General features: G+C 69.4%; 131 protein-coding genes and 42 pseudogenes. 68 read left to right on the forward strand and 105 right to left on the reverse strand.

Annotated elements, in window-relative coordinates; genetic code table 11:
* Positions 1-23: 23 nt before the first annotated feature.
* Positions 24-176 (forward strand): annotated as a pseudogene (locus ACIQ6Y_RS32085) (IS110 family transposase); the annotation flags it as partial.
* A 154-nt stretch (positions 177-330) separates the two neighbouring features.
* Here ACIQ6Y_RS32085 and ACIQ6Y_RS32090 read toward each other — a convergent pair.
* The 3 genes and pseudogenes from ACIQ6Y_RS32090 to ACIQ6Y_RS32100 form a co-directional block, all read right to left on the reverse strand.
* On the reverse strand, positions 331-867 hold the full coding sequence (locus tag ACIQ6Y_RS32090) for a transposase (protein WP_404045103.1): 537 nt from the start codon (positions 865-867) through the stop codon (positions 331-333).
* A 50-nt stretch (positions 868-917) separates the two neighbouring features.
* The gene (locus ACIQ6Y_RS32095; RefSeq protein ID WP_404044286.1) at positions 918-1,403 is read right to left on the reverse strand and encodes a winged helix-turn-helix domain-containing protein; all 486 of its coding nucleotides are present in this window, start codon (positions 1,401-1,403) and stop codon (positions 918-920) included.
* Positions 1,404-1,487: 84 nt separating this feature from the next.
* A pseudogene (locus tag ACIQ6Y_RS32100) lies at positions 1,488-2,328 on the reverse strand (IS5 family transposase).
* A gap of 117 nt (positions 2,329-2,445) precedes the next feature.
* On the opposite strand from ACIQ6Y_RS32100, the pseudogene ACIQ6Y_RS32105 reads away from it, so the two are divergent.
* A pseudogene (locus ACIQ6Y_RS32105) lies at positions 2,446-2,562 on the forward strand (hypothetical protein); the annotation flags it as partial.
* Between the two features lie 61 nt (positions 2,563-2,623).
* On the forward strand, positions 2,624-2,779 hold the full coding sequence (locus ACIQ6Y_RS32110) for a hypothetical protein (protein WP_404045145.1): 156 nt from the start codon (positions 2,624-2,626) through the stop codon (positions 2,777-2,779).
* Positions 2,780-3,164: 385 nt separating this feature from the next.
* On the opposite strand, the gene ACIQ6Y_RS32115 is transcribed toward ACIQ6Y_RS32110, so the two are convergent.
* The 3 genes and pseudogenes from ACIQ6Y_RS32115 to ACIQ6Y_RS32125 all read right to left on the reverse strand — a co-directional run.
* Positions 3,165-3,569, reverse strand: coding sequence for a hypothetical protein (locus ACIQ6Y_RS32115; RefSeq protein ID WP_404044288.1), 405 nt, complete (start codon positions 3,567-3,569; stop codon positions 3,165-3,167).
* Between the two features lie 28 nt (positions 3,570-3,597).
* Positions 3,598-4,020, reverse strand: coding sequence for a hypothetical protein (locus tag ACIQ6Y_RS32120; protein WP_404045105.1), 423 nt, complete (start codon positions 4,018-4,020; stop codon positions 3,598-3,600).
* Positions 3,960-4,433 (reverse strand): annotated as a pseudogene (locus ACIQ6Y_RS32125) (hypothetical protein); the annotation flags it as partial. The pseudogene ACIQ6Y_RS32125 and the gene ACIQ6Y_RS32120, both read right to left, overlap by 61 nt.
* Before the next feature lie 436 nt (positions 4,434-4,869).
* Here ACIQ6Y_RS32125 and ACIQ6Y_RS32130 point away from each other — a divergent pair.
* From ACIQ6Y_RS32130 to ACIQ6Y_RS32145, 4 genes are all read left to right on the forward strand, one after another.
* Positions 4,870-5,925, forward strand: a complete 1,056-nt coding sequence (locus ACIQ6Y_RS32130; RefSeq protein ID WP_404044290.1) for a glycosyl hydrolase 53 family protein — start codon at positions 4,870-4,872, stop codon at positions 5,923-5,925.
* A 73-nt stretch (positions 5,926-5,998) separates the two neighbouring features.
* Positions 5,999-7,075: a rhamnogalacturonan acetylesterase gene (locus ACIQ6Y_RS32135; RefSeq protein ID WP_404044292.1), complete on the forward strand. Its 1,077-nt coding sequence runs from the start codon at positions 5,999-6,001 to the stop codon at positions 7,073-7,075.
* A 36-nt stretch (positions 7,076-7,111) separates the two neighbouring features.
* Positions 7,112-7,975: a GDSL-type esterase/lipase family protein gene (locus tag ACIQ6Y_RS32140; protein WP_404044294.1), complete on the forward strand. Its 864-nt coding sequence runs from the start codon at positions 7,112-7,114 to the stop codon at positions 7,973-7,975.
* Between the two features lie 132 nt (positions 7,976-8,107).
* Positions 8,108-9,358: an RICIN domain-containing protein gene (locus ACIQ6Y_RS32145; protein ID WP_404044296.1), complete on the forward strand. Its 1,251-nt coding sequence runs from the start codon at positions 8,108-8,110 to the stop codon at positions 9,356-9,358.
* Positions 9,359-9,617: 259 nt separating this feature from the next.
* Here the strand turns inward: ACIQ6Y_RS32145 and ACIQ6Y_RS32150 are convergent, their stop codons facing one another.
* Both ACIQ6Y_RS32150 and ACIQ6Y_RS32155 read right to left on the reverse strand, forming a co-directional pair.
* A complete protein-coding gene (locus ACIQ6Y_RS32150; RefSeq protein ID WP_404045107.1) occupies positions 9,618-11,183 on the reverse strand; it encodes an aldo/keto reductase in 1,566 nt (521 codons plus the stop codon).
* Between the two features lie 46 nt (positions 11,184-11,229).
* A pseudogene (locus ACIQ6Y_RS32155) lies at positions 11,230-11,571 on the reverse strand (transposase); the annotation flags it as partial.
* On the opposite strand from ACIQ6Y_RS32155, the gene ACIQ6Y_RS32160 reads away from it, so the two are divergent.
* Positions 11,551-12,543 carry an immunity 49 family protein gene (locus tag ACIQ6Y_RS32160; protein ID WP_404044298.1) on the forward strand — a complete coding sequence of 331 codons (993 nt, stop codon included), beginning with the start codon at positions 11,551-11,553 and terminating at the stop codon, positions 12,541-12,543. The pseudogene ACIQ6Y_RS32155 and the gene ACIQ6Y_RS32160 overlap by 21 nt on opposite strands.
* Before the next feature lie 47 nt (positions 12,544-12,590).
* On the opposite strand, the gene ACIQ6Y_RS32165 is transcribed toward ACIQ6Y_RS32160, so the two are convergent.
* Positions 12,591-12,995: a squamosa promoter-binding protein 15 gene (locus ACIQ6Y_RS32165; RefSeq protein WP_404044300.1), complete on the reverse strand. Its 405-nt coding sequence runs from the start codon at positions 12,993-12,995 to the stop codon at positions 12,591-12,593.
* A 516-nt stretch (positions 12,996-13,511) separates the two neighbouring features.
* Positions 13,512-13,706: a hypothetical protein gene (locus ACIQ6Y_RS32170; RefSeq protein WP_404044302.1), complete on the reverse strand. Its 195-nt coding sequence runs from the start codon at positions 13,704-13,706 to the stop codon at positions 13,512-13,514.
* Between the two features lie 377 nt (positions 13,707-14,083).
* On the opposite strand from ACIQ6Y_RS32170, the gene ACIQ6Y_RS32175 reads away from it, so the two are divergent.
* Both ACIQ6Y_RS32175 and ACIQ6Y_RS32180 read left to right on the forward strand, forming a co-directional pair.
* Entirely contained in the window at positions 14,084-15,091 is a 1,008-nt protein-coding gene (locus ACIQ6Y_RS32175) for an alpha/beta fold hydrolase (protein WP_404044304.1), read from the forward strand.
* A 279-nt stretch (positions 15,092-15,370) separates the two neighbouring features.
* Complete coding sequence (locus tag ACIQ6Y_RS32180; protein WP_404044306.1) at positions 15,371-15,790, forward strand: hypothetical protein; 420 nt, start codon at positions 15,371-15,373, stop codon at positions 15,788-15,790.
* 318 nt (positions 15,791-16,108) lie between these two features.
* Here the strand turns inward: ACIQ6Y_RS32180 and ACIQ6Y_RS32185 are convergent.
* Positions 16,109-16,396, reverse strand: a pseudogene (locus ACIQ6Y_RS32185) (GNAT family N-acetyltransferase); the annotation flags it as partial.
* A gap of 1 nt (position 16,397) precedes the next feature.
* On the opposite strand from ACIQ6Y_RS32185, the pseudogene ACIQ6Y_RS32190 reads away from it, so the two are divergent.
* Positions 16,398-16,957: pseudogene (locus ACIQ6Y_RS32190) on the forward strand (IS5 family transposase); the annotation flags it as partial.
* Between the two features lie 75 nt (positions 16,958-17,032).
* Here ACIQ6Y_RS32190 and ACIQ6Y_RS32195 read toward each other — a convergent pair.
* Complete coding sequence (locus tag ACIQ6Y_RS32195; RefSeq protein ID WP_404044308.1) at positions 17,033-17,659, reverse strand: CAP family protein; 627 nt, start codon at positions 17,657-17,659, stop codon at positions 17,033-17,035.
* Between the two features lie 53 nt (positions 17,660-17,712).
* Positions 17,713-18,120: pseudogene (locus ACIQ6Y_RS32200) on the reverse strand (transposase family protein); the annotation flags it as partial.
* 61 nt (positions 18,121-18,181) lie between these two features.
* Between ACIQ6Y_RS32200 and ACIQ6Y_RS32205 the strand changes: the two are divergent.
* Positions 18,182-18,667, forward strand: coding sequence for a phosphotransferase (locus ACIQ6Y_RS32205; RefSeq protein WP_404044310.1), 486 nt, complete (start codon positions 18,182-18,184; stop codon positions 18,665-18,667).
* On the opposite strand, the gene ACIQ6Y_RS32210 is transcribed toward ACIQ6Y_RS32205, so the two are convergent.
* From ACIQ6Y_RS32210 to ACIQ6Y_RS32270, 13 genes are all read right to left on the reverse strand, one after another.
* Positions 18,637-19,119 (reverse strand): glycosyltransferase, encoded by a 483-nt coding sequence (locus ACIQ6Y_RS32210; protein WP_404044312.1) that lies wholly within the window; start codon positions 19,117-19,119, stop codon positions 18,637-18,639. The two genes, ACIQ6Y_RS32205 and ACIQ6Y_RS32210, sit on opposite strands and share 31 nt — an antisense overlap.
* Positions 19,120-20,261: 1,142 nt before the next feature.
* Positions 20,262-20,876, reverse strand: a complete 615-nt coding sequence (locus ACIQ6Y_RS32215; protein ID WP_404044314.1) for an ATP-binding protein — start codon at positions 20,874-20,876, stop codon at positions 20,262-20,264.
* A gap of 349 nt (positions 20,877-21,225) precedes the next feature.
* Positions 21,226-22,338 carry an o-succinylbenzoate synthase gene (gene menC / locus ACIQ6Y_RS32220; RefSeq protein WP_404044316.1) on the reverse strand — a complete coding sequence of 371 codons (1,113 nt, stop codon included), beginning with the start codon at positions 22,336-22,338 and terminating at the stop codon, positions 21,226-21,228.
* A 44-nt stretch (positions 22,339-22,382) separates the two neighbouring features.
* Complete coding sequence (locus ACIQ6Y_RS32225) at positions 22,383-23,174, reverse strand: GNAT family N-acetyltransferase (RefSeq protein ID WP_404044318.1); 792 nt, start codon at positions 23,172-23,174, stop codon at positions 22,383-22,385.
* On the reverse strand, positions 23,171-24,253 hold the full coding sequence (locus ACIQ6Y_RS32230; RefSeq protein ID WP_404044320.1) for a M20 family metallopeptidase: 1,083 nt from the start codon (positions 24,251-24,253) through the stop codon (positions 23,171-23,173). Before ACIQ6Y_RS32230 ends, ACIQ6Y_RS32225 begins: the two co-directional genes overlap by 4 nt.
* Before the next feature lie 239 nt (positions 24,254-24,492).
* Positions 24,493-25,515, reverse strand: coding sequence for a dipeptidase (locus ACIQ6Y_RS32235; protein WP_404044323.1), 1,023 nt, complete (start codon positions 25,513-25,515; stop codon positions 24,493-24,495).
* Between the two features lie 81 nt (positions 25,516-25,596).
* The gene (locus tag ACIQ6Y_RS32240; protein WP_404044326.1) at positions 25,597-26,295 is read right to left on the reverse strand and encodes an ABC transporter ATP-binding protein; all 699 of its coding nucleotides are present in this window, start codon (positions 26,293-26,295) and stop codon (positions 25,597-25,599) included.
* Positions 26,292-28,109, reverse strand: coding sequence for a dipeptide/oligopeptide/nickel ABC transporter permease/ATP-binding protein (locus ACIQ6Y_RS32245; RefSeq protein WP_404044329.1), 1,818 nt, complete (start codon positions 28,107-28,109; stop codon positions 26,292-26,294). The genes ACIQ6Y_RS32240 and ACIQ6Y_RS32245 overlap by 4 nt, the downstream gene beginning before the upstream one ends.
* On the reverse strand, positions 28,109-29,125 hold the full coding sequence (locus ACIQ6Y_RS32250) for an ABC transporter permease (protein WP_404044331.1): 1,017 nt from the start codon (positions 29,123-29,125) through the stop codon (positions 28,109-28,111). The genes ACIQ6Y_RS32245 and ACIQ6Y_RS32250 overlap by 1 nt, the downstream gene beginning before the upstream one ends.
* Positions 29,126-29,130: 5 nt before the next feature.
* Positions 29,131-30,714, reverse strand: a complete 1,584-nt coding sequence (locus ACIQ6Y_RS32255) for an ABC transporter substrate-binding protein (RefSeq protein ID WP_404044333.1) — start codon at positions 30,712-30,714, stop codon at positions 29,131-29,133.
* Positions 30,715-30,934: 220 nt separating this feature from the next.
* Positions 30,935-31,849: a serine hydrolase gene (locus ACIQ6Y_RS32260; protein WP_404044336.1), complete on the reverse strand. Its 915-nt coding sequence runs from the start codon at positions 31,847-31,849 to the stop codon at positions 30,935-30,937.
* Between the two features lie 9 nt (positions 31,850-31,858).
* Positions 31,859-32,779 carry a serine hydrolase gene (locus ACIQ6Y_RS32265; protein WP_404044339.1) on the reverse strand — a complete coding sequence of 307 codons (921 nt, stop codon included), beginning with the start codon at positions 32,777-32,779 and terminating at the stop codon, positions 31,859-31,861.
* A gap of 18 nt (positions 32,780-32,797) precedes the next feature.
* A complete protein-coding gene (locus ACIQ6Y_RS32270; RefSeq protein WP_404044341.1) occupies positions 32,798-34,171 on the reverse strand; it encodes a serine hydrolase domain-containing protein in 1,374 nt (457 codons plus the stop codon).
* Positions 34,172-34,267: 96 nt separating this feature from the next.
* Here ACIQ6Y_RS32270 and ACIQ6Y_RS32275 point away from each other — a divergent pair, with 96 nt between their 5' ends.
* A complete protein-coding gene (locus ACIQ6Y_RS32275) occupies positions 34,268-34,882 on the forward strand; it encodes an isochorismatase family protein (RefSeq protein ID WP_404044344.1) in 615 nt (204 codons plus the stop codon).
* A 12-nt stretch (positions 34,883-34,894) separates the two neighbouring features.
* Here the strand turns inward: ACIQ6Y_RS32275 and ACIQ6Y_RS32280 are convergent, their stop codons facing one another.
* Entirely contained in the window at positions 34,895-36,568 is a 1,674-nt protein-coding gene (locus ACIQ6Y_RS32280; RefSeq protein ID WP_404044347.1) for a PucR family transcriptional regulator, read from the reverse strand.
* An 86-nt stretch (positions 36,569-36,654) separates the two neighbouring features.
* Positions 36,655-37,380 carry an aspartate/glutamate racemase family protein gene (locus ACIQ6Y_RS32285; RefSeq protein WP_404044350.1) on the reverse strand — a complete coding sequence of 242 codons (726 nt, stop codon included), beginning with the start codon at positions 37,378-37,380 and terminating at the stop codon, positions 36,655-36,657.
* A gap of 440 nt (positions 37,381-37,820) precedes the next feature.
* Between ACIQ6Y_RS32285 and ACIQ6Y_RS32290 the strand changes: the two genes are divergently transcribed.
* Positions 37,821-39,170, forward strand: a complete 1,350-nt coding sequence (locus tag ACIQ6Y_RS32290; RefSeq protein WP_404044355.1) for a pyridoxal phosphate-dependent decarboxylase family protein — start codon at positions 37,821-37,823, stop codon at positions 39,168-39,170.
* A gap of 68 nt (positions 39,171-39,238) precedes the next feature.
* On the opposite strand, the gene ACIQ6Y_RS32295 is transcribed toward ACIQ6Y_RS32290, so the two are convergent.
* The 7 genes and pseudogenes from ACIQ6Y_RS32295 to ACIQ6Y_RS32325 all read right to left on the reverse strand — a co-directional run bounded on the left by ACIQ6Y_RS32295 (position 39,239) and on the right by ACIQ6Y_RS32325 (position 44,293).
* Positions 39,239-39,649 carry a hypothetical protein gene (locus tag ACIQ6Y_RS32295; protein WP_404044357.1) on the reverse strand — a complete coding sequence of 137 codons (411 nt, stop codon included), beginning with the start codon at positions 39,647-39,649 and terminating at the stop codon, positions 39,239-39,241.
* 223 nt (positions 39,650-39,872) lie between these two features.
* Positions 39,873-40,349, reverse strand: a complete 477-nt coding sequence (locus ACIQ6Y_RS32300) for a hypothetical protein (protein WP_404044359.1) — start codon at positions 40,347-40,349, stop codon at positions 39,873-39,875.
* A gap of 70 nt (positions 40,350-40,419) precedes the next feature.
* Entirely contained in the window at positions 40,420-40,944 is a 525-nt protein-coding gene (locus ACIQ6Y_RS32305) for a DUF1877 domain-containing protein (protein ID WP_404044362.1), read from the reverse strand.
* A gap of 37 nt (positions 40,945-40,981) precedes the next feature.
* Positions 40,982-41,755, reverse strand: a complete 774-nt coding sequence (gene istB, locus ACIQ6Y_RS32310) for an IS21-like element helper ATPase IstB (RefSeq protein WP_404044364.1) — start codon at positions 41,753-41,755, stop codon at positions 40,982-40,984.
* Positions 41,752-43,343, reverse strand: a pseudogene (istA, locus tag ACIQ6Y_RS32315) (IS21 family transposase). The gene istB and the pseudogene istA overlap by 4 nt, the downstream one beginning before the upstream one ends.
* 309 nt (positions 43,344-43,652) lie before the next feature.
* Positions 43,653-43,988, reverse strand: a pseudogene (locus tag ACIQ6Y_RS32320) (transposase family protein); the annotation flags it as partial.
* A gap of 146 nt (positions 43,989-44,134) precedes the next feature.
* Positions 44,135-44,293, reverse strand: a complete 159-nt coding sequence (locus tag ACIQ6Y_RS32325) for a hypothetical protein (protein WP_404044366.1) — start codon at positions 44,291-44,293, stop codon at positions 44,135-44,137.
* A gap of 191 nt (positions 44,294-44,484) precedes the next feature.
* Between ACIQ6Y_RS32325 and ACIQ6Y_RS32330 the strand changes: the two genes are divergently transcribed.
* A protein-coding gene (locus ACIQ6Y_RS32330) for an IS5 family transposase (protein WP_404044369.1) occupies positions 44,485-45,302 on the forward strand; the annotation gives its coding sequence in 2 pieces (ribosomal slippage) (positions 44,485-44,845 and positions 44,845-45,302; 819 coding nt in all).
* 570 nt (positions 45,303-45,872) lie between these two features.
* On the opposite strand, the gene ACIQ6Y_RS32335 is transcribed toward ACIQ6Y_RS32330, so the two are convergent.
* Genes ACIQ6Y_RS32335 through ACIQ6Y_RS32345 form a run of 3 tightly spaced genes read right to left on the reverse strand, consistent with a single transcriptional unit; the run spans position 45,873 to position 47,301 of the window.
* Positions 45,873-46,364 carry an SUKH-3 domain-containing protein gene (locus ACIQ6Y_RS32335; RefSeq protein ID WP_404044371.1) on the reverse strand — a complete coding sequence of 164 codons (492 nt, stop codon included), beginning with the start codon at positions 46,362-46,364 and terminating at the stop codon, positions 45,873-45,875.
* A gap of 44 nt (positions 46,365-46,408) precedes the next feature.
* Positions 46,409-46,783 (reverse strand): hypothetical protein, encoded by a 375-nt coding sequence (locus tag ACIQ6Y_RS32340; RefSeq protein WP_404044374.1) that lies wholly within the window; start codon positions 46,781-46,783, stop codon positions 46,409-46,411.
* Positions 46,744-47,301, reverse strand: coding sequence for a nucleotidyltransferase domain-containing protein (locus ACIQ6Y_RS32345; RefSeq protein ID WP_404044377.1), 558 nt, complete (start codon positions 47,299-47,301; stop codon positions 46,744-46,746). The genes ACIQ6Y_RS32340 and ACIQ6Y_RS32345 overlap by 40 nt, the downstream gene beginning before the upstream one ends.
* A 227-nt stretch (positions 47,302-47,528) precedes the next feature.
* On the opposite strand from ACIQ6Y_RS32345, the gene ACIQ6Y_RS32350 reads away from it, so the two are divergent.
* The 3 genes and pseudogenes from ACIQ6Y_RS32350 to ACIQ6Y_RS32360 all read left to right on the forward strand — a co-directional run bounded on the left by ACIQ6Y_RS32350 (position 47,529) and on the right by ACIQ6Y_RS32360 (position 50,267).
* On the forward strand, positions 47,529-47,984 hold the full coding sequence (locus tag ACIQ6Y_RS32350; RefSeq protein WP_404044380.1) for a hypothetical protein: 456 nt from the start codon (positions 47,529-47,531) through the stop codon (positions 47,982-47,984).
* A 15-nt stretch (positions 47,985-47,999) separates the two neighbouring features.
* Positions 48,000-49,283 (forward strand): hypothetical protein, encoded by a 1,284-nt coding sequence (locus ACIQ6Y_RS32355; protein ID WP_404044382.1) that lies wholly within the window; start codon positions 48,000-48,002, stop codon positions 49,281-49,283.
* 137 nt (positions 49,284-49,420) lie between these two features.
* Positions 49,421-50,267: pseudogene (locus ACIQ6Y_RS32360) on the forward strand (IS5 family transposase).
* A gap of 146 nt (positions 50,268-50,413) precedes the next feature.
* Here the strand turns inward: ACIQ6Y_RS32360 and ACIQ6Y_RS32365 are convergent.
* A complete protein-coding gene (locus tag ACIQ6Y_RS32365; protein ID WP_404044384.1) occupies positions 50,414-50,863 on the reverse strand; it encodes a hypothetical protein in 450 nt (149 codons plus the stop codon).
* Between the two features lie 655 nt (positions 50,864-51,518).
* Entirely contained in the window at positions 51,519-52,235 is a 717-nt protein-coding gene (locus ACIQ6Y_RS32370; RefSeq protein ID WP_404044387.1) for a hypothetical protein, read from the reverse strand.
* A gap of 304 nt (positions 52,236-52,539) precedes the next feature.
* Between ACIQ6Y_RS32370 and ACIQ6Y_RS32375 the strand changes: the two genes are divergently transcribed.
* The 3 genes and pseudogenes from ACIQ6Y_RS32375 to ACIQ6Y_RS32385 all read left to right on the forward strand — a co-directional run bounded on the left by ACIQ6Y_RS32375 (position 52,540) and on the right by ACIQ6Y_RS32385 (position 54,751).
* Positions 52,540-53,310 carry a transposase family protein gene (locus ACIQ6Y_RS32375; RefSeq protein WP_404044390.1) on the forward strand — a complete coding sequence of 257 codons (771 nt, stop codon included), beginning with the start codon at positions 52,540-52,542 and terminating at the stop codon, positions 53,308-53,310.
* Positions 53,311-53,324: 14 nt separating this feature from the next.
* Positions 53,325-53,713: pseudogene (locus ACIQ6Y_RS32380) on the forward strand (serine hydrolase); the annotation flags it as partial.
* A gap of 280 nt (positions 53,714-53,993) precedes the next feature.
* Positions 53,994-54,751, forward strand: a pseudogene (locus ACIQ6Y_RS32385) (transposase family protein).
* 103 nt (positions 54,752-54,854) lie between these two features.
* Here ACIQ6Y_RS32385 and ACIQ6Y_RS32390 read toward each other — a convergent pair.
* Positions 54,855-55,196, reverse strand: coding sequence for a hypothetical protein (locus tag ACIQ6Y_RS32390; protein WP_404044391.1), 342 nt, complete (start codon positions 55,194-55,196; stop codon positions 54,855-54,857).
* An 851-nt stretch (positions 55,197-56,047) separates the two neighbouring features.
* Here ACIQ6Y_RS32390 and ACIQ6Y_RS32395 point away from each other — a divergent pair.
* From ACIQ6Y_RS32395 to ACIQ6Y_RS32415, 5 genes and pseudogenes are all read left to right on the forward strand, one after another.
* Complete coding sequence (locus ACIQ6Y_RS32395) at positions 56,048-56,170, forward strand: hypothetical protein (RefSeq protein ID WP_404044394.1); 123 nt, start codon at positions 56,048-56,050, stop codon at positions 56,168-56,170.
* Between the two features lie 153 nt (positions 56,171-56,323).
* Positions 56,324-56,746 (forward strand): TipAS antibiotic-recognition domain-containing protein, encoded by a 423-nt coding sequence (locus ACIQ6Y_RS32400; RefSeq protein ID WP_404044397.1) that lies wholly within the window; start codon positions 56,324-56,326, stop codon positions 56,744-56,746.
* Between the two features lie 395 nt (positions 56,747-57,141).
* Positions 57,142-58,412: pseudogene (locus tag ACIQ6Y_RS32405) on the forward strand (IS701 family transposase).
* A gap of 779 nt (positions 58,413-59,191) precedes the next feature.
* Positions 59,192-59,773, forward strand: coding sequence for a hypothetical protein (locus ACIQ6Y_RS32410; RefSeq protein ID WP_404044399.1), 582 nt, complete (start codon positions 59,192-59,194; stop codon positions 59,771-59,773).
* A 10-nt stretch (positions 59,774-59,783) separates the two neighbouring features.
* Positions 59,784-60,299, forward strand: a pseudogene (locus ACIQ6Y_RS32415) (transposase family protein); the annotation flags it as partial.
* A gap of 298 nt (positions 60,300-60,597) precedes the next feature.
* Here ACIQ6Y_RS32415 and ACIQ6Y_RS32420 read toward each other — a convergent pair.
* From ACIQ6Y_RS32420 to ACIQ6Y_RS32460, 9 genes are all read right to left on the reverse strand, one after another.
* Complete coding sequence (locus ACIQ6Y_RS32420; RefSeq protein ID WP_404044402.1) at positions 60,598-61,035, reverse strand: phosphotransferase; 438 nt, start codon at positions 61,033-61,035, stop codon at positions 60,598-60,600.
* Positions 60,977-61,759: an SDR family oxidoreductase gene (locus ACIQ6Y_RS32425; protein ID WP_404044405.1), complete on the reverse strand. Its 783-nt coding sequence runs from the start codon at positions 61,757-61,759 to the stop codon at positions 60,977-60,979. The genes ACIQ6Y_RS32420 and ACIQ6Y_RS32425 overlap by 59 nt, the downstream gene beginning before the upstream one ends.
* Before the next feature lies 1 nt (position 61,760).
* Positions 61,761-62,990, reverse strand: a complete 1,230-nt coding sequence (locus tag ACIQ6Y_RS32430) for an acyl-CoA dehydrogenase family protein (RefSeq protein ID WP_404044408.1) — start codon at positions 62,988-62,990, stop codon at positions 61,761-61,763.
* Positions 62,977-63,789 carry an enoyl-CoA hydratase-related protein gene (locus ACIQ6Y_RS32435; RefSeq protein ID WP_404044410.1) on the reverse strand — a complete coding sequence of 271 codons (813 nt, stop codon included), beginning with the start codon at positions 63,787-63,789 and terminating at the stop codon, positions 62,977-62,979. The genes ACIQ6Y_RS32430 and ACIQ6Y_RS32435 overlap by 14 nt, the downstream gene beginning before the upstream one ends.
* Positions 63,786-64,604: an SDR family oxidoreductase gene (locus tag ACIQ6Y_RS32440; RefSeq protein ID WP_404044413.1), complete on the reverse strand. Its 819-nt coding sequence runs from the start codon at positions 64,602-64,604 to the stop codon at positions 63,786-63,788. Before ACIQ6Y_RS32440 ends, ACIQ6Y_RS32435 begins: the two co-directional genes overlap by 4 nt.
* Before the next feature lie 170 nt (positions 64,605-64,774).
* Entirely contained in the window at positions 64,775-65,467 is a 693-nt protein-coding gene (locus tag ACIQ6Y_RS32445; RefSeq protein ID WP_404044414.1) for a TetR/AcrR family transcriptional regulator, read from the reverse strand.
* Positions 65,468-65,499: 32 nt separating this feature from the next.
* Positions 65,500-67,041, reverse strand: a complete 1,542-nt coding sequence (locus ACIQ6Y_RS32450) for a class I adenylate-forming enzyme family protein (RefSeq protein WP_404044417.1) — start codon at positions 67,039-67,041, stop codon at positions 65,500-65,502.
* Between the two features lie 125 nt (positions 67,042-67,166).
* A complete protein-coding gene (locus tag ACIQ6Y_RS32455; protein WP_404044419.1) occupies positions 67,167-67,805 on the reverse strand; it encodes an HAD family hydrolase in 639 nt (212 codons plus the stop codon).
* A gap of 1 nt (position 67,806) precedes the next feature.
* Positions 67,807-69,006: an acetyl-CoA C-acyltransferase gene (locus ACIQ6Y_RS32460; RefSeq protein ID WP_404044422.1), complete on the reverse strand. Its 1,200-nt coding sequence runs from the start codon at positions 69,004-69,006 to the stop codon at positions 67,807-67,809.
* A gap of 231 nt (positions 69,007-69,237) precedes the next feature.
* Between ACIQ6Y_RS32460 and ACIQ6Y_RS32465 the strand changes: the two genes are divergently transcribed.
* The 3 genes from ACIQ6Y_RS32465 (at position 69,238) to ACIQ6Y_RS32475 (ending at position 72,815) form a co-directional block, all read left to right on the forward strand.
* A complete protein-coding gene (locus ACIQ6Y_RS32465; protein ID WP_404044425.1) occupies positions 69,238-70,089 on the forward strand; it encodes an alpha/beta fold hydrolase in 852 nt (283 codons plus the stop codon).
* A 62-nt stretch (positions 70,090-70,151) separates the two neighbouring features.
* On the forward strand, positions 70,152-70,973 hold the full coding sequence (locus ACIQ6Y_RS32470; RefSeq protein ID WP_404044428.1) for a hypothetical protein: 822 nt from the start codon (positions 70,152-70,154) through the stop codon (positions 70,971-70,973).
* Between the two features lie 1,236 nt (positions 70,974-72,209).
* Positions 72,210-72,815, forward strand: coding sequence for a lytic polysaccharide monooxygenase (locus ACIQ6Y_RS32475; RefSeq protein WP_404045109.1), 606 nt, complete (start codon positions 72,210-72,212; stop codon positions 72,813-72,815).
* A gap of 445 nt (positions 72,816-73,260) precedes the next feature.
* Here the strand turns inward: ACIQ6Y_RS32475 and ACIQ6Y_RS32480 are convergent.
* From ACIQ6Y_RS32480 to ACIQ6Y_RS32490, 3 genes and pseudogenes are all read right to left on the reverse strand, one after another.
* Positions 73,261-74,001: pseudogene (locus ACIQ6Y_RS32480) on the reverse strand (transposase); the annotation flags it as partial.
* Positions 74,002-74,107: 106 nt separating this feature from the next.
* Positions 74,108-74,311: a cold-shock protein gene (locus ACIQ6Y_RS32485; protein ID WP_404044431.1), complete on the reverse strand. Its 204-nt coding sequence runs from the start codon at positions 74,309-74,311 to the stop codon at positions 74,108-74,110.
* 248 nt (positions 74,312-74,559) lie between these two features.
* Positions 74,560-74,898, reverse strand: coding sequence for a MerR family transcriptional regulator (locus tag ACIQ6Y_RS32490; RefSeq protein WP_404044434.1), 339 nt, complete (start codon positions 74,896-74,898; stop codon positions 74,560-74,562).
* A gap of 911 nt (positions 74,899-75,809) precedes the next feature.
* Here ACIQ6Y_RS32490 and ACIQ6Y_RS32495 point away from each other — a divergent pair.
* Positions 75,810-76,232 (forward strand): ATP-binding protein, encoded by a 423-nt coding sequence (locus ACIQ6Y_RS32495; RefSeq protein ID WP_404044436.1) that lies wholly within the window; start codon positions 75,810-75,812, stop codon positions 76,230-76,232.
* A gap of 21 nt (positions 76,233-76,253) precedes the next feature.
* Here ACIQ6Y_RS32495 and ACIQ6Y_RS32500 read toward each other — a convergent pair whose 3' ends face one another.
* On the reverse strand, positions 76,254-76,628 hold the full coding sequence (locus tag ACIQ6Y_RS32500; protein WP_404044439.1) for a hypothetical protein: 375 nt from the start codon (positions 76,626-76,628) through the stop codon (positions 76,254-76,256).
* 249 nt (positions 76,629-76,877) lie between these two features.
* On the opposite strand from ACIQ6Y_RS32500, the gene ACIQ6Y_RS32505 reads away from it, so the two are divergent.
* Positions 76,878-77,495 (forward strand): hypothetical protein, encoded by a 618-nt coding sequence (locus tag ACIQ6Y_RS32505; RefSeq protein WP_404044442.1) that lies wholly within the window; start codon positions 76,878-76,880, stop codon positions 77,493-77,495.
* Between the two features lie 45 nt (positions 77,496-77,540).
* On the opposite strand, the pseudogene ACIQ6Y_RS32510 reads toward ACIQ6Y_RS32505, so the two are convergent.
* Together ACIQ6Y_RS32510 and ACIQ6Y_RS32515 are read right to left on the reverse strand one after the other, a co-directional pair.
* Positions 77,541-78,135 (reverse strand): annotated as a pseudogene (locus tag ACIQ6Y_RS32510) (IS5 family transposase); the annotation flags it as partial.
* A 137-nt stretch (positions 78,136-78,272) separates the two neighbouring features.
* Positions 78,273-79,250 (reverse strand): hypothetical protein, encoded by a 978-nt coding sequence (locus tag ACIQ6Y_RS32515; RefSeq protein ID WP_404044445.1) that lies wholly within the window; start codon positions 79,248-79,250, stop codon positions 78,273-78,275.
* A gap of 392 nt (positions 79,251-79,642) precedes the next feature.
* On the opposite strand from ACIQ6Y_RS32515, the gene ACIQ6Y_RS32520 reads away from it, so the two are divergent.
* Both ACIQ6Y_RS32520 and ACIQ6Y_RS32525 read left to right on the forward strand, forming a co-directional pair.
* On the forward strand, positions 79,643-80,530 hold the full coding sequence (locus tag ACIQ6Y_RS32520; protein ID WP_404044448.1) for a YncE family protein: 888 nt from the start codon (positions 79,643-79,645) through the stop codon (positions 80,528-80,530).
* A 70-nt stretch (positions 80,531-80,600) separates the two neighbouring features.
* Positions 80,601-81,129, forward strand: a pseudogene (locus ACIQ6Y_RS32525) (transposase family protein); the annotation flags it as partial.
* An 89-nt stretch (positions 81,130-81,218) separates the two neighbouring features.
* On the opposite strand, the gene ACIQ6Y_RS32530 reads toward ACIQ6Y_RS32525, so the two are convergent.
* The gene (locus tag ACIQ6Y_RS32530; protein WP_404044451.1) at positions 81,219-81,809 is read right to left on the reverse strand and encodes a hypothetical protein; all 591 of its coding nucleotides are present in this window, start codon (positions 81,807-81,809) and stop codon (positions 81,219-81,221) included.
* Position 81,810: 1 nt separating this feature from the next.
* Between ACIQ6Y_RS32530 and ACIQ6Y_RS32535 the strand changes: the two are divergent.
* A pseudogene (locus ACIQ6Y_RS32535) lies at positions 81,811-82,401 on the forward strand (substrate-binding domain-containing protein); the annotation flags it as partial.
* Positions 82,402-82,699: 298 nt separating this feature from the next.
* Here ACIQ6Y_RS32535 and ACIQ6Y_RS32540 read toward each other — a convergent pair.
* From ACIQ6Y_RS32540 to ACIQ6Y_RS32550, 3 genes and pseudogenes are all read right to left on the reverse strand, one after another.
* Positions 82,700-84,157 carry a hypothetical protein gene (locus ACIQ6Y_RS32540; protein ID WP_404044454.1) on the reverse strand — a complete coding sequence of 486 codons (1,458 nt, stop codon included), beginning with the start codon at positions 84,155-84,157 and terminating at the stop codon, positions 82,700-82,702.
* Between the two features lie 26 nt (positions 84,158-84,183).
* Positions 84,184-84,372 (reverse strand): annotated as a pseudogene (locus ACIQ6Y_RS32545) (transposase); the annotation flags it as partial.
* Between the two features lie 43 nt (positions 84,373-84,415).
* Positions 84,416-85,015, reverse strand: coding sequence for a CGNR zinc finger domain-containing protein (locus tag ACIQ6Y_RS32550; RefSeq protein ID WP_404044456.1), 600 nt, complete (start codon positions 85,013-85,015; stop codon positions 84,416-84,418).
* Between the two features lie 85 nt (positions 85,016-85,100).
* Between ACIQ6Y_RS32550 and ACIQ6Y_RS32555 the strand changes: the two genes are divergently transcribed.
* From ACIQ6Y_RS32555 to ACIQ6Y_RS32575, 5 genes and pseudogenes are all read left to right on the forward strand, one after another.
* Positions 85,101-85,946, forward strand: coding sequence for an MBL fold metallo-hydrolase (locus ACIQ6Y_RS32555; protein WP_404044458.1), 846 nt, complete (start codon positions 85,101-85,103; stop codon positions 85,944-85,946).
* Complete coding sequence (locus ACIQ6Y_RS32560; RefSeq protein WP_404044460.1) at positions 85,943-87,247, forward strand: MFS transporter; 1,305 nt, start codon at positions 85,943-85,945, stop codon at positions 87,245-87,247. The genes ACIQ6Y_RS32555 and ACIQ6Y_RS32560 overlap by 4 nt, the downstream gene beginning before the upstream one ends.
* Before the next feature lie 42 nt (positions 87,248-87,289).
* Positions 87,290-87,771 (forward strand): annotated as a pseudogene (locus tag ACIQ6Y_RS32565) (IS5 family transposase); the annotation flags it as partial.
* Positions 87,772-88,345: 574 nt separating this feature from the next.
* A pseudogene (locus tag ACIQ6Y_RS32570) lies at positions 88,346-89,023 on the forward strand (serine/threonine-protein kinase); the annotation flags it as partial.
* Positions 89,024-89,211: 188 nt separating this feature from the next.
* Positions 89,212-89,738, forward strand: a pseudogene (locus tag ACIQ6Y_RS32575) (peptidylprolyl isomerase).
* Here the strand turns inward: ACIQ6Y_RS32575 and ACIQ6Y_RS32580 are convergent.
* The 3 genes from ACIQ6Y_RS32580 to ACIQ6Y_RS32590 all read right to left on the reverse strand — a co-directional run bounded on the left by ACIQ6Y_RS32580 (position 89,735) and on the right by ACIQ6Y_RS32590 (position 91,162).
* Positions 89,735-89,911 carry a hypothetical protein gene (locus tag ACIQ6Y_RS32580; protein ID WP_404044463.1) on the reverse strand — a complete coding sequence of 59 codons (177 nt, stop codon included), beginning with the start codon at positions 89,909-89,911 and terminating at the stop codon, positions 89,735-89,737. The pseudogene ACIQ6Y_RS32575 and the gene ACIQ6Y_RS32580 overlap by 4 nt on opposite strands.
* A 425-nt stretch (positions 89,912-90,336) precedes the next feature.
* Positions 90,337-90,771 (reverse strand): caspase family protein, encoded by a 435-nt coding sequence (locus ACIQ6Y_RS32585; protein ID WP_404044465.1) that lies wholly within the window; start codon positions 90,769-90,771, stop codon positions 90,337-90,339.
* 34 nt (positions 90,772-90,805) lie between these two features.
* A complete protein-coding gene (locus ACIQ6Y_RS32590) occupies positions 90,806-91,162 on the reverse strand; it encodes a hypothetical protein (RefSeq protein WP_404045112.1) in 357 nt (118 codons plus the stop codon).
* Here ACIQ6Y_RS32590 and ACIQ6Y_RS32595 point away from each other — a divergent pair.
* From ACIQ6Y_RS32595 to ACIQ6Y_RS32610, 4 genes and pseudogenes are all read left to right on the forward strand, one after another.
* Positions 91,145-91,354: pseudogene (locus ACIQ6Y_RS32595) on the forward strand (hypothetical protein); the annotation flags it as partial. The gene ACIQ6Y_RS32590 and the pseudogene ACIQ6Y_RS32595 sit on opposite strands and share 18 nt — an antisense overlap.
* A 35-nt stretch (positions 91,355-91,389) precedes the next feature.
* The gene (locus tag ACIQ6Y_RS32600; RefSeq protein ID WP_404045148.1) at positions 91,390-91,695 is read left to right on the forward strand and encodes a hypothetical protein; all 306 of its coding nucleotides are present in this window, start codon (positions 91,390-91,392) and stop codon (positions 91,693-91,695) included.
* Positions 91,677-91,829, forward strand: coding sequence for a hypothetical protein (locus tag ACIQ6Y_RS32605; RefSeq protein ID WP_404044468.1), 153 nt, complete (start codon positions 91,677-91,679; stop codon positions 91,827-91,829). Before ACIQ6Y_RS32600 ends, ACIQ6Y_RS32605 begins: the two co-directional genes overlap by 19 nt.
* Complete coding sequence (locus tag ACIQ6Y_RS32610) at positions 91,826-92,548, forward strand: ATP-binding protein (RefSeq protein WP_404044470.1); 723 nt, start codon at positions 91,826-91,828, stop codon at positions 92,546-92,548. Before ACIQ6Y_RS32605 ends, ACIQ6Y_RS32610 begins: the two co-directional genes overlap by 4 nt.
* Here ACIQ6Y_RS32610 and ACIQ6Y_RS32615 read toward each other — a convergent pair.
* From ACIQ6Y_RS32615 to ACIQ6Y_RS32625, 3 genes and pseudogenes are all read right to left on the reverse strand, one after another.
* Positions 92,446-92,973, reverse strand: a complete 528-nt coding sequence (locus ACIQ6Y_RS32615) for a GNAT family N-acetyltransferase (protein WP_404044473.1) — start codon at positions 92,971-92,973, stop codon at positions 92,446-92,448. The genes ACIQ6Y_RS32610 and ACIQ6Y_RS32615 overlap by 103 nt on opposite strands.
* A gap of 288 nt (positions 92,974-93,261) precedes the next feature.
* A pseudogene (locus ACIQ6Y_RS32620) lies at positions 93,262-93,841 on the reverse strand (dihydrofolate reductase family protein).
* A gap of 90 nt (positions 93,842-93,931) precedes the next feature.
* Positions 93,932-94,351: pseudogene (locus ACIQ6Y_RS32625) on the reverse strand (substrate-binding domain-containing protein); the annotation flags it as partial.
* Between ACIQ6Y_RS32625 and ACIQ6Y_RS32630 the strand changes: the two are divergent.
* The gene (locus ACIQ6Y_RS32630; protein WP_404044475.1) at positions 94,309-94,638 is read left to right on the forward strand and encodes a hypothetical protein; all 330 of its coding nucleotides are present in this window, start codon (positions 94,309-94,311) and stop codon (positions 94,636-94,638) included. The pseudogene ACIQ6Y_RS32625 and the gene ACIQ6Y_RS32630 sit on opposite strands and share 43 nt — an antisense overlap.
* A 391-nt stretch (positions 94,639-95,029) precedes the next feature.
* The gene (locus tag ACIQ6Y_RS32635) at positions 95,030-95,806 is read left to right on the forward strand and encodes a maleylpyruvate isomerase family mycothiol-dependent enzyme (protein WP_404044477.1); all 777 of its coding nucleotides are present in this window, start codon (positions 95,030-95,032) and stop codon (positions 95,804-95,806) included.
* A gap of 80 nt (positions 95,807-95,886) precedes the next feature.
* On the opposite strand, the gene ACIQ6Y_RS32640 is transcribed toward ACIQ6Y_RS32635, so the two are convergent.
* The 6 genes and pseudogenes from ACIQ6Y_RS32640 to ACIQ6Y_RS32665 form a co-directional block, all read right to left on the reverse strand.
* The gene (locus tag ACIQ6Y_RS32640; protein ID WP_404044483.1) at positions 95,887-96,255 is read right to left on the reverse strand and encodes a hypothetical protein; all 369 of its coding nucleotides are present in this window, start codon (positions 96,253-96,255) and stop codon (positions 95,887-95,889) included.
* A 507-nt stretch (positions 96,256-96,762) separates the two neighbouring features.
* Positions 96,763-97,116, reverse strand: coding sequence for a hypothetical protein (locus ACIQ6Y_RS32645; RefSeq protein WP_404044486.1), 354 nt, complete (start codon positions 97,114-97,116; stop codon positions 96,763-96,765).
* Positions 97,113-97,349 (reverse strand): annotated as a pseudogene (locus ACIQ6Y_RS32650) (DUF4331 family protein); the annotation flags it as partial. The pseudogene ACIQ6Y_RS32650 and the gene ACIQ6Y_RS32645, both read right to left, overlap by 4 nt.
* Before the next feature lie 113 nt (positions 97,350-97,462).
* A pseudogene (locus tag ACIQ6Y_RS32655) lies at positions 97,463-97,687 on the reverse strand (DUF4331 family protein); the annotation flags it as partial.
* Positions 97,688-97,958: 271 nt separating this feature from the next.
* A complete protein-coding gene (locus tag ACIQ6Y_RS32660; RefSeq protein ID WP_404044488.1) occupies positions 97,959-98,636 on the reverse strand; it encodes a response regulator transcription factor in 678 nt (225 codons plus the stop codon).
* Positions 98,633-99,886 (reverse strand): sensor histidine kinase, encoded by a 1,254-nt coding sequence (locus ACIQ6Y_RS32665; protein ID WP_404044491.1) that lies wholly within the window; start codon positions 99,884-99,886, stop codon positions 98,633-98,635. Before ACIQ6Y_RS32665 ends, ACIQ6Y_RS32660 begins: the two co-directional genes overlap by 4 nt.
* Positions 99,887-100,010: 124 nt before the next feature.
* Here ACIQ6Y_RS32665 and ACIQ6Y_RS32670 point away from each other — a divergent pair, with 124 nt between their 5' ends.
* The 3 genes from ACIQ6Y_RS32670 to ACIQ6Y_RS32680 are packed head-to-tail and all read left to right on the forward strand — an operon-like array spanning position 100,011 to position 103,347.
* The gene (locus tag ACIQ6Y_RS32670) at positions 100,011-100,958 is read left to right on the forward strand and encodes an ABC transporter ATP-binding protein (protein WP_404044494.1); all 948 of its coding nucleotides are present in this window, start codon (positions 100,011-100,013) and stop codon (positions 100,956-100,958) included.
* Positions 100,955-102,514 (forward strand): ABC transporter permease subunit, encoded by a 1,560-nt coding sequence (locus ACIQ6Y_RS32675; RefSeq protein ID WP_404044496.1) that lies wholly within the window; start codon positions 100,955-100,957, stop codon positions 102,512-102,514. Before ACIQ6Y_RS32670 ends, ACIQ6Y_RS32675 begins: the two co-directional genes overlap by 4 nt.
* The gene (locus tag ACIQ6Y_RS32680; protein WP_404044499.1) at positions 102,511-103,347 is read left to right on the forward strand and encodes an ABC transporter permease subunit; all 837 of its coding nucleotides are present in this window, start codon (positions 102,511-102,513) and stop codon (positions 103,345-103,347) included. Before ACIQ6Y_RS32675 ends, ACIQ6Y_RS32680 begins: the two co-directional genes overlap by 4 nt.
* A 428-nt stretch (positions 103,348-103,775) precedes the next feature.
* On the opposite strand, the gene ACIQ6Y_RS32685 is transcribed toward ACIQ6Y_RS32680, so the two are convergent.
* From ACIQ6Y_RS32685 to ACIQ6Y_RS32700, 4 genes and pseudogenes are all read right to left on the reverse strand, one after another.
* Positions 103,776-104,459 (reverse strand): hypothetical protein, encoded by a 684-nt coding sequence (locus tag ACIQ6Y_RS32685; RefSeq protein ID WP_404044502.1) that lies wholly within the window; start codon positions 104,457-104,459, stop codon positions 103,776-103,778.
* A gap of 181 nt (positions 104,460-104,640) precedes the next feature.
* A protein-coding gene (locus ACIQ6Y_RS32690; RefSeq protein WP_404044505.1) for an IS5 family transposase occupies positions 104,641-105,452 on the reverse strand; the annotation gives its coding sequence in 2 pieces (ribosomal slippage) (positions 104,641-105,126 and positions 105,129-105,452; 810 coding nt in all).
* 305 nt (positions 105,453-105,757) lie between these two features.
* A pseudogene (locus ACIQ6Y_RS32695) lies at positions 105,758-106,568 on the reverse strand (transposase); the annotation flags it as partial.
* Between the two features lie 326 nt (positions 106,569-106,894).
* A complete protein-coding gene (locus ACIQ6Y_RS32700) occupies positions 106,895-107,335 on the reverse strand; it encodes a hypothetical protein (RefSeq protein ID WP_404044508.1) in 441 nt (146 codons plus the stop codon).
* Positions 107,336-108,153: 818 nt separating this feature from the next.
* On the opposite strand from ACIQ6Y_RS32700, the gene ACIQ6Y_RS32705 reads away from it, so the two are divergent.
* Positions 108,154-109,398 (forward strand): tetratricopeptide repeat protein, encoded by a 1,245-nt coding sequence (locus tag ACIQ6Y_RS32705; protein WP_404044511.1) that lies wholly within the window; start codon positions 108,154-108,156, stop codon positions 109,396-109,398.
* 25 nt (positions 109,399-109,423) lie between these two features.
* Here ACIQ6Y_RS32705 and ACIQ6Y_RS32710 read toward each other — a convergent pair whose 3' ends face one another.
* From ACIQ6Y_RS32710 to ACIQ6Y_RS32730, 5 genes and pseudogenes are all read right to left on the reverse strand, one after another.
* Positions 109,424-112,930, reverse strand: coding sequence for a CHAT domain-containing protein (locus ACIQ6Y_RS32710; protein ID WP_404044514.1), 3,507 nt, complete (start codon positions 112,928-112,930; stop codon positions 109,424-109,426).
* 45 nt (positions 112,931-112,975) lie between these two features.
* Positions 112,976-113,950: a hypothetical protein gene (locus ACIQ6Y_RS32715; RefSeq protein ID WP_404044517.1), complete on the reverse strand. Its 975-nt coding sequence runs from the start codon at positions 113,948-113,950 to the stop codon at positions 112,976-112,978.
* Between the two features lie 7 nt (positions 113,951-113,957).
* Positions 113,958-114,347: a hypothetical protein gene (locus ACIQ6Y_RS32720; protein ID WP_404044520.1), complete on the reverse strand. Its 390-nt coding sequence runs from the start codon at positions 114,345-114,347 to the stop codon at positions 113,958-113,960.
* A 303-nt stretch (positions 114,348-114,650) separates the two neighbouring features.
* A pseudogene (locus tag ACIQ6Y_RS32725) lies at positions 114,651-114,869 on the reverse strand (recombinase family protein); the annotation flags it as partial.
* Positions 114,870-115,012: 143 nt separating this feature from the next.
* A complete protein-coding gene (locus ACIQ6Y_RS32730) occupies positions 115,013-115,675 on the reverse strand; it encodes a TetR/AcrR family transcriptional regulator (RefSeq protein WP_404044522.1) in 663 nt (220 codons plus the stop codon).
* Positions 115,676-115,738: 63 nt separating this feature from the next.
* Here ACIQ6Y_RS32730 and ACIQ6Y_RS32735 point away from each other — a divergent pair, with 63 nt between their 5' ends.
* Entirely contained in the window at positions 115,739-116,365 is a 627-nt protein-coding gene (locus tag ACIQ6Y_RS32735) for a class I SAM-dependent methyltransferase (RefSeq protein WP_404044525.1), read from the forward strand.
* Positions 116,366-116,462: 97 nt separating this feature from the next.
* Here the strand turns inward: ACIQ6Y_RS32735 and ACIQ6Y_RS32740 are convergent, their stop codons facing one another.
* Positions 116,463-117,191, reverse strand: coding sequence for a hypothetical protein (locus ACIQ6Y_RS32740; RefSeq protein ID WP_404044527.1), 729 nt, complete (start codon positions 117,189-117,191; stop codon positions 116,463-116,465).
* Positions 117,192-117,206: 15 nt separating this feature from the next.
* Here ACIQ6Y_RS32740 and ACIQ6Y_RS32745 point away from each other — a divergent pair, with 15 nt between their 5' ends.
* From ACIQ6Y_RS32745 to ACIQ6Y_RS32770, 6 genes and pseudogenes are all read left to right on the forward strand, one after another.
* Positions 117,207-117,329, forward strand: coding sequence for a hypothetical protein (locus ACIQ6Y_RS32745; protein ID WP_404044529.1), 123 nt, complete (start codon positions 117,207-117,209; stop codon positions 117,327-117,329).
* Between the two features lie 74 nt (positions 117,330-117,403).
* Positions 117,404-118,150, forward strand: coding sequence for a hypothetical protein (locus tag ACIQ6Y_RS32750; protein WP_404044532.1), 747 nt, complete (start codon positions 117,404-117,406; stop codon positions 118,148-118,150).
* Between the two features lie 100 nt (positions 118,151-118,250).
* The gene (gene thpR / locus ACIQ6Y_RS32755; protein WP_404044535.1) at positions 118,251-118,835 is read left to right on the forward strand and encodes an RNA 2',3'-cyclic phosphodiesterase; all 585 of its coding nucleotides are present in this window, start codon (positions 118,251-118,253) and stop codon (positions 118,833-118,835) included.
* A 568-nt stretch (positions 118,836-119,403) separates the two neighbouring features.
* Entirely contained in the window at positions 119,404-121,554 is a 2,151-nt protein-coding gene (locus ACIQ6Y_RS32760; RefSeq protein WP_404044537.1) for a hypothetical protein, read from the forward strand.
* A 225-nt stretch (positions 121,555-121,779) separates the two neighbouring features.
* Positions 121,780-122,000 (forward strand): annotated as a pseudogene (locus ACIQ6Y_RS32765) (DUF664 domain-containing protein); the annotation flags it as partial.
* Between the two features lie 882 nt (positions 122,001-122,882).
* Positions 122,883-122,954: pseudogene (locus ACIQ6Y_RS32770) on the forward strand (transposase); the annotation flags it as partial.
* Positions 122,955-123,157: 203 nt separating this feature from the next.
* Here ACIQ6Y_RS32770 and ACIQ6Y_RS32775 read toward each other — a convergent pair.
* Positions 123,158-123,451: pseudogene (locus ACIQ6Y_RS32775) on the reverse strand (SGNH/GDSL hydrolase family protein); the annotation flags it as partial.
* A gap of 843 nt (positions 123,452-124,294) precedes the next feature.
* On the opposite strand from ACIQ6Y_RS32775, the pseudogene ACIQ6Y_RS32780 reads away from it, so the two are divergent.
* Positions 124,295-124,585 (forward strand): annotated as a pseudogene (locus ACIQ6Y_RS32780) (RNaseH domain-containing protein); the annotation flags it as partial.
* Positions 124,586-124,704: 119 nt separating this feature from the next.
* Here the strand turns inward: ACIQ6Y_RS32780 and ACIQ6Y_RS32785 are convergent.
* The gene (locus ACIQ6Y_RS32785) at positions 124,705-124,896 is read right to left on the reverse strand and encodes a hypothetical protein (RefSeq protein ID WP_404045114.1); all 192 of its coding nucleotides are present in this window, start codon (positions 124,894-124,896) and stop codon (positions 124,705-124,707) included.
* Between the two features lie 160 nt (positions 124,897-125,056).
* Between ACIQ6Y_RS32785 and ACIQ6Y_RS32790 the strand changes: the two genes are divergently transcribed.
* Positions 125,057-125,332 (forward strand): hypothetical protein, encoded by a 276-nt coding sequence (locus tag ACIQ6Y_RS32790; protein WP_404044540.1) that lies wholly within the window; start codon positions 125,057-125,059, stop codon positions 125,330-125,332.
* A gap of 85 nt (positions 125,333-125,417) precedes the next feature.
* Here the strand turns inward: ACIQ6Y_RS32790 and ACIQ6Y_RS32795 are convergent, their stop codons facing one another.
* Entirely contained in the window at positions 125,418-126,848 is a 1,431-nt protein-coding gene (locus ACIQ6Y_RS32795) for a glycoside hydrolase family 43 protein (RefSeq protein WP_404044542.1), read from the reverse strand.
* Between the two features lie 58 nt (positions 126,849-126,906).
* Positions 126,907-128,544 carry a glycoside hydrolase family 27 protein gene (locus ACIQ6Y_RS32800; protein WP_404044545.1) on the reverse strand — a complete coding sequence of 546 codons (1,638 nt, stop codon included), beginning with the start codon at positions 128,542-128,544 and terminating at the stop codon, positions 126,907-126,909.
* 456 nt (positions 128,545-129,000) lie between these two features.
* On the opposite strand from ACIQ6Y_RS32800, the gene ACIQ6Y_RS32805 reads away from it, so the two are divergent.
* A complete protein-coding gene (locus ACIQ6Y_RS32805) occupies positions 129,001-129,294 on the forward strand; it encodes a DUF6087 family protein (protein ID WP_404044548.1) in 294 nt (97 codons plus the stop codon).
* Between the two features lie 292 nt (positions 129,295-129,586).
* On the forward strand, positions 129,587-129,997 hold the full coding sequence (locus ACIQ6Y_RS32810) for an MMPL family transporter (protein ID WP_404044551.1): 411 nt from the start codon (positions 129,587-129,589) through the stop codon (positions 129,995-129,997).
* 424 nt (positions 129,998-130,421) lie between these two features.
* Here the strand turns inward: ACIQ6Y_RS32810 and ACIQ6Y_RS32815 are convergent.
* The 4 genes and pseudogenes from ACIQ6Y_RS32815 to ACIQ6Y_RS32830 form a co-directional block, all read right to left on the reverse strand.
* Positions 130,422-130,647 (reverse strand): annotated as a pseudogene (locus tag ACIQ6Y_RS32815) (hypothetical protein); the annotation flags it as partial.
* Between the two features lie 504 nt (positions 130,648-131,151).
* The gene (locus tag ACIQ6Y_RS32820) at positions 131,152-132,378 is read right to left on the reverse strand and encodes an MFS transporter (RefSeq protein WP_404044554.1); all 1,227 of its coding nucleotides are present in this window, start codon (positions 132,376-132,378) and stop codon (positions 131,152-131,154) included.
* Positions 132,379-133,395: 1,017 nt separating this feature from the next.
* A complete protein-coding gene (locus ACIQ6Y_RS32825; RefSeq protein ID WP_404044557.1) occupies positions 133,396-134,796 on the reverse strand; it encodes a hypothetical protein in 1,401 nt (466 codons plus the stop codon).
* A gap of 679 nt (positions 134,797-135,475) precedes the next feature.
* Positions 135,476-135,832 (reverse strand): annotated as a pseudogene (locus ACIQ6Y_RS32830) (transposase); the annotation flags it as partial.
* 2 nt (positions 135,833-135,834) lie between these two features.
* On the opposite strand from ACIQ6Y_RS32830, the pseudogene ACIQ6Y_RS32835 reads away from it, so the two are divergent.
* Positions 135,835-136,050: pseudogene (locus ACIQ6Y_RS32835) on the forward strand (putative PEP-binding protein); the annotation flags it as partial.
* On the opposite strand, the pseudogene ACIQ6Y_RS32840 reads toward ACIQ6Y_RS32835, so the two are convergent.
* The 3 genes and pseudogenes from ACIQ6Y_RS32840 to ACIQ6Y_RS32850 form a co-directional block, all read right to left on the reverse strand.
* A pseudogene (locus ACIQ6Y_RS32840) lies at positions 136,051-136,962 on the reverse strand (glycoside hydrolase family 65 protein); the annotation flags it as partial.
* Between the two features lie 25 nt (positions 136,963-136,987).
* Complete coding sequence (locus ACIQ6Y_RS32845) at positions 136,988-137,338, reverse strand: hypothetical protein (protein ID WP_404044560.1); 351 nt, start codon at positions 137,336-137,338, stop codon at positions 136,988-136,990.
* Between the two features lie 65 nt (positions 137,339-137,403).
* Positions 137,404-138,372: a hypothetical protein gene (locus ACIQ6Y_RS32850; protein WP_404044562.1), complete on the reverse strand. Its 969-nt coding sequence runs from the start codon at positions 138,370-138,372 to the stop codon at positions 137,404-137,406.
* 656 nt (positions 138,373-139,028) lie between these two features.
* Here ACIQ6Y_RS32850 and ACIQ6Y_RS32855 point away from each other — a divergent pair.
* The 4 genes from ACIQ6Y_RS32855 to ACIQ6Y_RS32870 are packed head-to-tail and all read left to right on the forward strand — an operon-like array spanning position 139,029 to position 151,218.
* On the forward strand, positions 139,029-142,067 hold the full coding sequence (locus ACIQ6Y_RS32855; protein WP_404044565.1) for a DUF6603 domain-containing protein: 3,039 nt from the start codon (positions 139,029-139,031) through the stop codon (positions 142,065-142,067).
* Positions 142,064-145,033 (forward strand): hypothetical protein, encoded by a 2,970-nt coding sequence (locus ACIQ6Y_RS32860; RefSeq protein WP_404044567.1) that lies wholly within the window; start codon positions 142,064-142,066, stop codon positions 145,031-145,033. Before ACIQ6Y_RS32855 ends, ACIQ6Y_RS32860 begins: the two co-directional genes overlap by 4 nt.
* Entirely contained in the window at positions 145,033-149,430 is a 4,398-nt protein-coding gene (locus tag ACIQ6Y_RS32865) for a hypothetical protein (protein ID WP_404044570.1), read from the forward strand. Before ACIQ6Y_RS32860 ends, ACIQ6Y_RS32865 begins: the two co-directional genes overlap by 1 nt.
* A 36-nt stretch (positions 149,431-149,466) precedes the next feature.
* Positions 149,467-151,218 carry a hypothetical protein gene (locus ACIQ6Y_RS32870; protein ID WP_404044573.1) on the forward strand — a complete coding sequence of 584 codons (1,752 nt, stop codon included), beginning with the start codon at positions 149,467-149,469 and terminating at the stop codon, positions 151,216-151,218.
* 92 nt (positions 151,219-151,310) lie between these two features.
* Here the strand turns inward: ACIQ6Y_RS32870 and ACIQ6Y_RS32875 are convergent, their stop codons facing one another.
* On the reverse strand, positions 151,311-152,513 hold the full coding sequence (locus ACIQ6Y_RS32875; RefSeq protein WP_404044576.1) for a hypothetical protein: 1,203 nt from the start codon (positions 152,511-152,513) through the stop codon (positions 151,311-151,313).
* Positions 152,514-153,116: 603 nt separating this feature from the next.
* Here ACIQ6Y_RS32875 and ACIQ6Y_RS32880 point away from each other — a divergent pair.
* Complete coding sequence (locus tag ACIQ6Y_RS32880; RefSeq protein WP_404044579.1) at positions 153,117-153,731, forward strand: hypothetical protein; 615 nt, start codon at positions 153,117-153,119, stop codon at positions 153,729-153,731.
* Between the two features lie 119 nt (positions 153,732-153,850).
* Positions 153,851-154,339 (forward strand): putative ATP-grasp-modified RiPP, encoded by a 489-nt coding sequence (gene tgmA, locus ACIQ6Y_RS32885; RefSeq protein WP_404044581.1) that lies wholly within the window; start codon positions 153,851-153,853, stop codon positions 154,337-154,339.
* Between the two features lie 907 nt (positions 154,340-155,246).
* On the opposite strand, the pseudogene ACIQ6Y_RS32890 reads toward tgmA, so the two are convergent.
* From ACIQ6Y_RS32890 to ACIQ6Y_RS32940, 11 genes and pseudogenes are all read right to left on the reverse strand, one after another.
* A pseudogene (locus ACIQ6Y_RS32890) lies at positions 155,247-155,411 on the reverse strand (transposase family protein); the annotation flags it as partial.
* Between the two features lie 91 nt (positions 155,412-155,502).
* Positions 155,503-155,955, reverse strand: coding sequence for a PRC-barrel domain-containing protein (locus ACIQ6Y_RS32895; RefSeq protein WP_404044583.1), 453 nt, complete (start codon positions 155,953-155,955; stop codon positions 155,503-155,505).
* Positions 155,952-156,557 (reverse strand): PRC-barrel domain-containing protein, encoded by a 606-nt coding sequence (locus ACIQ6Y_RS32900; protein ID WP_404044585.1) that lies wholly within the window; start codon positions 156,555-156,557, stop codon positions 155,952-155,954. The genes ACIQ6Y_RS32895 and ACIQ6Y_RS32900 overlap by 4 nt, the downstream gene beginning before the upstream one ends.
* Entirely contained in the window at positions 156,554-156,700 is a 147-nt protein-coding gene (locus tag ACIQ6Y_RS32905) for a hypothetical protein (protein ID WP_404044587.1), read from the reverse strand. Before ACIQ6Y_RS32905 ends, ACIQ6Y_RS32900 begins: the two co-directional genes overlap by 4 nt.
* Positions 156,701-156,872: 172 nt before the next feature.
* Positions 156,873-157,299 (reverse strand): annotated as a pseudogene (locus tag ACIQ6Y_RS32910) (glycogen debranching enzyme); the annotation flags it as partial.
* Between the two features lie 56 nt (positions 157,300-157,355).
* Positions 157,356-157,805, reverse strand: coding sequence for a hypothetical protein (locus ACIQ6Y_RS32915; protein ID WP_404044589.1), 450 nt, complete (start codon positions 157,803-157,805; stop codon positions 157,356-157,358).
* 190 nt (positions 157,806-157,995) lie between these two features.
* Positions 157,996-158,320, reverse strand: a pseudogene (locus tag ACIQ6Y_RS32920) (phosphatase PAP2 family protein); the annotation flags it as partial.
* 441 nt (positions 158,321-158,761) lie between these two features.
* Positions 158,762-158,932 carry a hypothetical protein gene (locus ACIQ6Y_RS32925; RefSeq protein ID WP_061926350.1) on the reverse strand — a complete coding sequence of 57 codons (171 nt, stop codon included), beginning with the start codon at positions 158,930-158,932 and terminating at the stop codon, positions 158,762-158,764.
* A 206-nt stretch (positions 158,933-159,138) separates the two neighbouring features.
* A complete protein-coding gene (locus tag ACIQ6Y_RS32930) occupies positions 159,139-159,663 on the reverse strand; it encodes a hypothetical protein (RefSeq protein WP_404044592.1) in 525 nt (174 codons plus the stop codon).
* Positions 159,664-159,835: 172 nt separating this feature from the next.
* Positions 159,836-160,207 (reverse strand): YncE family protein, encoded by a 372-nt coding sequence (locus ACIQ6Y_RS32935; RefSeq protein WP_404044595.1) that lies wholly within the window; start codon positions 160,205-160,207, stop codon positions 159,836-159,838.
* A gap of 381 nt (positions 160,208-160,588) precedes the next feature.
* Positions 160,589-161,040, reverse strand: a pseudogene (locus ACIQ6Y_RS32940) (hypothetical protein).
* A 543-nt stretch (positions 161,041-161,583) separates the two neighbouring features.
* On the opposite strand from ACIQ6Y_RS32940, the gene ACIQ6Y_RS32945 reads away from it, so the two are divergent.
* Entirely contained in the window at positions 161,584-162,000 is a 417-nt protein-coding gene (locus ACIQ6Y_RS32945) for a CBS domain-containing protein (protein WP_404044598.1), read from the forward strand.
* Positions 162,001-162,132 lie beyond the last annotated feature (132 nt).

The raw sequence follows: 162,132 nt of genomic DNA on the forward strand, positions 1-162,132 counted from the left end.
GCGAAGCCTCTGGCGAGGCCGGCCCCCATTCCAGGACCTACTACGACAAGAAGATCAGCCAGGGCAAGCACCACACCCAAGCTCTCCTCTGCCGCGCAAGACGAGGAGCCGACATGCTCTTCGCGATGCTCCGCGACGGCACCTACTACGAACCCCAACCCGCCCCTTCAGCTTGACCAAACCCATAGGGGCACCCCCCGGCGCTCTTCGTCGGTGGCATCGAGCACGTCCTCGTCCATCTCCGAACACCTTCCGCACCTGTTTTCACTCCGCTTTTGAAGGTGTTGAGCAGTGGACGCCATACGCCCCCCGTACGCGATGCGTACGGTCTCAGGGCGGGGTCGGGTCTGAGTGGGTGAGTCCGGTGGCGGTGAGACAGCCGTCGATGAGATGGGGCCGGAGCTGGATTCTGCGTAACTCTCGTCGCAGCACGCGGTCGGGGTCGTCGGGTGTGTCGAAAGCGCTGTTGGCCATCGCTCTGCGTACGAGTGACCAGACGGCTTCGACGGGGTTCAGGTCCGGTGCGTAGGGCGGGAGGCGGACGGTCGTGAGCCAGTCGTGCTCGGCTTCATACCGTTTCAGTCCGGTGGCCAGATGGGTGTTGCGGTTGTCCCACACCACGACGATCGGGCCGCCGAGCTGGCGGTGCGCGCGGACCAGCAGGTCGCGATAGTCCTTCCACGAGAAACTCTTCCGGGCGCCCTTGAGCAGGAGGTGGCTGCGGGGCCGGTGAATGAGGCGGCTCGTCTGGCCTTGCTTGTACCAGCACAGGGCGGCGACCGATGTCCGGCGGCGGGACCTGCCGCGAACACGGATGACGGGCGTGTGTCCGCGCCGGCCCCAGGTGCGAGCGATCGGCGGCGTCATCGAGAACCCGGCCTCGTCCTCGAAGACGATCCAGGCGCCGGACGCCGCCGTCAGGCTTTTACCCGCGGCCACACCTCCTTCTTCCACAGCTCCACCGCGTGCTCGTCGCGCTCCAGAGCACGGCGGGCGGGCGCCTGCCAGGACCAGCCGTGTCTTTTCAGCAGTCGCCACACCGTCGCCACGGACAGGGTCACCCACAAACGGCGGCGGATCACCGTCTGGACTCGGAGGAGGATCCACCGCTGATCGTCGAAGCCGTGCGCTGCCGGGCCTCTGGCGAGTTCTTCCTCGAGTTCGGCGAACTGGGCGTCTGTGACGGTCGGGGAGTTCGCCGGGCCCGCGGAACGCAGGGCTCCCAGTCCGCCTTCGCGCCAGGCTCGGCGCCAGCGTTCCACCGACCGCACACTCACCCGCAGGTCCTTCGCGATCACTGCGGTCTTCTCACCCGCCGCGAACTGCTCGCCGGCCAGAAGCCGGATCCCCTCACGAAACGCCCGACGCTCAGCGGTCAGGCCCCCACCCTCCGGATACCTCACCTCACCGGCATACCTCAACGATCACGAACCGTCACTACCCGACGACAAGCCGAAAACCCCAGTAGAGGGCGTCTGAAAAGCCTGTCAGCGGGCTGATCTTGCAAGGCGGCGCACGAGGAGCATGGCTATGGTGAGGTAGATGGCGTTCTCCGAGCAGACGCGCAGGTACTCGTAGTCCTTCGACAGGCGGCGACACCGTCCCAGCCAGGCGAACGTCCGCTCTACCACCCAGCGTCGCGGTACCACCGAGAACAGGGGCACTGTCGGAGGAGGTGCCCCTACCTTCGCCCAGGTCGAGCGGAACCCTCCGTCGCGGCGCTGCACGACCTCCACGGTGATGCCGGCGGCGTCCCGGGCCCAGGCATGGAAGTCGGCGCCGCGGTAGCCCTGGTCTGCCCACACGTGCCGAAGGCGCGGTAAGGCATCGGCAGCCCGGGAGAACAGCACCACGGCGCTGTCGCGATCACCGACCCGGGCTCACGCAGGCCACCAGGACGGTGCCGCTGGTATCGACAAGCAGGTGGCGCTTGATGCCGCTGACCTTCTTGCCTCCGTCGTACCCGTGCAGGCCACCGCGCTCACTGGCCCTAACGCTCTGGCTGTCCACGATGGCCGCGCTGGGAAGGGGATCACGACCGAGCTGCACTCGCTCGCGTTCGCGCAGCGCCGTCAACATTCGCTCCCACACGCCCTCTTGCTGCCATCGCCGCCAGTAGTGGTAGACGGTCTGCCACGGAGGCAGATCATGCGGCAGCAGTCTCCAGGCACAGCCGGCCCGCAGCCAGTACGCCAACGCGTCGAGGATCTCCCGCCGCGCGTGTTTCGCCGGTCGCCCACCGGGCTTGACCGCTGGAACCTGCGGACAGAGGATCTCCCACTCCGGATCGGACAGATCCGTTGAGTAGCGGGTACGCAGCCCGCACACCCCGGCCCCCGAAAGTGCGTCACCGCCCCGCTACCAGGCAGCTTGCCCGCTGACAGGCTTTTCAGACGCCCTCTAGCCGCAGCCGACATCCCCAGCCCTGACAAGGCTGCCGACCCGTTGCACGCGCGTCAGCTTGAGCTGTTCGCCCAGCTCGGCACCGACACTGCTGTAGTCGCCCCCGTACGCGCACGCCGACAGGTTCTCGGCGCCCTGACCATCGGCCGCTCCGCCGACCGCGCCCCACTCACAGATGACGACCTCGCCATGGTGGAGGACCTGACCCACCGCGTCGGGCGTGGACAACGCCCGGCTGCACCGGGAGACCCAGCACATCGCCGAACGCCACGCCGCCCTCGCCCGCGAAGACCTCGACACATTCTGCGACGAACTCCTCGCTGGCATGGCCACCGACCGCGCCTTTCTCGGCGCACGAACACCCGCCCAGCCATAGCGACTCGGGTGAAACCGCAACACGGAGAGGGGCCGTCGCATCTCCACCGAGCCGCGGTGGAGGTTATGCGCACCGCGCCTCTCGAGGCTAGATGGTCCTGCCAAACGAGCCAGAAAGAGCGCAGTTAACACGCCAAGCCAGTATTCCCGGCAGCTAGGCCTGGTCCCGCCCCATGAGCCCGTAGCCCTCAATACCGACCGCTCCCCAGCAGGGGTGTAACCACTCCTGAGCCTGGGCCCGGTCCTCGGTGACCGGGCACAGCGTGAAGTAAACCGGCCCGTCGGCGAACGGCTCTGGCACGCGACCTCACCACCAGCCCCCCCTGCCCCTCATCCAGACGCTGCTGCAGCACCTCGACGCCCCACTTCCGACAGGTGCTCCGGAATCACACGACCCGCTGCGCGACGCCGGATGACATCTGGCGTGCCACCCGGCACGAGCGACCTGGCGCGCACGGAACCGGACCATCACCTTCGAGCACATCCCCCACGCCACGGACGACCGATGGGCTTTGTACGGCGGGGAAGAACTCGACCAGGCGGCATGGGCTATCAGGCTCGCCGCCGGCGTCGCCCACGAACTCCTGCTCCAGCTCGCCAGCGCTGCCGCCGACCTGCTCCACGCACCCACGCCACCCACACCCAGGCCGCTTCCGGCGCCCGCACTGCGTCTCCCCCGCGGCCGTGCCTGCCAGGTAGGCCGTGCCGGCGAGGAACCAGTCGACGCGGCCGTACGAGTCGCCCCAGGAGGAGACGGTGCCGCGGGCCGGGGCGTAGTCGACGCTCTGCATCGCCTTGCCGGTCTGCGGTTGAACATCGTCAGTACTCGGGGCCCGCCAGGACGCAGCCGCTGGAATTGCGGTGGTCGGCCAAGGAGTTGCCAATGACCGCGCCCGTGCCGTCCCGGGTGCCGTCGGCCGTCTTCATGGCGACCTCGGCCTTTCCGTCGCCGTCGTAGTCGTACACCTGGAACTGCGTGTAGTGCTGCAGAGCGGATATTGCGGCCCGGGTCGATGCGCCACAGGCGGGTGCCGTCCAGCTTGATGCCGTCGACGATGGTGTTTCTGTGTAGCCGGACTGGGAGTTGTCCTTGGCGTTGGTGGGCTGCCATTTGAGGACCAGGTCGAGCTTGCACCGTCGCCGTCGAGGTCGCCGACGGAGGCGTCGTTGGCCACGTACGTGTAGGTCACGCGGTCGGGGGTCGTACCGCCGACCGGTGGCGCGATCGGCACGTCGAGGTATCCGTTGCGGAACTGGAGCGCGTGCTCGGACGCGGGCTGCTCGGTGCCATTCACCACGGCGCACACCGTGTAGTCGGCCGAGTCGGGGGCGCCACCCTCGAAGTAGTTCGTGGAGGCGGTGGGCAGTGAGGAGTTGAGCTTGGTGGTGCCGCGGTACACGTTGAACGCCACATTGTCGGGGTCGGTGGCCGCCAGCGCCTGGACACCTGGTTGCCGCTGCTGGTGCGGGTGCTGGTCAGCCCTCGGTCGTTCGACCTGCCGCGGTCGCGGCGTGCGCCGTGCCCGGCAGGCCGGTGAGCGCGGAGAGGGCCCAGTGCGACGGCGGCCGTGACGCCGCCCATCAGTCTGGCCCTGGTTCCCGACCGGCATCGGGATCCGTGCGGTAACGGCGCGGTGGGGGACTCCAGGGTGCATCGGCCACGATGACCTCCGGTGCAGGGGGTGGGTGAACGCGGTATCGCCATGGGAGGGGTGTGGATGATGGCCGCTCACTCGAGCAGCCGTGGGATCGCTCCCATGAGTTGGGAGACTAGGAAGACCCTGATATCTCGTCAAGGTTTCTGTCGCACTTGATGTTTAGCCTTGTTCGGATTCGTGACTTTCTCGCACCTCCCGATTGACAGTCATGGACACGCCCGAGAAACTGCGTGGTGCGCTACACGGCTCGATCTGGGATCGTTCACATTCGGATGACCACCGATTTCCGACCTTGAGCACCTTCAACTGCCACGTCGCAGTCTCAACCTCGCCTCTGCTTGGGAGCGTTCACAAGTTTGTTGGTGATCACGTTCGTTTCGGACTGCCCCGCGATCCGCGGTCACGTACGGCCAACGGACAGAAGGGAACAACCATGCACCCGAACAACACCCCTCGCCCCACTCCGATCAGCCGCCGGACCCTCCTCAAGGCCACCACCGCGACCGCCGGCGCGGTCACCATGGCCGCCGCATTCGGTGAACTCACATCACCGGCCGACGCCGCCACCGGATTCGTCAAGGGCGTCGACATCAGCTGGGCGCCGCAGATGGAGGCGCACGGTTACTTCTGGAAGAACGCGAGCGGGCAGACGCAGGACCTGCTGACCATCCTCAAGGGGTACGGGATCACAGCGGTCCGGCTGCGCACGTTCGTCAACCCGTCCAGCGACCCGGCCAACGGGCACTGCGGCATCGAAGAGGTCGCCGCATTCGCCAAGCGGGTCAAGGCCGCCGGGATGTCGATCATGCTGGACTACATGTTCGGCGACACGTGGAACTCCGTCGGCGTACAGAACCCGCCTGCAGCCTGGAAGAGCATGGGCTACAGCCAGATGCTGTCCGCGATGAACGACTACGTGTTCCACACGATGAACGTCATGAAGTACAACGACGTGCTTCCCACATGGGTGCAGATCGGCAATGAGATCAACAGCGGGATCTGCCGCCCCGTCGGCAGCATCTCCAGCCCGGCGCAGATGACCGGGCTGCTCAACGCCGCATACACGCAGGTGAAGGCAGTGTCCCCGAGCTCAACCGTGTGCATCCACCTGGCCCAGCCGCAGAAGTACGACGTCATGACGACGTTCTTCAGCCGCTACGCGGCCAGCGGCGGCAAGTGGGACATGTCGGTGTTCTCCTCCTACGGAAGCGCCGACCTCGCCCCCGGAATCGTGGCGAACATGCAGAAGATCTCGGCCGCCTACGGAAAGCCGTTCCTGCAGAGCGAGTTCGGCGGCCGAGTGGACCGGGTCTCCTCCACCCAGGCGTCCCTGGTCGCCTACATCAAGGCACTGAAGGCCACGGGCGGGCAAGGACTCTTCTACTGGGAGCCGGAGGGCATGTCCCCGTTCACCGGCTACAACATGGGCGCCTGGGACTCCTCCACCAAGCGGCCCACCGCCATCATGAACGGCTTCACCCAGGCATGAGCGACCGGCCGTAACCCCGCCCCCACTCCCGCACCCTCCCCGGCCAAGGACTGGAGATCGAATTGAAATGGGCATGACATCATGTTCCTTCGGCAAGCGCACGGCCCGGCCGGGAGCGGCGGGTCTGCTGACCCTTGCGGCTCTGACCGGTGCCGGTGCGGCGCATGCCGGCACCGCGACCGCGCAGGCTCTGCCAGCCGGCTGTTCCGTTACGTCGGCGGTCACGTGTCACTACGCGGTCTCACCCGGCAACTACGACGTGACCGTCTCCGTCGGGAGCGCCACGGCGGGGCAGACCGAGATGTGGGTGGAGGCCCGGCGGCTGATGCTCCCGGCGACGAGGACGAACGCCGGAGCCACCGCCACGTACTCGTTCACCATCAACGTACGCCAGCCGGAGGGGCAGCCGACCGGCCAGGGCGGCACCGGAACCCCCGGTCTGGACATCCGGTTCGCGGGGAGCGCCCCGCAGGTCTCGGCCGTCTCGGTGAAACCCGCGAGTCAGCCGCTGGTCGCCTACCTCGCCGGGGACTCGACCGTGTGCGACCAGCCCGCCGCCCCGTACACCGGTTGGGGGCAGATGATCACGACCGCGGTGCGCCCCGGCGCAGCCATCGCCAACTACGCCGATTCCGGGGAGAGTTCGGGGAGCTTCCTGAGTAACTCGGCGCTGTTCCCAACGCTTCTGTCGAAGGTCAGGGCGAACGACCCGGTCTTCATCCAGTTCGGCCACAACGACAAACAGACCAGCGCGACCGCGTACCGGAACAACCTCACCTCCATGATCACACAGGTCCGCGCCAAGGGCGGCGTTCCCGTCCTGGTGACCCCGCCGGTCCGCCGACTGTTCGACGGCAACCGCCTCACCCCCACTGCACTGCACGTCAACGGCCTCGGCGTGGACCTCCCGGCCCAGATGCGCGCGGTCGGCGCGGCACAGGGAGTCGCGGTCATCGACCTGACGGCCCAGAGCAAGGCGCTGGTCGAGTCGCTGGGCCCGACCGCCTCCGCACAGCTCTACCTGCGCTCCTCCGTCGACGGCGTCACGGACAACACCCACTTCTCGCAGTACGGCGCGACCCGCATCGGCGACCTGGTGCTCCAGAGCATCCGGGACCAACGCCTGCCCCTGGCCTCGTACTTGCGCTGACCCCTGCCCGTAACGCCTCTCCCGGGAAGAAGACCGATGAAGAAGTTGCGGATCCTCCTCACGACCGCGTTGCTGATCGTCTTGTCGAGCCCCGGCGTTCACACCGCATCGGCAGCCGGCAGCACCGCGGCGCCCTGCCCCGGCGACTCCCCCGCCACGGCTCAGGCCGCACGGGCCGCGGCCGAACCGGTCACCGTCTGGCTGGCCGGCGACTCCACCATGGCCAACCCGAGCGCCCGCTGCCCGGTCGGCTGGGGCAGCCAGTTCGCCGCCCTGTTCAACAGCGAGGTCACCGTCAAGAACCAGGCAGTCGGCGGACGCAGCATCCAGACCTGGCTCTACGACCCGAACGTGACCAGCGCCAAGGGCGCCGATGGCGAGTGCGTCGTCAACCCGAGTACCTTCTCGGTCCGTTGGCAGGCCATGCTGAACGCGAGCACCGGCATGAAGGCGGGCGACTACCTGTTCATCCAGTTCGGCATCAACGACTCGTCCTCGACCTGCCCCCGGCACGTCGGCCGGGCCCGTTACCAGCAACTGATGACGATGATGGCGCAGGCCGCCCTGAGCCGCGGCGCACACCCGGTCGTGCTCACGCCGGTCGCGGCCATCACCTGTTCCGGCGGCACGGCGACCCAGAACCGCGGCTTCGTCCCCGAGACCCTCGCGGCCGGGGCCGCCACCGGGGCGCCGGTCATCGACCTGCAGGCACTGAGCGTCTCCCTCTACAACAGTCTGCGCTTCTGCCCGAACAACGGTGACTACGGATCGGGCCCTGTGGGCGCCTTCTTCTGCAACGACCACACGCACTTCGAAACGTACGGCGCACAGCGGATCGCGGGGCTCGTCGCCGGAGACGTACGCCGTCAGAACCTTCCGCTCGCCACCCACCTCAAGTAGCCCGGGCCGTCGCGGCGTCACACCCTGCACCGCACACATCCGGCCCGGTCATGCGCTCGTCACCAAGGAGAGGAACGCGCAATGCCCCCACCTGCCACCGCTATCCCCGTAGGAGCGAAGCTGAGAGCGATCGTGATCACGGCGGTACTCGGTCTGATCGCCGCCCTGTTCTCGCTCCAGCCCGCCTCGGCCGCAGCCAACCCCTACCAGCGCGGCCCGGACCCGACCGTGAGCAGCGTCGCGGCCCAACGGGGCACGTTCGCCACCACCCAGATCAGCGTGCCGCCCGGCAACGGCTTCAACGGCGCGAAGATCTACTACCCGACCGACACGAGCCTCGGCACGTGGGGCGCGGTCGCGGTCGTGCCCGGTTACACCGCCAAATGGGACGCCGAAGGCGCCTGGATGGGGCCCTGGCTCGCCTCCTTCGGGTTCGTCGTCATCGGCATCGACACCAACAGCCCCACCGACTACGACACCGCTCGCGGGACCCAACTCCTCGCCGCACTCGACTACCTGACCCAGAAGAGCCCGGTGCGCGACCGCGTCGATCCCAACCGACTCGGAGTGATCGGCCACTCCATGGGCGGTGGCGGTGCCATCAGCGCGGCCGAGCGGCGTCCTACGCTCAAAGCAGCGGTCCCGCTCGCCCCCTTCTCCCCCTCACAGAACCTGTCCACGCTGCGGGTGCCAACGATGATCATGGGCGCGCGGGACGACACCACAGTCACCCCGTCCTACCTCGACGGCCTCTACGGCGGCATGCCGGCTGCCACCCAGAGCGCCTTCGTCGAACTCACCACCGGCGGGCACGCCTTCCCCACGTACACCAACTCGAACGTGACGCGCCGCGTGATCCCCTGGCTGAAGATCTTCCTCGACAGCGACACCCGCTACACGCAGTTCCTGTGTCCCTCGCTCGCGGACACGACCGGTGTCTCCCGGTCCCGGACCAAGTGCCCCTACATCCCGCCAGGCGGGACGACCCCGCCGCCGAGCGCGGGATCAGTCGTCGGCGCCGGCTCCGGCCGCTGCCTGGATGTACCCAACTCGTCCCAGACCAACGGCATCCAGGTACAGCTGTGGGACTGCCTGGGCAGCACCGGCCAGAAGTGGGCCCGTACCGACGCCGGCAAACTGCGCGTCTACGGCACCAAGTGCCTGGACGCCGAGGCGTCGGGAACCGCCCCCGGCACACGGGTCGTCATCTGGGACTGCCACGGCGGCTCCAACCAGCGCTGGGACGTCAACGCGAACGGCACCATCACCAGCGCCCAGTCCGGCCTGTGCCTGGACGCGTACAACGCCGGCACTGCCAACGGCACCCAAGCCGTCCTGTGGAACTGTAACGGCGGCTCCAACCAGCGGTGGGCCCTCGGCTAGGACGGCCCAGTCCGCAGGCAGGAAGGGCTGAAGTGCCGGGCGTCGCCGGCACTTCACCCTGTGCTGCTCGTTCCACCTCTCGCGCAGTTCGTCGTTGCGATCCTCGGTCACCCCACAGGACGACCGCCGGCCCTCGCCATGGCGAGCCGAGGGGGGCCCGGTGACGTTGCGATCCTCGGTCGCCCAGAATGCGACCGCCACTAACGAGCTCGTGCACGGTAGGCAGTGAGACGTCGAGGACCCAGGCAGGGCTCGGTGTTCACATCTGCTGTGCTGGGATCAGGTCCGCGGTCTGCTGATGGGACAGCAGACCGGCGATGGCCTGGACGATGTCGCTCATGTGCTCACGGCGGCCGAAGTGGCAGGCCAGGGATCGCCAATTCTTCAGATGGGCGATGCCGTGCTCGACCCGGATGCGTCGTGAGGAGTGCGCCTTGCGCTGGCGCTCGTACATCTCCTCGTACCAGTCGGGGGCGTTCTTCTTGAACTTGCGGTGCGGTGGTGTCACCACGCGTCCGCCAGTCTGCGCGCCCAGACCCTGGTATCCGGCATCGGCGAGGATCTCGACCGCGGGCCCGTCGGCCAGGAGCTTGACCAGCCCTAACTGGCGGGCGTGGGTGATATCCGCGCAGCTTGCGGGACGGGTCGGGCTGCACCACAGCATGCGGCCCTCGCCGATCAGCGCCGGACGGCGTCCGTCGAGGCTGCCGAGCGCGTGCTGGGCCTCCCAGGCGCCCTCCCACAGCTTCCCGGACGCCTTGTCCTCGGGCGCGACTGCCAGCCGCAGCCATGCGGCCGCACCGGCGGTGGTGCGGGCCGGGGCGCCCAGTGTGCGCCCGGCCCATCCCCAGAACTCGTCCCCCGGCTCGACCGTTGCGGCCAGGGCCTTGGCCGCACGCAGGTGGTGGGCGCGCATGCGCTGCTCGGCGGCGGGGTCAGGTGGGGGTGCGTACACCAGTGATCTCCCGGAGTCGGGCGATGTCCAAAGGGGGGCGGCGAGCGCGTCGGCCGCCTGCTGCCAGGGTGAGGCACTGGAAGCGGACACGAGGACGTCCGTCACCCCTGGGCATGACGCGGTTGCCAGCAGGCAGGCCTGAGCAGGGGCCAGGCCCGGGCGGATGAGGTCGGCCATGCCGGCCATCTCCACCAGCTCCCCGCCGTGCAGCGGAGCCGACGCCATCACCCGCAGCCCTGCACCCGCGGCTGCCCGCAGCGGCCCGCGCCCGTCCAGGGCAAGCTCGATCGGTGCCATGCTCACCAGGCTGACCGGCAGCTGGATCGCGGTCAGGTGCTGCTTTTGGCCACCTGCCGCCTCGCGGGCCAGGGCCGTCAGGAGCGGCACGGAGAGGCCTGCGTCCGCGAACCCGCGCCAGGTGGCCACCCCGTATCCGGCGACGTGCCCGGCCGCCACCTCTTCCTCCACGACGGCGAAGGCGTCCCGGATCGTGCGGTACAGCGCGGCCCGGTCTCCGGCCATGGCCTGCTCGGGGTTGTGCAGCAGGACCAGGTCCAGGCGGTCGCGGCGCAGTTCGAGGCGGTTGCGCCGGATCTGCCAGCGCACGTATTCGGGTGCGAGGCTGTGGCCGGTGACCGCCTGGCCGCAGGTCAGTACTCCTTGGACGGTGGCGGCGCCGCCGGTCGCTGCGGTGAAGTAGCCGACCTTCGTGGACACCTGCACCTGCGGGTTGGCCGCCAGCGCACCGGCCAGCAGGGACTGTGCCCGGCCGGCATCGTAGTTGGGGGCGGTACCGATCCACCGGACGCCGGAGGCGGCCGCGAGCGCGGCGGCCTCCAGGAAAGTCCACCGACACGGCCCAGTTGAGATCCTCGTCCGCGTCGGCCTGGGCCATCAGCGCGATGAACACCCGCTCCCAAGTGCCGTCGACGGCCCACATCCGCAGCCGGTTGTAGACGCCTCGCCAGTTGCCGTACTTCTCCGGCAGGTGCACCCACTGCGTTCCGGTCTGGAACTTGAACGCGATCGCGTCGATCACCTCACGATGATCCCGCCACCGGCCACCTCGCCTCGGCGTGCGGTCCGGGAGTAACGGCTCGATCCTCGCCCACTGCGCATCAGTCAACGGCACACCCGGACCAACGACCGGCTGATCCAAACGAAACTGCCTAGCGCTGTCAGTGCCCGTTGATAACGTGCTTCGTCCAGTCGTGGAGTTCATGAAGGGACGGGGTACGTGCGGAATGTGACGTGTCATCAGGTCGGCGAGCAGCGGTTGGCCGAGGCGCTCGACGACATCGACGGGCGGGCCTACACGCGGTGGCACTCGCTGCGGTACGGCAGCATCTCGCCGACGTTGATCCGGGCAATTGCGGACGAACTGCTCGACCATGTCGCCGCGCGAACGGTGACGGAGCCGGGGCTCGACGCTGCGGCCGGCACGGTCGCCGTCACTGCTGCGGAGTGTGTGCACGGAGTGCTGAGCATCATGTGCTTCCCGAGCGGGGACCAGGAACTCCGGTTCCCCCTCGTCGGGGAGCGGATCAGCACGGACCCGGACGACGACGAGTTCGGGGACGGTCCCATCACCTTCCGCGACGTCGTCAAGGAGGCGCCCACCGCGCGGACCTGGCTCGACATGTTCGAGATGTGTGTCGTCAGCGGGCATGTGTGGGACTGGGAGCGGGTCACCGGACTGCTGCTGCGCGGCGAGTACGCGCCCGCCATCCGTGACGGCGTGCCCTACAACCCGTACACCTCTGTCTCCGACCCCGCCGACCTCGCCGCCATGGACGCCCTGTGCCCCTATCTCACCGAGGCGGCCGGGCATCTGCCCCGCGACTGGCCTACGGTTCCGCTGCACAAGCCGGACCCCGGGGAGCGCGCGGAGGCCGCCCGCCGGCTCGACGAGGTCGGCGACGCGCTGAGCGCGGACCAGCGGCTGCTCCGCATACTCCTCGACGACGACCAGCATGCCTTCGACGACGCCCTCGTCGCCCGGCTGGTCGCGTACCGGGAGAGCGTCGAGGCCGATGCCGGTGATCCCGCGCCCCGGTCCCTCCTCCCCCTCGGCACCCTCGCCCTGGCCTGCCTCGCCGTCCAGGTCCATGGGTGGGAACTCGGTGTCCGGTCCGGGTATCTGCCGTACGGTCTGCTGGGATCGCCGGACGCGCCGCGCCGGGCGTCGGAGGGGAACCGGAACAACTTGGGCTGCTGGGCCGCCAAGTAGGCCACCAACGCTCAGCGAAACCGCCGGAGTGACGCCACCGGCCCAGCTCACCCGTCCAGGTAGAAGCCCTCGTCCTCCTCGTTCGGCTGTAGCGGTGCAAACTGCCGCAGTTCATTGCCCCGGATCATCCACATGCGGAAGAAGCCTTCCTCCTGATCCATCACCAAGAGCTGGACCAGGTTCGGCTCGCGCCATGGCGTCTCGAACACTCGCTGCCTGAGGGCGTCAAGGTCGGCATGGTTCAAGGCACCCGCCCAGACCTCGCACTCAGGCTGCTTCCAGCCGCCCCACTGGTTGGTTTCAGCGCTGGTCAGCGAGTTCAGGAAACCCACCCCCCGGACCTCCGCTTGATCACGACGAGGGGCTTGTGTCTGCAACCACTCGCTCAACGCCTCCACACTTGCACTGTCAGCCATGTCAACCGAGATCATCACGTTCGCCACCCGACTCATAGCGATCGTTGTACTGGAACGGCCAGGGGTCCCGCTGCCACTTCCTCGAGCAGAGGCTTCAAATGCCCGGAGATGCATCGCTCTCCTTCGCCTCATTCTGAAATGATCCGTTAGCCGGGGCTTTCCGTGGGCCAGGGCCCTGGGGCGGCATGCTCCGGACGCGGGTACAGGCGGCACGGCTTTGCGTGGCGCTGATCGTCATCGAGCGAACGGACTGCTCAGCGGCCAGTTCTTGGAGGTGCGTCGGGTGGGAGGGCCAGAGGTAGACCGGAAAGGCTTGTCGCAGCGTGGAATGGAAGCCGCTGTTCACCGGCGTGGTCATCACCGCCTCCGACCGCATGCGCCTCTACTTCCGATCACCCGAGCGAAACCGCACCTACCGTGCGGACGCTTTGATCAGCCCATACAGGCCCCGGCCTGCTCGGCTCACTCGTCTCCCCCGCACTCCTGGCGAACGAGCCCCTGCACCCAGCCCTCCGACGACCCACACGGTGACGTGATCGTGGACCTCACCGACTACTGCTCGCCGACATCACCCGCCGCAGCGACTGCGCCGACGTCCTGCACGCCCTGATCCTCCTCGCCGACCACCTCGACCGGCACGGCGCCCTCATCGACTACGCGCGCCACCGCGCCCTGTGGACCAACCAGGCCCGCTTCACCGACCCACGCTGCTGGAGCGATCTGCAGCGCCGCCTGCGCTCGACCCAAGCCCCCCACCGTCGCGCACGCCCAGCGCTGGATCTTCCAGCCCTGACGGGCTCACCGCCACACCTCGGCCACTCGGCCCTCGCGCCGGCAGCCGGAGCGCAGCGCCAGCAGTACCAGCGCTTCCGCCGGCGCATCCTGCCAGCCGAAGCCGAACTACTCACCCAGACGGCGCGCACGATCCTCGATGAGCACGGCATCGACGAACCCGTCCAGTGGGCCCCGCGCGTCGGGCGGCTCCACGCCCGACACTGTCGAGGCGATGGCCGGCGATGCCGTGCTGTTCATCCGCGCCCTGGGCTTCGAGCAGGCCGACCTGCTCGACCTGACGATTGGGAGGCTTCACCGCCCAGGCCATCGCGGCAGAGGAGCCGCAGCCGGTGCGCAAGGTCATCCTCGCGGGCACAGGCCCCGCCGCAGACCCCGGCATCAACAAGGTCACCGCGCTCACCCTCCAGGAGATCCTCAAGGGCTTCCTGACCCGCAAAGACCCCAAACAGTTCCTCTACTTCACCGACACCGAGCACGGCCGCAAAGAAGCGCGCGCCTTCGTGGAACGGCTGAAGGAGCGTACAGCCGACCGCGACCAAGCCATCTCGCCAACGTCGTTCCGTGCCCAGCTGAGGGCCATCCGCCATCGGGGCCTCCAGCCAGCGGCCGACCCGTCCCACATCGGCCGGCCGGTCCCGGCGGCCAACGGCGAACGCGACCGGATGGTGCCCAGCGAGAACACAATAGACCTCGCCGCGCGGCTCCCCCGGGGCGAACTCCTCCCCCTCTACCCGGACGCCGGACACCGGACACCGGACACCGGACACCGGGGGCAACTTCCCGTACCACGACGAATTCGCCGCACAGGCACTCGGATTCCTCGAACCGTAGCCAGACCGTGGCCCGACTGCACTAACGCATGGAAGGCATGGGAGGAGATCGTGCCACTCGGCTACAGAGGCAGTTACCAGCGAGTTCGCGCCTACTTCCGCACAAAACGCCTTTCGGTCGATCCGGTCACCGCACCCCCGCCCGCGCCCCGCACCGTCGCCGGCTGGATCCTCCGCCACCCTGACTCCCTCCCCGAGGTCAAACACTTCCGGCTCAAGGCCGTCCTGGCGCACTGCCCCGAACTGGAAGCTCTCGCCGGACATATCCGCTGCTTCGCCCAGATCCTCACCGAGCGGCAGGGTCAACGGCTGCTCGAGTGGCTCGACCCAGTCCGCCAGGACGACCTGCCCGGCCTCCACACCCTCGCCGCGGCATCGATCGCGACCGGACCGCGGTCATCGCCGGACTCACCCTGCCCTGGAACTCGGGGGTCGTGGAAGGACACGTCAACCGCATCAAGATGCTCAAACGTCAGATGTTCGGCCGAGCCGGCTTCGCACTCCTGAGGAAACGAGTGCTCCTCGCTCCATGACCGATGCCCACACGTGAAACGCTTCCGGCATCATCGATCCACCCCACCGCAGCAGCCGCGAATGTCCAAGACTGCCGACAACGTCTCGTGTTCGCGCGTGGGCGAGTAGAGGATTTCGGTCTTTTGCTGAACACGTGGCTACTTCACGCTCTAGCAGGGGTCCGTTGGCTGCTGATTGGCTTCTTCCGACGGACAACCGGGTGTCCTACCCGGTTGTCCGGGCGCCCATGTTCGTCCGAGGAGAGGAAGAGCCATGCGCAAGCTCTTGATGGTGATGGTGGTGGCCTTGATGGCGGCGATCGGTTTCGCCGCGCCGGCGCAAGCCGCCCCCGTGTCCATGCCCTACGGCTTCGCCTACGGCAACAGCACCGCCACCGGAACGATCAACTTCTCCGACGGGTACACCGCCAGCGTGTCCGGCGTCGTCCACGCCGCGAGCGGCCGACGTCAGGTCTGCGCCACTGGGTTTAACGGCGACGTGGTGTCGGACCCGCCCGTCCTCTGCAGCCCGTGGGCGTACGCGGGCGGGCAGAATCCGTCCTGGGGCGGACCACTGCAGATTGCGCGCCCGGGCGGCGTCTTGGAGGTCTACATCCTGATGTACGACGAGAACGACACCAGGCTGGCCGGCGTGGTCTGTACCCGCCGAGGCTGTTCGCGGCTACAGATCTGAGCCGGCCACTCCGACGGCGGTCAGCCCTACCCGGTGGCCTACCTCGGAGCCGAGCAGCAGCGCGTGGGTGCCAGCCGAAGTCGAGGATGTCCGGGAGCGGGGCCCGGCCGGATGCTGTAGGGCGCAGCCGCTGTGCTGAGCGGATTGCCGGCGTGCGGTCAGCTCGTTCTTCCAGCCCTTGGGCGGGGGCCAGGCGATGCCCCACTCAGTAGGTGGTTTTGAACCAAACTGCTGGTGGGTGCCACCGACTGAGTTTCCAAGTGCATAGAGCGGGACGTCGTTCGTGTGGCTGGTGCAGGAGTGACGAAAGACCCGGGTTCAGTCCAGCTCCAGCATGCCAACCGTTTGGTCTCCGCTGGTCTCGCCGGTTGGTCGGAAGCCGAGCGCCAGGTAGAAGCCTGTGGGGCCATCCGGTCCGGGATGCCAGGTGGTAGTCAGGCGTGTGCCACCTCGGCGCCGGATCTCAGCAGCTACGGACTCCACTGCGAAGCGCCCGTAGCCCCGGCCCTGCTTTCCGTCTGCGATGTTGAGACGCCAGAGTCCGGAGCGAAAGTCGGTGCTTTTGCCGGTCCAGTCGATGTGGAAGAAGGCCATGAGGAACCCGACGGACTCCACCATCGTGCGCGCTCACCAGCACGCTGCCGGAGCCCGCAAAAAGGGGCCCCGGCCGGAGAGCCGGACGATCATGCCATCGGCCGGTCCCGCGGCGGACTGACCACGAAGATCCACCTCGCGGCCGACGGCCGGTGCCGGCCGCTGGTGTTCGTCCTCACCGCCGGTCAGGCCGGAGACGCACCGGCCTTCACGGATGTCATGGCCCGTCTGCGCGTTCCCCGCTCTTTGGGACGGCCCCGCACCAGGCCGGACCTAGTCCTGGCTGACAAGGCGTACTCCTCCCGCGCGATCCGCGACCACCTGTGCAGACGCGGCATCCTCGCGGTGATTCCGGAACGGGCCGACCAGCAGGCCAACCGGCGGCAGCGCGGACAGGCGGGCGGCAGACCGCCGGCCTTCGACCGCGAGGCATACAAGCAGCGCAACACCGTCGAGCGGTGCATCAACCGACTGAAGCAGTGGCGCGGCATCGCCACCCGCTACGAGAAAACCGCGACCATCTACCTCGCCGGACTTCACATCGCGGGCATCTTCCTCTGGTCCGCCCGCTGATCCAAACGAAACCGCCTGGTCGCTTCTTCCGGACCACCTCTCCGACCGAGGGTGGCAAAGAGCCCGGCCATGGCCTCAGCCTTCGCCGACCGGCCTTCCCACGTTCTCGCGGAACTTGCCGATGACGATCCCGGCGGGACTGTAGTTGCAGACGATGAACGTCTGGTGCGACTCCCCGCCCTCCGGATACCCCGAGGCCCGGCCGCAGCCGATGACGTCGGTGTCCTTCCACACGACCTGTGTGAAGGAGGCGGTGTCGGGTGAGTAGCCGGGCCGGTCCCAGTCGTAGCCGCCCGTCCAGCGGGCCTCGTACCAGAGCTGCACGGCCTCCGCGCACGTCGCCGGCTCGTTCTCGTAGGTCGCGAACCAGTAGCGGTTCTCCCCGTACCCCTTCGACCCCGGCCCCGGCGGCGTGGAGAGCCCGTCCAGCGTCGAAGCGGCCTGGGCGCGCTTGATGGCGTGCTCGATGGCCGCGTCGTCCAGGGCCAACGGCGGGGCGCCGTGCTGGGCACGGTAGGAGTTGTGCGCGGCGAGGCACTCCTGGTTGAACGCCTCGTCCGTGGTGTGGGGCAGAGGGGGCCGGCGGTCACCCGGTGCCTGCACCGCTGCTGCGGGAGCAGCCGCGTGAGCGAGGGCGGGAAGGGGCGCGAGCGCCGCGGCGGCGAGCACGGCGGCAGCGAGTGCATGCTTGGTTGCCTTCATGACCGAAGGAACGATCATCAGGACCCCCCGTCACGCGAGGACGCCGAAAGGGGCAGCTTGCCGGCGGGGTTGGCGACGACCTGCACGTTCACGCCGTGACGGCGGTGCTTCTGCGAGAAGTCTGCACGGCTGTCGCCGACGCGGTCGCATTCGGCGAGGGTCCCGTCGAGCAGGACGTGGTCGGGATCGGTCTCGCGCAGGACGCGCAGGAGGCCGGGCGCCCTTCGGGACAGATGCTCGACGACGGCCTTGACGTAGGCGTGGTCGGTGCCGACGGATATCCCGAAGCCGACGGCGATCTGCGCGAGTGGGTCGTGGCGGCGAAGGTAGATCAGGCCGACGAGGGCACGCTGGTGGGGCGGGAGCTTGCAGCGGCGGTCACCCTCACAGGTGACGATGAGCATGGTTACCCACTCGACGAGGGCATGCGGCAGGTCGAGTACGGCAGGATAGGGAACCAACGAGGCTCCTGCGCTGATGAGTTGAGACGTCGAACACCTCTCTCAACGGCACAGGAGCCTCGTGCGTTGCGGACGTCGATCCCGTCACCCATTCAGTGGCCACTCTGAAAACGCTCACTGTCCGCGATCCGCGACGCCTGAGGGTGACCATGGGTGGACGCATGGCGACGTGCAGTACCGGAATCTCCTCTGGGAAGGCGGGGCGCTTGCCGCCATCCGGGACTGGGACCGGATCGCGGTGCGCCCGTACGCGGAAGAGGTCGTACGGACAGCTCAGGTCCAGTTCGGTGTCGGCGGGGTGTTCGACCTTGCGCGGGTGTCTGCGTTCGTCGGGGGCTACCGGTCCGTGGTGCCGCTGGAGCGGTCTGCGCTGGTGGATGGTGCTCGGCGGCTGTGGTGGAAGCGGATGACTGACTTCTGGCAGCTGGAGTTCCACTACGACCGCGGTGACTTCTCCTTCGACGACCTGTTCACGGCGGACGAGGCACTGCTGCACTGGTGGACGGACCGGCTGGATCAGGTCGAGGACGCGGTCGCCGCAGGGTAGATCCCGAGGCCTTCGAGGTCCGGCAGGCGGGGACGCGCGAGGACTGCCGCTCGTTGCCGACCCTGCTCACCCAGGGTGCGGTGGTCAGCGGTGCGGATCGCGTCCGCCCACTCTTCCGCATCGGCCGCGGCGGGAAGCACGATGCCCGCGTTGCCTATGGCTTCGGGGATGCCGCCGCGGTCGGTGCCGATGCTCGGGGTCCCGTGCAGCGCGGCTTCGATGATCACCCGGGGGAAGGCGTCCTCCACTGCGGACGGCACGAGCAGGACGCGGTGGCTGCGGTAGAGGGGACTCATGTCGTAGACCCTGGGCACGTAGGTCACATTGGGGTAACCGGCGAACTGCTCGGCGGTGTTCCACCAGCCTTCCACCAGGGTGAAGCGCTGCTCGGGCATGCGGCGGATGAGCTGGTGCAGGAGGGCGGCGCCTTTCGCCGGGATCGGGTTGACCATGAGCACGGCCCTGGTTCGCTCGCGGCGGTGCTGCCACGGGCTCGAAGGTGTGAAGGGCGGGTACAGGACGGAGAGCCGGGTGCCGTCAGGCCGGGGCGCACGTCGGAGAACGAACTCGGAGACAGTCAGTCCATGGTGCGGATGGCCGTCGAGCACGCCCAGTTCCGTCCTTTTCGCGTTCCCCGTCAAGTCGTTGTGTTCAGCTCCAGGTGGTTGCCGTCGCGGTGCCACCACGCCCGGATCCCGATCACAGGAACGCCGTCAGCGACCCGCTGTGGTGGGGCCGCTGACGGCATTCGGTCCGGGCCGGAGCAGGAGCAGGGCGATGTCGTCGTGGCGGGGGGAGTGTTCGGCGTGGTGGATGAGGCTGTCGGCCAGGGCGTCCAGGTTGCCAGCTTCCGATGTCGTCAGATGGTCGGCGAGCGAACGGGCCCCGAGAGCCCTGCCCCGCACCAGTCACACCGAACGTCACGCGTATATGGACAATACGCCCGCCTTGCTGAGACGGCGCGAGATTCCGCCGCGGATGCACGGTGGGATCTCGCGCCGGACGCCGATGGGATACCAGTGGCGGCATGTGGTCCGGCGGCGTTGTGAGCCTGAGCGGTGCCGAGGGGCAGGGTGAGCCAGCCGGCGGCGCCTAGGGCTCTGCACATCATGGGCGGAACCGTAGTTGCCTTGCTCGTTCCGCGACCGTCACGCGAAGCGGTGATCTCACTATGGTGCCTGTGTGCCCGCTTGCCTTGGTGGAACTGCCTGAACCCGGCCCGGGCACTTCGTGGCGCAGGACAAGCCGAGCAGTGCAGTCCGTCTTACCTATCAGGAGCTCGCCGATCAAGCGTCCCAGCGGGCAGGGTCTCCTGCCCCGCCCAGCGGCGGCCGGGCAGGTCGATGATGCCGACGAAGACGTCGACTGCCTGCCCTGGGCAGCTGACCGAACGCGGCCTCCAGCTCACCGGTCCCCTATGTCGGCGCCTGACCGCGGGCCTCCGGGAGGTCAATGACGGCGGTGTCGGCGAACAGCGGTGAGCATGCTGGGTCTGCCGTCGTAGTCGCCGGGACAACAGCCCTACGCGAGGTGAAAGCGGGAGCGTGGCCGTGGCGGCACCGCAAATGCACGGTGTACTCATCGCCGTACGGCCTCAAGCGTGCCGACGAGCCCGACCGGTCACGGGGCCGGCGTGTATGGCAGGACGAACCAGACGGTTTTGCCTCGGCTGTGGCGGCAGACGCCCCACGCGATGGCGAGCGCGTCCAACAGCGGCAACCCTCGGCCGGACTCGGCCGGTTCTTCGACGGTGGTCTCCGGCGTCCTGTCGCCCCGTGGGGACGCGGTCCGGCCGCTGACCGGTGGGGCAGGGGCCGGGGACGCCGGCTTCTGCCGTACCGCGGCCGGTGCGCCCGGTCCCCCAGTTCGGGTCCTGATCCTCGACCTCGCACTCCACCAGGCCCCACCGCAGCCTGGCTGTGACCAGCACGCGGCTGGTATCGCGGGCGTGCAGAACGGCATTGCCGACCCGTTCGCTCAGCAGCAGCATTGCCGACTGGGCGCTGTCCTCGGACACTGCCCATCTCTCGAGGACGGCCCGCAGCCAGCTGCGGGTGTCTCGGACGTTCTCGGGGCGGCTGGCCAGCAGCATACGCTCCTGCGCCGTCCTCCAGGGGCGGCCGGCGGCGGGGCTCTCGCCTGCTGCCGTGCCGGGCGGGGTGGGGAGGGACGGGACCGCGGCGGATGAGGCGGTAGAGGAAATGAACATCGGGTGGACCTTCTACGCAGGCGTGTGATCCCGGCGGGAGCGGGCACGGCCGTTTCGGTGGGTGGTCCGGCTGGGTGCGGGCAAGCGGTGCGCGGTCGGCCTGCACCGTGTCGGCGTGCGCTTCGTGCGTGTTTGCGGGCCGGTACCGGGCTTGGTTCAGAGGGGCCTTAGCTGTACTCGGACGCCGCGTTGGCGTAGTCCGAGTATCGGCATCCGATGGCCCTGGTTTTTGGTGGCCTGGTCTGAATGCGAGGAGGCAGATTCGTCTCCGGCGATGAAGGGGGCGGCCGCCGCCCGCCCGGCGCGTCCGGGCCCCGGGCCGATAGGCCCGGGGCCCGGACGCCGGTGTCTAGAAGGCGATCCATTCGCTGGAGGTGGTGACCTCCTCCAGGACGTCCGGGAGCGACTCAACGCCGAGACCGGGGCCGGTGGGGACGTCGAGGTGGCCGTCGGAGAGGACGAACGGCTTGGTGATGTCGGTGGCGAAGTAGCGGTGGGAGCCGGAGGTGTCGCCGGGGAGAGTGAAGCCGGGCAGGGCGGCGAGGGCGACGTTGGCGGCGCGGCCGATGCCGGTCTCCAGCATGCCGCCGCACCAGACGGGGACGCCGTGGGCGCGGGCGAGGTCGTGGATGCGGCGGGCCTCGAGGTAGCCGCCGACCCGGGCCGGCTTGACGTTGATGATCGAGCAGGCGCCCAGCGAGATGGCCGCGGCGGCGTCGGCGGCCGACTCGATGGACTCGTCCAGGCATACGGGGGTGCGCAGCAGCTTGGCGAGCTGGGCGTGCTGGACCATGTCGTCGTTGGCGAGGGGCTGTTCGATGAGGAGCAGGCCGAAGTCGTCCAGCTTGGCGAGCTGCTGGGCGTCGACGAGGGTGTACGCCGCGTTGGCATCGACCTGGAGGAGGAGGTCGTCGCCGAAGCGCTCGCGGACGGCGCGGACCGGTTCGACGTCCCAGCCGGGTTCGATCTTCAGCTTGATCCGGACGTAGCCCTCGGAGATGAATCCCTCGACCGCATCGAGGAGCTGGGGGATGGAGTCCATGATGCCGACGGACACGCCGCAGGGCACCCGGTCGCGGGCGGCGCCCAGGTGGGAGCCGAAGGACTCGCCGGTGATGCGGAGCTGGGCGTCCAGCACGGCGGTCTCCAGCGCGGCCTTGGCCATGTGGTGGCCGGTGAAGGGCTCCAGGGTCCGTCCCACCGCGGCGGCGTCGACGCCGTCCTTGGGCAGGGCGGGGATGAGGAAGCGGCGCAGGACGTCCTGGGCCCCGTCGACGTACTCGGAGCAGTAGCGGGGCTCGGACATGGCCGCGCACTCCGCCCAGCCCTCGATGCCGTCGGAGGTGACGACGCGGACGAGCAGGACGTCGCGGCTGGTCTCGACGCCGAAGGAGGTGCGGAACGGGGCGAGGAGCGGCATCGTGATGCGGCGCAGCTCGACGCCGGAGATCTTTGTGCTCATGGTGGGTGGACTCCAGGGGTGCGGGGGTGCGGGGGTGCGGGGGTTCAGTGGACAGGGGTGGCGGCGCGGTGGACGACGTAGCTGCGCCGGTTGTGGAAGCCGGTGACGCGGGCTCCGTCGGCGAGAAGGTCGCCAAGGGTGTGACGGACGGCAAGGCGCCAGGCGCGGGCCGCGCCCGGGTCGGTGCGGCGCAGGGCTTCGATGTCGTTCGGGAGGTCGATCAGGATGGTGTCGGCATCGACTGGGCCGACCTCGGGCTGGCCGTCGCGGTTGCGGACACCGTGGACGGCGCCGTTGGGCAGTGCGAGCGCGTCGGTCCCCTCGGGTACGGAGCAGGGCTCGGCGGGTGCGGTCAGGTCCCAGGCGGTCAGGACGCGGTCGGATTCGTCGCCGCCGTTGATGGCGTCGTCCATGGCGCCGTAGAACGAGGTCAGGTACTCCTCGGGGCGGGCGCCGAGCTTGACGAGGTTGAAGTAGGCGTTGCGGCGGATCAGCGGGTCGTAGGTCCACGTGATGCGCTTGATCCCGCGGGCGAGCGCCCACTGGCGCTGGTGCAGTTTGAGGGCCAGGCCAATGCCGCGTCCCTGGGCGGTGCCGGTGATGTGGGAGTGCAGGCTGGTGCCGACGGGCTCGCCGAAGAAGGCGGCGGACGCTCCGACCAGCCGGCCGTCCTCGTAGGCTCCGGCCACGTAGTTACCGGCGTGGGCGAGGGCGCGCATGACTTCCGCGGAGATGGGGGCGCGCTCGACGACCGTGCCCCAGATCTCGGCGAAGAGCTGGGCGACGTGGTCGAGCTCCTCGATGCCGTGGAGTTCGCGCAGTTCGAGGCTGGTCATTGCAGTGCTCCGACGAGGTGGGCCAGGAGCCGGGTGCGGTCCGGCATGGTGGCGGTGAGGACGTGTTCGTGGTCGGCGTGGGCGCCGTCGCCGACGGCGCCGAGGCCGTCGAGGGTGGGGCAGCCGGCTCCGGCGGTGTAGTTGCCGTCGGATGCGCCGCCGACGGCCGCCTGGGCTACAGGGGCGATACCGAGCCGGTCGGCCAGGTCGGTGACACGGGCGAACAGCGCCTGGGAGGTGTGGGGGTCCAGGGGCGGCCGGTTGGGGCCTCCGTCGATCTGCAGACGGGCGCCCGGGGTGTGCGGTCGCAGGGTCCGGATGTGCTGGTCGACGGCCGCCTGCGCCGCGGCGGTGGGGACCCGGACGTCCACGTTGAGCTGGGCGCGGGCGGGGACGGTGTTGCTCGCCGTGCCGGCGGACATCACCGTCGGGGTGAGGGTCGTTCCGGGCCCGGTGGAGGCGTTGACGGTGTCGGCGATGTGCTGCAGGGCCAGGACGTGGTGGGCGAGTTCGGTGGCCGCGTTGATGCCCTTCTCGGGTTCGAGCCCGGAGTGCGCGGCGCGGCCGTGGACCGTGAGGTCGTAGAGGGATACGCCCTTGCGGCTCGTCTTCAGTGCACCGCCCGGGGCCGAGGGCTCCAGGACGAAAGTGGCCGCGCACCGGCGGGCCAGGTCCTCGATCAGGGGGCGGGAGGTGTCGGAGCCGACCTCCTCATCGCCCGTGACCAGCACGCACACCCCGTCGAGGGACGGCAGCGAGGCCAGGGCGTGGAACATCTGGACCAGGCCGGCCTTCATGTCGAAGACGCCGGGGCCGCGGGCGACACCCTGCTCGAGAGACCAGGGGTGGGTCTTGAGGGAGCCGATCGGCCAGACGGTGTCGTGGTGCCCCAGGAGCAGCACGCGCGGGGTCCCGAAGGTCCACTGGACATGGGTGACGCCGTCGATGACCAGCGTCTGCGGCTTGGCGCCCAGCAGCCGGCTGCCCTGCTCGGCGACGACTTGTGCGCTGCGGGCGACGGCGGCGTGGTCGGCGGAGTAGGACTCGCAGGTCACGAGTTCTTCGAGGTCGGCGAGCATGGTGTCAAGATCGGTCGTATGGTCCGCTGGCGCGGAGAAGGCTTTGTGGTCAGCCGGCACGGGTGAGTCCTCCAGGGTGGGATGACCGTCACGCTAAACACCCTGGTCAGGGCCAGGTTGGTGCTGCGGTGACAACGTGAAGGGCCACTTCGTGCCCGGATCCCAATCCGCCACGAGAACGCGAGCGCCCGGCAGGCAGTGCGGCCTGCCGGGCAGCTGTGTGCGGGGTGCATGAGGGGTCAGCCCATGTGCTTGCCCATCAGCCGGCGCATGTTCCCGCCCAGGATCTTCAAGATGTCCTCCTCGGCCAGGCCCCTGCGTACGAGTGCCTCGGTGACCAGGGGCATGCCGGCCGGGCCCTCGAGGCCGGGGAAGTCGAACATCGGGTCCTCATCGTCGAGGTTTTCGCAGCAGGGCGGGGTGACATCGTGCATGACCTCGCGGACGAAGTCCGAGCCGAGACCGACGTGGTCGATGCCGGCCACGGAGATGATGTGTTCGATGTGGTCGACGACCCGGTCGACGCTCACCTTCTCCTGGGTGTCGGTGAGGAAGTCGGGGACGAAGTTCACGCAGACCACGCCGCCGGTGCCGGCCACCCCGCGGATCTGGTCGTCGGTGAGGTTGCGGTGGTGCTCCCGCAGGGCGCGGGCGCAGGAGTGGGTGGCGATCAGCGGCCGGGTCGCCAGCTCCAGGACGTGCGCGACACCGCTGGCCCCCAGGTGGGAGATGTCGAAGAGGATGCCCAGGCGTTCCATCTGGCGCAGCGCCTCGATACCGGGCACGGTGAGCCGGCTGCCGGTGGCGTCCTCCCGGCTGCCGTCGGCCAGCGGTGTGCGGCCCCAGTGGGCGATGGAGGCGATGCGCACGCCGAGCCGGAAGAGGGTGGAGAACAGCTCGACCGAGGCGTCGACGCCGGGTGCGCTCTCCAGGGCGAGAACGAGGGCGATCTTGTCGCCGGCGAGGGCGGCGTCGATGTCGCTGCCGGTCAGACACAGGGCGACCTGGTCGGCGTTGGCCTCGGCGAGGACGTGGGCGCATTCGATCATGCGCAGGGTCTGCCGCAGAGCCCCTTCGGGACGGTACTGGTCGTCGATGAACACCGGCAGGACCTGGATGTCGATGCCGCCCTCGCGCAGCTGCGGCAGCCAGCGTTCCCGGAAGAAGCTGCCCCAGCGCTGCGGGGGTCGGGCGGCGACGGCCATGAGGAGGTCGTTGTGCGCGTCGGCGACGACGGCACGGCGATGCAGGTCCAAGGACACAAGGGAGCCTTTCGCACGAAGGGCGTGGGATTGATCGGCCCGGCCGCCGGTGTGGTGGGCGGCCGGGCGGCCGGGGCAGGGTCAGGCGTGGGTCAGACGCGGGACCGCGTCCAGCAGGGAGCGGGTGTACTCGTGCCGGGGTGTGGCGATCACGTACTCGACGGGGCCGAACTCCACCATCTCGCCGTGACGCATGACGGCGACGGTGTCGCAGACGTAGCGCACGACGGCAAGGTTGTGCGAGATGAACAGCATCGTCAGGCCGAGTTCGGTACGCAGGTCACGGATGAGGTTGAGCACGGCGCCCTGCACGGAGACGTCGAGCGCGGAGGTGATCTCGTCGGCGATGAGGACCTCCGGGCGGGCTGCGAGCGCGCGGGCGATGGCCACGCGCTGGCGCTGGCCGCCGGACAGCTCACGCGGGTACTTGGACGCGTATGTGGCCGGCAGCGAGACCAGGTCCAGGAGCCGTGCGACCTCAGCCTGCCGCTGGGCACGCGGGACGCGGGTGCCCTCGGCGATGGCGTCGCCGATGCTCATGCGCGGGTTGAGTGAGGAGTACGGGTCCTGGAACACCATCTGGACGCGGCCGCGTTCGACCCCCGACACGGTGCCCTGGTACGGGGTCAGGCCGGCCACGGCCCGGGCGAGGGTGGACTTGCCCGACCCGGATTCCCCGACGAGCCCGCAGACCGACCCTGTGGGGACCTGGAGGCTGACGCCTTGCACGGCGGTGAAGGAGCCGAAGCGGACGGTGAGTTCGTTGACGTTGAGCATCATGCCTCCCAGCAGGCCACCGCGTGCCCGTTGACGGTGGTGGCGAGTTCGGGGCGGGTGGTCCGGCAGCGGTCGGTGGCCAGCGGGCAGCGGTCGGTGAACGCGCAGCCGGTGCCGACGTCCGCGGGTGAGGGCTGCCGGCCGGGGATGGTGGTCAGCGGCCTGGAGCGGTCGGTGTCCATGTCCGGCAGCGAGCCGATCAGCGCCCGGGTGTAGGGGTGGCGGGCGGTGTGCAGGGCGTCGGCGGCGAGTTCCTCGACGATGCGGCCGGCGTACATCACGGCGATCCGGTCGCACAGTTCACTGACGACGGCGATGTCGTGGGAGATGAACAGGGCGCCGGCCTGGGTGTCGTCGACGACCTCGCGCAGCACCTTGATCACTTCACGCTGGACGGTGACGTCCAGGGCGGTGGTCGGCTCGTCGGCGATGATCAGCCGGGGCGTGCCCATGAGGCCCATGGCGATGACGGCGCGCTGGCGCATGCCGCCGGACAGCTCGTGCGGGAACTGGCGGACGACCTTGGCCGGTTCCTTGATGCGGACGCGGCGCAGTCGCTCCACCGCGCGGGCACGCGCCTGCGTCTTGGTGGCGCCGTCGTGGAGGGTGGCCACCTCGGCGAGCTGGCCGCCGACCCGCAGGGCGGGATTGAGGGAGGAAGTGGGGTCCTGGAAGACCATCGCCAGCGACGACCCGAGCATCTTGCGGCGCTCGGCATCGCTCAGGTCGTCCAGGTCCACTCCGCACAGCCGGGTGCGTGCGCTGCCGGCCAGGCCGGGGTAGGGCACGATCTGCCCGATGGCGGCGGCCGTCATGCTCTTGCCGCTGCCCGATTCGCCGACCAGGCCGACGATCTCCCCCGGGTGCACGGTCAGGGAGACCTGGCGTACGGGGGTGATGCCGCCGGGGAAGGAGACGGTCAGGTCGCGGACCTCGAGTACCGCGTCCCGCACGGGGCGGCCCTGGGCCCGGATGACGGCGGGGTCGACGGGTTCGCCGACCGGGTCGCCGCTGGTGGAGGCGGCCTTGGCGAAGGTGTCGCCCAGCAGCATGAACCCGAGCCCGGCGAGGGCGACCGCGGTGGCGGGTGCGACGACGACGGAGGAGGTGACGTAGACGTGCCCGAAGGCTTCGTTCAGCAGCCGTCCCCAGTCGTAGGACGGTGCCTGGACGCCCATGCCGAGGAAGGACATCGCCGACAGGCCCAGCAGGGCGGCGCCCATGGCCTGGGCGGTGTTGAGGATGAGGGGTTCGGCGATGTTGGGCAGGATGTGCCGGGTGAGGATGCGGCGGCGCGGCACCTGGAGCATGCGGGCGGCCGCGATGTAGTCGGCGCCCGCGATGGACGCGGTCAGGGTGTGGGTGAGACGGGCGAAGGTCGGGGCGAGCGCCACGCCGATGCCCAGGACGGCGCCTTGCGCGCCGAGCCCGGTGACGACGGCGGTGAACATCGCCAGCAGCAGGGCGGGGAAGGCGACAAGGATGTCGACGGCGGCGACGACCATCTGCCCGGCTCTGCGCGGAAGCAGGGAGGGCAGGGCGCCGAGCAGGACTCCGCCCACGGTGCCGATCAGGGTGGCGAGGAAGGCCAGGCCCAAGGTGAGGCGGGTGGCGACCAGGGTGCGGGCGAGCAGGTCCCGGCCCAGGGCGTCGGTGCCGAGCAGGTGGGCGCCGGATGCGCCCTGGTTGATCTGCGCGGGGTCGATGCGGGCGGCGGCCTCGCCCCAGATCGGCGGGCCGATGAGGGCGAGCACGATCATGACGGCGATCAGACCGGTGCCGAGCAGGCCGGTGGGGTTTCTCAGCAGGCGGCGCATCAGCCCTCCTGGCGGGTGGAGGCGGACAGGGAGGACTTGGGGTCGAGGAGTCCTAGAGCGACGTCGACGAGGAAGTTGATGAGCAGGACGAGCGCGCCGTAGACGAGGATCATGGCCTGGGCGACGGGGTAGTCCTTCTGCGTGATGGCCTCGACCGTTCGCTGTCCCAGGCCCGGCCAGGCGAAGACGTTCTCCACCAGCACGCTTCCGGTGATCAGTCCGCCGAGCAGCAGGCCGCCCATGGTCAGGGTCGCGGTGAGGGTGTTGGGCAGCAGATGCACCGCGTACAGCCGCCAGGCGGGCAGCCGCTTGGCGTGCGCCAGGCGCATGTAGTCGGTGTCCAGTTCACGCAGGGTCTCCACCCGCGACAAGCGGGCGATCATCGCCGCGGGGGCGATCGCGAGGGCGGTGACAGGCAGGACGTAGGAGGCCGGGCCGGTTAGACCGGCCGGCGGGAGCAGGCCCAGGCCGAGGGCGAACACCAGCAGCAGGGCGAGACCGTAGAGGTATTCGGGGATGGCGACGGCGGCCCCGGTGAGGGTGGTGAAGGCCGTCTCCGTCCTGCGCCGGCGCCCCTGGTGGGTGCGGACGGCGGACCACATGCCCAGCGGGATCGCCACGGCGAGCGCGACGAGCGTGGCGAGCACGCCGAGCGCCAGGGTGTGGGGCAGGCCCTGGGCGATGATGTCGCTCACCGGCTGGGCAGAGAAGAACGACGTGCCCAGATCGCCGCTGAACACGTGCTGGACATAGTGCAGAAACTGCGTCGGGAGCGAGTCGTTCAGACCGAGTTCCGCGCGGCGAGCATCGACCAGGTCCTTCGGCGCGGTCGGGCCGAGCATCTGACGCAGCGGATCACCCGGGATCAGATGGATCATGGCGAACGACGCCACGACCAGCACAGCGAGGGAGACGACCAGCCGCAGCAGGTGCCGGACGAAGAACACAGGGGTCAGCCGCCCGGCGCGCCCGGCGCGCCGGGGGCGGGCGGGAGTCGTTCTTGGGGCGTCGGTCATGGTGGTCACTTCTCGGCTCCCGTCATGCGGATCGACGTCGGGTCGAACAGCCCCGCCGTGATGCGGAAGGTGGCGTTGTACGCGGCGGTGGTCAGGGTCTTGTCGACCACGGGGACGAGATCACCGCTCTCGAAGAGCGCACTCTCCGATCGCGCCCACAGAGTGCAACCCGAGGCACCCGGGAGCTTGCTCGCCTCGGCAGTGAGTTCCTCGTACGTGGTGTTGGTGAGGTGGGCGAAGTTTCCGCCGTCGGGGGTGAAGGGGCCAGACAGGGAGCCGATCAGCTGGGTGGGCAGGGTGACGCCGAGCGGCGCCCAGTCCACGTCCCAGTCCTGGGTGACCGCTTCCACCTCGTCGTAGGAGGCATCCGACAACGCCCGCAGCCGCACCTCGACGCCGACCTTCTTCCAAGCGTCGGCCAGATACTCAGCCGCGGCCGCCATCGTCTCGCCGCCGGAAGTGCCGTAGATCATCCGGATGGTCAGCTTCTGGCCGTCCTTGCTACGGACGCCGTCGCCGGAGTGGCGCCAGCCGGCCGCGTCCAGGGCGGCCTCGGCCGCATGCAGGTCGTAGGCGGGCAGGTGCCCGGTGACAGTGTCCCCAGGGCAGGGATTCGGCTTGAGCACCAGGCCCGTGGGCCGTTGTCCGGTGCCGGCGGTGGCGATCTGTCCCAGGGCGTGCAGGTCGACCGCATGCAGCAGGGCCTTGCGGACAGCCGGGTCGTGTCCGGGGTGCCCCTTGCCCTGGTGGAAGAAGAACTCCTGCGTGCCGTTGGCCTGGACGGTGGTGGAGATGCGCGGGACATTGGTCACCCGGGCACGGTCGGGACCGGCGAACTGCGCGGCGTTCAACTGGTGGGAGAGCAGCAGGTTGGCCGCGGTCGATTCGCTGCCGACGACCTTCAGGACGACCGAGCCGGGCATAGCGGGGTCGGATGCGGTGGCCCCGCCGGGACCCCAGGTGTAGTCCTTGCGGCGGATGAAGGTGTAGCTCTGGTTCGGCCGGGCCTCCGTGAGCTGGAACGGGCCCGATCCGGACGTGCTGCCCTTGAGCAGGGAGCGGTCCTTCAGCCCCTTGCCGCAGACCATGAACAGGTAGCGAGTGCTCTGCAGGATGAGCGCGAACGGCTTGGGCGTGCTGAGAGTGACCGTGCCGGCCGCGTCGTCGGCCTTCGCGGTCAGGCCCTCGGGAACCACGACACCGATGGCGGGCGAGTTGGTGGCCGGGTCGGTGATGTAGTCGACGTTCGCGGCGATCGTGCTCGCCGTCACCGGGCTGCCATCCGCACAGGTGACGCCGCGACGCAGCGTGAAGGTGACCGAGGACGGCTTGACGTCCCATTTCTGGGCCAGGCCCGAGACGACGCGGCCGTCGCGGTCGATGTTCACCAGTGTGTCGTAGGCCAGCGACAGCGTGGTGTAGGTGGCGGTGTTGTGGAACTGGGCGGGGTCGAGCAGTCCGGGATCGCTCTTGATCGCGAAGCTGAAGGTGTCACCGCCGGTCGATCCGGCCTGGCCGTCGACAGTGCCGCAGCCGGCCGCCAGCAGCGACGCCGCGAGACAGGCGGCTACCGCGCGGGCTGTTTTCATAGGGGGCTCCTCGGGGGCGGAAGGGTTGCCCCACATTCGCGACTCGTGGCCGGAAATGATTCGGGGGGGGCGACAAAGACTTCGGGCCGGGTTCGGTGTGAGGACCCAACCGGCGGCCACGGGGTTGTGCCGCCGGGCCCGCCCCGCACGCTGCAGTGAACAGCGCCGCCCCGAACCGCGGGTGCGGTCCGGGGCGGGCAGGGTCGTGTCCATGACGGTCTCAGTGCCGGGATCGCAGGTGGTCGATGACGGCCCGGGCTGCCTGGCCGATCGCGCGGTCCGCGCGCGGCTGCCGGCCGGCCGCGGTCGAGGTCCGCAGGAAGATGCCCACGGCGTACCGCTTGCCGTCGGGGTACTCGATCACGCCCGCCTCGTTGCGGACGGCGAAGTCCGTGCCCGTCTTCCCGGCGATCCTCACCCCCGCCTCGGGGAAGCCGGACACCAGGCGGTGCTGCCAGACCTGCTGGCTCATGATGCTCCGCACCTCGGCGCAGGCGCTGGCCGGGCCGGCCTCGTCGCGCCACAGGGCGGCCAGGAGCGCGGTCACTTCGCGGGGTGTGCACGACGGGCTGGTGGCGGGGGCGCAGGCGCGCAGGGTGAGCAGCCGCTCGTCGGGGACGCCTGCCAGCTGGTCGTCGAGGGAGCGGCCGGGGTCGAGGCCGAGTTCGCGGCGGATGTCGTCGTCCAGGGCTCGGCTGGAGGAGAAGCCGAACTCGGGGAAGCCCAGCTCGTCGAGGGTGGCGCGGACCCGGTCGGGGCCGACGATGTCGAGGAGGAGGTCGGTGGCGGCGTTGTCGCTGATCGTCATCATCATGAAGGCGAGGTCGCGGGCGCTCATCTCGACGTCGTACAGGCATCCGTCGGTGCCGCTGCCGCCGGCTCGGTAGGCGGCTGTCACCGTGTGCCGCCCGGCGGGGTCGAGCAGCCCGGCGGCCGCCTGGCGGGCGTACTCCAGGGCGATGGGGATCTTGAACACGGAGGCCAGGACGACCGGGGCGTCGTCCCGGTGGCCGAACTCCTCGCCGGAGTCGATGTCGCGGGCGTGGACGAAGCCGTCGACCTCGGCTTGGGCGAAGATGTACGAGAGCTGGGTGCGGATCTGCTCGGCGCGGGAGGTGTGCGCGGCGCTGGACATGCCGTCTCCTTATCGGGGGGTGTGGGGCCGCGCGCGGCGCAGGTGGTCGACGGCCGTCCGGGCGGCTTGGCCGATCGCGGTGTCGGCGGCGGGGTTGCGGCCGGTGAGGGTCGGGGTGCGCAGGAAGACGGCGACGGCGTAGCGGCCGCCGTCGGGGTATTCGACGACGCCGGCCTCGTTCAGGATGCCCCACAGGGAGCCGTTCTTGGCCGCGACCTTGACCTCGTTGTCGAAGCCGGCGACGAGGCGGTGCACGGACAGCTGCCGGCTCATGAGGTCGCGTACCTCGGCGCAGGCTTCGGGCGCTGCGGCCTGGTCGCGCCAGATCGCGCTGAGCAGTGAGGTGATCTCGCGCGGGGTGCTGGAGGCGGAGCGGGTGGGGTCGAGCATCGATAGGGACCGGATCTGCTCTTCGCTGACCTTCGCCAGCTGGGCGTCGATGTCGCCGCCCGGGTCGATGCCGAGCTCTGCCCAGACCGGGTCCCACAGGTCGCGGTACCGGCCGACGGGCAGGCTAGGGCATCCCAGTTCGGTGACGAGGGCGCGGACGTGGTCGGTGCCGACGATTTCCATGAGTTTGTCGGTGGCGGCGTTGTCGCTCATGGAGAGCATGAAGAACGCCAGATCGCGCGTGCTCATCGTGACGTCGTGCAGGCAGCTGTCGGTGCCGATGCCGCCGCCCTCGCGGTTGTCGGCGGTGATCGTGTGGCGTGCCGCCCGGTCCAGCTGCCCGGCCGCGGCCTGGCGGGCGTAGGCGAGCGCGATGGGGATCTTGCGGATGGAGGCGACGATGACCGGGGCGTCGGCCCCGTAGCCGACCTGGTGGCCGGTGTCGATGTCGCGGGCGTGGACGTAGCCCTCGACGCGGGACTCGTCGAAGATCGCCTTCAGGGCGTCGGCCGGCTCGTCGGTGACAGGGGAGGGTGGCATAGGGGGTGCTCCGATTCTTCAGCCGGTCTTGGGGGTGGCGCGGCCGCTGTAGTGCAGATAGGAGGGGCCGTCGGCCCTGTTCTCGAAGACCACCGCGTCCCACATCGACTCCTCCTCGCCGCGGCCGACGAACGTGGTCGCGTCGACGGGCGTCAGTTCCAGGGTCCGGGGCTGCGCGAGGCCAACGAGGATGCCCGTCGGCTCGGTACGCAGCCGCAGTTGCCCGTCGTGGGTGGTGACGTGGATCTGGCTGCCCGCGCGCTCGTAGACGCCGGTGAAGAGGTCGACGTCTACGTCCACCGGATGAGCGGGCGGTGCGAGCGGGCCGGGCACGCTGATCTGGTGCAGCTCCTTCATCAGTTCGCTGACGAGATGGTGCTGGAAGGCGACGCTGTGGCCGCCGTTGATCAGCACGGCGACGACCGTTCTGGTCTCGGGCAGGACCCACAGGGCGGCGTGCTGGCCGATGGTGTCGCCGGTGTGGGAGAGCACCACATGGCCGTCCCATTCGTCCAGGCTCCAGCCGATGCCCCACTGCTGGCCGCCGGCATACGGGTTGGGCAGGTCCACCTGCGGCTCGCCCATCGCCTGCGGGTCGGCCAGGAGCGCGCCGGGTGTGAGGTGGGCGCGGCCGAAGGCGACGACGTCGGCGGCGGTCGAGCAGATCAGGCCGGCGGGGCCGACGGAGCGCGGCAGGCCCCAGGCCGGTGCCGGGCCGCCGTCGTCGCCGTGGCCCATGGCGGCGCCGAACCGCAGCACGTCCTCCGGCAGTGTGAAGGTGTGGGTGAGTCCGAGCGGCTCGCAGATCTGCTCGCGCAGGGCGCGGTCCCAGACCTGGCCGGTGAGCTGTTCGATCACCCGGCCCGCGATCACGAAGCCGGAGTTGCAGTAGGAATGGGAGTCGCCTACGGGGAAGGTCTGCTCCAGACCGGCGCACGCCTCGACGTATCGGGCCAGGCAGTCGTCGCCGCGGCCGGTGTCGAGGAACAGGTCGCCGTCGATGCCGGCGGTGTGGGTGAGCAGGTGGCGCAGTGTGATCGACGCGGTCGCCTGGGCGTCCTTCACCGTGAAGCGGGGCAGCACGTCGACGACGCGGGTGTCCAGGGTGGTGCGGCCCTGCTCGGCCAGGAGCATGATCTGCGTCGCGGTCCAGACCTTGGTGATCGACCCGATCTGGAACAGCGAGTCGGTGTGCACCGGGGCGCCGGTCGCGGTGTTGAGGACGCCGGTGGCGCAGGCGTGTACCTCGCCGCCGCGCCAGAACGCCAGGCTCGCGCCCGGCACCTCAAACTGGTCGGCCAGCGCCTCAAGGCGGCTCGCCCAGTGCTCCATGTCGGCATCCACGCGACGCCCTCCGGTGTGCTCGATGAACTTGGCCGGAAGCGTACGCACGCAGGTCCCTACCTGGTTGGTACGAGCGGACGAAGGGGCCGGTCAGAGCTTGGCCTGGCGGACGACTTCGTGAGACGGCCGGGTTTCTAGTGTGGCGTGACCCTGACGTTTGAGGAGACGACGATGCCGCTGATCGACCGTGACGACTGTGCTCTGGTGATCATCGATGTGCAGGACAACTTCTACCCGCCGCGGCGGCTGGATGTGGACCGACAGCGGTTCCACGAGATGGTGCAGCGCATCGTGTGGATCACGTCGGTGGCCGATCGGCTGGGCATCCCGGTCGTGGTGACCGAGGAGGACCCCGAGCACAGCGGGCACACCGTGCCGGAGATCCGCGAGGCGCTGCCCGCGAAGGCGGTCACGCTGCCCAAGAACGCCTTCGCGGTGTGGGACAACCCCGACATCGCCGCCGCGATCGAGGCCACAGGCCGCACCACCATGGTGCTGGTCGGCATCGAGACGGACATCTGCGTGGCCCACTCGGCGATCCAGCTGCACCACGCCGGCAAGCGGGTGGTGGTCGTCGACGACGCCGCCTACTCGCCGGGCGAAGCCCACGAGCGGGGCCTGAGGCGCCTGGCGGGCCGGGGCATCGAGACGCTGTCGACCAAGGAGCTGTTCTACGACTGGGTGCGCACCATCCAGGCGGCGGACACCTTCCACGACACCCACGCCGACCTGACCCTCCCGCTGGGCGTGCGCCTTTGACCGGACCGGTCCTCAGCCCGTCGCTGTGGTGGGGTCTGTGCCTTCGGGCCGGACCCCACCACTGCCATTGAGGCCCACCAGGCGCAGCTGGAGCATTGCGGAGAACCGGGCGGAGGGGTCCTGCAGGTCCAGCTGCCCTACCTCGGCCACCCGGCGGAGGCGGTAGCGGAAGGTGTTGGGGTGCACGAACACGCTCGCGGAGGCGGCGATGACGTCTCCGAAGGCGTCCAGCCACGCGCGCAGCGTCTGCACCAGGTGGGCGTTGTGCTTGGCGTCGTAGGCCGCCAGCCGGGCCAGCGGGCCGGCGAGCTCGTCGCGGTTGGCGATCGCCAGGTCCCGCATCTCCAGCAGGAGCGCATCCACGTACACGTCGCTGATCGAGGCGACGCGCCTGGCCGTCTCGCCGCTGAACAGAACGCGCAGGGCCCGGTCTGCGCCCGCCCGTGACCGCGCGAGCGTGGCAGGCTCCGGGGCCACCGTGCCGATCCCGATGAACGCGCCCGCCCGGTCGCCGGTGCGCTGGAGGAAGTTCGCCGCCACCTGCAGTGCACGCTCCCGCGCGGGGGCGGTGTCGCCCGGCACAGGGAAGAGGGCGTAGGCCACGTCACCGAGCAGGGCCACGGCGGAGCGCGGCTGGACCGCGGTGAGGTGGACGGCCAGCGCACTCGCCAGGCGCTGGCGCTCGGCGGTGACGTGAGCAGGATCCTCTGCCGGCGCAGGCGTCACTCCCAGGGCCATGACCAGCATCGGCTCGTCGACCAGCCCGAGCCGGCCAAGGGCCTGGACCGAACCCGCTCCGCCTTCCAGGGCGGTGGTGACAAGGTCGGCGCGCAGCCGGTTCTCGGCGTCGGTGCCCGCGCGGAAACGCAGCATATGGAGGGCAACGAGCTTGGCCGCCTCCAAGAACGCCTTCTCCCGCTCCGGCGTCAGCGGCTTGCGCAGCGCCGCCCACACCGAGCCCAGGAACTCATCCCCGGCGCGCACGGCGACCGCCACCCGCGGCAGCGCCACCTCATCGCCGACGCTCGGCGCGGGAACATGAACCAGGCCCTCGCTGCGGTACAGCTCCTTGAACACGCCGTGCTCCTCGTGCAGCCGCAGGTAGCGGTCGGGCACCTGCCGGGCCAGGATGCTGGCCACCCGGGGGGCGTCCGCCTCGTCCTGCCGGCCGGAGAAGGCCAGGATCCGCGAGCGGCGGTCCTCGATGGTGACCGGGGCGTCCAGGAGCGTGGCGATCGCGTTGGCCAGGGCGAACAGATCACCGGACGGCACACCGCCCAGGGTCTGCTCCTCGACCTCCCCCACGTCGCCTTCGGCCAGCAGGGTGCGCAGCATCGCTGCCAGTTGGGCCCACGACGCCCCGCGGGTCAGGGCGAGCAGCGCCACACCGGTCTCGGCGACGACCGGCTCCAGTTCCTCCGCCCCGTCGACCGGGCCACGGACGACGAGCGCGGTCGCACCGACTTCTGCCAGGCTGCGCAGGAGCCGGCTGATCTCCTGTGTGCCGTGGACGCCGACGCCGAGCACGATGGCGTGGTCTGGGTAGTGCTGCTCGTCGTGGGGATCGTGAATCCCGACGCCGCCGATGTCCCCGGCCGCCGCGGCATCGCCGTGGAGCAGGTCCAGGAGGGTGGAACCGAGGTCCTCGAGCACCCGGCTCAGACTCCGGGGAGGGTGCGTCGACATGTGTCTAATCATCTCCGCAGGTTAGGACCGCACAGGGTCCCGCTACTTCGTGCGTGCGGATGAGGATACGCCGGGCGTTTGGTTTCTCAGAACGAACGCGAGGGGTCAGGCTTCCACAGGCGGCCCAGAGCGGCGTCGACCAGGGCGTCGGTGGAGTCGACCACCGGCAGCACACGTGCGGCCGCCCCACTGACCAGCGGTATCTCCGTGCAGGCGGCGATGGCCACCTGGGCGCCTTGTTCCTTGAGGGTCTCGGCAGCCGCGGCGATCCGCTGTTCGGCCCCGTCCAGGTCGACACCGCCCTTGACCGCACGGATCGCCGCGTCCACGTACTCGTGCTGGACGCGGGCGGGGACCTGGATCGCCTCGATGTCCAGACGGGCGCCGGCCCGCTCGTACAGACCGGCAAGCCGCGTCCCCCGCGTAGCGAGAATCCCCACCCTCTCCAGACCGGGCACCTTCTCGGCCGCGGCCTGAAGCGCCGCCTGGATCATGTCCAGCACCTCAACGCCCGCCGCCTTCGACAACTGCTCGACGTAGGCGTGCGCGGTATTGCACGGCACGGCGACACAGCTCGCCCCGGCCCGCTGCAGCCAGCGGGCGCCCTCCACCAGCGCCGGCACCGGCGAGGGCCCCTCGCCCAGCAGTGCCGCCGTCCGGTCAGGAACGGCGGGATCGGCCCACATGAGCACCGGCAGATGCCCCTGGTCGGACCCGGCCGGAGTTTTCTCGACTAGCCGGCGGTAGAAGTCGGCCGTGGCCAGCGGCCCCATCCCCCCGAGAATCCCCAGGGCAGGGCGATCCCGCCTCATCGCCTCACCGACCAGAAGCACAGGGCACAGCCGTGTCCGGCAGGGGCCGGATGTCTCACCGGCGAAGAGCAGTCGTGATCACTCAAGGGAAGCGGCCTCTCAGATGTCGGTCGGATCCCTCGATCCTGGTGCGCATCCGGCCGCGAAGGGTTGTCCCGCAGTCCAAAGCCGACGGGCCGCATTGGGCGCGCGCTCCAACAGGCCCGGCCCCGGCGCGTGGTGGGACGTTGCAAGCAGAGCGGGGAATTCGGCTCTGCCGACGAAGCCGACGACGCAAAGCCGTACCTGACACCGAAGATCTCGCCTGCCCTCCCGGCTTCACTGACCCTCGGACGCCCAGACGGGCCGACCCGCTGACCCGACGCCACCGGCCTTCGGCTTTGCCCCGCCGGCGAACCCCGCAGACGCCGGCCCTGCACCCTCGACGCGAAAGCTTTCCCATGCACACGCACGACCCCGCCCTGACCGAACTCGTCCTCGACCAGGTGCGCGGCCGCCTCCAGAGGGAAGGCGCCCTGCTCAACCACCCCGGTCAGCCCGACAAGCTCGCGCACACCCTGACAGGACTGATCGGAGCCGACGGCAACGACCCGGCCGACGTCATGCGCCTGTACACCGACCACCTCGCGCCCACGGCCATCGCCTGCGACAGCCCCCGCTTCCTGTCCTTCATCCCCGCCGCCCCCACGCAGGCCGCTGTCCTGTTCGACATGCTCGTGTCCTGCTCGTCGATCCAGGGCGTGTCCTGGATGCTCGCCGCCGGCCCCGTCGCCGCCGAGAACCAGGTCCTGCAGCTGCTCGCGGACCTGGCCGGCATGCCGGACACCGCAGGCGGCTGCTTCGTTTCCGGAGGCTCGGCCGGCAACCTGTCTGCCCTGGTCACAGCCCGGGACACGGCCCGCCAGCAGCGCGGCTTCGGCGCTCACTCACCGGTGAGGATCGCCCTGTCCGACCAGGCCCACTCCTCCATCATCAACACGTTGCGAATCATCGGCGTCGAACCCCTCCTGGTCCCCACCCGGGACCATCGCCTGACCGGTGCGGACCTGCGGGTCGCGCTTCAGGCCGACGCCGATCCGAGCAACGTCATCGCGGTCGTGGCCACGGCCGGCACGACCAACGCCGGCATCATCGACGACCTCGCCACCATCGCCGAGGCGGCCCGCGAGTTCGGCCTGTGGTTCCACATCGACGGCGCGTACGGCGGCGCCGGTCTCCTGGCGCCCAGCGTCCGTGACCGCTACCGCGGCATCGAGCACGCCGACTCCCTCGTCGTCGACCCGCACAAGTGGCTGTTCGCCCCGCTCGACTGCGCGGCCCTCCTCTACCGCGACCCGGCCCTGGCCAAGGCCGCCCACGCCCAGGACGCCTCCTACCTCGATGTTCTGCAGACCGACGGTGAGAGCGAATGGAACCCGTCCGACTACGCCTACCACCTCAGCCGCCGCGCCCGCGGCCTGCCGCTCTGGTTCTCCCTCGCCGTCCACGGCACCGGCGCCTACACCGACGCCATCGAACGCGCGCTCAGCCTGTCCCGCCAGAGCGCCGAACTCATACGGACCGCCCCGCACGTCGAGCTCATCCGCGAGCCAGACCTCTCGGTGGTGCTCTTCCGCCGTCCAGGCTGGAGCACCAGCGACTACCAGGCATGGTCCAATCGGCTCCTCGCCGACCAGACGGCCTTCGTCGCCCCGACCGGCTGGAACGGCGAGACCGTCTGCCGGTTCGCCTTCCTGCACCCCGCCACCTCGCTCGACATGGTGCGGGAGATCCTCGACACCATGGTCTGATGGCGCTGCTGGCGCCAAGACGTCGACGGGCAGGGCCTTGCCCAGGTCCTTCCGGTCCGCTGGCCGCCTCAGCCGGTGGTGGGGCGGAAGGGGATCACGTTCTCAGCGGCTGGGGCAGCCGCTGCTGAAGCCCCCTTGCCTGCAGTGAGAACGGCGCTGGCGAGGGACAGGTTGGTGACCTGCCGACGGAGTTCTTCGAGCTCAGCCTCCTTTTTGGCGAGGGTCTTCTTGAGTCTGGCGACTGTCGCCCGCAGCCGCTTCTCCGGCTCAGGGACCTGGCGGGTTTCCTTGCGAACGCGTTCGTGGAACTCGTGCTTCAGATCGGCATGCCGCTTCTGCAAGGCCATGCGGTGGACGCCGGCCTCGGTGGCGAGGGCGACCACGGTGAGGCTGCCGTTGGACGTGGCGGCCTGCCCGGTCAAGAGCCGGTCCATGGCTTCGCGGATGCGGGCGCGCTCGTCCTGGTGCTGCTGATTCATGTGAGGGCCTCGGCAGGTTGGGCGGTGACGTCGTGCGTGTCGGCTGTCTCGCGGAGCCGGTTGGCGTTGGTGCGCAGGCGGCAAGCTTGTCGATCTCGTCGGCGCGTGCGCGCAGGCGACGGGCGTGTGTGTCGGTGCGGATCACGTTGCCGCAGCCGGGTCGGCAGTCGTACTGCCTCGGAGCGGTGGCGCCTGGTTCCGGTTCGCATAGCGCGTTGTCGTGCTAAAACGCGCAGATCAGGAACGCGTCGGGGTTGTCGAACAGCACGACGCCGTCTCGGGCGAGGAAGGCTGCGGCCTTCCTCGCGAAGGTGCGGGGGACGATGCGGCCCTCGAAGCGAGGGGTGTGGACGGCGGCGGTGAGCGCTCTGCAGGCAGCGGGGCCGGAGAGCCGTTCGCCGGCGGCGACCTGGTCTCGTAGTTGTGCTGCCGTGTCGGCGGCGGCCAGCGCGGTTTCGACGTCAAGGACCGCGTGGATGCCGCGGCGGCTGCGGGCGCCGTAGCCAGCGGAGGCGCGAGCGTCCAGCACGGTGCGCATGTGCCCGTACTGGATGGCGAGCGCGACCAGGCCGCCGGGGCGCCGGGCGATATGCCAGGCCAGGGTCCGTCTGAACCGGCCCAGCCGGATCGGGCCGTGGGGGTCCTCGGGGATGCTCTGCTCGGGAAGGCCCTGGGCTGCGGCCTCATTGTGTGCGATCACGTTATTCCCCAGGCCGACGATCAAGTATTTCCCCAGGCGCTCGCGATGGGGACGGCTTCGTTGGGGTTCGTCAGTCCCACCAGAGCACGACGAGCAGTTGGCGCCGGGCTGCGTCGAGGTAGAAGTCACGCAGAGCGGTGAAGTGCTTCAGCAGGTGACTTCTCGGGCCGCCGGTGATTTGGTCGGCCCCGTGGCCGATCACGGATGCGGCTTCACTGTCGTCGGTTGGCAGGGCTGCCAGGAGGATGGGCATGTCGATCTGTGCGAGTAGTTCAGAAACGTGCGCCACTTGAGCCGTGGCAAGGGCGGAGGGTGCGGGCCCGAAGGGGCCGATGGCGTGCGGGTGCGTGTTGAGGAAGCGCAGGTCGAGGGCGGTGTCGCCGCTGGTCGCCTGACGGAGGGCGTCGAGGTGGACGTCGTCGAGCCCGGCCAGCTCGCCGACTCGTATCAGCAGGGCCGGCGCCCAGTCCAGGTCCAGCACGTCCGGCGTCGGCGGATCCCAGTGGGGGGCACCGTCGGGGGACGCGCTGGCGGACTGGCGGCAGGCGGCGAGATACTCCGCCGGGATCCGGGCGAGCTGCTGGGTAACGGCCATGACGGCAGTATCCCGATGGCGTCCACCGAATTTTCAGCTACTTGCTTGGGTACTGATCCCGCTTCTCGGTGGGGTTCTTCGGCCGTTTGTTGGGGCGGTAGCTCGGGCCGTTCATGATGACCTGGTGGCTGGTGTTGATCAGCCGGTCGAGGAGGGATTCGGCGACGACGGGGTTGGGGAAGAGGGGATACCAGTCGCTGGGTGCCCGGTTGCTGGTGATGATCAGGGAGCGGCCCTGCCGTTCGCTGACCAGTTCATAGAGATCGTCGGCCTGAGCCGCGGTCAGCTGTCGCATGGCGAAGTCGTCGAGGATGAGGACGTCGGGGCGGACGAGTTCGCGCATGCGCTTCTCCCAGGTGCGGTCGGCGTGGCCGCCGGCCAGTTCGGCCAGGATCCGGCTGGTCTTGGCGAAGCGGACGTGGGCGCCCTGGCGGATCGCAAGGTGGCCCAGGGCTTGGGCGATGTGTGTCTTTCCGACCCCGACGGGCCCGAAGAGGATGACAGACTCTCCGGCGTGGAGCCAGCGCAGGGCGGCCAGGTCGCGGATCTGGGCCGCGGGTAGTTTCGGGGAGGCTGAGAAGTCGAACTCCTCCAGGGTGACCTGCTGCTCGAACTTCGCCCGTTGCAGTCTGCGTTGGAAGGCGACGGTCTCGCGGCGGGTGATCTCGTCTTGGCAGAGGACCTGGAGGAAGTCGACGTGTCCGAGCTCGCCGCCGTGGGCCTGAGCCAGTCGTGCGTCGAGGGTCTCCAGCATCCCTGACAGCCGCAGGGCCTTGAGGGATTCGCGTAGGGCTGTGTCCATCATGCTCATCGCGCCGTCTCCTCAGCGTCGTCGTGCCCCTGGTCGCCAAGAAGGTCGTCCGCGGTCTGGGTGGGGATCGTGGAGGCGAACAGGCCCTCTGGCCCGTGGAGGAAGGCTGCGGCCCGGCGTCGCCGGTCTCTGGCTCGGGGTCGGTTTCAGTACCGGCGATCAGGATGCCCTTGATGGTCCGGTAGGAGGGGTCTCCGACCGTGATGGCCTTGCGGCAGGCGGCCTCGAGACGGCCGTCGCTGTACTTCTTCCGCAGCCCGAGGATGCCTTGGGCGGCTCGGAGCCGGTAGAGGGCGTTGATCTCCAACAGCTGGTCGATGACCTCCCGGCATGCGTCGCCGACCTCGGACGCCTGGGTCCGGCACCAGACCGGCGTTCTCATCTGAAAAGCGATCTTCTCCGGCGGATAGTCGTTCTTGTCGGTCCGTTTGCCCTGGTCCAGGGCAGCATGGGTCTTGACCAGCTCACCTTCGAAGAAGACCTGGACCAGGGTTGCGGTGGAGCGCACATCGACACGTCTGCCGATCAGCTTCCACGGGGCCGAGTAGAGGGTGCGGCCGACCTTGATGTGGATGTCCGGGCCGACCGTCGCGGTGGACCAGCGGGCCAGCACGAACGGTTTCTCAGGCAGCAGCAGAGCCTTCGCCTCGACGGCGTCGAACACGGCCAGCGGGGCGGCCCCGCCAAGAGGCCGGCACTGCCGCCGGCCTGCCACGTTTCTCGCCCAGGCGACGGCCTCGGTCTGCATCTGCTCGATCGAGGTGAACTGCCGCCCACTCCAGAACGAGTCGCGGACGTAAGGCATCGGCCGCTCGACCCGCGGCTTGTCCTTCGGATGCGAGGCTCGGGCCGGATCAGGCAACGTCCCGTAGTAGGAAGCGAGTTCGCTGTACGACTTGTTAATTCTGGGGTCGTAGAGATCGGGCCGGTCAACGGCGGTCCGAAGGTTGTCCGGCACCAGCCTGCGAGGAGTACCGCCGAAGAACCGGAACGCTTCGACGTGGGCCTCGGTCCATGAGTGCTGATCCATATGGGCCACTGGGCGGACAAACATGTGCCGCGAGCACGGCAGCACCATCACAAACGCCCAGATCCGGTGGCGCTTCCCGGTGCCCGGATTGATCCACTGGCCGAGAAAGCCGTAGTCGATCTGTGCTTCCGAGCCCGGCTCGACGTCGTCCCGAAGCACAGTCACCTGCGACCTTGCCGCCTCGTCAGGCAGGTTCGCGTGCACCCACCGGCGGAAGGACGACAGCGACGCCTTCAGCTTGTGCTCGTCGCGCAGCCGCTGGTGGATCGTGGTCACGGTGGTGCTCTCAAGCAGACTCTTGACGTAGTCGCGGTGCTGCTCGATCTCCGGCCATGTGATCTGATTCAGCCGTCGGCAAGCCAGCTCCGGGAACCAGCTCTTGGCCAGCTTGGCCCAGGCCGCCTCACTCATCGGCGGCCCACCAGGGGTGATCCCGGCTTCCTCCGCTGGCCGCAGATACTTCCTGACCGTCTTGCGGTCCAGCCCCAATGAGGCCCCGACCTGGCTCTTTGAGCGGCCTGCGTACCAGTGGACGTAGATCTCGATGATATCGACCACGGCGAACGTTCTCCTTGGCATCCGATGCGTGCGTCGACCTCTCGGTCAAGGGCCAGCACCGACCACGACACCGCGATGGCCAGGACCCTCGACCCGGTTCCGGCATGCCCATGGGGAACCAGAAGATTCGCAAGGAATAGCTAACTACGACCCAAACCACACGAAACGGGAACATCACAACGGTTCCGGAGCGGCCAAAGCACCCCTTCCGAGGTCACCGTCCCCATGGGGAAACCTGACCGCAAGGGTGGGGCATTACGTGACGCTGAGACCCCCGGAGATGGGGAAATACGCGACCGTCGACACGCCCCGACTGTCACCGACCCGGTCGCACTCGGCGAGCATTCCGCCGAGCAGGACGTGATCGGGATCCGTCTCCCGTAGGACCCGCAGCAGCCCGGACGCCCGGCGGGACAGATGGCCGACAACGGCGGCGACGTAGGCGTGAGCAGTGCCGACGGATATGCCGAAACCGGCGGCGATCTGCGCGAGTGTGCCGTGCCGGCGAAGGTAGACCAGGCCGACGAGAGCACGCTGGTGCGGCGGGAGCTTGCAGCGGCGGTCACCCTCACGGGTGACGATGAGCATGGTTACCCACTCGACCAGGGCGTGCGGGAGGTTGAGCGCGGCAGGATAGGGAACCAACGAGGCTCCTGCGCTGATGAGTTGAGACGTCGAACACCTCTCTCAACGGCACAGGAGCCTCGTGCGTTGCGGGAGGCCGCCCCGTCATCCGACCGGTGGCGGAGGAGTACAAGGGCGTCTATCGGTGTGGGTCTGCGGCCGCGACGTCAGCGTGGCGGCTGGGTTGTGATCGGGACGTTGGGGCAGGGTGCGGCATAGTCGGCCAGCGCGTTCTTCTCCCGCTGATCCACGGTCAGGTGGTAGCGGGTCTTCACGTGCGCCCACTCGGTGATGTAGCGGCAGTACGTCGGTTCAAAGGGCGGCATCCAGTCGGCGGGATCCTTGTCGCCCTTCTGCCGGTTCCACCGGACCGTGACGGCGACCAGGTGCAGGGGGTCGCCCAGGTCGTTGGCGTAGGCGACGCGTTCCTCCTTCGTCCACGCGGAAGCGCCTAACTGGCTCTAACAAAAGCGGGTTGATCATGTGGCTGTCTGCTTGATCGTTCGTTGATGTGGTCATGGGGAAGCGTCAGTCGCGGCCGTGGATCGTGTCGGACGAACTGTGGTCGCTCATCGAGCCGTTGCTGCCCGAGCCGCCGCCGAAGCAGGCGGAGGGACGGCCTCGAGTGCCCGACCGGCAAGCTCTGTGCGGGATCCTGTTCGTCCTGCACACGGGCATCCAGTGGGAGTATCTGCCTCAGGAGCTGGGCTTGGGGTCGGGCATGACGTGCTGGCGCCGGCTGGCGGCCTGGAACGAGGCCGGCGTCTGGGACCAGCTGCACCAGTTGCTGCTGAACAAGCTGCGGTCGAAGAACCAGCTGGACTGGTCCCGGGCGGTGATCGATTCCTCCCACGTCCGGGCCGCACGCAGAGGCCCAAAAGCGGACCCAGCCCGGTCGACCGCGCACGACCGGGCAGCAAGCACCACATCATCACCGACGGGCAGGGCATCCCGCTCGCGGTGTCGCTGACCGGCGGGAACCGCAACGACGTCACCCAGTTGCTGCCCCTGCTGGACAAGATCCCAGCGGTCGCGGGAGTCGTCGGTCGGCCGCGTCGGCGGCCCGGCATGCTCTTCGCCGACCGCGGCTACGACCACGAAAAGTACCGCCGGCTGCTGCGGCAGCGCGGCATCCGGCCGGTGATCGCCGAGCGGGGACAGCCGCACGGCACCGGCCTGGGCACCTTCCGCTGGGTCGTCGAGCGCACCATCTCCTGGCTGCACGGCTTCCGCCGCCTGCGGATCCGCTGGGAACGACGCGACGACATCCACGAAGCGTTCCTCGGACTTCCCGTCTGCCTGATCACCCACCGCCACGTCCAACGCCTTTGTTAGGGCCAGTAAGTCCCAGGCTTCGGCCAGGGGGACGAGGTGGTCGATGTCCAGATTCCCGTCGCGGTACTCGTTGTCGTAGTAGGAGTACCAGCGGCCGCCGTCGAGTTTGCACCGGCCGGTCGTGGCAGGCTCGTCCACGGCCTCCTCGAGGAGGACCTCGGCACGGGTATTGCATCCGTCACGTCGGCGTCGATCCACGTGCCGAAGGAGTTGATCCTGTGGTAGCCGTCGCGGCTCTCCGCCGCGACCGGCAAGGCAGCCACGGCGTCCTGCAGCGGTAGTCCCTCCACAGCGCGGCTCGCCGCCGACGCCTCAGCGGACACGGGCACGGCCGCACCCAACAGCGCCACTCCCGCGCCAGCCACCAGAATGCCCCTCAGACTGCGTTTGCGCATCGCTTTCGCCTCTCGTGATCAGCAGTTGATGATCACGAGAAGTAGCGGATTCCCCATGCCTCCATCGGCCTCACAGCGCCGAACCCCCCAAACGGCAGGCAGGACTTCACCGCAGAAACGAACCAGCGTGAGCGTCACACGCGCGCCCGGCCACCGGTCACCAGGCCAGAACCGGCTACCTGTGTTCCTCGTCGATCCTGCGGGGCATCACACCGACGATCAGATTCTCCAGGGCGTGCGGCATTGCCCCGAAGCTAGCGACCCAGGTCTCGACAAGGTAGATCTCACTGCCCTCATCGATACCGAGAAAGAATCGGCCGTGATCGAGCTCACCGAGCGGGAAGAGCTCTCTGCCCAGGACGTCGCTCCACTCGGAGAACCGGGCGTCCTCTCCCCATGCCAGCTCCGGGTTCAGTTCGAATGGCTCGCGGGCGCAGCTGATGCCCGGGCCACCGATGTTCACGGTCAGTCCCCCGAACTCCTGGAGGAACGTCTGCGCAGCATCGTGCATGACGATGCCGACACCTTCGAACATGGACCGCCAGCCAGCCGTGTCGACCCACCTGCCAGTCGTCCATCCCGAAGCCTCCAGGACCTTAAGCACCTCTGGCGACCATTCGCTCATGACAGACCCAGCTCCCGCCAACTTGAAGGAGAAGGCGATCATCTCAGCAGCTGAGCCGACGGCTGTACCTGTGCACCCCGAGGCCATCACTCCCGGAAGGCAGCGGCGTGCGGGCCAGGCTCGACGATCAAAGCGTCCAGCGGGCGCGTGCGAGTCGGATGGACTCCCTCCACCCAGCAGTCTCCGCGGGTGACGCAGTACGGGATTCCCGCATGGCCCCGCCACTTCCAGTTGATCCACCAGCGGGGTTCACTGCGGTGTCCCGCGAGGCGCCGCGGGGTGGGCAGGCGGCTGCCGGCCAGGTCGACGTCGTCGAGGTCGGCGCCGCGGCCCTGCAAATAGGCCATGCCCGCCAGCGCCGCACGGCGCAGCGGGCTGTCTTCCTGCCACCGGTGGAAGGCCCACTGCATGTCCGGGTCCGTCAGCAGGCCGCTGTCGTGCGGCGCGTCGGGCAGGACCACGCGGGAGATGGCAATGAATCCCTGCTCCGCGAGATCAGCTCCGCGCGGACAGGGCGGGGGATGTAGCGGTCCAGGCCCTCGAATGCGTCGATCATGTCGTGGCGCTCAGCCCGGCCCGCCAGCGGGTCCTCAAGGATCCCATGCAGCACAGCAAGCGCCTCGTCGAGCATGTCGCCCCGCCGCCACAGAGGGAGCATGACCGTGCCCTCGGCCTGAAGCTGCTCGCGTACCGAGTTGTCGAACTGGAACTGCAACCCGCGCGAGGAACCTGCGAGAGCACGGCGAAGCGGCGCGTAGGGGTTGCCCCGGCCCGAAAGCAGGTACTGCACGACAACTTCGTTCATACGCTCGTCGGGCTCAAACTGCACGGCGACGTCGACGTCGTGCGGCTCGGCGGCCCCCCGGGCGAAGCTCCCGAACAGCCACACCTGCTGCACCAGGCTCAACGGCCAATCATCGCAGCTGTCCAGCTGGTGCAGCATCGCCTCGACCAACTCAACAGCTCGCGCCCGCTTCACGTTTGAGCCACCCCTCTTCTGTACCCGGCACCAGCGTAGAACCCGCACCGGGGCCAGGCACCACTGTTGACGGGGCGAGCGCACCCGACGGCCCTCGGGTTTTTCCGGCAGGCCGAACGGGAAGCCTCTGCCTGACTTCGGCTGATGGCGTGCGACTGCGGCCACACGCTTGGCCACCCAGGTGCGACAGAGCCGCACAGCGAGGCGCGAACGGGCTGGGGGACGAGGTGACATCTGTACCGGCGCCGTTCGGCGGGCCGAGTGCGTGGGACGGGAGGTCGCTGCGGGAGGACGACCGCCTGGTCACCGTGGCACCCGAGTGGGCCGAGAAGCTGAGGGCCGCGGCTGACTGGTCGGCGCCGGTGCTGTCGGCACCATCTGGTGGGCCGCCCGTATCAGCTCCCGCTGACCTCGTTCCCCAGGTCACACGCCGCCTGCGCGAGGGCCCCGGGGCCGTGGTGGTGCGCGGACTGCCCATCGAGGCGGAATGCGTCGCCCTGCGCCGTTCGTTCTGCGCGTTCCTGGGCACGCCACGGCCGGTCGACTCCAGCATCCATGCCCTGGTCACCGCCGCCCCGCTGTCCGCGGACAACAGCGTCGTCCTCCACGGCATAACCGAGTTCACCGACGCTTCGCGCGATCCGCGGCATCAACGGTGCCTGGTACGCGTATGGCTCGACTGAGAGGGTGGAGGAAGGGTGATCCTCGACGCGGAGCAGGACCGCATGCGGGTCTGGCAGTACGCCGAAAGATTTCTGGGAGTGGGGACACGCAGCTACAGCGCCTTCTCGGAGCATCTCGACATCGACGACGCCTATCACCCGCAAAGCGGCCATACCTGCTTCACCGTACCGACGTTCTGGGTGCCCGACAGCCTCGGCCAGTTCTTCCGCAACGGTGTCACCACGGACCTGTGCGATCTCTACCAGAAGGGTGACCGCTTCCTTCTCCCCGTCCACCCCGAGGCGCTGACCTGCCACTCTCTTCCCGGCCGGGACCTCCTTCGCACAGTCGAACGCGGTCCTGACGCGGTGGTGGTGCCGTCCGCCAACGCCCGAACGGTGTTCGTCGAGCGCCTGGGCGATGAAGCGGTACCCGCCCACTTCGTCAAACTGCACTACCCGAAACGCCTGTCACGCTTCACTCGCCGACTGCGCCGTCCGACCCTCCTGCTCCATCTGTGGGTCACGGACGAGCTGATGAACGCGGGCCTACCGGTCCTGCCCGAAGTGGCCGCCGGTGTGCTGGGCGACGATCCCGACCATGCCTGGGGATTCCTGATCCGCGAAACCGTCGCCCGTACCGGCACCGCGGTCGGCGATGACAACAGCTCATCGCGGAGAGCTGGAATCGGCGCATGTCCGCCCGATTACACCGTGCCGCTCTTCGCTCTCTACGGCACGGACTTCAAACGCCCCAACGACCCGACCCTGCTCGAACAACTCGTGACCCGCGGCACCGAAGAACCCGCACAATGGATCCGCCGCCGCGTGATCGACCCCATGGTTCAGCTGTGGCTGAAAGCCGCGAAGAGCACGGGGTGCACGCTGGAACTGCACGGTCAGAACACCCTGTTCTCCTTCGACGCCGACGCGCGCCGCAGCGCCGTCCTCTACCGCGACTGCGCCATCTACGTCGATCCGCACGTCAGAAGGGAGCTGGGGCTCTCCCGCACGCTGCCCCCGGCCAACGTCCTGTGCCGTGACATCCTCATGCCCAGGGAGAATGTCTACAGCCTGACGTACGACAGCTTCATGGGGCATCACGCGCTGCACCGCCTGGCAGAGGTCGCCCAGGAACGACTCGGTGTCGCGCCCTATCTGCTCCAGCAGGCGGCGGTGGAGTCGTTCGCCCGGCACGGTGGAACCGCTGTCCCGCTGCCCGCCAGCGTCTTCTACTACGACAACCAGCTCCACCCCGCGTCCCAGTGGCGCCTCGTCGACACCGGCCGGCCACCCGTATGGCGCCCCTCCCCGGCCTGACCGCCGCCGTGTGGTCCCCGGTATGGAGCTCGACCGGATGCTTGTGCTGATCAAGGGCATCCCGGACATCCGTATCCGTGTATACGCCACCGTCCACCAGGGCAACGCTCACCCGTGGGCAGCGAGCAGCTGACCCGATGGGGTGGCGCCGTCCTGTTGGACACCCCTCCGACACCACCATTGCCGAGTGGGCCCTGATCGAGCCGTTGCTGCCGGTCCCGGCCTGCGAGACGAAGAGTGGTGGTCACCTGGAGTAGTGGCCGCGGCGGGACATCGCGGACGCTATCCGCTACATCGTCGACAACGGCCCCAAATGGCGGGCCTTACCTGCGGATTTCCCGCCCTGAGAGACCGTTTACAGGTTCTTCTGGCGGTGGAACCGGGCCGGGGTTGTGGCCTGGATTCGCGAACAGCTTCGTCGCCAGATCCGCACCCGGCAGGGTCGGTATCCACACCCGGTGACGCTGATCGTCGATTCCCAATCCGTGAAGGCCGCCTCCATCGTCGGCAAGAAAACCCGCGGCTACGACGCCGGGAAGAAGATCAATGGCCGGAAGAGACACATCGCAGTCGACACGATCGAGCTGCCCGTGATGATCACGGTGACGCCTGCCGACAAGACCGATCGCGACGCCGCCCGCGAACTGCTCTGGCGCCTGCGGCTCACTCAGCCGCAGATCACCCAAGTGTGGGCCGACTCCGCCTACGCCGGCAAGCTCGTGAAACTGGGCCGACGACCGCCTCCGGCTCACCCTGCGAACCGTCTCCCGGCCCAGGGGCGCGAAGGGCTTCGTCGTCGTCCCCCGCCGCTGGAAGGTCGAGCGCACCATCAGCTGGACCATGAACGCCCGCCGCAACGCACGTGACTACGAACGACTGCCCCAGCACTCCGAAGCCCACCTGAACTGGGCACTCATCACGGTGATGACGCGACGTCTGGCCCGCAAAGAGCCCCGCACCAACAGCTGGACGAGGAAGTCCTGATGGATCCGCGACCGCACCAAGCGGTCCCAGCTCGACACGGGTCTGCGCAGGCGGGACAACGAGGGCCGCGTGGCGCGCGTCGCGCGGCCTCGTTGTCCCGCCTGCGCAGACCGTCAGCAGTGGCGACGCACCCAGCCGCCCGGCTGTCAGGCGCGTGGGGCCTTGACGGTCACAGTGACCTTCCACGGGTCAACGGTGCCAGGGCAGACAGCGTCATCCTCGACCGGCGTGCACGTCGCTTCCGCAACGAGGTCGGCCATACCCTCACTCACAGCCTTGAAGCGGGTGATGCCGTCGCCCCCGGTCTCGTCGCCCCCGTCGGCGTCGGGAGCCACCACAGCCTCGTCAGAGCTCTTGGGCTCACCGTAGGTGTACTCCAGGCCGTTCTCCACGAGCTTGTCGAGCCTGACCTGCACACTTTGGCCGACAGTGGCGTCCGCGGTCCCGTTGGACGCGGGCGCGGCGGAGTCGTTGGTCAGCCTCAGGGCGGCCACCGGGTCCGCCGGGGGCTCCGGGTCGGTGCCGGGGAGCGCTGCCGGAGCGGTGAATGCGGTGGCCGCGAGCGCGGTAGCGGCGAGCAGGGTCCTGCCGAGCATGGAGATTCTCCTTGATCATGGGGTGGACGGGACCAGCTAAGCGCCGCCCCTGCAAACCAGCACCAATCACCACGGACCGATTCACCCGAACGGCCGCCCACCGCCTGACAGGAGCCAGACTCTCGGTTGAAAAACACCTACTTACGCTGGCCGCATCTGCTTTGTCCCTCTCTGCGCTGGCCGCCGGTCCATCTGCCGGTGTCCCGATGTCTCCCAGTAATGACCAGCCGGTGCAGTGTGCGGTCGGCGGGGACCTCAGCGGCATCATCATTGTGGGCTGCGTTCCCATGGAGCCGCTCCTGAAGCAGGCGCGCGTCCCCGTCGGTGCTTCGGCCACATCACAGGCGAGCGTTGAAACCGCCCTGGACGGCGGTGCGTTCGGGTTTACCCCCAGCACCGGTGCTCACAAGTACGCGTGGGGACCGTACGACCGCCACCGGTCGTACGGTCCCCACGCCGTGCCGGACGGGCAGACAGACCGCAAGACGATGCCGTTGGTGCGCGCGACGAACTGGCCCTCGAGGGCGTTCTGCTGCTCGAAGTACGGCGCGGTCACCGGCGGCGAGGACCAGGCGCTAACACAGCGCTCCTTGGCCAGGTGCCCGGTCCCGATCCGACGGTGATGGGCGAGCGGGGCGGCCGGCTATCGCCGCTGTCAGGAAGGAATTCCTCCCTGGCTGATGTTCATGCCCCGCAGGACGGCGCGGTCGTCCTCGCTCGTCCCGTCCGGCACCGGGCTGCTCAGCGGGCATTCCTCGGCGGCGGGCAGGGGGTGGCGGGGCGTCGGGGTGAAGCCGATCGCCCTGGTCGGGCTGTAGAGGGCGCCGCCGGCGGGTGAGCCGTCAGGATTGGTGCTCTGAGGCGGCGGAGGGAACTGGTCGAGGCGGGCGGCCCACTGCGCCGGCTGGTGGTTGGTGGCCAGGATGAACGGGCCGGGATGGCCGCTGCATTGCTCGAAGGTCAGCATCAGAGGCTGGGACCAGGTATCCATGATCTGGCCGTTGACGTTCTGCAGACGGCCCGTGCCGGTGTCGCCGTTGTCCGGTGCGGTGAGGGAGACCTTGCCGAACATCGGATAGTGCCCGGACATCGAGAAGTCGGTGACCCGGTAGGTGGCCTCGGGCCCGTTGACTCGGGTGATCTCCACCGTCCGCCGCCCGGTGAACGTCACCTTCGGCAGCGGCGGCGGCAGGCTGACCATCAACGTGGTGTCGTACGCGTTGAGGCTCAGGCTGAAGCGCTGCCCGACGGTGAAGGACGGAGCGCTGCTGGCCGGGCCAGGTGCCGCGGCAGCGGCCCCGCCCAGGACAGCGAGGACGGTAGCCACCGCTGCACTGCCCAGCAGGCGACGGCTGATCGAGGAGGCGTTCATGGCTGCATTGTCGAACCGCAGGACGCCGGTGCCGACGCAACCCGCGCGCAGATCATTCGTCTGAGCGAGCGGCTGGCACGCCGGGCTAACTGAACTATCCACTGCCTCCCCGCTCGCACCGGCCCGGCAGCCCGTGGCTGGGTCGACGCCCTGCGCAACCGTGGCTCTGCAGAACCGGCAATCGCTGCCTCGCAAAGCCCACTGCCAAGCCACTGCTGACAGAGAGCTCGATGCGTACGCGATCCTCCACCGTGGCGCGTCTAAAGGGTGTTGCAGAAGGCCGTGAACTGGGCATCTCCATTGTATGCCGGGGGTGTTGAGGGCTGAGCGGGTGTGGGTGGAGACGTTCACCGGGCTGCGGGTCGATCAGTTCGGCCGGTTACTGAAAGCGGTCCGGGAACGTGGTGGCGAAGGCTGCGGCTGGGGTCGGCCGTGGCGGCTGCCGCTGGCCGAGCGGGTGCTGCTGGTGGCGGTGTACTACCGCACGAACCTCACCATGCGGCAGCTCGCCCCGCTGTTCGGTGTCTCTCCGGCGACCGTGTGCCGGGTGATCCAAAGGCTCGGCCCGCTGCTCGCGATCGAGTCGGCCCGCGCCTCCCAGGACGCAGTCGAGCGGCTGTGGATCGTGGACGGCACCCTGGTCCCGGTCCGCGACCGCAAGGTCGGAGCCTCGTCCCGCAACTACCGGTTTTCGGCGAACGTGCAGGTCATCGTGGACGCCGAGACACGCCTGGTGGTGGCCACCGCCCGCCCGGTGCCCGGTGACACGGCCGACGCGAAAGCCTGGCGGGACTCCGGCCTGGCCGCACACTGCGAGGGTGTGACGGTCCTCGGGGACGGCGCCTACATCAACACCGGCCTGATCGTCCCGCACCGCAAACGACCCGGACGCCCGCTATTGAGGGGCGAGGAAGAGGACAACGCGCAGCATCGCAAGGTCCGCGCTCGTGTCGAGCACACCTTCTCTCGCATGAAGAACTACAAGATCCTCCGCGACTGTCGGCAACGCGGCGACGGCCTTCACCACGCTGTCCAGGCCGTCGCCCGCATGCACAACCTCGCCCTCGCCGCGTGATCACACACGCCCGAACACCCTGGAACCCCAGCTGGGCCTGGGCAGCCGGCGCCATGATCTCCAACCTCCACGACCTGCGGCACTGGGCGAAAACCGTCGCCACCGCACCCTGCTACGACCGGAGACCCAGGCCCAGCGGCTGAAGATGCTGCCCACCGGCATCCCCGGCACCAGCTACGGCCTCGGCATCTTCAACAGCAGCGGCTGGATCGGCCACAACGGCTCCATCCCCGGCTACGAAACCGTCACCGTCTACCTCCCCTCACGCAAAGCCACCCTGGTACTGATGCTCAACACCGGCATCACCTACCAGGGACAGGAACCATCCTCACTCGTCGCCCGCGCCATCACCGAGATCGTGACGCCCGACAACATCTACGACCGCCCCGTCCCACCGCAGTAAACCCACCCAGGCGCGGGCAGCCCTGCGGGAAGCCCTCCCCCACTGCGCCCAGCAACACATCAACTGCCGTGAACTGCCGCAACACAGCCACCCAGCCAGGGCGGGCGCCCGGCGGGGGCGGAAGCCTGCCCGCCACCCAACGACTGCCCAGGCACCGTCGACAATGAGCTTTTTCAGAGTGGCCACCGATCGGGTGACGGTGGTGCGGGCGCAACGCACGAGGCACCCGTGCCGCTGAGAGAGGTGTTCGAAGTCTCAACTCATCAGCGCAGGAGCCTCGTTGGTTCCCTATCCTGCCGCACTCGACCTGCCACACGCCCTCGTCGAGTCGGTCACCATGCTCATCGTCACCCGCGAGGGTGACCGCCGCTGCAAGCTCCCGCCCCACCAGCGTGCGCTGGTCGCTCTGGTGTACCTGCGCAAGCACGACACCCTGGCCCAGATCGCTGCGGGCTTCGGCATATCGGTCGGCACCGCCCACGCCTACACCACCGCGGTGATCGACCTTCTGGCCGACCGGTCACCGGGCCTGCTGAAGGTCCTGCGCGAGACCGACCCGGAGTACGTTTTGCTCGACGGGACGCTCGCGGAGTGCGACCGGGTGGCCGACGGGCAGGCCGACTACTCGCACAAGCACCGCCGCCACGGTGTGAATGTGCAGGTCGTGACCGACCCGACCGGCCAGGTGCTGTGGATCTCCCCTGCCTTGCCCGGCCGGTGTCACGACCTGACCGCGGCCCGCACCCACCGCATCATCCGGATCTGCGAACGCCAGGGCGTCCCCATCCTGGCCGACCGTGCCTATACGGGCGCCGGCCCCTGGGTCACCACCGGACGCAAACGACCGCCCGGCGGACAACTCACCCCGACCCAACAGACGATCAACCGGGCCCTCGCGGCCTCCCCGCCTCCCGAACACCCGTCGACAGCGGCATGGCACGACTCAAGTCCTGGCGAATCTTCCGAAGATCGCGATGCAGCCCGAACCGCATGACGTCTATCGCCAAGGCCATCCTCACCCTGGAGAGGCAACGCTGAAAAACGCTCGCGGACCCAAATGACCTGCGTGACCTGGCCGGCGCGCTGCGGGACGTGCTCCGCATCCGAAACCAGGGCGACCAGGGCTGTCAGCCGGGACAAATCAGGAGATGCGGCCCATTATGTAGGCGGTGCCTACCCTGTCTTCCTCGGGTGAGTCCGCCTGGATCGCGAGACTCGGCCCGGCCGTGGTGAAGTCGAACCCGTTCGTCATCGGCTGCGTGCAGTCGACGCGCTTAGCTGTCTTGGCAGCGCCTGAGACGACCGTGAAGGTGACCGTGCCCTCCCCTGCGCACGCCACCTCCACCCGCAGGGCCGTGCCCGACTTGATGGTCTCGTCCAGGTTCTCTCCGGGCACCGCGAGGGAACCGGCCGAGACCAAGCCCGCCTCATCCGACTCCAGGCGATCCGTCATGTTAAGCAAGTCGCGAGCTTCCTTGTCCAACTGCTCCCTGCTGGACTGGGAGGGCGGCTGAGCTGTGGGAGCCGCGGCGGAGCTCGCCGCGTTCTCGGACTTCGAAGCCTTGGACGCCGTAGGCGAGTCAGAGCAAGCGGATGCCATGCCGGTAATCAGCGCGACGGCAGTCAGAGCACTGCCAGTGCGGCGGGTGAAGCGGTACAAGAGGTCCCCCGAAGTGCAGTCAGAAGCCAAGCAAACGTGCAGAGCAAGGTGATCATCCTGTGTGGACACCCGCGTCACCTCGGCAATCTGGGCATCGGCACCAGATTGGTACACAGGTTTGACGCGTTTCCCCCGCAAGAGGCGGTTCCCTGGTGGCCGCAAACATCCCGGGGGCCGCGGCGATGTGGGCAAGGAGGTGCGGCGGGAACTCACAGCGGCACTCACCCTCACGGTGACGATGAGCATCGTGACCCACTCGACCAGGGCGTGAGGCTTCGACCACTCCCTCAACAGTTACGGGTGCCTCACGCGTTGCGGCCCGCCCCCGCCAACAGCCCCGTCACCCGATCGGCGGCCACGCTGAAAAGGCTCAATGAGCCGACCAAGAAGCGCCGACAATGCAATTCGCCTCTGGCCGCAGTGCCGTGAGTCCCATCGCCCGTAGGGCGTGTACCGAAAGTGGATCTTGAGCTGTAAACGATCTCGCTTCTTGGTGGGGGAGATCTCACGGACGAACAGTGGGCGGGGCCGGAGCAGTTGTTGCCGAAGGGTACGAGGGTCGGGCGGCCACCCATTTGGCCTCGGCGGCAGTTGATCGACGGCAAACGGTTCCGGGTCCGAACCGGTGTTCCGTCGTGGAGACCGATCGACCGGCCGTCATGGAACCGGGCCCGGTGCCAGCCGAGCTCGTCCTGCCGCGCAAGGTCGCCGCGGGAATCCGGGCCGCGCGGTCGAGTGGCTGGACGCCCCGCTCCGACGGCTCGCCGTTCGATCTGCGCCTTTCCGCCGCCTGCTGACCGGGACGGAGCGCCGGATGGTCCAAGAAATGGTTTGCCGACCCGGTGGCTGCGTGTCACCGTTCGGTCTGGACCGGCAGTTGATCATCGGCGGCCGGTCGCTGTCGACATGTCGGCGGCCTCCCGGGGATCCACCGGAGAGGTGACGAAACGATGGGAACCGGTGCCGTGGGGAACAATTACGAGGACGAGTGTCGCCGGTCGTTGGCCGAGGAGCAGGCGAAGAGCCTTGCCGGGACCAACAACTGGGAACATGTGGACAGGGAGCGGGTCCACCAGGACTGGGACGTCCTGTACCGGGAGATCACGGCTTTCCTGAACAGCGGCTCCCTTCCAGGGGACCAGCAGATCCAGGAGCTCGTCCGCAGGCACTTCGACATCGTCAGCCGGTTCTACACCCCCTCCAGGAAGGCCTACGTCGGCATGTCGCTCTTCTACGCCGAGGACGAGGCCATGAGGGCGTTCCACGATTCCTACCACCCCGGGATGGTGGATTTCCTGGGCGCCGCGATCAAGGTGTTCGCCGAGCAGAGGAGCGGGTTCGCCCCCAGCGCAGGGGCCGAGACTTCGGCGTAGTCGAGCGACACGGGCCAGGACATGCATGGACGGGGTAGGTCCCGGGGCTGTCGCAGCCTCTGGGAGGAGGAGGCAGAAACCGAGGTCTCGGGCTGGTGCTGAGGCAACATCGTGAGTGAGGACGACTTCGTCCGCGTCTTCTGCGGGAGCGATCTGCCTGCGGCGCGGAACGTGGATCCCGCTGGGCGACACCGCGCATCACAGCCACTTGTTAATGGTCGCGACGAGGACGGTCGCCTCGTAGCGGACGGCGAGCTTGTCGTATCGCGTGGCGACAGCACGATGTCTCTTGAGGCGGTGATCCCGCACTCGACCGCGTGATGCTCGCGGTAGTCGGCCGGGTCGAATCGCGGCGGCCGGCGGCCGCGGGAGCCGAGCTTCCGGCGGTTGCGCGCCTGGTCGGGCCTTGTCTGGGATGGTGCAGCGGATCCCGCGTCGGCGCAGGTAACGCGGTTCTTGCGGGAGGCGTACGTAGGGATCAGCGGGCCAGGGGTGAGTGCTATCTGCGGGGCCTGATGCTCGACGGTCGGCGCAAGTCGATTCAGCCGATGGCCGGGCGTCTGCCGGACGGGAACGTGCAGGCCCTGCAGCAGTTCGTGAACCAGTCGCGGTGGGATCCGCTGCCGGTCAGGCAGCGGATCGCCGAACGGCTGTCCGGAGTCGTCAGGCCCGAGGTGTGGGTGATCGACGACGTGTCGTTCCCCAAGTACGGCAAGGCGTCGGTCGTGGTGGCCCGCCAGTACGGTGGAGCCGTCGGCAAACGGGCGAACGCCAGGTCGCAGTCAGTGTCCATGCCGCCACCGACACCACCTCGTGCCCGTTGGACTGGCAGTTGTATCTGCCACGGGAATGGACGGACGAGCCGGACCGCTGCCGCAGGGCAGGGGTCCGGCGAAAACGTGGTGCACCAGGAGAAGTGGCGCCTGGCGCTCGGCCTGCTGGACACACACCAAGTCCAGCTGACGGCACCGGTCGTGGTCGCCGACGCCGGCTACGGCGTCAGCACCCCGTTCCGGCTCGGTTCCCAGGAGCGAGGGCTGTCCTATGTTCTGGCCCTGAACGGCAAGGAAGTCGCTCACCCGGAGGATGCCGAGCCACACCGGCCCGCTTAACGCGGCCTCGGACCGCCCACCCTTGCCCGCTACCGCACCCCGCCGCGAGCCATCTCCATCCTCGCAGCGGAGGCGGGAGCACAGCGATTCACCGAGGTGACCTGGCGGCAGGGCAGCAAAGGCGCGATGACCTCACGGTTCACGGTGCTGACGGTGCGGCCCGCGGGCAAACAGGCACTGGCCGCCGCCCAGGAATCGGGCGGCGGCCGAAGCCGGCGGGACGGCGTCCTGCCCACCCAGACCCTGCTGGTCGAATGGTCCGACGGCCAGGACGCCCCGACCAACTACTGGATATCGAGCCTGCCGGCCACCACACCGATCGCTGACCTGGTGCGGTGGGCGAAGATGCGCTGGCGGATCGAACACAACTACCGCGACCTCAAGCATGGCCTGGGACTGGACCACTTCGAGGGCCGCACCTGGCGCGGGTGGCACCACCACGTCACCCTCGTCACCGCCGCGCAGGCATTCCTCACCCTCCGCAGGCTCGACCCAAAGTCGAGGCACCGGCCCGAGCCTCTACCAGACCCTCGACGCACTCCAAGACGTGCTGAGGTGCTGGACCGGCACCTGCCCCACCTGCGGCCGCCCCCTCAAAACCAGCAGAACCAGAACCTAACGAAGCACTACTAGCCACGACCCTGCCGTGCATGCGGCGCCGGGTTCCAGCTCGGGTCATCGGCCCCGGCCGTCGACTCAAGCGCTGCCCGAAGCCGGTCGGCCGGTGACCGGGGCGTGGCCCGTTCTCAGTCATTGCGTAGGGAGAGGCGAAGTGCCGTATTTGGGGCAGTACATGGCCTTGGAACCATCTGGCCGTTGCAGGCGCTCCACCTCCCGGTCCAACCGGCTGCGCCGTGCAGCCCCACAGGAGCGGCAGTGGACGGACCACGGTCGGGTGTACCCCCGAAAGGCCTCCACGGGCGCGTACCCCACATCCCGAACGAGCTGAATCGCCCCCCACTCGCGAACGCGCGCAGGTTGGCCAGATTGACCTGCAGCCGCACGTATTCGCCTCCACTTCGCCCGCCAAGCTGCCCGCCCAGGCCCTGGCGGGGCATCGCCACCCGCTACGAGAGGACCGCCACTGAGCCTCTTCCAACCTGACGGGCGGTTCAGCAGGGCGAGGGCGCCAAGTCCCTTGAACCTCCCCGGTCGGTAACCCGCCACGGACAGAGGCCGGACTTCCCAAGGCAGGGTCCGCCCCGGCGTCGGCGGTGCCAGGTTCTTCTCCTGAGCGACAGCCGCCCCCCGTCAGGCTGGAGCGGAGCCGGAGCCCGGGCCCGCGTGCCACCATGACTCCCGAGCGCTTCGCGACCGACGCAGGGGAGGGAACGTGGGCAGCACCACGTCCGCTAAATGGTCCGGCTGGCGCAGCCGGATTGTCGAGATACCGGGCGCAGGGGACGGAAAGCCGGTCCTCTTGGAGATCCGCGCGGGCTTCACCACGAGCTTCAACCTGTCGACCGTGCGCAAGGGTCCCTATTATCAGCGGGCACATGACACGCTCGTCACCATAGGCCGGACCGGGCCGTCGCACGTCGTCCTGCCGGCCGACTGCGACGCCCTCGCCATTTGGCGAATCACGGTGGGCAACGAGGGAGCCAGTGGCCTGGGCCGATGGAAGGTGCGCATCGTGGACAGCAACGCGCTGCCTCAGCTCCCGACCAAAACAACCCGGGGAAAGGGGACCCAGACCTTCGGCTATTTCAGCCCCAAACCGTACTTCGAATACGCCCCGGTGGTGTACTACGACTTCATCGACTCCCCCGGCACCATCATCTACACGCCGGCCGACGGCGGGAAGCAGCTGATCCGCTTCACCTCCGCTGCCACTCAGAAGGGCACCCTGCGCCTTCCGAAGCACGGATACGTCACCCTGTCCGAACACGGCAAGTGGCAAATCTCGGTGACCTGACCCCGCCGGTTTGAGCGCTCGGCTGAAGCCCAGGCGGCAGGAGATCGGCACGCGTTGGCGACGCCTTCCCTCCTCAAGGCAGTCCCTGCTCGCCCTGGCTCATCTGCGATGTGGTGACACCTACGACCAGCTGGCCGCCGGGTTCGGCATCGGGATCGCAACCGTCTACCGCTACGTACGCGAAGCCGTCGAGGCCCTGGCCACCATCGCCCCGTCCCTGTCCGAGGCGATGCGGACGATCCGGACCAAGGCGTTCGTCATCCTGGACGGCACCCTGCTGCCGATCGACCGCACCGCCGCCGACACTCCCTATTCCTCCGGGAAGCACAAGCGACACGGCATGAACGTGCAGGTCCTCACCGATCCGTTCGGACGGCTGCTCTGGATCTCGCCAGCGCTGCCCGGCTCGACTCACCACCTGACTGCCGCGCGACAGCACGGGATCATCGAAGCCCTCACCGAAGCACGACTCAGATGCTGGGCGGACAAGGCGTATCAAGGCGCCGGCGGCCCCCTCCGCGGGCCAGCCGCCCCCGCGATGCTGCGGACGGCTGCCCGGATGAGGGCCTCGGGCGCGTCGGGCGCGTTCATCTGCTGAGACAAGAGGTCACCCGGTCCGGTTGATCCAGGCGGTGGTCACACCCAGCGTCTTGCCGTCGGGTGCCTTGGTGGTGCGGCAGTACCTGTACACCGGTCCGCCTGCCGAACCATGCCGCAGTCCGGCTCGGTGCTGCCGGCACCAGCGCACCCGGCCGGCGTGGCCCGACGGGCTTGCGCGCACCGAGGAACCGCCGTCGTCGTGATGTGCCAGGCTACGCACCCGCTCACGGCCACCCGCACCTGGCTCGGATCCTCGCCACCGCAGTTTCGGCAGGGCTGTCCACGAAATCCATGACATCAGCGGGACATCGGTCGCGGCGGGAGCGTCGGTCAGCCCGATCACACCCTGGGTTCGGGACGGCGGTGCTCTGCAGGGGGGTGAGCAACCGCGCCTCGCAGGCCATGTCGTGGGCCGACGCCGGCAGGCGGCCCAGCGGTGGGCGCCGCAGCACCCGTCCGCGGCTCCCTTGATCCTTTACGAGATACGTCGGATTCGACTGGCCCAGGCCGATCCGCTCGAAGGCCAGGGGTCCGCCGAAGTCGACGCCGAGGATGGCGAACCAGCGGCTCACGGCCCCGGCGTCGATTCCGACGGTGTCCGCGCTAGGCTCCGCTGCCGGCTCCTTGCCTGAACGGGCACGCGTCACCCAGAAGTTGCCCACCGTCGATCACCATGGTCTCGCCGGTGATCCAGCTCGCGGCGTCCGACACGAGGAAGGCGACCGCGGAGGCTATGTCGGCAGGCTCCCCGATGCGGCCGAGCGCCATCGAGGCAGACACGGCCTCCTCGTGCTCCTTCCACAGAGCCTCGGCCAGCTTCGTGCGCACCACACCCGGTGCCACCGCGTTGACGCGGACCTTCGGCGAGAGTTCCAGGGCCAGTTGCCTCGTGAGATGGATCAGCGCGGCCTTCGAGGCGTTGTACAGCCCGATGTTCGCCTCGGAGGCCATGCCGCCCACCGACGCGGTGTTGACGACCGCCCCGCCGTGCTCCCCCATCCAGGCTCGCGTGGCCAGCCCCGTCCACAGAACGGGCGCCCACAGGTTCACGTCGAAGGTCTTCGCGAACCGAGCGTGGTCCTGGTCGATGACCGGTCCGAAGGCCGGGTTGGTGCCCGCGTTGTTGACGAGGATGTCCAGGCTCCCGAAGCGTTCGAGCGTGAGATCCACACAGCGCCGGGCCGCCTCTTCGTCGACCGCGTGCGCGCCGACGCCGACCGCTGTGCCCTTGACCTGGGCCACAGCGGCGTCCGCCGCCTCCTGCGAGCGGGAGGTGAGGACGACGTTCGCGCCAGCCTGCGCGATGGCCTGGGCGATCGCCAGCCCGATGCCGCGCGAGGCCCCTGTGACGACGGCGGTGCGGCCGGTGAGATCGAGTCCTGCCATCTCAGCTCACCGCCGCCGTCGCCGCGTCGCGGTACTTGCGCAGCTCCTGCTTGGCGATGGCCCGCTTGTGCACCTCGTCGGGACCGTCCGCCAGCCGCAGGGTCCGCAGATGCGCGTACATCATCGCCAGGGGGAAGTCGTCGGTCACTCCCGCTCCCCCGTGCACCTGGATCGCGCGGTCGACGATCCTCAACGCGATGTCGGGGGCGGCCACCTTGATGGCCGCGATCTCGGTGCGCGCCTCCTTGTTCCCAACCGTGTCCATCAGATACGCGGCCTTCAGCGTGAGCAGGCGGATCATCTCGATGTCGATCCGCGCTTCCGCGATCCAGTCCTGGATGTTGGACCGTTCGGCGACCGGACTGCCGAAGGTCACCCGTGACTGGGCACGCCGGCACAGCAGTTCCAGTGCCCGCTCAGCCGCGCCGATGGCCCGCATGCAGTGGTGGATACGACCGGGCCCGAGCCGGGCCTGGCTGATCGCGAAACCCTCACCCTCGCCCTTGAGCAGGTCCTTGGCCGGCACCCGGACATCCTCGAAGACGATCTCCGCATGGCCTTCACGGTCCGCGTATCCGAACACCGGGAGGTTCCGGATCACAGTGACCCCGGGGGCGTCGATCGGGACGACCATCATCGACTGCTGGCGGTGCGGGGCCGCCGTGGGGTCGGTCTTTCCCATGACGATGAGCACCTTGCAGTTCTTGTGCATCGCGTTCGAGGCGAACCACTTGCGGCCGTTGAGCACGTACTCGTCGCCGTCGCGCTCCATCCGCAGCTCGATGTTGGTGGCGTCGGAGCTGGCGACACGCGGCTCCGTCATCGCGAAAGCGGAGGCCATTGTCCCGTCGAGCAGGGGCTTGAGGTACTTCTCCTTGTGCTCTTCTGTACCGAAGAGGGTCAGCACCTCCATGTTGCCGGTGTCGGGCGCGTTGCAGTTGCACGCCTCGGAGGCGATGTGGCTGCGGCCCATGATCTCCGCGAGCGGCGCGTATTCCAGATTCGTCAGGCCGGGGCCCCACTCCGGGTGCGGGTGGAACAGGTTCCACAGTCCGCGCCTGCGCGCCTCCGCCTTGAGGTCTTCGAGGATCGGCGGGTGGAAGTGCGGGTCACCCGACGCGCGCATCTGCTCGTGGTACACCGCCTCGGCGGGGTAGACGTGCGCGTCCATGAACTCCAGCAGATCCGCCTGGTACTTCCTGGCGCGGTCCGACATCTCAAACAGGGACATCCGAACTCCTGACGGGTAGGGAGGGAAAGGAGGGAGGGCGCTTGTCCAGATGACTGGCCACGCCTTCGACGGCGTCGGGCCCGCGGAAGGCCTGGAGCATGAGGGGTTCCGCCCGTATCACGGACTCGGCGTAGGTGCCGTCCGCGTCGTTGCTCAGCTGGCTCTTGATGGTGGCCATGGAGGCCGGGGAGCAGCGCCCGGCCAGATCGGCTGCGTACGCGACAGCGGCGTCGACCACGCTGCCGGTGGGAACCAGGTGGTCGAGGAGTCCGATGCGGAGGGCCTCCTCGGCCTCCACCATGCGGCTCGACAGCAGCAGGTCCGCTGCCCGGCTGTGGCCCACCAGCCGGGGCAACAGCCAGGAGATCCCGTACTCAGCGATCAGTCCGCGTTGCGCGAAGGCCGTGACGAACCGGGCCGAGGGCGAGCCGAAGCGGATGTCGCAGTAGAGCGCCTCCACCATGCCCAGTCCTGCGGCCACGCCGTTGATCGCTCCGATGAGTGGTTTGCGCAGGGTCCGCGGAACGTCCCGAGGCCGGCGCCGTGCCCTGTCCGCCGCGGAGACCTCTCCGACCGCCCGCAGCCGTTGCAAGTCGGCTCCGGCGCAGAACCCGCGTCCGGCGCCGGTGACCACGACGGCGCGTACGTCCGGGTCGTCCTCCGCGGCGTCGAGCAGCGCGAAGTAGCGGTCCTCCAGTTCGTCGGTCCAGGCGTTCAGCCTGGCGGGCCGGTTGAAGGTGAGGATCAGCACCGGCCCTCGGTGTTCGGCGAGGACGAGCCCGTCCGGCGCGCCGGTCATGCCTGCGCCTGCAGCGACCTCTGGTACCGGCGCATTCCGCGCAGCCACCGGTCGTAGTCCGAGCCCTTGTGCCGGTACATCTCCCGCACGTCCTCGTGCGGGAGGATCAGGAAGCGCTCGTCCTCGATCGCGGCCAGGACGGCGTCCGCGACGTCGGCCGGCTCCAGGACGTCACCCGCGGTGGTGACGGCCCGCGTCGCGGCTCTTCCCAGCGCGTGCCCGGAGTCCTCCCCGGAGGAGAGCATAGGAGTGTTCACCCCCATCGGGCACAGACAGCTGACACGGACACCGCGATCGCCGTAGGTGACACTCAGCCACTCGGCGAAGGAGACGGCCGCGTGTTTGGTGACGGCGTACGTGGCGGAGCCGATCTGGGTGAGCAGTCCGGCCGCCGAAGCGGTGCTGACGAAGTAGCCCTCACCGCGCTCCAGCCACCGCGGTACCAGCAGCCTTGCCGCACGGATGTGGGCGCGCAGGTTGACGCCGATCGAGCGGTCCCAGTCCTGTTCGCTCGCGTCGAGGCCGAGCGCGCCGGCGATGCCCGCGTTGGCGAAGTAGAAGTCGACCGGACCGAAGGCGCTCTCCGCCAGGTCGATCAGCTGCCGGATCTGCTCGGTGTCCGACACGTCCGCGCCCGCGCTGAGGGTGCTTCCGGGATGGTCGGCGTTGACTGTCTCCGACACCGCCCGCGCCGTGTCCGGGTCGAGGTCTGCGACGACGACCCGGGCGCCCTCGCGGGCGAGCCGTGCGACCAGCGCGCCGCCGATGCCGCCACCACCACCGGTGACGACGGCGACTCCATGTGCAACGTTCACAGCGAACCCTCTCGGTGACGGGGGTACGAGGCCGGGGCGTAGCCCGGCCGAAGACCGTGCTGTTGCCGACTCTAAGTTGAATCCGACGTCAGGTTCAATAACTGTTTCCGTGGAGCCACATAAAAAAGCCGCTCACCCCCAGGGGATGAGCGGCTTTGAGGCAGGCAGGATCAGCGGTGACCGGGGAAGCGGAGGGCGTTCGCCCAGAGCCGACTGACCGTGGACACGAGTTCCTCGAAGTCCACCGGGGTGCCTTCTCCTTGCCGTTCGCTCAGCACGAAGGCGTTGTAGGCCATGACGCTGACCATGCCCGACAGCGCGCGGGAGGCCATCACCGGATCGACCTCGGGGTCCGCGACACCCCGCGCCTGCAGATCGGCGATGCCTCGGGCGTTGCGGCGGATGAACGCGTCGGCACGCCGGCTCCGGAACTCGCGGAACTCCGGCTCCACTTGCGCAACCTGCTCAAGCAGGCCCATCAGCTTCGCGTTCCGCCTGTATGCCTCAAGATATGCGCGATTGCTCGCTTCGAGCACCGCATAGGGATCGTCGGAACCCTGCACCCGGCCCATGCCGGGATGCATCATGTCCTCCTGCGCCTCCAGCAGGACGGCGGCGAGCACCTCTTCCTTGTTGGCGAAGTAGGTGTAGAAGGATCCCGCCGCACACTGGGCCTCTTTGGTGATGTCGGCCAGGCGGGTGTCGAGGTAGCCGTCCCGTTCGAACACCTTCCGCGCGGCTTTCACCAGAGCGGCCCGTGTCCGCGCTCCGCGCTTCGTCGTGGGCGGCTCACGGAGGTGCGAGAGGGGCGCCACAGGCGGTGCTTTCTCGCCGTCGATCTCCTCGGGCGCAGTAGTCTCCATCCCGGCAACTTTACTTGAATCCGACATCACCATCACAAACCCGGGGGCCGAGGCTCAGTGGTGAGGGCGGCGTCGGCGGGCGCCGTGTCACGGGTCAGAGCCGCACGGTCGATGGACCGCTTGAGGATCTTCCCGCTCGGGCCCTTGGGCAGCGCGTCGACGAACCGGACGATGCGCGGGATCTTGTAGGCGGACAGCCGCTCTCGCGCCCAGCTCGACACCTCGGCCGCACCGAGCTGCGCACCCGGCCGGGCGGCGATCAGCGCGGCGACCTCCTCGCCGTAGTGCTCGTCGGGAACGCCGATCACGGCCGCCTCGACGATGTCCGGATGCTCGTAGAGAACCTCCTCGACCTCACCGGGGTAGACGTTGTAACCACCGCGGATGATCAGGTCCTTGACACGGTCGACGATGCGCAGGTCGCCGTCCGTGTCGGTTTCGCCCAGGTCGCCGGTCCGGAACCAGCCGTCGGACGAGAAGGCCGCGGCGGTGTCCTCGGGGCGATTCCAGTAGCCGCGCATCACCGTGGCCCCCTTGATGTGGACCTCGCCGACGGTGCCCGGCGGGCACTCGTTGCCGTCCTCGTCACGCACCTGGACCCGCATCCGGGGCACCGCCCGGCCGGTGTACCCGGTCTTGCCGCCGCGGTCGAGGTCGTTGAAGGTCCCGAACGCGGTGGTCTCGGTGAGCCCGTACCCTTCGAGGATGGTGCAGCCGAACCGGGCCTCGAAGGCGCGGGCGATCTCCCCGGGAAGCGACGCGCCGCCCGAGACGGCGACCCGGAGCCCGGCGAAGTCGGCCGGACTCGCATCACCGGCCGCGTGCAGCATCGCGTTCCACATGGTCGGTACGCCGGCCATGACGGTGAGGCGGTCGCGGCGCAGCATCTCCAGCATCGACGCCGGGTCGAACCGGGCGAGCAACGACATCGAGCCGCCGGCGGTCAAGGTCGCCATCATGACCGACGCCTGGCCGAACACATGAAACAGCGGGAGTCCGGTGCCCGTACGGTCGGCGCTCGACGCCCGGCTGCACTCGGCGCCGATCTCCCCGGCCGACAGCAGGTTCCCGACGGTGAGTTGTGCACCCTTCGGTCGTCCCGTGGTTCCCGAGGTGTACAGGATGGCCGCGGTCGCGACGCTGTCCCTGTCGACCACGTCAGCGGCAGCAGCGGTGACCCCCGCGCCCGGGGAGAGCGTCCACGAGGGCACCGTGAGCGCCGCTGCCGCCTCCGCGACGGCGGGGCCGAGGGCGTGCCAGGCGATCGCCAGCGAGCAACCGGCGTCGCCGAGCACGTACTCGACCTCGGCCCGGGTGCACATCGTGTTGACCGGCACCACGACACAGCCCGCGGCCTGGATGCCGAGGTACGCCACCACGAACTCGGGCACCGACGGCGCCGCGAGCAGCACCCGGTCCCCCGGGGACAGGCCTGCGGCGACCAGGGCGCCCGCGTACCGCATGCTCGCGCCCCGCAGCTGGAGGTAGGTCCACTGATCGGTGGCGCCGCGCAGTGCGATGGCGTCGGGAGCGGTGGCCGCGTGGCGGCACACGGGGTCGAGAACGCTGGTCATGGGCAGTGCCTTCCGGGATGTGAGCACGTGGTGGTGCGGGTCTTTCCCTCACCGACGGGTTGACTTGGTGCGGCTTCGGCATCAGGTCCTCGGACCGAGCTCACTGCGCCCGGCCGGCCGATCGGTCAGGCGGTGATCTGGAAGCGTTCGGCGAGCTGGCGGCGGGTGTCGGCGGCGCTGGTGTGCAGGACGCCCCCGATTCCGATCCGTGCGGCTCCGTCGAGGTTCTGCCGCAGGTCGTCGATCATGACCGTCTCCTCGGGGGCGACGCCGAGGCGTTCGCATGCGATCACGTAGATCCGCCTGGAGGGTTTACGGATCCCGACCTCGGCGGAGATGACGATCGCGTCGGCCACCGCGTCGAGGTCGACGCCGTCGTAGGTTCCGGTCCCGAACGAATTGGACACGAGCGCAACGGGATGACCTGCGGCTCGAAGATCAGCGAGCAGCTTGAGCATGTCCTGGTCGATGGACATTCCCGCCTGCATCCTGGCCGTGAGCCCTTCAGCCGACACCTCCGCGCCGTGGGCACGGAGACGTTCGGCGAATCCTCGCTCGAAGGCCTCGGTGTCGATGCGGCCGCACTCGTGGTCGGCCAGGAGGACGCGTGATCCCTGGTCCCGGGCGAGGAGGTCCAGCGGCAGGCGGGGGTCACCGCCGAGAGAGGCCCCGAAGTCGGTGAAGGCCTGCAGCACGCTGGAGGTGATGACACCGCCGAAGTCCACCAGGACCGCGGTTCGCGCCCTGTCCGTCTCACTCGGCATCTCAGGCGACCTCGAACAGTCCGGCCGCGCCCATTCCGCCACCGACGCACATCGAGATCACCACGTAGCGGACGCCCCGGCGCCTGCCCTCGATGAGGGCGTGAGCGACGAGCCGGGCGCCGGTCATGCCGTAGGGATGGCCGACCGAGATGGCGCCGCCGTTGACGTTGAACCGCTCCGGGTCGATGTGCAGTTCGTCCCGGCAGTACAGCGCCTGGGACGCGAACGCCTCGTTCAGTTCCCACAAGCCGATGTCGTCGATGGTGAGGTTGTGCTGCTTCAGCAGTTTCGGAATGGCGAACACCGGACCGATGCCCATCTCGTCCGGCCCGCAGCCGGCGACGGTCATACCCCGGTAGACGCCCAGCGGCTCCAGTCCGCGGCGCTCGGCCTCCTTCGCCTCCATCAGCACCGACGCCGAAGCCCCGTCGGAAAGCTGCGAGGAGTTGCCCGCCGTGACGCTGGAACGCGCACTCACCTGACCGTCCGGCAGCACCGGCGCCAACCCTGCCAGGTCCTCCAGCGTGGTCGACGCGCGGTTGCCCTCGTCCCGAGTCAGGGTGACCTCCTCGTCCCGCACCTCCCCGGACTGCTTGTCGAGCACCTTCTTGACACTGCTGAGCGCGACGATCTCCTGGTCGAACCGGCCGGCCTCCATCGCCGCCGCGGTGCGCTGCTGCGACAGCAGCGCGAACTCGTCCTGCCGCTCCCGGCTCACGCCGTAGCGTTCTGCGACGATCTCGGCCGTGTGCAGCATCGGCAGGTAGATGCTCGGTTTGTGCTCCACCAGCCAGGGATCCGTCATGCGGTGGGTGTTCATGTGGTCGTTCTGCACCAGGGAGATCGACTCGACTCCGCCGCCGACAGCGACCTGCATGCCGTCGGTGACGATCTGCTTGGCTGCCGTTGCGATGGCCATCAGGCCCGACGAGCACTGCCGGTCGATGGACATCCCCGACACGGTGTCCGGAAGTCCGGCGCGAAGGACGGCCTGACGCGCGACGTTGAACCCGGAGGACCCCTGCTGCACGGCACAGCCGAAGACCACATCCTCGACCTCGCCTCCCTCCAGCCCGGCGCGCTGCACCGCGTGCGACAGGGCATGGGCGGCGAGTTCCTGCGCCTGGGTGTCGTTGAACGCGCCGCGGTAAGCCTTTCCGATCGGCGTCCGTGCCGTCGAAACGATGACTGCTTCCCTCATGTCGCCTCACTGTCTGATTGCGGATGGGCAGCGCCCAGCGCCAACTGCGCTGCGAAGGAGGCTCATTGACCGTCTCCTCGGGTGACCCATGAGATCTCATGGCCGCAGAGGGCTAGGGTCGGGCCTTCCGACGTTATAGTTGAATTCGACGTCAGGTTCAACCAGCCCCAGCCCTTGACACCCCACTCTGTCCACTGAAGGGTACCGACTAGTCGGTACGAGGGAGTGGGTGTGACTCAGGACGTGACTCAGCTGAGCATCTCCACGGATGCGGGCCTGTTCGATGCCGTCGCGGCGGGTCCGCCCGAGGGACGTCCGGTGCTGTTGCTGCACGGCTTCCCGCAGACGGGGCTGGTGTGGCGACGGCAGATCGCGGCGGTGGCGGCGCACGGCTACCGGGTGGTGGCACCCGACCAGCGTGGGTACTCCCCCGGCGTCCGCCCCCAGCGGGCCGCGGACTATCGCATCAGTCTGCTCGTCGACGACGTGGTCGCGATCAGCGAGGAACTGGGCTGGCCGACGTTCGATCTGGTCGGCCATGACTGGGGAGGCGCAGTGGCCTGGTGGACCGCGCACGCCCACCCCGGTCGCGTACGCACGCTGACGGTTGTCTCGACCCCGCACCCCGGCGCTCTGGCCACCGCCCTGCGCACCGACGAGGACCAGCGCCAACGCTCCCGCTACATGATCGACTGGCGCGACACACCCGCGACCGAGGAGCGCATGCTCGCCGACGACGCCCAAGAGATCCGCGGCTTCTTCGCCGGAAAGGTTCCGCAGGACAGCGCCGAGGCCTATGTACGGCACCTGTCCCAGCCGGGCGCCCTCACTGCGGCGCTGAACTGGTACCGGGCCGGCCGCCCCGACGGCACGATCGGCCCCATCGACGTGCCCACTCTGTACGTCTGGAGCACGGGGGACACCGCGTTCGGCCCGGCCGCCGCACAGGAGACCCGGCGGTGGGTCGACGGCCCGTACCGGTTCGAGACCCTCCAGGGCGTCAGCCACTGGGTCCCCGAGGAGGCGCCCGAACTCCTGAGCCACCTGCTGCTCGACCACCTGCGAGCGCACGGCGCGTACTGAACCGGCGGCGCACGCCGCTCAGCGAACACCCCCGTTCGTCGACTCTCCGAAGAGGTGACCCCATGAAGGCAGCGCGCGCGGCCTGGCGCCGTCTTGAGCCCGTCCACGCCATGATCTACTTCGTCCCCGAGGCAAGGCGTCGATACGCCGACCTCGGCCTGAGCGTACGCGCCGGCTACTTCACGTCCCGCAGCGCCGCGTTCGGCCGGGCATCCGCCGATCTGGTCATCTCGACCTTCTACAACTTCAACCCCGATGTCGTACGGCAGGCGGTCGACGGAGCCTGGGACGCCACGACGCCACAGCAGGTCCTGGACGCGCGGTACGACGCTGCGTGCGAAGCCCTGCGGCGGGCGGGGATCCACGCGTTGCCCGGCTTCGACGAGGTGCTGGCGCTGACCCGACAAGCCGCCGAGGCCGCTTGCGAACGCGCGCAGGGCCGTTCGCTGTTCGCCGCTCACGCCGCACTGCCCTGGCCGCAGGAGCCGGTACTGCAGCTGTGGCATGCCCAGACACTACTCCGTGAGTTCCGTGGAGACGGCCATGTCGCGTGTTTGCTGAGCGAGGGCGTCGGCGGCTTGGACGCCCTGATTCTGCATGCCGCGACCGGTGACGTTCCCGTCGGCTTCCTCAAGGCGAGCCGTGCCTGGCCCGAGGAGGAGTGGGCCGCCACCCAGGAGCGCCTGCGCGAGCGAGGTCTCCTCGACGGCGACTCGCTCAGCCAGGAAGGCGTACTCCTGCGCCGTCACATCGAGGACCGTACCGACCGTCTGGCCCTTCCCGCCTACGCCGCACTGGGTGACGCCGGCTGTGAGCGTCTCGCCGAGCTCGCCGGTCCCTTCGGCCGCGCCGTCGTCGACGCGGGTCTGCTCAGTCTGGGCTGACCCGGCCCCTGCGCACCGCGGCCCGGGATGGGGATCTGATGGTGCCCGGGGCCGCCGGGCGACGGCCCCGCGGGCTCGAGCACCCGGTGCCGGGCCTCCCCGCGGACGCGGGTCCGGGCGGACGCGACGAACGCACGCCGTGCGGGGGAACGTCTTCCCCCGCTCGGTCCCTTGCGCGACTTCGACCGCGCTGCCGGAGGAGGCTCTGCCGGACGGCCCGGCGCCCCGGACCCATGGGTGCGGGGCAGCCGCCGACGCCTTGGCCACCGCCGAGCGGTGACACCGGTAGTGCGTGGCCGGCCGGGACTGCCGTGGGCGTTCTCAGCTTCCGGCAGGCTTGTCCGGGCCGGGCAAGCCTGCCGGAAACGGAAGGGCTCCGGCTCGCGTCCGGCCTGGACGAACCAGCCCCTCTTCCCGCGCACCACCTGCTCGCCACCCTCTACGGCGGTACTGCCTGCGCGCTCGTGCTGATGGTCTTTTCCGAGGCGGCCTACGGCACGCCGTCCGCCGTCTTCCCGCACGCCGACTTCCCCTGGTTCCCCATGCGCCCTGGTCCGCCCGGGAGGTCAACGTCCCCTCGACCGGGTCCCCTTGCCGACGCCCAGGCACCATTCGCCGTGCCGGCCCTCTCGCTGCCGTGCCCCTCCTCCTACGAGGTGGGGATGAGGGTGGATCGCCCGGGATACGCATGCTCGGCGAGGGCGAACGCCGGTCGTCTCCCGGGCGATCGCACCGCCCACAACGGCCCGGCGCCATCTGCGACCGCTTTCGGCGCCGAGAGCGGCGCAGCGCCCTCCGTGACCACTCGGGTCCGTGCCCCGTCCAGTCCTGCCCCGGCCGGAGGACTGGGCGTTTCCCGCCCGATGCGCCATACAGTCACAGCTCCTACCATCCACCTGCCCCCGGCGAGGCGGACCTCGCGTGTACGGAAGCGCACCATCGGCATTTGGGACGCAAAGCCCCTCCTTGGCATCGCCCCCGCCCACCGGTCCGGGCCGCATCCTCGCTTTCCGGTCCCGGGAACGGTTCCGACTTCGGCTCACTGCAGATTCCCTGCTCGCCGCCCCCTGCGATCAACTCCGTTTGCTTCATTGACATTTCACTCAGACGTCCTACCGTTGGGAGCGCTCCCATAACAGCTTGCCACTGGAAGGAGTTCCCCCCCACATGCGCAAACAGAGTCCGTTAGCCGGCCGTTCGCGGTCGTCCCTCCGCCGGCCTCTCCAGACGCTCGTCATGCTGTTCGCCGTGGTCGTCGGCACACTGACCTGGTCGGTCCCCGCCCAGGCTCATGGCACGGTCGTCGGCCCCGCCACCCGCGCGTACCAGTGCTGGAAGACGTGGGGCAGCAACCACACGAACCCCGCCATGCAGACCGAGGACCCCATGTGCTGGCAGGCCTTCCAGGCCAACCCCGACACCATGTGGAACTGGATGAGCGCGCTCCGCGACGGCCTCGGTGGCCAGTTCCAGGCGCGGACCCCCGACGGGACGCTCTGCAGCAATAACCTCTCGAGGAACGCCAGTCTGAACAGGCCCGGGGCGTGGAAGACCACCACCGTCGGCAGCAACTTCTCGGTCCACCTGTACGACCAGGCGTCCCACGGTGCCGACTACTTCAAGGTCTACGTGAGCAAGCAAGGCTTCGACCCCAAGACCCAGACCCTGGGATGGGGCAACCTCGACTTCATCACACAGACCGGCCGCTTCGCCCCGGCGCAGGACATCACGTTCCCCGTCCAGACCTCCGGCTACACCGGACACCACATCCTGTTCGTGATCTGGCAGGCCTCGCACCTCGACCAGACCTACATGTGGTGCAGCGACGTGACCTTCGGCTGAGCCCGGGAGCGCCGCACCCGGCAACGGCCCTTGCCAGGCGCCGGTAACCCGCCGCCCGGCCGACCGAGCCCCGTCGGGACAGGGTCCCCTTTGATCACCCTGCCCCGACGGGGTCTCCTGCGCTCCTAGCCAGGGGGCGAAGAGGCGCACGTTCCCGTGCAGCGGAACACCTCCGCTCGCGCGGAGAGCGCCTCGGCGGAGAGCACGATCCCCGTGTTGCCCAGCGCTTCGGGGATGCGGGCATGGGTTCGGCGGTCCCCTCAGCAGGTCCGCCCCATAATTCACCGAATTCGCGGGGAGCCCTGAAGGCACCCGGCCCCGGCGACCTCGACGCGCCGCCTGTCGGCGGGTCGTCTCCTCCGGCAGAATCGCCAGGCCGCACTTTCCTAATAAATGATCTCCGAATGGGCGAGCATGGCCGTTTGGCTGGTGACTTGGCGGTCTGGCCAGCGAGGGTGAGGTTGTGCGGGCGGGCGATGCCGAGCATGGCGTGGTGGACCCCGTCGCCCTTGAGGCGGCAGTCGCGGTGGATTTTCCAGGTCTTCATGCGGGCGAAGGCGTGCTCGACGCGGGCCCGGACCTGCTTGTGCGAGCGGTTGTGTTCCTGCTTCCAGTCGGACAGCTCCTCAACGGGCCGGCGGTGGTGCGGCATCACGAGTCCGGTGCCCGGATAGCCGCCATCGGCGATCGTCATGGTCTTGCCCACGGCGGCCTTGGCCCCGGATTCCTCCCACGCTCTGTAGTGGTTCCGGTTGCCCGGCAATGGTCGGCCGACCACGACGACCAGACGGGTGTCGGCATCGATGACGACCTGGTGGTTGGTGGAGTATCGATAGTTCTTGGGCTGTTCGGCGATCGCGTGGTCCCGGGTAGGGACGAGGGTGCCGTCCACGATGAGCACCGTGTCCTTGCGGAACCGTTTGGGGGGCCGGAGCCCGAGTGACGGCCCGAGATGGCCGATGATGCGGTCGGCCGCGGACTTCGAGATGCCGAACAGCGGGGCCAGCTGGCGCAGCGTCAAGTTCGTGCGCCGGTACGCAGTCACTCACAGTACGCGGTCCTCCAGCGGCAGGCTCCAGGGACGGCCCCTGCGTACCGGCTCCGCGCCTTCGCGGCGTAACGCGGTGATCAGCTTGCGGAAGCAGGACGGGCTCAGCCCGGAGAACGGGGTTATCCGGCCGGGCAGCCCCGTAGCGAGGGCGGGAAAACACGAAGGCCCTGCTCCTCCTCGGAATGAACCTGAAGGAACAGGGGCCTCGGGGCAGGCTCAGCTGCTGTTGGGGCGGGAGGGGTCAGCCCAGGTTGATGTTCTCGGCCTGCGGGCCCTTCTGGCCCTGGGTGACGTCGAACGTCACGGTCTGGCCCTCCTGGAGCTCACGGAAGCCCGAGGAGTTGATCGCCGAGTAGTGGGCGAAGACGTCCGGGCCGCCGCCGTCCTGGGCGATGAAGCCGAAGCCCTTCTCCGCGTTGAACCACTTCACAGTTCCCGTAGCCATGTCTCATGCCTTCCAGTCGATGAACGCCTCCCACACCGTGTGGAAGGTGGAGGTGATCGCCCTGGTTCCTGCGGCACAGCACAGCAAAACGCCCACGCCGAAGGCGTGGGCAAAGGGAACTTCCGAACCACGACAGCTGACGCAGACGGTACACGCCCGCACGTGCTGTCACCACAGGAATCGAGCACACGTCGCGCCTTGAACCGGGTGCGGGCAGGCCCGCCGAGAAGCGGCAGGCGCGCCCCAGGTCAAGCCGTGGCTGTCGGATTCGTTGCTTCGACGACGCGATGGTGTTCGGCGTTGATGCGCCGGGCTTCCTCAAGCTGGTCTTCGAGGACGACGATGCGGCACGCGGCCTCGATGGGGATGCCCTGGTCGACGAGCTCGCGGGCGCGGGCGGCGATACGCAGCTGGTAGCGGGAGTAGCGGCGATGCCCGCCCACGGAACGCAGCGGGGTGATGAGGCGGGCCTTGCCGAGGGCGCGGAGGAAGCCGGGGGTGGTGCCGAGCATGTCTGCCGCCCGGCCCACCGTGTAGGCGGGGTAGTCCTCATCGTCGAGACGGCCGCAGGAGTCGTCTGCTGTCACTTCACCTCTCTCATGGAGCACGTCGAGGGGCCCTGGTGCCGTACGGCACCAGGGCCCCGAAGGAACTACTGCACCACCTGCCGGCCCTTGTGCTGCGCCGGCCTTCTGTTTCCACAGACCCGACCTGGATGCTGTCGGGGGTGCGGGGATCGCGGTTGCTTGACCGGAGACCACCTCACTTCGATGTCCTGCGGTACCCGGGCCCAAGACTCCAGCCCGGGCGATCCTGATGGTGCTGGCTCCTCCGTTCTTCCCTCTGGATCAATCACTTACCGAACGGGAACTGCGTCCTGCTGTTACTGCGAACTGCTTGTACTGCTGGTGTTGCGAACTGCTGGTGGCCTCGCACGGCGCCACTTCGGCAGCCAGCCCCGTCGCCCGTCCTGCGTCTGCTCTGGCTCAGAACCCCACTGCCGAACCTCCCGGTGCGCGCGCCCGCAGCCGACGCCTTCACCGAGGTACTACTCGCCAACTTCACTGCTGGGTACCGCGAACTGCACTTGCGGGTACCGCACCTCCATGACAGCGGTCCCGCTCCGGCGGCCCCTGATCACTGCGGGCCACCCGGTCCGGTCACCAGTCCCGTCGCCGTCCTGCAACAACCCTGGCTTCGAAACTCCGTCACCGCACCGTCCTGCGAACTGCAACTGCGGGTACTGCTGCCCGGCAGTTCATGTCTGCCGGGCCCTTCTCGATCTCGGCTACGAGAGAAACCATAACCACACCACCACCCAATGTCTACTCTGGCCGATGTAGATTTCCGCGTGTTGGGTGACGAGGTAATCGACCTCGAACAGCGGCACTGAAAGGCGTAGGGGCGGCCATCACGGGGTTGCCCGCCAGAGGCCGAGGCACAAGCACTGGACGGAAAGGGACCGGGCATTGGCGATCCAGAGCCCAAGGTGAACCTGATGGACACGGTGAGCGTCAACGTTGCGACCGCCCGCTCCACCGCCTCCATCGCCGAGGCCCTCGAGCGCGCCTCGGTGTTCCTCGACCGCCTCGTACGCCCGATCGGGGCCGAGGCTGCCGACACGGTGGTCCTGGTCGACTCTGAACTCGTCCCCAATGCACTGCGCCATGCCGGCGGCACGTGCACCCTGGACCTGGCCACCCACCCGGACAGCATCGAGGTGGCCGTCTACGACCCCAATCCACAGATACCGCGCGTGCGCACCCCCGACCTGAACGGCGGCACCGGGGACTTCGGCTGGCCCACGGTCAACCGATTCGCCCGCGCCCCCGGCGGCGGCAAAACCGTACGTGCCTTCCTGCCCCTTGTTGGACGACCCCTTGTGGACGGTCACGCTCTTCCCCACCTGGGTGGGTCGTAATTCCCCAGGTGGTGCCGCGGTTCAGCGGTCGATGGACCACGCAACGTGAGGCGGCGGGGCACCCGTGGTCAGAATGTGGTTGACGACTTGGAGTGCCTCTGCCAGGGGCAGGGTGTCCTCGTCGGGATACTCGTCGTGCTGCCCATCCACCAGGACGAAGTCCTTGCTGGAGCCGCTCGCGTCCTGGTCCATTGCGTGTTCGCCGGGATCGTCTTCGTCGTTCATGATGATGACCATGGCCCGCTCGGTGTTGCTCATGAAGGCCAGCGACCGTCCGGACGAGCTGGTCAGCCATGTCTCCAGGAGTCCAGCTCTGATTCGTTCCTGCAGCATCTCGAGCACTGTCGGTGTGGACGTTGGCACGGTCTCATCGCCAAGGACCCAGGTCTCGACCATGCGCTCGCCCCTCTCACACCGGAGTGTGAGAGGGGCGGGCTAGGCCGTTTCCTTCGGATCACATGCCGTCGGTGCCGGTCGCATCCGTGTACACCGGACCACGGTCAGAGCTACGGTCCGTGCTGTGACGGGAAGGCCATCTGGGCGCTGTTCCCACCACAGAACCTCCTGGCCAGGCAGCTCACGTATGCGTAGGTGGCCGGTCCGGTGCAGACGAAACCATTTGACGGCATCGAGAGAATGCCTGGCATGGGTACAGACATAAGCGGCTTCCTCGAGTACCGGGCGCCGCAGGACGATCAGGAGCCGATCTGGTACTGCGCACACGACCTCAGCTCTCTCAACGATGTCCGTAACTACGACGCGTTCGGGTGTCTCTTCGGAGTCCGCAACTACGCGAACTTCCGTCCCGTGGCCGCAGGCCGGGGGTTTCCCACCGACGCCTCGGCCACCGTGAGTGTGCGGTTCGCCCAGCTGACCGCGTGGTACGGCGACGACGGCTTTCACGGCACCACGTGGATCACGTGGGCCGAGGTGAAGGCCGTCGACTGGGACGAGCCCGCAGAGAAGCCCGACAGCCGGCTGCACGAATACCGCCAGACACCGAACGGGCTCCGGATGACGGGCAAGGCCTCCTGGAGTGGCGCATTCGCCGCGGCTGTCGGTCTCAAAGCCGGTGAGGTTCGGGAGTGGCCCGAAGGAAGTGAGTGGCTCGTCGGGGACACGCTCTACAGATCCGTCACCATCTGCCGCAGAGATGCCGTCACCGAAACCGGCGAGTGGCAACCCGTCTGGGAAGCCATGAAAGAACTCGCAGCACAGCACGGTGACGACAACGTGCGCCTCGTCGTGTGGTTCGACGACTGAACAGGCCACTGCCACCGCGCATCGCCGCTGGATGCCCCTTCCGGATCATCTCGCGGACCAGATGAAGATCGCGGCGATGTGGAGTCCGGCGAGATAGACGGCGGCCGTCTTGTCATAGCGGGTTGCGAGACCGCGCCACTGCTTGAGCCTGTTGATGCACCGCTCGACGGTGTTCCGCTGCTTGTAGGCCTCGCGGTCGAAGGCCGGCGGCCGGCCGCCGAGCCGGCCGCGCTTCTTCCGGTTGGCGACCTGGTCGGCGGGCTGCGGAATCACCGCCCGGACGCCGCGCCGACGGAGATGGTCCCGGATCGCGCGGGACGAGTACGCCTTGTCGGCCAGGACCACCTCAGGGGTGGTCCTGGGCCGGCCGATCGGCCGCGGCACCCGCAGGCGGGCCAGGACATGAGGGAACGCAGGTGCGTCTCCAGCCTGGCCGGGAGTGAGGACGAAAGCGAGCGGCCGGCAGCGGCTGTCCGCAGCAAGATGGATCTTCGTGGTCAGCCCGCCGCGAGATCGTCCGAGGGCATGATGCTCCGGCCCGCCGGCCGGGGCCCCTTTTGACGGGCCCGGCGGCGTGCTGATGAGCGCGGACGATGGTGGAGTCGACCGCGATGATCCAGTCGAGATCGCCTTCGGCATCGGCCTGGGCGAGCAGGGCAGTAAACACGCGCTCCCAGGTGCCGTCCGCAGCCCACTTCCGCAGCCGGTTGTGTATGGCGGGCGTTGGGGAGGCCTGGGCGTGATCGCGCAAGGAGAGCGGTCCTGTCGATCTCAGGATCACAGACCTAGCAGCGGCCACTGGAAGGTTTGCAGTTGAACGTTGTTGTCAAACCAGAACAGGCTGTCACCTTCGAGCTGTATGTGGAAACCCACTTCGAGTTCAACCCAGAGACTGTCCGCCGGAGCTAGGTCGTTCCTGAAAATCGTAAGCGACGGCATCGACACCTGCCCAGGGAACTGGTGGGTCTCGGTGACGCTGTCTTCCCAGAGAGTTCTCTCGATGAAGAATATGCACTGTACGTCTTCTTTTGTGGCGATGAAGCGGCGCGGATCACTGCCCGGCGACACGAAGGTCAGCTGGTAGATTGATTGCTTTGTGTGTAGCCAGCAATTACACCACCTGTCTCCGGAGTGGAATAGCTCCCCAGCGCCAACGTATCCCAACGTCTTCCCGTTGAGGCGGATGAACGGATCGGACCGGTATACACCATTCGACGTGGGGGGCATCCTGCCGGATTGAAGCTCTAGGCGCCATCTTGCACCTATGTAATGCTGCCGCAGGTTGCCACTGTCCCAGGTCTCCTTTCCGCTAAAGTCCCCACTGCCGTCAGGATTCCATTTGCCGACGAACGGCCCGGATCCCCATATATTGCCGTCAGCCTCCCAGAAACTGTGATCCACTTCTCTTGGGTCCATGTGATCGAAGCTAAGCGACGGACCTCCGGGTGAAGGTGTGCTGGCCTCTTTTGCGTGGCGATGCAGGGCCTCTCGCCGCCTGTCGCTCCACGCTCGAACCTTCTTCTGGTGCTCGTCAGCGTCAATCCCGCGGGAACGCAAATCCGCCTCTTGAAGGCTGGACGCGTACTCTCGCTCCTCTTTAGAGGGGCGAGCGAGTTGCGCCAATCTCATTCGCTGCGAAAGTTCTTCGTCCTGTTCCTTATGGTGCAGCTCAAACCCTTTGGCGACAAAATCGGGGACAGGGTGGTACGGGTTGATGATCTCTTGCCCGTTCGCCCCGCGTATCTGAGCGGCCATTGGTCTCTCACCACCTTTAGAAGCGCTCCCAGCGTTGGCCCTCTCTGAGCAATCATGCTCCAGGTTATGGTAGATCGCAATTTGCATTTCACTACCTGTTCAACGATTTACCGGTGAGATCGTTGAGCCTTCTCAAGTTTAGCGGCCCTATACGATCGACGAGGAGGCCGAAGCGCCGCGGCAAGCGCAAACCTTCGCGCAGCGTCCCGATGCAACGGCGTAGATTAGTGGACAGCATGCATGAGGATTGACGACGTATGCCCAAGTTAGGAGGTGGCCAGCCGTACTGACTTCCGGTATGTCATACCGCAGGCGGCGGTGGGCTCCACCGCGGCTGAGTCGACGAAAGCCGTGTAGCGATGAAAGCGTCCAACATTGAAAAGTCGTCTGTCGTGGCCACGATCCCCGTGGGGCCGAAGCCGGTCGGTGTGGCGGTGGACGTTCATGACCACGTCTTCGTCACCAACAGTGGTGCCGCTACCGTGTCGGTGATCAATTCTGTGACGAACAAGGTGACCGCCACCCTCAACGTCGGACTTCACCCCGAGAGCGTGGCGACCGACCCTCAGTTCGGCGTCTATGTCGCCAACAGCGGCAATTTCACCGTGTCGGCGCTCGACAGATTCCACGCCCTCGTCGCCACCATCGTCGTCGGAGGCTCGCTCGGCCCCCAGTCACCGGACAGGCTGAGGGTGGCGGTCGATCACCTCATGGGTCGGGCCTACGTGGCCAGCCGCGGTCTTGGCAGGGTGTCGATCATTGGAATCAGCAGCGATCCCCCCATCCTGTTCCCTGACTTCACCGAAGTCGAGGGTCCTCTCGGTGTGGCGGTTGATCCCGTAAGTCACCGCGTCTTCGTCACGCGACCCGACCACAACAAGGTGTCGGTGATCGATGCCACGACCCCCGGTGTCATCGGGAGCATCCCCGTCGGACAGCACCCCACGGGTATTGCGATCGATCCCCAGAGGCGCCGCGTCTATGTCGCCAACTCCGGCTTCAAGACGGTGTCGGTGATCGACATGGCAACCGGCGGCGGCGTCGAGATCGACGTCGGTGCGAGCCCGACTGGTGTGGAAGTTGATTCACATGGCGCCGTCTACGTCACCCACCCCGATGGCCTCGTAAGGGTGATCGATCCCAACTCGGCCAGCGTGACTGCCAGAATCTCCGTCGGCTCCCAGCCACAGGGACTGGCCTTCGAACCCCACAGCAACCGCGTCTACGCCGCCAATCATGGCGACGGCACGGTATCCGCCATCGACCTTGCTGGCGATTAGCCTCGCGCTTTCGCGCGGTGGACTGTCCGAAGGTTGATGCGGTTGCGGACGTTGGCGGACATGTTGCCCAGCCGAGGGCATCGAGCTCGGCCTCGACGCCACCGAGATCCAAGTCCGCCGACCTCTGGCCGGCCGCGGCGGACGGCGCGCGTTCGTCTCGGGCAAGAAGAAGCAGAACACCATGAAGGCCACCGTCATTGCTGACTGGCGTGGCCGGACGTTATAGACCGATGCCCTACGAACCTGGCCGTATGCATGACGCCACGGGCGCTCGCAGCGAAGGCACCGCCGAATGCTTCCGGCACTTCCCCGACGTGGAAGTGTTCCTGGACGACGGCTACCTTCGCCTGAAACGTGATCATTCAGGTCAGGTCATCACACCACCAAGGACGCCGCGGCCCGGGGCACTGCCCGGGAGAGTCGAGCAGTGGGAACGTGACCGTCACGGCCACTCATCCGACCGCATCACCGTCGAGCACACCCTCGCCGACCACAAGCGCTGGAAGCAACTGATCCGCTTCGCCCACCGACGAGACCGCCGCCCCGACACCAGCCGAGCCATTGCCGGCGTCGTCTCTGACCGCACCGCCACAGCCTGAACCACAACCCTCGAGGTGCCAACACACCCCACCCGCTATCACGCACCAACTCGAAGTGCCGGTGGCCCTCCTGTGGTCACCGTGCGTGTTCACGAGGTGGACGCACTCGGCAGAATCGAGTATTGCTCGCCGCCAGCAGTGCCGACGGTGTCGTCCAGGTGGCCGCCGTCGGTGAACGTCTGGGTGGCCAGCCTCTCAAGCCGGCGGTGACGTCGGGCGTTCTCGCCGCCAGGGCAGTGGTCGCCGGTGAGGTTCCATTCGTTCCAGCGGGGCGGCTGGTAGTGGTCCCAGTCGATGTTGTCGAGGTGGGCGGTGACCTGCGGCGGGATCTGGCCGCGGGTCAGGTCCGCCACGTCGTAGCCGGGCCCGAGAGCCTGCAGTGTGAGCGAGCCCGGCCGCCTGGGCCCGGGCCGGTCCATGCGGATTAGGACGGTGAGGCGGTTGGTGGGCTCGGCGAGGATCACGGCCCGCCCGTCGGCCAGCAGCCCGGACGCGCGGGACGGGATCTCCTCGACGGGGAAGGTGTTGCCGCCGCGGTAGTACTGCTTCTTCTCCACTCCGCCGTCGGAGCGGATCATCAGTGTCTCGGTGCCGGTGGCGGCGGCCAGGACGTGGGCGGAGGTGCTGAGGGCGGCCGCACTGTGGCCGGGCTCGATGAGGCATGCGTTGAGGACGGGCATGTGCCTGGTCGTCGTCGACTCCGACGCCGGCAACCGTTATCGCGTGGTCGACACCGACCAGGCCGGCGGCGCCCGACACGCCGTCGGTCACCTGCTGGAACTCGGACACCAGACCGTCTGGCACGTGACCGGCCCGGAGACGTCGTACGCAGGTCAGAGCCGGGCTCGGGCATGGCGCACCATGCTCGAGGAAGCCGGACGGCCGGTGCCGCCGCCCGTGCAGGGCGACTGGACGGTTCACTCCGGCTACGCGGCTGGCCTCAAGCTGGCAGAGGAGCCGGGCTGCACCGCGGTGTTCGCCGCCAACGACCAGATGGCACTGGGACTCATGCGTGCCTTCCAAGAGCGGGGCAAGGCCGTCCCCGGCGACATCAGCGTGGTCGGCTTCGACGACCTCCCCGAAGCCGCCTACTTCGCCCCGGCTCTGACCACCGTCCACGAGGACTTCGCCGAGGTGGGCCGGAAGAGTGCCCTGGAGGCTCTGCGTCAGATCCGCGACAACGACGTCCCGCGATCCGGTACGGACCTAGTCCCCACGCACCTGGTGGTCAGGAACAGCACGGCGGCGCCGCCCCGACAGCGGCCAGGTTGAGGCCCGGCGGCCGAGTCCGTGCGAGGCCGGCATCAGGAAGCCTGTCCCCCGGACGGGCCATGTGCCACCCGGGAAGACCCCGGCGGAGCAATGGGGGGTCAGACCAGAGGCCGGCGCACCACCGCGACCTCGCAAGGCCCGCCGCGAGTAGCAGCACCGCGTCAGCACCCTCGCGCCGACCGGACCATGATCGTTCTCACCGGGATGTCCTGTACCCGAACTACTCACACCCGGTGGCCCCGTCAGTTCAGGGAAACTGAAGCTCGTTCAGGGGGACTCGGAGGTCGGTCCGTGTGCATCAGTTGGGATGTCCGTGGGGTTCGGTGGGAACACAGGGGTGGGCTGCGAGGCGGCGGGCTTCGGCCGTGACCTCGGCATCGACCTGGTCGACGGTTCTGTCGCCGTATTCGAGGATGGCGTACTCGTCATCGAGCTCGGCAAGCCGTTCCGTCAGGGGCAGCTCATGTCCGTAGCGCTGATGAATCCGGAAAGTGAGCTCCCAAGGTTTCAGCTCGCCGGCGAGCATGCGTCGTGCGAGCGCTCGCGCGGCGGCTTCTTGGCCGGCCTCGCTGGCGACTGGATGGAAGGTGAGGCCGAGTTCGTCGAGTGCTGGGGGAAGCAAGTCGTGGACGTCGTAGTCCGCCTCGGCGCGGGTGCAGGCGGCGAGGATTCGAAGGCCGGGGGTATCGAGTCCCGCGACGAGCGCATCACAGGCGGCATTGACGACATCGCTCGCACTGATTTCCCCCACACTCCAGAGAGCGGCATGGTCCTGCAGAACGATTGCTGCTGCTTCGGTCGACGTCACTCGCCCATGATTGCCTTCAGGGAGCGTCCCGGTCGAACAGGTTTCATCGAAGCTGCTGTTCAGCGGCCTGGTGCAGCAGCGCCAGTGCGGAGTCCGCGTAGCGCATTGCTGTCTTCTCATCGAGCCCGAACACCTCGGCGAGGTGGAGCGGGTCGGGCCCGTGGGCCAGGGCTTCTTCGAGGACCGGTCGACGCGGAGCCGCTCCAGGGTGGCGTCCTGCCCGCGCATCGGTGCGCTGATCCAGTGGTTGCTGGCCCGGCTGGTCGTGTTGGCGGTCTGGTTGTTGTTCAGCAGGTGGAGGTTCGCGGTGCTCGGCCAACGGTGGCGCCGGTGGTCCAGCCAGTCCGTCAGGAGCTTCGGGGTGAGGTCGTCGAGCGGGCGGACGCGTCCGGCGATGGCCAGTCGGCGGTTGCCGAGATCGACGTCATCGAGCATGAGAGTGGCGATCTGAGCGACCTGGGCGGCGTGGACTGCCGGGAGGGCGAGGATGAGCCGTGCCGCCGGAGTGGTAGCAACCGCGACGGAGCGCTCGACCTGCTCGGGGAGGAGCGGTTGCAGCACGGCGTACTCGTATTGTCCGACCTTGATCCGGCTGGTGGGGTTGCGGAAGATCAGCCCGTTCCGCTTGGCCCGGGTGAACAGGGACCGCAGGGCGACGAACAGGTCATGCCGATGGTGGCCGTCCACGGATTTCATGTGGGCGAGGACGTCGTCGCGGGTCACTTCCCCCAGGTGCTGGTAGCGGTTTGACCACTTCAGCAAGGCTGGGCGGACACGTTTGGGGGGAGCCAGACCGTGCCCTTCCGTCGCGGGAGGCTGCGGGCCGCCCTCCCGCAGGGCACGGGTCCAGCGCTCGGCTTCCGAGCGGATGCCGGGTGCGAGTCCTTCCATGCGTCCGACGAGCCAGCGCTCGAAGGACGGCTCGCTGTCGTCCTCGAAGATTTCCATCTCCTCTAGGAGTTGTCGTCGAAGTGTCAGGCCCACATCAGGAGTGATGCGAGGGTGAGGGCCGCCTTGTAGGACTGGGCGGTCTTGTCGTAGCGGGTGGCGATGCCTCGCCACTGCTTGAGACGGTTGAAGCACCGTTCCACGACGTTGCGGTGCTTGCAGACCTCCTCGTCGAAGGCCGGAGGGCGGCCGCCGGGAATGCCGCCCCGGCGCCGGACACGAACCGGCGCCCCCCGGGGCAGCCCGACCCAACACCCGTCAGTCAGCAGCCGGTTGGGTGCGTCGGGCGTAGGCGCGGGCCGCGCGGGCGCGGTCGCCGCAGCGGGTGGAGCACCAGTGGCGGCGGCCGTGGCGCAGCAGGTAGCGGATGCAGGGGGGCGAGTCGCATCGGGTGAGGCGGGCGGCGTCGGGGCTCGTGAGGAGGTCGGCCGTGTTGGCAGCCAGGGTCGCGAGGGCGCGGTCGAGGATCTCGTGGGTGGGGCACGGCGCCATGCGGTAGGGGCCGTTCGTGTCGTCCCAGCCGAGCAGCTCGGCCGTGGGGGCTTTGCCGAGGGCGTCGTTGACGGCGGACAGTGCCGTAGGCAGGGCGGGCAGCCCCGCGACGCGGGCGGCGAACAGTGCCCTGATGTGCTCGCGCAGCGAGCGCAGCTGTGTCGCGCACATCTCCTGCACCCCGGCGTCGGTCGGTGCGAGGCCGTGCTCGGTGAGCCACCGGTTCGTGTCCTCGGGGGTGCCGAGGGAGTCGACGAAGTGCCCTCCGGGCAGCGCGATCGCGCTGTTGACGAAGTCGAGGGCGAGGTACTCGTCCGCCCCCGGGGCGGGCGGCAGCACGGATCCGGCGGTCAGGCTCTCGCTCATGTTTCTCATGTTAGTGCTTGCGCTCATCCGTGAGACACCCTTAGCGTTCATCACGGATCAACCGACTTCTATCCGTGAGGTTTTCATGGCCGGCGCCAGCATGCCCACCGAGCAGATCCCCGTCCGCGTCTTCGGCGGCCCGACCGCCCTGTTCACCTACGGCGGGCTGCGATTCCTGACCGACCCGACGTTCGACTCACCCGGCGAATACCACGTGCCCGGCGGCCGGTTGACCAAGACGGCGGCGCCCTCCGCCGCGCCGGACGACCTCGGCCGTATCGACGTGGTCCTGCTCTCCCACGACGAACACCCCGACAACCTCGACGAGTCCGGCCGGGCACTGCTCGCCGACGTCCCGCTGACCTTCACGACACCGAGTGGCGGAAAGCGCCTGGGAGCCGGAGCCCGCGGGCTCGCCGACTGGGAGTCGGCCGAACTGGACCGGCCCGGTGGCGGCACGGTCACCGTCACGGGCGTACCTGCCGTCCACGGGCCCGGCCCGCGCGAGGACGTCGAGCCGGTCACCGGTCAGGTCGTCGGATTCGTCCTGACCGGGGACGGGCTTCCCGCGGTCTACGTCAGCGGGGACAACGCCTCGCTCGACGCGGTCAAGGAGATCGCCGCACGGTTCGGCCCCGTCGACACCGCCATCCTGTTCGCCGGGGCTCCCCGCTTCACCGTCCTGTTCGACAACGCGCTGATCGTCCTCGACAGTGCGCAGGCCGCCGACGCCGCCCGGATCCTCGGCGCGCGCCGGGTGGTTCCCGTCCACTACGACAGCTGGGAGCACTTCACCGAGGGCCGAGACGCGCTGGTCGCCGCCTTCACCGGCGCCGGACTGCTCGACCGCCTGGACTTCGGCGACCGCGGCCCGGCGGGACCGGCGGCGGAACCGTCCGGGCGGGCCGCCGCCGCCGAAGGAACCCGGTGACGACGACCGCGCATGCCCGCCTCGGGCACCTCCCGCGCGGTCAGGCGCAACGCCGGGTCCTGCGCGTCCTGGTCGCCGCCCAGATCCTGAGCGGCGCCGGACTCGCGGCGGGCGTGACCGTCGGCGCCCTGCTCGCGCAGGACATGCTCGGCTCCACCGACCTGGCCGGCCTGCTCAGCGCCCTGTCCATCGCCGGTTCCGCGCTGGCCGCCGTCGCGGTCGGGCGGGTCTCCCAAGCGCGCGGCCGGAGGGTCGGACTCGCCGCCGGGTACCTCGCGGGCGCCGTCGGCAGCGCGGGCGTCGTGGCCGCCGCTGTCGCCGACAGCGCCGTACTGCTCTTCGTCGCGATGTTCGTGTACGGCGCCGGCGCGGCCACGAACCTGCTGGCCCGCTACGCGGGTGCCGACCTGGCGGCTCCGGAGTCCCGCGCCCGGGCCCTGTCCACTGTGCTGGCCGCCACCACGTTGGGCGGCGTGGTCGGCCCCAACCTCGCCGCACCGCTCGGCAGCCTCGCGCACGCCGTCGGAATCCCGCGCCTGGCCGGGCTGTTCCTGCTCTCCAGCGCGGCCTACGCGACGGCCGCGCTGGTGCTGGCCGTCTGGTTGCGGCCCGACCCACTGCTGCTGGCCCGCGCCATGGAGGCGGAACGTCCCGCCGCGGCGTCCGCGCGTCGGGATGATCCGGGGAGCAGGGCCGGGCCTGTGCTCGCAGGGCGCCGCCCCGGCGTACCGACAGGCGTGTCGATCATGGCCCTCACCCAGCTGGTCATGGTCGCGATCATGACCATGACGCCGGTCCACATGCACGACCACGGCCACAGTGCCGCGGCATCCGGCCTCGTCATCGCGATCCACATCGGGGCGATGTACCTGCCCGCGCCGCTGTCCGGGTGGCTCGTCGACCGGTACGGCCCGCTCACGGTCGCCTCCGCGTCCGCGCTGGTCCTGCTGGGCTCGGGGATCGTCGCCGCCAACGCCCCCGGCGGTTCCCCTGCCGTACTCGCCCTTGCTCTCGCGCTGCTGGGTGTGGGCTGGAGCCTCGGCATCGTCAGCGGCACCGCGATCATCACCCATGCCGTCCCGTTGGCCACCCGCGCCAGGACCCAGGGCCTGGTCGACGTCTCCATCTCCCTCGCGGGCGCCACCGGCGGCGTGGCTTCGGGCGTGGTCGTCACCGCCGTCGGCTATCCCCTCCTGGCCGCGGGCGGCGGCATGCTGGCGCTGGCCATCGTGCCGGCGGTCATCGTCGCAGCGCGCACGTCCGGGACGGCGGCAGAGGACCGGTCGTCCCGTCTCCGCTAGGTCCTGTCTGACAAAGGATCGTGGGTTGTGGATCACGGTGTGGTGATAGGTCGCCGTGAACTGTCCGATGCCGAGTGGGATCTGATACGTCCGTTGCTGCCCCGGCCTGCGCTGGGGGCCCCGGTTGGACGACCGGATGGTCCTGAACGGGATTGTGTGGAAGTTCCGTACCGGTGTCCCCCGGCGGGACGTGCCCGAGCGGTACGGCCCGTGGACCACGCTCCATACCCGGTTCCGCCGGTGGGCGGCGGACGGCACGTTCGACCGGATGCTGCGGGCCGCGCAGGCGACGGCGGACGCCGCGGGCGACATCGACTGGCTGGTGTCGGTCGACTCCACCATCGTCCGGGCCCACCAGCACGCCGCCGGAGCCCGAAAGGGGGCGCCAGAGCCCGGCCCTCGGCCCGTCCCGGGGCGGGCTGACCAGCAAGGTCCACCTCGCCTGCGACGCGGTCGGCCGCCCGCTCGCGTTCGTCCTGACCGGCGCGAACACCAACGACTGCACCCAGTTCACGACGGTGATGGACACCCCGACGCCGCGGCAGGTGAGATCCCTGTCGTCCGCGGACGGTGGCCGATGGCAGCCACCCGGCGCTGATGGTGATCCAGGATGACGAGCAAGACTGGTTTCTGGCTGACGGGCTTCATGATCCGACGCGGACGGAGCGTCGATCGTCCGCCATCCAGATCACGTACTTCCCAAGACCTCGCTTCACCGCTGCCTCGCGGAGGCAGCCTCCGCCGCCGCGCCGTCCGCAGACGCATAATGACCTTGGTTCCTGACCCGCAGCAGGTCGAGGTCATCGGGCGGAGCGGAATGCCTGTGCGAGCGACAGTCGACAGCCCTGTTCCACAGCCAGGGACGCCTCTGGGTTGGAAGGCTGATCCGGATTCGGGTGGCCGTCTTGGAGAACACTCCTGCCGTCTGGCAGGTTTCTGGGTATCGGGCGTGTCGCCGGCGCGGTCGCATCATGATCTCCATCGCGTCGGTTCGTCGGCAGGCGGGGCAGAAATGTTCGCAACGGGGGAGGCGTAGCAGTGCGAGACCAGCTCCTCGGGGGCCGTTACCGGTTGATGCAACAGCTCGGCGAGGGAGGGATGGGCCAAGTATGGGAAGCGCGGGACGAAACGCTGGGCCGGTCCGTCGCGGTCAAGGTGATCTCCCTGCTCGCCGGTGGCGGAAGCCGTGGCGACGAGGCGCGCGCCAGGTTCCTGCGCGAGGCACGGATCACCGCCCAGCTGCAGCACGCCAACATCGTGACCGTCCACGACCTCGGCGAGACCGGCACAGAGGACAACAAGGCCCCGTTCCTGGTGATGGAGCTGGTCCGAGGCGAGGGCCTGGACGCGAAGGTACGCCAAGGCGCCGTCACCTTGCCGGACGCGGCTCGGTGGGGCGCGCAGATCAGCGACGCGCTGGCCGACGCGCACCACGCCGGAATCATGCACCGGGACATCAAGCCGTCCAACATCCTCATCACGCCCTCCGGCAACGTGAAGGTCCTCGACTTCGGCGTCGCAAGGGCGACCGATCCGTACGCGACCTCGGACCGCCTCACCCAGACCGGCTTCATCGTGGGCACACCCCCGTACATGGCCCCCGAACAGGCACGCGGCTTCCCGGAACCGCGCAGCGACCTGTACGCGCTCGGCTGCGTGCTCTTCGAACTGATCACGGGCCGGCTGCCCTTCAAGGCCCCCGACACCGTGGGCTACCTCACGGCACATGTCACCCAGGAACCCCCCACACCAAGCTCGGTGGCCCCAGGCATCCCACCCGCCTGGGACGACCTCGTGCTCACCTTGCTGCACAAGGACCCCACCCAGCGGTACCTGAACGCAGCCGACCTTGCACAAGCCCTGCGACGACTCGAGCACGCACTCGAGCCCACGCCGCCAGCAGACGTGCCCACCCCACCCCCCACCATGCCAGCGGGTCAAAGGAAGACAGCGGAAGGCGGATCGTGGGTGGGCAGCTCTATGCCACCCTCAAAACCAACCACGGCGACATCAAGGTCCGACTCCTCCCGAACCACGCGCCGATCACGGTCAAGAACTTCGTCGAGCTCGCCAGGGCAAGCGTGAGTGGACGAACCCCGCCACCGGAGAGAAGTCCACGGCCAAGCTCTACGACGGTACGGTCTTCCACCGGGTCATCAGCGGCTTCATGATCCAGAGCGGTGACCCGCTGGGCCAAGGCACCGGCGGCCTCGGCTACCAGTTCCAGGACGAATTCCACCCGGACCTGTCCTTCGACAAGCCCTAGGTGCTGGCCATGGCCAACGCCGGTCCGGGCACCAACGGCTCGCAGTTCTTCATCACCGTTGCCCCGACGACCTGGCTGAACCGCAAGCACACCATCTTCGGCGAGGTCGCCGACACGGCCAGCCAGAAGGTCGTCGACGCCATCGCGACCACCCAGACCAACCGGCGCACCGACCGCCCGCGCAACGATGTCGTCATCGAGTCGGTCGTCGTCGAGACCCGCTAGAGCTGACCACGCGATTCGTCGCTGAGCGTGAGTGAGAGCCCGAACTTGACGACCGGGCGGTTGTCCGTGGTGGCGAGTGATCCGCCTTGGCTGCTGCCGTCGGGGCCGTCCTCCTGGTCCCGTACGAGCGGCACGACGGCCGTGGCAGCTGTCGCGGCGGCGGCCAGCGCCATCAAGGCCCATCGCCGCGCCTTCGGTCTCCCCCTGCTGCGGGACGGTGGAGGTGACTGCTGCAACTCCTCCTGCCGGTGTCGGGGTGAAGGTTCGGACTCAGGGGCCGACTCGTCTTCAGGTTCAGGTGCTGGGTCAGACTCGAGTTCGGGTTTCGGGGCCGGCTCGGGAGCAGGCGGGGCTTCGTGCTCGGGCGAAGGCGCAGGCGCAGGCGCAGGCAAGGGTTGGAGCTTGGGCGCTACCGGAGGCTCGGCCTCATTGATCCCCTGCCGGTTGCGGGCCAGCGCAATCGATCCCGCTGTGTTGCCGTTGCGCTGCTGGGCTCCGGGCGACCTTGGGAGACCAGAACCGTATGCAGATGACGGTAGAGGGTCATCATGGTCAGCAGCAGTGGGGCGTGCGGGATGCCCTATTTCCAGAGCAGTGATCAGTTCGCCGGTGAACGCCGTGTACCGGGCTCCGGGCGGGGCCAGCGCCGTGCGGGTCTCGGACGTCGCCCTGAGTACGAAGGTGCCCTCGATGTTCGATATCCCGCCGAGACTGCCACCGGCCATCTCCCCGTGCAGCGCGAGCCGCTCCAGCAGCAATCGAGGACCACGACCTTGCGGCGGGCCCGGATGCCCGCCCCGAGGAGGATGTCGCGTACGTCCTGGTAGCGCAGCGCGGTGTAGAGACGGGCTGGGTCGGTGCCGGGCAGGGCCAGGTACAGCTCGTTCGACAGTTCATGTACGACGCCGTGTCCGGCGTAGTAGACGAGCAGGGTGTCCTCGGCCTCGGCGCGGGCGCTCTGTACTTCTTCGAGGGCCTGCTCCCGGGCAGGCTGAGTGAGCACCCGGCAGTTCTCGGGCTGTAGCCCCCACACCTGTGGGTCGGTGAGGACCGCGGCGAGCTGGGGCTTAGCCGCGTGGGGGCGCCCCGTCCGCTGTCGCGGGGGTGCTCGGGTCGTCTGGCCCGGACACGGCGGGCGGCTCGCCGGTCAAAGTTCGTACGAGCTGGGCGATCTGCTGGGGTTCCGCGCTGGTCACGGTCACCGTCACACCGTTGTGCTCGATGCGGACGTCGGATCTATTGCCACGTGATGTACGCCAGTTGGCGACCGCCAGCAGCAGTGCGCTGAGCCCGATGGTGTTGCTGACCACCACCGAGCCCACGCGTGGAACAAGGGATGCCCCACTAGGTGGGTGGCGCGCCGTACGCGGCCGTTGTATCCCCCGAACGGCCGGGCACGATGACCGATGTGGCCCACGACCGATGGGTCAGCGCGCCGCGCAGGCAGCGGGCCGAGTCTGCCTGACCTGCGAAAACCCCAGCTTAGTTCAGTCAACAGGGCGGTGCCGTGCAACGTCCAGTCGGCGACCGAGAACCACTCTGTCCGCTTCCACCAGTACCACCAGGCCGACGGCGGACGGATCCGTGTCCGCAAGATCTGCGAGCTGGAGGACCGCGAGGTTGCCGCCTCGGAGATCCGCCAGGGCTACGAGTGGTCCAAGAACCAGATCATCCCTTCGAACAGGCCCGTTCCGCAGGGAAGTTCACGCCGGTCCACGACGCCTGGTGGGAGGCGGCGAAGGCGGCCCACGGCGAAAGGGACGGCACCAGCGCCCTGATCGAGGTCCTGCTGATAGGCCACCACGTCCCCCACGAACACCTGGTCGCCGGGCTTGCGTCCGCGATCAGAGTCGGCGCCCTGACCGCGGACGCGGTTGCCCTGGAGGCCCGGCAGACGGCCGAAACCGACGAGGTCGCGCCTTCTGCTGTCCCCGCGGAGTGGAACGGACGAACGTGACCTCGCTGACCGAACGGCCGCTTGCCCAGCTGCCGCCCGACACCCGGACGCTGCCCTCGGTCGCGGCCTACGACCAGCTGCTGAGAGCCAGGCAGATGGCCGACCGTCCCGCCATCCAGGGAGAGACGCCGTGACCCTCAAACGCCACCGCGGGCTGACCGAACAGGCCGCCGACGCCGCCGTCGACCAGGCATACCGCATGCTCAGGCTGCCGACCATCCGGGCTCAGTTCCCCGAACTGGCCGAAGCCGCCGCCCGCGACCAGATGTCGTATCGCGCGTTCCTCGCCGAACTGCTGACGGCCGAGTGCGACGACCGGGCCCGGCGGCGCTCAGAACGGCGGATCAGGGCGGCGCAGTTCCCGCGGTCGAAGTCCCTACGAGCCTTTGACTCCGACTCCAACCCGAACATCGACTCGGCTGTCATCCACACCCTGGCTACCTGCGAATGGGTCAAGAAGGGACTGCCGCTTGGCTTGATCGGCGACTCGGGCACCGGAAAGTCCCATCTGCTGACCGCCCTGGGCACCGAGGCTGCCATGGCCGACTTCCGGGTCCGCTACACGCTCGCCACCAAACTGGTCAACGAGCTAGTCGAAGCTGCGGACGAGAAGAACCTGACCAAGACCATCGCCCGCTACGGGCGCATCGATCTCGCCGGCACCCGGGCCGCCCAAGCCCAGCCCGCCGCCGCAGACTGGCCTCGACCACCATCGTCCTCCTCAGCGAGCATGCCCCCGGCCACAGTCGCTCAGCCGCCCGCTGTCGGCCCGCAGGTCTTCTCGAGGAGCGTGAACGACTTGGGTGCACCGCCCGGCTGCGGCTTACCTGCTTTGTGGCCGACGACTCGGTAACCGGCGGCCAGGTAGTAGGCGTTCAGGCGCGCGTTGCCGGCCAGGCAGTCCAGACGCACGAACGCACGCCCTGCCGCAGCAACGCGGCGCTCCGCAGCACGCAGCAGCCAACGCCCCGTTCCCGGCTTGGCGCTGCTGCGGTCCACCATCAGCCGATGCACATAGCCGGCCACCGGCGGCTGCGGTCCCCAAGCGTCCTCGTCTTCCCACCACAGTTCCCAGGCTCCAGCCACGCGGCCGTCGGCCTCGGCGAGCCAGACCTCACCATGCGCCATGATCTTGCGGAAGTGGTCCTCGTCCAGCTGGCCGGGCTGCCACTGGCCGATGATTCCCTGGGCGAGCATCCAGCGGGCAGCGTCGTCCCGCAGACGAACGAGAGTGGCGAGGTCGGCGTCGTCGGCGAGGCGCAAGCACAGATCGTTCACGTCGCGATCTTCGCACGGACCCGTACAAGCGCTCGACGCTGTCCCTCCAGGTCGAGCGCCAGCGTTGTCGGCTCTCCTCGACATTTTCGAGCTGCCTGATCACTAAGTGCTGACCGAAACCGTCGACCAAAAGCTGCCTGCTCTCGCTGACGAACCACCCGCAGCCTGCTCACCCAGCACCGCCGCACCAGCCACTGCGTGATCCTCGCGCGCTGCGAGGGGTGCGTGCCAACGGCGGTCGCGCTCGCGCGGCCCGCTGGGCCCGTTCGACCGGGAGCACGCCGGGGTTCACACGTGCAAGGCCGGGCGGTAGATGAGCTCTTGGGTGCGGCCGTCGAGCGTGCGGCTCTCGATCAGCTCCAGGTCGAAGTCCTGCGCGCCCTGGAAGATCGGGTCCAGGCCGGTCCGGCCGGTGATCACAGGAAAGAGCGTCACCTGAACGCGGTCCACCAGACCTGCGGCCATCAGGGCCCGGTTCATCGACAGGCTGCCGTGCGAGCGCAGCGGCAGCGGGGACGTTTCCTTGAGCCGGGCGACCACCTCGACGGCGTCGCCCTTGGCGACGTTCGCGTCCGGCCAGTCGAGGGGGCCTTCCAGGGTGGTCGACACCACCGTCGCGGGCAGGTTCCTCATCCGGGTGACCCACGGGTCGCGGACCTCGCAGTCCTCGGTGCTCGTGGCCAGCATCTGTGCAAAACGCCCGGTAGGTGCGGGCTCCGAAGATCATCCGCTGCTCCTCGCCGTACAGCGCCAGGCGGCGGTCGAGGAGCTCGGGTCCCTGCTTGCCCCAGTAGCCGGTCCAGTTTCCGCCGGCGGCGCCGAAGCCGTCGAGGCTGGAGAAGACGTCGAAGGTGTAGGTGACGGTCATGATGCTCTCCTCAAGGGGCGGCGTAACGCCTGCTCGTGGATGCAGACCACCAGCCACGGCGAAACTCATCGCCCCAGGGGCCCTCCGCCCTCACAACCACTCCCGCACCACCGGCAGCGTCACGCGCTCCCGCTCAGCGCCGTGGAGCGTGATGTCCGTGAGGACCCGGGCCATCGTGCGGCCCACCTCCCCACCGGCTGACGCACTGTCGTGCGGGGCGGGTTGGTGTGACGGGGGCGAGGATGTCGTCCTCGAAGCCGACCACGGCGACGTCGCCGGGTACCGAGCGTTCGCGGCGGTGGAGTTCGGCCAGGGCGCCGACCGCTTGGAGTCCGAGGCGGCGAGAACGGCGTCCAGGCCGGGGACGCGATCGAGAAACGGACCCATCGCCCGGCCGCCGCTCTCCTGCGTGAAGACACCCTCCCCGACGAGGAGTTCACCCGGAGCGAGCCCCGCCGGAGGCCCTGATGGAGACGATCGCCACACCCGGCCTGGAGGCGCTGATCGCCCGCGCGGAACAGGCTCTGAGTGAAGAGGAACCGTGGAACGCTCTGGTCGGCTTCCTCGGCGCCACCCTGGAGGCGCAGCTGACCGACCCCTCGCTCACCATCGTGCGCGCAGCACCGGAGCGCGTCCTGCCCCGCACCGAGGAACTCACCACCACGCTGGGCGCGCTCGCCGGACGGCTGCTCGACTGCACGCGCATTGGCAGACGCCGCACATGGCGTGCTCGCCTGGCAGGACCTGCTGCCGCTCATGTGCGGGATCGCTTTCGCCGCCAACATCCACGCCGATGAGCGGCAGACACGCCTGGAGTCCGGCCACCGCTACCTGGACGTGATGCGGCGGGGACTGCGCGGCTGAATCGCCACCCGGGCCCGCACGGACCACCACCCCATGCCTGACACGGCCCGCCACACCTCAAGACCGATCACGGGACAGCCGGTGTGTAGCCGCTTCCGGACTGGGAGTTGGACGGGACCTGGGAGCGGCTGTCCACCGCGATCTCGTCCGAGGCCGAGGCGGCCGGAGCGATCGAGTGGATCGTGGGTCTGTCGCCTGGGACGCGGGGCTCGGCTGCGGCGTGGCGGAAGCCCGAGCGTGGGCTCGCCTGGGCCGGAGTTCCCCGCCGTACCGGCTGGGAAAACCGCTGTCAGGCAAATGGATCAAGATGATAGAAGTACCGCTGTGCACAAGACTCTGGAGTTTCCCGAGCTGCTGCGGCTGATCGACGAACGAGCAACCGCCTTCCGCGCCGTGATCGCCGCCGCGCCCAGCCTCGACCTGCCCGTGCCGACCTGCCCCGGGTGGACGCTGTCCGACCTTGTGCAGCACATCGGCGAGGGCCGCCGCCGCTGGGCCGCCACCGTCTCCGCCGGGCCGGACGCCACGTCCAGGACCCCGGCCCAGGGTGACGCGGTCGCGCCGCAGGAGCGCGAGGCCGTGCCGGCCTGGCTGGCCGCCTCAACCGAGCTGTTGCTGACGGCCCTGCGGGAGGCCGGTCCGGACCAGGGCTGCTTCACCGGCTGGGGTAACACGCAGACGCCGCACACCGCCGGTGGCGTCGCCCGGCACCAGGTCCAGGAGATCGCGGTGCACACCTACGACGCCCAGCTCACCGTGGGCGAGCCGGCCTCACTGCCTGTCGAGGTGGCGCTCGACGGTGTCGAGGAGACCCTGTTCATCACCTGCTTCACGACGAGCGCCTGGCCGCACAAGCCCACCGCCTTCGACTTCCACGCCACCGAGGGCCGCTCCTGGCGCCTCACGGTCGACGGCGACGGTGCACGGACCACCCGGCTGCCCGCCACCGGCGAGGACCCGGACGCGGCAGGCATCTCCGTTCGCGGCACGGCCAGTGATCTGGTCCTCTACCTGTACGACCGCATTTCGGCGGACTCCCTGCAACTCGACGGGGACCCGGAGCTGCTCGACCTGCTCCGCGCCTGGGAACCGGAGGATTAGGCGTGACGACACGCCACCGCGCACAAACCGCCCGCTCGAATCGCGAACGGTCTCGTACCGCACGGTGGCGGTCTCAGTGTCTAGGGACTGTCCTGAGTCACGCCGAGGCTCCGGCGCATGGTGCGGCGCATCTGCGCGAGCTGCTCCCAGACCCCCGTGATCTGATGGTGTGTTCCGTCCAGGGACTCGTCGTCGTCCCAGCCTGACGGGATCCCGCTGCCCAGACGCTTGAGGACCCCGTAGATGCGGTTGAGCCGGCGGTGGACGCCATCGATGACGGCGTGTACGTCGTCCGGTACCCGCATCTGCGCCTCGGAGTACCGGGCCCGGTGCTCGCGCCGTGCATCGTCCAGACGAGCCCTCACGTCCTTGGTGACACTGTCCGCCCGGAGCGCATGCCAGAAATGGTTCAGCTCGGAGTGGAAGTCCAGCGCAGCCGTGTTCAGCATGACGTAGCAGCTGCGAAGCACGCTTGTGGACGCCGGAGTCGACGACGTCTCGTTTACGGCGAAGACAGAACCGACCGGCAAGACCATGCTCCGCCTGCTGGGCCCCAGCCCTGCAGTGGATCCCAGCGTCGGCACCCCGCACCCGGGAGCGCTCATCTGGTCGATGACTCTCTCCCCCGAGCCCTGGCGCCGTCTGCCTGCACGAGCTCCCGGGGCAGACCCTTCGGCGGAGTTTGCGTTGCCGGAGCGGACGCTGCGCAATCGCTTGCCGCACGCCATCGGCGCGACGCAGGAGGAGCTCTCCGCAGCGGAAGCGCGCCTGGGCGTCGTGCTGCAGGCACTCGGAGGCCACGGAATTCAAACTGGGAAGGCAACAAGCAGCCCCTGATCAACGGTGGCCGGCGTTGAGGCAGACAGCCTGCGCGTGCGATGTGTCTCGTGGACGGGAGCCCACGGGCGCTGCCGCGGGCTCCCGCCGCTCGGTCGATCGTCGAGCGCGGGCCTCGTTCAGGCGGACGAAGCCGGATGGGGCGTGCCGAGGTAGGGGAACTCCGGCAACAGGTCGGTGTGCGGGGCGATGTTCGCGCTGGGGACCTTGCCGCGCGAGAGCATGTCGATGCGCGCCGTCTCGACGTCGTCGGTGAGGGTGCGGCCGTTGGGGTAGGCGGCGGGCTTGGAGCGGTCGTAGCGCAGCACGTCCGGCAGGATGGTGCGCAGGGTCTGCTCGGCGTCCTTGGCATCGTAGTTGCCGGTGTGTGCGAGGACCGCGCTCCACGGTTCGAGGTAGGTGTCCCAGTCCTGGGCCGGTTCGCCCGCGTTGTAGGCGACCTTGGCGTCCTCCTGGTTGAAGTACGCCGTCACGGAGGGTGGGCGCCGCGGTCGACGGACGTGAGCTGCCCGTCTTGGCGTACGCTGATCCGGCCCCAAACGCCGATGACCGGGCCCGGGTTCAGCTCGGCGGAGGGCATGTCGACGACGATGCCGAGGATGTTCTTGTCGATGCCCCAGTCCATGCCGGTCCACTTGAAGTCGTTGCCAATGCCTTCGAGATCGGCGAAGAACGGTTCGCTGCGCAGACCGACCGAGATCCGGTAGGGGCCCGAGACATGATCTCGGGCTCCGGGCCGAAGGCGACCGGCTCGTCGGTGACGATCTCGTCCCCACCCGCCTCGTGCGACCGAGCCTGCTCGCCGTCCCCCCGGTAGAGCCTGAACGTCTGACGCCCGTGCCGGGGCTCGGAGAAGACGAAGCTGAAGGCCACGTCGGCCTGGTGGTCGCCGTCGGTGTCGACGTTGATGCGGTAGACGGCGTCGGGGTGGTAGGAGTCACCCATCGTAGGGGCGACCGGATTCGCATTCATGATCAGAACGGTGCGGTCACCGTCCGTCGTGAACGCGAACAGGCCGGTCATGTCAAGACGGCCGTCGTCCATGGGGGCCGCAGGTTGGGCCCGCTGAGGTGGTGCGACATGTCGGCCGACCTCCGACGCCCGGCACGCGGGTGCCGCCTGACACCGCCATTCGGAGCAACAATTCACCCTGGAGACGGGTGGCAGGGAATCGAACAGTCACTGATGGCGCTGCATCCCGAAGCGATGAAGAGCTGCTGCCTCGTTGTCGTGAACAAACCAGCCGCACAGACGACCGGAGTCGGCTGCACCGAGCACGGCCTGCGCTCGCGGCCCGCCGGCCCCGGCCCGCTGCTCAGCCGGGCGGGGCGCCTGGGTCGATGATCCGATACCCCACGCCGGGTGTGGTGACGATGACCGGTGGGTCGCCGAGTTTGCGGCGCAGGCGACTGATGGTCACTGTGACGGTGTTGGTGAACGGGTCGGCGTGTTCGTCCCAGACCTGTTCGAGGAGGTCCTCCGTGCTGAGGAAGGCGGGGCTCGCGTCCAGGAGGGCTTCGAGTACCGCGAATTCCTTGACGGACAGGTCGAGTTGGCGGCCGTCGCGGCCGGCGGTGCGGCGCAACGGGTCGAGTTCGATGCCCGCTGCGCTCAGCGTGCGGGAGCGGGCGGCGGGGCGGCGGCGGGCCAGGGCGCGGATACGCAGGACGAGTTCGGGAAAGTGGAAGGGCTTGGCGAGGTAGTCGTCGGCGCCCAGGGTCAGGCCGCTGACGCGGTCGCCGGGTGAGCCGGCGGCGGTCAGCATCAGGACCATCACGCGGCCGTCCCGCTCGGTGATCATCTGGCAGAGGGTGTCGCCGTGGATGCCCGGCAGGTCGCGGTCGAGCACGACGACGTCGTACGCGTTGACGTCCAGCTTGGCCGCGGCGTCGAGCCCGTCGTAGGCCACGTCCACGGCCATGCCCTGGTCGCGCAGTCCCTCGGCGATGACTTCGGCGAGAGGGCGGGCGTCCTCGACCACCAGGACTCTCAACGCGCCACGCCCGTCTCTGCGCCGGGGGCTTGCGCCGTCGGCCCGCCGCCTGTACGGGGGAGGGTGACGGTGACGCGCAGGCCGCCGTCGGGGCGGGCGCGCAGGTCCAGGGTGCCGTGGTGGGACTGGGCGATGGCCGCGACGATGGAGAGGCCGAGGCCGCTGCCCCGGCCGGTGCCGGTCCGGTCGGCGCCCAGGCGGCGGAAAGGCTGCGCGAGGTCCGCCACCCGCCGCTGGTCGAGGACCGGTCCGCTGGACTCGACGACGAGGGACACCGTGCCTGCGTCGTCTCCCTCAGCCCGTACCGCGACACTGATCCAGCCCCCGGGGTCGTTGTGCGCGATCGCATTGTCGACCACGTTGTCGGCCATGCGGCGCAGCATTGTCTGGCTGCCCCACACCCACGCGTGGTCCTCGATCCGGTTCTCGCGCACGGCCAGGCCCTTGGCCGCGATGTCCTTCGCCCGTCCGGTCAGGGCGGTCAGCGCGAGTTCGCCGAGGGCGAGGCGCGCCCCGTCGGTGAACTCGCCGTGCTGGCTGCGGGCCAGGACGAGGAAACTCTCCAGCAGCCGGTCCACCTGGTCGAGTTCGGCGCGCATCCGGGCAGCCAGCGTGGCCGTGGTCTCCGGTACCGGGCCCGGCTTGGCGAGCGCCACGTCCACGGAGGCCCGCATCGTGGTGAGCGGAGTGCGCAGCTCGTGGGAGGCGTTGGCGACGAAGAGGCGCTGGGCGTCGAAGGAGCCCTCCAGCCGGCCCAGGAGGTCGTCGATGGTGTCGGCGAGGTCCTTCACCTCATCGCCGGGGCCGCCGAAAGCCAGGCGTTCGTGCAGGCTGTCGGCGGTGATCCGGCGGGTGGCCGCTGTCATCACGCGCAGCGGGCGCAGCACCCGGCCGGCGACGAACCAGCCCAGGCCGACCGAGATCACCGCCATGACGCCGAGGGCGATGGCGGAGCCGATCAGGATCTGCCGCGACTGGGTGCCGTGCGCCTGAGCCAGCTGCTGCTCCAACTCGCCGATGCGCCCCTGGGCCTGTGCCGCCGTGGCGGGCTGATCGGTGCCGCTACCGGGGGCGGTCTGGCTGGAGCGCGATCCGCCGGATGCCACCGCGGCCGCGATGGCGAGCAGCGCGGTTCCCGACAGCAGGAACAAGGTCACGTACAAGGCGGTGAAGCGGGTGCGGGCCGTGCCACGGCGCAGGCCGAGCCGGGCGGTCAGGCCCGCGAGCCGTGGGGGCCAACCCCATTCCATCCGCATGCTCCCCTCTCACCACCGCACCAGGACACGTACCGGCACAGGCTAAGCCGAGGCGCCTAACAGCGAGATGACAGCGGCCGTTCGGCCCCTGTAATCCGCTCCGCCACAGGGTGGGCCCATGAACAATGAGAGTACGAAGGCGACGATCGAGGTCATCGGTCTGCGTAAACACTTCGGGTCACAGCCGGCTCTGGACGGGATGACGTTCACCGTGCGGCCCGGACGGGTGACCGGCTTCGTCGGCCCGAACGGCGCGGGCAAGTCCACCACCATGCGCGTGATCCTCGGACTTGACCGGGCCGAGGAGGGACAGGCCCTGGTCGACGGGGTGCCGTACCGCAGCCTGCGTCGCCCGCTTCGGCATCTGGGAGCGCTGCTCGACGCCTCCGCGCTGCAGCCGGGCCGCACCGCCCGCAACCACCTGCTGTGGCTGGCCCACTCACAAGGCGTGCCGACCCGGCGGGTGGACGAGGTCATCGAACAGGCCGGCCTGGGCACCGCGGCCCGGCGCAAGGCCGGCGGCTTCTCGCTGGGCATGCGCCAGCGCCTGGGGATCGCGGCGGCGCTGCTCGGTGACCCGCCGGTCGTCATGCTGGACGAGCCGTTCAACGGCCTCGACCCCGACGGCATCGTGTGGATGCGCGGCTTCCTGGCCGAGCTTGCCCGGCAGGGCCGCGCCGTTCTCGTCTCCAGTCACCTGATGAGCGAACTCGAAGACACCGCGGACCATCTCGTGGTGATCGGCCGCGGCCGGGTCGTCGCCGACACCAGCGTGTCCGAACTGCTCGCCGAAGCGTCCGGCGGCCGCATCACCCTGCGTACCTCCGCGCCTGCACGCGCCGCCCAGGTCCTGCACGGCGCGGGCGCCACCGTTCTCGCCACCGGCCCCGACACCCTCGGCGTCACGGGCCTGCCCGACGAGGAGATCGTGGCCCTGCTTGCCCAAAACGGGGTGCCGTTCTCCCAGGTGTCCGCGCACCGGGCGACGCTCGAAGAGGCGTACATGGAGCTCACCCGGGACGCGGTGGAGTATCGGGGCATCCCCGCGGGAGAGGCCACGCGATGACCGCCACCCTCACCCCTCGTCCCCCAGGCGCGAGGCCCGCCGAGCGGGGCGGGTTCCTCAGGACACTGCACGCCGAGTGGACGAAGTTCCGTACGGTACGCGGCTGGGTCCTCGCCATGGCGGGGGCGCTCCTGGTGACGATCGTGGTCGGCCTGCTCGGTACGGCCGCCCCCGCTCCCGGCGGGCGCGGCGCCGGCTCCGCCTCGTACCCGAAGGGCCCCGGCGGCCAGGCCGTCAACGACAGCTTCTACTTCATCCACAAGACGCTCACCGGCGACGGCACCCTCACCGTTGCCCTGCAGTCGCTGACCGGTGTGGCCGACACCGGGACCGGCACGACCGCGAAGGGCGTCCAGCCCTGGGCGAAGGCCGGGATCATCGTGAAGGAAAGCCTCACCCAGGGATCCCCGTACGCGGCGGTCATGGCCACCGGCGGACACGGCGTGCGCATGCAGTACGACTACACGCACGACACGGCGGGCCCTTCCGGCAAGGTCTCCCAGGACTCCCCGCGCCGGCTGCGCCTGGTCCGCTCCGGCGACACTCTCACCGGCTCCACCTCCACCGACGGCTCCCACTGGACCACGGTCGGCCAAGCCAAGCTGCCCGGGCTTGCGCGCACCGTGCAGGCCGGGCTCTTCGCCACGTCACCGCAGGCGCAGCAGGACACCGCAGCGGGCACGGGCTTCAGCCCCGCCGTGGCCACCGGCACCTTCGGCCGTCCCGCCCTCACCGGCCGCTGGTCCCGGAGCGCGTGGAGCGGCACACAGGTGGGCGGCGACGCGGGCACCTCCGGCAGCTACACGAACACCCTCCAAGGCGGCTTCACCCGGACCGGCGGCGGGTTCACCGTGACGGGGGCCGGTGACATCGCACCGGTCGTCGGCGGGCCCGTCATGGGCGTCGGCTTCTCCGTCGAGAACTTCCTCGTCGGCACCTTCGCCGGGCTGATCGTAATGATCGCCGTGGGCACGGTGTTCATCACCGGCGAGTACCGGCACGGTCTGCTGCGAACGACCATGACGACAACTCCCCTGCGGGGCCGGGTACTTGGCGCCAAGGCGCTGGTGGCCGGGGGCATCGCGTTCGCCATCGGCCTGGCGGGCGCCGCGATCACCCTTCCCCTCGGGGAACGCAGCGCGCTCGACAGGGGCTTCCACGTCTTCCCCGTTACGTCGGCGACCGAAGTACGCGTCATCGTCGGCACCGGCCTGCTCTGCGCGGCCGCCGCCGTGCTCGCTCTCGGCACCGGCGCCCTGCTGCGGCGCAGCGCGACGGCGGTCGCCCTGGTCATCGCGTCCATCGTGCTGCCCTTCCTGCTCGCCACCTCCGGCGTACTGCCCCCGGGCGTCTCGCAGTGGCTGCTGCGGGTGACCCCGGCTGCGGGCTTCGCCATCCAGCAGACCCTGCCGCAGTACGCGCAGGTGCTCAGCGTGTACGAACCGTCGACCGGCTACTACCCGCTGACACCCTGGGCCGGCCTCGCCGTGCTGTGCGCATACGCCGCGCTCGCCTTCGGTCTGGCTGTGGTGCGGCTGCGCGGGAGGGACGTATGAACCTCCGGAGCGGTGCACGACTCACGAGCACGGCGGACGGCGCGTGGCGCGGGGACTTCGGCCGCGCCCTGCACGCGGAGTGGACAAAGCTGCGCACCGCAGGGGACATGGGCAGCCTGCTCCTGCTCGCCGTCGTGCTGACCGTGGCCGTCGGCTGCGGCACCGCCAAGGCCGTGAAGTGCCCGGACGCGGGGTGCGGCCAGGACGCCGTCAAGCTCGCCCTGACCGGCGTCACCGTCGGGCAGGCGGTCATCGCCGTCCTCGCGGCGGCGGCCGTCAGCGGCGAGTACAGCACCGGAATGATCCGCACCACCCTCACGGCGGTGCCGAGCCGGCTCACCGTTCTCACCGCCAAGGCGACGGTCCTCACCACGGTCGTCCTGGCCTCAGGGACGGCCGCCGTCCTGGCCTCCCTCCTGGCCGGCCGCCACATCCTGCCCGGCAACGGATTCACCGAGGCACACGGCTATCCCCCACTGTCCCTGACCGACGGCCCGACCCTGCGCGCCGCCGTCGGTTCCGTCCTCTACCTCGCCCTGATCGCCCTGCTCGGTCTCGGCGTGGCCACCGCGGTACGGGAGACAGCGACCGCCATCGGGATCGTGCTCGGGCTGCTCTACCTCTTCCCCGTCGTCACCCAGGTGGTCAACGACCCGCAGTGGCAGCACCACCTCCAGAAGATCTCACCCATGACCGCCGGACTCGCGGTCCAAGCCACCGTCCACCTGCATGAGCTGCCCGTCGGCCCATGGGCCGGCCTGGGCGTGCTCACGGCGTGGGCCGCCGCCGCGCTACTGGCCAGCAGCCTGCTGCTGCACAGACGTGACGCGTAGAGCAATCGCACGGACCGCGGGCGCGGAGACTTCGGGTCTCGACGACTCCGGGAACGGACCGATTGGCAGGTATGCGGCGGTCACTCCGGCTCCCTGCACCGCTACCCCATCAGGCAGTGATGCAGGGAGCCTTGGGGATGCCGGTCTTGATGCTGATCTCTCCGTAGCCGGCGCCTTGGCCGCTGCCCCACCTCATTGCCCGCCGTGTCCGCGAACCGCTGTTCCTTACCGACCGCAACGCCCCGGCCGGGACACCCACACTACGCAAACCTGGCAAGGTACCTACTAGGGCATACAGGGCAATACGCCTAGATCAAATGCCCTTTTACAACGGCTAACACAATTAGGTGGATCAGTCCTGATGGCCGTGTCCGGGGCCGCTACGACGTCACTCAGCTGATCCCTCTGCTCGATGCGATCCCGTGCTGCTAGGGAACCCGGAACCTCGCGCACGCTGGCCCGCGCTGTGTGAGCGAGCCACACTCGTCCTGGATTCCGTCGCCCGCATTGAGGGCCATGATGCTGATGCCTGCGGCCTGTGGTGGAAGGGACATCGGCATACTGACCTGCTGCTCGACCACGCCCTTGTCGTTGGGTCTGAGCTCACTTGAGTAGGCATCGACCGACTCACCAACAGGCTCGGACAAGTCGGCCCTGACAACGTTTACAAACACGTCAATGCTGGCCCCCGTCTCGACGCCGTCAGCATGAACATCGAAACTTAATTTCAGATTGGACCGAGGGCCGTCGACTTTGATGTTGGTGATGGTCGGCCGCCCGTTTCCCCCAGCAGCCTTGGCCGCGCCGATAACCGCCACGCTCAGTGCCACCATATAGAGAACCACCCCGAGAATGAGTACAACGGTCTCCCACAGGTTGCCCCGCCGTGTGGGGTGGACGAGCAGAGCCACAATGCTGCAGACGATCGCAAGGATGGCGCAGAGCGAGGCCACATAGATGGGCCACGAGTCGTTGTTGAGGGCAACGAACACGACGTCGCTGCTGAGGCCAAGCAAGGTCATGACGCCAGCAACGGCGACGAGGGCGCCAGCCAGGATCTTGGCAACGTCGTCCAGGCGCTTCCCGATCCTGGCCTGGATCTCGTCGTGCATCGGGCCAGGTTCTTCTTCGCTGCCCCTCGGTACCCGGCTCATTGCGCTCCTCCTGACCGCAGGCTCTGGGCGGTCAGCCGGTCGTCCGGCTGGCGTCCGGCCCTAGTGGAAGACGCTAGGTTCGAGCGAGAACCTCAGCGACCCGGGGTTGGGCCGGACAGAGGAACGATTAGTACAATGGCTAACACAATGAGCTGAGTTGTCGCTGGGTGATCAGGCAGCAGGCGAGTTTGAGGAACGCCTCGTGGATGTCGGCCCTGCGTTCCCATCGGATGCGCAGTCGTCGGAAGCCGTGCAGCCAGGCGAAGGTGCGCTCGACCACCCACCGGTTGGTACCCAGCCCGGTGCCGTGCCGGGTGCCGCGGCGGGCGATTGCCGGGACGATGCCGCGATCGCGGACCTGGTCGCGGTAGATGTCGTGGTCGTAGCCGCGGTCGGCGAACAGCGAGTCGGGCTTGCGGCGCGGATGACCCACCCGGCCGCGGACGGGCGGGATCGCATCGAGTAGCGGGATCAGTTGGGTGACGTCGTTGCGGTTGCCGCCGGTCAGCAGGACCGCGAGCGGGGTGCCGTGCCCGTTGGTGATCAAGTGGTGCTTCGAGCCGACCCGGCCCCGGTCGACCGGCGACGGGCCCGTGTGATGCCCCCTTTTAGCGCCCGGACGTGGGAGGAGTCGACCACACAGCGAGACCAGTCCAGCCGTAAGGCCGCGTTCAGCTCAGCAAGCAGGACCTCGTGCAGCCGCTGCCAGACACTGGCCTCGTTCCAGTCCCGCAGCCTGCGCCAGCACGTCATGCCCGAGCCGAAGCCCAGCTCCTTGGGCAGGTACTCCCACTGGATCCCCGTGTGCAACACGTACAAGATCCCGCACAGCACCTCCCGGTCCGGCAACGGCTTGCGGCCCGGATACCGAAAACGTCGCTCGCGCTGCGGAAGCAGCGGCTCCAAGCGGTCCCACAGCTCATCCGACACGATCCACGGTGACGTACCCACACCGGAACGAACGCTCAACTCCCGCCCCGGACACGGTCACCAGGACTGATCCACCTCATTGTGTTAGCCGTTGTTAGTGCGTGGTGAAATGCCGGGCTTCTTCCGGCGCCGGCTCGCTCTCCTCCTGCGCATCCTGAATTTCCTCGGCGAGATCCAGGGCCCATTCGGGGTCCCTGAGGGCCCGGTGCAGTTCCGCCGGTGTGAGATGCAGGTACCCCCGCTCATGCTCGTGGGCGGCAGCAAACGGAGCGTGTCTGACAGCGAGACTGGGCTTCGGGCCGCAGGTCATTCTGTGCGTCGAGGCTTGGTGCCTTTCTTGCGGTGGGCCGGCCGCGTACATTCCTCGCCGGTGGCGTGAGCCGGAGTTGGGCAGAGGCAGCGATCACCAGCCACGTCCACCGGTCGGCCGCCTCTGAGTTGCGCAGCCGGGGTCTGGTCCAGCCGAGCGTTTGCTTGAACAGGCGGAACGTGTGCTCCAAAGTGAAGCGGCGGAGGAAGGACTGCCAGCAGCGGTTCACACCGTCCGCCGTGGCACCGGTCCCCGACCACCACAGCTGGACCGGCTTGTTCACCCCGCCGCTCGGCAGCTTCTCCACGGTCAGCCGGATGACGGTGCCCTCGATGACGGGCAGCGGTCCGTCGCAGCCAGTCCAAGCCGCCCGCCGGGGAAGCCGCGGATGCAGGCGGCCTCACGCCTGCGCGGTCACCTTCCCGTAGATGCGGGTGTCGGTGACCGTCACGGCTTGCTCGGCGCCCCACGTCGAGGGGTCGCCGAAGATGAACTCGCTGCCGAAGGTGTGGCAGAAGGACCGGTCAGCGCAGGTGTTGGCGTCCGGCCGCAGCCCGGGCAAGACGTCCGCGGCCAGCACGATCCGGCCGCCGGCTGCTCTCGGCAGCAGCACCCCGCCAGCGCGCGACGCAGCCGGGCGACGTTCATCCGCCCGTGGTGAGGCCGCCGTAGAGGGCCCCGTGCCCGCGACGGTGCTCCGGCGCGAGCGCCAGGTCGACCAGCGTCCGCACCGGCCCGTCCGTGCACAACAACGCGTCGCACAACTCGCACAACGCATCGCTGCGCGCGGTCAGACTCGCGTACAGCTCCGTCCGGAAGCGCGACATTCCCGCGAACGTATCCCGCAGGACGCCCTGATGCCCCAAACGCACGACCACGGCCTCCGCGCTGATTCCTCCGCCTCTGTGACGAAGCACAGGATCGGACGAAGGCCGCTTTCACGTCTGCTGAACTGCGAGAACCCCGATCAAGTTCGAGTCATGTTCGACTCCGGACGTTGAATGCCAAACTCAGCGTCAACCGCTGTACCGATGCCCCCGGTGCCGGGCCTTCGGGCCGCGGCCTGAGAATCAGCTGCGTCGTCAGCTCAAGAGCTTGGCTGCCCTGGGCGCTGCACAGGGCGGGCCATGTATACGGTGAGGATGGAAAGATCTCACTGGTTGTAGATCCAACTGCTCCAGCCGCTGCACGTGTCGTCTCCGAGATCGTTGGTGCATGCCTTGACGCGCACCCGACTCCCCTTGCCGCCCCATGCATTTGAGCTGCTGTGTTCGTACATGTCCTTGTTGCAGGACCCCTTGCTGGGGGCACTCCCCGACCAGCTGCACTTTCCGTTGCGGTAGAGCCCCCATGTCCCGACGCTGTTACGAAGCTCGTTCTGCCACAGGGCGTAGACGGAGTATGCGTCGGGCAGCATGTCCACGGCGAATACGACGTCGCCATACGGCTTGAAGCAGGCCGTGGCCGAGAGGTTGCCCATAGTGATGCAGCCGTCTCCGGCGTCCGATGTGTCACGTACTGCGGTGTCGTTCTCCATCGTGACGGCGGATGCCGGGTTGGCCATCGCCAGGACCAGCAGGCCGGTGGTTGCCACGCCTACTGCGGTTCGTATCGCGCCGCGCATACGGACGCCTCCCATCGATTAGAGGGCGATAACTGCCGAATCGCCCGGTCTCTTTGATCGCCTCGGCGTTCCACGGGCGCCGAGCTCTCTTCGCTCACGAGCAAGTACAGCCTGCCTAGCATCGGCGTGACGGCCAACGCCCTTTCACCCTGCCGCAAAAGCCCTGGTCAGCTGCCCAGGGAGACATCCGCCCCCCTGTGGGCGAGGTGACCCGGTCAGCTCACGGGACAGCCAGCTATGCGGCGGCCGCCGTGCGGCATCGGGCCAGCCACGTAAATTCGCGGCGTGGTAGGGGTGTTGACGACCTGGCCGAAGGCATCGGTGCTGCCTCGATACCGGCCGTGTTGTCCACGTCCTGTGCCGCGTTGAGCAGCTGCTCGGTGGTGGTGACGGGGTGGCGGCCGGGTCGCAAGAGCGCAGGAATGGCGCGGTTGCGATGGCCGGGCGCCGACGGGCAGCGGTGTACGAGACACCTTCGGCGTCGACGAGTTCGCGGGCGTCGAGCCAATCGGACGGACTGGCCCTCGGCGATGGCGGCGTAGAACTGGGCCGCGCAGGTGATGGCGTCGATGTCGCCGATGGACTCGGAAAGGAGTACGGCTGGCTGCGCACGGTGGTGGCGGTGGGCGACGGCGGGCTCCTGCTGACGACGAGACCGATACACGGGGGGCGCCCGGTCCCGGTGACGACAGGATCCTCCGGCTGGACATGCGGTGATGAGGGCGGACGGGCGGGGGTGGACCGCCGGTGGACGGGGAACGACTCCCTCGGTCGACGAAGGAGTGGGGATGACCGAGACGGACAGGGCGGGTCGGGGCAGGTGGCCGTTCCGTCGGCGCGGACGGGGCGCGCGCTCGGGGACGGAGAGCCCGGCCGCACGGAGTCAGCCCTCCTCGGCCCCCGTGCCCGGGCCGTCACCGGCACCGGACGGGACGGCCGACGAGGGTGAGCTGGAGGGCCTGGGCTCGTACCGGATCACCCATCACGAGGGCGAGGACGGCATCCCCGTGGTGAATGTGAAGCTCTCCCTGACGCCGTCCGGGATGACGCGCATGAAGCTGGGGCATCTCGCGACCGAACACGGCCCGCACCATCCGGAGGTCGTACGGCTCTCGTTCGAGCTGGCCCAGCAGCTCCGCCAGGAAGGAGAGTTCGACGAGGCGGAGGAGGTCCTCCGCTGGGTCGTGGCGGAGCGCAGGGCGGACCTGGGGCCCGCCCACCCGGACACCCTCGCGGCGGAGACCGCTCTCGCCTCCCTGTTACGGGATCGTGGACGGCCGGAGGACGCGGAGCGGCTGCGCCGTTCCGTCTTCGCCCAGCGCGAGGCGACATTGGGCCCGGACCACCCGGACACGCTCACCGCCCTCGGGGATCTGGCCCTCGTCGTGCTCGCCCTGGGGCAGCACGAGGAGGCGGAGCGACTGGCGCGCACTGCGCTCCAACGCCGGACCCGGGTGCTGGGGTCCGAGCACAAGGACACGCTCGGCAGCCGGAACACCCTGGCCGGGGTGTTGCGAGCCCGGGGCGCGCTGGGGGAGGCCGGGGCGCTCTACCTCTCGGTGCTGCGCGACGCCGAGCGGCTGCTGGGCCGGAAGTCGGAGCTGTCCCTGACGGCCCGGATCAACCACGCCGCCGTCCAGTACCACCTGGGGCATGTCGCCCAGGCCGCGCGGTCGATGCGCGACGCGGTGCGGCAGTCGGTGGACATCAAGGGCGTCGGCCACCCGGACACGCTCTCCGCACACGCCACCCTGGGCGCCATGCTCCAGGCGCTCGGCAAGGTCGAGGAGGCCGCGGCGGAGCTGCGGGCGGCCGTCGTGGGCATGGAACGGTTGCACGGCCCCGACCATCCGGACGTCCTGAAATACCGCACCAGCCTGGCCGCCACCTTCTTCAACACCGGCCGGCACGCCCAGGCCGAGGAGGAGTGCCGCCTCGTCGTCGCCGGCTACGAACGGCTCTACGGCACGGCCGACCCTCGCACAGTGAAGGCCCGGGAGAACCTGCGCATGGTCCGTGCCGCTCGCGGCTAGGAGACGAGGCCGGCGCGGGCGGGCGTCACGGACCGATGTGGATGTGCGCTCCCCACAGCGACGGGAGCAGCGGATGCTCCGTGTGCGCCTCCCGGACGGCCGCGTGCAGCGCGTGCGCGGCGCCGTGCGGGAGCCGGCCGTAGAAGGATTGGGCGATGCGCGGGGCGATCTCGTCCGTCACGGGCCACAGCGTGCCCACGACATGGCGGTATCCGGCGAGTTGGAAGGCGCTGGTGATGTGGATCGCCTCGTCCGCGAGCTCGGGGCGGGTCCCGGAGGTGGAGCAGCTGGAGAGGTACGCCAGGTCGGCTCCCGACGGCCGCAGGGCGGAGATGTCGGCGACGGTCAGCGCCCTTTCGAGGTGGTCGTGGGTGAGGATGCGCGAGGCGGAGGGGTCGTGCAGGTCGGTAACGGTGTGGCAGACGAGATGGACGTACGGGCTGCAGCGCAGGGCCGCCCGGACCCGGTCGCGGGTGGCCTCGGCGTCGGCCAGCAGGGGTGCCCGGGTGGTTCCGGGCAGCAGCGTCCGCACCACTTCCGCTTCGTGCGGGGCGTTCGGCAAGGGCGCTGCCCCCGGCGTGTCGCGGATGGCCACGACCAGGGGCGGCCGCGCCCCTGACGGGGCGGGTTCGGGACGTCGGCGCGCGTGGTGCAGGGCGCCGATGGTCGGGGTGTAGGAGGAGACGGCGAGGTCGAGTGCGCAGCGCGGCCGGTCCCGATCGGCCCGGGCGCCGTGGTAGCCGGCGGCGTGCAGCGGCAGGAAGCCCAGCGTGCCCTGCGGACACCACCAGACCCGCCGGGGCGACTCCCCGGGGGCGGGCGGTTCGGTGCGGCCGAGACGCTGGAGCACAGGTCCGGTGACGGTGTCCCACAGCCATTCCAGTACGCCGGAGAGGGTCTCCTGCGCCGACCAGATTTCCTCCAGGGAGGCTCCGGGCCGGGAGGCGGCGCGGGTGGCGTCGAGGAAGACGGCTACCTGCTCGGCCACCGTGCCGGAGCGCACCTTCAGCGGCAGGACGTCGATCGTGCCATCGGCCACGATGACGGCGTCGCAGCGGATGCTGATGTTGAGGAGCACGACGGGTCCGTCGCCCGCCTGGCGGAGGATCTCCTCGGCCGGAGGCGGGCGCAGGAAGCCGTCGAACCCCGGCAGTGCCCGGATCCGGCCCAGCAGGCGCTGCCATGCGGCGGCGTGGCTACGACGCCGTTCGACGGCCTGTTCGGTGGTGGCCATCGGTACGGAGGGGCCGGCCGGCCCGCCGGTCTCCTCCTCGCGCAGCCGCAGGAACTCATCGGCCAGGGCGGGTGCTTGTCGGCGCAGCCGGTCGAGGTCGAGGTCGCGGGTGCGCAGCAGCCGGCCGAGGAGCACTCCCCTGCCGTGTTCGAGGACTTCCAGAGCTTCCTGGGGCCGTCCGGCCTGGAGGGCGTAGGCGGCGGCCTCTGCCGCGATGTCCGGCAGGCGGGCCAGAGCGTACTGCTGGTCGCTGCGGGTGAGGCTGCGCGTCGCCAGCTCGGGCAGCAGCGACGTGGCCGTGCGCAGGGCGTGCCACGCAGTCTCCCAGTCCTCCAGTACGCCGGACACCTGGCCCCAGGTGACGTGGGCGGCGAGCCGTTCGCGCACCGGGGCGGAGGTGACCGTGGTGATGTCGCGGGCAACGGTGAGGGCCTCGGTGAGCAGGTCGCGGTCCCCGGTCCGCAGATGCAGGCTGTACAGGCCCTCGGCGAGGGCCGTGCCGGGCGCGCTCCGGCCGGGATCGTCGCGGGGGCGGTCCCGTACGACGGTACGGAGGAGGGCGACGGCCTCCTCGAGGTCGGCGAGGTCGTGACTGATCTCGTAGCGGCTGCGCAGGGACTGGGCGAGGTTGTATCCGCTCACGTCCCGCTGGGTGGGGAGCAGGCTCATGGCGTGGCGTTGCAGGCCGATCGCCTCGTCCAGGTCGGCCGGTGTGCCGCCGGCGTGGTCGAAGCGGGCGAGGAGGGCGCGGGCGAGGTTGCCCATCGCGGCCGCCCGCAGCCTGGGCTCGGCGGCGTCGAGGACCTGCCGGAAGGCGCCGAACGCCGGGCCCAGCGACTCCGGACGGGCGGTGTGGAAGAACCGGGCGAGGTGGGTGTCGCCGAGCAGCATGAGGACGACCGGACGGTTCGTGTCCCCCTCGGCCAGTACCAGCAGGGCCTGGCGGCACAGTTCGGCGCACCGGTCGAGATCCGCGATGTCGCCGTGGACGCCGAAGCGCTGGTTCAGGCCCGCGGCGAGGCTCGCCTGGTGGAGGGCCCGGTCTGCCGCGTCCAGGTCGGCCCCGGTGGCCAGTGCGTCGCGGTGCACGGCAATCGCCTCTTCGAGGTCGGCGAGGTCTCCGCGCGCCAAGTGCCGGGTCCGCAGGACGGCGGAGAGTTTGGTGCGCAGGCCGCAGGCGTTGTGGTGCCCGATACCGGGCGTGTCCACCGACGCTCGGAGCAGGGCGACGGCCTGGTCCAGGGAGGCGGCCTCCCCGGTCAGGTCGTACCGGGTGCCGTACGCCGATCCGAGTACGCCGGTCAACACGGCGCGTTCGGCGCTGTCGGCGGGTCGGCCGGCGACGGCGCGCCGGAGTACGGCGATCGCCTGGTCGGCGAAGTGGGGCCGGCCGGTCCTTTCGGCCCGGTCCAGGAGCGCGTCGGCGGCATGCAGGGCGGCCTCGCCGTGGTCGGTGGTGCCGGGGTCGGTGTTCGCGACGGCGCGCAGGCGCAGGGCGATCACCGTGTCGAGGTCCTCCAGCCGGCCGGTGGTGTCGTAGCGGCCCTGTACTGCCTGCGCGAGGGCGTCGAGAAGGGCCTGCCGCTGCTGCGGTCGGTCGGCGGGCAGCAGGGCGAGGGCCCGGGAGTGGGCGTCGATGGACTCGTCGCGGTGGCCGGGGTCCCGGGTCGCCTGGTGGAGCGCCCCGAGCGCGGAGCCGAAGTTGACCAGCCGGATCGCGAGGTCCTCCTGTTCGACCTCGGGCGTGAGCCGTACGGCCTGGCGGTACAGCGCCACGCACTCCTCCAGGTCCCCCCGGTCGCCGGTCAGGAGGTTGCGGTCGAAGAGCGTCTCGGCGAGACCGGCCAGCTGGGCGGCGGCCTCCAGCCGGGCCCCCGGTCCGCCGGACAGTGCCCGCCGCTGCCACTCGACGGACTCGTCGAGGTGAGCGGGGTCGCCGGTCGCTCCGTACAGCCGGCGCAGGGCGCGTCCGAGCCCGTAGGCGTAGGCGGGCCGGTAGGGGTGGTCGACGGGAGCCTCGGCGAGGGCCTGGCGGTAGAAGGTGACGGCGTCCTGCAGCGGGCCGGGGGCGCCGCTCTCCTCGTACGTCAGTTCCTCGGTGTAGGCGAGGTTGCGGAAATGGACGTGCCGGTCGGGGGTGTGCGGGCCGAGGGAAGCCACGGTCGTGTGGAACACGAGCCGGGCCCGTTCGAGAGCGGCGGGGTCCCGGGAGCGGAGGTAGTCGTCGAGTTCCCGCAGTCCGCGCTCGTGCAGAGCCTGGACGCGGTCGTTGCGGCGGCGCTCCCCCATCGCTGACATGGGGCCACGGTAGGGCGCTTCGGCGCGGGCCGGTGCCTCAACGGGTCAGACGGCGGGCGGTATTTCGGGGTGCTCGTACGTGTCCGGGGGCGGCAGCCCCTGTCGCCAGGACGCGCAGAGGGCCGAGGCCCGGGTGCGCTCCTCGTCGAGGCCGGCCGGCAACGGAAGGTGCAAAGCCCGCAGCAGGTCGAAGCGGTGCAGGTCGAACGCGGTGTGTACGGCGTCTCCGTAGGCGACGGCCGCTTCGACGGCTCCGTGGTAGGCGAGGCGGGCGACGGCCAGCGGGATCAGGGCGAGGGCGAGCCACCACCCGCTGGAGCACAGCAGTACGGCGGCGATGAGCGCGGTGGCTCCCCCGGTGACGGCGAGCCGCACGGCACCGTCGAGGGAGTCGCGGGAGTCGTCGACGAGGGCGCGTGACCGGTCGCCGAGGACCAGGTAGAGCCGGGACCAGGCCACCGCCGCGTCCCAGCCGTGGTCGCGGCCGGCGGTGTCGAAGGTGGCGGTCAGGACGTTGCCCAGGGCGGTGGGCCGGAGGAGGTGGTCGGGCAGCGGGTACCGGCGGCGCAGTCGCGCGGCGGCCGCACCGGCCCGCTGCACGGCGGCTGCCGTCACCTCCGCCGGCGTCGCGTCGCCCGTGGCCGGGGGCAGGACCGTACGGCGTTCGAGCCGGGCCTTGCGGCGGCGCTGCCAGGCCCGGCACAGCCCCGCGCCGAGGGCGTCGGGCCAGCCACCCTGGAGCAGCCGCACCATGGCCAGTTGCAGGGGCTGGAAGACGACGGCGAAGACGGTGATGCCGGCGGCGATGAGCACGATCTCGCCGACTCCGAGTCCGGCAGCGGTGCGCCATGCGCGGCGCATGGAGAGGGTGCCGCCTGGTGCGCCCGCCCAGACCAGCCACAGGATGCTCAACGCTCCTGCGTAGGTGGGGAGGTAGGAGACGAGGAAGAACCGTCCCGAGCTGCCCGAGGCGAGGCCCGCGGGCGCCGTGGCGACGGTGGCGAGGCCGGCCTGGCTCATCGGCGGCTCACCGCAGTTCCATCGGCCCGTGGCCGTCCGTCTCACACGTCGGCCGGTACCGCTCGTCGTAGAAGGCGGTCCAGGCCGTCCGCTCGCAGGACGGGCAGCGGAAGGTCAGCAGCATGTACTGGGTGGATTCGACCGGCTGGCGGCCACGGTCCTCCTCGCCCGCGCCCCGCACGACCCCGAGCGCGCGCACGGTGCTCAGGTGGGCCCGAGTGGTGACCCCGACGACCGTGCCGCCCACGACGAGGACCACGCGGTCCGGCGTCGCCCGGGTCGCGAGCAGCAGGTCGAGCGCGTCGGCGGTGTCGTCCAGGGTGGCGCCGTCCGGCACCTCGAGCCGGGCCGCGCCGTCCGGCGCGGCGTCCGGTCCCACCAGCATCGCGTACTTCATTCCAGCTCTCCCAACGGCTTCCGCTCGGCTCCTCGGTCGGCTGCCAGTCTGCCCGTTCGATGCAGTCGTTCAGCTTGTCTTTTATGTAGTTCGTCGGGGTTCCGTGCCGACCTTGTGGTGGGTGCTGGTCTGCACGGAACTGACATGGGCGTTCGTCAACGATGTCACCAGCGCTCTGCCCCGGATGTCAGCACGTCATCACACCTCAGCGATCACACCCCACCGACACCAGGTTGACAAACGATCACTGACACTCTCGTGCAGACCATCAGTTTCTGTGCTGTGCCTGGTGAACCGGGTGTTGTTGATGAGGTCCTGGAGGCTGCGGCCGTAGCGGTCGAGCGAGGGGACCACGAGGGTGTCGCCCGGGTCGAGGAAGGCGTGGCATGCCTTCAGCTCCGGGCGGAGCGCGCTCTTGCCGGACTTCTTGTCCGCGAAGAACTTCCGGCATCCGGCGGCGGTGAGCGCGTCGAGCTGCCGTTCGAGCTTCTGTCCGCCGGCCGAGACTCGGGCGTATCCGATCTTGATTTCGGTGCGGACGACCGGCTCGGCGACGAGGAGGTCCGGCCCGTCGGCTGTGACCTTCAGAGCTTCATAGCGTCGAATCTTCAGCAGTAAATGGCGCGTGGTCTCTCGCCGGCGGCTGTCACCGAAGGATCAGTGGCCTACTCGTGATCAGTGCAGAGGTGGGCAGTGAGGGCGGCGCAGGCCCACTCTTGCCAGATCTCGGGGGACCAGCCCCGGTCGCGGACAAAGATCAGGTACAGCTCTGGGCTGAGCAGCCCGTACAGCAGGTCGGCGGCGCGGGCGGTATCGACGTCGGGGCGGGCGTCGGGCTTGGAGGTCAGCGCCTTCGCCGCGGCGTGCTGGACGGTGTAGCGCGGGTCGGGGCCGGCGGGCCACTGCGCGGCGATCTCCGGGTCCGTGGCCGCCGCAGCTGCGATCAGCGGCATGATCGGGGCGACACGGCCGAGGATGTCGCGCACGCCCCGCACGTGAGCGCGCAGCTGCCCGGCCGCGGTGGGCTCGGCGCACGCGGCGCGGAACCAGTCGCGGTCCATCGTGGCGACCGGTTCAGCGTCGCCCGCGATGGACATGTCGACGACGTCCTTGAACAACGCACGCTTGTTACGGAATGTGAAGTACACGGTCTGAACAGCAACGCCGGCGCGATCCGCAACCTCCTGAAGGCTTGTCGCTCCATACCCCTGCGCGACGAACAGGTCCCGCGCCGCCGCGACGATCTTCTCGCGGGTGCGCCGCGAACGCTCGGCCCGCTTGTCGGGGCGCTTGACGTTCTGTCCGTCGGATCCCTTGACCGCATCCATGCCTGGAGTCTATCTCTAGAGTCACTCACTAGAGTTAAGCTCTAACTTCTTGGAGGGGTGGCGATGAGCGAGACTCGGACGGCTGCGGAGCTCGACCAAGAGGCGGCTGTGCGCCGCGCGTTGGAGGACTTCTACCGGGACGGCAAGCCGCCGTGGGACAGCGGCATCACGCCGCCCGAACTCGTGGCCCTGGTAGAGGGGCCCGGTGCGCTGATGCCAGGCCAGGTCCTCGAACTCGGCTGCGGCACCGGGACCAATGCGGTGTACCTGGCCCGGCACGGCTGGCGGGTGGCGGCCGTCGACCTGGTCGACCGCGCGGTCCGGCAGGCGAGGGAGAAGGCCGCTGCGGCCGGAGCGGACGTCGCGGTGCTGTGCGGGGACGCCACCCGACTCGACGAGGTGGGCGTGCCCGGCCCGTACGACCTCTTCTTCGACCTGAGCTGCTACTGCGGGATTCCACCGCACCGCCGCGACGCCTACGCCGCCGGCCTCACCAAGCGCGCCGCCCCTGGCGCACGATTGCTGATGTTCGGGTACGGGCCCGGGGCGTTTGACGACTCGTGGTCCGGCGTCACTGCGGACGAACTCAGGGCCAGGTTCGCTGGGTGGCAGCTGGCCGACGTGACGCCCGGCACGAACCCGGTCCCGACGTTCTGGTTCACACTGCACCGCGCCGCCGCCGCGGCGTGAGCTCAGTCGCACCGGGCGGCTTCGCGCGGCGGACGTCGCGCGCGGTCGTTCTCATGAATGTTCATCTGTGAGAGTTCTGCGACAGCCCCCGGATTGATCACGCTCTGGCTGTAGCGAGGGTACTGACCCGGTTCTCGTACTCCCGGCGGGCCTTGCGCTGGGCCGGGACGCCCTGGGCGCCGTCGAGGGGCCGGCAGTGGGCGAGGAGCTGGCGGTGGACCGCCGGGGTGGTGCTGACGCGCAGCGCGTAGCCCTGGCCGCGCCGTACGGTCACGCCGTGGTCAAGAGCGGCTCTCTCAGCGGGCTCCAGCTCTGCGGCGCGGAGGAAGTCGGCAACCTTGCCAGGCATGTCGAGGGTGACCGGCGGCTCCGGGGCCGAGGTGTCCGCATGGCCGACGGTGGTGTATTCGGGCATGAGGTCGGCAACGGCCGTGCGGATGGCGCCCCGGCTGACGCCGCGCTCGCGGGCCAAGGCGGCGATGGACCGGCCGCCCAGGTACGCCGTGCGCACGGCCTCGGCCTTCTCGGTCGCGATGGCAGGGCGGCGGCCATCCTTGCTGCCCTCGGCCTCGGCGACCCGCAGCCCGTCGTACGTCAGCTCACGCTGGAGGTCGCGCTGGAGTTCACCAGCGGCGGCGAGGGTCTGAACCATGAACTTCACAGTGGACAGCAACTCTCCGGTGCGCGGGTGACGGGCGGTGAGGTCCATCACGGAGAACGCGCCGTCGTGGATGCGCAGAGCGAGACGATCGCGGTGGAGGACGTCGAGCACGTCGAAGATGTGCCGGGTGCCGCGCACAAGGCGGAACATCTCGGAGATGTGCACGGTGACGGATTTCTCATGGCAACTCCGACCCGAAACAGCCGCGGCGGACGCAACAGCGGCGACAAGGGCAACAAGTTCGCGAACGCCGGCGCCGCAGCCGACGGGTTCGTCGGCGCGCTGGGCGGACTGGCGGACTGATCCGACGCTCGCGATGTGCCGGCAACTGGCGGACGGAGCAGACCTGGCCTTGTTCGCGGGGGGGCGAGTTCGACGTGCGCGCGGTGGTGGCCGGCATCCTGCCCGGCAGCCGGCGCGCGCTGCCCCTCGACGCTGTCCCGTGGGGGAACCTCCCCCACGGGGACCGCGCCCGGCTGGCCGTTCACCTGCTGCGCACCGACGGTGGTCCCGCTGCCCGTGCGACGGACGTGCTGCGGGGCTGGTGTGCCAACGACAATCGGGCCGCCGCCGCCCTCGCCGTACCGTTCCTGATCCCCATCGCCACCGATGCCCACCACCCGCACCGTGCCACGGCGCTCGGCGTGCTCTCCGGCCCGGCCCGCGCCAGGTACTTCGGCGTCGCCTCCCGCGAGGAACTCCTTCTCCACCGCACCGATCCTCGACGCCACGCCCCCGACGACTACGACGACTACGGTTTCGAAGCGAGCGGCTACCCGGCCGGCTGGTCGGTGGCCGCCGCCCGGGCCGCGATCACCGCCGACACCCCCGCACTCCTGGCGCTCCTGGATGACACCGACCGCACCATCCGCATCGACGCCGCCTATGTTCTGGCGACGGCCGCCGACCCCGACCACAGCGTCCGATCCGCTCTGGCCACCAGGCTCGCCGCGGAGCGTGACGCCATGGTCCGCGCCGCCCTGCTCCTCGCCGTCGCCGAGATCACCCGGGCCCACGCCCACCCGCCGACCATCGCGTGGCTCCGCGAGCGGTGGCACGACCGGACAGAGGCCCTCGAGGCCCGCCTGGCCGCGGCCATCGGATGGCTCTGCCTCACCGACTAACCCGCTCCGCGCCGACAAGCCATCGGCGGCGCGTAGTCGGGAGTGTGAGCGCCGGCCTCGAATTCGGTTCGGGCCTGGGCGGTGGTGTACGAAGTCCTGTGTGAACGAACAGTCCGATGCCTCCACCGTCCGCGTGTTCATAGCGCTCGCGCCGCCTGACGACGCCAAGGAGGAGCTGGAGCGGGAGCTGCGGCCCGCCTACCAGACGTACCCTCAGATGCGATGGAACCGCGTCGAGGACTGGCACATCACCCTGGCGTTTCTCGGCGAACTCCAGGTGAGGGTCGTGCCGCTGCTGCGTCAGCCGCTCGCGGACCTCGCGGCGCGGCGCGCCCCCGTGGCACTGGCGCTGCGCGGCAGCGGCCATTTCGACGAACGGGTGCTGTGGACCGGGATCGACGGAGACCTGGCCGGGCTGCACACGCTGGCCACCGAGATCCGCGACCTGGTCAAGGAGTCCGGGGTGGCGTGGGAGGAACGCCCTCTGCGGCCTCACCTGACACTTGCCCGCGCTCGCCGCGACGATCCCTTCAGCGTGCCGCAGGTCGCCACCGAACTCGCCGCCTTCACCGGCCGGCGCTGGCATGCCGAGCGCCTGCACCTGGTCGGCAGCAACTACAGTCGCGGCCCAGGGCCGATCCGCTACCGCGACATCGAGGCGTGGCGCTTCACCGGCGCCCAGTGATCACGACCACTTTCGTCGGCCGCTCATGGTCCGCCCGTGCGCGCCCGGCGCGGGCCGAACCAGGGCGCAGGCGGGCGGTCACGCGGAGGCCGGCATCGCAGCCAAGGCGCAGGTTGGTAACGGGTGCGCAGACGCTGCGTCGCAGCTCACGGCCTTCCCCTTCCGCAGGCCGAATACGGCGTCGTTTCGAGCAAGCTGAAGCGGGAGAACCTCGACCCGACAGACGCGCCCCGTCCACCATCCGGGTCGGAGACCTTCGGCGCACATCGTGAGTCGACACCCATCTGCGCACGTGGCCCATCACCGATACCACCGCCGGTCCGACGGCATCGTGTGGCTCCGTTGTCAGTGGCCTGCGGCATGATCGGATCACGTGACGGCCGGCCCGGCAAGGGCACCCCAAGGCCGTCCCTGAGGAGGGCGCGCTGTGTGTAGGTCGGTCGCAGGCGAGGTGCATGTTGACAGCGGTCAGATATACGTCGAGAGCGATGTGGAACGTGCCAGACCGGACCTCTCCAAGGCTTTCGCAGGCCAGAACGGGGGGTTGTGCGGGGCTGCGGTTCCGGGTGTGATCCTCCTGCTCACCGGGCTGTACACGGGCGGCGTCGGCTTCGCCGTGGAAGTCCACGACGAAGCCCCTGTGCTGGATCCGGTCTGGGAGGACGTGATGGAGGTGTCCTTCCGCCCCGAGTCGGAACACACACGTGTGATGCAGGGGGACGGCGAGGCAGCGTGGGACCTGGCTCTCCCCCGGGCCGACTACCGGGTCCGGTACTGCGCCCGGGGGATGGACGAGGGAACGGAACTTTCCACCAGAGCGGCCGAGGAGCCCCAGGTGGACAGCTACCTCCTGCAGTTCTGGCCTGCCCCGCCGAGCCCGGACGGCGTGATCCGCCACACCTCGCGGCTGGCCGGGCAACTGCACGGCTACGCGCGCGCGACGCCGCGTACACCCGAGCAGCGTGCCGAGGCCGAACGGCTGACTCGCGAGGTGTTCCAACGAGCCGCCGAGGAACGGGCTGAACGGGCCGCCGAGGAACGTCGGCTGCACTACGAGATGTGGGAGTGGGGCGGACGGCTGCCGAGCGAGAGACTGCGCGGTGCCCGCGAGAGCAACGTCCTCGATCTCCTCCGCTTCGACAGCGACCTGGTGCACGCCCTCGACGCTGTGGGCCCCGAGGTCCAGCGTGCGGTGGCGTCGGTGGCCGCGAGGCGGGCGTGCGAGGCGGCGGGCCTGACCGGGCTGCCGTGGGTCGCCCAGGCGCTCTCCGCGTTGGCAGAAGGACGCCCCCTCCCGTCGCCGTTCGACGACACGGAGCGGCTGCGGGAGACCCTGCGCTCCGACCCTCGCGTGCCGGACACGTCAGTACTCGAAGCGATACCTCCCGAGCGGCCTCCGTACGTCCCACCCACGTCCGCGGGCACAAGAAGCGAGGTCGTGGTGATGCATCCTGCCGTCACGCCGCGCACCCCTGGACGGATCTCGCAGCCGCACTTCGCTCTTCCCGCCGTGCTCGCCGCCGCCGGGCCCGCCCCGCTCACAGCGGCACTGGACGCGGTGTCACATGCGCTGCACACGTACGGCCAGCACTACCCCGAGCTGCTGGAGGAGATCCGGTCGGTGTGTGGCGAGCGGGTAGGAAGCATCGACGCCGCGCTCCGCATCCGTACCACCCCACCGCGGCTGGTCGACATCACCGCGGTCGTCCCCCAACTGGCCTCGCTCGCACGCACGGCGACCCGGCTGCATCCCCGCCCTGGTTCGCCCACGCCGCACGACAGCTCCGTCGGCGGGCCGCTGCTGTGGCCCGCCGACGAGCCGTGGCCGTACTGCGAGAAACCGCACGAGTGGGACCGGGTGAACGAGATCCTCTCGCCGGACGACGTGCGGCAGCGGCGACGCATCCGGGCAGCAGTGGCGAACCGGCCCGGCGGCGATCCCCCGGTGACCCGGTACACATCCGAGGAACTGGCGATCGAGGAACGGATCAACGCCGGCCGCCCGTGGCCCGAGGGGCCGATCGCCATGCTGCCCGTGGCCCAGTTGTACGTACGCGACGTCCCCCTGCTGCGCCCGCCCGGGCAGGCCGAAGCAGACCTTCTCCAGGTGCTGTGGTGCCCCTTCGACCACCCCGCGCAGCCCGAGACCGCCCTGTTCTGGCGGTCTGCCGCCGCGGTCACCGACATCCTCGACACACCTCCCGAACCGCCCTCGGTCCAGTTCCCCGGCTACCTACCGGAGCCGTGCCTGCTCGCGCCGGAGCAGATCACCGAATACCCCCACTTCATGGAGCTGAGCAAGGAACTCCAGCGGCAGCTGGAAGACTGGCGCAGGTGGCAGGCGACCGGCACCCCGCTGGACAGAGCTGACACGCCCTGCTCGAAGGCCTATTACGCCGAGTTGTACACGGACAGGCTGTCCACCGCTCCCGGCTGGAAGGTCGGTGGATGGACCCGCTGGGGCCTCACCGATCCCGAGCCCCGGCTCTGTTCCTCATGCGGCACCCAGATGGATCCGCTGCTGACCATCGCCTCGGCCGAATGGAACGCGCACATTCCCGACTGGATTCCCGGCCAGGACCAAGCGCGCTCCTGGTCGTCCACCACCGAACCCGATCCGTCGAACCCGACCATGCTCGACCTCGCCCGAGGCTACGATCTACAGCTGCACGTCTGCCCGGTATCCCCGCGCCATCCGCACATCGAGCTGATCCAGTAAGCCATTTGCCCATCAGCGACTGCACCGCCACTACCGGACTGCAGTGGCGGCCGCCAGTGCAGGCAAGTAATGCTTCAGCGTCGGCGATCCCGAGCAGACCGGCCACGTACTCCGTAACCTCCACCGGGCCTTTGAGCAGCCCGGTCGGAACCATCGCAGATGCCGAGCACCCGTCGGTTGCTCCGCGGACCGAATGCCTGTGCGGCGGGACCGCAAGGCGCTGCTCTGGACGTGCCGTGGTGGCGGAGCCGTATCCCGACACGAACCTGTTCGCCGTGACGGTCCATGTCCTCGGCGAGTCCATCCGGCACGCCGGGCACGCCGACATCCTGCGCGAAGGCCTCGACGGCCGGACCGGGGTGCGCGCCGAAAACGAGCAGCAGATCGACGAGGAAGCCCGCGCAGCCTACTGCGCGAAGATCGAGCAGGCCGCTAGGTCGGCCGCATCAAGTAGCGGGGGTGTCGTGGTCGAGGGCGTCGGTGTGGCGACTGCTGACCGGCCGATTCGGGGGTCCCGTGGGCAGGCATACAGTGCCCAGCCTGAGGCCGATCATGATCACGGACGGCGATCCGGACCCGCGGCTGTGCCGTCAGTGCGGCGGCCCGCTGAAGCCGACGCCGAAGCCGACGCCTGGCGTTCCGTCCGTCGGCGTGCCGCTCGCGTCAGTGAGCGCCAGCCTCGGCGCCCGAGGCAGAGGACCGAGCCGGTCCAGGCCGCCCTGGTCGCAAACTGCTCTCAGTGCGACACACCTTGGACGGGCCGGAGCGGAGCATCCCGCCCCGAAACTCGCCGCCCTGCGGTCCTACCGCCGTGTCACAGGGCACCTCGCGCACCGCCAGGACCCGGTCTGGGACGATCCAACCGGCGACGGGCCTGTGCCGATCGGGCAGCACAAGGCCAGCCTCCGACGCAAGGGCGGCCTCGGCAAGGATCCCGAACGGGCCGCCGGTCGCGGGCAGGTCAGCGCTCGGGGAGACCTGTGGGCTACTCGCTGAGCAGTTGGTGGAGGAAGGCAGCGTTGACCGCCAGGTCGTGGCTGAAAACCACGGTGTGCTGGGTCAGTGGCTGTTGTCGTTCCGATCTTGAGGGGTGGCTGTCGAACGGGAGTCTCGATCGGGTGCCCGCGGCTGGCCGCGGGCACGGCAGCAGGGCCTCTTGGTAGCTCGGGGGTGCGAAGCCGACCGAGATACGGGAGACCCTATTGCCGCAGTTCTACGCGCCCGCGCCGGTGAAGTTCAACTCGGCCGCACCGAGGTGTGATTGCTTCGGTCACTGGTTCGGGAATGCGGCCGTGCACCCGGAACGTGTTCGGCGGTATCCCTCGGACATGACGGATGCGGAGTGGGCCGTGGCCCGGCCGCTGCTGCCGGTGACGGGATGGCCGCGGGGCCGGGGGGGGGACGGCCGGAGGCGTACGGCCACCGGGCCATGCTTCGGCAACGGCGGGACCGGGCCGCAACCTGCGCTCGTAGCCAGCGCTTTTGTCCCGCGCCTCGGACGAGCAGCACACGGGCGTCTTACCGATCGGCACCGAGCCGTTGCTCGAAGCCATGCCCCCTCCGCGCGGTACATGGCATCCGACTGGCCGGGCGCCGGAACCAGCTACGCCCTCTGGGTCAGCAGACCGGCGTCGATGACCTCAGCGATAAGGGTGGCGCCGCGGCTGTTCTGGTGGATGTGGTCGGTCGTGAGCACGAGACCTCGCCGCCGCGAGATCGTGTCGAGGCTGCGGCGCAGCACTGCGTGCTGGACGAGGACGCCGACGACCGCTGCGGGCGTCACCTCCCGGTATGAAATCGGCGGCGGGTCCGCTTGGCGCAGTTCCTCGATCTGGCGTTCGTGGAGCGGAAGGTAGGCCACCTCGTTGGTGGCGGCGACCTCGGCGATCATCCGAGTGCTGACCAGGTCAGGAATCAGCTTCGCAGATTGCGACCGCCTGGATTTGCGAGTCAAAGGCCTGGGCGACCCACGTATCGGGCTTACTTGCTGACGGCCCGTTGGCGAGTACGACGAACTTTAGGAGGTCCCTTGTACTTGGCGGCACCGAAACGAAATCGGTAATACCGAAATTGTATCCACCGCCAATGAGGTGAGCGCCATCGGGGCAGGTTGCCTCCGATTCTCCCTTGGTCATGGGTCCAGCAACTACCGTTGTGTCCGCCGCTCCGGCTACGGACGGCGTCACCAAGCCCAGACCTCCAGCGATGGCGAGCAGGGCACCAACCGTTGCAACGCGGGAACGATGGCCCGTTGAGTGCATGCAAATCATGGTGCGGCAATCCTCCAGTTCTCGCGCGAGTACGGCATCCCTACTGCTGCGCCTTGAGAGGCTTGCACCGTCGACGTCCTGCTTTATGCAAACCGCGAAGTGAGCTCACTCGTCAAGCTTCCGCCGTACGCCGCAACTTCATTGTCTCGCGACGGGCGCGGACTTGCGAGTTGTCGGCTACCGTTCCAATCGCGGCCCGGGCTCAGCGAGAGCGTGATCACGACCTGACGATTCCGCTGCTTTCCGCGAGCCTCAGAATCCCGCGACGCTGCGGCAGCACGACATCGTCTCGCCCGGCTGCTGGAGGTCTCAAGCCGCCAGGCAGGCAGGCAGCCATGACGAAACCCGCCACTGACTCAAGCGGAGGGCCCGTCGGACAGCCCCCAATGCTCAGCACCGCCGGACGCGTGCATCGCTCGTTGGGCTGAACGCACAACACACCCAGAACCCGCCTATTGCAGTGATCGTTGATGCGGTTCGGCGCCCCCGCGGTGCTTTACGTCGACGGCGACGCCGCCGAGTACATCTGGGCGGGCCTCACCGACGAAGCCCTGGGCCAAGACCCGCCGCCTGGCATGCCTCGGCCGGCCTCCTGGCTGCCCGGCCACAGCCTCCCCCGCGCCCAACGCCCCCTGGTCACCGTCCGCGTCATCGGTGACCTGGAACGCATCGGCCGCCCCACCGGGGCCCACATGCGCACCAGCATTGGCACCTGGCGCGCCACCGACACCACCAACGGCCTCTTCCAACTCACCACCGACGACGGCACCGTCACCTACCCCCGACCTCCTGCTCGTCTACGTCCCCCGCATCCGGGCAGTCGACCCCACGGCGGAGCACGACCCTGTGGACGCGCTCACGAAGCACCCGGCAGGCACGGTCAGCGGACGAGGCTGCGCAGAGGGACGACGGTGGCGCCGGCACTGGTGATGCCCGCGGCAACGGCCGCGGGCACCGGGGCACCAGCGAGAGCGGCCAGGACGCCCATGACGGCGCCGATCACGAAAGCGATCAGCAGGACGACGGCGGTGTGAAGGGACAGGAACGGCTGCGGGTTCTGAGAGGTCTGCATGCCATCGAATGTGCACCGCTCAAGGCCCTGACCTGCACAGATCGAGCAACCCCGCAGAAGCCCGATCACCAAGGCCCCCAGCAGTGAACACTGGCTGCGTTCGACAGAACACGCCCACGCGTCCAAAAGTGTTCAGGGATGTTCCGGAAAGTTCAGCGCTGTGCGGCGGCTCCGGCCTAGTCTGGCCTGCCGCAGCCCGACGACGGGAAACCGAGCAATTGTATTACCGGACATCACCGGCAGCTACGAAGAACTTCTCCGCCAGCAGGCCGACCAGCTGGCGGGCCTCAAGATCCGGGCGGGCAACCCGTCCCTGCGCACGATCGAGAAACGCGCCCAGGAACTGTTCGCCGCCGAGGGCGTCTCTCTCGCTCCCTCCACGCTCAGCGGCCTGTTCAACGGCAGCTACGCCAGCCGATCTCGCCTCCAGGTGTGACGGACCCGCCTGATCCACGTGGGTCAACTTCCCGCGGCAGCGCAGGCGGTGCCGCACCGCCGTGGGGGGCGTGCGTCGCCGTAGGTCAGCGCGGCGCGGTCAGGGTGGCGCCGGGGGTGAACTGCCACCAGTTCATGTTGAGCAGGTAGCCGCTGCCGCCGGTGAACCGCAGGTAGAGCTCCTGCGTTCCGGCCGCGCCGCCGACCGGGCAAGCCACCGTCGTCCAGGCCTGCCAGCCCCCAGTGTTCGGCACACCGCACCGGCCCACGACCGTCCCGCTCGGCGAACCCAGGCGCAGTTCGACGGTGCCGCCGCCGCTGCCCGAGGCCACACGTGCGGTGAAGGAGGACGCGCCCTGCCCGAAGGCCACGCCCTTGACCTTGAGGTAGTCGCCGTTTTCGATCCAGCCGACGTTCATTCCGCCTTCGCCGGCCGGTTCGGTCTCGATCCCGGATCCCCAGGCGAGCGTCTCGGCCTCCTGGCGTACGTACGGGTTGAGCGTGCCGACCTGGGGTGCGCCGGTGTTCGTCATGGTGATGGTCGGAATCGTGCCGTCGGCGTTGTAGGAGAACCTCTCCACGGCGACCGAGCGGGTGAAGCCACCGCCACCCGGAAGCGCGCCGTTGTGGTAGAAGAAGTAAGAATTACCCTTGAAGTCCACGATTCCGGGGTGGTTGGTGAAGCTGCTGCCCTGTGTGGGCATGACCGTCCCGCGGTACGTCCAGGGCCCGGTCGGGCCGGGCGCCGTGGAGTAAGCGATGAATTCCGAGCAGCACTTGGCCGCGAACACCATGTAGTACAGGCCGTTCCGCTTGTAGACCCAGGGCCCCTCCTCGTACAGCGTCGGACGGTTCGGGTCACCGGTGCGGGTGCCGAACCCCGCGGTGGTGAGCGGGATCCTGGTGACACTGCCCGAGTAGGAGGTCATGTCGGCATTCAGCCTGACGAACCACAGATTCGGATTGCCCCAGTACAGATAGGCCTGGCCGTCGTCGTCGATGAAGACGGTCGGGTCAATCTCGCCGTTCTCCACCAGCGGACGGCCGAGGGCATCCCGGAACGGGCCGGTGGGGCTGTCCGACACGGCCACGCCGATGGCCATCCGGCCGGTCGCCCGGTTCTTCACGGGTACGTACCAGTAGAACCGACCGTTGCGCTGCACTGCCTGTCCCGCCCATGCGTCGGCGGACGCCCAACTGAAGGTGGCCAGGCTGAGCGGGGAGCCGTGGTCGGTCCAGTTGACCATGTCGGCGGAGGACCACACCCGCCAGTCCTTCATGGTGAAGTAGGTGGAGCCGTCCTCGTCGTGCCCGGTGTAGAGGTACACCCGTCCGTTGTGGACCAACGGGGCCGGGTCGGCGGTGTAGACGTGCTGCACGATGGGGTTGTCGGCTCGGGCCGCGGGGGGCTGTACCGCGGCGGGAACGACGGTGAACGCCAGCAGGAGGCCCAGCACCCAGGCGGCTGCCCGGTTGAGCCTCGTGCCGGTGGTGAGTGACGGTCGAGCCGTGCTCATCATGACCTCCGGTGAACGCGGGCTGGCGGCTGAGCTGTTGGCCGGTGCGCGACGCCCCTCACGTGCGGCTCCACTTCTGTCCGGCCTGACCGTTGCAGGTCCACATCACCAGCGGGGTTCCGTTCGCGGTGCCGGACCCGTTGACGTCGAGGCACAGCCCGGCGTGGACGTTGCGGATCGACCCGTCGGAGCCGACGGTCCACTTCTGGTTGTTCTGGCCGTTGCAGGGCCAGATGATGACCCGAGTGCCGTTGGTGGTGCCCTGGTTGTAGGCGTCCAGGCACTTGTCGCCGAAGACGCGGATCTCGCCGCCCGCCCAGGTGGTCCACAGCTGGCTGGCGGCCGTGTGGCAGTCCCAGATCAGCGTCGTGGCCCCGGCCGCAGTGGAGGCGCGATCCACGTCGAGGCAGCGGCCGGATCCGGTACCGCGCAGGCGTGCGGTGGTGGCGGTCAGCGGGCTGCCGCCGGTCACCCGGAACACGACGACGCCGTGCGCGGGGACACTCGCCGAGATCTGCCCAGAGGTGCTGGACGTGCCACCGGTCCACAGGTCGGTGAGGGTGAACGGCCCTCCGGTGAGGCCGACTTGGGCGGCGGTGGCGGTGACGGTAGCGGTGCTGCTCCCCCGGTTGAGCAGGCCCACGGCGACCGAGCCGTCAGACAGGGGCTTGGCGAACACCTCGGTGGCGCCATCGTCTCGGACCCGGCGTCCGCCCGCGCCGAGCGTGTCCTGGTTCACCGCGAGCAGACGGGGGTTGCGCAGGATGGCGCTGACGTCGGCGGACATGGTGCGGATGTCGTTGCCGGCCATGAGCGGGGCGCCCAGCAGCGCCCACAGGGCGAAGTGGGAGCGGGACTCGGTCAGCGACAAGCCGGGGCGGCCGACCACCAGCATGTCGGGGTCGTTCCAGTGCCCCGGGCCCGACTGGGCGGCCAGCGGCGCGGTGATGTCCAGGACGTTGCCGACGCCCATCGGGTAGCTGTTGGTGTTGCCGTTCTGCCAGATGTCGAGCAGGTCCTCGGTGGTTCGCCACAGGTCGGCGATCTCGCCCCAGTTGTACGAGGCTCCGGTGGGGGCGTGGAAGCTGTTGGGGTTGATGCTGTAGACGATCGGCCGACCGGTGGCGCGCAGGGCGTCTCGCATCAGCGTGAACCGCGCGACCTGCTCGCTGAGGGTGCCGCTGCCGGAGCACCAGTCGTACTTGAGGTAATCGACACCCCACGAGGCGAACGTGGCGGCGTCCTGGGCCTCGTGGCCTCTGCTGCCCGTGGACCCGAGGTAAGTCCCCACGGTCTGTGCGCAGGTGCGCTCGCCCGGCACCTGGTAGATGCCGAACTTCAGGCCCTTGCCGTGGATGTAGTCCCCGAGCGCCTTCATCCCGCTCGGGAACTTGGTCGGATTGGCCCGCAGGTTGCCGGCCGCGTCACGCTGCGGATCGAACCAGCAGTCGTCGACGACGACGTAGCGGTAGCCGGCGTCCCGCATACCGGAGGACACCATCGCGTCCGCGGCCTGGCGCACCTGCGTCTCGGTGATCCCGCACCCGAAGCTGTTCCAGCCCAGGGGTGGAGTGAGGGCCGGGCTGCCCGGCGCGGCCGAAGCGGTGGAGTGGACGGAGGCCGTGAGGGACGCGGCGACCGCCAGCGCGGTGGCCGCGAAGACACGGAGCAGTCGTCTGCCTGAGGGTCGGGGCACCGTGGGCTCCTTTCGGGGAGGGCGCCGCGGACCTGCCCACCGGCGGCGCCCCGCGAGCGGCTCGGCGCATGACGCGATCGTCGACAGGCTGACAGACAGCGGATGACTAATGCAGAGGGCTGAGCCATGGCGCGTACACGACACTTAACCGGCGGTTCGAAATTTCGGTCGACTTTCGGATCGAAATCTCCCAACGGATGCTAGTGGGAGTCCTAGACATGTCAACACCCCATGGCCAGTCAGCTCCCCCTCAACACCAGGTCGACCATCTCCGATGATCCGTCAGACATGCACCCCGACGACCTTGAGGCACTCGGTTTTACCGAAATATTTCGACGACATCAACGAATTCTGCGAGAAGCATTGACGGGATGTCCCCCGCAGCGCTCCTCTCTCAGAGAGAACGACACGTTGACTCCTCCCCCTCATGAATGAGGGGGAGGAGTCAACGAACCCATGGGCAAGCACTCCCGACCCGGACCGCCGAACCAGCCGTACCGCGCGATCCCACGCGCCGACGCCGACGACCCGCTCGCGGCGTACAACAAGCGGCGCCGACCGCCCATGGATGTCTGGCGCCAGCACCGTCCGCTGCACGGCGGCGCCGGTCACCTCCGGCCCGACGAGCCCAGGGCCCTGGAGGAATGGGACGGGTTCGCTTACAGCCCCGCTGGCACCGCCGACAACCTCACCGCTGCCCGCGCATGGGCCAACGGGACCAGCCCCGCCACCCAGGACGCGAGCGATTAGGCAGATCAACCGCGCCCTCTACCGACTCATCCGCGAGGGCCACCGGTAAAGGCAAGGCGGCGTCGGAGCAGACTGTCCGGCTGCAGAGACGATGTAACTGCACCGACAGCCTCTGCCTCAGCTAGGGCGCTGACTCGTACACCTCGACGAGCTCTGACGCCGCAAAACGACTGCCGGCCAGGCTCAGCGCCACAGGATGGAGGCGGTCGGCGAGGCACTCGGTGACCTCGCGCCAGGACGATGCCGCCGGAAGTGGGGATGGCTCGGCACGGCCCTCGGGTTCCCCGCCGCCATGCCGGTCACGACGTGGACGCCGATGGTGATGTTCCCGATTCTGTTCGGCCTGTCGATGGACTACCAGGTCTTCCTGATCTCGCGGGTCCGTGAGGAGTACGAGCGGACCGGCGACACCCGCACGGCCGTAGCGACGGGGCTGGCGCGGACCGCCAAGGTGATCACGGCCGCGGCCGCCATCATGATCGCCGTCTTCACCACCTCCTTGCTGGGCCCCGACGTCGCCGTCAAGCAGGGCGCTCTGGGCATGGCCGTCGCCGTGCTCATCGACGCCACCATCGTCCGGATGATCTTCGTCCCCGCGGTGATGGAACTCTGCGGCAAGGCCAACTGGTGGATGCCCGGACGCCGGGTACCGACGACGACCCCGACCGGACCGCCCAGGATTGCGGAAGAGGCCAAACTCTGACCCCTCCTCAAGTCAGAGTCGGGCCCCCGGGCGGCTTCTCGAGCAAGGCCGCCGACGCGGTTGGTCAATTCGCGGCTTCGCGTGAGGTCGGCCATCAGGAACTGCCTGTGGTCGCTGAGGGGCGACGTTGCCGCAGGCGTGTGGTGCGGTTGACGCAACCGACGGGATGCACACCCCGCGTTCGCCGATTCGCGTCAACCGGGTAAGAGCCAGGACGAGCTACCGTCTACAGCCTTCTCGCCGTGGGCTCCGACAGCAGCGACTGAGCCCTGACAACCCGCAGGTGTTCAAGATCATATGACTTGCCCCTTTGGTCCATATCTGGATCGCGCCCGTACGGGTGCAGGTCGCTGCCGATCACCCCACCGGGCCGAGGCAGGTGGCCGGGCGGGCTCGCCGCCGGGCGGGGCCCGCCCAAGGGTGCTCAGTTGGGGCCGGACCAGTCGAAGGTAATCGTCTTGCTGGACTGGCCGGAGCGGTTCCAGCTGAAGCCGAAGGCGTCAGCCTCGTCGGCCGAGGGCGCGGCCCCAGGTGGCGAGCTGACAGGGGCCGGTTTCGCAGCCGGGGAGGTTGGTCGCCTGCACGCAGGCGCCGTCGGGGGTGGTGAGGCCGGTGAGTGCCTCGGCGCGGGCCTCGAACACCCCTGGGACGAACGTCTGCGCGCTGTTCGCCAACTCCACCAGACCGGCCTCAGGCGAAGCCGACGGAGTCTGCTGCAGCGCACCGCGCTGGTCTGCCTCCTTCTACTGACTGCTCTCCCCCTGGATCGGAACAAGGACCCCCTTTCGGCACGGTTCATCATCGAATCCGCCGTGGTCTTCGCAACCGTGCGGTTCTCTCGTTTGATCTGACTGTTCGTCAGGATGATGAGCGTGTCGGATGTAGACTCGACCGCGCCCGCACCCGTTGCCGCGCCAGTGCGGGACCCAGACTGGCTTCGGCGACGCCAGAACTCACCCTGACCTCCACCAAGAACGCCATCGACGCCCTGCACGCCACCCGCAGATCGGCTTGGGCAACATCCTGCGGGTCAAAGATGGAGCACCGGGGCTACGTCGCTCTCGTCAAGGTCGTCGACCGGTTGGATCGCGGCCGAGAAACGGCGTGCGGTGGCAGCGGCGGGGCATGAAGACGCGCCGACCCCGCAGGACTGTCTAGACCGCCGCTTCCCGTGCCGGTTCCAGGGTGGCGGCGGGGGGTGTCTCGTGCCGGACGGCCCGGGGTTCGGCGAGCAGGACCGCCACCGCGCAGGCTCCGAGCAGGCCGCCGACGAGCATCGTGCCCCGTACCCCGGGGCCGGTGGTCAGCAGGAGACTGCCGAGGAAGGAGCCACCCGCGATACCGGCGTTGAAGACCGCGGAGCCGGCGGCCGAGGCTATCTCGGTGCTGCCGGGCGCCACATGGAGGATCCTGTTCTGCAGCGCCGTGATCATCGAGGACATAGCGAATCCCAGCAGGGCGATCAGGCAGACGGCCAGGACGGTCGTGCCGCCGAACACGTACAGGCCGAACATCGTCGCCGTCAGCAGGGCCACGGCCAGCACCAGCGTGCCGCGAGGCCGGTGGTCCACCACGGCGCCGGCCAGGACGGTGCCGGCGATGCCCGCGATGCCCGAGGCCAGCAGGAGTGGGGCCACTGCCGCCCGGGAGAAACCGGTCACCTCGGTGAGGAAGACAGTGATGTAGGTGTACCCGGCGAAGACGCCACAGATCACCAGGGCGGTCGCCGCCATCAGCACCAGGAACCGGCGGCGGCTGGGTTCGGTGCCGGTGGTGGCGTGGCCCTCCTGCCCAGCCGTGGACGGCAGCAGCGTGACGACCGCGAGCAGGGCGAGGAAGCCGAAGCCGCTCATCACCAGGAAGGGCACCCGCCAGCTGGTCTGCTGGCCCAGCCAGGTGCCGGCCGGGACGCCCACGACGGCGGCCAGCGAGAGACCGGAGAACAGCCCGGCGACCACCCGCCCGCGTACCTCGGGAGAGAAGAGACCGGCGGCGGTCGCCGCGACGATCGACCAGAACACCGAGTGGGTGAGCGCGACGGTGATCCGCGCCCCGAGCAGGACCCAGTAGCCGGGGGTGGCGGCAGAGACGAGGTTCGCCACCACGAACAGGATCAGCAGCCAGGCGAGCACGGCCCGTCGCGGCACCCGGCGGACCAGATGGGTCAGGGGCACCGAGGCGACCGCCACCACTATGCCGTACCCGGTCACCAGCCGGCCGGCCGCGGTCTCGGAGACCCCTAGATCCTCCGCGAGCAACGGGAGCAGACCGACGGGCAGCGTCTCGACCGTACTGAGCGAGAACAGCGACAGTGCCAGGGCAACCACGACGACCACGGCGGCCGAGGTGCGTATCGGGGGTTTGCTTCCAGCGTCCGGCACTGTCCCGTCCTTCCCGTTCCGATGGAGCCGGTGACCGGACAGCCGAGGAGCGGGCGCCGGGCCGGGCGGCGTCATTGAATACGCCTCCCGCTTTCCCACGCAAGGGAATTACTGCAACCGGGCCGATGAACTATGGCCGGCTGCTGGTTTGGGCCAGAGCGCAGAGTCCGCCGAAACATTTCGAAGGTTGAGAATACGTGTGCAGTGCTACAACTCCCGAAGCGCGCGGCGCACCGCTCGATAACGTTCATCCGCACACCTTTGCTTGCCGATCCGCCACGCTGTTCCCCGCAGGAGTGCCCCCGTTCGCGCTGGCATCCCTCCGCGTCCCCAGCCCCACGGAGCCAGGTGCGGCGGCCCGGCCGACACGCGAGCCGGACGTGATGTGTGGGTCCGCCTCGCCCGGAAGATGGTGACCGCCGACTCGATCAAAATGTGAACTTCAGCGCCCGCAATGTTCTCGTGAAGTCCCCGGTGAGCACGAGCCGTTGAACGCCCTCCCCAGCTCCCTTCTTAACGGAGACGGAAATTCGCAAGGATGCGGCGAGGAATCCGCCGCCGTGGAACCCAGGATCTTTGCGTGTAGTCGTTCTGTCCGGTTGATCATGTGACTCGGGGGTGCAACGGTTTGTCAGCGGTTCCCGCGCGCTGCCCCGGACACTTCCGCTGCATGTGCATCGCCGGTCCCTCGACGGGAAGTCGGATGGTATTGCACGCCACTTGACGCCGTTGCCCTGGAGCAGTGCGGGGGGCCAGGTTCGGGCGAGTGAGGTGTCCAGGCCGGACGGGAGGCTGTGCACGACGTGGTTGGCGCCGCTCGCGCGGGCGGCCTCGCCGGTCCGGCCCCCGTCGGCCGTCCCTCCATCTGCTTCGGAGGCGGCGAGGGCACCAACGTCTAGATATCGGAACGCAGTTGGATCGGACGATCTACGGCCGCGACTGACGCTTCGCCCTCGACCGCATCAAGGAGTGATCAAGCCGATGGTCATGTGGTCGAGCCCTGCTCATCAGTACCAGTCACGGGGCGTCCAGCTGCGCCTTGCTGTGGGCGTAGAGAACGCGTTCGCAGACCAGGCCCAGACACTTCGCTTCTGTGCCGGCTTCGAGGGCTTCGGCGTTCACCGCCGGTCCGTAGTGTTCGGAGACGGACCACAGACGCTGCGCGCCGCGTTCGTAATAGAGGTCTTCGGCTCCCGTGGCGGTCTTGATGGGACTGCCGTTGGAGACCAGGACGCCGTTGCTCCACTTGTAGCGCCAGAGGTTGCCCGGGGCATTGTGGCCGGCGCTCTGGTTGACATACAGATTCTCACCCATCGCCAGAGCGCCCTGGGCGCCGCCGTTCGTCATCGGCAGATAGTTGGCCCAGCCTTCGGCCGTAACCTCGCCGGACCGTTTCTCCAGTTCCTTGACGGGGAACGAGGCGATCCGGCCGGGCGAGGGGTAACCGCTTGCCGGGCGGCAGTACTCCCCCATGATCAGCCGGTCAGGGTTCATGCTGCGGTCGAGCGACAGGTAGGACGCCTTCGGCGCTCCCGTGCTGACGCACTTGTACGCACGTGAGGGATTGGACTGCGCAGCTTTGAACTTCCAGGCCGCCACCTGCGGCATCACGTAGCGGTAGCCGAAGCTGTACCAGACGTTGTTGTGGCGGCCCACTTTGGTCTTGTCCTCGACGTCGGACGTGGTCTGCACACCGTCGGTGTCCGCGCCCATCTCGTCGCCGGCCTTGCCGTCCCCGTCGGGATCCATGTCCATGATCTTCTCCATGTCGAAGACCCGGATGCCGTTGCGGGTGTCGGCCACATAGAGATAGTGGCCGTACCAGACCATGCCCCCTGCATGCAGGCCGTTCTGCATGTCCTCGTCCGAGATCGTCGAGCCCTCGGAGGAGTGCACTGCGTCGAACGATATGTGGTCTGACGCGTTGGTGTACGCCCAGCCCAGCAGCACGTGCCGGTACTTCACCGTGCCGTCGGGGCGGCGCTGCACGAAGGAGACCCGCACCCCCTTCTGGTTGCAGGCGTCGTGCGCCTCCAGCTCCGCGGGAGTGCAGTCGCCGACCCCGTCGTTGTTGCTGTCGCGCCCCGGATCCCAGTTGTCGTAGGACGCGTAGAGCTGGATGTCCTTGTCGTCACCGGCACCATACTGCTCGCTGTCGGCGGCGTCCGAGACACCGGTCACAGCCTGCGGAATCCACTCGCGCGAAGTCGAATCGTCGGCCTCCAGGCACCACTTGAGGGCTGGAGGAGGAGCCGTACCGAAGGGGTCGCGGGTGCACCCGGCGGTTTTAACAGTGCGGTTGGCGTTGGCGAGGAGCTTCGACACACCCGACTTGGCCAGTACGCGGTCAAGGCGGGCGACACGGTCGGCGGTCGTGCCGTTCATCGTGCCGGCCTGCAGGGTGAAGTCCGAGGGCACCGCTTTGCCACCCGGGCTGGTCCACGCCCTGGTGCCCGCAGCCGCCGCATCGGCCTCCTTCGCCACCGGATCCTGGCGCCACGATTCGGACAGCGGCGGAAGGCTCTCCTCGGCGTGAGCCGGAGCCCCAGAGCCGGCCAGTGCCAGCGTGACTGCGGTGGTGACTGTCAGCCACACCCGGCCTCTTCGGATTCTGGACATGCGCAGGGACATGCGTTCGGCCTCCGTCGTTGCTGCTCTTCTGCTGCGGTTGCAGCTGGATCGACGGAAGGCTGGCAGGATGCCCACACGAAACGCAAAAACGTTCGACGGTTCAACTTTATTACGATGGAGTGGAGTTGAGTTGCCATCCCTCGCCTGGGCACGGGGGCTAGCCGCACGCAAAGGTGAGGCTTCGCAAGGGAACCGACCGGCATAGACTCCTGAAGGCCGCAGAGGTATATGCCCTGCATGCGGAGACCGCTCGGAGCGTACGGCGTAGCACTCCGCCTGCTCCATGGCCGGAAACTTGACGCATTTTCGTCGGTGGCAGAATGACATGTGGCGTCCGCAGGGCATGGCCCGGCACTGGGCTCGACATCATCGACGAACGTCGGCGCCACTGCCCCCACGCCACGCAGTGCTGAGGGGGCTCGCGACGGCACCCCACCTCCAGCCGGCCCGTCGGCGCCACCTGCCCCTAGTGACCTGAGTCAGAGATTCGTCGGCAGTAGGCGGCCACTTTGTCGAGGATCTCGTCGGCGGTCTTGGTCCTTGCGAAGGGCTTGGGGTGCTCGTTCCAGTCGACGAGTCAGTCTCGGATGTCGCGTTCGAGAGCTTGGACGGAGCGGTGCACGCCGCGCTTGAGCTTCTTCTGGGTCAGCTCGGCGAACCACCGCTCGACCGGGTTGAGCCAGGACGAACTCGTCGGTGTGAAGTGCAGGTGGAAACGCGGGTGTGCCAGCAGCCACTTCCTGATGGCGGGGGTCTTGTGAGTGACGTAGTTGTCCAGGATGAGGTGGACATCGAGCCCGGCCGGCACTTCCTTGTCGAGCTTGGGCGGCCCTCACCGCGGGCCGCATCGCCGAGGAGGCGCAATTCTTCTCCTTCGGTACCAACGACCTCACGCAGACCACCTGGGGCTTCTCCCGCGACGACGTCGAGGCGGCGTTCTTCTCCGCCTACCTCGGCAAGGGCATCTTCACGGTCTCCCCGTTCGAGACCATCGACCGCGACGGCGTGGGACGCCTCGTCCAGATCGCCGTCGCCGAAGGTGAGAACCCAGGCGGCCGTGACGTTCGTATATGCGTTGTCGTCCAGGCCCGGCCGGGCGGCGTCGGGGTAGCTGTCGTGGTACTCGTCGGGGCCGACCACGCCCCGGATACGGTACCGGCCGAGGCCGGGGGCGAACTCCGCGTACTGCCACACGTTGTAGGCGATCGCCGAGCCGACGTGGTGCTGCAGCCGGGAGTTGTCCGGCAGCCAGCGGCCCGAACGGGGATTGAGGTGCAGTTCCTGGGTCTCCTCACGGCCGTCGCTACCGGACTGCCACGGGTGACATCGCACCGGCCCGGCCCACGGCACGAGCCGCGCGGCATGCCAACGGCAGGCGCATGCGTCGGTAGTTGAGCAGGGCCCGCATGACCTCCGGGAGCACGAACAGCTCGTCCCAGAAGACATGGCCCCGGTACGCCTCGCCGTGCAGTCCACGGGCCGGCACGCCCACGTCGAGGTCCGCGGTGTGCGGCGACAACTCTGCAGCACATGGAACAGAGGCAGCCGCAGGACACGGCCAGCCCCCGGGCACGTGGACGTCCGCGCCCCGCCATAGGCGCGACCAGGCGCGGCATGGGAGTCCATGAGCGCCGGGAAGCCCACGGCCGTGGCCACCCGCTCCAGCGCCGCGCCGAGCGGGTCACTGCTCGCCGGGTCACGGGAGGTGTGCAGGGCCACGGTCTTGTCCACGACGGCGGGCCGGCCCGGCGCGACCGGTATCACCTGCCGGTGCACGGCACGACAGTGAGACGGACGAAGCTCCGACGACGTGGGCGCCTGCCCGGCGGCGACCGTACGGGCCGCCATGCCGATCCCGATCTCGGACGTGCTGGTGCGGCAGCTCAGCCACGTCACGTCGGTCGCGGACCCGCCGGTCCGCACATGGACCAGGTGGCGCCGGTCGAGAGACCGTAACGGTGCACGTGGTTGGCGTCGTTCACTCACCAGCAGCATTTTCGACGAGGCTGTCGTCCTTGACCCGGGCCAGACCCCGGCCGAGGCCAAGGCCGCTGCGGGTTGCAGCTGCGGCAGCTGACCCTGTTCGGTGCCTGATCACCCCTGCGGGGTGGATCGTGGCGTCGGCGTCCCAGCGGGCATAGCGCAGCAGCCGCTGCATTGACCCCGGCCGGGCCTGGCCCGGCCTGTTCGGCCAGCTGCCAGCTGCCAGCTGCCAGCAATTCTTCCGCTCCGCCTCCGGCAGCAATCCGAGCAGATAGGCACGAGCACTCGCCTTCGGCTCAACCCGGCCGAACCGTCCCGCGAACCGGGCCATGACCTGGTCGAACATCGACCGTCGCCGGGCAGGGTCTCGACAGCGGGCCGACTGATTTGAAGATCTTTACGGGACAAGCCTCAGAAGGTGATCGGCAGCGCGAACTCCACGGACGCTGCTGGAGTGACCAGACCGAACCGGAGCGGGTCGCCGGGGCTCGTGAAGCCTCCTCCCCAGTACAGCCCCACCACCCGGCTTTGACTGTCGAGCACTACTGCACCGGAGTCGCCGCTCTCGCCGAACACGATTGACTGGGGAAAGTCAGCACGCACCTGAATCTGGTTCGTCAGAGTGCGCCAGACGCTCGGTGGTGCGCCAACGGCCGGTAGGCGTGGGTAGGCGAGAGAGTAATCGCCACCCGTGGAGACAATGACACCGAAGGTGAGGCCGGTGGTCCGTCCTCGCTTGGAGACCAGCATGCCGAGTTTGGGCTCGACCGAACCGAAAACCGGGCCAACTTCCTCAACCTCTGGTATCGAATCGGTTTCGAGCCGGAAGATCGCCGCGTCGATGGAGCCTTCCGGCTCGCCCTCGGGGAAAGCCCAGTCGTGCAAGACCCCCACTCGGTCACCCGGAATGCTGCCGAACGGAGGTTCGGGCTGGATGATCTCGTCACCCTGGCCCCGGCCCAGGTCCGCGCAGAGTACGTGGTGGTTGCTCAGACCGTAGAAGGTAGTGGGATCAAGGCTGTCCACAACTATTGCTCCCAGTGTCCCCGCTGTTGGCTGTGCTTGGGCCGCCAGGCGTGAGGAAAAGACGGAGACTCCACCGAGGACTGGACGTTTCCGGCTTTGGTCAGGCAATGACACCTGCGTCAGCGTGAAGGTCCTCTGCACAAACATCACCGGGAACGGAAAATTAGCCGTCACGGCCTGCACCTCGAACGGAATGTCATCCCCAGTAGCGACGAATACGCGTAGAGCGATATCCTCAGGATCCGGATTCTCCTCGTCGCGTACGCCGAAATCCACTCCGGTGATCAGTCGGGACGCCAGGAGCGGCCTCATAAGCGCTTCCTTGGCCGCCAGGACCTCGGGGGGGATACTCATGCAGCACCTCCGTCTTGAGTGCCAGTCTCAAGGAGTCGAAGAGTCACTGAAGCGTTGGGTTTTTTTACGCACGGCAGCTCCTCCGCAACTCCTGTCGGGCTCCGGGCTCGCTCACAGACTCGCCTTAATACGACATACCCCTCTAGCCGGGGGCAGTCCACGACGTAGGGAAACGGAAGCCCATTTCACCGGAGACATTCGTCCCGCTTGACCACATCTTCCCGAGGAGGCGGCGGTTCGTGCGTCGCCTTTCACCATCTTTGGTACACGTCCGAGACGTGACCGCCGACCGGAGCGTATGTGGGACCCTGCTGCCCTCAGGGTTTCTCGGAGTGAAACGGATTCCATAGTCGGCACCGTTGAGCACCACTCCCCGCTGCGCCTGAACAGGGTGGTGGCGCTGTCAAACGCAGACGGAAGACCCGAAGACCCTGCCCAGCGCTCCGAGCCCAGCGGACGCGGCCACGGGATCGCACCCGCAGCGCCACATCCATGTTCCCACCGCACCATGGCCCTCGCCACACCGGTGCGCTGCGCCGCGGCGGCTTCCGACCCGCTGGCCTCCCTGCTGCTGCGGTCGCCGCGCTGGGCCGCCGCTGTTAGCTTCGAGTGAGAGGCCGAACGAACGCACGTCACAGGCTCGTTGGGACGAAATCGTGGCCGGTTCACCAGGTGAGGAACTCCTTGCGGCGGTGCGCACGCAGTGCGTGACCCTGCTGGACGCGGCACGACGCGCGCTGGAGTCGGCAGGCAGCCTGCAGAGCCTCGGGGCCGCGGGGCCCGAATGGAGCGGCACCGCGCTCACCCCGCATCTGCTGCAGCGCCTGTCCGACGTCGACGCCGGGCAGCCCGGCGTCGCCGCACTGCTGCGTGGGCTCACCCGCCTCGCCACACCTCAAACGCCCGACGGACCGGTCGAGGTCGGACTGCACGGCTGGGACGCGGCCGGCGGCCCCGGCCAGGGGCGTGGCCTGGCGCTCGCCGTGCGGGTCGGGACGCCGGGCGACGCGGCGGGGTCACTGGCCGCGGCCGTCGCCGTCACCGACAGCGCCGGCGGGCCGCTCCTGTGGCTGGTGGCATCGGGCTCGGGGGCGGCGGACGGAGCCCTGCTGGGGGCGGACGGGAACGTCACGTGCTCGGCGGGCGGAACCCTCGGCGGACGGCTGCTGCTGACATGCACCGCCGACGGCCCGCTCACCGTGGTGGAGGCGAGCCCGGGCGACAACATCTCCCTCACGCTGTCCGGGCGGCCGGCCGACATGCTGGCCGCGGGCGGCGCGGGTCTGCGCCTCGGGGACGCCGCCCTGCAGTGCGATGTGGCCGTCGGCGCCGAGGGAACGCCGCATGCCAAGATGGGCGTCCAACTGCCTGCAGCCGCCCTCGTGTTCGACACGGGCCTGGCGCAGATGCTGCTCGGGCGCCTGGAGTTGCCGGTCGGGCTGTCCCTCGGACTCACCGAGGACGGTGCCGTGCTCAACAACGACGCCGGGCTCAAGGTGTCGCTGCCCACGCCGGGGCCCGTCGGGCCCCTTGTGCCCACGGGACTTGCTGCCGTTCTGGGGGCCGAGGAGGCGGCGGGCGCGCTGACCCTGCGCCTCGGGTTCGAGGCGGACGTGCGGACCGGCGTGGCCGCTGTGCCCGCCCAGGCCACTTTGGACGGGCTCAAGACGACCGTGCCGGTCCGGTTCGGTGCCGACGCGCTGGGACCCGATCTGCCGGGCATCGCCGGCGAGCTGCCCGACGGCATCTCGATCGCCGTATCGGCCGGGCCGATCGCGGCGGCCGGCCTCCTCGACCTGGGAAAGCCCGGCGAGTACACGGGCGCACTCGCTGTGCGGATCCCGCCGCTGTCGGTGAGCGCCTTCGGGGTCCTCGGCCTGCCCGACGCGGCCGTCGGAAGCCCGCTGTCCTTCCTCGTCGTCCTGGGCGTGCGGTTCCCGCTGCCTGGGGTGCAGGTGGGCTTCGGCTTCGCCGTGTCCGGCGTCGGCGGCATCCTGGGCGCCAATCGCCGTATCGACCGGGACGCCCTGCTGGCCGCCGTGGCCGACGGCCGCGCCGCCCAGCTGTTGTTCCCGCCCGACCCCACCGCCGCCCTCGCGACGCTCGGGGACACCGTCTCGGCGCTGTTCCCGGCGTGCCCGGGCAGGTTCGTCGTAGGGCCGATGTTCGAGCTGTCCTGGGGCGGCCGGCTGCTGCGTCTCGCGCTGGGCGTCGTCGCCGAGCTGTCCGTGCCGACGGGCGACCGCGGTGGCACGGCCCCGCCCCGGTTCACGATCCTCGGCAAGCTCACCCTGATGGTGCCCGACGAGGTCGCGCCGCTCATCACCGTCCAGGCCACCCTCATGGCCGACATCGACACCGCGACGCCGGCTTTCACCGCCTTCGCCAGCCTGACCGGGTCGCAGCTCGCCGGGCTGCCGCTGAACGGTGACCTGTACCTCCTCATCCGGGGCGGCGCGGACCCGGCGTTCGTCTTCAGCGCGGGAGGGCTGCATCCCGCGTACCGGGCCCCGGCCGGCGTGCCCGCCCTGCGCCGCATCGGCATGCGGCTGGGGTTGCCGCTCGTGGAGCTGCGCTGCCAGGCGTACGTCGCGGTCACGTCCAACAGCGTGCAGTTCGGCGCCCGCGTGGAGCTGTCCGCCGAGCTCGCCGAGTGCGGGCTGTCCGGCCACTTCGGATTCGACGCGCTCTTCGAGTGGGACCCGTTCCACTTCTCCGTCCAGGTCTCCGCCGCCGTCGCGGTCGAGGTGATGGGCGAGACCCTCATGGGGGTGTCGCTGAACCTTCTGCTGGAGGGCCCGTCCCCCTGGCGGCTGAAGGGCACGGGGCGGATCGAGACGTTCCTGTTCGACGTGCCCTTCTCGATCGACGAGTCCTGGGGCGGCCTGCCGCCGGTGGGGCAGCCGCCGCCCGACCTGAAGGAGCTGCTGGCCGCCGAGTTCACCAAGCCCGAGTCCTGGCAGGCCGAGACCGCCCCGGAGGCACTGGCAGGGGTGCGGCTCACGGACGAGGCTGCCGAAGGCATCGCCGCGGGCACGTTCGTCCATCCGCTGGGAACCCTTCAGGCACGCCAGCGCCTTATGCCGCTGAACGTGCCGATCAGCCGGTTCTCCGGAGCCGGGGTGCCCGCGCAGACCTGGTCCGTGTCCCAGACGCATCTGGTCAGCAACACCACGGGCTCACTGGTGACCGACCCGTTCGGCATGCGCGCCGTGTCCGACCGGTTCGCCCTCGGACAGTTCCAGAACCTGTCCGCCGAGGAGCAGTTGAGCCGACCTGCCTTCCAGGACATGGACTGCGGAGTGAAGTTCGGGGCGAGCGGCCTCCAGCACGCCGACGGCCCTCGGACCGTCACCCTCGAGTGGGAGGTCAAGCCCGCCACGGACGAGGGCGAGGAGGCGCTGGCAGGGCTCAGGACATGGGACGGGCTGAGCGGTGTCCAACAGATGCCGCTGGGCGAACGGTTCCGTCTCGGCGACTGGCTGCGGCCGCCGGACGAACGGGTGGAGACGGGGCCACAACCGCTCACCGCGGCCTTCGTGTCCGAGGTGGCGCCGACCGCACCGGTGGCGGACATGCCGTCGTTCCCCTCCGAGGCGCAGGCCAGGGCGCTCGCGGCCGACCTGGACGTCACCGCCTCCTTCGGCGGCCTGGCATCGGTGTCCGTCGTGGAGGCCTGGGAGTTCACGTCATGACATCGCTGCGATTCACCTCGTACGCCCAGCCCGCCGTCAACACCGGGCTCGGCACTCCACAGCCGGGCGCGGTCCGCCACGAACTCACCTCCGGACTCACCCTGACGGCCACACCGGACGACTCCGCCGTGGTGACCGGGCCGGCGCTGTCCGTCGTAGGCCCCGAGTCCGTGATCGGCGTGGACCCGGGACTCTTCGGGCGCCGTACGCCTGCGCCCGGCGTGACCGACGCCGTCACCAACGACCTGGTGTCCGTCGACGTGCTGGCGGTGGACCTGCCGTGGCGCTTCACGCCCGGAGCCGCCGAGGAGGGACGCCGGCTGCGACCGTGGATGGTGCTCGTCGTGGTGGACGCGGCCACGAGCCTGCTCCAGCCGGGCGCGCCCCTGCCGGTCCTGCTGACCCACCGCCGGGAGCTGCCCGACCTGGCGGAGTCCTGGGCCTGGTCCCATGTGCAGTCCGCCGTCGGTGACACCCCGGACGCCGATGTGGTGCCCAGGTCCGATGTCGCCCGTCTGGTCTGCCCGCGCCGACTGGAAGCCGGCAGGTCCTACATCGCCGCGGTGGTCCCCGCGTTCAGAGCCGGCCTGGACGTGGGAACGGGCGCCGGCCTCGACCCGGCGACCGCGTCGGGCCCCGCCTGGACCGTGTCGGCCCCCGGGGACGGCCCGGACGACCCCGTCAAGCTGCCCGTGTACCTGATGTGGCCGTTCTCGACGGGGCCGGAGGGCGACTTCGAGCAGCTGGTCTCCCGGATCACACCGCTGGAGGGGGAGGCCGCCGAGGGCTTCGGCAGCAGGCCGGTCGACGTGTCCCGGCCCTGGCCGGACGAGGAGCCCGACCCCGGAGTGGCCGGTGCGCAGATACGGGTCGAGGGCGCGCTGCGGGACATCTCCGCGTCGGGCGAGGCACCGGCGCCGCCCGAGATCACCGCGCTGCGCGAGGACCTGGCCGACGCCGTCGACGCCGGCGCGCAGACCAAGCCCGAGAACGGGCAGGGGCCCGCACGGCCCGGCGCGCTCGCCCCGCCCCTCTACGGCGGCCCGCACGCCGGACGCGACACCGTCGACCGGACCCCCGGCGCCGAGGCAGAGGACTGGCTGTCCGCGCTGAACCTGGACGTACGGCATCGCATCGCCGCCGGCCTCGGCGCGGAGTTCGTACGCCGCAATCAGGAGGAGCTGATGGCGCACGCCTGGGAGTTCGCCGGCGCCGTCCGCGAGGCCAACCGCACCCGGGCCCAGGGCCGCCTGTCCGAGCGGGTCGCCGCCTCCGTGCACCGACGCCACATCGCCACGCTCACCCCGGCCGAGCTGGTGGCGGTGAGCGCGCCGGCCAAGAACCGCGTGCGGTCGGTCAGGCAGGCGGGCCAGGGTGTGACGGCCGGCGCGGAACTGCACGTGAGCCGACTCACCGACGGCTTCGCCGGCACCGCCTTCGCGCGGCTGACCCGGCCCTCGGGACCCGTCGCCCGGCGTGCCGTCGCACCGGCCGGGGCCTTCCCCGGGTCCGACGGGAACATGCCGCGCAACGTCCCCCGGAACGTGGCCCTGGGACGGTCGCTGGCCAACGGTTCCGCCATCCGCGGTCTGGCCGGCGCCCTCTCCGTGCCGGTGACGGAAGATGTGCTGGAGGAGGTTGCGCCGCCGCCCGCCCAGCCGGTCGCGGGCATCGTCTCGCTGCAGGTCCACGCGGCGTCCGCCGCCGAGGAGCGGCTGCGGGCCACGCGCTCGCTCGCCTCGCTGGAGGTCGTCCGCATGGTCGCCGAGGCCAACGGCTTCGTCGCCCCCGCCACCACGATCGACGAAGGGCTGGGCGGCCTTCCCTTCCGCCCGACCCTCATGGCGGCGAGTACGGGCGAGACCATGTCCACACTCGCCGACACGGGGATGGCGACCATGGCGGCCGGGTCCTTGCAGAACACCCTCACCTCGCTGGTCGAGCGGTCCGCCATCGGCGAGGGGGGAACCATGCTGCTCCACCAGGGCCGCGGACCCGACGTGGGAGCGGCGGGGGTGCGCGTCGACGCCGAAGGATTCCGCCAGCGCGTCGTGGACGGGATGAACCCCGACGGCCTCGTCGGCATGCGTCTGGCGGACCGCGTGACGGTGCCGTCCGACATGGGGGAACCGCAGGGCACGGAAGACGTCCTGCGAGCGCCGGACTTCCCCGCACCCATGGCCATGGCCCTCCTCGCCGACGCCCCCGACTGGTTCCTCCCGGGTCTGTCGGCCTTCCCGACGGACCGGGTCCGGCTGGTCGCCGCGAACGCGCCGTTCATCGAGTCCTACCTGATCGGGCTCAACCACGAGATGAACCGCGAGCTGCTGTGGCGCGAGTACCCCAGCCACCGTCGCGGAACGACCTTCCGGATGTTCTGGCCGCACGCCGACGGCAGCCCGGATCTGCCGCCCATCGCATTCTTCGAGGGCGGCCCGCTGGGCAGCCATCTCTCCGCCGACACCAGCGAGCTGGTCATCCTGCTGGTCAGGGCGGAGCTGCTGCGCCGGTATCCGAGGACCCTGCTGTTCATGGTGCCCGCCCGCGCGGCGGAAGACGGCAGCCCGGCGGGACTTGAACCCGATTCCACCCTGTGGAGTCCGCCCGTGTTCGCTCTTCCCGTGGACGCCTCCACGACCGCCTTCGCCTTCCGGGGGTCACCGCAGGAGGTCGTGGGACCCCCGGGCGCGTTCTTCGTGTTCCAGGAACACGCCTACCAGATGCGGTTCGGCTTCGACCTGCCGGTCGGTGAGGACGACGAACCGGACGACGTCGCGCTGGAGTCCTGGAACGACCTGTCCTGGCCCCGGGTGATCGACGAGCGCGGATTCGCCTCCGTGCACCGCCCCGTGCCCGCTCCGGCAGGCACCGACCTGGCATGGGGCGTGGACGCAGCGCAGACGGCCGCCATCGCACTCCAGCGGCCGGTACGGGTCGCACGCCACGCCTCCGAGCTGGTGGCGTGATGGGCGGCGAGGAGGTCACGCGGGCCAGGTTCGCGGCGCGGGCCCAGTACCGGGTGAGCGAGGCGGCGCAGCGACGGCACTCGGACCTGGTGGCATGGCACACCTCGGCGTCCGAGCAGTTGCGGGGCATGGGGAACGACGAGCATCTCGCCTCGCAACGTGAGCAACTGGCCGCTTTGATCGCACAGTTGGAGCAGGACGACATGATTGCGGCAAGGCAGGCGATGTCCGATGCCGAGGCGCTCAACGACGTCACCGCGCTCCAGCTCACGGAACTCCTGACCGCCTCGGAACCTATCTGGCCGGCCGAGGACCCGCTGGTGCCCGTGGCCCTGTTCCCGCTGCGGCTCGAAGCTCGTTACGCGCCCGTCGAGGCGGGCGTCGAGCTGTGGGTCCGGGCCTATCCCGACGACGTTCACGTGGACGCCTTCCAGCCCGAGCTCACCCCGCGCGAGGTCGATGCCGCCACCACATACTGGCGCACCGTGTGGGAGCTCGACCCGGCCGGTCCCGAGGCGGCCGCCGCATGGGACGGCGTGCTGAAGACCCTCGGTCCGGCACGTGCCGCGTGGGCCGTGGAGAGCATGCGGCCCGCCATTGCGCCGGGCACCGGACCGCTGGAGTTCCCGGAGGTACCCACCCGGCCGGAGAACTCCACCCGCGCCCCGGGTTCCTTGCTGCTGCCGGACCGGCTCGTGTTCTCCGGATACCGTCAGGACGAGCTGCGCTGGCGCGTCGAGGGCGAACCGATCCCACCGGACCTCCTTCTCGGCTTCGACCTCGCCGCCGTCGGAGCCGATGCCCCCGACCCGGCCGGGGACAAAGTGCCCTGGACAGGTCCCAGCCTCTGGCTGATCGACTTCGACGAGGCGCTGCGCGTCGGGATGGCCGCTCGGGTGCCCCTCCCGGGCGGCGACCTGGCGCACGACCTCGTGACCGTCGTGGGAGTCCGAACGTCGGCGGGTGCCGAGGACGAGGCGACGAGGGTGGCCGATGCCCTGCGCTCCCATCAGTACACGCGGGGCCTCGCGTTCGTCCCGCCGGGGGCGCCCACCAACAACACCCCGCGGAGCCGTTCCGCCTGGTCGAGCCGGCCGGTCCTGCGCCGGCCGGAGGAGATGGCCGACCGGCGCGAGGCCTACGATCCCGACGGGCCGTCGGACGCCGCCCGACTCGCCCGTGCCCTCGGCATCGACGGCCGACAGGTGCTGGCTCTCGCCGACGGCGACGCGTCGCACGAGGAACCCGAACGGCGGGCGGCACAACGCTTCGTGACGCTCGGGGCGGCCATCAACGGCTGGGGGCAGAGTGTCGCCACCGAGGCCGACTCGGAGCAGGAGCCTTTGGCCTGGCCGCTCGCGCTCCGCGAGGCGCAGCCGCTCGTGGACTACGCCCTCGCCCGCGTCACCAGCCGCGGCCCCCTGCCCAATGTGCGGTTCGGGAACCAGCCGTACGGCGTGCTGCCCGTCACCTCGACCGAACTGTGGCAGGGCGACGACATTCCGGTCCTGGCCTACGCGGCCGTGCGCTCGCTCCTCGACCTCGCCGCCCGCGAGCCCGTCGGCGCGCGGATCGGCGCCGGGCCCGACCAGGACGCGGCTTTCTTGGACGTGCTCAGCCGGGTGCCCCGCTCTCCCACCGTGAGCATCACCGGGTTCTCCATCAAGGCCGCATCCACCCAGCCCACCGTGTTCGGCTGGATCGACGCGCAACTGGCCGCCCGAGGGGTCGTCCCGGACGCCTCGACCGGCCGGGGCGTCCCCACGGCCACCGAGCCGAGCAACGAGCTCGCGGCCCTGCTGGCGGGCGACGTGTTCTCCGCCGTGCCGGAACTCATAGGCAGGATACGGGCCTTCTTCGAGGCGCCCCCAGGGGAACAGCCCGATCTTTCACAGGCGTTCGAGGACTTCTCCGCGCGCTTCGGTACGGCACCGGAAGACGGCCAGGTCGCTCCCAGCGCGTTCATCCACCTCATCTACGTCATCGGGTTCTTCTGGGCCTTCTTCGTCCAGGGCGGCGTCATCGCGAAGATCAACGAAGCCAGAGCCGCGGGTGACGAGGAAGCGGTCGGCCTCTGGACGGAGATGCTCGCCACGATGGACGACTTCTTCGCCCAGATCCAGCAGCTGCGGGCGGAGACCGCCGAGGACCTCTTCCGCATCGACGGCGTCGTCGCCGAAGCCGTGGATCTGATCACCCATCGCCTCGACGCCTGGGCGACCTCGTTCGCCACCGTGCGCCTGGAGTCGCTGCGCAGCGAGACCCCGACCGGTGTCCGTGTCGGAGCGTACGGATGGCTGGAGAGCCTCGCCCCGCAGGCACCGGGGCACCGCGCCGCGGCCGACGGCTGGGTGCTGGCCCCCTCTCTCCAGCACGCCGTCACGGCGGCCGTCCTGCGCTCGGGGTGGCTGTCGCACCGCAGTCGTGAGGCCTTCGCCGTCGACCTCTCCTCGGCGCGCATCCGGCGGGCACGCGCCGTCCTGGAGGCTGTGGCGGCCGGGCAGCCCCTCGAAGCCGTCCTCGGCTACCAGTTCGAGCGCGCCCTGCACGACCGACACCTCGATCACCTCGTGCGCCGGTTCCGCAAGCGGTTCCCGCTGGCGAACGTCCCCGACGCCATGACCCCCGAGGGACATCGCGAACAGGTAGCACTGGGCGTCGGGGGCGTGGTGGACGGCGACGTGCTGCGCCGGAACCGCACCCTGCTCGCCGAGAACCCCCCGGAGGAGCTCTTCACGGGACTTTCCGACACGGACCGTGCCACGGTCCTGGGGTTCTGTGACGACCTGGAGGACACCGTCGACGCCGTCGCCGACCTGCTGATGGCCGAAGGCGTCCACCAACTGGTGGGCGGCCACTCCGAACGCGCGGCCGAGTCGATCGACGCCATGGGCCGGGGCGAGCCTCCGCCGACCGACCCCGAGGTCCTGCACACACCCCGACGGGGCACCGGCGTGCACAACCGTCTCGCCGTCCGCCTGCCCGCGTCCGCGCCACCCGCCGAGGAGAACGGCTGGGCGTCGGGAGACGGACTCGGGGTTCTGGCCCCCCAGGCGGAGGCATGGGCCCGCGCCCTGCTCGGTCCGGCGCACGACTGGCGGTTCGCCGTACGCGTACCGGGGGCGCCCGGAGAACCGACGCAGACCGCGCTCGTCGGCCTCGACACCCTCGCTCCTGCCGCTCTCGACGTCATCGCCCAGGCCACGGAGCCGATCGAGGCGTCGCGGCTGGCCCGGCGTGCCCTGCACCAGGTCGCCTCGGAGACCGGCGCGTCCCCGGACGCGCTCGCCATGGGCGCGGAGCCGTTCCTGCCGGACCTCGTCTGTCTTTCCGACCAGGCGCGCGTCGTCCTGGCGGCAAGCGCTCCGCTCCTGCCGGGCACCCTCACCGACGCGCCCGCCGCCGGATGGGACACCGCCGACCTGACAGACCTTCACGCGCGCGTGACCGCCTGGGCGAACCGTGTCGACCAGGGCCTGGCCCGGCTGAAGTCCGCAGCCACGGCACTGGCGGCCACCCCGTCGGACACCCAAGCGACGGAGGTGGGTGCGGCGGTATCCACCCTGTCCGGCCTCGGGGTGGCGGCGGCGACCGCGTCCGCCCCGCTCGACCCCGCGGCCGGGACCGACGCGCACAAGGCACGCACCGCCGCCGACGCGGCGCTCGCCCTCGCCAAAGCCACCGAACAGCTCCTGCCCGCGCCGAAACCGCCCCCGGACGAGCCGGACGCCCGTGCCTCCTGGTACGCGGAGGTCCTCGCCGCCGTACGCGCCGTCGTCGGTGACTGGTTCGTGCTGCCGTTCACCTGGGCGGCCCGGCACGCGGGGGACGTCCTCTCCGACGGCCGGCGGCCCGCCGACGCCACCGAGGACGCCGTACGGGACTGGGTGACCAGACGCCACGGCGTCCGCCCCCGACTCGCCGCCGCCGACGACCTTCTGACGGCCGCCGAGGTCCTCACGGGCGCCACTCCCGCACGCACCGTGGTGGGCCAGGCGCCGTTCCAGCCCGAGGCCGCGTGGGTCGGCCATGCCCCGACCACCGAGCGCCGGGTCTCGACCGTCGTCGTCCGGGACGTCTCGGGCGACGCGAACGCGGCGGCCGCGGGCGGCGAGGAACAATGCGCCGGACTGGTTCTCGACGAGTGGACGGAGACGCTCCCGCACGCGCCGGGCGCCTCCGGCCGGCCCGAGGAGATCGCCGCGGCCGCGTTCCACGTGGACCGCCCCGACGCCCGCGCTCCGCAGGCCGTGCTGCTCGCCGTACCACCCGACACCGGCCGCCCCTGGGTGCTGGAGGACCTGCACGCCATCGTCGAGGAGACCTTCGCCCTCGCCCGGGTCCGCACCCTGGACCGCCTCGACCTGCCCGAACTGGGCCGCGCGGTGCCGTGGTGAAGGCCCGGACCGCACGCCGACGAAAGGGCCGCCACCATGGGATTCGGAACCCGCATCGAGTCGCTGCCGCGCAGCCACGACATCGAGGAGGGCCTCACCGCCCGTGCATTCGACGCCCTGTGGTTCCTCGCCCGGCAGTGGCAGTTCGGTGAGTTCCGCGGGGACGACACGGGCTCCCCCTACCTCTGCAGCGTCGAGGGAACGGCGCACCATGCGACCGCGTGGCGCGCCCACACCGGCGACGAGCCCGGCCCCTGGCGCCCCTACGACCCCGCCACGAGCCACCTGGAGGCGCTCGTCGAGGCCGAACCGGTCGACGACGTCCGGCTCGCGGCACTGCGGCTGGAAGGCGGGCGCCGGTTCCGCGCGCCGCTCGCCGCTGCAGGGCGGACCGAGGCTGCGGACGCGGTGGCGGCCGCCTGCCCCTGGGACGACGCGGGGTTGCCCGCACCACGAGGTGTGACGGCCGCCCTGCGCCGCCTTCTGCCCGACCCGCTCGCACTCGCCGAGCTGCTGTCCCAGCCGGATCTGGAGACCAGCCTCGAAGCCGCGGGCGTGCCCGCCGCGGACCGGGCGGCGGTGGTGGAGCTCGCCACGCCCTGGCTCGAATGGTGGGCCCCCCGCGCCGACGCCGCGGGAGTGCGAGCAGCCGAGGACCCGGACATCGCCGGTGTGCACCAGCCCGCCCCCTGGAACGTGCACCACCTCGACCACGGCTTCGACCTCGCCGCGCCCACGGCACCGTCCCCGCTGCTGCGGGCCGGGTCCTACCGCAGCGGCCGGGTGGACTGGTCGGAGTTCGACGACACGGCCGAGGAGATCACGGACGACCCCGGCCCCGGCGCGTCCTCACCCGTCCAGACGCTCGCGATCCCCATGCCGGCCTCCTTCGCCGGGATGCCCGCCAACCGCTTCTGGGAGATGGAGGACGCCGTCGTCGACTTCGGCAGGGCCGATGCCTCCGTCCTCGACCTCGGCCGTCTGATGCTGGTGCAGTTCGCGACGGTGTACGGCAACGACTGGTGTGTCGCCCCCGTACGGCTGCCCGTTGCCTCTGTCACGGAGGTGACCGACTTCCTCGTCGCCGACGTCTTCGGCGGCCTGCAGGCGCTGGGGCCCTGTGGGGCCGTCGACCGCAGCTGGCGCCTGTTCTCCCAGGGCGGGGACACCGAAGAGGCGGACCGCTGCTTCTTCCTCGCACCGGCGCTGCCGGGCTCTCTGCAGGGGCCCGTCATCGAGCACGTGACCTATCTGAGGGACGAGATGGCCAACGTCGCCTGGGCGGTGGAGGATCTGGTCCCCGACGGGGAGTCACGTGCCGTCGACCGGCTCCAGGAGTGGTTCGACCGCACGGCATCGGCGGCGCCGTCCGGACCTCCCGGCGGTCCTGAGACCCCGCAGACCGCGCCCCGCTACCTGGTCTCGACCGAGGTGCCGACGCACTGGTTCCCCCTCGTCGCCGAGCGGCTCTCCGACGGGGAGTCGATCAGGCTGCGCCTCACAGCGGTGGCCCGATTGATGGACGGTGCCGTGCAGACCTCGGCTCCCCTGGGGCGGCTGCTCGCCGACCACCCGGTCGCGCCGGCCCACCCGGACGAACGGCTCTGGCTGTACGAGGAGGACGTGCCGCGCACCGGCGTGCAGGTGACCCGGGCCGCTCAGCTGGCCCGCTCCCACGACGGCGGCACCCGCACCTGGGTCGGCCGCAGCGTGTCGGCGGGCGTGGGCGAGGCGTCGAGCGGGCTGCGCCACGACGTGCTCGCCGAGCCGGATCAGGAGGGCGACTGACTCGGCCGGATCAGGACAGGAGGGCTGCTCAATCGACGCTGTGCCGCGCCGTCGGCAGACCGCGCCGTCGGCAGACCGCAGCCTGTACGCCGCTACGGCATCGGCGCGCCGCGCAGCCTCCGGTCGATCTCGGCCCATCGCTCACCCACCATGACCCCCTCCAGCGCCGCGGCGAGATCCCCCAACGTCACGACACCACTCCCGGAACGGTCGAAGGGCGCGAGGTGGCCCCGGAGGTCCGGGGCGTCCTCGGCACCGGACACGACCGTCTCCGGGGAGGCTCCCTGGACGTCGAAGTCGGACACGAGCAGCCCCGCCCAGGTGTGCGCCTCGGACGCGGTGTCGCGCACACCGCGCCGGTTGAGGTGGCCACGCACCACGTCCAGTTGGTTGTGAGCCGACAGGGCGAACAGCGCGTGGGGCGGGTCCTCACCGGTGTCGAGGTCGTCGGCGCTGATCCCGAGGAATCCGTAGCGGCCGGCGGGGTGATAGGCGTCGAGCCGCAGGCCGCTCTCCACTTCGCCGATCGCGGCCAGATCCCACGGCCTCAGTCCCAGATCGCGGGCGATATCCACCATGAACAGGAAGAACTCGTCGGGCAGTTCCGTGGTGAAGCGCGCACGCGGGGGCACGTCGAAACGGCCGTAGACGAGCCATACGCAGTCGACCACGCCGTTGAGGTCGGCCAGCCCTGGGAAATGGTCGACGGCTGGTTCTTTGGTGAAGTCGAAGGACGCGAAGGGCGGCTGCCGGTAGACCCTGACCAGGCCCAGATCCTCCGGGTCCCGCTCCGTGGGAAAGACGTACAGCGTCCGCCGGTCGGACTCCGGTTCCACCGGGTCGGGGAGGACCACCAAGGGCTCGTCGCTCTGCGCCGGCAGCCTCGACCACGGGGCCGGCGCCACGGTTCTGGTGGGAACGTGCACCGTGAAGAAGTGACTGTCGAGGAATTCTTCCACGAAGGTGAGGACGGTCGGTCCGGCCGCCACCGTAACGCCTTTCGTGCGCCACTCGTGATGCATCCGACTCGTATGTCCAGGACCCAGGCTCGGAATCCGACGTCCACGTCTCAGATCGAAGAGCAGGCCCGGCCCGCCCACGGCGATGATGTCCCTGTCCACCTGAAAGACGCGTCGGTGAGCCAGGTTCGAGTCACCGCTGTGCCCGAACGCCAGCTCCGGATACACCTCCGGCCACGAAACCGTCGGATACCGGCGTTCCCCGTGTGGCCCGAAATCCACGCGATGAAGGAGCTGGCCGTTGACGAAGAACACCGAATACCTGTCAGCGTCCATGACCGGCTCACCTCTTTGCGTGGTGTTCCGTTGTCCTCGCTCTCTCCTCTCAGCGTATCCACGGATTGGTGGAGACGTCCTCCTGGAGCAGGGGCCGTCACAAAACCGCAGCTCACCCACGGGAGGGCGGCTGCGCACTCTCGCTGTCCCACCCAGGCGGGGTACCGGGTGTCGGGGCCGCCGGGGCAGCCGCGGCGAGCACACCGGCGCCATGATCGCGCTCGTCCCTGCCAGGCTGACGCCCAACGCAGCCCGAGGTGGCCATGGACGCCGGCCGTGACCGCGTCGCCTTCACCAGCCGCAGCAAGCCCACCGCCACCACCGTGGCCCAGCACTACGCCGGGAGCGCCGTCCGCATAAAGGGCACCGACGAACTCGTGCACCACACCGAGACGTACGAGGTCGCCAAGGACGGCGGCAAGGGCGCGGTCGTGTTCGCCCACTTCGACCAGGCCCAAGCCGTCGCCCACGCCGAGAGGTGGAAGGCTCGATCGTCCGAGAGCGGGAGACCGGCACCACTTCAGAACGGGCACATACGGGAGCACGGCGGGGAATCGTTCACACACCGCGCCTCAACCGGGCGCCATGTGGGAGGGGCTCAGCATGTCGGACCCGGACAACGTCGCCCGTTTGATCGCTGCCGACAGCGCGCTCGCCACCGCAGCCAACATGTTGGTGGCCTGGGCGACCTACAGGCGTAAGAGAGCGCGCCTCACCGTCAAGGCCAGCGAGACAGCCTTCTTCACCACTGACGGACCAGGCCGGACATTCCGGTCTCGGCCCTCTTTCCATCTACTCCTCGCCAACCAGGGCGAAGCTGCGGTGAAGGTCGACTGGGCATACTTCAGTGCGCGTACCGCGTCTCGCTGGGGAGTGCCGAGGTGGGCGATGCGCGGCACTACCAGCGTGAGCGACCGCCTGCGGTTTCCGAGCCCGATCGGACTGGAGCCGGTGGATGGGGAGCCCAAGTTCACCGCGTTCCCCTTCGAGCTCGCGGGCTTCGACGAAGAGTTGGTGCACCTGGTCCTGCCCCACTGCCTTGGGCACTGGGACGAACTCCCACGACGCATGAAGTACCGCGTAATCCTGATCATCTCCAGCGGGCGGCATGTCCGCACTTCCTGGCAGAGGCTGCGGTTCGCCGAGCTTCCCTGCACATGTCCCTCATGCCGTAGCGACCATCAGCAACTCAGTTTTGAGGATGCCCTGGGCGCTTGAGGGCCGAATGACGGCTCGGCCGTGCCGTCCCAAGACAGGCACACTGATCAGAAGTTGCTGTTCCGTTTGATCACCGGTTCAGGGCCGGATCGTCACGCGCACTTCGCTGGAAATCCCGCATGGACTTCGAAATCCCCGACGACGTCACCGCTCTCGACGACGAGGCCCTCGCCCAGGCCCTGGACGGCGCCCGCACCACATTCGCCGGCCACTGCGCTCAGAACGGCCACTTCGGCTGCCATCCGGCCCGAACCTGGCACGGGGCCCCCTGCACCTCCGAAAGGTCACTGCGCCGCCACCACAACGGCGGTGCGGAGTTGGTCACCGAGAGAGGAGTACGTGCCATGAGCGTTGCTGCTGAGACGAGCCGACTCGCCCCGTGGGGCATCGACCGTATGAAGCCGTTCCCCCGCGCTGCGGTGCTTCCTGCCGCCCGCGCCGTGCTGGACGCTGAGACGCAGACCGCGCAGTGGGTGCAGCCGGATGGTTCCTCCGAGCCGCTGATGGACAAGCACAAGCGGTCCGAGACGCCTTCGGAGACGTCGACCAAGACCAGTCTCGACGGCACCCCGGACCAGGGCAGCGACCAGTCCGGAGACAGCGACTGATGCCCGCGGGTGGGCCGCCCGTCCTCGTCGTCACGCGTCTGGATGACGCGACCGCCGACGAGGTGATCACCGAACTGAACCGGCGCCGCATACCCATAGTCCGCCTGGACCCCGGGACTTCCCCGCAGGCCTCACCCTGAGCGTCGCGTTCGACAGCGTCAGCGTCACCGGCGCCCTGGCCACCGAGACTCGCATCGTGGCCCTGGACGGGATGCGGTCGGTGTACTGGCGGCGGCCCACCCTCTACACCGCCGACCTCGCCATGAGCGAGCAGACGGCCCGCTGGGCGGTGGAAGAGGCCCGCTACGGTCTCGGTGGAGTCCTGGCTTCCCTGCCAGGTGCCCGCTACGTCAACCACCCCTGGCGCAACCGAGATGCCGAGTACAAGCCTGCGCAGTTGGCCACAGCCGCCCACTGCGGGCTGACCGTGCCGCCAACCCTGATCACCAACGACCCTGGTCAGGCCCGCCTCTTCGCAGAGGCTCATGGTCCGGTTCTGTACAAGCCGCTTCGGGAGACGGGGTTCACCGACAACGTCGGCCAGGCGCTCACCGTGTGGATCGAGGACGTCACCCCTGCCCAGAGCGACGACCGGGTACGTCACACCGCGCACCTCTTCCAGCAGAGGGTGGCCAATGAAGCAGACATCCGCCTGACCATCGTCGGCGAGCAGCTCATCGCCGTGCGGATCGACGGCTCCCCCGGAGTGGACTGGCGGCGCCACTACGACCGGCTGGCCTACACCCGCATCGACATACCGCCCGATGTCGCCAGGGGTGTGTGCGCCTACCTCGCCGAGTTCGGCTTGGTCTTCGGCGCGTTCGACTTCGGCCTCGGCCTGGACGGCCGATGGCACTGGTACGAGTGCAATCCGAACCGGTCGGCCGCATCGCCTGGTCGGGAGACCGGGCTCCAGTGCGAGCAGCGGACCGAGCCGCTGGATCACCCGGCACACCGTCGAGGACGAGATCCCGAACAGCGGCCCGAGCTGCCGCATGGTCAGCTTCGTGCGGTAGTACACGGCCACTACCAAGACCCGTTCGGCCAGCGGAAGACCCCACGGCCGGCCCCGCAGAGTCCCGTTCGCCACCGCGATCACGGACCGCTTTCAGCAGCCGCTCGAACTGCTCCAACCGCAGCCCCGGTGCTTCACCGCAGAAACGTCACTCGGCGAGCCGTCCTGTCCCGCCGGGCCCGGCGCTCACCACCACGGCGTAGGAACCGAGGCCGAGGAGTCGGTCTCCGGAGATGTCGCCGAGCGCTGTGTACAACGTCCTGATCTGTCCGGTCGTACCGTCGAAGGCGATGTCCTTGACCGTGCCGTGCGCGATGCCGTGTTCGGTCAGGATGCGGTGCCCGAGTGCCTCGCGGTGGGCGGGGGCGTCGCTCTGCCCGGGACCGGCCGCCGTGCGGGAGCGGACGATGACGGCGTCCCGCCCCACCGCCTCGATCGCGCTCCAGGCGACGGTCGTGGCGTGCTTCGGTGCCGCGGACAGACGCAGCCAAGCGATGCTCCTGCTGCGCGCGTCGATGGTCAGAGCCTCGACACGCCCCAGTGGTTCGGCCTCGTCGGCGGTGATCACCGGAAGACCCAGGGTCTGGGTGATCAGCATCATGCGGGGCCTCCTTCCTCGGCCGCGAGGGAACCCGTGTTCGGCTGCGCGGTGTGCGCGCGGAAGGCCGCGACCTGGGCGCTGAAGCTGGGCAGGTCCTCGGCGACGAAGTGACGGGCGCGGGCGGGGACGACCAGGGCGCGCCCGGAGACTGCGAGTGTCTCACCGCGCGGCACGAACACCTTCCGCTTGTGCGGGTCGAGGTTCTCGTTGGCGCTGATCTCGAAGCCGACCACCTGCCCGCTGTCACCGGCCTCGATCACGACGTCGAGTACGGTGCCGACTTCCGTTCCCTGGTCGGTCAGGACGGGTACACCGAGGACTTGCCCGCGGTCGGCTTTGCCGGTCCCCAAGACGGTGCCGCGCCTGTTCAGGACCGCCTCACCGGGGATCATCACGGCGGACGGCCCGATCGCGTGCACTCCGGAGAAAGGCAGGCTCTCCTTGAGCGGCCCGGCCAGCAGACCGCGCCCGCTCAGGGTGAAGCCGGTGATCCGGCCCGCTGGAGCGTCGAAGACGGTGTCCCGGATCTGGGCGACCGCCTCACCGGCAAGCGTCACGACCACCCGCTTGGTCAGTTCCGAGGCGAGCATGAGGGTGTTCACCGCGGACCCTCCCGGCCGGACCGCCTCGCCGGACGCACCGCGATCACCGTGCCGCTTCGGCGTCTGGCCTGAACCACCAGCGCGCCCGCGGCGAGCACCACCGCCACCGCGACGAGAAGGACCACCCACGTCCACCACTCCATCGCCGACCCCCTCCGCGGGTCTCGTCGGTACGTCTTCGCCCTGGCCGACGGTCTGTCCGCCGGTCTCTGAGCTATCCGATTGCCCGCGGTACGGGCTTGTACGCATGGAATGCCCGGAGTTGGCGCAGGAGGTCACTGCCGGTGGTGACTTCGGGCAGGTTCACTGGATGGACCCCTTCTGCACCAGCGCGTGGTCATGGACGAACTGGTGGACCGGCATCAGCTCCACCGCGGTCACGAAGTAGTCGATCATCGCCGGGTGGGCCAGCGCCGCGTACGCGCCCCGCATCGCCTCCGGTATCGCCCGGGTGCGTCTGCGTCAGGCCCTTCGCATGGCCTCGTAGACGACCGTCCCGTCATAAGGGGATCGCGGCGGATGGTCGCTGCCCCAGCCGAAGTGGGGAGTTCACCACCACAGACTTCGGCGTGTACGGGGCCGAGTCCAGGTCGTTCCGGCGCTCCGGGGCGTCGAAGTGGTGGGGGAACGACGCCCCCTTCTACTCCTCTTCGCCCTCGATCGCCTTGGCGTACGGGGCGAGCAGCAGCTTGCTCGGGTTGCAGCGCTCACCGCGCTCCGGCGGTACGGCCCCGTGCCCCCGGGCACGGCCCGCCCGGCAGGGCCGGGGCCTGCCAGGCGGCAGCAGCCGCGCGCCGGTCAGCTCGGCCGGCGGCTGCGCGGCACCCGGGCCACGGGACTCACCACCCCGTACAACTGGTCGAACGCGTCCCGCAGCACGCGGCGGTCCGGCGGCGCGGCCGTGACCACTGTCTGCTCCAGAAGCTGCCGACGACGTTCACGCGTCGCCTCCAGCACGCACTTCCCGGCGCCGGTCAGGCAGAACTCGCCCGAGGGCAGATGGCGCACCAAGGTGCGCTGCTCCAACCGGTCGAGCAGCCGCGTGGCCGACGAGGGGCTGACGCCGAGGCTGCCGGCGACCCCGCCCGGACCCGACGGCGCGCCGTCCAGGGCGAGCAGACCGCGCATCTGCTCCTCGGACACCGTGGGCGCGGCATCCGCACGCGCCCGCCGCCACAACTCGATCATCGACACGGCGACCTGCTCGGCCGCTGAACTCACCTCGGCGGGTACGGGATCCACAGACATGGCCTTTCCCTTCCTCGATGCCGACTGAGTCCTCGCGCCTACCCGTCTGACAGCACCTCAGACACGACTCCATGTTCGAAAACGGCGTGAACTGGGCTTGAGCGGGCACGCGTTATGGAATGGGTCGGTCATCAGAGTGAGGTGCGCCGGCGCCTCCCCCAAACGGGGCGCAGAGCGGCGCATCCGCCATTCACCGCTCCGGAGCGGCCTGAACGACGGGCTCGGGTTCCAGGCTCTCGCCCACCGGGACGGAACCCCGGCCGGACTCGGTGCCCCCAGGTCTCGAAGACCCAGGTGGTGACCGAGACGACGGCCAGACCCAGGAGCCAGCCGCCCAGCACGTCGCTGAACCAGCGCGCGCCGAGGGCGACTCGGGTGAAACCCACACCCAACACCGACACCACGGCAACGCACCAGCACAACGCCCGCCAGCCTCGCGGGATCTGGGGCAGCAGCACCAGCGGGAGGACGGCGAAGGACGTCATGCCCGTCATCGCGGGGCCCGACGGGCAGGAGTTCACCCGGCGCATGCGCCTCCTTTGAGGAAGGGCAGCGGGTCGCTGCTGCTCGTCTCCCGGCGGAGGCGTTCGACCTCACGGTCCAGCGGCTCGAAGTCGGCCTCCTCGGCGCAGTTGGCGGCGCCGGAGGCGAACTCGCCGAGTACGGGCTGGAACGGAGGGCGCTGTGGGTGCGCCTGCCTTCAGGAGCCCGGACATGCCCGCGCGACGACGGGTGTCTCGCGCGCAGCGGCCCCGCAGACAGGAGGAGCACGGTTCCACTGCTGGGTCTGCGGGGCCGGTGCATGGCTCACGTACCCCGCAGCGCGTCCGATACGCCCGATCTCTCCCAACTGGGGCAACGGAACGGCTCCTTACGCCGACGGGGGGCCCGGCCTCGTACGGCCGGGCCCCCCGTCATCTCGGGCGTGGCGCATTGCTCGCGCCGGTCGCCTTCCTTTACCAGCGATACCAGCGGCCCCTGCGGCCCGTGCCGTCCGCGGAACGGACGACAAAGCCCAGCAGCCACACGACCAGCACGATCACTGCGATCCACCACAGAGCCTTCAGTGCGAAGCCCGCGCCGAAGAGGATCAGAGCCAGCAGCAGAACCAGAAGCAGGGGAACCATCGTTATCAACCTCCTGGCCGACGAATGCCCTTGCTTCAGCCTTACAAGCCTACAAATCGTAGGTTACTTCCGCGAAATACAGGGCAGATGGGCGCGGCCTCGGCACGGGATCGCTCGCGCTCAGGAACAGAGGGTCGTGGCAGAAGAGCAACTGCGCGACGTATCGGCCCAGTCCGACAGGGCCACCCCGCCGCCTCCTTGGCCGCTCACTCGTGTCGCAGGGCCTGACGCATCCAGCGAAGTCGGTCCAGGGAACGGCGGCGCATCCACAGGACCCCGAAGCACAGCGCAAGCACGCCGACCGCGAAGACAAGGGGAAAGAGGAAGGAGCCGCTGACGGCCCCCAGGACGAACATGCCGACCGCGACGAGGCCCATGGCGCCGAGCCAGTACGGCAGCCACTTGCCGGCCCGCTCCATCTGGCCGAGCTGTCCGGCGACCAGCCGTCGCATGGCCGCCTGTTCCTCGGGGGCCTGCGGCACCTCATGGTGCCGTATCTTCCGGTTCAGATCGGCGAGTCCGCCCGCGTCCGTGCCCACGGCTCGGGTGGCCCGGCGGCGCTGGACGGCCAGGGCCGTGATGGCGACCCCGGTGTAAAGAGCGCTGTGGAGCAGCCATACGGCCGGGTGCTCGTCCCTGCGGAACAGGGCAGTGATGCCCAGTCCCAGCACGAAGACCAGGGCCGCCTGCGCGGTCAGACTGCGGTCGAGTAAGCGCTTGAGCGAGAGCACAGCGCAGACCTCCTCGAAGGGGAGTCGGGACAGTGTCGTCGCCTCGCCGGGTACCCCGCGGTCCCCCACTCATCTGACGAAGCGGCAGCGGGGCGCCGCCGTCGAGGCGAGCAGGGCGTCCGCCGCCCGCCTCGACGGAGCCGGTCCCGGTCCCGGTCCCGTCAGACGCGGATCACGAGCAGCATGAACGCGACGCCGTACCCCCCAAGGCGAACAGCCCACTCCCGTCCGGGAACCAGGCCAACCCATGCGGACGCAGGCCCAGGCCGGTGCCCGGGTCCAGGTCAACGACCTGGGAGGGTGCGTCGGCGCCGGTGGCGTAGCGCGCCGTCGTCCGGTAGGTGGCGGTGTTCACCGCGGCGATGGCGTCGCCACGACTGAGGGCCACGTACAGGGTGCGGGCGTCGGGGCTCAGCACCAGGTCGGCGGGGCCGGGCAGACCGGTGAGGATCCGGGTGAGTCGGCCGTCGAAGTCGGTGACCACGACGGAGCCGGTCACGATGTCGGCGATGTACAGCCGCTGGTGCACGGCGTCGACGGCCATGTCAGCGGGGGTACTCGACCGGCAGAGTGGTGGCGGTGTTGGCAGGGGTCGCCGTGGCACCGGGCGCGGCGCCGACGAGGCTGAGCAGGGCCAGAGTTCAGGCACCGAGCAGGGCTCTGAGCCGGACGCGTCGCATACTCAGGTCGTTCTCACGTACGAGCGCCCCTACGGGCGCGATCGGCAGGGATCAAGCGTTGCGCCGTATGTCCTCTCGCGGCATGTGCATGTGCGACTGGCCCACCGGGCATGGCTCCTCCACGCACCTCACGGTCGGTCAGGCCGGGCCCAGCCGCCGGCCCGGCACCCGAAGGCCTGCGCCGGGATGGCAGTACGTCACCGACGCCGAGCACTTCGGCTTCGGTTCCACCCTCCTGTATGGCCTCACCGCGCGCTACGCGCCAGCCAGGGGGTGAGGTTGGGCTCCACGATGAGTTCCTTGTAGGTCTCGTCCCCCGGGATCGGCACGATGAGCCACTGGCCCGGCGGGAACAGCCGGCCCTTGGTCCGGGCGAGCCCGCCGTAGACGGAGCGCAGGAGCCGGGGACGGAGTCCCGCGGCACATCGTTGAACTCCAACCCGTCGACGGTGATCCGCGCGTCGTCCTCGGGGAAGAGCCGGATGCTGACGGAGGGCGACCCGGCCAGCTCCACGAACGCCTCGTGCGGCAGCGAGCCGTCCGGGTCGAAGACGGTGAACAGCTCGGCAGAGGTGCGGCGAGAGGTCTGGTCTGCACCGATGTCGTCAGTGACGGTCATGCTCACCCCGAACTCCACGGCGAGACCACGAATCGCGACGACAGCAGATTCGGTGGTGGGCAGGTGTGCTCTCTCCATGCAGCCGATCAGGCCGGACGGACACACAGAGGTCTAGACAACATCGTCGATTCGCCGTTGATGTGGCGGATGCCCCACCGGCACACGAGATGGCGTTCGCGCCATCGGCCGCCTATGCGACCCCTCGTCGCGACCAGTTCACGATGAAGACCGTCCCGAATCCGGCGCCCCTCACCACGACAGCCAGTCGCCCGAGCCCCCGCACAGGCATCCCGGAACGCCGACCACCCCGATCGCAGGTCCTCTTACGCACAGCATCGGAGGACCAGGGCCCGCCGGTCCGGTGCCGCGGCCTGACTCGGGGGTGGCCACGGCACCGGGTCCTGCGTTGCCCCGCCAAGCGGAACGCACACAGCGGGGCTCGGCCTGCGTCTTCCCCGGCCGGCCACCAGCAAGCCCGGCCAACCGGGTGAATCACACAGCTCGAAGAGCAAGCGCGTCAGGGAAACCGGAACAAGCAAGATCTCCTCCGGCGGGTTTCACGGTCGCGATCACGGGTTATCCGACGGCATCAGCGACAAATACCGCTTTTCAGGAGGATTCATGACCATAGCCCGGGAGATCATGACCGAGGGCGCGGAGTGCGTGGGGGCGGAGGACACCGTCCTGGACGCGGCCCGCAAGATGGCCGACCTCGGCGTCGGCGCGCTGCCCATCTGTGGCACCGACGACCGCCTCAAGGGCGTGCTCACCGACCGGGACATCATCGTAAAGGTCCTCGGTGCCGGCAAGGACCCGGCGCAGGTCAAGGCCGGAGACCTCGCTCAGGGAGAAGCCGTCACCATCGGTGCGGACGACGACGCCGACGAGATCCTGCGCACCATGGCCTCCCACAAGGTGCGCCGTCTGCCCGTCATCGACGGCCACCGCCTGGTCGGCATCGTCGCCCTGGCCGACGTCGCGCGCGCTCTGCCCGATCGCGCCGTCGGCGACCTGCTGGAAGTCATCTCCAGCGACTGACCGCGCCTGACCTGTGGGGGGGGGGGGGCCGGGGGGGCCGGCCCCCCCCCCGGGGGGGGGCCCCCGGGGGGGGGGGGGGCGGGCCCCCCCCCCGCCCGGGCCCCCCCCCCCCGGCCCCCCCCGGGGGGGGCC

The organism is Streptomyces sp. NPDC096205 (genome assembly GCF_044763135.1).
Classification (GTDB): domain Bacteria; phylum Actinomycetota; class Actinomycetes; order Streptomycetales; family Streptomycetaceae; genus Streptomyces.

Bases quoted from the DNA above. Each gene is read 5' to 3' on its own strand.
- ACIQ6Y_RS32860 (WP_404044567.1), top strand. From the start codon at position 142,064: ATGACATCGCTGCGATTCACCTCGTACGCCCAGCCCGCCGTCAACACC.
- ACIQ6Y_RS32495 (WP_404044436.1), top strand. From the start codon at position 75,810: ATGGACACGGTGAGCGTCAACGTTGCGACCGCCCGCTCCACCGCCTCC.
- ACIQ6Y_RS32720 (WP_404044520.1), bottom strand. From the start codon at position 114,347: ATGAAGTACGCGATGCTGGTGGGACCGGACGCCGCGCCGGACGGCGCG.
- ACIQ6Y_RS32245 (WP_404044329.1), bottom strand. From the start codon at position 28,109: ATGCGCCGCCTGCTGAGAAACCCCACCGGCCTGCTCGGCACCGGTCTG.
- ACIQ6Y_RS32255 (WP_404044333.1), bottom strand. From the start codon at position 30,714: ATGAAAACAGCCCGCGCGGTAGCCGCCTGTCTCGCGGCGTCGCTGCTG.
- ACIQ6Y_RS32745 (WP_404044529.1), top strand. From the start codon at position 117,207: ATGGCAACTCCGACCCGAAACAGCCGCGGCGGACGCAACAGCGGCGAC.
- ACIQ6Y_RS32135 (WP_404044292.1), top strand. From the start codon at position 5,999: ATGACATCATGTTCCTTCGGCAAGCGCACGGCCCGGCCGGGAGCGGCG.
- ACIQ6Y_RS32430 (WP_404044408.1), bottom strand. From the start codon at position 62,990: ATGTCCCTGTTTGAGATGTCGGACCGCGCCAGGAAGTACCAGGCGGAT.
- ACIQ6Y_RS32870 (WP_404044573.1), top strand. From the start codon at position 149,467: ATGGGATTCGGAACCCGCATCGAGTCGCTGCCGCGCAGCCACGACATC.
- ACIQ6Y_RS32115 (WP_404044288.1), bottom strand. From the start codon at position 3,569: ATGCAGAGCGTCGACTACGCCCCGGCCCGCGGCACCGTCTCCTCCTGG.
- ACIQ6Y_RS32375 (WP_404044390.1), top strand. From the start codon at position 52,540: ATGCCGGGGGTGTTGAGGGCTGAGCGGGTGTGGGTGGAGACGTTCACC.
- ACIQ6Y_RS32285 (WP_404044350.1), bottom strand. From the start codon at position 37,380: ATGAGGCGGGATCGCCCTGCCCTGGGGATTCTCGGGGGGATGGGGCCG.
- ACIQ6Y_RS32325 (WP_404044366.1), bottom strand. From the start codon at position 44,293: ATGCCGCCCTTTGAACCGACGTACTGCCGCTACATCACCGAGTGGGCG.
- ACIQ6Y_RS32515 (WP_404044445.1), bottom strand. From the start codon at position 79,250: ATGGCCGCTCAGATACGCGGGGCGAACGGGCAAGAGATCATCAACCCG.
- ACIQ6Y_RS32260 (WP_404044336.1), bottom strand. From the start codon at position 31,849: ATGTCCAGCGCCGCGCACACCTCCCGCGCCGAGCAGATCCGCACCCAG.
- ACIQ6Y_RS32550 (WP_404044456.1), bottom strand. From the start codon at position 85,015: ATGAGCGAGAGCCTGACCGCCGGATCCGTGCTGCCGCCCGCCCCGGGG.
- ACIQ6Y_RS32905 (WP_404044587.1), bottom strand. From the start codon at position 156,700: ATGGAGTGGTGGACGTGGGTGGTCCTTCTCGTCGCGGTGGCGGTGGTG.
- ACIQ6Y_RS32925 (WP_061926350.1), bottom strand. From the start codon at position 158,932: ATGGTTCCCCTGCTTCTGGTTCTGCTGCTGGCTCTGATCCTCTTCGGC.
- ACIQ6Y_RS32710 (WP_404044514.1), bottom strand. From the start codon at position 112,930: ATGTCAGCGATGGGGGAGCGCCGCCGCAACGACCGCGTCCAGGCTCTG.
- ACIQ6Y_RS32875 (WP_404044576.1), bottom strand. From the start codon at position 152,513: ATGGACGCTGACAGGTATTCGGTGTTCTTCGTCAACGGCCAGCTCCTT.
- ACIQ6Y_RS32130 (WP_404044290.1), top strand. From the start codon at position 4,870: ATGCACCCGAACAACACCCCTCGCCCCACTCCGATCAGCCGCCGGACC.
- ACIQ6Y_RS32530 (WP_404044451.1), bottom strand. From the start codon at position 81,809: ATGCCCGTCCTCAACGCATGCCTCATCGAGCCCGGCCACAGTGCGGCC.
- ACIQ6Y_RS32485 (WP_404044431.1), bottom strand. From the start codon at position 74,311: ATGGCTACGGGAACTGTGAAGTGGTTCAACGCGGAGAAGGGCTTCGGC.
- ACIQ6Y_RS32365 (WP_404044384.1), bottom strand. From the start codon at position 50,863: ATGCTCGGCAGGACCCTGCTCGCCGCTACCGCGCTCGCGGCCACCGCA.
- ACIQ6Y_RS32445 (WP_404044414.1), bottom strand. From the start codon at position 65,467: ATGGAGACTACTGCGCCCGAGGAGATCGACGGCGAGAAAGCACCGCCT.
- tgmA (WP_404044581.1), top strand. From the start codon at position 153,851: ATGGACTTCGAAATCCCCGACGACGTCACCGCTCTCGACGACGAGGCC.
- ACIQ6Y_RS32670 (WP_404044494.1), top strand. From the start codon at position 100,011: ATGAACAATGAGAGTACGAAGGCGACGATCGAGGTCATCGGTCTGCGT.
- ACIQ6Y_RS32865 (WP_404044570.1), top strand. From the start codon at position 145,033: ATGGGCGGCGAGGAGGTCACGCGGGCCAGGTTCGCGGCGCGGGCCCAG.
- ACIQ6Y_RS32850 (WP_404044562.1), bottom strand. From the start codon at position 138,372: ATGAGTATCCCCCCCGAGGTCCTGGCGGCCAAGGAAGCGCTTATGAGG.
- ACIQ6Y_RS32500 (WP_404044439.1), bottom strand. From the start codon at position 76,628: ATGGTCGAGACCTGGGTCCTTGGCGATGAGACCGTGCCAACGTCCACA.
- ACIQ6Y_RS32735 (WP_404044525.1), top strand. From the start codon at position 115,739: ATGAGCGAGACTCGGACGGCTGCGGAGCTCGACCAAGAGGCGGCTGTG.
- ACIQ6Y_RS32460 (WP_404044422.1), bottom strand. From the start codon at position 69,006: ATGAGGGAAGCAGTCATCGTTTCGACGGCACGGACGCCGATCGGAAAG.
- ACIQ6Y_RS32400 (WP_404044397.1), top strand. From the start codon at position 56,324: ATGGGAACCGGTGCCGTGGGGAACAATTACGAGGACGAGTGTCGCCGG.
- ACIQ6Y_RS32810 (WP_404044551.1), top strand. From the start codon at position 129,587: ATGCCGGTCACGACGTGGACGCCGATGGTGATGTTCCCGATTCTGTTC.
- ACIQ6Y_RS32555 (WP_404044458.1), top strand. From the start codon at position 85,101: ATGGCCGGCGCCAGCATGCCCACCGAGCAGATCCCCGTCCGCGTCTTC.
- ACIQ6Y_RS32240 (WP_404044326.1), bottom strand. From the start codon at position 26,295: ATGATGCTCAACGTCAACGAACTCACCGTCCGCTTCGGCTCCTTCACC.
- ACIQ6Y_RS32370 (WP_404044387.1), bottom strand. From the start codon at position 52,235: ATGAACGCCTCCTCGATCAGCCGTCGCCTGCTGGGCAGTGCAGCGGTG.
- ACIQ6Y_RS32225 (WP_404044318.1), bottom strand. From the start codon at position 23,174: ATGACCAGCCTCGAACTGCGCGAACTCCACGGCATCGAGGAGCTCGAC.
- ACIQ6Y_RS32935 (WP_404044595.1), bottom strand. From the start codon at position 160,207: ATGGCCGTCGACGCCGTGCACCAGCGGCTGTACATCGCCGACATCGTG.
- menC (WP_404044316.1), bottom strand. From the start codon at position 22,338: ATGAGCACAAAGATCTCCGGCGTCGAGCTGCGCCGCATCACGATGCCG.
- ACIQ6Y_RS32705 (WP_404044511.1), top strand. From the start codon at position 108,154: ATGACCGAGACGGACAGGGCGGGTCGGGGCAGGTGGCCGTTCCGTCGG.
- ACIQ6Y_RS32180 (WP_404044306.1), top strand. From the start codon at position 15,371: ATGCGCAAGCTCTTGATGGTGATGGTGGTGGCCTTGATGGCGGCGATC.
- ACIQ6Y_RS32230 (WP_404044320.1), bottom strand. From the start codon at position 24,253: ATGCTCGCCGACCTCGAAGAACTCGTGACCTGCGAGTCCTACTCCGCC.
- ACIQ6Y_RS32730 (WP_404044522.1), bottom strand. From the start codon at position 115,675: ATGGATGCGGTCAAGGGATCCGACGGACAGAACGTCAAGCGCCCCGAC.
- ACIQ6Y_RS32435 (WP_404044410.1), bottom strand. From the start codon at position 63,789: ATGACCGGCGCGCCGGACGGGCTCGTCCTCGCCGAACACCGAGGGCCG.
- ACIQ6Y_RS32165 (WP_404044300.1), bottom strand. From the start codon at position 12,995: ATGAGTCGGGTGGCGAACGTGATGATCTCGGTTGACATGGCTGACAGT.
- ACIQ6Y_RS32540 (WP_404044454.1), bottom strand. From the start codon at position 84,157: ATGGAAATCTTCGAGGACGACAGCGAGCCGTCCTTCGAGCGCTGGCTC.
- ACIQ6Y_RS32215 (WP_404044314.1), bottom strand. From the start codon at position 20,876: ATGTTCATTTCCTCTACCGCCTCATCCGCCGCGGTCCCGTCCCTCCCC.
- ACIQ6Y_RS32265 (WP_404044339.1), bottom strand. From the start codon at position 32,779: ATGCCACCCTCCCCTGTCACCGACGAGCCGGCCGACGCCCTGAAGGCG.
- ACIQ6Y_RS32250 (WP_404044331.1), bottom strand. From the start codon at position 29,125: ATGACCGACGCCCCAAGAACGACTCCCGCCCGCCCCCGGCGCGCCGGG.
- ACIQ6Y_RS32680 (WP_404044499.1), top strand. From the start codon at position 102,511: ATGAACCTCCGGAGCGGTGCACGACTCACGAGCACGGCGGACGGCGCG.
- ACIQ6Y_RS32455 (WP_404044419.1), bottom strand. From the start codon at position 67,805: ATGCCGAGTGAGACGGACAGGGCGCGAACCGCGGTCCTGGTGGACTTC.
- ACIQ6Y_RS32880 (WP_404044579.1), top strand. From the start codon at position 153,117: ATGTCGGACCCGGACAACGTCGCCCGTTTGATCGCTGCCGACAGCGCG.
- ACIQ6Y_RS32425 (WP_404044405.1), bottom strand. From the start codon at position 61,759: ATGGCAGGACTCGATCTCACCGGCCGCACCGCCGTCGTCACAGGGGCC.
- ACIQ6Y_RS32290 (WP_404044355.1), top strand. From the start codon at position 37,821: ATGCACACGCACGACCCCGCCCTGACCGAACTCGTCCTCGACCAGGTG.
- ACIQ6Y_RS32675 (WP_404044496.1), top strand. From the start codon at position 100,955: ATGACCGCCACCCTCACCCCTCGTCCCCCAGGCGCGAGGCCCGCCGAG.
- ACIQ6Y_RS32505 (WP_404044442.1), top strand. From the start codon at position 76,878: ATGGGTACAGACATAAGCGGCTTCCTCGAGTACCGGGCGCCGCAGGAC.
- ACIQ6Y_RS32845 (WP_404044560.1), bottom strand. From the start codon at position 137,338: ATGTTCGACCAGGTCATGGCCCGGTTCGCGGGACGGTTCGGCCGGGTT.
- ACIQ6Y_RS32895 (WP_404044583.1), bottom strand. From the start codon at position 155,955: ATGATGCTGATCACCCAGACCCTGGGTCTTCCGGTGATCACCGCCGAC.
- ACIQ6Y_RS32450 (WP_404044417.1), bottom strand. From the start codon at position 67,041: ATGACCAGCGTTCTCGACCCCGTGTGCCGCCACGCGGCCACCGCTCCC.
- ACIQ6Y_RS32795 (WP_404044542.1), bottom strand. From the start codon at position 126,848: ATGAGCACGGCTCGACCGTCACTCACCACCGGCACGAGGCTCAACCGG.
- istB (WP_404044364.1), bottom strand. From the start codon at position 41,755: ATGAGCATGATGGACACAGCCCTACGCGAATCCCTCAAGGCCCTGCGG.
- ACIQ6Y_RS32640 (WP_404044483.1), bottom strand. From the start codon at position 96,255: ATGCTGAACACGGCTGCGCTGGACTTCCACTCCGAGCTGAACCATTTC.
- ACIQ6Y_RS32685 (WP_404044502.1), bottom strand. From the start codon at position 104,459: ATGCACGACGAGATCCAGGCCAGGATCGGGAAGCGCCTGGACGACGTT.
- ACIQ6Y_RS32805 (WP_404044548.1), top strand. From the start codon at position 129,001: ATGGGCAAGCACTCCCGACCCGGACCGCCGAACCAGCCGTACCGCGCG.
- ACIQ6Y_RS32335 (WP_404044371.1), bottom strand. From the start codon at position 46,364: ATGATCGCCTTCTCCTTCAAGTTGGCGGGAGCTGGGTCTGTCATGAGC.
- ACIQ6Y_RS32470 (WP_404044428.1), top strand. From the start codon at position 70,152: ATGAAGGCAGCGCGCGCGGCCTGGCGCCGTCTTGAGCCCGTCCACGCC.
- ACIQ6Y_RS32715 (WP_404044517.1), bottom strand. From the start codon at position 113,950: ATGAGCCAGGCCGGCCTCGCCACCGTCGCCACGGCGCCCGCGGGCCTC.
- ACIQ6Y_RS32785 (WP_404045114.1), bottom strand. From the start codon at position 124,896: ATGCAGACCTCTCAGAACCCGCAGCCGTTCCTGTCCCTTCACACCGCC.
- ACIQ6Y_RS32580 (WP_404044463.1), bottom strand. From the start codon at position 89,911: ATGGCGCTGGCCGCCGCCGCGACAGCTGCCACGGCCGTCGTGCCGCTC.
- ACIQ6Y_RS32915 (WP_404044589.1), bottom strand. From the start codon at position 157,805: ATGTCTGTGGATCCCGTACCCGCCGAGGTGAGTTCAGCGGCCGAGCAG.
- ACIQ6Y_RS32195 (WP_404044308.1), bottom strand. From the start codon at position 17,659: ATGAAGGCAACCAAGCATGCACTCGCTGCCGCCGTGCTCGCCGCCGCG.
- ACIQ6Y_RS32090 (WP_404045103.1), bottom strand. From the start codon at position 867: ATGACGCCGCCGATCGCTCGCACCTGGGGCCGGCGCGGACACACGCCC.
- ACIQ6Y_RS32140 (WP_404044294.1), top strand. From the start codon at position 7,112: ATGAAGAAGTTGCGGATCCTCCTCACGACCGCGTTGCTGATCGTCTTG.
- ACIQ6Y_RS32210 (WP_404044312.1), bottom strand. From the start codon at position 19,119: ATGGTCAACCCGATCCCGGCGAAAGGCGCCGCCCTCCTGCACCAGCTC.
- ACIQ6Y_RS32665 (WP_404044491.1), bottom strand. From the start codon at position 99,886: ATGGAATGGGGTTGGCCCCCACGGCTCGCGGGCCTGACCGCCCGGCTC.
- ACIQ6Y_RS32280 (WP_404044347.1), bottom strand. From the start codon at position 36,568: ATGTCGACGCACCCTCCCCGGAGTCTGAGCCGGGTGCTCGAGGACCTC.
- ACIQ6Y_RS32945 (WP_404044598.1), top strand. From the start codon at position 161,584: ATGACCATAGCCCGGGAGATCATGACCGAGGGCGCGGAGTGCGTGGGG.
- ACIQ6Y_RS32305 (WP_404044362.1), bottom strand. From the start codon at position 40,944: ATGGCCGTTACCCAGCAGCTCGCCCGGATCCCGGCGGAGTATCTCGCC.
- ACIQ6Y_RS32475 (WP_404045109.1), top strand. From the start codon at position 72,210: ATGCTGTTCGCCGTGGTCGTCGGCACACTGACCTGGTCGGTCCCCGCC.
- ACIQ6Y_RS32630 (WP_404044475.1), top strand. From the start codon at position 94,309: ATGGAGACGATCGCCACACCCGGCCTGGAGGCGCTGATCGCCCGCGCG.
- ACIQ6Y_RS32295 (WP_404044357.1), bottom strand. From the start codon at position 39,649: ATGAATCAGCAGCACCAGGACGAGCGCGCCCGCATCCGCGAAGCCATG.